Below are 195,872 nucleotides of genomic sequence, written 5' to 3' on the forward strand. Positions count from 1 at the left end.
GGGGGGGGGGGGGGGGGGGGGGCGGGGGGGCGGGCGGCGGCCCGCCCCCCCCCCCCCCCGGGCGGGCCCCCCCCCCCCCCCGCGCCCCCCGGGGGGGGGGGGGGGCGGGCCCCCCCCCCCCCCCCCCCCCCCCCCCACCGCACTCCTCCGCTCCACCCTCCACGCCCCAGCTCCGCGCCGCACCGGCCGGGGTCGATCGGCGACGCCTCGACCTGGAAGAAGGTACCCGTGAGCACCCCCAGCACCCGTCCCACCGTCCCCGGCACCGCCGGCGCGCCCGGCCCCGACGCGCCGCCCGGCCCCGTCGTGCGCGAGGTCGACCTCGCCGTCGAGGGCATGACCTGCGCGTCGTGCGTGGCGCGGGTCGAGCGGAGGCTGGGCCGGCTGCCGGGCGTCACCGCGGCGGTGAACCTGCCCCTGGAGAGCGCCCGCGTGACGCTCACCGAGGACCACGACGACGCCGCGCTGCTCGCTGCCGTCCAGGCCGCGGGGTACTCCGCCCGTGTCACCGGGTCGGCGCGGCCGGCGGCGGCCGGCGGGCACGACGGCGGGCACGCGCCGGCGCACGCGCACGGCGGGCACCAGCAGACGGCGGCCGCGGAGCACCCTGTCGGGCACCCTGTCGGGCACCCTGCCGAGCACGCCGCCGAGCAGGGCGCCCCCGACCACGGGGGCCACGCGGGCCACCAGCACGTCGAGTACCGCGGGCAGGACCTGCTGCGCCGCCTGCGCGTCGCGGCCGCGCTCACCGTCCCGGTGCTGGTGCTGTCGATGGTCCCGGCCATCCAGCTTCCCGGCCAGGAGTGGCTGGTCGCGGCCCTCGCGGTGCCCGTGGCGACGTGGGCGGCCTGGCCGTTCCACCAGGCCGCGGCCCGGGCCGCGCGGCACGGCAGCTCCACGATGGACACGCTCGTGTCGATCGGCGTGATCGCCGCGACGGCGTGGTCGCTCGTCGACCTGTTCCGCGGCGGCGAGCAGATGCTCTACTTCGAGGTCGCCGCCGTCGTCACCACGTTCCTGCTGGCCGGCCGCTACGCCGAGCACCGCTCCAAGCGCCGCGCCGGCGACGCCCTGCGCGCGCTGCTCGAGCTGGGCGCCAAGGACGCCGAGCGGGTCGCCCTCGACGCCGACGGCGCCCCGCGCCGCCGCCCCGACGGCGCGTGGGACACCGCGAGCGTGCCGGTCGAGGCGCTCCGGGTGGGCGACGTGCTCGCCGTCCGGCCGGGCGCCACCGTGGCCACGGACGGCGTCGTCGTCGACGGCGCGTCCGCCGTCGACACCTCCCTGGTCACCGGCGAGCCGGTGCCCGTGGACGTCGCGGCGGGCGACGCCGTCGTGGGCGGCACCGTAAACACCTCCGGCCACCTGCTGGTGCGCGCCACCCGCGTGGGCGCCGAGACCACGCTGGCGCGCATCGGCCGGCTCGTGGCGCAGGCACAGACCGGCAAGGCGCCGGTGGCGCGGCTGGCCGACCGGATCTCGGCGGTGTTCGTGCCGGTGGTGCTGGTGCTCGCGGTGCTCACGCTCGCCGGCTGGCTGCTGGCGACGGGCGACGTGGACGCCGCGTTCACGGCCGCGGTCGCCGTGCTGATCATCGCCTGCCCCTGCGCGCTCGGCCTGGCCACCCCCACCGCGATCCTCGTCGGCACCGGCCGCGGCGCCCAGCTCGGCGTGCTCATCAAGGGCCCCGAGGTGCTCGAGCGCACCCGCACGGTGGACACCGTGGTGCTCGACAAGACCGGCACGGTCACCGAGGGCCGCATGCGGCTCGAGCGGGTGGTGACGCCGTCGGGCGTGCTGGTGCTGCCCGGCGACGACGCGGACGACGACGACGCGGACGACGACGACGCGGACGACATGGCCTCCGGCGACCCGGCCGAGGGTGACGACGCCGCGCGCGAGGCGCTGCGCTACGCCGCCGCCGTCGAGGCGCTGAGCGAGCACCCGATCGCGCGGGCGGTCGCCGCGGCGCCCGCCCGGCTGCCCGCCCGGGTCGCCCCGGGTGCCGCGGACGCGGCCGAGCCGGAGCTCGGCGTCACCGGGTTCCTCGCCACCGCGGGCGGCGGCGTCGAGGGCGTGGTGCGCCGCAGCCACGCCGGCCTGGGCGCCGACGCCGTGCTCAACTCCCGCCGGGTGCTCGTGGGCCGGCTGACCTGGCTCGACGCCCAGGGCGTGCGCGTGCCGGACGGCCTGCGCGAGGCGGTCGGCGCCGCCGAGCGCGGCGGCGCGACCACCGTCGTCGCCGCGTGGGACGGCGTCGCCCGGGCTTCGCTCGAGCTGCGCGACCCGGTCAAGCCGACGTCGGCCCGGGCGGTCGCCGAGCTGCGGGCGCTCGGCCTGCGGCCCGTGCTGCTCACCGGCGACGGCGAGGGCGCGGCCCGCGCGGCCGCGAACGCCGTCGGCATCGACGCGGCCGACGTGGTCGCGCGGGTGCTGCCGGAGGACAAGGCGGCGGCGGTCGCCCGCCTGCAGGACCAGGGGCGCGTGGTGGCGATGGTGGGCGACGGCGTCAACGACGCCGCGGCGCTGGCCACCGCGGACCTGGGGCTGGCGATGGGCACCGGCACCGACGTCGCGATCGAGGCCGGCGACATCACCCTGGTGCGCGGCGACCTGCGCGCCGCCGCCACCGCCGTCCGGCTCTCGCGCCGCACGCTGCGCGTGATCAAGCAGAACCTGTTCTGGGCGTTCGCGTACAACGTCGCGGCCATCCCGCTGGCGGCGGCCGGGGTGCTCAACCCGATGATCGCGGGCGGCGCGATGGCGCTGAGCTCGGTGCTGGTGGTGGGCAACTCGCTGCGCCTGCGCCGCGCGGCCTGACCGCCACCCCGCTGTGGGTACAGGACACGCCGTGCGATCTCCGGATCGCACGGCGTGTCCTGTACCCACAGCGGAAGATCCGTCGCGCGACGGAGGCGCCGGCCGGGCCCCGGTCCCTACCCTGGACGGATGCTGCGCCCGACCTCCCACCCCGCCGCGGTGCGCCGCCCCACCCTCGCCGAGCGGGTCGGCGACTGGTTCGGCGTCGACGAGGACTGGGAGCGCGTCCCCGCCGACCCCCGCGCCGCCGCCCGGCACGACGTGCTGGTCGGCCTCGCCCTTGTCGCCCTCACCTCGCTGACCCTCGAGCTGGCGCGCAGCGCCGGCGCGTTCGAGGGCGTCGACGAGCCGGCGTGGCTGCTGCACCTGCTCGCCGCCTCGGGCGCCGTCCCGCTGATCTGGCGGCGCCGGTACCCCCTGGCCGTCATGGTGCTCTGCTACGCGCACTTCCTCGGCGTCGGGCTCGCCGTGCCCGTGGTGACGACGACGGTGTCGCTGCAGGTCGTGTACTTCGTCGCGCTGTGCACCGCCGTGGCCTGGGCCCGCGACCGGCGGGCGATGGTCCTGACCGTGGGCCTCACCGTGCTGGTGATGTTCCTGTGGATCGTGTGGGACGTCGCGGTCGGGACCGGCCTGCAGGGCATCATCGACCAGCTCGAGCTCGACGACGGTCACCCGGGCCTGATCGACCCCGCCGTCGCCATGGTCGGCTACACGTGGATGATCAACCTGGCGTTCTTCTTCGGCGCCATCGCCGCAGGCCAGCTCATGTGGCGGGCGGCGCGGCGGCAGGCCCAGCTCACCGAGCAGGCCGCCACGATCGAGCGGCAGGCCGCCGAGCTCCAGGAGCAGGCGGTGGTCGAGGAGCGGCTGCGCATCGCCCGCGAGCTGCACGACGTCGTCGCCCACCACGTCTCGGTGATCGGCATCCACGCCACGGCCGCGCGCCGGCTCGTCGCCAAGGACCCCGACGCCGCCGCCGCGCCCCTGGCGACGATCGAGACCGCCTCGCGGGAGGCCGTGACGCAGATGCGCGGGCTGCTGGGCACGCTGCGCTCCGGGACGGGGCCCGGCGCGCCCGCGGCGGCGGCGTCGGTCGGTGCCGGTGGTGCCGACGACGCCGGCACCACCGGCACCGACCGCTCCCCCGAGCCCGGGCTCGGCGACCTGCCCGGGCTCTGCGCGGCCGCCGACGGCCTCGACGTCACGCTGCGCACGGTGGAGGACCCGCCCGGCGCGGCCGCGGCCGTGCCCGCCCCGGTCGGCCTCAGCCTCTACCGCACCGTCCAGGAGGCCCTGACCAACGTGCGCAAGCACTCCACCGGGCGCCGCGTCAGCGTCGTGGTGCGCGTGGAGCGGCCCGCCCCGGGCACGCCCCGCGCGGCGGGCACCGGCGACCGGTTCGCGCACGGGTTCGCGGAGGTGGAGGTGCTCGACGACGGGCGACCGCTGGCCGCCGCTGGTGGCTCGGGCCTGGGTCTGCTGGGCGTCCGCGAGCGCGTGGCGACGCACGGCGGCGTCGCGGAGATCGGTCCGCGGCTCACCGGCGGCTACCGTGTGCGGGTCCGCCTCCCCCTGCCCGCCGCGGGCCCCGACCTCCAGGAGCGCCCGTGACCGCCACGTCGCCCGCCGTGCGCGTGCTGCTCGTGGACGACCAGCAGCTGGTGCGCTCCGGGTTCCGCCTCATCCTCTCGGTGGAGGACGACGTCGAGGTGGTGGGCGAGGCGCCCGACGGCGCCGCCGCGGTGGAGGCCGCCCGCGCGCTGCGGCCCGACGTCGTGCTCATGGACGTGCAGATGCCTGTCATGGACGGCATCGAGGCCACCCGCCGCATCGCCGCCGAGGGCCTGGCCAAGGTGCTCGTGCTGACCACGTTCGACCGGGACGACTACGTCTTCGACGCCCTGGCCGCGGGCGCCTCGGGGTTCCTGCTGAAGAACTCCGACGCCGAGCACCTCGTCGAGGCGGTGCGCACCGTCGCCGCCGGGCACGCGCTGCTGGCGCCGCAGGTCACGCGCCGCGTCATCGCGCAGATGGTGGCGGCGGGCGCCGCCCCGGCCGTCCCCGTCGCGGCGGCGGGGGTGACGGCAGAGGCGCTCGCGGCGGAGGCGCTCGCGGCGGAGGCGCTCGCGGCGGAGGCGCTCGCGGCGGAGGCGCTCGCGGCGGAGGCGCCGGCCGCGCCGACGCCGGCCCCGGCCGGCGGCCCGCCCGGCGACCCGCGGCTGGCGCTGCTCACCCCCCGCGAGACGGAGGTGCTCGAGCTCGTCGGCGAGGGGCTGTCCAACGCCGAGATCGCGCAGCGGCTGTTCCTCGGCGAGGCGACGGTCAAGACGCACGTGTCGAACCTGCTCGCCAAGCTCCAGCTGCGCGACCGGGTGCAGGCCGTGGTGCTCGCGCACCGCTGCGGGCTGGTCGGCCCGGCGGCCTGAGCCGGCCCGGGCACGCACCTCCCCGGCCGGGAGCGTCGCCCTCCGCCGCGAGGATGACCTGCGGATCTCCCCCTCGCGGCCGATCCGCCGCCACCAGGGGCGCCCTAGCGTCGTGGTCATGACGAACGGCAGCCACGGCGCGGACCTCGAGCTCCGCGACCTCACCCGGGACTTCGGCGCGACGCGCGCCGTCGACGGCATCACGTTCACCGCACCGGCGGGGCTCCTCACGGGCTTCGTCGGCGGCAACGGCGCCGGCAAGACCACCACGATGCGCATGATCATGGGCGTCCTGGCGATCACGAGCGGCGAGGTGCGCTTCGGCGGCGCGCCGATCACCGCCGCGGACCGCCGCACCTTCGGGTACATGCCCGAGGAGCGCGGCCTCTACCCCAAGCAGCCGGTGCTCGACCAGCTCGTGTACCTGGCGCGCATCCGCGGCATCGGCGCGCGCACCGCCCGGCGCGAGGTGCTCGACCACCTCGAGCGGCTGGGCCTGGGCGAGCGGGCCAAGGACCACGTCGAGAGGCTCTCGCTCGGCAACCAGCAGCGCGTGCAGATCATCGCCGCGCTCATGGGCTCCCCCGGGGCGCTGATCCTCGACGAGCCGTTCAGCGGCCTCGACCCCGCCGCCGTCGACGGCATGGCCGACCTGCTGCGCGAGCACACCGCCCGCGGCGTGCCGGTGCTGTTCAGCTCCCACCAGCTCGACCTGGTCGAGCGGCTGTGCGAGCGGCTCGTGGTGCTCAAGGGTGGCCGGGTGGTCGCCGCCGGCGCCCGCGAGGAGCTCGAGCGCACCGGCCGCGTGCGCCACCGCCTCGTCGTCGGCACCGACGCCGGCTGGGTGCGCGCGGTGCCGGGCGTGCACGTGGTCGACGTCGACGGCCCCACCGCGCTCGTCGAGCTGTCCGACGCGCCCGCCGGCCAGCGCCTGCTGGCCACCGCGCTCGAGCGCGGCCTCGTCCACGAGTTCGCGGCGGTGCGCCCGTCGCTGGCCCAGATCTACCGCGAGGTGACCGCATGAGCACGCTGACCGCCCCCGACCGCCCCCGCACCACCGAGCCGACCCTGGCCGGCGAGGACGGCCGCACCCGCCACGCCTGGGTGCTGGTGATGAACCGCGAGATCGTCACGCGGGCCATGAACAAGTCGTTCCTGGCGAGCCTCGCGATCTCCGTGGTGATCGTGGCGGCCATGTGCGCGTTCTTCGCCTGGCAGTCCACCAAGACGGAGTCGTTCACCGTGGCCGTGGCGCCGCAGGACGCCGTCGCGGTCGCGGCAGTCGAGGCCGTGGACGCCACCGGCGCCGAGCAGGACCCGCAGGTGCGGGCCGAGGTGCTCGAGGTCGCCGACGCCGACGCCGCCCGCGCGGCGCTCGCCGAGGGCGACGCCGACGCCTGGCTCCACCCGGCCGACGACCCGGCCGACGGCTGGGTGCTCTCCGGCGACGGCGAGCCGTCCACGACGCTCACGGCCATGCTGTCGGCCGCGGTGTCCGAGGGGGCCCTGGCGAGCAACGCCGAGGCCGCAGGCACGTCGTGGGAGACGCTCAGCACGGGCAGCACGCTCACGACGGCGGTGGTGGAGGGCGGCGTGGACTCCGGCCCCGGCTCGGCCGTGTGGCTCATCGGGTTCGTCTTCGCGCTGCTGTTCTTCGCCGGCGCCATGGGCTCCGGCGCGATGATCGCCAGCAGCGTCGTCGAGGAGAAGCAGTCCCGGCTCGTGGAGATCCTCGCCGTCGCCGTGCCGCTGCGCCAGCTGCTGGCGGGCAAGATCCTGGGCAACTCCGTGATCGCGCTGGGCCAGAACGTCGTGCTCGCCGCGGTGGGGCTGGTGGGCCTGTCGTTCACCTCGCTGACCATGCAGCTGCCGGCGCTGTCGGCGTCCGTGCTGTGGTTCGTGGTGTTCTTCGCGGTCGGCTTCGTGGCCGTCGCGGCGGTCTTCGCCGTGGGCGGCGCGCTGGCCTCCCGCGCGGAGGACGTGGGCTCCACGACGAGCCCGATCATGATGGTGCTCATGGTCGTGTACTTCGCGACCTTCATGGCCGAGGGCCAGCTGCGGACCGTGCTGTCCTTCGTGCCGCTGACCAACGTGGTCACCATGCCGACCCGCGTGATGACCGGCCAGACCGCCTGGTGGGAGCCCGTGGTGTCGCTGGCGGTCCTCGCCGCCACGGCCGTCCTCGCCGTCGTCGTCTGCGAGCGGGCCTACCGCGGCGCCCTGATGCAGACGGGCGGCCGGGTCAGCTGGCGCCGGGCGCTCACCGCGGAGGCCTGACCTCCCGCTGTGGGTACAGGACACGCCGGGCGATCCGTGGATCGCCCGGCGTGTCCTGTACCCACAGCGTCTGCTCAGCGTCGGCCCGGGCCCGGTCCAGCCCGGCGGCCTAGCCTGGGCGGGTGACCGCCGTCGTGCCCGAGCCCGCCCCGCCCCGCGTGCCCCCCGACGCCGCCGAGCGACGGCGGATCACCTGGGAGATCTGGATCCTCCTGCTGCTCAGCCTGGCGAAATCGGGCGTGTACGCGGTGGTGAACATCGTCGCGCGCCTGACGGACACCACCCCGCTGGCGGAGCAGAGCACCACGCTCAACGCCTCCCAGTCGCCGCGGCCCTACCTCGACCTCACGTACCAGCTGCTGGGCATCGGGTTCGCGCTCGTGCCGGTGGCGCTGGCGGTCTACCTGCTGGCCCAGCGCCGCGGCGCCCCGCCGGTGACGCGCGCGATCGGGCTCGACTGGTTCTCCCGCGGCGCGGACGTGCTGCCCGGCCGCCGGCGCCGCGACCTCGGCTGGGGCATCGCGCTCGCCGCGGCGGTCGGCATCCCCGGCCTTGCCTTCTACGCCCTCGGCCGCGCCCTGGGCATCACGGTCTCGGTGCAGGCCAGCGGCCTCGACGCGCACTGGTGGACCACGCCGGTCCTGGTGCTCTCGGCGTTCCAGAACGCCGCGCTCGAGGAGGTGATCGTGGTCGCCTACCTCTTCGAGCGCACCCGCGACCTGGGGTGGGGGCCGTGGCGGTTCGTCGTCGCCAGCGCCCTGCTGCGCGGCTCCTACCACCTGTACCAGGGCTTCGGCCCGTTCCTGGGCAACGTGGTGATGGGGCTGGTGTTCGGCTGGTTCTACCGGTCGCGGTGGGGACGGCGGCGGGTGGTGCCGCTGGTCGTGGCGCACACGCTGCTCGACGTCGTGGCGTTCGTCGGCTACGCCCTCGTCCCGGCCGCCTGGCGCGAGGCGCTCGGCATCACCTGAGCGCCCGGGCCGCCCGGGCGTCCGGGCAGGCCGCACCGAGCGGCGGGCGGGGAGGGCCGGCCATAGCCTGGCGCAAGCCAGGGACGCCGGCCCACGACCGTGAGGAAAGCCCATGCCTACCGTCGCCCAGCACCTCGTCGACAGCCTCCACTCCTCCGGCGTCCGGCGCGTGTACGGCATCGCCGGGGACTCGCTCAACGGGGTCACGGACGCCCTGCGCCGCAACGGCGACGTCGAGTGGGTCCATGTGCGGCACGAGGAGGCGGGGGCGTTCGCCGCGTCGGCCGAGGCGGCCGTCACCGGCCGGCTCGCCGTCTGCGCCGGCAGCGCGGGCCCCGGCAACCTGCACCTCATCAACGGCCTGTACGACGCGCAGCGCTCCCGCGTGCCGGTGCTCGCCATCGCCGCGGACATCCCCAGCTCGGAGATCGGCACGGGCTACTTCCAGGAGACCGACCCGCGTGAGGTCTTCCGGGAGTGCTCGGTCTACGTGGCGGTCGTGTCCAAGCCCGAGCAGCTGCCCCGACTGCTGCGCATCGCCGTGCACGAGGCGCTGTCCAGGCGCGGGGTCGCGGTGCTGGTCATCGCGGGCGACATCGCCCTGTCCCAGGTCGACGCCGAGCCGGAGGCGTTCCACATCGACGCGCCGCACGTGGTGCCCGCGGAGCCGGCGGTGGCTGCGGCGGCCACCGCGCTGAACACGGCGGAGCGCGTGACCATCCTCGCGGGCGCCGGCGTGCAGGGCGCGCACGACGAGATGGTGGCGCTGGCCGCCCGGCTCCAGGCGCCGGTCGTGCACTCGATGCGCGGCAAGGAGTTCGTCGAGCCCGACAACCCGTACGACGTCGGCATGACCGGCCTGCTGGGCTTCAGCAGCGGCTACCGCGCGATGGACGCGTGCGACACGCTGCTGATGCTCGGCACGGACTTCCCCTACCCCCAGTTCTTCCCCCGCGACGCGACGATCGTGCAGGTCGACGTGCGCGGCGAGCAGATCGGCCGGCGCGCCAAGATCGACGTGCCGGTGGTCGGCGGCGTCAAGGAGACGGCGACGGCGCTGCTGCCGCGGCTGCGCGACCGGCACGACACCCGGCACCTGGACGCCATGCGCAAGCACTACGCGCGCACCCGCAAGGACCTCGACGACCTGGCGACGCCGTCGCGCCGCACGATCCACCCGCAGTACCTGGCCCGCGTCGTGGACGAGGCGGCCGACGACGACGCCGTCTTCCTGCCCGACGTCGGGTCGCCCGTGGTGTGGGCGGCGCGCTACCTGCGGATGAACGGGCGCCGGCGGCTCATCGGGTCGTTCACCCACGGGTCGATGGCGAACGCGGTGTCGCAGGCGATCGGCGTGCAGGCCGCCCAGCCGGGCCGCCAGGTGGTCGCGCTCGCCGGCGACGGCGGCCTGGCGATGCTGCTGGGCGAGCTCCTGACGCTCGTGCAGAACCGGCTGCCGGTCAAGGTGGTGGTGTTCAACAACTCGTCGCTGAACTTCATCGAGCTGGAGATGAAGGCCGCCGGGTTCGTCACCCACTCCACCGGCCTGGAGAACCCGGACCTCGCGCGGCTGGCCGAGGCGATGGGGATCAAGGGGGTGCGGGTCGAGTCGGCCAAGGCGCTGCCGGGCGCCGTCAAGGAGGTGCTCGCGCACGACGGCCCCGCGCTGCTCGACGTCGTCACCGAGCGGCAGGAGCTGGCCATCCCGCCCACCATCACCGCCCAGCAGGCGCAGGGCTTCGCGCTCTACGCGATCCGCACGGCGCTGTCCGGCAAGGGCGACGAGCTGCTCGACCTGGCCCAGGCCAACTGGCGCCAGATGTTCTGACCCTCGCCCCGATCACCGAGATAGAGAGGTCCCCGGCCGAGATAGAGAGGTACCTCTCTATCTCGGCCGAGGACCTCTCTATCTCGGCAGAGGGTCAGCGGCTCAGCGCCGCCAGCTCCGTACGCCGCGCGCGCTGCGCCACCGGGTCCGGCACGGGCAGCGACGCCAGCAGCCGCCGCGTGTAGTCCTCGCGCGGGGCGCCGAGCACCTCGGCACCGGTGCCCTCCTCGACCAGCCGGCCGCGGTAGAGCACCGCGATCCGGTCGGCGAGCAGGTCCACCACGGCCAGGTCGTGCGAGACGAACAGGCAGGCGAACCCGAGCTCCTTCTGCAGCTCGGCGAACAGGTCGAGCACGCGCGCCTGCACCGAGACGTCGAGCGCCGACGTCGGCTCGTCCGCCACCAGCAGCTCCGGATCCAGGGCCAGCGCCCGGGCCAGCGAGGCGCGCTGGCGCTGCCCGCCGGACAGCTCGTGCGGGAACCGGTCGCCGTAGGAGCGGGGCAGCTGCACCGCCTCGAGCAGCTCGTCGACGCGGTGGCGGGCCGCCGCCGGCGAGGACGCGCGCCCGTGCACGACGAGCGGCTCGGCCACGCACTCGGCGATGGTCAGCAGCGGGTTGAAGCTCGTGGCCGGGTCCTGGAACACGAACCCGAGCCGCGGCCGCATGGCCTTGAGCGCGGCCGGTCGTGCCCCGCGCATCTCGGTGCCCAGCACCCGCAGCGACCCGCCGGTCACCGGCTGCAGGCCGGCGATCGCGCGGGCGATCGTCGTCTTGCCCGAGCCGGACTCCCCCACCAGGCCCAGCACCTCGCCCGGCCGGATGGCCAGGGACACCCCGTCGACGGCGGTGAACCCGGGCCGGCGGAACCGGCCGGGGTAGGTGATGGTCAGGTCGGTCGCCTCCACGACCGGCGCGGCGTCCGCCCAGCCGGCCGGGCGGCCCGCGGCGCGCGCCTCGGCGCGGGCGGTGCCCTCGCCGATCCGCGGCACGGCGCCCAGCAGCGCCCGGGTGTAGGGCGCCCGCGGCTGCGCGAACAGCTCGTCCACGGGCGCCTGCTCCACGACCCTGCCCTGGTACATCACCGCGACGCGGTCCGCCAGGTCGGCCACCACGCCCATGTTGTGGGTGATGAGGACGATCGCGGTCCCCGTCTCGTCCCGCAGCCGCCGCAGCAGGTCGAGGATCTCGGCCTGCACGGTGACGTCGAGCGCCGTCGTCGGCTCGTCCGCGACGATCAGCCCGGGCCCCAGGGCCAGCGCCATCGCGATGACGATGCGCTGCTTCTGCCCGCCGGAGAACTGGTGCGGGTAGTGGTCCACCCGCTGCTCCGGGTCGGGGATGCCGACCTGCCGCAGCGCCTCCACGGCCCGCGCCCGCGCCTGCGCGCGCGGCACCCGGCCGTGCGCGCGCAGCCCCTCGGCGATCTGCCAGCCCACCGTGTACACGGGGTTGAGCGCCGTGGACGGCTCCTGGAACACCATCGCCACGTCCCGGCCGCGCACCTGGCGCAGCCGCGCCGCCGGCACGGACACGACGTCGGTCTCCCCGTCCCGGCCGGACAGCAGCACGGCGCCGCGCGTCGTGGCGGTCTCCGGCAGCAGTCCCAGGATGGTCTTGGCGGTGACGGTCTTGCCGGAACCGGACTCGCCGACGATCGCCAGCACCTCGCCGGGCCCGACCTCGAGGTCCACGCCGTCGACGGCGCGCACCGGCCCGTGGTCGGTGGCGAACGAGACGGCCAGGTCCTTGACCCGCACCACCGGGTCGCGGCCCGGTGCGGTCTGGGCGGTCATGCGCGGTCCTCCTTCTGCTGCCCGGTCGGTCCGGCGGCCGGTCTGGCCGTCGGGCCGGCGGCCCGGAGCGCGGCCTCGGCGTCCCCGTCCACCGGCGCCCCCACCGACGACTCCACCGGCGCCCCCACCGACGACTCCACCGACGTCTGGGCGACGTCGCCGGCGACGTCCGCGGACGCCGTCCGGGACCGCAGCCGCGGGTCGGCCAGGTCGTTGAGCGACTCGCCGACGAGCGTCATGCCGACGGCGACGACGACGATCGCCAGGCCGGGGAACAGCGCGGTCCACCAGATGCCGGACGTGACGTCGGCGATGGAGCGCTGCAGGTCGTAGCCCCACTCCGCCGCGGCGGTGGGCTCGATGCCGAACCCGAGGAAGCCCAGCCCGGCGAGCGTGAGGATCGCCTCGGACGCGTTGAGCGTGACGATGAGCGGCAGGGTCCGCACCGAGTTGCGCAGCACGTGGCGGGTCATGATCCGCACGTGCCCGGAGCCGAGCACCCGGGCGGCGTCGACGAACGCCTCGCCCTTGACCCGCACCACCTCGGCGCGCACCACGCGGAAGTACTGCGGCACGAACACCACGGTGATGCTCAGGGCGGTGGCCATGATGCCGCCCCACATCGTGGACTGGCCGCCGGAGATGACGATCGCGGCGAGGATCGCCAGCAGCAGCGACGGGAACGCGTAGATCGCGTCGGCCACGACCACCAGCACGCGGTCGAGCCAGCCGCCGAAGTACCCGGACACCAGGCCGAGCACCACGCCGATCACGATCGAGGCGAGGATCGCCACCACGACGACGTACAGCGCCGTCTGCGCGCCCCACACCACGCGGGACAGCACGTCGTAGCCGCCCACCGTGGTACCGAGCCAGTGCTCGGCGGACGGCGGCTGCTGGGCGCCGAACGACCCGTCCGGGGTGCGCAGCTGGCTGTGGTCGTACGGGGCGAGCACGGGCGCCAGCAGCGCCACGAGCACGAACAGCCCGGTGAGCACCAGGCCCACCACGAGCATGCCGCGCTGCAGGCCCACGCTCTGGCGCAGCTGGCGCACCACCGGGGCCTTGCGCAGCCAGGCGCCGCGGCCGCGGACGTGCACGGGCGCCGCGCCGGCGGTGCCGACCGGGCCGAGCCCGGAGTCGAGCTGTGCCATGTCAGTACCTCACCCTCGGGTCGACGAGGGCGGCGATCACGTCCACGAGGAAGTTCGTCGCCGCCACGACCACGGCCATCAGCACGACGATGCCCTGCACGGCCACGAAGTCACGGGCCTGCAGGTACTCCGAGAGCTGGAAGCCGAGGCCGCGCCACTCGAACGTCGTCTCGGTCAGCACCGCGCCCACCAGCAGCATCGCCACCTGCATGCCCACCACCGTGATGATCGGGATGAGCGCCGGGCGCCACGCGTGCGCCCGCACCAGCCGCGTCTCGCGCACGCCGCGCGAGCGGGCGGCGTCGACGTACTCGGTGCCGAGCGTGCCGATCATGTTGGTGCGCACCAGGCGCAGGAACACGCCCGCGGTGAGCAGGCCGAGCGCGATCGAGGGCAGCGCCGCGTGGCGCAGGACGTCGCCGACCACCTCGGGGTCGCCCGTCGCGAACGCGTCGACCAGCATGAAGCCCGAGTCGGCGTCCGCCTTGGCCATCTCGATCTCGCCCGACGTCGACACGCGCCCCGCGACGGGGAACCAGCCGAGGCCGACGGAGAAGACGAGCTTGAGCAGCAGGCCGGCGAAGAACACCGGGGTGGCGTAGGCGAGGATCGCCCCGACGCGCAGCACGGCGTCGGGCCACCGGTCGCGGAAGGACGCCGCGAGCATGCCCAGCGGGATGCCCACGACGAGGGCGACGACGACGGCGTACGCCGTCAGCTCGAGCGTGGCCGCGCCGTACTCGGTGAGGATCTCGGTGACCGGCCGGTTGTCGCTGAGCGTGGTCCCGAAGTCGCCGCGGAAGATGCCCGTGAGGTACTCCCAGTACTGCACGACCACGGGCCGGTCGTACCCGGCCGCGTGGATGCGCTCGGCGAGCTGGTCGGGGGTGAGGCGGCCGCCGAGGGCCGCCGTGATCGGGTCACCGGTGGCGCGCATGAGCACGAACACCGTGGTGACGAGGATGAACACCGTCGGGATGATCAGCAGGAAGCGCACCAGGACGTACCGTCCCAGTGCGCCTCCTGCCGTACTACGGGAGCTCACGGTGCAGGATCAGCCCCTGGACAGCGCGCCGTAGCGGAACTTGAACGACGCGTCGAGCGTGTCCTCGGCGCCCTCGACGTCGGCGCCCACGACCGCCACCTGCGCACCCTGCAGGTACGGCAGCGTGGACAGGTCGGCGGCCACCGCGTCCTGGATCTGGCCGATGAGCTCGGTGCGCTGGGCCGGGTCCGCCGTGACGGCCTGCTCCAGGATCATCGAGTCGACCTCGGGGTTCGCGTAGTGGTTGCCGAGGAAGTTCTCCGTGAGGAAGAACGGCGTGAGGTAGTTGTCCGCGTCCGAGTAGTCCGGGAACCAGCCGAGCTGGTAGGCCGGGTAGACGTCGGCGGTGCGGTCCTCGGAGTACTGCACCCACTCGGTGGTCTGCAGGTTCACCGTGAACAGGCCGTCGGCCTCGAGCTGGTCCTTGATCAGGGCGTACTCGTCGCCCGACGACGGGCCGTAGTGGTCGTTCGAGTACTGCAGGTTGAGCTCGACGGGCGTGGTGACGCCGGCCGCCTCGAGGACCTCGCGGGCCTTGGCGGCGTCGGGCGCGCCCTGGCCGTCGCCGTACATCTCCTTGAGCGGCTCGGTCGCGCCGGTCAGGCCCGCCGGGACGAAGGAGTACAGCGGCGTGTAGGTGCCCTTGTAGACCTGCTCCGCGAGGGCGTCGCGGTCGAGCAGGTGCGCGGCCGCCTGGCGGACGGCGAGCGCCTTGGCCTCGTCGGCGTCCGCCTGCTCGGTGCCGTACGGCTGCGTGGCGAAGTTGAAGGTGATGTAGCGGATCTCCCCGCCTGGGCCCTCGACGACCTTGACGTCGTCGTTGCCGCGCAGGTCCTCGACGTCGGTCGCGGACAGCGAGCGGAACGCCACGTCGACGCCGCCCTGCTGGATCTCCAGCTTGAGGTTGGACGAGTCCGCGAAGTACCGGACGTTGACCTCGGGGGTCTTCGCGGCGCCCAGGACGCCCTGGTAGTCGGCGTACGCCTCGTACGTGATGAGCTCGTTGACGTCGTAGCTCGTGATGACGTACTGGCCGTGGAACGCCTCGCCGTCGACGATCTCCTGGTCCGGGGTGAGCGCGTCCGCCGCGAAGACCTCCTCGTCGACGATCGGCCCGGCCGGCGACGAGAGGATCTGCGGGAAGACCTGGTCGTTCTCGCTCTTGAGGTGGAACACGACGGTCGTGTCGTCCACGGCCTCGGTCGACTCGAGGTTGTACAGCAGCGACGACGGGCCGTTGGCGTCCGCGATGGCGAGCTGGCGGTCGAACGTGAACTTCACGTCCGACGAGGTGAGGTCGTTCCCGTTGGCCCACTTGAGGCCCGGCTTGAGCTTCACCGTGTACTCGGTCGGCGAGGTGAACTCCGCCGACTCGGCGATGTCCGGCTGGACGTCCGGGCTGCCGTACGGCGTGTTCATCAGGAACGGATACACCTGGTTCATCACGGCGAACGAGCCGTTGTCGTACGACCCGGCGGGGTCGAGCGAGGTGATCTTGTCGGTGGTGCCGACGGTGATCGCCTCGCCACCGCCGCCCTCGCCCGCGCCGGCCTCGTCGTCGCTGCCGCCGCCACCGCAGGCGGTGAGCGCCAGGGTGATCGCCGTCATGCCTGCTGCGGCCGCCGTCAGCCGCCGTCCGGACACCCGGATCGAGCTCATCTTTAGGTTCCCCTCTCTGGGGCGTGTGCGTTCTTCCGCGACCCGACGCCGGGCCGCCGCGGCGACCCCACCTCGGGTCGCGGCGCGGGGAGGTTTCTAGCACACCCGCGTGTCGCCCATGTCACAGACCTGCGTCACACGGCCGACCGCGTGACCGGATCGTGACCCGCAGCGGCACCACGCGGCCCCGGCGACGCCCGTTCCCGCCCGGTTCGCCCCGTTCCGGCCGGTCGTCGGGACACCACCGGGACGCCACCGGATCGTCGTCGGGCGCCCTCGGCCGTCGCCGGATCGTGACCGGCACGACGCGCGCCGTCCCGGCGTCCTCGCAGCCCGCCGACCTAGACTCGACGACATGTCCGACGACAGCGCGGCGGGTTCGTCGCCTGCCCGGGCGCAGCGGCCGCCGGTCGTCGAGGTCGGGTCGTTCGTCGACCCCGACGGCGCGCTGCGGCGCGCCCCGGTCCTCTCCGCGACCCCGCCCACCCCCGACGCCGCTCCCGACGCCGCCGACGCCGCCCCCCACGCGGGCGAGCGCGGCGGCCGGGCCGCGTCGCACCCCCCGACGTCGTCGCTCCAGGCCGTGCTCTTCGGCGACGGCGCGCGCCCCGGCACGGACGCCGACCTGGTCCGCGTGGTGGACTCGCCCGAGCGGCGGGTGCGCCACCCCAGCGACGTGCTCGGCGTCATCGCGTCGGCGGTCGGCGTCGCCCTCGTCCTCGTGATGTCCGTCGTCGCGCACGGCACCACGGAGGGCGTCACCGAGGACGTGCAGGGCTTCGCGGGCCTGCTCGCGTCGCTGCTGTTCTTCCCGGTCAACGTGCTCGAGGGGCTCGTGACGATCATCGTCCCGGCGGCGGTGCTCCTCGAGCTGCTCGCCCGGCGGCTGGTGCGCCAGGTGGTCGAGTCGATCGCCGCGGCGGCCCTGGGCCTGGCGCTCGGCCTGCTGACCTGGTTCCTCGTCACGCGGGTCGGCAGCCCCGAGCTGGTCCGCAGCATGTCGGTGTGGTCCTCGGGCGTGTGGCAGGTGACCATCCCGGCCTACATCAGCGCCGTGGCGGCGCTGCTCACGGTCGCCGGCCCGCGCACGCGGCGCCGCACCGTGCGCTGGTCGTGGAACATCGTCACGGTCGCGGTGCTCGTCGTGCTCATCACCGGGCAGGTCTCGCTGCCCGGCCTTCTCGTGACGCTCCTGCTCGGCCGGCTGGCCGGCCAGGCGGTGCAGTACGTGTCCGGAGTGCGCAGCGAGCGCGCCTACGGCCCCGAGCTGGTGCAGGCCGTGCAGCGCGCCGGGTTCCGCCCGGTGGCGCTGGTGCGGGTGCGCGACGTCGGGCAGGAGGTGCCGCACGACGGCCCGCGCGACGGCGAGGCCGTCGCCCGCTCGTCCGACCCGGCCGCCGTCGCCCTGACCCGCACCGGCGACAACCGCGTGTACGCGATGCTCGGCGAGGACGGCACCCGCCACGACGTCGTCGTGCTCGACGGCGACCGGCAGGTGTTCGGCGCGCTGGCCCGCGTGTGGCGCGTGGTGCGCATGCGCGGGTTCGAGAGCCGCGCCGCGATGTCGCTCAAGGCGGTCGCGGAGCACACCGCCCTGCTCAGCCACGCCGCCGCGGGCGCGGGCGTGCGCACCCCGCGGCTGCTCGGCGTCGGCATGGCCGCCGACTCCGTCGCGCTCGTGCTGGAGCACCCGCGCGGCGCGGGGTCGCTGCGCGACGCGCCCGACGCCGACTTCGAGGGCGAACGCGGCGACGCGCTCCTGGCCGCCGCGTGGGAGCAGCTGCGCCGGGCGCACGCCGTGGGCATCACCCACCACATGCTCACGCCCGACACCGTGCTGGTGCACCACGACGACGCGGGCCGGCCGCACGTGTGGCTCACCGGCTGGGAGCTGGGCGAGATCGCCTCGTCGGTGCTGTCGCGGCGCCTCGACCTCACCCAGATGCTGGCGCTGCTGGCGCTGCGCGTGGGCGCCGAGCGCGCGGTCGCCTCCGCCGTCGCCGCGCTGCCCGCCGAGGACATCGCCGCCATCGGCCCCCTGCTGCAGACCATCGCGCTGCCGCCGGACACCCGCGTCGAGGTGCGGCGCGTCAAGGGCCTGGTGGACGACCTGCGCACGGCGCTGGTGGAGCGGCTGCCGGAGGCGGACGTGCAGCCCGTGCGGCTCACCCGGTTCGGCGCGCGCACCGTGGTCATGGCCACGCTGACCGTCGTCGCCGTCGCCGTCATCGTCACCACGATCAACTTCCAGGAGATCCGCGCCGCGATCGCCGAGGCCAACCCGTGGTGGGTCGCCGCGGCGTTCGTGCTCGCCGCGGCCACGTGGTTCGGCTCCGCGCTGACCCTGGTGGCGTTCTCCCCCGGCCGCATCCCCGTCTGGCGGGCCACGCTGGTGCAGATGGCGGGCTCGTTCGTCTCGCTGGCGGCCCCCGCCGGCATCGGCCCGGCGGCGCTCAACCTGCGCATGCTCACCCGGCGCCAGATCAGCACGCCGATGGCGGTGGCCACGGTGGGTCTGGTCCAGGTGTCGCAGTTCGTGGTCACGGTGCTGCTGCTCGTGGTGCTGTCGCTCACCACCGGCTCGGGCAGCCTCGTGTCCCTGCCGTCGACCACGGTGCTCATCGCCATCGCGATGGTCGCCGTCGTGATCGTGGCGCTGCTGCTCGTGCCCGCGATCCGGCGCTGGGCGTGGGAGAAGACCCGCCCCACCGTCGAGCAGGTGTGGCCGCGCCTGTCCCAGGTGCTCGGCCAGCCGCTGCGGCTCGGCCTGGGTCTGGGCGGCAACGTCATCATGACGCTGGGCTACGTGCTGGCGTTCGACGCCGCGCTCGAGGCGTTCGGGCGCTCGCTCGGCATCGTGGACGTGGCCGTGATCTACCTGGTGGGCAACACGCTCGGCGCGCTGATCCCGACGCCGGGCGGCATCGGCGGCGTCGAGGGCGCGCTCACCGCCGGCCTCACCGCCGCCGGCGTGCCCGCCGCGATCGCGCTGTCGGTGACGATGCTCTACCGCGTCGTCTCCTACTGGGGCCGCGTGCCCATCGGCTGGGCGGCGATGCGGTACCTGGAGAAGAAGGGCGACCTGTAGGGCGGCGCGCTCAGGCGATGCTCTCCAGCAGCGCCGAGCACGCCTCCTCGCACGCCCGGCACGCCTCGGCGCAGACCCTGCAGTGCTCGTGCATCTCGGCGTGCGAGGCGCACTCGTCGCCGCACGAGCCGCACACCTGGACGCACGCGGTCAGCACCGCGCGCGTGACGAGGGCGTCGTAGGCGGTGTGGCGCGACAGCACCCGGGCGGTGGTGTCGCAGACGTCGGCGCAGTCGAGGTCGGTCCGGATGCACTTGCGCAGGTCGGCGACCATCTCCTCGCCGAGGCAGGCGTCGGCGCACGCGGTGCACGCCTGCGAGCACGCCACGAGGGCCTCGACGGCCCGGGCGAGCAGGTCCTTGTCGAGGTCGGTCCCGGTGGGGTGGGCGTCGATCATCGCGCTGGTGTGCATGGCTGCTCCTGGGCTCGATGGGGGGCTCGATGGGGGGCTCGATGAGGGCTCGGTCCGGGCTCGGTCCGGGCTCGGGTCGCGGCTCGGCGCGGTGCGGCGCGGGGCTCGCGCCCGTCGTGCTCACGACGCTAACGACGCCGCGGCGCACCCGCACGCGCGGTGCCGGCCGCAGAAGTCGTGACCGCCCCGCACCCCGTCTAACGTGGGGGAATGTTCCTGGGTTCGCAGGTCAACCTGTATGCGGACGACGTCGAACGGGTCGTCCACTTCTACGCGAAGCTTGGCTTCGTCGAGACCTACCGGCACGGCCCGGAGGGCGCGCCGCGGCACGTCGAGGTGAAGGGCCCGGGGCTGGTGCTCGGGATCGCGTCCCCGCAGGCGGCCCTCGAGGAGCACGGGCTCGACGTCTCCCAGGACGGCGCCGCCATGGAGATCGTGCTGTGGTGCGAGGACCTGGACGCCGCGTACGCCGCCGCGCTCGAGGCCGGCGCCACCGTGCTGCGCGAGCCGCACGTGTTCCAGGACGGGCGCCTGCGGGTGGCGTGGGTCGCGGACCCGGCCGGCAACCCGCTGGAGCTGGTGCAGCAGCTGCGCTGACCGCCGTCGTCGGCCGGGCGCCGGGGGACGTCGAGAGGCCCGCCCCGCGTGACGCGGGACGGGCCTCTCGCTCTCGCTGACCGGGGTCAGCGTGAGGTCACTGGCTGACGGCCTTCTTCAGCAGCGAGCCGGCCGAGACCTTGACGCCGTAGCCGGCGGGGATCTGGATCTCCTCGCCCGTGCGCGGGTTGCGGCCCGTGCGGGCGGCGCGCTCGACGCGCTCGACCGCGAGCAGGCCGGTGACCTTGACGGCCTCGCCCTTGCCGAGGGACTCGATCAGCACCTCCTGGAACGCGTTGAGGGCGTTCTCGGCGTCCGCCTTGGTGAGGCCGGACTTGGCAGCGATCGCCGAGACGAGCTCGGACTTGTTGAGCGACATGCGGATCCCTTCTCCAGTTCACGCCGCACGGCGGGTGCCGTGGAGCGTCACGTTCAGCGCCTTCCGCGGCCCGAGGGCGGGAAGTCGAGGGACACACTAGGGAATCGGCGCGGATTTCCGCGACTTCTCGCCCCTGTGTCCGCCGTGGTGTCGTGCCGGTCGTGCGGAGGTCTCGTGCCCGGACGAGCAGTGCGCACCCCGTGCGCACCCCTCCGCGCCCTCAGCCCCCGGCCGGCCCGTCGTCGCGCCGCGCGGTCCGCGTCACCTCGGCCCGACGCCGCGCGGCGGTCACCGCCGCTGTCCCGGCGGCGGCCAGGAGGACGAGCAGGCCTCCCACCACCCAGGGCCCGGTGGCGCCGTCCTCGTGGCCGGCGTGGGCGGTGGACGACGCCGCCGCGGCCGACCGCGTCGCGGTCGCCGGGGCGGGCGCGTCCGTGGCGGTGGCCGGCGGCGGGGCGGAGGCCTCCGTGGCGGTGGGCGACGGCGTCGCGCCGCCCTCGAGCGTGAAGCCGAACGTGCCCTCGATCGGGTGGCCGTCGGAGGACACCACGCGCCAGGCGACGGTGTACGCGCCGGCGGCCAGGTCCGCCGGGAGCGCGGCCGTCACGGCGGTGCCGGCCACCTGCGGCGCGCTCGCGCCGGCGTCGGCCCCGGACGCGTCGGTGAGCACCACCTGCGCGCCGGTGGGCAGCACCTCGGCGCTGAACTGCAGCGTGAGGGCCGCCGGGGGCGCGTCGAGGACGGCGCCGTCGGCCGGGTCGGAGGACACGAGCCGGTCGTGCGCGCCGGCCGGCGCGGCGACCAGGGTCCCGCCGGCGAGCGCGCCGAGCAGCGTGAGCAGGGCGAGCAGCAGGGCGGCGGACGCGCGGCGCCGGCTGCGCGCGGTGGCGCCGGGTGCGGGGGCGGGCATGCGACCGACCCTAGGACGTGGCGCGGTCGGTCGCGCTCGACGGACGGCCGGTCGACATCTCGGCGGTGCGCACGGCGATGAGGCCGCCGGGGTCGAGCCGGGTGAGCAGCGCGTCGGCGATGGCCTTGAGCTGGCCGACCTGCTCCGGGGTGAGCGCGTCGAAGACGTTCTCCCGCACGTTCTCCACGTGCGCCGGAGCGGCCTCCTGGATGGTGGCCCAGCCGTGCTCGGTGAGGTGGGCGTTGGTGGCGCGCGCGTCCTCGGGGCACGGGCGGCGCTCCACCAGGCCGCGCTCCTCCATCCGGCGCACCACGTGCGACAGGCGGGGCAGCGTCGCGTTGGTGTGCGCCGCGAGCTCGCTCATGCGCAGCACCTTCCCGGGCGCCTCGGACAGGCGCGCGAGCACGTAGTACTCGTAGTTGGTCAGGCGCGAGTCGCGGCGCAGCTGGCTGTCCAGCACGCCGGGCAGCAGCTCGACGACCGCCAGGAGCCGGCTCCAGGCGTCGAGCTCGTCGTCGTTCAGCCAGCGCACGTCGTCCATGCGCCTATTCTCGCACATTGGTTGACGCGACAACTGATGACCGCTACGGTCGCTCGTGTTGGTTGTAGGAACAACTTTTTACGATTCCCAGGAGGACGTCATGGCCACCGTCAGCATCATCGGTACCGGGAACATGGGCACGGCCATCGCCGAGATCGCCCGCCAGGCCGGCGCCGCCGTCCAGGTCGTCGCCCACGCCGACGCCGACAAGCCCGTCATCGGCGATGTCGTCGTGCTCGCCGTGCCGTTCGGCGCCCTGGCCGAGATCGCCGCCCAGCGCGGCGACCAGCTCGCCGGCAAGGTCGTGGTCGACGTCACCAACCCGGTCGACCTCGCCACGTTCGACGGGCTCACCGTGCCCGCCGACAGCTCGGCCGCCGCGCAGCTGCAGGCGGCGCTGCCGCAGGCGCGCGTGGTCAAGGCGTTCAACACGAGCTTCGCCGCCACCCTGGCCTCCGGGACCGTGGGCGGGCAGACCACCACGGTGCTGCTGGCCGGCGACGACGACGCCGCCAAGGCGCAGGTCGCCGACCTCGTCAAGGGCGGCGGCCTTGCCGTCGCCGACGCGGGCGGCCTCCAGCGCGCCCGCGAGCTCGAGGCGGTCGGGTTCCTGCAGATGGTCCTCGCCGTCCGCGAGCGGATCGGCTGGACGGGCGGGTTCGCCCTTCAGGCCTGACGCCCACCGCCCCGCTCTCGCGCAGCCCGCTCTCGCGCCGCCCGCTCTCGCGCCGCCCGCTCTCGCGCCGACGGCTGGAGAACCGGGACGGAACTCGGCGGGTTCCGTCCCGGTTCTCCAGCCGTCGGCGTCCGTCCGTCCGGGGCGCCCGGTGGCGGGCGCAGGTCCGCGACCGGCGCGCGGGACGCCTCGCGACGTCGCGGCACGTCGCGGCACGTCGCAGCCGCCTGCGGCAGACTCGGGGCATGCCGGTCAGCAAGGACTTCTACTCCGCCTACGCCCAGGGCTACGCCCGGGTCGCGGCCGTCACCGTGCCGGTGCGTGCCGCCGACCCGGCCGCCAACGCCGCCGCCACCCTCGAGCAGGCCCGCGCCTGCCACGACGAGGGCGTCGCCGTCGCCGTCTTCCCCGAGCTCGGGCTGTCCGGCTACTCCAGCGACGACCTGTTCCTGCAGGACGTGCTGCTCGACGGCGTGCTGGCGGCGCTGGCCGAGATCGTCGAGGCCAGCGCCGACCTGCTGCCCGTGCTCGTCGTCGGCGCCCCGCTCGAGGTCGGCGCCCGCGTGCTCAACTGCGCCGTCGTCGTGCACGGCGGCCGGATCCTGGGCGTCGCGCCCAAGTCCTACGTGCCCACCTACCGCGAGTTCTACGAGCGGCGCTGGTTCGCACCCGGCGACGACCGCCGCGGCCAGACCATCGAGCTGCTCGGCTCACCGGTGCCGTTCGGGCCCGACCTGATCTTCGCCGCGTCCGACGTCGCCGGCCTGCGCCTGCACGTCGAGGTGTGCGAGGACATGTGGGTGCCCGTGCCGCCGTCGGCCGAGGCGGCCCTGGCCGGCGCGACGGTGCTGGCCAACCTGTCCGGGTCGCCCATCACGGTGGGCCGCGCCGAGGACCGCCGGCTGCTGGTGCGCTCGCAGAGCGCCCGGTGCCTGGCCGCCTACGTGTACGCCGCCGCCGGGCAGGGCGAGAGCTCCACGGACCTGTCCTGGGACGGGCAGACGATGATCTACGAGCGCGGCGAGCTGCTCGCCGAGACCGACCGGTTCCCCGACGGGCCGCGCCGCGCGATCGCCGACGTCGACCTCGACCACCTGCGCCAGGAGCGGCTGCACCAGGGCACGTTCGACGACAACCGCCGCACCCTCGCCGACCGCACCGGCACCTTCCGCACCGTCGAGTTCGCGCTGCGGCCGCCGGCCGGCGACGTCGGGCTGCGCCGCCGGGTGGACCGCTTCCCGTTCGTGCCCGACGACGCCGAGCGCCTGGCCCTCGACTGCTACGAGGCCTACAACATCCAGGTCACCGCGCTCGAGCAGCGCATGACGTCGATCGGCAGCCCGAAGATCGTCATCGGCGTCAGCGGCGGCCTCGACTCGACGCACGCGCTGATCGTCGCCGCCAAGGCGATGGACCGGCTCGGCCGCCCGCGCACCGACATCCTGGCCTACACGATGCCGGGCTTCGCGACCGGCACCGAGACCAAGGACCGCGCCTGGCGCCTGGGCCGCTCGCTCGGCGTGACGTTCTCCGAGCTGGACATCCGGCCGGCCGCGACGCAGATGCTGGCGGACATGGGCCACCCGTTCGGGCGGGGCGAGAAGGTCTACGACGTCACCTTCGAGAACGTCCAGGCCGGCCTGCGCACCGACTACCTGTTCCGGCTCGCCAACCACCACGGCGGCATCGTGCTGGGCACCGGCGACCTGTCCGAGCTGGCGCTCGGCTGGGCCACCTACGGCGTCGGCGACCAGATGTCGCACTACGCGGTCAACACCGGCGTGCCCAAGACCCTCATCCAGCACCTCATCCGCTGGGTCATCGAGTCCGGGCAGTTCGAGGACGAGACCAACACGGTGCTCGACGAGATCCTCGGCCAGGAGATCTCCCCCGAGCTGGTGCCCGCCGACGACGACGGCAGGCTGCAGTCCACCGAGTCGAGGATCGGCCCGTACGCGCTGCAGGACTTCACGCTGTTCTACGTGCTGCGCCACGGGTACGCGCCGAGCAAGATCGCGTTCCTCGCCTGGCACGCCTGGTACGACGCGAAGGCCGGCGAGTGGCCGCCCGGGTTCCGCGGGGAGCACGCCGAGTACGACCTGGCCACGATCCGGCGGTGGATGCAGCTGTTCTTCCGCCGGTTCTTCGCCAACCAGTTCAAGCGGTCGGCCATCCCCAACGGCCCCAAGGTGGCCGGCGGCGGCACGCTGTCGCCGCGCGGCGACTGGCGGATGCCGTCCGACGCGTCGTCGGCGGCGTGGCTGGCCGAGCTGGAGGCGAACGTCCCGGAGGCCTGACGGCCTGGCCGTTCCGTGACGCGGGCGGGCGGCACCGCGGGACGACGGCGGGTGGCACCACAGGCGGACGCGCCGGGCCCGGGCCGCGCGTACCGTCGGAGCGTGCTGCCGACGCCCGAGCCCGCCGCGGGCCCCGCCGCGCCGGTCGCGGCGCCCGGCCCGCTGGACCGGCGGCGTCCGCGCATCTTCCTGGCGACCGCCGTCGCGCTGGTCGGTCTGGGCGGCACGGTCGGCGCCGCGTACGGGCCGGGACGCTTCGGCCGCTGGCGCCCGGACGCCGGACGTCCCGGCCTCGACGTCGACGGGATGTCCGGCATCGTCACGGCCCGCCCGCTCGACGGCTGGGCGTTCCTGCTGGTGCTCGTCGCGCCCGTCGCGATGGTGGTGCTGCTGCCCCGCCTGCAGCGCACCGCGGCGGCGCTGGCGGCCGCGGCGACCGGCACCTACCTCCTGGTGGGCTACCCGTGGGGCCCGGTGGTCGCAGGCGCCACGATGCTGCTCGCGGCGGTCGTGCTCACCGGCCCGGCCCCCGCCGCGCGCCGGACGGCGTGGGCCGGGGCCGCCCTGCTCGCCGGGGCGGTGTGGAGCGCCGCGGCGCTGCGCGGCGACTCCCCCGAGCCGGGCGCCCTCGCCGGCGGGACGGCCTGGGCCGCCGTCGCGCTGCTCGCGGCCGGCGCCCTGCGCGACCGCCTCACCCGCGCCGCCGAGGCGCGCGCCACCGCGGCCCGCAGCCTCGCCGAGCGCCAGCGCACCGCCGTCGCCGCCGAGCGCCTGCGCATCGCCCGCGAGATGCACGACGTGCTCGCGCACTCCCTGTCGGCCATCACCGTGCAGGCCGGGGTGGGCCTGCACCTGCTCGACCGCGACCCCGGCCAGGCGCGCACCGCGCTGGCGAACATCCGCGACACCAGCCGGCAGGCGCTCGACGAGGTCCGGCTGGTGCTCGGCGTGGTGCGCGCGGGCGGCGAGGAGCCGGGCGACGGCGCCGGGGGCCCGGACGCAGCCGCTGTCGCCGCGCCGCTCGCGCCGACGTGGACGCTCGCGGCCCTGCCGCGCCTCGTCGAGCTCGCCGGCACCGCGTCCCTCGTGCCGCGCCTCGAGGTCGACCCCGCCGCCCGCGCGCTGCCCGAGCACCTCGCGGGCGTCGTCTACCGGGTCGTGCAGGAGTCGCTGACCAACGTGCGCCGGCACGCCCCGGCGGCCACGCGCGTCGAGGTCGCCGTCCGCGTCGCGGGCGGGCGCGTCGTCGTCACCGTGGACGACGACGACGGCGGCGCGGCGCCGGCGCCGGGCCCCGCGGGCTACGGCCTGCTCGGCATGCGCGAGCGGGTCGAGGGCGCGGGCGGCACGCTCGACGCCGGCCCGACGGCGGCCGGCTGGCGCACGCGCGCGGAGCTGCCGTGGCCCGGGACGGCCGCGCCCGGAGGCCCCCGGCCCGAGACGCCCGACGCCGGGGAGGCCCCGTGATCGACGTGCTGCTCGCCGACGACCAGGCGCTGGTGCGCGGCGGGTTCCGCGCCCTGCTCGACGCGGAGGACGACGTGCGCGTGGTCGGCGAGGCCGCCACCGGGGACGACGCGGTGGCCCTGGCGCTGCAGCACCTGCCGGACGTCGTCCTCATGGACGTGCGCATGCCCGGCACGGACGGCCTGGCGGCGACCCGCCGCATCGTCGCCGACCCCCGGGCCGCCGGCGTGCACATCGTCGTGGTGACCACGTTCGAGCTCGACGAGTACGTGGCCGAGGCGATCCGGGCGGGCGCGTCCGGGTTCCTGGTCAAGGACACGGAGCCCGCCGACCTGGTGCGCGCCGTGCGGGTCGCGGCGCGCGGGGACGCGCTGCTCTCCCCCACCGTGACCCGCCGGCTGCTGGCCCGCGTCGCCCTCGCGACGCGCGACGTCGTCGCGCCCGCCGCCCTGGCCGACCTCACGCCCCGCGAGCGCGAGGTGCTCGTCGAGGTGGCGCACGGGTTGTCGAACGACGAGATCGCGCGGGCCCTCCACCTCTCGGAGTCCACGGTCAAGACGCACGTGTCCCGGGTGCTCACCAAGCTCGGTGCCCGCGACCGCGCCCAGCTCGTGGTGGTCGCGTACGAGGCGGGGCTGGTGCGGCCGGGCTGGGCCGGCTGACCGTCACGGCGACGGCCGCGCCGGACGGCACGGGGCGGCACCGGGGCGGCACGGGGGCGGTCACGGGGGACGGCACCCCGGGACCACGAAGGTCGGCACGCCAGGCCGACGACGCACCGCCCGCCGCCGACGAGGGTGGGTGGTGCGGCCGACGGTCGGCCGCACCGAGGAGGTCGTCATGCTCACCGACGCAGCCACGCTCGTGGCGCACCCCGGCTGGTACGCCGCCCAGGGCGGCGGCCCCGGCTGGTGGATCGTCTTCCCGATCCTGTGGTTCCTGCTGTTCGCCACGGTCGTCTTCCTGATCGCGCGGCGCGCCCGCCGCGGCTGGGGTCCGGGCGGCCCGTACCGCGGCTCCGGGCCCGACCCGGTCGCCGTCCTGGGCGAGCGGTTCGCCCGCGGCGAGATCGACGAGGCCGAGTACCGCACGCGGCTCGCCGTCCTGCGCCCCGAGCCGCCGGGCCGCTGAGGACCGTGGCGCGGAGAGCGTCAGGGTCGGTGCCGGCATCGTGGGGATGCCGGGACCGACCCTGACGTGGTCGCGCCGGCGGTCAGGACGCGGTGAGGAACTCGTGCATCAGCGGGCCGGACGTCGTCGAGCCGCGCTCGCCGGTCTCCACGAACACCGCGACGGCCAGGTCGCCCGCGATCGCGATCATCCAGGTGTGCTGCTGGGCGCCGTCGGCCCCGTACTGGGCCGTGCCGGTCTTGGCGCCGACGATGCCGGGCACGTCCTGCAGCGCGCCCGCGCTGCCGTCCGTGACGACGGCGTGCATGAGGTCGCGCAGCGTGGCCGCCTCGTCCTCGGTGAGCCTCGACTCGGGCGCGGGGCTGGCGGGGGCCGAGGCCGCCGCGTCCGGGTCGTCCGACGCGCCCGCCGACGCGTCCGTCGAGGCGTCCGTCGAGGCGTCCGTCGAGGCGGAGGCCTCGGACGACGCCGCGGCCGGCGACGCCGCGGCGGACGCGCCGCCGTCGGCGGCCGCCTCCGCGCCGTCCTCGTCCTCGGCCGCGACGGGCTGCACGAGCACCGGCGCGACGCGGTGGCCGGCGGCCACGCTCGCGGCGACGGTGGCCATGGTCAGCGGGGAGACCTCGATGCGGTCCTGGCCGATGAGGCTGGCCGCGTGCTGGGTGGCGTCGGCGTCGGTGGGCACGTTGCCGAAGAACGCCGGTGCGCCGAGCGCGGACTCCACGCCCAGGCCCAGGTCGGCGGCCGCGTCGTGCAGCTGCTGCTGGGAGACGGTGTCGTGCTGGCCGATCATCGCCGTGTTGCACGAGTGGGCGAACGCCGTGCGGAACGGCACGTCGCCCGTGGCCGACGCCGGGTACTCGGGCACGTTGCCGAACCGGCGCCCGCCCACGGTGATGGTCTCGGGGCAGCTGACGGTGGTGTCGGGGGCGATGCCCGCCCGGGCGAACGCCAGCGCGTCCACCACCTTGAACGTGGAGCCGGGCGCGTACTTGCCCAGCATGGCGGTGTTGTACCCCTCGCTGCCCGGGCCCGACGCCGCGGCGAGCACCTCGCCCGTCGACGGCCGCACGGCGACGATCGCGCTCGCCGGCTCCTGGTCGGCCAGCACCCGCTCGGCCCGTTCCTGCAGCCCGACGTCGAGCGTCGTCTGCAGCGGCGTCCCGGGCTCGGCCTCCTGCCGGTAGAGCTCGCGCGGCTCGCCGTCCTGCGTCTCGGCGGTGACGACGACGCCGGGCGTGCCGGCGAGCTGCTCGTCGTACTGCCGCTGCAGGCCGGACAGTCCGGTGACGTCCCCGGCCACGACGCGGCCCTCGGACTCCTCGACGATCTCGGCGGTCGCTTCCCCGGCGCGCCCGAGCACCGGCCGGGCGAACGTGGAGGTCGGCGCCAGCTCCATGGTATCCTCGACGGCCACGACGCCGGGGATGCCGGTGGCGGCCGCGACGTCGACCACCGGGGCCTCCCGGCGCACCGTGATCGCCTCGACGAACGCCTTGTCCCCCGCCGCGGCGACCTTCTGGGCGTACGCGGCCGGGTCCATGGCCGTGCCGCCCCCGGTGACCAGCTCGGCGAGCGCCACGGCCGAGGACTCCCACGCGTCCGCGCCGACGCGCGTCTTGTCGATGCCGAGGCGCCAGACGTCGCGCGCGGTGACGATCGGCTGCCCGGCGCCGTCGAGGATGTCGGCCCGGTCGGCCTGGACCCGGCTCACCGCGAGCCGCTCGCCGCCCTCGAGCTCCGGCGCGAGGATCGCCGGCGTCCACGCCACCGACCACGCGCCGGGCTCGTCCGACCCGTCGGCGCCCTCGTCGTAGGTCAGCTCGGCGCTGGTGAGGTAGGTCCACTCGGCGTCGCCGCCCAGGTCCCACGTCCACGCGAGCGTCGCGGTGGCCCGCTCGCCGGCGTCGTCGCCGTCGTCGTCCACCGACACCTTCTCGAGCTCGACGCCCGCCTCCTCGGCGCCCGACGCCTCCAGCAGCGGCGCGAGCACCTCGGTGAGCTGCGTCTGCGGGTCCGAGGACGTCTCCGTGGTCAGCTCGACGCCGCCGAGGTCGCCGGCCCGCAGGGCCGCGACCAGCTCGTCGGCGGCGCCCTGCGCCGGTGGCACGTCGGGCGTGCAGGCGGCGAGCGGCAGCGCGAGCGCCGGGACGGCCAGCAGCGTGAGGCCGCGGCGGGATCGAGTGGCACGGGTCACGGTGGGCACGGCCGGGAGGCTATCGGAGGCCACCGACGCCGTCGGGCAGGCCGCGCGGACCTCTCCGTCGCGCGCACGGTCCTTTCACCCACCACCACGACCGCTAGGGAGCGGGCGCGGCGGTGCCGCCCCGGAGGGCGGCGCGGCACCGGCGCCGACGTCAGGCGCAGCACGCGGTGACCGAGGAGCCTGGGCGGCAGCCTCAGACGCGGACCGGCACCGCCTTGACCACCGGCTCCCAGCGACCCCGGTCCAGCGGCGGGGCGTCCTCGTCGACCCGCCCGGCCCAGACGCGGGCGTCCGCGATCGTGGCCTCGAGCAGCTCGCGCAGGCGGTCGTCGCAGTCGGGCACGAAGGCCTCGGCGATGCCCTGCACCGCCGTGGACACCACGGACGGGGCGGCGTCCCGCACGAACCGCTTGGGCTTGACGTGCGTGCCCTCGCAGAACTTCTGCGCCCACTCGGCCGTGCGGGGCACGGTCGCGAGCGCCGCGACGGACTCCGGCGCGAGGGTGCCCGGGGGGCGGCCCTCCAGCACGTCGAGCATGCGCTCCGACCCGTAGATGGCCACGGCGAGCGTCTGCTGACGGTCGGCCGGGGCCACGGGCAGGGCGGTCTGCGCGGCGCGCAGGGCGATGCGCACGTCCCAGCGCGGGTCGTCGCTCGCCAGCCCGATCACCGACGGGATCAGCGGCGCCAGACGCGGCCGCTTCTCGTCGCTGGTCAGGTCGTTGACGGCACGCGCGAGCATGGCCAGCAGCGGGTGCGTGCACTGCGGGTGGTCGCTCCAGCGTTCGCCTGCGAGATAGGACGCCAGCTCCATGAAGCAGGCGCCCTTCTTCGGATTCCGGTGCTTGCCGCGTCCCAGCATCGGCAGGACGTCGAGCGTGTCGTCTCCAGCCACGGTCCACCCCCGGTTCGGGTTCGGCTCTGCACATCGTCGGCAGCCACTCCAGTGTGCGCGCGGTGTGACGCACGCCGCAACGGATAAGCGGCGCCCAGGACCGCCGACTCCCACCCACCGCGGGTGAACTGTGGCCGGCCGACGCCGGGTGGCTCGCCGCGGCGTCCTCGGCGGGCCACGGCGCGGCCCGCCGACGGGCGGCCGGCGCACCCCTCCGGACCTGCGGCGGCGCTGCCGGGCGGGCGGGAGCGCGGGCCCGGGCGCCGTGCGCCGCCCGCGGGCCTCTCGTCCGGCGGCGTCTGTTCGGGTGGCGGCGGGCGGAGCGCACGGCATGGGGCCCTGTGCCGGGGCACGGCCGCCTGAGGTGCCCGGGCCCCGGCGCTGAGGCCGCGGCGCCGCCCCTCTGAGGTGCCCGGGCATGCCGTCTGAGGTGCCCCGACGCGGCAGGACGGCCCGATCGCCCGATGCCCTGACCTGCCGCCTTACCGCGAGCGTGGTGAGCACGACACAGCAGCACGACGGACGAGGGAGCGGTCATGACCAGCAGCACGTGGGACCCGAGCACCGAGGCCGAGGTGGCCTACCGGACCGAGCGCGCGCGGCGGGCGTACGCCGGGCAGGCGAGCCTCGACCGGAGCAGCGGCTGGGTGCGCGCCGCGGCCCGCCAGTGGTGGGACCTGTGGGTGCGCGGCACGGCCTGGGTGGCCCAGGGCGGCGACCGCGTCGGCGACACGCTCGACGGCGTCGCCGCCCAGCACGACGGGTCGTGGGACGAGTACGTGGCGCGCCGCGCCGCGGAGATCGAGCGAGGGCTCGACGGGATGCGCCCGGAGCGGGCGGCCCGCACCACCGCCCGCAGCGCGACCCGGTGACCGACCGCGCGACCGGCCGCACGACCGGCCCTGTGCCGCGGCCCCGCGACGGCGCTCCCGCAAAGTCGGCGACGAGCGTCGGCGGCGGGTGGGACGATCGGCACGTGCGCCGATCCGCATCCGTCCCTCTCGTCGGCCGGGAGGCCCAGGTCGCGACGTTCCGTCGCGCGCTCGAGCGCGCCGCCGCGGGCCGCCCGGGGATGCTGCTCGTCGGCGGCGACGCCGGCGTGGGCAAGACCCGCCTCGTGACGGACCTGGCCCGCACCGCCGAGGCCGCCGGGGCGCGCGTCGTCGTGGCGCACTGCGTGGACCTCGGCGAGGTGGGCATCCCGTACCTGCCCTTCGCGGAGGCGCTGGGCCTGCTGCGCACGCCGGGCGGGGCGGTCGACGCGGCCGTGCGCGAGCGGCCCGCGCTCGCCCGCCTGCTGGACCCCGCGACGGCGCCCGCGCCGGCCGGCGGCTCGGGCGCCGACCAGGCCGAGCGCCTGCAGCTCTTCGACGGCATCGCCTGCTGCCTGGCCGCCGCCGGCGCGCCCGGCGCGCCGCTGGTGCTGGTGCTCGAGGACCTGCACTGGGCCGAGCCGTCGACCCGCGACGTGCTGCGGTTCCTCGTCACCCGGCTGCGCGGCGAGCACCTGCTGGTGGTCGGCACCTACCGCAGCGACGACCTGGACCGGCGCCACCCTCTGCGGCCGCTCCTGGCGGAGCTGCACCGGCTGTCCGCCGTCGAGCACGTCGAGCTCGCCCCGTTCACGGCCGACGAGCTGCGCGCGTTCACCACCGCGCTGGCCGAGGCGCCGCTGCCCGACGACGAGTTCGACCAGGTGCTGCGCCGCAGCGAGGGCAACGCGTTCTTCGCCGAGGAGCTGGTCAGCGCCGGGGTGCCGTCCGCCGGGCTGCCCTGGTCGCTCGCCGACGTGCTGCACGCACGGCTGCAGCGCCTCGACCCCGCGGTGCAGGAGGTGGCCCGCGTGGCCGCCGTGGCGGGCCGGCAGGTGCGCGAGGACGCGCTGCGGGCCGCGGCCGGGCGCACGCGCGCGCTGGCCGACCCCACGGTGCTCGACGCGGCGCTGCGCGAGGCGGTCGCGCGGCAGGTGGTCGTGGTCGAGGGCGAGAACCTCGCGTTCCGCCACGCGCTGCTCGCCGAGGCGCTCTACCTAGACCTGCTGCCCGGGGAGCAGGCCGCGCTGCACCGCGCCTACCTCGCCGCGCTCGACGAGGCCCCGGGGCTCGGCAGCCCCGCCCAGCGCGCGCACCACGCGCTGCGCGGCCACGACCTGCCCGCGGCCCTGGCGGCGTCGTACGAGGCCGCGCACCGGGCGGCGCGGCTGCTCGCGCCCGACGAGCAGATGCGCCACCTGGAGCAGGTGCTCGACCTGTGGGACTCCGTGCCCGACGCGGCGGACCGCGTGGGCACCGACCGCGTCGCCGTGACGCTCGCCGCCAGCGACGCCGCCAGCCGCGCCGGGCACCGCACGCGGGCCGAGCAGCTCGCGCGGCGCGCGGTCGACGCGCTCGACGGCGACCCGGCGCGCCAGGCGGACGCGCGCAACGCGCTCGCGCGCTGCCTGCTCGACCTGGACATCACCGTCGCCGCCCACGAGGAGGCCACGCGCGCCGTCGAGCAGCTCGCCGACGCCGGCCCGTCCCCCGCGCTGGCGCGCGCCCTCGCGCTGCGCGCCCGCACCTTGCTCGAGCTCGACGAGGACGAGAACGCCCGGGAGATCGCCACCCGCGCGGTGGCGACGGCGCGCGCCGCCGACGCCCCGGAGGCGGAGGCCGACGCGCTGACCACGCTCGCCGTGCTCGAGGTCGACGACCACGACGCCGCCGCCGACGCCCTGCGCCAGGCCGCGCGGCGCGCCGCCGACGCCGGGGACCTGCTCACCGAGCTGCGCTCGGCGTTCAACCTCATGACCACCTACTACTACGCGGGCGACCTGCCCACCGCCGAGCGGCTGCTGCACGAGGCGCTGGACCGCGCCCGCGCGACCGGGCTGGCGTGGAGCCCGTACGGGGTGTCGCTGCACCAGCTCGCGGAGATCGTGCGGTTCGTGCGCGGCGACCTCGCGGCGCGGCCCGCGCCCGACGACGTCCCCGCGCCGGCGCTGCCGGCCGTCCTGGCCGCCGGCATGTACGCCGCGGTGGCCCGCGGCGACGACGACGTCGTCGCGCGGGCCAGGGCGCTGCACGACCACTGGGAGACCGACGGGTCGCTCGCGCTGTACGCCGGCGGCACGCACGTCGACGCGCTGACGTGGGCCGGCCGGTACGACGACGCCGTCGCCGCCGCGGTGGAGCTCACCGGCCACCTGGGGCGCGTGTGGTGGGAGTTCTTCCTCGGCCGCATCTGGATCTGCGCGCTGGCGATCGCCGCGCTCGCCGAGGCGGCCGAGACTGCCGAGACTGCAGACGACGACGCCCGCCGGGCGCTGCTGGCCCAGGGCGACGAGCTGCTGCGCGTGGCGCACACGACCGCCGAGCGCGGCCGCCCGCGCGGCGGGCGGATGGGCCCCGAGGGGCGCGCCTGGCTGCTGCGGGCCGAGGCGGAGCACTCCCGGCTGCGCGCCGCCGCCGGTGCCGCGCCCGCCGACCCCGCCGTCTGGGAGGCGACCCTGCGGGAGTTCGACTACGGCTACCGGTACGAGGTGGCGCGCACCCGGTTCCGCTGGGCGCAGGCGCTGCACGCGGCCGGCGACGCCGGCGCGGCCGAGGTGGAGGCCGCCGAGGCGCTCGCCGAGGCCGACGCCATGGGCGCCGCGCCGCTGGCCGCCGCGGTCCGCGCGTGGGCGCGGCGGGCGCGCGTGGCGCTGCCCGGCGTGCGGCGCGAGGGGCCGTCGCCCCTCACCGACCGCGAGGAGGAGGTGCTCGCGCTGGTGGCCCAGGGCCTGAGCAACCGGCAGATCGGCGAGCGCCTGTACATCTCCACCAAGACGGTGAGCGTCCACGTGTCGAACCTGCTGGCCAAGCTCGGGGTGTCCGGGCGGGCCGAGGCCGTCGCCGTCGCGCACCGCCGCGGGCTGCTGAAGGCCTGACGCCTCGGCGGGCGCCCCGGGGGCGACCCGGCGGTCGAGGCTGCGACGCCGCCGGGAGTGCTCCTGGAGCTGCGGGGGCGTCGTGGCCTTTACTGGCCCCATGGCTCCGGACGTGCAGGCTGCCCGCCAGCCCCGCCCCGGGCTGACCGCCGCGGACGAGGCGTTCGACCGCGTGGCGCGCCTCGTGCACCGCCAGCTCGGCGTCCCCGCGGCGTTCGTCGCCTTCCTCGTGCCCGACGGCGTCGCGCTGCCCGGGGCGCTCGGCCTCGCCGAGCCCGTGCAGGCCGCACGCCGCCTGGCGGTGACGCAGCCCCTCACCCGTCGGGTGATCGACTCCGGTCCGCTCGTGCTGTCCGACGCCGCCGGCGAGGTCCACGCGCCGTCCGTGGCCGCGCTGGTCGGCCGCCCGGTGGCCGCCCTCGCCGCCTTCCCCGTGCACGCCGCCGGCCCGGGCGCCGTCGGCGCGCTGTTCGCCGTCGACGACCGCCCGCGGTCCTGGACCGAGACGGACCTCGCCACCCTGGCCGACCTCGCCGCCACCTGCAGCGGCGAGATCCGCCTGCGCACCGAGCGCGAGCGGGCCCAGGCCGCCGAGCGCGCCGCGCGGCGGGCGCAGCGGCGCTCGCAGCTGCTGCTCAGCCTGTCCGAGACGTTCGCGGACGCCACCACCGTGGCGCAGGTCGAGGAGCGGATCCTGGAGATCCTGCGCGCGGGCGCCGGCGCGCGCTGGTCCTCCCTGGCGCTCGTGGACCGCGACCGGCGGCGGATCGCCTACGTCTCGCCCGACGCGCAGGACCGCCACCTGCCGCCCTCCATGGCGCGGGCCCGGATCGACGACCCGCGGCCGCTGGCCCAGGTGGTGCGCACCGCCCAGCCGCTGTACTTCCGCAGCAACGCGGAGCTCCTCGCGGCGTTCCCGTCGGTGGCGCCGCACGTGCCCGCCGGCGGCGCGTGGTCGTTCCTGCCGGTGGTCGCGCGAGGGCTCGTGGTCGGCGTCATCGTCACCGGGTGGAGCGACGACCGCGAGCACGACCCCGACGCCGCGGCGCTGGAGGCCACGCTGGCTCAGTACGTGGCGCACGCGCTCGACCGCGTGGCGCTGCTCGAGGAGCGCCGGCACGTGGCCACCACGCTGCAGGAGGCGCTGCTCACCGCGCCGCCGACCGTCCCGCACCTCGACATCGCCTCGACGTACGTGCCCGCCACCCGCACCGACCAGGTGGGCGGCGACTGGTACGACGCGGTGGCGATCGACGAGGACACCACCGTGCTGATGATCGGCGACGTCACGGGCCACGACATGGCGGCGGCCGCGCAGATGGGCCAGCTGCGCTCGATGCTGCGGGCGCTGGCGTGGAGCCACGACGAGCTGCCCTCGGCGCTGCTGACCCTGCTCGACCGTGCCAACCACCGGCTCGGCCCGCGCGCGGGCGCGAGCGCCGTCGTCGTGCGCCTGGAGCGCCTGCCGCTGCACGGCGAGCACCCCTTCGAGCCCGGGTCGTACCTGGTCACGTGGTCGAACGCCGGCCACCCGCCGCCGCTGGTGCTGCGCCGCGACGGCAGCGTGGAGCGGCTCGACCCGCGCCCGGACCTGCTGCTCGGCGTCGCGCCCGCGACGCCGCGGCACGACCACACGGCGGTGCTGGGCCCCGGCGAGACGCTGCTGCTGTACACCGACGGGCTGGTCGAGCGGCGCGGGCTGCTGCTCGCCGACCGGATCGCCGAGCTCGCCCGGGCGCTGGCCGCCACGCGCGGCGCCCCCACCTCGACGCTGCCGCCGACGCTCGTGCGCCGGCTCGTGAGCGGCCCGCAGCGGGACGACGTCGCGGTGCTCGCCGTCCGCGCGCGCGTCACCGCGCCGGCGGCGGTGCAGGCCTCGGTGGGCCCGGTGCAGGCGGTGCGGCAGGTGACGCCGCACCTGGAGGACCTGGGCCCGGCGCGGCGGTGGGTCGACGACGTGCTCGAGACGTCGGGCGTCGGCGCCCGCGAGCGGCGCACGGCGATGCTGCTCACGAGCGAGCTGGTGACGAACGCGCTCAAGCACGCCGGCCCGCCGGTCACCGTGACGGTCGAGGTCCGCGGCGGGGCCCTGCGCGTGGCCGTGCACGACGGGTCGACCGCGCTGCCCGTGGTGCGCCACCCGGAGCCCACGGAGCTGTCCGGTCGCGGCGTGCAGTTCCTGGAGCGGCTCTCGGCCCGCTGGGGCGTCGAGGTGCACGACGGCGCCGGTGCCGCGGGCGGGCACGGCGCGGGTGAATTCGGCGCGGACGGCCACCGCGTGCCCGGCGGCGGCAAGACCGTGTGGTTCGAGGTGGACACCGCGACGGCGCCGGTGGGCGCCGGGGACCGAGGGTTCGGTGCCTCGGCCAGGACGGCCGTGGTCCGGCGCCGGGCGGACGGTTGACCGGGCGCACGACCCCTGCCGTTCGTCGGACCCTCCGCGTAGCGTGTGAGCCATGACTCAGGCCACCGCTGCGCCGCGGGTCGCCGACGACGACGTCGCCGCCGCGCTGGAGTCCTACCGAACCGAGCTGCGAGGCTACTGCTACCGCATGCTGGGCGGCGCCTTCGAGGCCGACGACGCCGTCCAGGAGACGCTGCTGCGGGCGTGGCGCGCCTACGACCGGTTCGAGGGCCGGTCGTCGCTGCGCTCGTGGCTGTACCGCATCGCCACCAACGTCTGCTTCGACCACCTCGGCTCGGCCGCCTCGCGCCGCGAGCGCCCCATGGGCCTGGGCGGGCCGGCCGCCCCGGTCGAGGAGAGCTTCGGCGAGACCCTGCCCGAGGAGCGCTGGGTGGAGCCCGTGGCCGACGACGCCGTGCTGCCGCGCGAGGGCGACCCCGCGCAGGTGGCGGTGGGGCGCGAGTCGATCCGCCTGGCGTTCGTCGCGGCGCTGCAGTACCTGCCGCCCCGCCAGCGGGCGGTGCTGGTGCTGCGGGAGGTGCTGCGCTGGTCGGCCGCCGAGGTGGCCGGGCTGCTGGAGATGTCGGTGCCGGCCGTGAACAGCGCGCTGCAGCGGGCGCGGGCGACGCTCGAGCAGAAGGCGCCGTCGCGCGAGGACGCCGAGGCCGCACCGGCGCACAAGCCGGGCGCCGCCTGGGCGGAGGCGATGCTCGAGCGGTACCTCGACGCCTTCGAGCGCTACGACATGGACGCCCTCGTCGCGCTGCTGCGCGACGACGCGGTGCTGAACATGCCGCCGTACACGATGTGGGTGCAGGGCAAGGAGGACGTCGCCGCGTGGATGCTCGGCCCGGGCGCGGAGTGCCGCGGGTCGCGCTGCGTCCCCGTGCGGGCGAACGCGTCGCCGGCCTTCGGGCAGTACCGACCATCCCCCGGCGGTGGGTACCACGCGTGGGGGCTGGTGGTGCTGGAGGGTGACGACGCCGGCCGGGTCGCCGGCATCACCACGTTCCTCGACACCGGGACGTGGTTCCCCCGGTTCGGCCTGCCGGAGCACCTGCCCGCCGACGCCTGACCCGGCTCGCCGAGCCGACCCGCTGACCCCGGCCCGCCGGCCCTCGTCGGCCGGTCCGTGCTGCACCATGGGTCGGTGACCTCCGCGCCCCTCCCCCGCCCCCGGCGGGCACCCGTGGGGCGGCCCGCCCCGCCGGCGCGGGCGCCGCACCGGGACCGACGGCTGGTCGGCTGGGTGGCGCTCGGCGGCGCCGCCGGCTCGGTGCTGCGGTACGCCGCCACGCTCGTGCTGCCGACGCCGGGCGGCTGGCCGCTCGGCACCCTGGCGGTCAACGTCGTCGGCGCGTTCCTCCTGGGGCTGCTGCTGGAGGCCCTCGCCCGGCGCGGGCCCGAGACCCGGCGGCTGCAGCGCCTGCGGCTGGCCCTCGGCACCGGCGTGCTGGGCGGGTTCACCACGTACTCGTCGTTCGCGCTGGAGGTCGAGCAGCTGCTGCGCGACGGCGCCGCCGCGCTCGCCGTCGGCTACCTCGCCGCCAGCCTCGTGCTCGGCACGCTGGCCGCGTTCGCCGGCGTCGCCGCCGGGGCGCGGGGGCCGCGGGGAACGGCAGGGCGCCTGCACGCGCCCGACGCCGCGCCCGGACCGGCTCCCGGCACGGGAGGTGCCCCGTGACCGGCCCGCTCGCGTTCCTGCTCGTCGCCCTCGGCGGCGGCGTCGGCGCGGCGGCCCGGTTCGTCGTCGCCGACGCCATCCGGGCCCGGCGCGCCACCGCCGTCCCCTGGGGCACCGTCACGGTCAACGCGGTGGGATCCCTCGTCATCGGCGTCGTGGCCGGCGCGGTGCTCACGGCGGGCGCCGACGGCCTGGAGCCGTGGCGGCTGCTGCTCGCGACCGGGCTGTGCGGCGGGTTCACCACCTTCTCCACGGCCACGGTCGAGGCGGTGACGCTGCTGCGGGGCGGGCACCCCGGCCGGGCGCTCGCCACGACGGCGGCCCACCTGCTGCTGTCGCTCGCCGGCGTGGCGCTCGGGCTGGGGACCGTCCTTCTCCTGGCCTGAGGTCGGTGGGATGCTCAGGACGTGACCGTCGTCGTCCACTGGCGCGAGGCCTCCCCGTACGGGCCCTCGCTCGAGTTCGTGTGCCAGGTGGGCGACATGGGCGGCGCCCGGGCGCTGGCGCGCAGGGCGTCGGCGATGGCCGAGCCGGACAAGACCGGCCGCCTCTCGGCCTCCGACCCGCTCGGCGCGGTCGCCGCGCGCTTCCCGGGCGAGCTCCTGTGGCGCCCGGTGTCCGCCGGCGGCGGCAAGGAGGAGTGGCGCGTCGGCGCGGACGCCGCGCGGCGGTTCCGCGAGGCTGACGTCGAGCGCTTCAACGCCACGCAGGAGGCGGCGCGGGAGCGCCGCCACGACCGGCGGCACCATCACCACCACCGCTGACCGCGGGCAGCCAGACCGAGGCGCCGAGCAGCCGGGCCGCGGCGGTCAGCCAGGCGCCGGCGGCGCCGAGCGTCGTAGTTTCCCGGCTTCCCGCGCCCGGAAGCCGGGAAAGTGCGACGCTCGCGCCCCGCGGCGCGCGGTCACAGCCGCCAGCTCGTCTCGCCCTCCATCGGCCCGCCGCACCGCTCCGACCCGCCGACCCGCCGCCACTCGACGTCCCTGACGGTCTCGGCGAGCACCGCGCCGTCGGCGTCGAGCGCCTGCAGCACGACCCGGTCCGGCGAGGAGAAGAGCGTGAGGAGCCACGTGCCCCCGCGGCGCTCGGGCGGCACCCCGACCGCCCCGGCGTCCGGGTCGCCCGGCGCCGGCGGCTCGCACCGGCCCTCGTCGTCGCACACCCGGACGTGCGCCACGTCAGCGGTGTCGCCGGAGAGGGTCGCCTCGAGCAGGCTGGAGAAGCCGACGGCTGGGCACGCGTCGGTGCTGACCCACGGCGGGAGCGGAGCCTCGACGGTGGCGACGACGCCGACGACCATCAGCCCGGCCACGGCGGCGCCGAGCACCACCCCGGCGCCGCGGCCGCTCGACGGCACACCCCGCTGCTCGCCGTCATCGGGGCCAGCATCGGACCGGCTCATCGGCATCCCCCTCGGCGACGTGGGACGGCTCCACCCCGTACGACGAGGTGGCGAGCGTCGCGGTTCACCGGCTTCCCGCGCCGGGAAGCCGGGGAACTACGACGCTCGCCGCGGGGTGCGGCGGGCCCGTCACCGCGGGGTGCGAGAGTGTCCCCGTGAGCCTCCTCCTGCTCGACACGGCGTCCCTGTACTTCCGCGCCTTCCACGGCGTGCCGGACTCGCTGCGCTCGCCGCAGGGCGAGCCGGTGAACGCCGTGCGCGGCCTGCTCGACACCATCGCGTTCCTGGTCACCGAGCACCGCCCGGACCGGCTCGTCGCGTGCTGGGACGTCGACTGGCGCCCGGCCTGGCGGGTGGAGGCCATCCCGTCGTACAAGGCGCACCGCGTCGCGCAGCCCGGCGCCGGCCCGGGGGGCGCGGACGTCGAGGAGGTCCCGGAGACGCTCGTGCCGCAGATCGCCGTGATCGCCGACGTGCTGGCGGCCCTCGGCATCGCGCGCGTGGGAGCGCCGGGCTACGAGGCCGACGACGTCATCGGCACGCTCACGACGCGCGCCGTCGCCACGGGCACCGGGCCGGTGACCGTGATGACCGGCGACCGCGACCTGTTCCAGCTCGTCGACGACGCCGCCGGCGTGCGCGTGCTGTACCCGGCCCGCGGCGTGCGCGACCCCGACGTCGTCGACCAGGCCCGCCTCGCCGAGAAGTACGGCGTGGCCGACGGCGACGCCTACGCCGACATGGCCGTGCTGCGCGGCGACCCCTCCGACGGGCTGCCCGGCGTGCCCGGGATCGGCGAGAAGACGGCGGCGAGGCTGCTCGCCGATTTCGGCTCGCTCGAGGCCCTGCTCGCCGCCCGCGACGCCGGCGACGCGCGCCTGACGAAGACCCAGCGGCAGCGGCTGCTCGACGCCGCGGACTACCTCGCCGTCGCGCCGGCCGTCGTGCGCGTGGCGCGGGACATCCCGCTGCCGGACGCCGACGACGCCCTGCCGCACGCCCCCGCCGACCCGGAGGCCCTGCAGGCGCTCACCGAGCGGTGGGGCCTGCGCTCCAGCGTCCAGCGCGTGCTGACGGCCATGGCGCGGTGACGGCGCCGTCCGGCACCACCGGGAGCGTCACTGGCAACGTCGCCGGGAGCGTCGCGTAGCTGGTGCTCGGCGAGACGGCCTCGCCGCTGGAGATCGCCGGCGGCGTGCTGGTGGTGGGCGGCGTGCTGCTCGGTGCGGCCGGGCCGCGCCGCCGTGCGTCGACAGCGGTCAGGCGGACGGGCTGAAGACGCAGAACTCGTTGCCCTCGACGTCGGCCATCACGGTCCACCGGATGTCGCCGTCGGGCTCGCGCAGCACCCGTGCGCCGCGCGCGACCAGGTCGGCGACGGTCACCCCGAGCTGCAGGTCCACGTCCCAGTGCACCCGGTTCTTCACCGTCTTGGGCTCCGGCACGGGCGCGAAGTCGAACGACTCGAACGGCACCCCGGCCGCGCCGTCGAGCCACCACCAGCCGTGCTCGGCGTCGTGCCCGAGCTCGCCGCCGAGCAGCCCCTGCCAGAACCGGGCCACCGCCTCGGGGTCCGCGCAGTCGACGACCACGTCCTTGAGGCGGTAGTCGCCCACGGGCCCCTTCTCGAAGACGCACAGCTCGCCGCCCTCCGGGTCGGCGACGACCGTCCAGGGAAACTGGCCCGGCGCGGACAGCCGCGGGCCGTCGACGTCGTCGAGCGCGGCCGCCCGCACGTCCAGGTGCACGCGGTGCTTGACGGTCTTGGGCTCGGGGACGGCGTTGACCCACACGGTGTGCTCGGGCCGGTCGCCGCGCAGCACGACGCCGCGGTCGAACGGCTCGGGCCGCAAGCCGAGCACCTGCCCCCACCACCCGCTCAGCAGCGCGGCGTCGGTCGCGTCCACGCACAGGTCCTTGTACGACACCAGCGTCATGCCGGGAGCGTACGGCGCGCCGCGGCCGCCCACCGCGGAAGGTGCCGAGATAGAGACCCGCCCCGCCGAGATAGAGAGGCGAATCTCTATCTCGGCGGGGCGGGTCTCTACTTCGCCAGGAGCGCTCTCTATCTCGGCGAGAGTGCTCTCTATCTCGGCAGGGGGGTCAGCAGGCCGGGGCCGGCTGCTCCCCCGCCGCGCGGTCGTACTCCTCGAGCGCGGCGACCTTCGCCGCGGACGGCGAGGTCTCGTCGAAGACGTGGTCCAGCCACTGGCTCGCGAGGTTCTTCGCGAGCTCCAGGCCGATGACGCGCTGGCCGAACGTCAGCACCTGGGCGTTGTTCGACTTCACGAGGCGCTCGACGGAGAAGGAGTCGTGCGCCACCGAGGCGCGCACGCCCGGCACCGTGTTGGCGGCCATCGCGACGCCGATGCCGGTGCCGCACACGAGCAGCGCGCGGTCCACCTCGCCGTCGGCGACCTTGCGGCCGGCCGCGACGCCGATGTGCGGGTAGTCGACGTCCTCGTCCGAGCCGATGCCGACGTCGAGCACCGCGTCGACGCGCGGGTCGTCCTGCAGCTGCTTCTTCAGCGCTTCCTTGTACTCGTAGCCGGCGGAGTCAGCGCCGACGGCGATACGCCATCCCATGTCGTGTCCTTCGGTCTCGGGGTCAGGAGTGGAGCGGAGTCAGCGTGCCTGCGTCGCGAGGACGTCCGCCACCGCGGTGACGCACAGCGCGAACGAGATCGCGCCCGGGTCCGGCGTGCCGACCGAGCGGGCGGCCAGCGGGCGGGCGCGGCCCACCTGCGGCGTCAGCCCGGCGGTCCGCTCGGCGGCCAGGGTGGCCTCCTTCGCGGCCTGGCGCCAGGCGCCGGCCAGGTCGCCCGCACCGGCCGCGAGCTCGCGCTCGAGCGACTCGACGAACGGCACGACGGCGTCGAGCAGCGTCTTGTCGCCCACGTGCGCCTTGCCGAGCGACATCAGCGCGTCGAGGTAGGCACGGGTGGCGGTCACGGCGGCGTCGGCACCGGGCAGCCCGGCGTTGCCGAGCACCCCGCCCGCGGCGCGCAGGCCGGCGCCCCACAGGACGCCCGACGTGCCGCCCGCGAACTCCGCCCACGCGTCGCCCGCGGCCTCGAGCACACCCTGGGCGCCCCAGCCCGCCTCGGCGGCGCGGCGGGCCGCGGCGAGCCCGTGGTCGATGCCGCGGACCATGCCGCGGCCGTGGTCGCCGTCGCCGGCCACCGCGTCGATCCGGCCGAGCTCCTGCTCGGCGTCGTGGACCACCGCGGCCGCCGCCTCCAGCGCCGCGACGACGCCGGCGGCGAGCACCCGCGAGCCCTCGTCGCCCTCGGCCGGCACGGCCTCGGCGGTCAGGTCCGCGAGCTCCTCGTCGACGTCGTCACCGGCCTCGACGGCGGCGGCACCGCGGCGCCACGCCGGCGTGACCGCGGGGTCGAGCCACAGCTCCTCGAGCTCGTCGTCCAGCCAGGTCAGCGTCAGGGAGACGCCGCCCATGTCGAGGCTGGTGACCAGCTCCCCCACCTCGGGCGCCACGATCGTCAGGCCGGCCTCGCGCAGCAGCGGCGCCACCGACGCCCACAGCACGAACAGCTCCTCGTACTTGGTGGAGCCCAGGCCGTTGAGCACCACGGCCACGCGGCCGTCGGCGTCGGCGGGGCGCTCGGTCAGCAGGCGCTCCACGAGCAGCTTCGCCATCTCGGGCGCCGGCATCGAGGCGATGTCCTCCAGGCCCGGCTCGCCGTGGATACCGAGGCCCAGGCCGACCGCGCCGTCCGGCACGGTGAAGTGCGGCGTCTCGACGCCGGGGAACGTGCAGCCGGAGAACGCCAGGCCGAGCGTGAACGTGCGGTCGTTGGCTCGGGTGCCCAGGCGCACGACCTCGTCGAGGTCGTGGCCGCGCTCGGCGGCGGCGCCCAGCATCTTGAAGACGACGAAGTCGCCCGCGATGCCGCGGCGGCGGTGCTTCTCGTCCGCCCCCGCCGACGCGACGTCGTCGGTGACGACGAGCTGGCGCGCCGGGATGCCCTCGGCCTCGAGGCGCTCGCCCGCCAGGCCGAAGTTCATGACGTCGCCGGCGTAGTTGCCGTAGGTGTACACGACGCCGCGGCCGCTGCTGGCGAGCCGACCGACCGAGTAGGCCTGGGCCGTGGACGGCGAGGTGAAGATGTTGCCGACGACGGCGCCGTCGGCGAAGCCCGGGCCCACCACGCCCATGAAGGCCGGGTAGTGGCCGGAGCCGCCGCCGACGACGACGGCGACCTTCGGCGTGCGCGCGCGGCGGCGGCGCACGACGCCGCCGGGCACCTCGCGCACGAGGTCGGCGTGCAGGTCGGCGAAGCCGGCGACGGCGTCCGCCGCGAACTCGGCCGGGTCGGCGTAGATCCGGGTCATCGCTGCACCTCCGCGAGCAGGGCGGTCATCTCGTCGAACGAGCGCTGGGCGTCGGCCTCGCGCTCGTGCTCCTCGACGTCGTGGGTCTCGAGCTCCAGCACGTAGGTGCCGGTGAAGCCTGCCGCCTCGAGGACGGCCATGGTGCCGCGGAAGTCGACCTTGCCCCGGCCGATGCCGAGGTTGAGGTTGCCCGGCACGGCGTCGCGCAGGTGGACGCGCTCGACGCGGGCCGCGTGCTTCGTCGCCCAGGCCACGAGGTCCTCGTCGGAGGCGACGACGTGCGACGTGTCGAGCAGCAGGCCGATCGTGTCCGGCCCGACCAGCGAGAGCAGCTTGTCGGCGCGGGCCACCGACCAGCAGAAGCGGCGGTGGTGGAGCACCTCGACGAGCAGGCGCACCCCGTGCTCGGCGCACAGCGCCGACATCAGCCGCAGGTTCGCGGCGATCCGCTCGATGTCGGCGTCCTCGTCCACGTACGGGTCCCAGGACTGCCCGCCGCCCGGCAGGATGAGCGCCCCGCCGGTCGCGGCCGCGAGCCGCACCAGCGGCAGCGCCGTGGCCGTGAGCGTCTCGGCATCGAGCGCCGGGTCGTTCAGCGGGCCGACGTCGCCGTTCACCGCGCCCGCGCGCAGGCCGTGGCGCTCCAGCGCGGCGACGTAGTCCTGCGGGTCGCCCGTGAAGGGCACCGGCACGTGGTCGCAGACGCCGGGCAGCGCGCCCAGGTCCACCTCGTCGGCGCCGGTGGCGCCGATGAGCCGCACGGCCTCCTCGAAGGGGCGGAAGCGGAAGGTGATGGTCGAGATGCCGACGCGCTGCTTCGGCGCGGGCGCTGCAGGGGTGCTCATGGTGGTGCTCCGTCCGCTCGTCGGTCGCCGTCAGGCGATGTACGAGCCGCCGTTGATGTTCTGGGTGGTGCCGGTGATGTACGAGGAGTCCTCGCTCGACAGGAAGACCGTCAGCGCGGCGATGTCCTCCGGGGTGCCCTGGCGGCCCATCGGCACGGAGGCGGCGAGGCGGGCCTCGTTCTCGGCGTCGGTGGCGCCGGCGCGGATGTCGGTGTCGACGACGCCGGGGCTGATCGCGTTCACGGTGATGCCGTGCGGCGCCATCTCGCGGGCCAGTGAGCGGGTCAGGCCGAGCACGCCGGCCTTGGCGGCCGAGTACGGCGTCTTGGAGAACACGCCGCCGCCCTGCTGCGCGGAGACCGAGGACATGTTCACGATGCGGCCGTAGCCGTTCTCGATCATGGCCGGCAGGAACGCCTGGCAGGCCAGGAAGGTGCCGGTGAGGTTGATGTCCAGGACGCGGCGCCACTCCTTCATCTCCACCTCGAGGAACGGCACCGGCGAGGCGACGCCGGCGATGTTCGCCAGGGCGCCGACGGGCGGCAGATCGGAGGCGGCGACGGTGGCGGCGGCGGTGCGCACCGACTCGGCGTCCGTGACGTCGACGCCGAGGCCGACCACCGGCACGCCGTGGGCGGCGGCCAGCTCGTCGGCGGCGGACTTGGCGCCGGCCTCGTCGATGTCGAGCAGGGCGACGGCCCAGCCCTCGGCGGCGAAGCGGCGGGCGGTGGCGAAGCCGATGCCGCGGCGGGAGGCGGCGCCCGTGACGACGGCGGTGCGCTGGCCGACTCCGGTCTGGTAGCTCATGGTCTGTCCTTCGTTCGCGGTGGGGATGGCTGCGGGGCGGCCGGACGCCGCGGGCCGGGGCGCCGCGCGGGCGCCCCGGCCCGGGGATCAGGCGCCGGTGGTGGCGTAGGAGGAGGTGCTCCCGGCGGCGCCGGGGCCCTGCTCCTGCGCCAGGGCCGCGGCGTGGGCGCGCTCGACCTCGGCGCGCTTGGCGGGGCCGTAGGTCTCCGGCGTGACGAGCGCGGCGAACAGGCCGATCGCGCCGTAGACGATGAACAGGACGGCGGGGCCGGTCCAGCCGAACGCCTCGTACAGGGACACCGCCCAGAACGCGGTGAAGCCGGAGACGACGGCGGCGAGCTGGTAGGCCAGCGAGGCGCCCGAGGAGCGGGTCTCGGTGGAGAACAGCTCGGAGAACCAGGCGCCCTGGGTGCCGGCCAGCGAGTTGTGGCAGAACACGAACGCGATGACGAACACCGCGATGATCAGGCCGAGCTGGCCGGTGTTGACCATGAGGAACATCGGGACGCCGAACAGCAGCATGAGCGTGGTGCCGAGCACGTAGACCGGGCGGCGGCCGACGCGGTCGGTGAGGCGGCCCCACAGCAGCGTGGCCGGGAAGCCGAGCAGCGCGGCGATCACGATCGCGAGGATCGTGTGCGGGCGGTCGGCCAGCTCGTTGCTCTGGACGTACGAGGTGATGTACGTGATGGAGACGGCGTAGCCGGCGGTCTCGGCGATGCGCAGGCCGAACGCGCGCAGCAGGTTCCGCCAGTCCTGGCGGATCACGGTCAGCAGCGGGTTCTTGGCGAGGGTGCCCTGCTCCTTGGCGTCCTCGAACTCCGGGGACTCCTCGACCTTCAGGCGGATGTACAGGCCGGCGCCGATGAGGACCGAGCTGAGCAGGAACGGCACGCGCCAGGCCCAGTCGCCGGGCAGGCCGGCGCTGGCGAGGAAGGCGAGGTTCGCGAGCAGCAGGCCGAGCGGGAAGCCGGCCTGCGGGATCGCCGTGTAGGCGCCCTTGCGGCGCCACGGGGCGTGCTCGTAGGTCATGAGGATCGCGCCGCCCCACTCCGCGCCGAAGGCCAGGCCCTGGATGACGCGGACGATGGTCAGCAGGATCGGGGCGAGGATGCCGACGGTCTCGTACGTCGGCAGCGCGCCGATGAGCACCGTCGACAGACCCATGATCAGCAGCGAGCCGACCAGCACCGGGCGGCGCCCGATCTTGTCGCCGAGGTAGCCGCCGATGATGCCGCCGAGCGGCCGGGCGGCGAAGCCGATGCCGAGGGTCGCGAAGGACAGCAGCAGGCCGGTGGTGGCGTCGCTCTCGGGGAAGAACGCGGTGCCGAAGTAGAGAGCAGCGGCGGTGCCGTAGCCGATGAAGTCGTAGTTCTCCACCGTGGTGCCGACCGCGCTGCCGATGGCCGTGCGGACCTTGTGCCGCGTGCCGAGGACCGGGCTGCCGCCCCCCGCCGCCGTCGTCGATGTCATCGCATCTCCCTTGATGTGGGCCTCGTCGCTCGTGGCCTCGTCGGTGAGTGTGTCCTACTGTTAACAGTAGGACACAGGAAGGTTGCCGAACGGTTCCCCGGGTTGTCAAGCGGTCGGGTTTCGGCGCCCCGGGCGACCACGGGCGAGGCCAGGTGCCAGCCCAGGTGTCAGGCCAGGTGTCAGGCCAGGTGCCAGGCCAGGTGTCGAGGACCGTCAGCCCTCGCCCGCCGCCTGCATCCGCGCCACGATCCGGCTCGCGGCGTACCGCAGGTGCTCGCGCAGGAACTCCGCGCCCCCGGCGGCGTCGCCGGCCTCGACGTAGTCGACGAGCGGCAGGTGCCGCTCGGCCGCCATGTTGTGCAGCGCGGTCTCGGGCCCGGCCGCCGTGATGGCCGCGCGCGTGAGGCCGCTGACGGCGCGCCAGCTGCGCACCAGGGTGTCGTTGCCGCTGAGCGCGCACAGCAGCTCGTGGAACTCCATGTCGGCCTGGATCTGCGCCGGGAAGTCGCCCACGGTGCGGCGCATGGCCTCGAGCGCGGCCCGCAGGCGGGCGGCGGCCTCGACGTGGCCGGGGCTGGCGCACACGAGCTCGACGGCGAGGCTCTCCAGGGCCCGGCGGACGGCGAAGATCTCGTCGACCTCGCGCTCGGTGACGACCCGCACCGACAGCCGGCCGCGGGCGTCGGACGACACCAGGCCCTCCTGCTGCAGGTGCCGCAGCGCCTCGCGCAGCGTGCCCCGGCTGACGCCGAGCGACTCGCTCAGCTCGACCTCCGCCAGGTGCGTCCCCGGCGCCAGGACGCCCGAGCTGATCGCGTCCCGCAGCCGGCCGAGGATGATCTCGCGGCGGGTCTGGGACTCGATCGAGCCGAGCGCTCGCAGGGACGTCTTGGCAGCACCGGGCATGGGCCAAGCCTACGGGCGGCGCGCGATGAGTCCGCCGGTCCCGCGTCGTCCACCTCCCGCAAGGACTGCCCACCGGCCACTGCCGAGACCTCCGGAGACCCCCATGCCCGCACGTCCCGCCGTCCCCGACGGCGCACCGATCTGGCTCGACCTCACCACCGCCGACGCCGCCGCCAACGACCGGGCCGTGGCGTTCTACACCGCCCTGCTCGGCTGGGAGCACGCCAGCTACGGCCCCGACTTCGGCGACTACGGCCAGCTCACCAAGGACGGTGCGCCCGTGGCCGGCGTCGGGCCGCGCACGGCGCCGGAGCAGCGCCCCGCCTGGAGCGTGTACCTGCGCTCGTCCGACGTCGGCACGACAGCCGCGGCGGTCACCGAGCACGGCGGCACGGTGATCGCGGGACCCGACGACGTGCCCGGCCAGGGCCGGTTCCTCACCGTCGTCGACCCCACCGGGGCCGAGGTCGGCTTCTGGCAGCCGGGCGGGCACGACGGCTACGCGCTCTTCGGCGAGCACGGCGCGCCGAGCTGGTTCGAGCTGTGGACGAACCGGTACGAGGACGCGGTCGAGTTCTACCGGGCCGCGGCCGGCTGGCCCGTGAGCACCATGAGCGACAACCCCGGCTTCCGGTACAGCACGTACGGCGAGGGGGACCAGGCCCTGGCGGGGATCTTCGACGCCGCCAGGGTGCTCGGGCAGGACGGCACGCCGTCGTGGGTGGTGTACCTCGGGGCCGAGGACGTCGGCGCGACCGCGGCGCGCGCCGTCGAGCTCGGCGGGCAGGCCGGCAAGGCGCAGGACACCGAGTACGGCCGCCAGGTGGGCGTCCAGGACCCCAACGGCACCTGGTTCCAGCTCATCAGCGTGGGCGACTGACCTCGCGCACGGTTGTGGGTACAGGACACGCCGGGCGTCCCGCGGGGCGCCCGGCGTGTTCTGTACCCACAACGGGGGTGGGGGTCAGCCCGTGTTCTGCAGGCCCGCGCTGACGCCGTTGACGGTGAGCAGCAGCAGGTGCTGCCAGCGGTCCTTCGACGTGCCGTCGACCTTGCCCGCGCCCTCGCTGGCGCCGTCGGTGCGCAGCGCGCGCAGCGCGCGCACCTGCAGCAGCGACAGGGCGTCGACGTACGGCGAGCGCAGCTGCACGGCGCGGCCCAGCACCCGGCGGTTGGCCAGCGGCCACGGGTTGCCGGTCACCGCGAGCACCTGCTCGCGGGTCAGGCGCAGCTCGTCGAGCACCAGGCGCGCCAGGTCGTCGCGGTCGCCCAGCTCCAGGTACTTCTCCGCGATGCGCTCGTCGGTCTTGGCGATCGACATCTCCACGTTGTCCAGCAGCGTGGTGAAGAGCGGCCACTCGCGGTAGGCGGCGCGCAGCCGCTCGACGTCGCCGAACTCGCGCAGCGCGGTGCCCAGGCCGTACCAGCCGGCCAGGTTGATCCGCGCCTGCGACCAGGAGAACACCCACGGGATGGCGCGCAGGTCGTCGAGCGAGTTCACCGACAGGCCGCGCTTGGCGGGCCGGGAGCCGATGGGCAGCAGGCCCACCTCCTCCAGCGGCGTCACCTGCGCGAACCACTGCGGGAAGCCCTCGGACCGGACGAGCTCGTGGAACCGGGTGCGCGAGGACGCGTCCAGCGCCTCAGCCACGTCGGCGAACCGCTCGGTGGCCTCGACGTTGCGCTGCTCGACGCTCGGCGCCGAGGCCAGCAGCGTCGCCGCGGCGACCTGCTCGATGTGCCGGGCCGCGATCGTCGGGTCGCCGTAGCGGGCCAGGATGACCTCGCCCTGCTCGGTGAGCTTGAACCGGCCGTCCACCGAGTGCGGCGGCTGGGCCAGCAGGGCCCGGTTGGCCGGGCCGCCGCCGCGGCCCAGGGAGCCGCCGCGGCCGTGGAACAAGGTCAGCGTGATGTCGTGCCGCTGCGCCCACTCGGCGATGCGCGCCTGCGCGGAGTGCAGCGCGAGCGTCGCGGCCACCGGGCCGACGTCCTTGGAGGAGTCCGAGTAGCCGAGCATGACCTCGACGCGGCGGCCGTTCTCGGCCAGGCGCCGCTGCACCTGCGGCAGCTCCAGCATCGCCTCGAGCATGTCGACCGACCGCTGCAGGTCGTCGAAGGTCTCGAACAGCGGGATCGCGTCGATGACCGGCACCTCGTCGGCGCCGTCGAACGCCAGCTCCGCGAGCCGGTAGACGGCGGCCAGGTGCTCCGCCTGCTGGGTGAACGACACGATGTAGCGGCGCGCGGCGCGCACGCCGAAGCGGCGCTGCACCGCGCCGAGCGCGCGGTAGGTGTCGAGCACCTCGCGCGTGCGGTCGGACAGGTCCGGGCTGTGGACGCCCTTCTCCTCGATCTCCGCCAGCGCCGCCGCGTGCACCTGCGAGTGCTGGCGCACCTCGATCTCGGCGAGGTGGAACCCGAAGGTCTGCACCTGCCAGATCAGCCGCTGCAGGTCGCCGTAGGCGGCGCGGGTCGCGCCGGCCTCCAGGAGCGAGTCCTGGACCACCTGCAGGTCCGCCTCGAGCTGCTCCGGGGTGCCGTAGGCGAGGTCGGCGTCGCGGCGGCGCGTGGCGCCGATCCGGTCGGCGACCACCAGCAGGACGGCGCGGTGCGGCTCGTCGGGCGACTCGGCCGCGGCGGCGGCGGTCACGACGTCGGACAGCTGGCGCTGCTTGTTCCACAGGGCCTGCAGGCCCGACGACGCCGGGGTGCCGGTCTGCGCGAGGGTCAGCCTGCGGCCGACGGCGCGCGTCTGGTCCTCGAGCGCCGTGAGCACGTGCTCGGACGCGAGGGCCACGGCCTGGCGGGTGATCTCGGCGGTGACGTTCGGGTTGCCGTCGCGGTCGCCGCCGATCCAGGTGCCGAGCCGCACGAACGGGCGTGCCAGGGGCGTGGTGCGCCCGGCGTCGTCGCCCAGCAGCCAGTCGTCCAGGCGCCGGTAGACCTCGGGGAACGTCTGGAACAGCGTGGAGTCGAAGACGCCGACGGCCGTCTTGACCTCGTCGATCACCGTCGGCTTGGCCGCACGGATCGGCGAGGTGCGCCACAGCACGTCGATCTCCGCCAGCAGCCGGCGCTCGTTCTCGGCGCGCGAGGTGCCGCCCGGGTGCAGCGTGTCGCGCTCGGCGAGCAGCGTGGAGATGCGGCGCACGGCGCGGGAGACCGCGCGGCGGCGCGCCTCGGTGGGGTGTGCCGTGAGCACGGGCCGGAACTCGATCTCCTGCAGCCGCCGCAGCGCCTCCTCGCGGCCGACCTCCTCGGCCAGCTGCGTGAAGGCCTGCGGGATGGAGTCGTCCATCGCGGCGCCGGCCGAGGCGCCCTGCTCGCGCTCGCGCAGCACGCGCACGCGGTGGTACTCCTCGGCGAGGTTCGCCAGGTGGAAGTAGCACGTGAAGGCCCGGGCCACCTCCTCCGCCCGGTCCAGGGGGAACGAGCACGCCAGCTCGTACGCCTCGTCGAGCGCGGCGGCGTCGCCGCCGTACGCCCGGATGGTCAGCTCGCGCAGCCGCTCGACGTCGTCGAGCAGGCTCTTCCCGCCGGTCTCCTGGAGGATCGTGCCGAGGAGCCCGCCGAGGAGGCGGATGTCGTCCCGCAGCGGGTCAGGCATCTCGTGGCGCGCCACGACCCGCTCGGTGCCCTGCTGGATGTCGCTCACGCCCCCGAGGGTATGCCGAAGGGCCCGAGGGATGGACATCGCGTCCGGCACCCGGGCACGGCCGGTGGCGTCACCCCCAGTCCGCCAGCATGCCGAGCAGCGCGCGCCGGGCCCGGTGGATGCGCACCTTGACGGCGCTCTCCGTGGTGCCGAGCAGCCGCGCGACCTCGGCCTGCGACCGGCCGTCGAAGGTGTGCAGCACCAGGGCCGCGCGCTGGTCGAACGGCAGGCGCGCGATCGCCGCGACGACGGCGTCCTGGTGCCCACGGTCCTCGACCGTGGCCTCGAGCGACGTGCCGGCGTCGGCCAGCGTCTCGTCCGGCAGGACGAGCGCCGGCGCCCGCACCCGGCGCAGGTCGTGGCACCGGTTGATGACGATGCGCACCAGCCACGTGGACACCTGCGCCTCCTGCCGGAAGCGCGGCAGGGCCCGCCACGCGTGCTCCAGGGCGTCCTGCACCACGTCCTGGGCGTCCTCGGGGTGGCCCGTCATGCGCAGCGCGATGCCGTGGAGGCGGTCCTGGTGGCGCCGCACCAGGTCCGCGAAGGCGGCGTCGTCGCCGGCGCGCGCCCGGGCCACGAGGTCCGCCTCGAGGAGCGGCCCGTCCGGGGGCGGCCGGCCGGGGCCGGTCACGGGAGCCTGCGCGTGGGGTGCATGGCGGTCTGTAACCTCCCCGGCCTCCCCCGGGTCTAAGGGGTGGGCGGACATCCACCGTCCCTCAGCCCCGGCTCCGGCGCATGCCGGACCGCCAGCAGGGAGGCAGACAGACCATGAGCAACCCGACAGGGTCGCCCGCCTCGAGCACCCCGAGCGCGGTGACGACCACCTCGTCGCAGACCGGCGGGCACGGCAGGACCTCGATCGCGGACGGCGTCGTCCAGAAGATCGCCGGACTCGCGGCGCGCGAGGTCTCCGGCGTCTACGCGCTCGGCGGCGGCGCGGCGCGCGCCTTCGGCGCGCTGCGCGAGCGCATCCCCGGTTCCTCGCAGTCCGCCGGCCAGGGCGTCAGTGTGGAGGTGGGCGAGAAGCAAGCGGCCGTCGACCTCGACCTGGTCACCGAGTACGGCGTGTCCATCGCCGACGTGGCGCAGGCGGTGCGCCGCAACGTCATCTCGTCGGTGGAGGGCATGACCGGCCTGGAGGTCACCGAGGTCAACGTCTCGGTCAACGACATCCACCTGCCGAGCGACGACGCCGACCAGGCCGGTCAGGAGCCGGCGCGGGTGCAGTGAGCGAGACCGTCGCCGCGGCTCCCCCGGCACCGCTCGGCGAGGCGGACCGCATCGCCGCCGCGGTGGTCGCGTGCCCGGGTGTCGCGCGGCTGGTGGGCGGCGGCCCCGCCCCGCTGGCGACCTACCTGCCCGGCCGGCGGGTCGACGGCGTGCGGGTCGGTGCCGAGCGGGTCCAGGTCGCCGTGGTGACCCGCTACCCCGTCCCGGTGCCGCAGGTGGCGGCCCAGATCCGGACCGCCGTCGCCGGCCTCGCCGCCGGGCGGCCGGTCGACGTGCACGTGGCCGACATCGACGTCCCCGACGGCGGGTCGGGCGCGGACACGCTCCTCGACCGGTCGCTGCCGCCCGGGCGGCAGTGATGCTGCCCGGCGAGCAGCGGGCGGACCGCCAGGCCCGCCGGGCGCTGTACCGGGCGCACCACCCCGACCGCGGGGGCGACCCGGCGGAGCTGCTCCGCCGGCTCGGCGAGCTGGACGCCGCGACGGCCGCGGTGCCGGGCCCGCCGGACGTCGTCTTCGTCCGCCGCCGCCCCGTCGACCGGCTGCGGGCGTGGGCGCAGCGGCGTCACCGGCCGCCCCGGGTCGTGTGACCGACGAAGGACACGTGGAGGTACCGATGTCACCGACGATCGTGGGACTGTTCACCGGCCTGCTGCTGGGCCTCGCCTGGGTGATCGGGGGGTTCGACGCCTTCGTCGGGACCGCCCTGCTCGGGGCGGTCGGCTTCGTGGTCGGCAAGGTGGTCGCCGGCCAGCTCGACCTGACCCGGTACCTCGGCGGCTCGCGGCGGGACGAGCGATGACCACCACGACGGGCCCTCGGCACCTGTCGGACGCGCCCCCGGACACCCGCGGGGCCCAGGAGCTCGCGGCGCCGGAGGACCGCGGCACGCTGACGGTCGCCGACCGGGTCGTCGAGCGGGTGGCGAGCCACGCCGTGACCCAGGTCCCGCACGCGGTGGCCGCACCCCGGCGCGTCCTGGGGGTGGCCGTGGGCCAGGGGCGGCCCGAGGACCGCGCCCACGTGGAGGCGACCGTGCACGGCTCCACGGCCGCGATCGAGGTCGCGCTGGCGGTGGCCTGGCCGCACCCGGTCGACGAGGTGGCCCAGGCCGTGCGCCGACAGGTGCAGCGGGACGTCGAGCGGATCACCGGCGTGCGCGTCAGCCGCGTCGACGTGGAGGTCACGTCGCTCGACGTGCCCGACCGCGGCGGGTCCCGGGTGAGGTGATCCGGGTGAGAGCGCTCCACCGCGTCCTGGCCACCGTGCTCGCCCTGGTGCTGCTGCTCGGCGGGCTGCTGGTGGCCGTCGAGATCGTCCTGGCCCAGCTGGGCCGCGCCCCCCTGGTGGTGCCCCGCGACCGGTGGGGCGCCTGGGTCCGGGACCAGACCTGGGAGACCCCCGCCGTGCGCGCAGTCCTCGTGCTGGTCACGGTGGTCGGCCTGCTGCTGCTCGTGGCGGCCCTGCGCCGTGGCAGGCCGGCGGCGCTGGCGCTCCCCGCGGGCGCCGCCCCGCCGGGGGTCCGGGTCAGCGCCTCCCGGCGCACGGTCGAGCGGTCGCTGGCGGACGCGGTCCGCGACGTCGACGGCGTCGTCGCCGCGCGCGCCTTGGCCGGACGCCGCCGGGTCACCGTGCTCGCCCGGTCCATGACCCGCTCCGGGGAGCCGGAGCGCCGCGTCCGGGAGGCCGTCGACGAGCGGCTGCGGTCGCTCGGCCTGGCCGGGTCGCTGCGCCCCCGCGTCGTGATGTCGTACGAGGAACGGTCGTGAGGGGTGCGGTCGTGAGGGAGCGGTCATGAGCAATGTGAACGCGGCCAACCGCGCGGGCCTGCTGGTCGTGGGGCTGCTGCTGACCGCCGCCGGCGTGCTCGGCCTGGTGCTCGGCTATGGCGGGTTCGGCGCGGAGCAGACCGGGCGCCCGGTGCTGCCCCTGGCGTGGCGCGAGCGCGTGGCGCTCGACCCGTGGTGGTGGTGGGTCGTCGCCGGCGTCGCCCTGCTGGTCGCGCTGCTCGGGCTGTGGTGGCTGCTCGCCCAGCTGCGCACCGACCGGGTCGGGCGCCTCGAGCTGCCGCCCGGCGGCCGCGACGGGCGCACGGTGCTGCACGCGGGCGCGCTGTGCGACGCCGTGGAAGCCGACGCCCGCACGGTCGCCGGGGTGGACGGCGCGTCCGCCCGGCTCAGCGGCGAGCGGCGCCACCGCCTGCAGCTGGCCGTCGACCTGGCCGACCGGGCGAACGTCGCCGAGGTGTGGCGCGACCTCACCGACCAGACCGTCCCGCGGGCGCGCCGCGTGGCCGGCGACCCCGGGCTGCCGATCGACGTGGAGCTGCGGCCCAGCCGCCGCGCCGGCGCGCGGGTGGCCTGACGATGGCCTGACGGGCGGCCGCGCGCCGCCGGCCAGGGGCGGCCGCGCACGGTCAGAGCGTCGCCGCCGCGAGCGGCTCCTCCCGCCCGCCGACGGCGATCTCCACGCGCTGCACGTCGTCGAGCGGCACGGCCGACGACGCCCCGAGGCCCTCCGCCTCCAGGCCCTCCGCCGTCCAGGTGGCGACGACGGTGCGCGCCCCGGCGCTGTCGACGATGACCAGCTCGTAGGTCGTCTCGCCCCTGGTGCCGGTCGTGCTCGTCGTGCCGGACGGCGCCGGCGGCGTGGGGTACCGGCACCGCCAGTCGAGGCGGGTGCCCCAGGCGGTGGACGTCGCCGTCAGCTCGGCGTGCACGTCGGTGCCGCCCACCGGCTCCAGCACCAGCGTGCGCGCGTCGTCGCCGGCCCCCGGCGCGTCCCCGTCCGCCGGGGCGGGCGTGCTCACCGCGGACGCCGTGACGGGGACCGCGCCGCCCGGCCCGCCGGGCGCGAAGCCGCCGGCCAAGGCCACCCCGCCGGTGACGCCCCCGGCCACGAGGGCCGCCGCCGCCGCGGCGAGCAGCGACCGGCGCCGGGCCCGCGAGCGCCGTGCGGCGGCCGCGACGCCGGCGAGCGGCACCACGGCGGCGCCGGCACCGTCGTGCCCGGCGTGCCCGGCCTCGGGGGCGAGCAGCTCGGCCCGCTCCTGCGGAGCGACGGTGCCCAGCACGCCGGGGACGCCCGCGATCTCGCCGACGGCCGCCCGGCAGGCCTCGCAGGCGCCGAGGTGACGTTCGTACTCGCGCCGCTCGGCGGGCGCCAGCGCCCCGAGCACGTAGGCGGCGTCCCACTCGCGGTACGGGTCGTCGGCGGGGTCGTACCCGCCCGGCACGGTCGTCATGCCGTGACTCCCTTCTCCTGCAGCGCGAGCCTCAGCGCTCGCATGGCGTAGTGCATGCGCGACTTCACGGTGCCCGGCGGCACGCCCTGCTCCGCCGCGAGCTCGGCCACCGACCGGCCGCCGTAGTAGGCGCCCACGACGACGGCGCGGTGCTCGGGCGAGAGCTGCAGCAGCGCGTCGGCCACGAGCCAGCCGTCGAGCACGGCCTGGCTGCGGTCGGCCTCGGTCCGGTCGGGCACGCGCTCGGTGACGTGCTCGCGGGTGTGGCGGGCGCTGCGCAGGTGGTCCAGCACGAGGTTGCGGGCCACGGTGAACAGCCAGGCGCGCACGGCGTCGTCGGGCCGCTGCAGCACCTCGGGGTGGCGCCAGGCGCGCAGCAGGGTCTCCTGCACCACGTCCTGGGCGTGCTGCTCGTCGCCGGTCAGCCGCAGCGCGTACCGGTGCAGGTCGGCGGCGTGGGCGCCGTGCACGGCCTCGAGGAGCCGGGAGTCCGCGCCGCGCCCGGCGGTGCCCACGCCGTCCATCCGCTCAGGCCCGCGGGGCCAGGAGCAGGGAGAACTCGACGGCGCCCTGCTCCTGGACGGTGACGAAGCCCAGCGACGGCGCCTCGACGCGGAAGTCGGCGAACGAGACCGGCACGCTGCCCACCACCTGCACGGCGTCGTCCTCCGCGGCGGCCACCTCGGCCTCCACGGTGACCTGCTGCGTCACGCCGTGCACCGTGAGGTCGCCGACGAGGTCGACGGCGGTGGCGCCGTCCGGGACCTCGGCGGGCTCGGTGAGCGTGAACGTGGCGGTCGGGTAGGTGTCGGTCTGCAGCGCCCGGGTGCGGAAGTACTCGTCGCGGGGCGGCTCGTCGGTGGCCACGGAGGCCATGTCGACGACGACCTCCGCGGCGGTGATCGTGCCGCCGTCGAGCGTGACCGAGCCGTCCACCTCCTCGGTGCGGCCGGTGACGGTGATGTCCTCGCCGCTGAGCACCTCGTCCACGCGGTAGCCGGCGAACGAGCCGTCGGCCACGGACCAGGTGCCGCTCAGCGCCGCCACGTCCAGCGGCGTGGACGACGCCGCGTCGAGGGTGGGCGCGTCGTCGACGCGGCGCTCGGCCCAGCCGGCGTAGAGACCCGGCCCGAGCACCGCCGCGCCGACGCCGAGCACCACCACGGCCGCCCCCGTGCCGATCGCCACCTTCGCCCGTGTGCGCATGCGCTGCCTCTCCTCCGGGCCGCTCCCGGCGGCGGCCTCCATCCTCACGACGGGCGAGGGGCCCGGACGGTTCACCGAACCGTCCGGGCCCCTCGTGCCTCGCTCGTCGCCGTCCGGCGTCAGCCGGCGTAGGCGCCCTGCCAGACGGTGGCGAACGGGGTGTTCGCGGTGACGCGGGCCTGGATGCCCTGGGTCACCATGTCCTTGGCCGTCTGCACGGCGGCCTTCACGTCGGCGCCCTTGGTGAGCTCGGCGGTGATCGCGGCGGCGAAGGTGCAACCGGCGCCGGAGACGCGCTCCTCGCCCACCTTGGGGGCGGAGTACACGGTGACGTCCTCGCCGTCGAACAGCACGTCGACGGCGTCCGGGCCGGCCAGCTCGACGCCACCCTTGGCCACCACGTAGCGGGGGCCCGCGGACGTGTCGAGGCGGGCGTGGATCTTCTTCGCGGCCTCGACGAGGTCGTCGACGGACTCGATGGTGTCCATGCCGGCCAGCGTCTTGGCCTCGAAGAGGTTCGGCGTCACCACGGTGGCCTGCGGCAGCACCTGCTCGCGCAGCGCGTTGTCGGTGTCGAGCGCGGCGCCGGGCTCCTGCCCCTTGCAGATGAGGACCGGGTCGAGCACGACGTGGCGCCACGGCCGGCTCGCGAGCGCCTTGCCGACCACGTCGATCGTGGCGGGCGTGCCGAGCATGCCGATCTTCACGACGTCGAGGTCGTGCGTGGCGGTGGCGGCCTCGAACTGGTCGGCGATCACCTGGGGGTCGACCGGCACGAACCGGTGGCCCCATCCGTTCTTCGGGTCGAACGAGACGATGCAGGTCAGGGTGCCGACGCCGTAGACGCCGAGCTCCTGGAAGGTCTTGAGGTCGACCTGGATGCCGGCGCCGCCGGTCGCCTCGGAACCGGCGATGACGAACGCGAGCGGCGGGGTCTGGGTGGTCATGCGGAGGGCGCTCCTCGAGCTGTGCGTGACGCGGTACGGGCTGCCCTCCAGCCTACGCGGGCGGGGGGCGGCGGCCGCCGGGCGTCTCGCGCCCGGTCCTGCGCCGCCCGACGGTCCGTCGGGTGCGGCGGTCGGCCTGCCTTCGTGTCAACGCCGTGCCGCCGGCGGGCATTCCCCCGCGGGCGCCTCAGACCGGCGGCGCGTACCAGTACGTCGTGACCCGCGGCAGGCCGGCCTCGACCGCCCACGCGGCCTCCTCCTGCCCGGTGCGGCGCCAACCGCGGCGCTCGTACAACGCGACGGTCGTCGGCCAGGTCGAGCGCGACGTGCCCGACGGCGGCGCCGTCGTCGTCCGCGACCCACGCCGGAGGTCCCAGGCGGAGGTCCCAGGCGGAGGTCCCAGGCGGAGGTCTCAGTCCGGCACCTCGGGCGTGCGGAACGGCGTCTCCTCCGGCATGCCGGCGGGCGAGCGGCCCGGGTCGCCGTCGCTCGGGTCCTCCCCCGGGTGCTCCGTCGGGTCCTCCGGCGTGGCCGGCAGGTCCGCCGACCCGTCCGGCCTCGGGATCTCCTCGCCGCGGTCGTCGCCGCGGGGCTCCAGCGGTGCGGTCGTCATGGGACCTGCCTAGCGGCGGGCACGCCCGCTCGCGCGCCGGGCCGCCGTCGGACACGCCTCGTAGGGTGGCGCCATGAGCAGCTTCCGCATCGGTGCCCACGTGGACGCGGCCGACGCCGTCGCGCAGGCGAAGGCGATCGGCGCCGACGTGGCGCAGGTGTTCGTCGGCGACCCGCAGGCCTGGAAGGTGGCCGGCCCGGCCTATCCCGGCGGCTCCGAGGCGCTGCGGGCGGACGCCGAGGCGGCGGGCCTCGACCTGTACGTGCACGCCCCGTACGTCATCAACGTGGCCTCGACCAACAACCGCATCCGCATCCCCAGCCGCAAGCTGCTGCAGCAGACCATGGACGCCGCCGCCGCGATCGGAGCGAAGGGCGTGGTGGTGCACGGCGGGCACGTGACCGGCAAGGACGACCCGGCGGTCGGCTTCGACAACTGGCGCAAGGCGATCGACGCCCTGGAGACCGACGTGCCGGTGCTCATCGAGAACACCGCCGGCGGCGACTTCTCCATGGCGCGGCGCCTGGAACGCATCGAGCAGCTGTGGGCCGCGGTGCAGCGGGCCAACGGCGCGGAGAACGTCGGCTTCACGCTCGACACCTGCCACGCCTGGGCGGGCGGCATGGACCTGGCGACGGCGGCCGACGAGGTGCGCGCGATCACCGGCCGCATCGACCTGGTGCACGCGAACGACTCGCGCGACGACGCGGGCTCCGGCGCCGACCGGCACGCCCACTTCGGCGAGGGCTCGATCCCCGAGGACCTGCTGGTCGGCGTCGTCGCCGCGGCGGGCGCCCCCGTCGTCTGCGAGACGCACGGGGACATGGCGCCGGACATCGCCTGGCTGCGCGAGCGCCTGGGCTGAGGCGCCGGCAGCACCCGGCCGCGGCGCCGGTCAGAGGCGCCGGTCAGAGGCGCCGGTCAGAGGCGCCGGTCAGACCAGGCCGGCGTCGTGCACGACGATCGCGGCCTGCACCCGGTTGGCGGCGTCGAGCTTGGTGAGGATCCGCGACACGTGGGTCTTGACCGTGGGCACGCTCATGTAGAGCTCCTCGGCGATCTCGGCGTTCGACAGGCCGCGCGCCACCGCCAGCGCCACCTCCTGCTCGCGCCCCGTGAGCGCCGCCACGCGGTCGCCGGCGGTGCGTCGGCGGCCGTCGTCGGACCCCTGCGACACGGCGGCGATGAGCTGCGCGGTGACGCTCGGCGAGAGCGTCGGCTCGCCGGCCGCGGCGGCGTGCACGGCGGCCACGAGCCGGTCGGGCGGCGTGTCCTTGAGCAGGAACCCCGCGGCGCCGACGCGCAGCGCCTCGAGCACCATGTCGTCGGTGTCGAACGTGGTCAGCACGATGACGCGCGCGGGCGACGCGGCCGCGACGAGCCGGCGGGTGGCCTCGAGGCCGTCCAGGCGCGGCATGCGGATGTCCATGAGCACGACGTCCGGGCGCAGCCGCCCGACCAGGTCGATCGCCGCGAGGCCGTCGGCGGCCTCGCCCGCCACCTGCAGCGCGGGCGACCCGCCGAGGATGAGCCCCAGGCCGGCGCGCACCAGCGGGTCGTCGTCGACGAGGACGACCCGGACGGGCGCGGCGCCCTCCCGGGCGGACGACGGGGCGAGCGGCGCGGCGGCGGGCGCGGGGCTGTCGGCGGAGGTCACGACGCCCACGGTAGCCAGGCCGAGACGACGAACTGGCCGCCCTGCGCCCCGAAGGCGAGCCGTCCGCCGCTCAGCTCGGCGCGCTCGGTGAGGCCCACGAGGCCCAGGCCCGACGACGGCGGCGCAACCTGCGGCGCGGGGCCCACCGTGCGCAGCGGGTTGCGCACCGTGAGCGTGAGCCCCTCCCCCGGCGCCCCGGCGACGCCCACGGTGACGGGCGCCCACGGGGCGTGCTTGCGGGCGTTGGTGAGCGCCTCCTGGACGATGCGGTAGGCGTTGCGGGACACCGCCTCGGGCAGCGCGTCGAGGCCCTCGGCCCGCCGCTCGACGCGCACCTCGCCGCCCCCGGCGCACGCCTCGGCGACGAGCTCGTCGAGGTCGCGCAGCGTCGGCTGCGGGCGCTCGGGGCGCGTGCGGTCCCCGCCGTCGGCAGCACCGGCGTGCGCGCCGTCGGCGCTGCGCAGCACGCCGAGCACGTCGCGCAGCTCCTGCAGCGCCGCGTGCGCGCTGGCCTGCACGACGGCGGCGGTCTCCGCCACCTTCTCGGGCGGCAGGTCGGTGCGGTACGCCAGGGCGCCGGCGTGCATGGCCACGAGCGACATGCGGTGGGCCAGGACGTCGTGCATCTCCCGCGCGATGCGCGCCCGCTCGTTGGCGCGCGCCTGCGCTGCCCGGCTGGTCTGCTCGCGCTCGGCGGTCTCGGCGCGCTCCTGCAGGGAGCGCACGTGGTCGCGGCGCAGGCCGATGTAGGCACCGACCCACACGCACAGCCCGAAGATCAGCAGACCGATCCCCGCCTCCAGCAGGCTGCCGCCCGGGATGGGTTCGACGGGGTGGACGACGTTGTAGACCATCCCGCTGCCGACCCACACCGCGCCGACCACGCCGAGCAGCACCCACCGCCGCGCCGTGGCGAAGGAGACGACGGCCAGCACCGAGGCCGGCGCGGCGAAGACGGACAGCGCGGTGGCGGCGGCGGTCGCGACCGCGACCGTCACGGGCAGGCGGCGCCGCAGCGGCAGCAGGGCGCAGCTCAGCAGGCCGAGGACCGGGTCGAGCAGGAGCAGCGCCTCGTTCTGGTGCCGCATCCCGGCGTCGGCGTCCACCAGGACGGACCCGAAGAAGACCACGCCGCCCAGGACGGCGAGGGCGATGCGCCAGGTCTCGCCCCACAGCCGCCCGTACCATCGGGGCGCCGCGGGCACCGGTGCCGCGACGGTGCCGAGCGGGAGGCTCGGGGCCGGGGCGTCCGGCGTGGCGGGGCGCGGCGCCGGTGCCTGCGCCGGTGCCTGCGCCGGGACCTGCGCCGGGACCTGCGCCGGGACCTGCGCCGGGACCTGCGCCGGGGAGAGGCTCGCGGCGGCCACCGGGCCCGGCGTGCTGAGAGGGCCCGGCGTCGTCATGCGCCCGAGCCTAGGCACTCGCCCGCCGCGAAGGCATCGGCCGCCGGTCGCGGCGCCGTCATCCCTTCGGACGACCCGCGCACCTCGAACGGTGCACCGGACAGGGCCAGGACGATGCGTCCGGCCGATGTGGCCGCCCGGGCCGCGCCGCGAGGCTGGAGCCATGATCACCGTGGAGCACCTGACCAAGAGGTACGGGCCGCACACGGCCGTGGACGACGTGTCGTTCACCGCCGCCCCCGGCCACGTCACCGGCTTCCTGGGCCCGAACGGCGCCGGCAAGTCGACCACCATGCGGATGATGTGCGGGCTCACGCCGGCCACGTCCGGCACGGCGCGCGTGCTCGGCGTGCCGTACGCGGCGCTGCCCAACCCGGGCCGCCGCGTCGGCGTGCTGCTCGACGCCTCCGCCCAGCACGCCGGCCGCACCGGCCGCGAGGTGCTGACCCTCACCGCCCTGCTGACCGGCGTCGAGCGCCGCCGCGTGGACGCGATGCTCGAGCTCGTCGGGCTCACCTCCCGCGAGGCGTCCCGCCGCGTCGGGGCCTACTCCCTGGGCATGCGCCAGCGCCTCGGCATCGCGAACGCCCTGCTGGGCGACCCGGAGGTGCTGATCCTCGACGAGCCGGCCAACGGCCTCGACCCCGCCGGCATCCGCTGGATGCGCGACCTGCTGCAGGACTTCGCCGGCCGCGGCGGCACCGTGCTGCTGTCCTCCCACCTGCTGAGCGAGGTGGAGCTCGTCGCCGACCGCCTCGTCGTCATCGGCCGCGGCCGCATCGTGGCGCAGGGCACCAAGGACGAGCTGCTCCGCAAGGCGGGGACGTTCGCCCGGTCCGACGACGACGCCGCGCTCGCCGCGGCGCTGCACGCGGCGGGCATCGCCGCCGAGCAGCACGCCACCGGCGGGGTCACCGCCGAGGCCGAGGCCGCCGACGTCGCGCGGGCGGCCGCCCGCGCCGGCGTGGTGGTGGTCGAGCTGCGCGCCGCGGACTCCCGCGGCCTCGAGGAGCTCTTCCTCGAGCTCACCGCCGACGACGCCCGAGAGGCGGTGTCCGCATGAGCGCCCCCGCCGTCGCTCGTCCCACGGCGCCCCGCGGAGCGGCCGGCGCCGTCCGGCCGGTCTCCTTCGCCACGCTGACGCTCGTCGAGTGGCGCAAGCAGCTCGACACCCGCGCCGGGCGCTGGCTCCTGGTCACGATCGGCGTCGTCACCGCCGCCGTGCTGGCGATCATGGCGATCGTCGACGGCGGGAACCACTCGTTCGAGGCGTTCCTCGTCGGCACGTCGACGCCGATGCTCCTGCTGCTGCCCATCGTGGGCGTGCTCGCGGCCACCTCCGAGTGGTCGCAGCGCACCGCGCTGGTGACGTTCGCGCTCGAGCCGCGGCGCACCCGCGTCGGCCTGGCCAAGCTGGTCAGCGCGGTCGCCTCCGGCGTCGCGTTCTACCTCGCCGCCGTGGCGCTCGCGGCGCTGGCGCACCTCGCCGTCGTCGTCCTGCGCGACGCCGACGCCGCCTGGAGCCTCGACCTCGGCACCGCCGCGGGCCTGCTCCTGCTGGTGGTGCTGTTCATGGCGCAGGGCATCGGCTTCGGCCTCGTCCTGCTCAACACGCCCGCCGCGATCGTGACCCTGCTGGTGCTGCCGACCGTGTTCAGCATCGTCGGGTCGCTCATCCCGGGCGTCGTGGACGCCCTGCCGTGGATCGACCTCAGCAGCGCCAGCACACCGCTGGTGATGGGCGAGGCGCCCGACGGCGAGGAGTGGGCACGGATCGCCACCGCGTCGCTGATCTGGGTCGTCGCCCCGGTCGTCGGCGGCCTGGTGCGGGTGGCGCGCCGCGAGGTGAAGTCGGCCTGACGCCGGCCTCGGACCGTGGCCCGGGCGGCGCTGCCGCCCGGGCCACGGTCGTCGCGCGCGCCCGCCCGGACGTCTGATCGGCGATCCGTTGGCCGATCGGTGATCCGGATCGCCGATCGGCCAACGGATCACCGAACAGACACGGGGCGCAGGTGCGCGGTCATCCCCGCAGCCGGGCACCGGCGCGTCGCACCCAGGCCCGCTGCCACGGCGTCTCCGCCGCCCGTGGGTGGTAGTGCGCCCGCACCCACGCCACGGCGTCGCGCGGCTCGACGCCGCTCATGACCGCCAGCAGCGCCAGCGCCGAGCCGGTGCGCCCCCGGCCGGCGCCGCACGCGATCTCCACGCGCTCGTCGGCGGCGCGGTCGTGCGCGTCCCGCAGCGCGGCGACGGCGGCGTCCGCGGCGGCCGGCAGGCCGAAGTCGCGCCACCGGACCCACCGGTACGGCCACCCCGCCGGCCCGGGGTCGGCGGCAAGGAGGTAGACGGCGAGGTCGGGGGCGGGGACGTCGCCGCGCGGGAGGCGGACGCCGGTGCCGCGGACCCGCCGGCCGTCCGGCAGCTCGACGACGCCGGGGACGGCGGTGTCCCAGGTGCTCACGATTGACCCTCCTCGGTCGCGATGCCGCTCCACCGACCGTAGCCCCCGGGGACCGCCGGACCCGCACCGCCGGGCGCCAGCCCGGGTGGTCGAGCGTGACCGCGCAGTCGACGGCCACCGCCGGCGGCAGCGCCCGCACGGCCGCAGCGACGCCCGCCCCGCGCACGCGCCGCTCAGACGTCGACGCGGTACCCGAGCGCCAGCTCGTCGCCGGCGAGGCCGCGGATCCCCCAGCTCTCCCGCGGGCTCTCGACGACCACCAGCTCGAGGTCGTCCACCGCGATCCCGAGGGCCGGGGCGACGTCGTCGAACACCGCGCGGACCAGCGCCCGCTTCGCCTCCCGCGAGCGCCCCGCGAAGCAGAGCACCTCCACCAGCAGGTAGGCCTCGGACCGGGGCACCAGCAGGTCGCCGTCGTCGAGCAGGAGGAAGCGGTGGAACCGCTTGTCCTCCGGGATCTGCCACTGCCGCACCAGGACGCTGTGCAGGGCGTCGGACACCTCCGTGCGCCGCTCGCCCCACACCCGGCGCAGCCCGCTGACGGTGACGTGGACCATGCCGGGACCCTAGCGGCCGGAGGGCGGGCGGTCGTGAGCCACCTCGCCGCGCCGCTCGGGCGGCCCGTGCGGGCTCGTCGGGCGGCGTGTCACCGCCCCGCCGCCTCGGCCCCTTGGGAGGCTCGGTGACCGGTGGTCCGTCCCAGCGGACGAGAGGCGGAGCGATGCCCCCGACACCCGACGTGCGCCCGGTCGGCGACCTCCCGGACGCGATCGGCAGGACCGCCGCGCGCGCGCTCCTCGACCACGGCGTCACGAGCCTGCGGCAGGTGGCCGAGCACTCGGCCCAGGAGCTCCTGGCCCTCCACGGTGTCGGCCCGAAGGCCGTCGCCGTCCTCCGCGCCGCCCTCGCCGAGCAGGGTCTCGGCTACCGGGCGCCCTGAGCGGGCGACCCGGGTGCGGCTCAGGCGGGCCCGCGCCGCATCTCGAGCGTGATCTGCTCCGCGTCGAGCAGGTCGAGCGCCCGCTCGAGCTGTCGCGAGTCGTGCACGCCCGCCGACCGCTCCTTGAGCAGCGCGGCCCGCTGCGCGTCGATGGTGCGCAGCCGCAGCTCCTTGTACTGCTTGAACCGGTGCGTGGTCTCGCGGGCGTCCACCTCCTCGGTGGCGTGGTCGTGCACGACGTCGTGGCGCACGCGCGCGACGACGTCCGGCTCGTACGGGCTGCCGTCGGCGCGGGTCAGACCGTCGCCGTCGAGCATCCGCTGTGCGGCCGCCTCGATCACCGAGCGCAGCGCCGCGTACTGCGCCGGGTCGACCCGGCGGGTGCCGCCGAGCCCGAGCCGCTTGACCACCCACGGCAGCGTGCCGCCCTGGACCAGCAGCGTGCCGGCGGCGACACCGAACGCCACGAGCACCACGAAGGAGCGGTGCGGGAACTCCGCGGGCAGCGACTGCGCCGCGGCCAGGGTGACGACGCCGCGCATGCCCGCCCACACGAGCAGCACGCCCTCGCGCGGGCCGAGCGGCTTGGCGGTGAGGTAGTCGATGTCCGCGGCGCGCCGGCGCAGCACCCGCTGCACCCGCCGGGCCCGCGCGACGGGCACCTGGCCGGCGGGACCGCCGGCGGCGCCGTCGGGCGCGGCCGAGGCGGCCAGACTCTCCTGGATCCGGTCCTGCATGCCCTGCAGCACGGCGCGCAGCGACTCGGCGCGGCGCGCCCGCCGGGACAGCTGCCACAGCAGGGGCGCCACGTAGGCCGAGCGGATCACCAGCACCAGGACGGCGGCGAGCGCCGCGATGCCGGCGCCGCGCCACAGGCTGCCGTGCTCGGCCCGCACGTCCTCGACCAGGGCGAACAGCTCGAGACCCATGACCAGGAAGACCGCGCCCTCGAGCAGCATGTCCACGGTGTGCCAGTTGGCGTTCTCGGCGACGCGGTCCTGCGGGCGCAGGCGCGCCGCTCCGTGGCCCGTGATGAGGCCCGCCGTGACCACGGAGACCAGGCCCGACGCCTCCAGGTGCTCGGCCGGCAGGTACGCCACGAACGGCACCACGAGCGAGACGGCGGTGGACAGCGCCGCGCTGGCGACCCGGCGTCGGACCTGCAGGCCCACCCACCCGACGACGGCGCCGCAGACCACCGCGCCCACGACGGCCCAGAGGAAGTCGCCCACCACCTCGGCCAGCGACACGCTGGCCGCCGTCGCGGCCACCGCGGAGCGCAGCAGCACCAGCGCCGAGGCGTCGTTGAGCAGCCCCTCCCCCTCGAGCACCGTGACCACGCGCGGGCTGGCACCGAGCCGCCTGACGATCGACGTCGCGACGGCGTCGGTGGGGCTCACGATCGCGCCGAGGGCCACGCCGCCGGCGAACCCGAGGCCGGGCACCAGCGCGGAGAACACGAGCCCGAGCAGCAGCGACGTGACGACCACGAGCACCACGGACAGCCCACCGATCGCGGCGAAGTCGCGCCGGAAGTCCATCGTGGGCATCGACACGGCGGTGGAGTACAGCAGCGGCGGGAGCACGCCGGCGAGGATCCACTCCGGCTCGATCTCGATGGCGGGCACGAACGGCAGGAAGCTCACCGCCACGCCGAGGAGCACGAGGATCAACGGGGCGGCCACGCCGGTCCGGGGTGCGAGGGCGGTCACGGCGATGATGACGACGGCCGCAGCGGCCCCCACGACCAGCAGATCCATGCCGTCAGTCTCTCAGGCGCACCTGTGCGGCAGAGGCACGGGCGGCCGCCGCCGGCGCACGGCCACGGGGCGTGACGCGGGGCGAGGCGCGGCCCTAGCCTCGAACCGTCCGGCGGAGGAGACGAAGGGGTCCCGGCCATGACGGAGCAGAGCACGGCGGCGACGGCCGAGAAGGCCGACTTCCGCAGGTCCCTCGACGCCTACCGGGCGAGGCGGGGCGAGTTCCGCGTCGTCGACGTGCCGGCCCTGCAGTACCTGATGGTCGACGGCCACGGGGACCCGAACGGCTCGCCGGCGTTCACGGCGGCGGTCGAGGCGCTCTACCCCCTCGCGTACCGGCTGAAGTTCGCGAGCAAGCAGGACCTGGGCCGCGACTACGCCGTGATGCCCCTCGAGGGGCTGTGGTGGGCGGACGACATGGACGCGTTCACCGTGGCGCGGGACAAGTCCCGGTGGGACTGGACGCTGATGATCATGAACCCGGGCTGGGTCGACGCCGGCATGGTCGCGGCGGCGGCCGACCGCGTCGCGGCCAAGGCGCCGGCCCCGGCACGGCTCGCCGACGTCCGCCTCGAGACGCTGGCCGAGGGGCGCTGCGTGCAGACGCTGCACGTCGGCGCGTTCGACGACGAGGCCGACGTGCTGGCGCGGATGCACGACGAGGTCGTCCCGGGCCAGGGGCTGCGCATGGTCGGCCGCCACCACGAGATCTACCTCAGCGACTTCCGCCGGGTGCCGCCCGAGAAGCGCCGCACGATCCTGCGGCAGCCGGTCGAGGACGCCGCCGGGTAGCAGCGCCGGGCAGCATGACTGGACGCGGCGCCGGCGAGGGGCCGTCCGTCGCCGTCCGCGACGGGCAGGCGCCACCAGGTCTTGCGTAAAGATATATCTTTGACGTATCTTCATGGCGTCTGGTCGAGCGGCAGCCACGCGCCGCCGCTCCCTCCCGACGGGGCCCGGGCCCGCGCGCCGTCGTGGCGCGCCGCCCGCGCGAGGCCCGAGCGCACCTGCGCCGCCTCCGCCCCGCCGCACCCGCTCGACCCTCGCACCGATCGCAGGAGACCCCGATGCGTACCCCCGACTTCACCTCGTCCTTCCCCTCCCGCCCCTCCCGCTCCACCGACCCGTCCGGGCCCACCGACCCGTCCGGGCCCACCGACCCGTCCGGGCCCACCGATCCCTCCGGGCGCCGCGGCCGGGGCCGCCGCCGCGACGGGCGTCGCGAGCGCGGCACCGACCCGTGCGACCCGCGCGGCGCCTGGCCGGGCGCCTGGGAGAGCCCCTGGCAGAACCCGTGGCAGGGGCCCTGGCAGGGCTTCGGCTCCCGCTGGGCCATGGCCGGCGGCATGCCCGACGACGTCGCGCCCCGCGGCGGCGTGCAGCACTCCGGCCGCCCGACGCCCGAGGGCGAGGAGCCGTACCCCGTCCGGCGCGGCGGCCGCCGCGGCCCCGGGTCCGGGCCGGGTTTCGGCCCCTTCGGCCCCTTCGGCCCTGGCGGCGACCCGCGCGGCCCGGGCTCCGGCCACGGGTTCGGCCCGCGCGGCGGCCGTGGCCGCGGCCGCGCCGCCCGCGGCGAGATCCGCGCGGCCATCCTGGTCCTGCTCGCGGAGCAGCCCATGCACGGCTACCAGGTCATCTCCGAGTTGGCCGAGCGCACCGAGGGCGCGTGGCGGCCGAGCCCGGGCGCCGTCTACCCGGCGCTGAGCCTGCTCGCGGACGAGGGCCTCGTCGTCCTCACCGACGACGGCGGCCGCAAGCTGGCGTCGCTCACCGAGGCCGGCACCCGGTACGTCGAGGAGCACCGCGACGAGCTGGGCACCCCGTGGGAGCGTGCCGGCGAGGGCCGCTCCCACCGCCGCGAGCTGCGCACGGCCGTCGGCGCCCTCATGGGCGCCGTCGAGCAGGTGGCCCGCACCGGCACGCCGGACCAGGCCGCCCGCGCGGTGGCGCTGCTCGACGCCGCGCGGCGCGACGTCTACCGCCTGCTCGCCGACGACGTCCCGGACGAGCGCGCCTGAGGCCGACGGCCGGCGGAGGGCCGGCGACGGTCGGGGAGCTAGCCCAGCCCCTCGACCGTCGCCCCGTCCCAGCGCACCAGGTGACCGTCGATCGGCAGCACCAGCGCGTACCCGTCGCGCATGTCCTGCCGCCACGCGACGTCGCCGGTGCGCAGCTCGTACGCCGTCCACTCGGCGCCCGACCCGCCGTCGGACCAGCCCGGCGTGACCACGACGGCGCGGTGGCCGTCGGTGTAGACGGCGTGCACGTACGCCCCCATCTCCGTGCCGGCGCCGAACACGTCACCGCTGCCGGTGCCGACGTGGCTGCTCCACAGCTCCGCACCGGTGCGCGCGTCGAGCGCCACCATGCGGCTGTCCTGCCCCATCGCCAGCACCGTGCCGCCGGCCTGCGCCAGCACGCCCACCGGCGAGGCGAGCTCGGCGTCCCAGGCGCGCTCCGCGTCGTCGGCCGCCTGCGCGACGAGCCGGCCGCCGGACGGCGACAGCGCCACGCCCGCGTCGGTGCCGTCGCTCGCCCACGGGTCCATCAGGGGCCCGGCGAGCTCGCCCACGACGGCGGTGTCGGCCCCGAGGAGCGTCCACGCCTCGCCGTCGCGCTCCGCCGCGTCGTCGTCGTCGCGGCTCCCCAGCCGCGACGGCACGGCGTACCCGCCGCCGACCGTGGCGACGACCGCCTCGGTGCGCACCGTCTCGTCCCTCTCGGGCGCGTCGTCGCCCTCGGCCGGCCAGTCACGGTCGAGGCGCACGCCGTCGGGCGTGAGCTGGGCGTCCATGCCGCAGCCCGCGAGCGACAGCATCGTGGCCCCGGCGGTCACCTGGAGCGTGCCGTCCTCGAGCGGCCCCGGCTCCGTGCCGTCCTCCGACCAGGTGGCGCACGGGTACCAGCCGTCCCGGGTGACGCGCTCGGCCGGGAGGGTGGTCTCCCAGCGGAGGTCGCCGGTGACGGCGTCCTCGACGACCACGTGCACGTCGCGCGCCTTGACCGCGCCGTCCGGCACCCACGTCCCGTCCTCGCCCTCCTCGACGAGGCCGGGCTGGCGCCCCCGCTCGCCGACGCGCTGCGCGCGCACGAGACCGCCGTCCGCCGTCGGCGTCACGACGACGGCGTCGCCCTCCTCGGAGTCGGCCGACCCGAACACCGGTGAGACCTCGTCCACGCCCTCCAGCGCCCGCTGCGCCTGCACCTCGCCGTCGCCGTCGAGCACCAGCACGGCCCAGCCGTCGTCGGCGCGCTGCACGCAGACCAGCTCGTCCACCGGGTCGAGCCGCGGCACGTCACCGGCGACCAGGCTCATCGTCGTGCCGCAGGCCCGGACGCCGGCGACGTCGAGGGACCAGCGCTCCTCGCCGTTCTCCGGGTCGAGCGCGTGCAGCCGCGCCTGGCTGCGCCAGTCGGCCGCCGCGTCCGGGTCCTCGGCGCCGCCCGCCTCGGCCACCACGAGCAGCCCGTCGAGCTGCGCGACGGGCCACAGGTCGGCGCCCGGGGCGAAGCGCCACGTCGTGGTGGGCGGGGCGGACAGGTCGACGATGCCGCCCGGCGAGGCGGCGAGCCGGTCGAGGCGGTGCTGCTCGGCCACGGAGGTGGCCACCCCGGTGCTCACGACGAGCGCCGCGGCGACGGCCCCCGCAGCGACGACGCGCCCGCGGGGCTGCCGCGAGGCCCAGCCGGCGAGCCGGCCGCGGGCCCGGCCGAGCGGACCGGGCGGCTCCTCCTCGGCGCCGAGGGCGTCGCCGGCGGCGTCCGCCGCACCCGCGCCGCCGGGCAGGCCCGTGGTGGTGCGCGAGGTGGTGCGGTCCTCGGCCGCTGAGGGTGTGGCCCGGCCGGGCGCGCCCCCGTCTCCCTCGTCGTCCGGCACCAGCTCGAACGTCAGGGGGCCGTCGCTGCCGCGTCGGGGGGCCACCTGTGCAGGCTAAGTCCGCGCGGGCCCACCGGCCCGTGGGGCGGCGCGCCCGCCGTGGCCGACCTGCCGGCGGCCGCCGTCGCCAGCCGTGCCCCCGCGGCACGGGCGGCGGGCGGCGGCTGAGGGGTCGGCGGGTCAGCGCCGCCGGGCGGCGCGCTCGACGACCAGCTCGAGCAGCGCGGCGTTCGCGCGGCGGCGGCGGTCGGCGGGATCGACGGTGCGGTCGTCGCCGCGGGTGCGCTCGCGCGGCGCCTCGGCCCGCAGCAGGGCGGGTGCGCGGCGGGCCATGATCGACGGGTCGGCGGCCATCGGTGCTCCTCGGTCCAGGGTCGGCGCGGTTCCGGGGCGGCGCACCGGTCCGGCGTTCCGCGCCCAGCCTCCCGCCGGGCCGTTTCCGTGGTGTTGCCCCCGGCGAACGATCGGGTGACCGGGGGTGGCGCCGCGGCCCCGCGGTGGGCATGCTCGGGGCAGCGGAGCACCGACGAGCGAGGACGCCACGATGACCGACACCGCCACCTTCTGGATCTGCGCCACCTGCGGCGTCGAGCACGCCGACCGCCCCGCGGTCTGCGCGATCTGCGCCGACGAGCGCCAGTGGGTGCCGGCCACGGGCCAGCGCTGGACCACGCTCGACGAGCTCGCCGCCGCGGGCAGCGAGGTCGTGGCCGCGGAGCTCGAGCCCGGCCTGTGGGGGCTGCGCGTGCGGCCCGGGGTCGGCATCGGCCAGGAGTCCAAGCTGCTGGTGACCGACGCCGGCGCGCTGCTGTGGGACCCGCCGGCGTTCGTCGACGACGCCGCGGTGGCGCGGGTGCGCGAGCTCGCCGGGGAGCGCGGGGTCGTGGCGGTCGCGGCCAGCCACCCGCACATGTTCGGCGTCCAGGTCGAGTGGTCGCGCCGGCTCGGCGGGGTGCCGGTGCTGGTCAGCCGCGCCGACCTGGACTGGGTGGCGCGGCCGGACGCGGCCGTCGACGGCTGGGAGGGCGACCGCGTGGTCCTGCCGGGCGTGACGATGACGCAGCCGGGCGGGCACTTCCCCGGCTCCGCCGTCGTGCACTGGGCCGGCGGCGCCGACGGCCACGGCGTGCTGCTCTCCGGCGACACGATCTTCGCCAACCCCGACCGCACCAGCGTGAGCTTCATGCGGTCCTACCCCAACCGCATCCCGCTGTCGGCGCCGGTGGTCGAGCGCATCGCCGCCCACGTGGGCCGGTTCGCGTTCGAACGGCTCTACAACAACTTCGACGGCGTCATCCCGCACGCCGCCTACGACGTCGTGGAGCGCTCCGCCCGCCGGCACGCCGGGTGGGTGCGCGGCGAGCACGACCACCTCACCTGACACCGGGCGCGGCCGGCGCCCCGGGCTCAGTCGTCCGCGGGCGCCAGCTCGAGCCGCACCGTGACGTAGGAGTGGGCGGGCAGGTCCACCTCGAGCCCGCGCTTGTGCGCCCGGACGCCGTCGTGCAGCGCGGGCGCGACGGCGTCCGGCGTCGCCGCGGTGTTGTGCGCGTTCAGGGCCGGCGCGGTGAGCACGCGGGCGGTGTGCCCGACGACGTCGCGCCCGCGCAGGTCCAGCACCACCGTGCGCGCGGCGTCGGCGTCGAGGTTGGTCAGCGAGACCAGGGCGGTGTCGCCGCGGGTGGAGGCCGACGCCGAGACCAGCGGCAGCTCGCCGCCGTCGACCTCGCGGGTCGGCACGTCCCCGCGCAGGTGCACGGCCAGGGCTGCGGCGTCGTGGTGGCCGGTGTTCATGGCGAACACGTGGTACGTCGGGGTGAGCACCAGCGCGTCGGTCTCGGGGTCGGTCAGCACCATCGCCTGCAGCACGTTGACCGTCTGGGCGATGTTGGCCATCACCACCCGGTCGGCGTGCCGGTGAAAGGCGTCGAAGTGGACGCTCGCCACCAGCGCGTCGCGCAGGGTGTTCTGCTGGAGCAGGAACCCGGGGTCGGTGCCGGGCTCGACGTTCCACCACGTGCCCCACTCGTCGACGACCAGGCCCACGCGCTTCCTCGGGTCGTACCGGTCCATCATCGCCCCGTGCCGGGTGAGCAGCTCCTCCATGTGCGCCGCGCGGGACAGCGCCAGGTACCACTCGTCGGTGTCGAACCGCGTGGCCGAGCCCTTGTCGGACCACGGCCCGGTCATCGTGTAGTAGTGCAGCGACACCGCCTGGAACGGCGCGGCGCGGCCGTCGCCGCTCTCCAGCGGGTCGAAGGACCGCATCAGCGTCTCGGTCCAGTGGTAGTCGTGGTCGGAGGCGCCGGCGGCGATCCGGTACACCTCGTTGCCGGCGTGCTCGCGCACGTAGGTGGCGTACTGGCGGGCCAGCGAGGCGAACTGCTCGGCACGCAGGTTCCCGCCGCACCCCCACGCCTCGTTGCCGATGCCCCAGAACGGCACCTTCCACGGCTCGTCGCGGCCGTGCTCGCGGCGCAGCGCCGCCATCGGCGAGTCGTCCGCCCGCGTCAGGTACTCGATCCACTCGCTCATCTCGCGCACCGAGCCGGACCCGACGTTGCCCGAGACGTACGGGTCGGCCCCCAGCAGCTCGCACAGCGCCATGAACTCGTGGGTGCCGAACGCGTTGTCCTCCACGACGTCGCCCCAGTGGGAGTTGACCGTCCGGGGGCGCGCCTCGCGCGGCCCGACGCCGTCGCGCCAGTGGTAGTCGTCGGCGAAGCAGCCGCCCGGCCACCGCAGGTTCGGGATGTTGATCGCCCGCAGCGCCGCCACGACGTCGGAGCGGATGCCCCCGACGTTCGGCACGTCGGAGTCCTCCCCCACCCAGAAGCCGCCGTAGATGCACCGGCCCAGGTGCTCGGCGAAGTGGCCGTACACGTGCCGCGAGATGGTGGGGCCGGGCAGGTCGAGGTCGATGACGGCGACGGGCGACGACATGGTGGGGCTCCGTTCGTGGAGGGGCTAGGTGGTCGGCGGGGTGGTCGGCGGGGTGGTCGGCGGGGCGGTTCGGCGGGCGGGCGGTCAGCCCTTGACGCCGCCGGCCAGCAGGCCGTTGACGATGTGACGCTGGGTGAGGACGAAGAAGACGACCATCGGGATCAGGGCGACCACCGAGACGGTCATGAACATCGGCCAGTCCGTGGTGAACTCCGAGACCGCGTTGTAGACCTGCAGCACGACGGTCCGCTTCTCGGGGGTGGAGATCATCACCGTCGGCAGCAGGAAGTCGTTCCAGACCCACATCGTCTGGAAGACGCCGACGGTCACGAGGATCGGCTTGATCAGCGGCAGCACGATCCGCCAGAAGATCTGGAGCGCCCCCGCGCCGTCGAGGCGGGCGGCCTCGATGATCTCGAAGGGCAGGGTGCGCATGTACCCCTGGATCAGGAAGTAGCAGAAGATCGACCCGCCCAGGTACATGACCACCAGGCCGGTGAGGCTGTCGACGAGCTCGAACCCCACGAGCGTGCGGTACAGCGGGATCAGCGTGGACTGCCCGGGTACGACGAAGCCCAGCAGCAGCACCGCCCCGATGAGCTGGTTCAGCCGCGACGTGCGGATCACCATCGCGTACGCCGCGAGCGCCCCGACGAGCAGCTGCAGGAGCACGGAGGCCGCCGTCACCACGAGGGTGTTGACGAAGGACCGGTAGATGTCGGGGTCGCCGAGCACCTGCTGGTAGTTGCCGAGGAAGAGGTCGGTCGGCGGCGTGAGCGGGGCGGCCACCATGTCGCCCTGCGTCTTGAAGGTGTTGACGAGGATGTAGTAGAGCGGGATGCCGACGAAGCAGGCGGTCGCGATCATCGCGACGCTCAGCAGCACCCGCCGAACGGTCGTGCCGGTCGTGTGCATCAGACGAACCGCCTCTCGATCGCCTTGGTGAGCCGGAGCTGGCCGAACGCCAGCAGCCCCACGGCCACGGTGAACAGCACGGCCAGGGCGGACGCCAGGCCGTACCGCCCCTGCCCCACGCCGGAGACGACGATCGACTGGGTGATCGTGTAGGTGGCGAAGCCGGGGCCGCCGTTGGTCAGGGTGTACGGCAGGTCGAAGACCTTGAGCCCGCCGGTCATGAGCAGGAACGAGCTGATCACCAGCGCCGGGGTGAGCAGCGGCAGCGTGATGCCGAAGAACTGCTGCCGCGGCGAGGCGCCGTCGATCTTCGCCACCTCGTAGTACTCGGTGGGGATCGACTGGAGGTACGCGGTGTAGAGCACGGCGTGCCATCCCACGGCGGCCCACACGCCGACGACGACGACGGAGACCCGCGCGAGGTTGTCGTTCGACAGCCACGCGAGCGGGCCGATGCCGAACAGCTCGTCGAGCACGGAGTTGACGACGCCGGACTCGAGCGGCGACAGGATGTAGCGCCACACCAGGCCGAGGATCGCCATGCTCGGGATCGCGGGGAAGAACCACAGCGAGCGGACGAACCCGCGGCCGAAGAACCGCTTGTTGAGCTGCACGGCGAGCGGGATCGCCAGGACGGTGACGAGCACCGTGGTGGCGACGCCGAAGAGCAGCGTGAACCCCAGGCCGGCGAGCATCGAGGGGTCGGTGAGGATCGTGCGGTAGTTGGCGAGGCCGACGAAGCTCGCGTCGGGGCTGTAGCCGGTGAAGTCGGTGAGGCTCCACCAGAACGACTGGGCCAGCGGGACGACGAACAGGAAGACGAAGACGACGATCGCGGGCAGCAGGAACGCCTGGTTGACGGCGACCTGCTTCCAGCCGCCGACGCTCCGGCGCCGCTCGGGACGGGCCACGGTGGGCTGCGGGAGCGCCGCCCGCGGAAGGGTGGTTGCCATGGGGACCTACCTCCGGGCAGGGCCGGCGGACGCGAGCACGGCGCGCGCTCGCGTCCGCCGGGCGGTGGGTCAGGACGCGGCGAGCTTCGTGTCCAGCGCCTGGGCCACCTGCTGGGGCGTGACCTGGCCCTGGATCATCCGCTGCACCTGGGCGACGGCCTCGACGTTGAGGACGTCCTCGGACCGCTGCCAGGCGATCATCGGCAGGTAGAGCTCGCCCTCGCGGATCGCCGGCACGAGCGGTGCGAACGCCTCGTCCGGGGTCGGCTCGAAGTCGCTGGTGACGGTGACGTCGTTCGTCTGCTCCTCGAAGATCTCCATGGCCTCGGGGGTCGCGATGAACTCCAGGAACTTCTTCGCGGCAGCCTGCTGCTCCTCGTCGGCCTTCGCGTTGATCGCGTAGCCGGGCGTCGCCGCGCCGGCGAGGTACGGCTCGCTGCCCGGGAACGCCGGGACCGGCGCGAAGCCGAACTCCAGGTCCGGGGCGGCCTCGCGGACCGGGTTGATCACCCAGGGGCCGGCGTTGATCATCGCCACCCGGCCGTTGGCGAACTCGTCGCGGATCATGTCGCCGTCCAGGCCGACGACGTCCGGCGAGACGATGCCCTCGGTGTAGAGCCGGTCGTACTCCTCGAGGATCGGCGTCCACTGCTCCTCGAACGTGGACTCGCCCGAGAAGATCTGCTCGTCCAGGCTCGGGTCCATCGTCGCGGTCTTCGCGCCCACCCAGGCCGACACCGTCGTCGGCATCTGGTCGACGCTCTCCAGGAACGGGGTGATGCCGGCGGCCTCGAGGTCCTTGCACAGCTGGAGGAACTCGTCCCAGGTCTCGGGCACCGTGTCGTGGCCGACCTGCGCGAGGAGGTCCTTGTTGTACAGGTAGCCGGCGGCCCAGGAGGAGACCGACATCCCGTAGACCTTGCCGTCGCGGCCGTAGGTCTCCTGGTTGAACTCCGGGATCTTGTCCAGGAACGCCTCGCCGGTCAGGTCGACGACGTGCTGGCCGTCGATGAGGCTGGTCTTGTTCTCCGCCGCGATCATGAAGACGTCCGGCGCCGTGCCCGACAGGACCCGGGTCTGCAGGGTCTGGATGTACTCCGCGACCGGCGGGGCGTAGGAGGCCTCGACGACGATGTCGGGGTGCGCCTCCTCGAACGCCTCGAGCAGCGGGGTCATCTGCGGCTCGGCGGTCCAGGACAGGTACGTCAGCGTCGTGCGGCCGTCGGCGGGCTCGGAACCGCCGCACGCGGTGAGGGCGAACAGGGCGACCGCCGCCAGCCCGCCCGTCACGAGACGAGATCGCTTCATGGGGAACTCCTTCGTTCGCTCCGGTCAGGGCGCCGGTCCGCCTGCCGCCGAGCCACGGTGCCCGGCGTGGTGTATCGATAAACCGACGCTGGCCGGAAGCGTAGAGTACGGTTCCGGCTCTTGCCAAGGGGTCCGCGGAGAGACTGCGACGAGGCCGTTCCCGGAAGGAGGTGCCGGTGCCTTCGACGATGAGCGACGTGGCTCGTGCGGCCGGCGTCTCGGTGATGACCGTGTCCAACGTGCTCGCCGGCCGCAAGCGCGTCTCGGACGAGACGCGCCGGCGCGTGTTGCGCGCCGTCGACGACCTCGACTACGAGGTCAACCTGACGGCCCGCCACCTGCGCGCCGGCCGCACCGACACGATCGCGCTGGTCGTGCCCGGCTTCGACCACCCGTACTTCGGGGAGCTGGCGACCCGGCTGGCCGACCGGCTGGCCGGGTCCGGCCGCCACCTCGTCGTCGAGCGCGGCGGCGCCAGCCGCGAGGGCGAGCTCGAGGCGCTGTCGCTGGCGCGGCTGCACCTGTACGACGGCGTGCTGCTCAGCGTGGTGGGCATGTCCGCGCAGGACGTCGACCAGCTCCGCACGACGGTGCCGCTCGTCATGCTCGGCGAGCTCGACATGCCGCGACGCTTCGACCACGTCCACATGGACAACGTGGCCGGGGCGCGGCTGGCGACGGCACGTCTCCTGGCGGCCGGCTCGCGGCGGGTCGCGGTCGTGGGCGGCACGCTCGAAGCGGGGCGCGGCATGCCCACGGCCCGCACGGTGGGCTGGGAGCGGGCGCACCGCGACGCCGGCCTGCCGGCGGACCCGGCCCTCGTGACCGGCCCGGGCGCCACCGACCTCGCCACCGGCGCGGCGGCGGTCCGGCGCCTGCTGGCGGCCGGGATCCCGTTCGACGGCGTCTTCGCCGTCACGGACACCCTGGCCGCGGGCGCGCTGGCGGGCCTGGCCGAGGCCGGCCTGCGGGTCCCCCAGGACGTCCAGGTGATCGGCTTCGACAACCTCGCCTCGTCCGAGTTCACCGTGCCGCCCCTGTCCACGGTGGACCCGGGGCACGACGTCATGGTCGACGAGGCGCTGCGCCTGCTCGACCGCCTGATCGACGCCGACGGCCACGCGGAGCCCGAGCACGTCACGGGCCCCGTGTCGCTCGCGCTGCGGGCGACGACCCGCCCGCTGCCCGGCGGGCAGGGCGCTACGGCGCCGGCGTCCCCACGTCGTCCTTGAGGAACGCCAGCACGGCGGCGACCCGGCGGTGCACGCCGGCCTCGGGCAGGCGCAGCTTGGTGAAGATCGCGTTGACGTGCTTCTCCACCGTCGACGCCGACAAGTGCAGCGCCTCCTCGATGCCCGCGTTCGTGCGCCCCCGCGCCATCTCGCGCAGCACGTCGAGCTCCCGCTTCGACAGCGCGGCCAGCCGCCCCGCGGGGCCCGTGCGGCGGCGCACCAGCGTGTCCACGATCACCGGGTCCACCACGGACCCGCCCACCCGTACCTCGCGCAGCGCGTGGACGAGGTCCTCCAGGTCGCCGATGCGGTCCTTGAGCAGGTACCCCAGCCCCGCCGACCCGTCGGCGAAGAGGGCCAGCGCGTAGCTCTCGTCGGTGTGCTGCGACAGCACCACGACCCCCGTGCCGGGGTGGTCGGCGCGGACCCGCCGCGCCGCCTCGATCCCCTCGCGGTGGTGGCCCGGTGGCATGCGGATGTCGGTGAGCACGACGTCGGGCGACAGGCGCCGCACCGCGTCCAGCAGCTCGACGGCGTTGCTCGTCGAGGCGACGACGGTGACCTCGCCGGAGTCCTCCAGCAGGCGCCGCAGCCCCTCGCGGACGAGGTAGTTGTCCTCCGCGATCACCACGCGCAGCACGTCGCGGTCAGGCATCGCGGCCGCCGAGGACCGGCAGCTCGACCCGCACGGTCGTGCCCGTGGGCCGGTTCGGCCCGACGTCGACCGTCCCCCGCAGCGCCCCCACCCGGTCGCGGATGTTCGCCAGGCCGCCCCGGTCGGCGGGCACCACCGCCGCCATGCCGCAGCCGTCGTCGCTGATGGTCACGCACAGGTGGCCGTCCATCCGGGCCAGCGCCACCGCTGCACGCGTCGCGTGGGCGTGCTTGGCGGTGTTGGCGAGCGCCTCACGGACCACGTAGAACGCCGTCGTCTCGACGTCGACGGGAAAGCGTTCCGCGCGGACGCGCTCGTCGGCGTCGACGTCGAGCGGGATGGGGAACCGTGCGGCGCCGGACTCCACGGCCGCGACCAGCCCGTTGTCGCTGAGCACGGGCGGGTGGATGCCGTGCGCCAGCTCGCGGATGTCGGTGAGCGTGCCGCGCGCGAGGTCCTGCAGCTCGGCGAGCTCGGACTCGCGGAGCTCGCCGCGGCCCAGGCGGTTGCGCGCCAGCCGCAGGCCGGCGATCAGCGCCACCACATCCTGCTGGACGCCGTCGTGCACGTCGCGCTCGAGGCGGCGGCGCTCGTCGTCCTGGGCGGCCACGAGCCGCTCGCGGGACGCCGTCAGCTCGTCGAGCCGGACGGCGAGCTGAGCGGTGAGGCGCACGTTCGCGACGGCCGCCGTGACGTGGCCCGCCACCGTGGCCAGCAGGGCGCGCTCGGCCTCGGAGTACTCGCCGTGGCGCCGCGGGCCCACCTCGACCAGCCCCAGCGGCTCGTCACCGCGGCGCAGCGCCTGCACGACGACGGGGTCCCCGGCGACGTCGCCGGCCTCCCCGCGCGGGGCGCCCGCCGGCCGGCCGTCCGGACCGGCGAGCCGGACGCGCACCCAGGCCGCCCCGAGGCCCGCGCGCACCGCCTCGGCGAGCCGCGCGAGCAGCTCCTGCGGCTCGCCCGCCTGCTCGAGACGGCCGAGCTCGTTGAGCATGGTGAGCTGCCGGTCCCGGTCCCCGAGCACGGTCCGCGCGATCCAGCGCTGCAGGGCGGCACGGGCCGGCAGCAGCGCCACCGCCAGGAGCGCGGTCAGCAACACCACGGTGATGGCCGCGACGCGGTCGCTGAGCAGCACCAGCGGCGTCGCGACGGCCATGGCGTAGAGGACGGCGATGAGCAGGTTGGAGGCGCGCACCCCCACCGGGCCGCGCTCGTCGGGAGCCACGGCGAAGGCCCCGTAGCGCAGGATGCCGTGCACGAACGTCGCGGGCAGCGCGAGCAGCGCGACCGTCACGAGCAGGGCGATGAGCGGGTGGAACGGCAGCGAGGTCCACAGCGTGCAGCTCACCACCGTCACGACGGTGACCACCAGCAGCAGCCGCAGCCGGCGGCGCACCTCCGGCGCGCCGCCCAGGGCGCGCGTCGCGAAGACGCCGAGGCCGATCGCCAGGGGCAGGTAGGGGTTGGCCAGCACCTGGACCGCCGGCACCGCCCACGCCAGGCCCGGCACCGCGATGGTGTTGGGCACGGGCACGCCCAGGTCCATGTGGGCGGGCACGGTCACCACGGGGAGCACGAGCAGCGCGAGCGGCACCCCCAGGAGGCACAGCCAGGTGCAACGGGCCGCGACCAGCTGCCACCGCCGCTCGGGCGTCCCGTCGGGGTAGCACGCGAGCAGCACGGCCATGCCCGCGACCCCCAGCGACTCCCCAGCGAGCCCGAAGGCGCTGGCCCACGCGAACGACGGCTCGTGGATCACGGTGGGGTCGAGCCCCACGAACGTCAGGTAGGCGGTCTCCATCGCCATGCCCGTGCCGGCCACGGCCACGTAGACGGCCTCAGGGGACGTCGACACCGTGAGCAGCCACGTGCCGAACACGACCACCGGCAGCACACCGAGCAGAGGCCACCCGAGCGCGTGCCCGACCCCCGGGTCGAGGAACCCGCGCACCACGACGACGTAGGCGAGCGACGCGGCGCCCAGCGTCCCCAGCGTCGCGAGCCACCCCCACCTGCGGAGCACCCTCCTATGATCCGCCGCCGCGGCGCGGCGCGGGAGGGGGTAGCGCCCGGCCACCCCCGGGGACAGCCCCCACCGCCGCGGGGCCAGCCCCGTTCCGGCGCCGGACGCCGGGCGGCAGCCTGGAGGGCAGCGGGCCGGCCGGCCCGCCCGGAGTCTCGCAGGCAGGGCTCGGTGCCGAGCCCGCGGAGAAGGGAGACCGCCATGCGCAAGGCTTACGCGGTCCTGGCCTGGATCATCGCCGGAGCCGTCGTCGTCCAGGCCGCGGCGATCGCGTTCGGGTTCAGCGGCCTGATCCGGTGGGTCCAGGACGGCGGCGTCCTCGACAAGGCCGCCCTCGAGGCCGAGGACGCCACGTTCGCGGGCGTCTTCGGCTTCGTCGTCCACTCCCTCAACGGCCAGTTCCTGATCCCCCTCGTGTCCGTCGCGCTGCTGGGCGTGTCCATCGGCGTCCACGACCGCCGGGCGCGGGTGCTGGCGGCCGTGCTGCTGCTGCTCGTCGCCGCGCAGGTGACGCTCGGCCTCACCGCGCCCGCGGCCCCGTACCTGGGCATCCTGCACGGCGCGAACGCGCTGGCGATCCTGCTCACCGCCATCACCGCCGCGCGGCTGGTGCGCCCCGGGCGCGCCCCGGCGGCAGCCGCCCCCGGCGCGCCCGCCACCCGGGGCGCGTCGCTCGCGGACCGTGCCCGCGACGCCTGAGGGCTCTCGCACGAGGGCCGCCGAGCCGCCGGAACCGCCGCAGGCCGGCGGGACGCGACGGCGCCGCCGGCTCGTCGTCGCCGTCGCGTCCGTCGTGGCCGTCGGTGCGGTCGCCTACGGCTGGTCGGGCACGCTCGTCGGCGAGTACTCCGTCATGGACATGGGCGGCCCCGGCCACGCGGCGGCGCACGCCGGCCACCTGACAGGCGGCGCGGGCGCGGGCGGAGCGGCCCCTGTCGACGTCACGACGCTCGCCGCCGCTGCCGACCGGCCGGCCGACGTGCGCGTCCGGCTGGTCGCCCGGGAGGGGCGGGTCGAGGTGACCGGTGGCCGGCCGGTCGACGGCTACACCGTCAACGGCACCTCCCCGGGTCCGACGGTCCGCGCCCGGCAGGGCGACCTGGTGGAGGTCGAGCTGGTCAACGCCTCGGTCACCGACGGCACGACGCTGCACTGGCACGGCATCGACGTGCCCAACGCGGCCGACGGCGTCGCCGGCGTCACGCAGGACGCCGTGCCCGTCGGCGGCCGGCACGTCTACCGGTTCGTCGCGCAGGACGCCGGCACGTACTGGTACCACTCCCACCAGGTGTCCCACGAGCAGGTCCGGCGCGGGCTGCTCGGTGCCGTCGTCGTCGAGCCGCGGGACCCGGCGGGGGCCGGCCCGCCGCCCGCCGCGGACGTGCTCGCCGTCCTGCACGTCTACGAGGGGCAGCACACGGTGAACGGTGGCGTCCGCGACCCGCACGTCGCCGCGGCGCCCGGCGCGACCGTCCGCGTCCGGGTGGTCAACACCGACCAGGGCACCGCGGCCGTCTGGTCGGCGGCCCCGCTGCGCGTCGTCGCCACCGACGGGCACGACGTCCACGCACCCGCCGAGGTCGTGGGGCGCAAGATCCTCGTGCCGGCCGGCGGCCGCGTGGACGTCACGGTGCGGGCCCCGGCCGAGGGCGCGGTCGGCGTGCACGTCGGCGGGGCGCGCACGGTGCACGTCGGGGCGCCGGGCGCCACGGCGCCCCGGGCCCCACAGGCCGCGGAGACGCTCGACCTGCTGCGGTACGGCGAGCCCGCACCGGTCGGCTTCGACCCCGCGGCCCCGGACCGCCGCTACGACTACGCGATCGGGCGCCGGCCCGGGGTGGTCGACGGGCGCCCGGGCATGTACTGGACCGTCAACGGGCGGATGTTCCCGCACGTGCCGGCGTTCGAGGTCGAGGAGGGCGACGTCGTGCGCGTCCACGTCGCGAACCGGACCAGCGCCGTGCACCCCATGCACCTGCACGGCCACCACGTCGTGGTCCTGGCGCGCGACGGCGAGCCGGCCTCCGGCAGCCCGTGGTGGGTCGACTCGCTCGACGTGCACCCCGGCGAGTCGTACGACGTCGCGTTCGTCGCGGACAACCCAGGCATCTGGATGGACCACTGCCACACGCTGTCGCACGCGGTGGAGGGGTTGGTCGCGCACGTCATGTACCGCGGCATGACCACGTCGTTCACGGTCGACGGCGAGGCAGCCAACCACCCGGAGTGACGCCGGCGCGCCCGAGGTCGCTCGGCCCGGGGGCAGCGGCCCGGACCGCCGGGGCGGCTCAGACGCCGGCGGGCACCGGCAGCGCGTGCAGCGCGTCCGCGAGCGGCTTGAGCTCGGGCATCGCCTCGGCCTGCTGCAGCGCGGACTCCAGGGCGGCGTCGTGCGTGGGGCGCGCCTCGCGCAGCAGCGCCTGGCCGGCCGGGGTGAGCTCGGTGTAGATGCCGCGACGGTCGTCCTGGCACAGCACGCGCACCAGGAGCCCGCGGTCCTCGAGCCGGTTGACCAGCCGCGTCGTGGCGCTCGCCGACAGCGCGGCGGCCCGGCCGAGCTGCTGCATGCGCATGTGCCAGCCGTCCTGGCGGGACAGCGCGTCGAGCACCGTGTACTCCACGACGGACAGCTCGTGCTGCTGCTGCAGGGCGCGCTCGAGCGCGGCGTCGATCAGCCCGTGCAGGGCGGCCAGCGTCCGCCAGCCCTGCGCGCGGATCTCGACGGCGTCGTCGGCGATTCCCATGGCTTCCTCCTCGGCCTCGGCGGGCGCTCCCCCGGGCGGCGTGTGGCGGTCCTCAGCATACACCGCTTGTGCATCTATCCGGCGCGTGCAACTATCTATGCCGCGCCTGCAACTACCAGCGTGCGCTGAGGATCGGCGTACGCCGACCCTCGTTCGGAGCAACACCCTCGACCACCCTCGACCCTCAGGAGCATCCCCAGTGACCGCTCAGCAGACCGTCCCTGCTGTCGCCCTGCCGCAGGCGACACAGCCCGGCGCCACCATGCCGCAGGTCGGCTTCGGCGTCTTCCAGGTGCCCGACGCCGAGACCACCCGCGCCGTGTCCCTCGCCCTCGAGGCGGGCTACCGCAGCATCGACACCGCCGCGATCTACGGCAACGAGGCCGGCGTGGGCCGCGCCCTCGCCGACGCCGGCCTGCCGCGCGACGAGATCTTCGTGACCAGCAAGCTGTGGACCGACGCCATGGCCCGCGACGCCGTCCGCCCCGCGCTCGAGCGCAGCCTCGAGCTGCTCGGCCTCGACCGCCTCGACCTGTACCTGATCCACTGGCCGGCGCCCGGCCGCGGCCGCTACGTCGAAGCCTGGGAGGAGCTGGTCGCCGCCCGCGAGGCCGGTCTGGTCGGCGAGATCGGCGTCTCCAACTTCCAGCCCGCCCACCTCGACACGATCGTCGGCGCGACCGGCGTGACGCCCGTCGTCAACCAGGTGGAGCTGCACCCGGCGCTCCAGCAGCGCGCGCTGCGCGCCGCGCACGCCACCCGCGGCATCGTCACCGAGGCGTGGAGCCCGCTCGCCCAGGGCGCGGTGCTCGACGACGCCGCGGTCACCCGCGTCGCCGCCGCGCACGGCGTCACGCCTGCCCAGGTGGTGCTGCGTTGGCACCTGCAGCAGGGCACCGTCGTCATCCCCAAGTCCGTGACGCCCGCCCGCATCGCCGCGAACCTCGACCTGTTCCGCTTCGAGCTCACCGACGACGAGCTGGCCGCGATCGACGCCCTCGACCGCGACGGCCGCACGGGCCCGCACCCGGACCGCTTCGACGGCTGACGCGCCCCCGCGCGACACCGTCTTTCCCACCCGCCTTCCTGACTGGAGCACTCATGCCCGTCGCCCTGTGGGCCCTCGCCATCGGGGGCTTCGGCATCGGCCTGACCGAGTTCGTCATCATGGGCCTGCTGCCGGAGGTGGCCGCCGACTTCGCGGTCACCGAGACGGTGGCCGGCTACCTCATCTCCGGCTACGCGCTCGCGGTGGCCGTCGGCGCGATCGGGCTCACCGCCGCCCTGTCCCGCGTCGACCGCAAGCGCGCCCTGCTGGGCCTCATGGTCCTGTTCGTCGCCGGCAACCTCGTCTCCGCGGTCGCGCCGACGTACGGGCTGATGCTCGGCGGGCGCGTGCTCGCGGCCCTCTGCCACGGTGCGTTCTTCGGCATCGGCGCGGTGGTGGCGGCCGACCTGGTGGCCCGCGACCGGCGCGCCGCCGCCATCTCCATCATGTTCGCCGGCCTGACCGTGGCCAACGTGCTGGGCGTGCCGTCCGGCACGCTGCTCGGCCAGGCGGCCGGCTGGCGCGCCACGTTCTGGGCCATCACCGCGATCGGCGTGCTGGCGCTCGTCGGCATCGCCGCGCTCGTGCCCGCCCGGGTCGGCGTGCCGGACGGCGCTGGGGCTCCCGGCGGCGTGCCGGCGTCGGGCTTGCGCGGCGAGCTCGCCGCGTTCCGCGCGCCGCAGGTGTGGCTCTCCATCGCCGTGACGGTGCTCGGCTACGGCGGCATGTTCGGCGCCTTCACGTACATCGCCTTCACGCTCACCGAGGTGAGCGGCTTCGCCTCGGCCACCGTGCCGTGGCTGCTGGTGCTGTTCGGCGCGGGCCTGTTCGTGGGCAACCTGCTGGGCGGCCGCGCCGCCGACCGGCACCTGGGGGCCACGCTCGTGGTCTTGCTGGCCGTGCTCGCCGTGGTGCTCGGGGTGTTCGCCCTGACCGCGGGCAGCAAGCCGGCCACCGTGGTGAGCCTGGTGCTCATGGGCGCGTTCGGGTTCGCCACCGTGCCCGGCCTGCAGATGCGCGTCATGCACCACGCGGCCGCGGCGCCCACGCTCGCCTCGGGCGCCAACATCGCGGCGTTCAACGTGGGCAACGCCTTCGGCGCCTGGGTGGGCGGGCTGACGCTCGCCGCCGGTCTCGGCTACACGGCGCCGCTCGGCGCCGGGGCGGTCGTGACCGTCGTGGGCCTGGCGGTGATGCTCGTCGCCGCCGCCGTCCCGGGCGGCGAGCTCGGTGCCTGGCACGCCCGGCGGGCCGGCGGAGCGGCCGCCGACGAACGTCGGGGTCTCCCGGCTTCCGATGCCCCTGCGCCGGGAAACCCCGACGCTCGGCGCGACGAGCTCGCGGCGCCGGTGGCCCGCGCCTGACGCCACTGCGGCGCGCCGAGACCTGACTTGTGGTCGCCTCCGGCACCGTGGAGGCGGCCACAAGTCAGGTCTCGGCGAGAGGGTGCCGGGAGCACGACGGCGGCCCGCCACCCCCAGGGGTGACGAGCCGCTGTCGTGCGTGCGTGACCGGCTCAGCGTGTCAGCTCTGCCAGCCGATGTCCTCGGCGTGGAAGTTGAGGCGCTTGAAGCCCGAGGGGCCGAAGTTGGCCAGGCCCTGCTTCACGGCCCACTGCTCCGGGCCGTAGTTCAGCGGGAAGGTGCCGTACAGCTCGAGGGCGACCTTCTCGGCCTCGTTCGCGGCGGCGATGGCCTCGTCGATGTCCTCGATGGTGCCGGGGACCTTCATGAGCTCGTCGACCTCGTCGGAGCCCACGAACGTGAAGTTCGAGCCCTCCGGCGGGTAGACCTGGCTGTACAGCTGCGAGCCCGACGTCGAGTAGCTGTACGGGTCGGACGACGACCACGCCATGATCACGACGTCGTACTGGCCGCCGAGGATGACGTCCGAGAACTTCGAGGAGTCCTGGTTGTCGATCTCGACCTTGATGCCGGCCTGCTTCTGCATCGCCTGGAAGGCGTTGGCGAGGGCCGTCTGGGTCGGGTTGTCGCCGAAGTAGGTGTAGCGGATCTCGAGGGGCTTGCCGTCCTTGGCGTAGTAGCCGTCGTCGCCGAGGGTGAAGCCGGCCTCCTCGAGGGTGGCCTTGGCGTTCTCGACCGAGTACGCCGACTCCTCCGGCATGTTGTTCTCGTAGCCGTCCTGGAACGGGAAGATCAGCTCGGAGCCGGCCGGCTCCTCGGTCCAGTCGAGACCCTGGAAGTCGATCTCGGACAGCTGCGTCACGTCGGTCGCCTGGACGACGGCCTTGCGGACGTTGATGTCCTTGAGCGCCTCGGCCTGGCCGTTGAGCTCGAACACGCCGGTCTGCGTGCCGTACTGGCGGCGGATCTCGACGTCGTCCATGTCGCGCACGACCTTGAGGTTGTCCGCCGTGCTGACCTCGACCGCGTCGATCTCGCCGTTCTGGAAGGCGTTGATCGCGGCGGTCGACTCCATCTGCTTGAAGACGACCTTCTCGAGCTTCGGCGCGTCGCCCCACCAGTTCTCGTTGGGGACGAACGTCACCTGGGTCTCGTCGAACGAGTCGACGACGAACGGGCCGGCGGCCAGCTCGTTGTGCGGCTCGTTGACCCAGCCCTGCGTGAAGAGCTCGGGGTCCTTGTTCTTCGGGTGCTCGAGCTGCAGGAACAGGTACTGGTACGGGTAGAACGGCGTGGCGAACGTGACGACGGCCTGCTTCGGGCTGTCGCCCTGCTCGACCGAGGCGACCGAGTCGTAGCCGGAGGTCGACGGCGGGTTGAAGCCCTCGTTCTTGCCGGACTGCGTGAACCAGGTGGCCTCGAACGCGGTCCAGTCGATGTCCGTGCCGTCGTTCCACCTGGCGTCGGGGTTGATGTCGTACGTGACCACCAGCGGGTCCTCCGACGTCACCTCCACGCCCGTGAGGTAGTCGGGGTTCGGCGTCGGCGTGCCGGCCACGTCGTAGGTCCACAGCTGCGGCTGGTAGAACTGCCACAGGTCGGCCATGTAGGCGGTGTTGCCGTCGGTGGAGAAGGCGTTCCAGTTGGCCGTGACCTCGCCGATCGGCAGGGTCAGCGTGCCGCCGTCCTCGACGGCGTCCCGCTCCTGCGGGTTGTCGTACGCCTGGGCCGGGTCGGGCATCGGCAGGGTGCCCTCGTACGAGGACGGGATGCCGGACGCCGGCTGCTCGTAGTCGGTGCCGGCGGACGCGGTGGCGTCGTCGGACGAGCCGCCGGAGCTGCACGCCGTCAGCGCGAGCGCCAGGGCCGACACGACGACGGCCGCGCGGGCCCCCGTGCTGCGGATGGTCTTCATTGGTCTCCTCGAGAGGTTCCTGACGGTGGTGCGACCCGGAGGTCGCGCGACCCGCGAGGGGTCAGGCGCGGGAGGGGACCCGCACGTCTTCGGCCGCCGACGAGGTCAGCGGGTAGTGGCACGCGGCGCCGTGGTCGGTGCCGGGCACGGCGCCGGTGGCCAGGCCGGGCTGCACGGTGTCGCACAGCTCCTGCCGGTCGGCCGGCAGCGCCGCGCGCACGGGGCAGCGGCTGGCGAACCGGCAGCCGACGATCTCCTGCGCCGGGCTGGGCAGGTCGCCCTGGAGCACCACCCGCCGCCGCCGCCTCTCCAGCTGCGGGTCGGGCAGCGGGACGGCGGACAGCAGCGCCTGCGTGTACGGGTGCCGCGGGCTGGTGAACACCGCCTCGGTGTCGCCCTGCTCGACGACCTGGCCCAGGTACATCACCGCGGTGCGCGAGGAGATGTGCCGGATCACCGACAGGTCGTGCGCCACGAAGAGGAACGCGACGCCGAGCTGCGCCTGCAGGTCCTCCAGCAGGTTGATCACGCCGGCCTGGATCGACACGTCGAGCGCCGAGACCGGCTCGTCGAGCACGATGAGCCGCGGGTTGACCGCCAGGGCCCGGGCGATGGCGATGCGCTGGCGCTGGCCGCCGGAGAACTGCGTGGGGAACCGGTCCACGTGGTCCGGGTTTAGCCCGACCAGCCGCATGAGCTCGGTGATGCGCTCGTTGACCCGCGCCCGCGACCAGCCGTGCACCTTGAGCGGCTCGGCGAGGATGTCGTAGACGGGCAGCCGCGGGTCCATCGAGGACTGCGGGTCCTGGAAGACGATCTGCAGCTCGCGGCGCAGCGCGGCACGCTCGGGCCGGGCCAGCCCGGCGAGGTTCTTGCCCAGGACGGCGACGGTGCCGCCCTGCGGCGCCTGCAGCCGCATGATCTCCAGCAGCGTCGTCGTCTTGCCCGAGCCGGACTCGCCGACCAGCGCGAGCGTCTCGCCCTCGCGCACGTCGAACGTCACGCCGTCCACGGCCTTGACCGTGCCGACGCGGCGGCGCAGGAACCCGCCCTTGGTGAGCGGGAAGTGCTTCTTGAGGTCGGTGACCTCGAGCACCGCCTCGCGCTGCGCGCGGGGCACGCCGGCGAGGCGGGAGGTCGCCGCCTCGCCGACCGGGTAGACGTCCTCGACCGTCAGGCCCTCGGCGACGATCTCGTCGACGCGCACGCAGGCGGCGCGCTGGTCGGCGCGGCCCGGCACCGGCGCCAGGGGCGGCTCGGCGGTGCGGCAGCGGTCCTCCGCCAGCGGGCAGCGGTCGGCGAACGGGCAGCCCACGGGCAGGTCGACGAGCGACGGCGGGTTGCCCTGGATCGGCACCAGGCGCCGGTTCTCGCCGCGGTCCGGCCGCGGGACCGCGCCGAGCAGGCCCATCGTGTACGGCATCGCCGGGCGGGCGAACAGCTCCTCCACCGGCGCCTGCTCCACCGGGCGGCCGGCGTACATGACCAGCACGTCGTCCGCGACGCCGGCGACCACGCCGAGGTCGTGGGTGATCATCACGACGGCGGCGCCGGTCTCGCGCTGCGCCTTCTTGAGCACCTCGAGCACCTGCGCCTGGATCGTCACGTCCAGGGCCGTGGTGGGCTCGTCGGCGATGATCACGTCCGGGTCGTTGGCGATCGCGATCGCGATCATCACGCGCTGGCGCATGCCGCCCGAGAACTGGTGCGGGAACGACCTGAGGCGCTCGGCGGGGTGGGGGATCCCGACCAGGTCGAGCAGCTCCACGGAGCGCTCGCGCACCTGCTTGCGCGTGAGGTCCTGGTGCAGGTCGAGGGCCTCGGCGAGCTGGTCGCCGATCGAGTACACCGGCGTCAGGGCCGACAGCGGGTCCTGGAACACCATCGCCATGTCGTTGCCGCGGTGCCGGGACAGCTCGAGCTCGCTCTTGCCGAGCAGCTCGGTGCCCTTGAGGCGGATCGAGCCCTCCACGCGGGCGTTCTGGTCGAGCAGGCCCATGATCGACAGCGACGTCACGGACTTGCCGGAGCCGGACTCGCCGACGATGCCGAGCGTGCGGCCGGGCTGCAGGTCGAAGCTGACGCCGCGCACGGCGCGCACGGTGCCGGCCTCCGAGGCGAACGAGACGTGCAGGTCGCGCACGCTGAGCACCGGCTCGCCGGCCGGGGCGAGCCGGCCGGCGCCGGCCGGCAGCACGAGCCCCTCGGGCGGGGTGGCGTCGCGGTGGCCGCCGGCGTCGGTGATGATCTGGTCGGTCATGTCAGGCCTTCCCGCCGGAGCGCGAGTGCGGGTCGATGGCGTCGCGGAGGCCGTCGCCGATGAGCTGCACCGACAGCGTCAGCAGGATCAGCGCGACGGCGGGGGCCAGGAGCACCCACGGCGAGGTCTGCACGACGCCCTGGCCCATCTGGAGGATGGTGCCGAGCGAGGTGTCGGGCGCCTTGATGCCCAGGCCGAGGAACGACAGCGCGGTCTCGGAGTTCACGGCGGCGACGACGCCGAGCACCGTCTGGATGATGAGCACCGAGCCGAGGTTCGGGACGAGGTGGCGCCCGATGATCGTGAAGGGGCGCACCCCCATGAACCGGGCGGCGTGCACGTAGTCGAGCTCGCGCAGCGAGAGCGTGAGCGTGCGCAGCACGCGGGCGTAGCCGACCCAGCCGAACGCGGTGATGCCGAGGGTCAGCCACAGCCAGCCGCTGCTGCCCGAGGACGAGCGGACGATCATCGCGATGAGCAGGAAGCTGGGGATGACGAGCAGCATGTCGAGCACCCACATGCCGACGCGCTCGACCCAGCCCTCGAAGAACGCCACGGCGGTGCCGACGACGGCGGCCACGAAGGTGATGGCCAGGGACGACAGGATGCCGATCATCAGGGAGCGGCCCAGGCCGCGGACCACGAGGGCGAACACGTCCGAGCCGCCCTGGGTGGTGCCGAACAGGTGCTCGGCGCTCGGCGGCGAGGCCAGCGCGAGGAAGTCGGGCTCGTCGTAGCCCCACCTCGTCAGCAGGTCGCCGAAGAGCGCGAAGAGCACCAGCAACGCCAGCACGACGACGCCCACGACGGCGGACGGACGCCGCAGGAACCGGCGCGCATACAGCGCGAGGCGGCCGGTGCGGCGCACCTGCTCGCCCGACGAGTCGACGTCGTGCTCGAGGTCCTTGCCCACCTGGGCCCTGGTGACGGCGAGCTCGGGATCGGCCATGGTCTCGCTCCTCTCAGCTCAGCCGGACGCGCGGGTCGAGCCGGGCGACGACGACGTCGGCGAGCAGCGCGCCCGCCAGCGTGCAGGCGCCGGCGAACGCGGCGATGCACACGGCCCCGTTGATGTCGTTCTGCTGGATGGTGGTGACGAAGTACCGGCCCAGGCCGTTGATGGCGAACACCGACTCCGTGATCACCGCGCCCGTGAACACCGACGCGATGGAGAACGCGACGTTGACGGCCGTGGGGATGAGCGACGTGCGCAGCGCGTGCTTGCGGATCGCCTTGTTGAGCGGCAGGCCCTTGGCCCGGGCCGTGCGCACGTAGTCGGCGTTCATCGTGTCGAGCAGGTAGGTGCGCTGCGTCAGGTGGTACGTCACCGCGCTGATGATCGTCAGCACGATCGTGGGCAGCACCAGGTGCTGCAGGAGGTCCACGAGCCAGGGCCAGAACGCGTCGCCCTCGTAGCTGTGCAGCCCGGTCACGTAGAAGAGCCGGAACCCGAGGCCCTTGTTGACCCAGATGGCACCCAGCACCACGAACAGCGCGAGCACCGCCGTCGGGACGACGAGGAAGAAGGTGGCGAGCCCGCCGAGCACGCGGTCCTGCCACTTGTACTGCCGGATCGCGGTGAAGACGCCGATCGCGACGCCGATGACGATCGACAGGATCGTGGCCAGCGTGACGAGCTGGACCGAGGCGCCGATGCGGCCGGCGACCGCAGCGCCCACGGGGTTCTGGTCGGGGCTCAGGCCCCAGTCCCAGTGCAGCACGATGTCCGTCAGCCACCGCCAGTAGCGGCCGAGCAGGGGGTCCTCGTCGTTGATGTTCGCCGCCGTCAGCGACAGGTCGATCGACTCCTTGGGAGGGATCGGGTTGCGCGACAGGTAGTTGGACCGCGGGTCCATGAAGAACGAGGCGAGGAAGTACGTGAAGGAGACGGCGACGAACAGCATCGCCACATAGTTCGCCAGGCGGCGCAGCAGGAAGCCGACCATCAGGCGGCCCTGCTCCCGCGCGCGGTGAGGGGCCGGGCGGCCGGCCGGGCCGCGGCGCCCCCGCACGGGGGCGGGGTGAGGGCGAGACGCACGGGTCGCATGGTCTTCCTCTGTGCTCTTCGGGGGTCCAGGACCCGGGAACCATGGGCGACGGCTCCGGGGCAGCGCCGCCCCGGGACACGACGGACCGCACGCCTCGTCCCCGCCCCAGGGCGCAGGAGCGCCCTTAACGCGGGGTTAACAAAACCTACGTTTCCGCCCGCCGACACTACCCCGGGTCAACTGTCACCCTGAGCCACCGGCGCCTGGGTGAGGACTTTCACGACCCGTGAGGGATCCGGCGCCGGGCCGTCTTCGCAGGTGAAATGCCACCTCCAGGGGCGTGCCGGCGGGAAGATATCGATTCGATCACGACGCCTCGAGCCCCTCGCAACCGGCGGTCGCGCCGAGGCCGGCACGACGCGGATGCCCGAGGCAACGTTCGGGGTCCGTCGCGCCTACACTCGCCGCCATGGCCGCCCTGACGCCCCGCCCCGCCGACGCCGCTCCCGGGCGCGACCCGCTCAAGGTCCTCGGGGTCGCGCTCGCCGTCGTCGCCGGGTTCGGCGTCGCGCTGCAGAGCCGGGTCAACGGCACGCTGGCCGACCACCTCGGCAACGGGTTCCTCGCCGCGTTCGTCTCCTTCGGGTCGGGGCTGGTCTGGCTGACGCTCGCGATGCTGGTCTCGCGGCGCGCCCGCGCCGGGCTGACCGGCGTCGTGACGGCGCTGCGCGAGGGCCGCCTGCGCTGGTGGCAGTGCCTGGGCGGCCTGGCCGGCGGGTTCCTCGTGGCCACCCAGGGGCTGACGGTCGGCACGCTCGGCGTCGCCGTCTTCATCGTCGCGATCGTCGCCGGGCAGTCCGTGAGCTCGCTGCTGGTCGACCGGTTCGGCCTCGCCCCCGGCGGGATCCGCCTCGTCACCTTCCCGCGCGCCGTCGGACCGGCGCTCACCGTGGTCGCCGTGGCGATCGCGATGTCGGCGGGCATCGGCTCGGCCGGCGCCCTCGCCCTGGCCGTCCTGCCGCTGCTGGCGGGCGCCGGGTCGGCCTGGCAGCAGGCCGTCAACGGGCGCGTGCGGGCGGCGTCGGGCGGCGTCGTGGCCGCCACGTTCGTCAACTTCCTCGTCGGCACCGCAGCCCTGGCGGTGGCGCTGGGGATCTCGCTGCTCGTCCAGGGGACGCCGACCGGCGCGTTCCCCACGAACCCGCTGCTGTACACCGGCGGGCTCATCGGCATCGCCTTCATCGCGATGTCGGCCGCGATCGTGCACCGCGTGGGCGTGCTGCTGCTCGGCCTCGGCATGATCGCCGGCCAGGTGGTCGGGGCGCTGGTGCTCGACGTCGTCTCCCCCGGCGCGACCCCGCCGTCCACGGCGACCTACGTCGGCGCCGCGCTCACGCTCGTGGCGGTCGCGATCCCCGCGGTCTTCGACCGTCGGCGCTGACCAGGGCGCGGTCGGGGGGCGGTCAGGTCGCGAGCGGGCCGGGGCCGGGACACGGTGGGACCTCCACCGGAAGGAGTGAATCCATGGCCAACGTCACCAAGTCGATCGACGTCGACGTCCCCGTCCGCACCGCGTACGACCAGTGGACGCAGTTCGAGGAGTTCCACCACTTCATGGAGGGCGTGGAGGAGATCCGTCAGATCGACCCCACCCACACGCACTGGAAGACCAGCATCGGCGGCGTGGAGCGCGAGTTCGACGCCGAGATCACCGAGCAGCACCCGGACGAGCGGGTCGCGTGGAACAGCACGTCCGGCACGGACCACGCCGGCGTGGTGACCTTCCACAAGCTCAGCGACTCCCAGACGCGCGTGACCGTGCAGATCGACTGGTCGCCGGAGGGTCTCGTGGAGAAGGCCGGTGAGGCCCTGAACCTCGACGAGCGCCGCGTGGAGGGCGACCTCGAGCGCTTCAAGGCGTTCATCGAGAAGCGCGGCACCGAGACGGGCGCCTGGCGCGGCGACGTGAGCTGATCCGGGCCGAGCCGCACGAGCGGCGCCCCGGTCGCGAGCGCCCCGGTCCCCGTCGACGACGGTGGACCGGGGCGCTCGTCGTCCACCGGGGCGCCGACGCGCCCGCCGGTCCCGTTGGCGACGGGCGACGCCGTCGGGCACGGTGGGGCCCATGGCGACGACGCTGGGGCCCACAGACCTCAAGACCGTGCTGCACCGGCAGCTGCAGCGCGGCCGCGACGCGCTCGTGTGGAAGACCGAGGGGCTCGGCGAGCGCGCGCTGCGCCTGCCCCGCACGCCCACCGGCACCAACCTGCTCGGGCTGGTCAAGCACTGCGCGAGCGTCGAGATCGGTTACCTCGGCCTCACCTTCGGCCGCCCGTGGCCGGACATGGCGGAGGTGCCGTGGCTGGCCGCCTGGTCGCTCGACGACCCGGCCGCCGACCCGCAGGCCGACTGGTACGCCACCCCGGAGGAGCCGGCCGAGCACGTGCTCGACCTGTACCGGCGGGCGTGGGCGTTCGCCGACGCCACCATCGCGGAGCTGCTGCTGGACGCGCCCGGCCGGGTGCCGTGGTGGGGCGAGGGCCGGCGGGACACGACGCTGGCGGTGGTGCTGGTGCACGTGCTCGCCGACGTGCAGCGGCACGCCGGGCACGCCGACATCCTGCGCGAGGGCGCCGACGGCGCCGTCGGGCTCAGCCGCGCCGCCGACAACATGCCGGGCTGGGAGGAGCAGGAGCGCGCCGCGTACGTCGAGCGGCTCCGGGCGATCGCCGAGGCGTTCGGCGACTGACGCCGGCGTCAGGGCGCGGTGACGAACACGTCGAACAGCCCGGGGTGGTGGCCGTGCACGAGCACGCCGAACACCACGGCGTCGAACAGCAGGTGCACCGTCACCACGTAGCTGAGGGACTTGAACCGGGCGAAGATCCAGCCCTGCACCAGCGCGAACGGCACGGTCAGCAGCGGCCCCCACTCGCGGTAGCCCAGCTCCCACAGGAACGACACGAAGATCACCGCCTGCAGCACGTTGGCCACCTGCACGGGGAAGTGCCGGCACAGCAGGGCGAAGCACACGCAGACGAAGAACAGCTCGTCCCAGATGCCGACGGCGTTGACGCCGACGAACAGCCGGGCGATGTCCTGCGACCCCTGGAGATCGGGCCAGTTGAGGTAGGCGCCGGAGCCGAGGAAGTACCAGGGCAGCACCAGGTAGCCGACCGCCACGACGACCGCGAGGTAGACCCACTGCCCGCGCGACCACCGCTGGCCGGTGGCCACGGGGAACCGGACCGCCCCGCCCTCGCGCCGGTGCACGACCCAGCGCGACAGCGCCCACGGCACCGCCACCGCGCCGCCGAGCGCGACGGCGAACCGCAGCATGCCGGCGTCGGACAGGTCCGCCTCGAGCGAGATCGCCGAGATGATCGCCAGCCCGGTCCCGATCAGCCCGAGGTCCTTGCCCAGCGCCCGGTCGACGGCGACGCCGAGCAGCACGCCGGCCACCAGGGGCACGTACGCGACGGGCCGCACGTGCACGGCGAACAGGAGCACCGCGGACACGCTGACGAGCGCGGCCGCGCCCAGCCGCCCCGCGCCGCGCGGGGTCAGGAGCGCGCGGAGCGGGGCGTCGTCGGGCCGGGCGCCGGCCGCGCTGCTCGCGGCCGCCCCGCCCGCAGCAGCCCCGCCCGTGGGCGCCGGTCGGGGACTCATCCGACGAAGAGGCAGAAGGGGTGTCCCGCCGGGTCGGCGAAGACCCGCAGCGGCTCCTGCGGGTCGTCCGCCCGGTCGCGCAGCAGGCGCGCGCCGAGCGAAAGCGCGCGCTCGGTCTGGGCGTCGAGCGCGGCGACGTCCGCCACGGTGCAGTCGAGGTGCAGCTGCTGCGGCACCTCGCCGTCGGGCCACGTGGCCGCCGCGAGCCGCTCGACCTGCTGGAAGGCGAGCTGCACCGCGCCGGGGTTGCGCAGCACGAGCCAGTCCGCGTCGTCGGGCGCGCCGTCGGCGGGCGGCTCGTCCCCCGCCCGGTACGCCAGGCCGAACAGCTGCCGGTAGAACTCGGCGAGCCCGCGGGCGTCGGTGGTGTCGAGCACCACCTGCCGGATCGTCGGGACGCTCTCAGCCACGTGACCTCCTGTGTCGTCGGCCGGCACCGGCCGGCGCCGTCGTCGGCGGGGCGGCACCCGCGCCGCCTCGCCCACCGTAGCGCCGGGGCCCGCGGCGCGCGGGGGACAATGGGTGCGTGCAGTGCCACCACTACGACGCCGGTCGGTGCCGCTCGTGCACCCTCCTCGAGGTGGCCCACCCCACGCAGGTCGCGGACAAGGAGCGGCACGTGCGGTCGCTGCTCGACCCCGTGGTCGGCCCTGTGCTCGGCCCCGCTGCCGGCGACCTCGCGTGGCTGCCGCCCGTGGTGGGCGCCGAGGCGGGGTTCCGCAACAAGGCCAAGATGGTGGTGACCGGCACGGCCGAGGCGCCGCTGCTGGGGATCCTCGACGCGCGCACGGCCCCGGGCGGGCCGGTGCAGGGCGTGGACCTCACCGACTGCCCGCTGTACCCCGCGCCGCTGCAGGCGGCGTTCGGGCCCCTGGCCGAGCTGATCACCCGCGCCCGCCTCCAGCCGTACGACCTCACGCCGACGCGCGGCCGGGTCACGCCCAAGGACGCCGCCCGCCGTGGCGAGCTCAAGAACCTGCTGGTGACCCTCTCCCCCGACGGCGAGCTCATGGTGCGGCTGGTGCTGCGCTCGCAGGAGCCGGTGGCCCGCGTCCGCAAGCACCTGCCGTGGCTGCGCGCGGCGCTGCCCACGCTGGCGGTGCTCAGCGTCAACCTGCAGCCGGAGCACAAGGCGGTGCTCGAGGGCGACACGGAGATCGTGCTCACCGAGCGGCAGACGCTGCCCATGCGGATGGACGGCGTGACGCTGCACCTGCGGCCGCAGTCGTTCTTCCAGACCAACACCGAGGTGGCCGCCGCGCTGTACCGGCAGGCGCGCGAGTGGGTCGAGGAGGCTGCGCCGGCGTCGCTGTGGGACCTGTACTGCGGCGTCGGCGGGTTCGCGCTGCACTGCGCGGCGCCCGGACGCGAGGTCACGGGCATCGAGATCTCGGCCGAGGCCGTCGCGTCGGCCCTGACCACGCGCGACGAGCTCGCGGCCGCCTCGCCCGACGGCGCCGCGGCGATGGCCGGTGTGCGGTTCGCGGCGGGCGACGCGACCGCGTTCGCGCTGGACCCCTCCGCCGTGCCGGAGATGGTGGTCGTCAACCCGCCGCGGCGCGGCATCGGCCCCGACCTGGCGCGCTGGCTCGAGGCCTCCGGCGTGCGCCACGTGCTGTACTCCAGCTGCAACGCCGCCACGCTCGCGCGAGACCTGGCCGAGATGCCGTCGCTGCGCCCGGTGCGCGGCCGGCTGCTCGACATGTTCCCGCACTCGCGGCACTACGAGGTGCTGACGCTGCTCGAGCGCGCCTGACCGGAGAGCGCGCTGACGGGCGCTCAGCCTTTCTCGGCGCCGGCGGTCAGGCCGCCGACGAGCAGCCGCTCCGACAGGAAGAACAGCACGACGATCGGCAGGGTGAGCAGCACCGAGCCGGCCATGAGCACCGTCGTCGGCACCTCGATGCTGCCGGCGAGCTGCGACAGGCCCAGCGACACCGTCCAGCGGTCGCGGTCCTCCACGAGGAACAGCAGCGCGAAGAGGAACTCGTTCCAGGCGATCATGAACACGAACAGCCCGTTGGACACGATGGCGGGCATGGCCAGCGGCAGGCTGATGCGCCGCATCGCCTGCAGCCGCGTGCAGCCGTCGATGGCGGCGGCCTCCTCGAGCGACGCGGGGATGGTGTCGAAGTAGTTGCGCAGCATGTAGATCGACACCGCCACCACCTGCGACACGTACACGAGCAGCAGGCCGACGAGCGACCCCCGCAGCCCCACCTGGGTGAAGAACACGAACAGCGGCACGGCCAGCAGGATCGCCGGGAAGAAGTACACGGTGAGGAACAGCGCCGAGACCTGCCGGTGGCCGAAGAACCGCAGCCGGCTCACCGCGTACGCGCCGGGGATCGCCACGAGCAGCGCCAGCAGCATCGTCACCACCGCCACCAGCAGGGAGTTGCGGATGAACACGCCGAACCCCTGGCCGCCGTCGGCCACCGGGCGCAGCACCTCCGCGTACGTGCCGAGGTCCAGGTCCTCGACGGAGACCCACAGCGCGCCGGGGGCGCGCAGCAGCGAGTCGAGGGAGCGCACGCTGAGCAGCACCATGTACAGGAACGGGAACACCGCCCCCACGAGCAGCAGCACGATGACCACGGGCCGCACGACGGCGATCAGGCGGTTCTCGAGCGTGTTCCGGGAGAGGCGCGCGCCGCTCATACCAGATCCTCCCGCCGGCCGAACCACCTCAGGTACAGCCCCACCAGGACGGCGAGGATCGCGGCGAGCACGAGCGCCTGCGCGGCCGCGGCCCCGATGTCGTTGCGGGCGGTGAGGTAGTCGAACACCCGCACCGCGACCACCTCGGTGCCCGCTCCGCCGCCGGTGAGCAGGTAGATGTCGTCGAAGTTGTTGAAGGTCCAGATGAACCGCAGCACCGTGAGCACCGCGATCGTGGGCAGCAGCTGCGGCAGCAGGATGTGCCGGAACCGCTGGCTCGGGGTCGCGCCGTCCACCGTCGCGGCCTCCTCGAGCACCTCCGGCACGGCCTGCAGGCGGGCGGTGAGGAACAGGAACGCGAACGGCGCCGACCGCCACGCCTCGAAGCAGATCACCGTGAGCAGCGCGATCGGCAGCTGGACGTCCCACCCGAGGATCGTCACCGGCAGGGCGCGCTGGGACAGGAACGCCACGGGGTCGTCCCACCCGAGCCACCGCGTGCCCACGTGGTTCACGAGCCCGAACTGCGGGTGCAGCATCGTCGTCCAGACGAAGGTGGCCGCCACCACCGGCGCGACGTACGGCAGCAGCACCGCCGCACGGACCGCGCCCCGGCCGCGGAACTGCCGCCGCAGGGCCAGCGCCGCGACCAGGCCGGAGGCGATGGCCAGGGCCGTGCCCGCCACCGAGTAGACGACGGTGGTCACCAGCGCCTGGAGGAACCCGGGCGAGCCGAGCACCGCGGCGAAGTTGTCGAGGGAGAGCTCGCCGAGGAACCCCGTGTCCCGGATGTTGAGCAGGCGCACCTGCTGGAACGCCAGCGACACCGTCCACAGGATCGGCACGACGACGACCACCAGCACGATGACGAGCGTCGGCGAGATCAGGGCGAGCCCGGTGCGCGCCTCCTCGCGCCCCCGGGCCGAGCGTCGTGCGCGGCGCCCGCCGGCCGCGCTGCGCTCGGCCTCGGCGGCGGGCAGCGTGATCACTGCAAGGACTCCTGGATGGAGCGGACCGCGTCGGCCGCCGTCTGCGCCGCCTGCGCGGCGTCGCCGCCGCCCGCCACCTCGCTGACCGCCTGCGCCACCGGGTGCTCGCCCTGCGTCGCGCCGAGCAGGTCGCCCTGCCCCTGGGTGATGCCCCAGCGCGCCAGGTCCTGCGGGCCGGCCGCGACGTCGTCGATCACCTCGGCGCTGTAGAAGTCGGTGAGCGGGGCCTTGGTGTCCACGCCCACCGGCAGCGTCGCCCACGCCTCGGTGAACTGCTCCGGCTCCTCCGGCGTCCCGGTGCGCACGGGCACCTTGCCCTCCGGCGCGATCGCGATCCACGCCTCGTAGCCGTCCGACATCATGTACTCGACGAGCTCGCGCGCCCCGGCGGAGTCGGCGCCGGCGGTCACCGTCCACGACGTGATCTCGCCGAACTGGGCGGCCTCCGTGCCGTCGGGCCCCTCGATCGCGGTGACGACGCCGGAGTTCTTCGCCAGGAACGCCGGGTCGTCGGCGCACTCGGGGCAGGACGGCATCGCGTCCTCGCGCAGCCCGGCCATCTCGTCGAGCACGAAGCTGGACCAGACGAACATCGCGGCCTGGCCGGCGAAGTAGGTCGCCCGCGTCGTGTCGACGTCCTGGGCGCCCGGGACGGAGTACTGCGAGGTCAGCTGGCCGTACACGTCGAACGCGCGGACGCACTGCTCGGAGTCGAGCTGCACCTGCCCGTCGCCGTCCACCATCTCGCAGCCGTTGCCGAGCGCGAGGTGCTCGAAGGTCTGTTCCGTGAACGCGTCGCCCGGGGCGGTGGCCCCGACGAACCCGGCGACCTGGTCGGAGTCCAGCGCCTGGGCCGCCGCCAGGAGCGCGTCGTACGTCGTCGGCGGCTCGAGCCCGGCGGCCTCGAACAGGTCCGTGCGGTAGACCAGCAGCTGGGTCCACGACTCGCTGGGGATCGCGAGCTGGGTGTCGCCGTCGCGCGTGAGCTCCAGCGCCGTCTCCGTGAAGGTCGTCGGGTCGAGGGCCTCGACCACCTCGGCGACCGCGTCGGTGTCGATCAGGTCGCTCGCCGAGAGGGTGCGGACCTGCGGCAGGGAGATCGCGCCGATGACGTCGGGCACGTCGCCCGCGGCCGCGGCCGAGGTGATGAGCTGGGCGAACTGGTCCTCCGCCACCGCGACGAGCTCGACCTCGATGCCGGACTCCTCGGTGAAGGCGTCCATGATCTCCTGCGTCGCCGCCACCCGGTCCGGCAGGTCCTCCTGCACCCACACGGTCAACGGACCGCCGGCCGCCTCGCCGCCGCCGTCCCCGTCGCCGCCGCCCGTGGTGCAGGCGCCGAGCGCGACCACGAGCCCCGCCACCGCCGTTGCTGCCACTCCACGTGCGTTCACGGTGCGCCTCCTCGCGGACCGAGCCAGCGGCACGCCGGCGCCGGACCGGCGAGTCGGTGCAGGACGCCGTCGGCCTGCACCACGCGAAGTGTCGCCGCCCCCGCGTCGTCTCGCACCCCGAGCGGCCACGGGACCGCCGCGAAGGGCGCCGCAACGCAACCGTGATCTTCGCCGCAGCGCTCTGACGTGCGAGCTCACAAGTTAGGTGTGATTGTCAAGACCGCCGCCGACACGGGCGGCACGGAAGGAGGAACTCACCGTGGGTGGAATTCTCGGATGGATCGTCCTGGGCTTGCTCGCCGGCGCCATCGCGAAGGCCCTGCTGCCGGGCAAGCAGGCTGGCGGCTGGCTCGCCACGCTGATCCTGGGTGTCGTGGGCGCGCTGCTCGGCGGCTGGCTCGGGTCCCTGCTCTTCGACGCCCCGCTGCGCGACTTCTTCTCCCTGCAGACCTGGATCCTCGCGATCGTCGGGTCCATCATCGTGCTCCTCATCTGGGGCGCGATCACCGGGCGACGTCGCGCCTGACGTCCGCGCACGACGCGGACGCACGAAGGAGGCCGCTCCCTGCGGGGGCGGCCTCCTTCGTGCGTGGGGCCCGGCCGGCAGGCCCGCGGCGGCGTCGGGTGGTCCCGGGTGGTCCCGTGCGCGCAGCGCGGGGACCGCTGCCGGGACGCAGCGCCGGGGACGACGACGCCCCGGCGCGCCGCGCGCCGGGGCGTCGAGCCCGAGCCGGAGACGCTCCGGCGCTCGGGTCAGTGGTGGTCGCGCCGGTCCCCGAACGTGTCGTGGGCGGCGTCCTTGACCTTCTCGCCGGCCTGCTTGACGTTCGCGCCGCCCTGCTCGGCCCGGCCCTCGGCCTTCATCGAGTCGTCGTCGCGGGCGTCGCCGATCGCCTCCTTCGTCTTGCCCTTGAGCTCCTCGGCCTTGTTCTGGATCTTGTCGTCGAGACCCATCACTCACTCCTTCGAAGACGTCGATCGGTCAGGCCCGACGGCGGTGAGCCGCCGGCAGCGGCGGGATGCCGTCCCCGGCGCCCCGTCACCCCTCCACGGCAGCACGGATCAGGGCCGTTCGCACGGTGGCCTCGGGCGACGGGCACCCTCCTCGCCGGCCCCCGGCCGGCGTCCACCACCGCCGGCACCCTCCGCCGTCGACGGCTGGAGAAGCAGGACGAAACCAGGCGAGTTCCGTCCTGCTTCTCCAGCCGTCGGCACCGAATACGGGTGCCGGGAATGGAACGTGCGGGCTCCTGCTTGAGACCGATGCAAGACGACCGGTCACATTCGGTGACCGGCCGACCAGCCTCACAGCAAGGGGAAGCGTCATGGCACGCATCGCGGTCGGCACGGAGAACAGCACCACCATCGAGCTGCACTACGAGGACAAGGGCTCGGGCCGGCCCGTCGTCCTGATCCACGGGTTCCCGCTCGACGGGAGCTCGTGGGAGGGCCAGGTCCCGGAGCTGCTCGACGCGGGCTTCCGCGTGATCACCTACGACCGGCGCGGGTTCGGCCGGTCGAGCCAGCCGTCGACCGGCTACGACTACGACACCTTCGCGGCGGACCTGAACGTGCTCATGGAGACCCTCGACCTGCGCGACGCGATCCTGGTCGGCTTCTCGATGGGCACCGGCGAGGTGGCCCGCTACCTCGCCCGGTACGGCTCCGACCGCGTGGCCAGGGTCGCCTTCCTCGCCAGCCTCGAGCCCTACCTGGCGATCACCGACGACAACCCCGACGGCGCCGCCCCGATGTCGTTCTTCGAGGACATCGCCGCGACCGTGAAGAAGGACCGGTACGCCTACTTCACGAGCTTCTACCAGGACTTCTTCAACCTGGACGAGAACCTGGGCAGCCGGATCAGCGAGGAGGCCGTGCGCAACGCGTGGAGCATCGCCGCCGGCTCGGGCCCCATCGCCTCCGCCGCCGCGCCGCTGACGTGGCCCACGGACTTCCGCGCCGACATCGAGAAGGTCGACGTGCCGGCCCTGATCCTGCACGGCACCGCCGACCGGATCCTGCCGATCGACGCCACCGGGCGCCGGTTCGCCAAGGCCCTGCCGGACGCCGAGTACGTCGAGATCGAGGGCGCGCCGCACGGCCTGCTGACCACGCACACCGCCGAGGTCAACGAGGCGCTGCTCGAGTTCGTCACCCAGGCCTGACCCGCAGGGCTGCAGGGCCGGGCCCGATCCGCGAGGATCGGTCCCCCGGCTCGGCCACCCCGGGCCCTCCGGCGGAGCGGACGCTCTTCCGGAGGGCCCGGGCGCACGCCGCGCGACCGCACCACCAGCCCCCGCCCGCCGCGGGGCACCGTCCGTCGAGGAGCACCCCATGCCCAGGCCCAGCCTCCGCGAGGCCATCGTCGAGTCCGCCACCACGCAGTTCCACCTGCACGGGTACAACGGCACCGGCGTCGCGGCGATCACCGCGGCGGCGGGTGCGCCGAAGGGCTCCTTCTACAACCACTTCGCGAGCAAGGAGCAGCTCGCGCTCGAGGTCGTCGACCGCTTCGCCGGCGGGATGGGCCTCGAGATGCTCACCGACACCGCGGTGGCTCCGCTGGAGCGCGTCCGCGCCCACTTCGCCTTCCTCGCCGGCGCGCTCGAGGAGCACGCGTTCCGCCGCGGGTGCCTGCTCGGCAACCTCGCGGTGGAGACCGCCGTCGACGGCCCCGAGGTGGCCGCACGCGTCACCGGGTTCTTCGAGCGGTGGTCCGCGGCGCTGGCCGGCGTGATCCGCGAGGCGCAGGCGGACGGGAGCGTGCCCGCGCACGTGGACGCCGACGTCGTCGCCGACGAGCTCATCGACCTCTACGAGGGGCGCACCATGCGCGCCCGCACCACCGCCGGCCCGGCCGGCATGCGGCACCTGCTCGACCACGCGCTGCCGCGCCTGCTCGAGCTGCCGCGCGCCTGACGACGGTCCGTCAGGCCCGCGCCCGCGGGTCGCTCAGGTACCCGGTACGGCGCAGCACCCGCTCGGCCGGGACGGTCAGCAGCGGCGGCACGCTGCACGCGAGCGCGACCAGTGCGCGCAGCCAGCCCCAGCGCAGGCGCACCGCGGCGGCGAGGGTCACCACGACGTAGAGGACGAACGCGGCGCCGTGCAGCCGGCCGAACAGCCACACGCCCGCCTCGGTGGTCTCCGTGACGTACTTGAGGAACATCCCCACGAGCAGGCCGGCCCACGTGAACGCCTCGACGAGCGCGACGACGGCGAACAGCCGCCCCAGGGGCGTCATCGACGGCGCGGCAGGGCGCCCGGCCGCCGTGGCGGTCGCCGGGCCGGCGGCGGGTGTGGCGGCGCCGGGCGGGGCGGTGCCGGGCGTGGCGGTGCCGGGCGTGGCGGTGCCGGCCTCCGCGGGCTCGGTCGAGGAGCGGGGCGGGACGGTCATGCTCGGGCCTCTCGTTCGTCGGCGTCGACGGCCACGGGGTCGTGGTCGTCGGCCGGGCCGTCGGGGTCGGAAGGGTCGGACGGCTCGGACTGTGCGGCGGCGAGCGCCACGGTGCGCACGCGCCGGTCCTCGACGCGGGTCACGCGCAGCTCGCGGCCGTCGTCGAGCGCGACGGCGTCGCCGGGCTCGGCGAGCCGGCCGAGGCGGGCCATGAGGTAGCCGGCCACGGTCTCGTACGGGCCGTCCTCGAGCTCGACGCCCGTGGCGTGGGCGAACTCCTCGATGGTGAGCCCGGCGTCGTAGGTGCCGTCGGCGTGCGCGGGCACGGTCGGGTCGTACTCGTCGCGGATGTCGCCGACGAGCTCCTCGACCAGGTCCTCCAGCGTGACGATGCCGTCGGTGCCGCCGTACTCGTCCACCACCAGGGCCATGTGCGTGCCGCCGCGGCGCATCGCCGACATCGTGGGCAGCAGGCGGTTGGTGGTGGGCAGCGCCAGCAGCGGGCGGGCGACGTCGAGCAGCGTGGTCGCGCCGTCCCCGGCGTCGGCCGCACCGTCGGCCGCGCCGCCCCGCACGCCCCGGCCGGCGCGCCGCGGCGGCGCGAACAGGTCGCGCACGTGCACGAACCCGATGACGTCGTCGAAGTCCTCCCCCGTCACCGGGTAGCGGGAGTACGGCAGGTCGCGGGTGCGCTCGGCGGCCTCCGCGAGCGTCAGGGACGCCTCGAGGAACGCCACCTCGCCGCGCGGGCGCATCACCTCGCCGAGCGTCCGGTCCGAGGCGGCGAAGACGCCGTCGAGGATCTCGCGCTCGTCGTCGTCGAGGCCCCGGTGGGCCTGGACGATGCCGCGCAGCTCGTCCTCGCTCATCTCCTCGCTGCGGGCGCTCGGGTCGCCGCCCAGCAGGCGCACGACGGCGTCGGTGGAGCGCGACAGCAGCCACACCACCGGCCGCATGACCGTGGCGAACCGGTCCAGCGGCGGGCCGACCACGAGCGCGACCTGCGCCGCGCGCTGCAGCGCGATGCGCTTGGGCACGAGCTCGCCCAGCACCAGCGACAGGTACGCGATCACCAGCGTCAGCACCACCAGCGACAGCGTCGCGGCGAGCCCGGCCGGCAGGCCGACGCCCTCGAGCAGCGGCGCGAAGTCGGGGGCCAGGGTCGAGGCGCCGTACGCGGCGGAGAAGAACCCGGCGACCGTGACGCCGATCTGCACCGCGGCGAGGAAGCGGTTGGGGTCGCGAGCGACGGAGGCGACGCGGCGGCCGCGGCCACCACGCTTGTCGAGCTCGGCGAGCTGGCCCTCGCGCAGGGACACCAGGGCGAGCTCCGTGCCGGCGAACACGCCGCCCACCAGCACGAACACGAGGACGAGGGCCGCGTTGCGCCAGGTCTCAGCGTCCACGGCGCACCACCCCCTCGCGCAGGTCCGGACAGGTCGCAAGGGTGCCGGCGCGCACGCCGGTACTGCTGCTGGGGTCCATGGTCCTTCCGTGGGGTCGCGGCGCCGGCGCGCTGCCGGCGGGGCTCGGCACGCGGGGTGCCGTCGCGAGGGTCAACGCGCGCGAGGGCCGCAGAAGTTCCCCGCGCCGCCGTGTCAGGCGCGTCACGGTCCGCGGCGCCGGGCCCGGTCAGGCCGGCGCGGCCGTCATCTGCACGACGACGTCGTCGACGTGCGCCCGGAACCGGGGGCACGTGGCGATGTCGTGCGACCGGCACCGCAACGCGTGCAGGGTCATCTCCCGCGACCGCTCCATCTCGGCCATCCGCCGCTCGAGCTCGGCCACGTGCGCCTCGAGGATCTCGTGGCGGTTGCGGGCCTCGCCGTCGAGCATGACCCTGATCTGCTCCAGGCTCATCCCGGCGTCCTTGCTGCGGACGACGACGGCGACGCGCACGACGTCGTCGCGGCCGTAGCGGCGGCGCCCGGAGGCGTCGCGGGCGGGACGCAGCAGGCCCTCGTCCTCCCAGTACCGCAGCACGTGCGAGCCCAGGCCGAACCGCTCGGCCACCTCGCCCACCGACCACGTCCGCTCCCCCGTTGACCTCATGTCGACATGAAGTCACAGACTCGGCACCAGGCGCAAGACGCCGCTGCGCGCCGACCGGCGCACCGAGCACGCACCCGACGCGCACCGACCCCAGGAGGACCCCATGAGCACCCACCCCACCGAGACGGACGCCGCGACCGAGGCCGGAACCGGGACCGGCACGGCGACCGGGACCGGCACCGGGCACGGCCGGCCGCTGGACGCCGTCGTCGTCGGCGGCGGGCCGGCCGGCCTCCAGGCGGCCCTCACCCTCGGCCGCATGCACCGGTCCGTGCTGCTGCTCGACTCCGGCAGCTACCGCAACGACTGGGCCGAGCACATGCACAACGTCGTGACGCACGACGGACGCCCGCCCGCCGAGTTCCGCGCGGCGGCGCGCAAGGACGTCGCCGCCTACGACACCGTCGAGGTCCGCGACGCCGCCGCGGTCACCGTCGCCCGGGTCGGCGGGGACGGCGGCAAGGACGGCGGGGACGGCAGCGGCGGCGGGGACGGGAGCGACGGCGGCCGCTTCCGCGTCGAGCTCGAGGACGGCACGGCGGTGACCGCGCGCACGGTGCTCCTCGCGACCGGGCTGCGCGACACCCTGCCGGACGTGCCCGGGCTCGACGAGCTGTTCGGCACGGTCGCGGCCCACTGCCCGTACTGCCACGGGCACGAGTTCTCCGGCACGCCCGTGGCCGTGCTCGGCAGCGGCCCGCACGTGGCCAAGGTCGCGTTCCTCGTCGAGCGCATCGCCTCGCGCGTCGTCGTCCTCGCCGACGGGGACGAGCTCGAGGCCGGTGTCCGCCGCGTGCTCGAGCACGCCGGCGTCGAGGTGCGGCCCGAGCCCGTGACGGGCGTGCAGCGCGACGGCGACGGCGCGCGCGTGTCGTTCGCTTCCGGGCCGGACGAGGCGGTGGGCGGGCTGTTCGTGGCGCCCGCGACGGCGCAGGCGGCGCCGTTCGCCGAGCAGCTCGGGCTGACGACGCTGGCCTCCGGCTGCGTGGAGATCGACCCGTTCGGCCGCACCAGCGAGGCGGGCGTCTTCGCCGCCGGCGACATGGCCCACTCCGCGGCGCTGCCCATGCCGCAGTCGGCCGTGCTCGCGGCCGCCACGGCCGGGCTCACCGCCGCCACCGGCATCGACGCCCACCTGATCGCGGAGGACCACCACCTGCCGACGTGACCGTCGCGGCGGCGGGCGGCCGGGCGGGTGGCCCGGCGGGTGGCCCGCCGGGCGGCTGGTGGGGTCAGCGGGGCACGACGACGGCGGCGCCGTCGCGGTCCGTGTCATCCGCGTCGTCCGCGCCGTCCGGACGGGCGCCGGTCGCCGGCTCGAGGCGCGGCACCGCTAGCGCCGCGATCGCCGTCGTCGCCGGGATGGCCAGCACGAGCCCGATCGAGCCGACGAGCGTGCGCACCACCTCCTCGGCGATCTCGCCGGAGCTCAGCGCGTTGCCCAGCGGCTGGTCGATGAGCCACAGGTTCATGAGGATCGCCAGGGCCGCCCCGACGTACGCGAAGGCCATGGTGTAGACCGTCGAGGCGATGTGGTCGCGCCCGATGCGCATGGCGCGGGCGAACAGGACGCGGCGCGGGGCGTGCGGGGCGACCTCGCGCAGCTCCCACACCGCGGAGGCCTGGGTGATGGTGACGTCGTTGAGCACGCCCATGCCGGCCAGCACCAGGCCGCACAGCGCGATCCCGCGCAGGTCGAGGCCGGGCGCGAGCGACGGCAGCCACATCGCCTCCTCGCTGCTGGCGCCGGTGACGTGCGAGGCGCCCGACGCCCACGCGCCGATGCCCGCGGTGAGCGCCAGGCCGACCAGCGTGCCGAGCAGCGCCGTCGACGTGCGCACCGTGAACCCGTGCGCCAGGTAGAGCACCACGAACATCACGGCGGACGACGTCACCAGCGCCACGCCCATCGCCGAGTGCCCGGCGAGCAGCGTGGGGATGGTGAACAGCATGAACACCGCGAAGGCGAAGCCCAGGCCGGCCAGGGCCGCGAGCCCGCGCCAGCGGGCGACCAGCAGCACGACCAGCACGAACAGCACCGCGAGCAGCGCCAGCGGCGCCTCGCGCTGGAAGTCGATGAACGCGTACGGGGCCGGCTCGTCGCCGAGCACCTCGATGTACAGGGTCACGACCCCCTCGCCGGGCTCCGGCGCGGCGATGCCGTCCTGGGCCTGCATGCGCGACGCGGTGCCGTCGGCGGTCTCGATCGGGTAGGTGTTCGTCACCTCGTCGAGGGGGCCTGTGACGGTGGCGTCGACCAGGCGGGAGCCCTCGGCGGCGAGCGGCGCGCGGTCCGGCACCTCGCCGCCGGCCGGCCAGAGGCTCAGCAGCCCCCAGACCGTGGCGAGCAGCGCGGGCAGCAGGGCCGCGGCGAGGACGATCCGCGTCCGGGCCGACGCCGGCGCGGGGCGGGCAGCGTGCGGGTGCGCGTGTCCGTGGGGCATGCGGGCAGGGTGGCACGCGCCGGCCGCGGCACGGCCGAGGCGGCCGGGCGTGCCGCCGGTCCCGGGACTTCCCCCGTCCGGTCGGCCAGCGCCGTGCGAGGCGCCCCGCACGCCCGTCGCGGGAGGGCCCGTTCCCGTCTGTTCGGTGATCCGTCGGCCGATCGGCGATCCGGATCACCGATCGGCCGACGGATCACCGACCAGACCCGAGGCGACGCCGGTGCTCACGCCCACCGACGAGGACGCCGTCGGGCGCAACGGCTCAGGACCGGCTCAGTACGCGACGCCGATCTGCTCGCGGCGGTGGGCGCCCTTCTCGATCTCGTCGACGACGGCGAGCGCGAGGTCGGCGCCGGAGAGGTGCGAGCCGCCCTCGGCGTCGAAGATCGCCACCTCGCCGCCCACGCGGTACTCGCCGCGGCGCTCGCCCGGGTTGAAGGCGCCGAACGTGGCGGCCGGGCTGACGAACAGCCAGTCGAACGACTCCGGCGTGCCCTGCAGCGTCGGCACGAGCGCGGCCACCTCGCGGGCCTCGCCGGCGAACTCGGCCGGTACCTGGTCGGTGTCCGCCACCCGCGGGCCGCCCGCCTCGAGCCGCAGGGTGCTCCACCCGCCCACGAGCACGAAGCGGGCGCCCTCGCGCTGCGCCAGCTCGACGACCTCCGCGTACGCCTCGCCCAGGCGGCCCTCGAGCGCGCCGCGCGGCGAGAGCGCGCCGACGACGACGTCCGCGCCGCGGACCGCCGTGGCCAGCGCGTCGCCCTCGAGCACCTCGCCCTGGACGTAGCGCACGCCGTCCACCGGCGTGGCCGGCACGGAGCGGCTCAGGCTCGTGACCTCGTGGCCCCGGCCTGCGGCCTCGGCGACGATCGCGGCGCCCGCGTACCCGGTGCCTCCGACGACGGTGATGTTCATGCGACCCAACCTTCCTGATCGGTGTGCCGGGGATCCCAGCGGTGTCCGACGCCTCCGGCCCTTCCGGCGCGGCGACGCCTCGGTTACCGTAGGAGACCAACTCCCCTTCGGGAAGAAGGCACTTCGTGGTAACCACCTCTGCGCCCGGCACCGCACACGGCACCGCGCACGACACCGCGCACGACGTCGCGCCCGACGTCGTGCCCGACGTCGTGCGCCTCGGCGACCGCCCCGAGGGCAACCCGTACCTGGCCGGCTGCCCCACCCGGCACATCCTCGACCGCATCGGCGACCGCTGGACGGTGCTCGTGGTCGGCGTGCTGTCCGAGGGCACGGCGCGGTTCAGCGAGCTGCGCCGCCGCGTCGACGGAATCTCGCAGAAGATGCTCACCCAGACCCTGCGCGAGCTCGAGCGCGACGGGCTGGTCTCCCGCACCGTGCACGCCGAGGTGCCGGTCCGCGTCGAGTACTCCCTCACCCCCGCCGGGCGCAGCCTCACCGGCCCGCTCAAGGCGCTCGAGGACTGGTCGGTGGAGCACCTCCACGCCGTGCTCACCGCCCGCCAGGCGTACGACGGCGACCACGCCGTCTGATCACGCCGCCTACCACGTCGACTCCCCGGCCGGGGCGGCCCGCCGGCTCGCCGAGACCTGAGTTGTGGTCGCCTCTGCGTCGCGAGGGGCGGCCACTACTCAGGTCTCGGCGCAGGGGCCGGGTGGAGGGGCGAGGTCCAGGGCGGCCGGCGCGCCGCCTAGGGTGGTGCCCGTGGGACATCTGGTGCGGTGGGTGCGCGGGCTGCTGGTGGGCAGCACCGCGCTCAGCCTCGCCGTCGGCGCCCACGTGCTCGCCGGCGACGGCCTGCCCACGACGGGCATCGCCCTCGCCGCGCTGGTCGCCACCGTGCTGCCGGCCGCCGTCTGGCTCACCCGCGGGCCGCTGAGCCTGCCCCGCGTGCTCCCCGTCGCGGCGGCGCTGCAGGTGGCCCTGCACATCGAGCTGAGCGTTCTCGCCCACGGCGGGCACGCCGCCGCCGGCGTGCACACCGGGGCCCCGCACGCCGGCCATGCCGCGCACCTCGACCCGGCGGCGCTGCAGGCGCTCCTGCAGCAGCAGGCCGCGCTCGCCGGGCCCGCCGCGCACGACCTGGTCCCGTCGGCCCCGATGCTCGCCGCCCACGCGGTCGCGGTGCTGGTCACCTGCGTCGTGCTGGCCACGGGCGACCGCGCCGCCGCCTGGCTGCTGACCTGGCTGTCCGCCGTCGCGCTGCTGGTGCGCGCGGCCGTGCAGCCCCTGCCGGGCGCGCGGCGCCGCGGCGTCGTCGTCGACCCCCTGCAGCCCCGCCGCACCCTCGACCGCCTGGGCGCCGGGGGCCTGCGGTTCCGCGGGCCGCCGCTCCGGCTCCCGGCCGCCCGCGCCGCCCGCGCCGCGCACGTCGTGCGCGCGGGCCTCGCGGCCGCCTGCTGACCCGCTCCTCGGCCGAGGGGCGGGTGCCCCGCGCACGCCCTCACCCAGGAGCTTTCCCATGCATGCACGTCCCGTCCTGCGCCGCGCCCTCGTCACGGCCGGCGCGGCCCTCACCCTGACCGCGCTCGCCACCGCCCCCGCGTCGGCGCACGTGCGCGTCACCCCCGACGGCGAGGCCGCGGCCGGCGGCTACGCCGTCCTCACCTTCCGCGTCCCGAACGAGTCCGCCACCGCCGCCACCACCGCGGTCGAGGTGTCGCTGCCCACCGACACCCCGCTGGCGAGCGTGTCCGTGGAGCCAGTGCCGGGTTGGACCGCCGAGGTCGAGCGGGCTCCGCTGCCCGAGCCCGTCGAGCTGCACGGCACCGAGGTCACCGAGGCGCCGGTGCGCATCACCTGGACCGCCGACTCCCCCGAGGCGGCCCTCGCCGACGGCGAGTTCCAGCACTTCACCATCTCGGCCGGCCCGCTGCCCGAGGTCGACGCGCTGATGCTGCCCACCACGCAGACCTACACCGACAGCACCGTCGTCGCGTGGGACGAGCCCACGCCCGCGTCCGGCGAGGAGCCGGAGCACCCGGCGCCGGTGCTGCAGGTGTCGGCGGCCGCGGGCGCGCACGGGGCGGCCGACGCCACCAACGCCACGGACGTTGACACCACTGCCGACGACGCCGCGGCCGACGACGCGGCGTCCGGCTCCGGCCTCGGCACCGCGCTGGGCGCCGCCGGGCTCGGCCTCGGCCTCGTCGGCGCCGTGACCGGCACCGTGGCCGTCGCCCGCACGCAGCGCCGCGCCGCCGTGGCGGCCCCCGCGGGCGCCGACGGCGGGGCTTCCGCGGACGGCGAGGCGACGCGGTGACGGCCCGCACCGGGCGGCGCACCCTTCGGACCGCCGTGCGGCGCGCCGCCGCCGTCGCCGTGGCCGCGGCCCTCGCCGGGCCGGGCCTGCTCACGGTGACGGCGGCCCCGGCGTCGGCGCACAACTCGCTGGTGAGCACCGACCCGGAGGCCGACCGGACGCTCGCCGAGCCGCGCGACCAGGTGACGCTGACGTTCGACGACGTCGTGCTCGACCTGGGCGGCGGCGAGGGCACCGGCGGCACCGTGCTCGACGTCACCGGGCCCGACGGCACGCACCACGCGACCGCGTGCCCGTCGGTCGTGGACCGCACGGTCAGCGCGCCGGTCGCGCTGGGCGAGGCGGGCACGTACACGGTGACGTGGCGGGTGGTCTCCGCCGACGGCCACCCGATCAGCGGGCGGTACGCGTTCGACTACGCGCCGCCCGCGGGCACGCCGGCCACCGCCGGCACGGCCGCCGCGGCGTGCGGTGCGCCCGCCGACGACGCGGACGGCACCGAGAGCGACGAAGGCACCGCGGGCGACGCGGGCGCCGGGTCGGCGGAGGCCGGCGAGCCCGCCGCCTTCGCGGGCTCGAGCTGGGGCGTGAGCCCGGGCGCGGCCGTCGGCATCGCGACGGGCACCGCCGTCGTCGGCGCCGCCGTCGTTCTCGTCGCGCTGCGGCTGGCGCGCCGGCGCTGACGCCTGCCTCGGGCCGCAGGTCACCCGCACCGTGCGGGTGACCTGCGGCCCCGGCGGGTCACCCGCCGCCGTTCCGCGGCTACCGTGGAGGTTCGAGGAGGCAGCATGGCGCACGGTCACGACCACGGCGGGGTCGGCGGGGTCGGCGCGGGCTCGGCGCCCGGGCAGCGGCGGCGGCTCGCCGTCGCGCTCGCCATCACGACGGCGGTGCTCGTCGCCGAGGTGGTCGGCGCCGCGGTCACCGGCTCGCTCGCGCTCCTGGTCGACGCCGGCCACATGCTCACCGACGCCGGCGGGCTCCTGCTCGCGCTGGTGGCGGCCTCGCTCATGGCCCGGCCGGCGACGTCGCGCCGCACATGGGGCTGGCGCCGGGCGGAGGTGGTGGCCGCGGGGGTGCAGGCCGCGATCCTGCTCGCCGTCGGCGTGTACGCGCTGGTGGAGGGCGTGCGGCGGCTCACCGCGCCACCCGAGGTGGAGCCGACCGGGATGCTCGTCGTCGGCGTCGTCGGGCTCGTGGCGAACGTCGTGTGCCTCGCCGTGCTGGCCGGCGGGCGCACCGCCAACCTCAACCTGCGCGCCGCGTTCCTCGAGGTGGCCGCGGACGCCCTCGGGTCGGTGGCCGTCATCGCCGGCGCCGTCGTCGTGGCGACCACCGGCTGGCAGCGGGCCGACGCCGTGGCCGGCATGCTCGTCGCCGCGTGGATCGTGCCGCGGGCCGTGACGATCCTGCGGGAGTCCGGCGACGTGCTGCTGGAGACGACGCCAACGGGGCTCGACCTCGACGCCGTGCGGGCCCACCTGCTCGCGCTGCCGCACGTGCGGGAGGTGCACGACCTGCACGCCGGCCGCATCTCCACCACCCTGCCGGTGCTCAGCGCGCACGTGGTGGTCGACGACTCCTGCTTCCGCGACGGGCACGCCCCCCAGGTGCTCGACCAGCTCCAGGACTGCGTGGCCCGGCACTTCCCGGTGAGCGTGGAGCACTCGACGTTCCAGCTCGAGCCGGCGGGGCACGCCGCGCACGAGCACCACGAGGCCTGCTGAGCGGGGACGCCCGTGGCCGACGAGGAGGGTCCCGTGCAGGACGGGTCCAGCGGCACGACGTCGGACCCGCACGACGCCGCCCCGCGCGGCCGTGACCGCAGGCGCAACCTTCCGGACGTCCCCCGGGAGGCGCTCGTCGACGCCGTCGCCGACCGGCTGCGCGAGCGCGTCTACGTCACGTTCACCGCGCTCGCGGTGCTGCTCGCTCTCGGTGCCCACGGCGAGGACCTGGGGGCTGGGCCCGCGGCCGCGAGCCTGGTCATCACCACCGTCGGCACGGTGCTGGCCGCCGCCGTCGCCGAGCTGCTCGCCCACGTCGCCGTGCACGCCGAGCTGCCCGGCCGGTCGGTGCTGCGGCGGACGGCGTGGGTGAGCCTCGGCGCCTCCACCACGGCGGTCCTGCCCCTGCTGCTGCTCGGTGCGGCGGCCCTCGGCTGGTGGGAGGTGGGAACAGCGCTGGTCGCCGGGTCCGTGGCGCTCGTCATGACGCTGGTGCTCATCGGCTGGCTCGGGGTGCGGCGCACGCGCCTGCCGTGGTGGCAGAAGGTGCTCGCCCTCGCGGTGCTGGCGGCGCTGGGCACGCTCGTGCTCGTCCTCAAGATGCTGGCGCACTGACCTGGGGCGCACCATGGGCGCACGACGGGTGCGCGGAGGGCGTGCCCGAGGACCGGACCACGGAGGACGCCATGGGATCGCGCTCCGTCAGGAACACACAGGTGAGGCCCGCGAGCATCGCGATCAACCTCGCGAGGGCCGGGGCGTCGAGGACGACGACCACGGAGGCGAAGGGCATGAAGACGAAGGGCATGAAGACGAAGGGCACGAAGACGAAGGGCACGAAGGTTGGGGGCGCGCACGGCAAGGGCGCGCGCCGGGGCCGGCTGAAGGGCGTGTACACCGCCGCGATGGCGTCCGTGGCCGTCGCCGCCGTCGTCAAGGAGCTGCGCCTGCCGGCCGACCAGCGCACCTGGCACGGCAAGGTCGCCGGCCTGGTGCCCTACGACTTCCGCTTCCCCACGATGGCCCGCCTGAAGGAGCGGATGTGGGCACCGGAGAGCTCGCAGCTGGTCAACCCGCGGGCGTTCGGCGTCGGCTGGACGCTCAACGTGGGCCGCGTCGTCGCCGTGGTCCGGGAGCGGGTCGGGCGCTGACCCCCGTCAGTGCGTGAGCTTGAGCCCGATCACGCACCCGACGAGCCCGGCGATGAGCAGCAGCCGCACCACGGAGACCGGCTCGGCGCCGGTGAGCATCCCGTAGACGACGGTCAGCGCCGCGCCGATGCCCACCCAGACGGCGTAGGCGGTGCCGACGGGCAGGTCGCGCATCGCGTACGCGAGGCCGCCCATGCTCGCGACGACGGAGATGCCGAAGACGACGGTCGGCCAGAGCCTCGTGAAGCCCTCCGAGCGGTCGAGCGCGGTGGCCCACACCGCCTCGAGGGCGCCGGAGAGGACGAGGACGAACCAGGACATGGTGATCACTCCACCGCGCCGTCTTGTCGCACACCGGGTACGGCGCCCTCGTCCGGGAGCCCGCCGACCTCGCGGCGGGCTCTGGCGGCGAGGTTCTCACACGGGGGTGCCGGGGTCAAAGGCGGGAGCACGGAGGGTGCGCGGGCGGCGGCCACGGGGCCGCCGGCCCGGCCGGCGCGGTCAGCGCAGGACGAGCGCGAGGTATGCGCGCAGGTGGGCGGCCATGTCGACGCGCTCGGCCCGGGGGCCGTCCAGCGACATGAGCCACTGCACCTGCAGCCCGTCCATGAGCGCGATGATCGAGCGCGCCGCCTGGGCCGGCTCCACCCCCGGCGCCAGGCCGCCCCGGGCGGCGTGCGCCTCGAGCACCTCGGTGGACTGCTCGACGAGCCGGTCGTACCGGCGCCTGAAGTACTCGTGCGCCGGGTGCTCCGGCGTCGTGGCCTCGGTGGACAGCCCCGCGAACAGCTCGACCAGCGGCCGGCGCACCTGGTTGCGCTCGACGATGCGCACCAGCGCCTCGAAGTAGTCGGTGCCGCGCGCCAGGTCCTCCGCGAAGGCCTCGTTGTCCACGGCGTCCCGGTACTCGAGCACCGCCTCCAGCAGCGCCGCCTTGGTCGGGAAGTGGTGCAGCAGGCCCGGGTGCGAGATGTCGGCGCGCGCGGCGATGTCGCGCAGGGAGGCACCGTGGTAGCCCACCTCGGCGAACGCGAGGATGGCCGTCTGGATGATCTCGGCGCGCTTGGCGCGGCCCTTGGCGTACCCGCGGCCGCGCCCGTTCGTGGCCGGACCGCTCGTCGTCTCCGCCGTGGTGCTCGCGGACATGCCGTCTCCGATCCGTCGTCAGCGACGGTGCCGGGGCAGCACCGCCACAGCAAATCCTACCGTGCGCACGGTTTCTCCCGGTACGTTCCTGGACGGCGCCTGGGCGCCACCCGGATGCCCAGATGTCGTAGGTCCAGGACACGCCGGCGGCTCCGAGGATCCGCCGGCGTGTCTCGCACCCACGACGAGGCAGGTCAGGCGATCGCGAGCCCGTCGCCGAACCGGAACAGCGGGTCGGCGGTGTCGAACGGGACGTCCTCGCGCGACGCCTCGACGGCGGCCATCGACCGCGGCAGGTCGAACGGCAGGCGCCCCTCGGGCGGCACGGTGCCGGTGAGGGCGTCGAGCAGCGCCGGCAGGCCGGCGCCGAAGTTCACCACGACGGTCGCGGCGGCCTCGACGACCGGGGCGAGGATCGCCGGGCGGTCGAGGTAGACGTCGACGACCGCGGGCACCCGCCCTGCGACGTCGCGCACGTGCGCCACGACGTCGGCCGGGAACTCGAGCGACCCGGCGTGGAAGAAGCTCTCGAAGCCCGGCCCGCGCTCCTCGAACGGCGCCTTGAGGCGCAGCAGCGCGACGTCGGCCTCCTCCGGCGTGGCGACCAGGGCGACCCCGTGGCCGGCGGTCTCGCCGTCGGCCAGGCCCTCCGCGTAGATCCGCAGCCCCGCCGCGAGCGGCAGCCGGGCCGCGCCGTCGGCGGCGTTCTGCAGCACGGTGACCGAGCGGGACTGCGCCCGGCGCCCGGTGGCCACGAGGTCGGGGTGGCCGACGACGCGCTCGGCGGCGTCCTCGTCCACGTACCGGCGCTCGTCGAAGAGCCCGAGCACGAGCTTCTCGGTGAGCAGGCGGCGCACGGAGACGTCCAGGCGCTCCTCGCTCACCCGGCCGGCGCGGACCAGCTCCACCACCAGCTCGGGGCACGCCTCGCCGCCGAGCTGGTCGGCGCCGGCGTCGAGGATCTTCTCGACGCGCTCCAGCGGGGTCAGGTGCTCCACGCCCCAGGCCCGCGCGGGGAACGGCCGGCCGAACATCTCAGCGTCGGTGACCAGGCCCCAGTCGGTGCAGACGATCCCGTCGAACCCGAGCCGCTCGCGCAGCAGGCGGGTGAGGACCTGCTTGTTGAACCCGAACCCGACCTCCTCGATCGGCTCCGGGCCGTCGCCGAGGTCCACCTCGAGGCCCACGGGCATGCCGTAGTACGGCATCATCTGCCGCGTCCCGGCCGCGATGAGCGCCGGGAACGGCTCGAGGTGGGTGTCGAACGCCCCGCCCGGGTAGACCTGCTCGCGCCCGTACGGGAAGTGCGGGTCCTCGCCGTCCTGCTGCGGCCCGCCGCCCGGGAAGTGCTTGGTCATGGTGGACACCGACTCGGCGCCGAAGCCGCCGTCGAGGCCCCGGGCCCGGGCCACCTCGCCGGTGGCCTGGAACCCGTGCACGTAGGCCGCGCCGAGGCGGGCGGTGAGGGCGGCGTCCTCCCCGAAGGTGCCGCTGCCGCGCGCCCAGCGCGGCTCGGTGGCGAGGTCCACCTGCGGGTGCAGCGCGGTGCGGATGCCGACGGCGAGGTACTCCTGCCGGGCGGCGTCCGCGTGCTCCTCGACCAGGCGCTCGTCGCGGGTCGCCGCCAGGCCGAGCGTCTCGGGCCACTGCGAGAACGGACCCGAGAGCAGCGCCGTGCCGGGGTTGTCCGTGAAGGCGTTGCGCGGGTCGGTCGAGACGGTGACCGGGATGCCCAGGCGGGTCGACGCCGCGAGCCGCTGCAGGCGGTTGTGCCACGCGGCGAACTCGCGGGCCGTGCGCGGGGCGGCGAGCACGTTGAGGTGGGTCATGTGCTTGCCCACCACCATGCTGCTGGTGGCCTCCACGCCCATCGGCGAGCCGCCCTCGGCGAGCTCGCCGCCGGGGCCGATCTCCACCATGGTCTGGAAGAGCTGGCCGGCCTTCTCCTCGAGCGTCATGCGGCCGAGCAGGTCCGCCACGCGCTCGGCGACGGGGAGCGACGGGTCGCGGTAGGGGGCGTCGGCCGGCACGGCCGCGACGGGTGCGGCCGCGCCGGTGGTCACGCCGGTGGTGGTCACCGGGCCCCCTTGATGAACATCGTGCTCGCGGCGCCGACGATCGCCACGACGGCGCCGACGGTGAACATGGCCGCGTAGTTGTTGCCGTTGTCGCCGGCGGCGGCGCCCAGGGCCAGGAGCAGCGGGGCGCAGGCCGGGGCCAGCGACTGCGGCAGGGCGTTGGCGATGTTGAACACGCCCATGTTCTTGGCGGCCTCGGTCTCGCGGTTCGGCAGCACGTCGGTGACCAGGGCCAGGTCGACGGCGAAGTACGCGCCCAGGCCGGCGCCGAACAGGCCCGAGCCGACGTAGAGCAGGTTCGGCGTGCCGGCGAAGGCGAACACCAGCAGGCCGGCACCGGCCAGCACCGTGGAGACGATGACGAACACCTTGCGGCGGCCGGTGCGGTCGGAGACGGCACCGCCGGCGGACGCCGCGACGAGCAGCACGAGGGCCTGCACGACCATGAGGCGCAGCTGCCAGCTCAGCGCGGTGGGGGCGTCGAACCCGAAGCGGTCCTGGAAGTAGTAGACCTGGTAGTTGCTGAACAGCGCGAAGGCGAACAGCATCATGAAGCGGCCGACGAAGGCCCAGGCGAAGTCGGGGTGCTTGCGCGGGGAGACCCAGAAGCCCTTGACGAACTGCCACAGGTGGAAGCTGCCGGCCTCGGCCTTGCTCAGGCGGCGGTCCTTGAGGACGGCGACCAGGGCGAGCACGCCCACGATGGCGATCGCGGTGGGCAGCATGATCATCCAGAAGTCGGCCACGCCGGCCGAGGTGAGCGCGCTGGCGATCGCGACGCCGACGAGCGGGGCGAGGTTCTGGGCGATGCCCAGCCAGCCGGAGACGCGGGCGCGCTGGCGCTCGTCGACCTGGTCGGGCAGCACGGCCTGCAGGGCGGCCTGGGTGCCGTTGAAGGCGGTCTGGGCGATGGCCCAGCCGACGACCACGACGCCGATGTTCGGCGCGATCGCGATGAGCAGCAGGCCCACGGTGCCCAGCAGCACGCCCCACAGCAGCCACGGGCGGCGCATGCCCAGGCGCGACGTCGTGCGGTCGGACAGCGCGCCGGCGAGCGGGTTGGCCACGAAGGCGAAGAACGCCCCGACGCCGGTGACGAGAGCGAGGTTGCTGGCGCGCGTGTCGGGCGTCGACAGCGCGCTGACGCGCAGGGCGAGCGTGCTCAGCACCGGCGTGATCAGCGCGATGTACAGCGCGAAGTAGGCGGCGACGTACGCCACGACCAGAGCGGTGCCGGAGCGGCCGGCGACGGGCGCGGGCGCCCCGCTCCCCGACGCGGGCCGGACGGCGTCCAGCGGGGTGGCGATCCCGGCGTCCGACGTGACGTCGGCGGCCGCGGGCTGCGGCGTGAGCGATGCCATGGGTGACTCCTTCGTCCGGGGCTACGGCGCCCCGATGACCGACACACGGCTCGGCGTGGTCACCGAACCCCTACCAACTGGTAGGACCCAAACGCTACCACCCGGTAAGGCTTGGCCGCCATGGCCTCTTACCTGCGTCGATGCGGGCGAACCAGGCTGCGGACGCGGCGAGGCCCCGCCCCGCAGGACGCGGGACGGGGCCTCGGGCCGGTGCGGGCGCACGGCCCGCCGGGTGCGCTCAGGCGTTCGCGGCCGCCAGGAGCTCGCCGAGCCGGGCGCGGTCGAAGCCCGCCATGCCGAAGTCGGCGATGACGGCGAGCGGCATGTCGCCCACCATGGCGAGCAGGTCCTCGGCGAAGGCGCCGCTGCCGTAGACGACCTCGCGCAGCTGCTCGCCGACGCGCGGGTCGGCCAGCGCCTCGGTCACGGTGGACAGCTCGTGCAGCGGCAGGCGCACGTCCTCGCCCTCGACCTCGACGGTCACGGCGCCGCGCAGGTCGCGCGAGGACGCGCCGACGGCCACGACGAACTCGCCGCCCTCGACGACCCAGCGGCGCAGCACCGGGTGCCAGTAGGACAGGGCGCGGGCGTCCAGGTCGAGGACGACGTCGCGCGACTCGCCCGGCTCGAGCGCCACCTTGGCGAACGCCTTGAGCTCGCGCTCGGGGCGCTGCACCTGCGACTGCGGGTCGGCCACGTAGACCTGGACCACCTCGGCGCCGGCGCGGTCGCCCGTGTTGGTGACGCGCACGGTGACGCGCACGCCCGCCTCGGCGCCCGAGCCGGTCACCTCGGCGGAGACGTCGCCGTACGCGAACGTCGTGTACGACAGGCCGTGGCCGAAGGGGAACGACACGTCGATGCCGCGGGCGTCGTACCAGCGGTACCCGACGAAGATGCCCTCGCCGTAGCGCACGTGGCCGAGCTCGCCCGGGAAGTTGCCGTAGGACGGGTTGTCCTCGAGGCGCACCGGGAGGGTCTCGGCGAGGCGGCCCGACGGGTTGACCGCGCCGAGCAGCACGTCGGCGACGGCGCCGCCGGAGGCCTGGCCGCCGAGCCAGCCCTCGACGATCGCCGGGGCGAGGCCCTGCCAGGGGGCCACCGTGACGGCCGAGCCGTTGGACAGCACGACGACGACGCGCGGGTTCACCGCGGCGACGGCCTCGAGCAGCGCGACCTGGTCGGCGGGCAGGTCCATGTGCTCGCGGTCGTAGCCCTCGGACTCGTACGACGCGGGCAGCCCCAGGTGTACGACGACGGTGCGGGCCGCCTTGGCCACCTCGACCGCCTCGGCGCGCAGCGCCTCCGCGTCGGTGCCGGAGCCGGCGTCCTTGCCGTCGACGGCGTAGCCGGCGGCGAACGGCACCTCGGCGCCGGTGGCGGCGCGCAGCGCGGTGAGCGCGTCGTCGAGCTGCGTCGGGTTCACCTGCGACGAGCCGGCGCCCTGGTAGCGCGGCGTGCGGGCGAGCTCGCCCACGACGACCAGGCCCTCGCCGTCGGCCAGCGGCAGCAGCGGGGCGCCGTCCACGGCGTCGTTCTTGAGCAGCACCGTGCCCGCGGCGGCGGCCTCGCGGGCCAGCGCGTGGTGCTCGGCGGCGTCGACGGTGCCCGGCTCGGCGAGCGCCGGCTGCGCGCGCGAGACGAGGTGCAGCACGTTGCGCACGGCGGCGTCGACGTCGGCCTCGTCGAGGCGGCCCTCGCGCACGGCGGCGACCACCTGGGCGTCGGTGCGCCCGCCGCTGGACGGCATCTCCAGGTCGAGGCCGGCGGCCACGGCGGCGACACGGTCGCGCACGGCGCCCCAGTCGGAGACGACCAGGCCCTCGAAGCCCCACTCGTCACGCAGCACCTCGGTGAGCAGCCAGTGGTTCTGCGAGGCGTACACGTCGTTGACCTTGTTGTACGAGCACATGACGGTCCACGGCTGCGCCTGCTTCACGACGCGCTCGAAGGCCGGCAGGTAGATCTCGCGCAGCGTGCGCTCGTCGACGTCGGCCGACACGCGCATGCGGTCGGCCTCCTGGTTGTTGGCCGCGTAGTGCTTGAGCGACGTGCCCACGCCCTGCGACTGGATGCCCTGCACGAGGGCGGCGCCGAGCTCGCCGGCCACCAGCGGGTCCTCCGACAGGTACTCGAAGTTGCGCCCGCACAGCGGGGACCGCTTGATGTTGACGCCCGGGCCGAGCAGCACGGCGACGTCGTTGGCGCGGGTCTCGCGGCCGAGGGCCTCGCCGACGCGGCGCAGCAGCGCGGCGTCCCAGGTGGAGCCGAGGGCCGCGGCGGTGGGGAAGCAGGTCGCGGGCACGGAGTTGCCGATGCCCAGGTGGTCGGCGGACTCCGCCTGCTTGCGCAGGCCGTGCGGGCCGTCGGTGACCATGACGCTCGGCACGAGCGTCTCGCCGTCGCGCTCGACCGGCTGGGTGTGCCAGAAGTCGACGCCCGAGAGCAGCGAGGCCTTCTCCTCGAGGGTGAGCTCGGCGAGCACGCGCTCGGTGTCGAAGGGCTTGCCCGGGGCGGTCGCCGGAGCCGCGTCGGTGGTGGTCATGGGGACGCTCCTCGTCGTCGAAGGATGGGGCTGCCGCGGGCGGGGACAAATCCCTACCGTGCGGTAGGTGTCAAACTACCGCACGGCGCGGCGATCGCCTACCGACCGGTCGGTGCAAGGGGTCCGGAGGACGGCTCCGAGCCTCGCCAGGTGCGGGGGTCGCGCCCGCGTGGTGACGTGGACCACACCGGATCCACCACGACGGAAGGGCACCATCGTGATCAAGAAGCTCTCGGAGATGGGCGTCAAGTCCGAGTACGCCTACATGGCCGGGTTCGCCTCCGTGGCGTTCACCTGGGTCTCGTGGCTCGTGTCCCGCGGCAAGCCCACCGACTCGCGCGCGCAGTCCGACCGCTGGGGCCTGTTCGTCGGGGAGTGGGCGCCCACGTTCTTCGCGATCGGCACGGCGCTGCGCCTCGAGGAGCAGGACAAGGAGGGCTGAGCCCGGGCAGCGATGCCCGGGCAGCGACGCCCCGGGCTCGCTCCCCCCGACGGCCGACGGCTGGAGAAGCGGGACGTAACCACCGCTGTTTCGTCCCGCTTCTCCAGCCGTCGGCGTCCTTGGCCGGTGTCAGGCGCCCGCCTGGCTCAGCGCGAAGGCGACGAGGAACCCGACGGCGGTGATGAGGCCGGTCATCAGGTGCGCCCGCTCGAACGCCTCGGGGATCATCGTGTCGGCGACCATCGCGAGGATCGCGCCGGCCGCCACCGCCGTGACGACCGCGACCGCCAGCGGCGGCGCCACGCCCGCCAGCAGGAAGCCGGCCGCGGCCGACGCCGCGCAGGCGACGGCGATCGCGCCCCAGACCCCGAAGACGTAGCCCGCGCTGCGCCCGGCCCGCTTCATGCCGACGACGCTCGAGAGGCCCTCGGGCACGTTGGAGATGAAGATCGCCGCGATGAGCGTGGTGCTCACGCCGCCGCCGGTCACGAGACTCACGCCGAGCACCACCGACTCCGGGATGCCGTCGAGCAGCGAGCCGATGGCGATCGCCGCGCCGCTGCCCTGGCTGTCCGCCTCGGTGGGCTGCTGCCCGCCCGACCGCTTGCGGTGCCGCCCGCCGAAGCGGGACACCAGGGCGTTCGCCCCGGCGTACGCGGCGGCGCCGCCGAGCACGCCGACCACCGTGGCCACCGTGCCGCCGGTCTCCTGCGCCTCGAGCGTCAGGTCGTACGCGAGCGCCGAGATCAGCACGCCGGCCCCGAACGCCATGATGCTCGCGCTGACCCGCTGCGGCACCGACACGAACCACGCGATCGCGGCCCCCACCACGAGGGCCGCGCCCCCGAGCAGACCCCACGCCCCGGCCTCCCACCACGTCGACATGGGCACCACCGTGGGGCCCGGCGGCGGGGCACGCACGCGCCGGGACCGGGCTCCGGCTGCGCGCCCGACGTTCGTCCGGCAGCGTTGAGCGTGGCCGGAGCGCCCGCCCCGGCCGCCGTCCGAGCACCGGCGCGCAGGTCCCCCGTCGGTGGAGAGAGGCCGAGGCATGGCGCCAGGCGCGCGGGTGGAGACGGGCACGTGGGCACCGGGGATGCGGTATGTGCGCACGGGCCCGCGCGACGACGCGGAACCCGTGCTCGTGCTGCCCGGGCTGGAGAGCCACGCCCAGCCGCCGACCCGGCTCGGGCAGCGCATGATCCTGGGCTCGCTGCGCCCGCTCGCCGGCGCACGGGACGTGTGGTGGGTCGACCGCCGGGCCGGCCTGCGGCCGGGCGTGACGATCGCCGACCTGGCGGCCGACTACGCCGACGGCATCGCCCGCCGCCACGACGGCCCGGTCGACGTCGTCGGCAGCTCCACCGGCGGCAGCATCGCGCTGCAGCTCGCCGCGGACCACCCCCGGCTCGTGCGGCGGCTCGTCCTCGTCTCGGCGGCCGCACGCCTGGGGCCCGGCGGGCGCGCGTCGCAGCGCCGGGTCGCCGAGGCGCTCGCGGCGGGGCGGCCCCACGCGGCGGGCGCGGCGATGGGGAGCCAGCTCGGCACCCCGCTCACCGACCCGCTGTGGACCGCCGCCGGCCGGCTGCTCGGCCCGCTGCTGTTCCGCCACGGCCGCGCCGACCTGGTCGCGACCATCGGCGCCGAGGACGCCTTCGACCTCACCGACCGGCTGCCGGAGGTCACCGCTCCCGTCCTGGTGGTCGCCGGCGACTCCGACGGCTGCTACGGCCCGGAGCTCTTCGCGGCGACCGCGGCCGGGCTGCCCGAGGCTCGGCTCGTCGTCTACCCCCGCACGGGGCACGCGGGCGTCGAGGGCCACCGGCGTTACGGCCCCGACGTCCTGGGCTTCCTCGACGGCCGGCCCGACGACCACGCGGCAGCGCCGGCGCGGCCCCCGCTCGGGTGAGCCAGGGTCGCGCCGGCGCCACTGTCCCCACGGCTGCCCGCGGACGCGGTGCGACCGCGGGGACCAGGACCTCAGCCGCGCCCGCGGCCGAGCATCGCGGACCGGACGGCGTCGTGGACGTCGATGTTTCGCTGGGCACCAGCGAGGCCGGCGGCGCCGGGCCCCTGCGCCGTGACGGGCGTCGCGTCGCCCGAGTGGCCACCGGTGGTCCAGTCGACGGTGAACTGCAGGTCCGTGCCGGGGATGTCGTACGGGCCGTCCTCGGTGGTCGTGTCCTGCCCGGACTCGTCGGTGTCGTCGACGTTCTCGATCGCCAGGCCGCCGGTGGCGTGGTCGCCGACGACCAGGACGAGGGTGCGCGGGTTGCGCTCCTGGAACTCGAGGGCGAGCCGCACCGTCTCGTCGAGCGCCTGCCCGGACTGGATGGTCCGCGTCGCGTTGCTGCGGTGCGCGAACTCGTCCACCGCCTCCTCCTCGACCAGCAGGAAGAAGCCGTCGCGGTCGTGGGACAGCACCTCGAGCGCCTTGGCGGTCATGTCGACGAGCGGCACCTCCGGGTCGTAGATGTCGCCGTCACCCTCGTTGCGCTGCTCGAACATCTCCTCGTTGGCGAACAGGCCGAGCAGCTTGCCGCGCGAGCGGGCGTCGGCCAGCTCCTCGGCGGTGCTGACGTAGGTGTACCCCTGCCGCTGCGCCTGACGGACGAGGTTGCCCTCGGTGCCCTTGCTGGCCTCGGTGGGGTCGGTCGCGGGCGCGTCGGGCCAGCGGCCCGGGTTCCCGGCGGGGTACCACCAGTCCTCGCCGCCGCCCAGGATGACGTCCGGCTTCGACGACTCCAGGAACTGCCGCGCGATCTCGCTCTGGTCACCCCGGTCGGGCACGTGGGCGCCGAACGCGCCGGGGGTGGCGTCGGTGACCTGGGCCGTGGTGACCAGGCCGGTCGCCTTGCCGGCCTTGCGGGCCTCCTCCAGCAGCGTCGGCACGGGCTCGCCGTCGACGTCGACGCCGACGGCGCCGTTGTACGTCCGCACGCCGCTGGCGAAGGCGGTGGCGCCCGCCGCGGAGTCGGTGACCGCCTCCTCCGGGTCGGCCGGGTCGGTGTACGCCCAGCCCGCGTGCTCCAGGGAATCCATGGCGAGCTGCCCCTCGCGCCCCACGGTCGCGAGCCGGATCAGCTCCCGCTGGGACAGCCCCAGCCCGTCGCCCTGGATGAAGATGACGTTGCGGGCCCGCTCGGACGCGCCGTGCCCGTGGCCGTGGCCGCCCCCTCCCCCGCGTCCGCCGTCGAGCGGCAGCAGCGCCGCCGTCCCGACCACCGCGGCTGCGGCGAGACCCGCCGCGCCGGTCCTGCGCAGTGCCTGTCGTGCGCCCATGACTCCTCCTCGACGGTCGCACCCCGCGGGAGGCTCCCTGCGGGGCCCGTGCGCACCGCGCCCGGCACCCTCGTCGAGCGCTCGGCCGACGACGTCGTCGGCCACAGCACCGTACGGCCGTCCGGGTCCGCCGGCATGCCGGCGGCCTCGCCGGCTCCATGGGGTCCGCGGCCCCGGTGTGCCGACGCACCGCCCGGGGACGACGAACGGGCGGCCAGCGAGGCTGGCCGCCCGTCACGTCTGCCGCACCGGTAGACGCCTCTCGGCGCGTGGCCGCTCGGAGCGGCTGAGGGTGAAGCCCGGGGGTCGTGACCGGTGCGACACCTGCTGCAACCGAACGCCCCCGCGAGATGTTCCCGGGTGTTCCTCGGTGGCGCCCCCGGCCGCCCGGGTCAGCCGCGGCGCCGCCGCACGGGTGCCGGTGGCTCGACGGAGCGGGCCTGGAGGTGCTCGTAGACGACGGAGGTGCGCACGTCGGCGACCTCGCGCCGCTCGGTGAGCCGGTCGATGACGAACGAGTAGAGGGCGTCGTTGTCCGGCACGGCCACGTGCACCAGGAAGTCCTCAGTGCCGCTGGTGACGAACAGCCCGAGCGTCTCCGGCAGGGCCGCCGCCCAGGTGCGGAACCCCTCGATGTTGGCCCGCGACGGCGGACGGATCCGCACGGCGACGAGCGCCTGCACCGGCCGGCCGAGCGCGGGCAGGTCGACCTCGAGGCGCGCTCCCCGGATGACGCCTCGCTCGCGCAGGGCGCGGGTGCGGTCCAGCGCCGTGGTGGGCGCCACGCCCACGGCGGCGGCGACGTCGCGGTTCGTCCGGCGCGCGTCTTTCTGCAGCTCTCGCAGGATCGCCAGGTCGAGGGCGTCGAGCTCCACCATGCGCCCGAGCGTATCCGTCGTTCCGACGGCCGAAGCGGCGTCTGCCCGTATGTCGGTCGCCGATCCATGCCGCTGGGGAGCGGATGGCGTCGATGGTTCGCCAGCACCGGACGAAGCACGTCCGCGTCCCTACGCTCGCCGCATGAGCACTCCCGTCAGCACGCCTGCCGCCGTCGGGTTCGAGCCCGACGAGATCCGCACGTCCGAGCCCACGCGTTCCGCTCGCCTCAAGTGGGTGGTGGTCGTCGACGAGTCGCTCCCGCCGGGGCGCGCCGCCAACGCGGCGATCTGCGTCGCCGCGGCGACCGCCACCGACGTGCGCGGGCTGCGCGGCCCCGACGCCGTCGACGCCGACGGCACCGTCCACCCCGGCCTGCCATGGAGCGGCTGCACGGTGCTCGTGGCGCCGGCCGACCAGCTCGCCGCCATCCGGGCCAGGGCGACCGCGTCGCTCGGCGTGTACGTGGCCGACATGCCGGCCGCCGCCCAGCACACCCGCGTCTACGACGAGTACCTCGGCGCGGTGGCGGCCGCCGGCGCGGACGACCTGCCGGCGTACGCCGTCAGCCTGGTGGGCCCGCGGAACCGGGTCGACAAGATCGTCGGCCGGCTGCCGCTGATGTCCTGACCCGGGTCCCGACGCGACGAGGCCCCGCCCACGACCCTCTTCTCGAGTCGTGGGCGGGGCCTCGTCAGCTACCCGTCAGGGCCGCCTGGCGGCCGGCCTCCCGGGTGGGAGGCCGGCCGTCTGCCGTCAGCTGTTCGTGCCGGCGCGGCGTCGGGCGACGCGCACGGCCAGCAGGCCCAGGAGCAGCAGCAGGGCTGCCGCGCCGATGATGCTGCCGACCATCACGCCGGTCTGGGCCAGGCCGAGCACGACGGCGGAAGCACCTCGACGGCGCTGGTGGACGTGCTCGGCACGGTCGGTCCCCATCTCGACGTGACGGACGCAGCGGCCCCCACGCACGCTGCGATCCGGGTGCAGGGTATCCGCCCTGTATGCCCGGGCGACAGACCCCCCACCGATGACACACTGGGGGCGAGCCCGCCGATCCGAGCACCCGGAGCCCCGCATGACCGACGTCCTGGCCGCCCTGGCCGCCGCCGTGGCGGCCGCCCCGGACAGCGCTCCGCTGCGCGTCCACTACGGCAGCCTGCTGCACGACGCCGGCCGTCACGTCGAGGCGGTCGAGCAGGCGAGCGCCGCGCTGCGCCTGGCCCCCACCGACGGCGACGCGCTCTCGCTGCTCACCCGGGCGACGACGTCGCTGCAGGCCGGCGCGGTCACGGCGTCGGGCCCGCTCCCGACGGCGACGCCCACGACGGCGCCCACGACGGCGCCCACGACGGCTCCCGAGCCCGCCGACCCGGCGGCGCTCACCGAGCTCACCGAGCTCACCGAGCTCGCCGAGGTGGCCGAGCCGCTCGAGGCCACGGAGATCGCCGAGCCGCTCGACCCCTTCGCCACCATCGAGGCGCCGGCGGCGCCCGACGAGCCGGTCGTGCCCGCCGAGCCCGCTCAACCCGCCGAGCCCGTCGAGCCGGAGAAGACCGCCGAGCCCGACGAGTCCGCCGTCGACTGGGCGGCGCTCGAGGCGGAGGTCGGCGTCGACGTGCCGCCGCCCTTCGTCGCGCCCGACGACGCGGGCGACGGGCCGAGCACGGGCGACGGCACCGGCTCCGGCGACGCCCCCGGCCTGGTCCCGGCCCGCGCCGACGCGCCCGACGACGGCGCCGACCTGCTCGACGTGTCGCACGAGACGGTGACGCTCGACGACGTCGGTGGCCTGGAGCCGGTGAAGCAGCGCATCCGCGAGGCGTTCCTGGAGCCGATGCGCAACCCGGCGATCGCCAAGGCGTTCGGCAAGTCGCTGCGCGGCGGCCTGCTGCTCTACGGCCCGCCCGGCACGGGCAAGACCTACCTCGCCCGCGCCGTCGCCGGCGAGCTCGGCGCCCGGTTCCTCACCGTGACGCTGGCCGACGTCCTCGACCGCTACCTCGGCGAGAGCGAGCAGAACCTGCGCGCGCTGTTCCAGCGGGCGCGCCGGCTCGCGCCCGCGGTGCTGTTCCTCGACGAGGTCGACGCGATCGGCGGCAAGCGGTCGCAGTACTCGGGCTCGGGCGGCATGCGCACGGTGGTCAACCAGCTGCTGCAGGAGATGGACGGCATCGGCGCCGACAACGACGGGCTCTTCGTGCTCGGCGCCACCAACCACCCGTGGGACGTGGACACGGCGCTGCTGCGCCCGGGCCGGTTCGACCGCGTGGTGCTCGTGCTGCCGCCGGACGCGCCGGCGCGCGAGGCGATCCTGCGCCACCACCTGCGCGGCCGGCCGCTGGCCGGGATCGACCTGGGCGAGCTCGTCGCGCAGACCGACGGGTTCTCCGGCGCCGACCTGCAGCACCTGGCGGCGTCGGCGGCCGAGAAGGCGATGATGGACTCGATCGCCACCGGCGAGGTCCGCGCCATCACCATGGCCGACCTGCGCGGCGCGCTGCGCGACGTGCGCCCGTCCACCACGGCGTGGCTGCAGTCGGCCCGCAACGTGGTGCAGTTCGCCAACCACGACGGCCAGTACGACGACCTGGCGGCCTACCTGCGCAGCCGCCACATGCTGTGAGCGCCCCCGCCGGCGGCACCGCCGTCGACGTCGAGGGGGTCGTGCGGCGCGCCCAGCTGCTCGCCGAGGCCGGCCGCGTGGAGCGTGCCGTCGAGCTGGTCGACGAGGCGCTGGGCCAGGAGCCCGACAGCGGCTACCTGCTGATCACCGCGGCGTCCCTGCGCCTGCAGACCGGCCGGTCGCGCGAGGCGCGGGAGATCCTCGAGGTGGTCGTGGCCGCGGCGCCCGAGCTGCCCGGGCCGCTGTACCTGCTGTCGCGGGCCCGCCAGGAGACCGGCGACCTCGACGGCGCCCGCGCGAGCATCGACGCGGCGCTCGAGCTCGCCCCGTCCGAGCCGGTCTACCACCTGCAGCTCGCCGACGTCGTCGTCGACGCCAGGCCGCGGCGCAAGGACAAGGCGCTGGTCCGCGAGCGCATCGGTGCGGCGCTCGAGCTGGCGCCGGAGGACCCGGACGTGCTGCTGGAGTGCGCCCGCCTGCAGATGCGGCTCGGCGACGGCGCGGCGGCGCTGCGGGCGGTGCTGCAGGGCCTGCGGGTCGCGCCGGAGCACGAGGGGCTGCGGTACGCCGAGGCCCAGCTGCGGCCGGACGACGCCGCGCGGGCGAGCGGCCTGGGCGACCTGCTGGCCGCCAACCCCGCGCACACCGAGGCCGCCTACTGGCTGCACGTCAACGCGTGGCAGCAGCTGCTGCGGATCGCCGACTCGCCGGTGTGGGCCGGTGTCGTGCTGGCGTGGGCCGTGGCGCTGGCGATGTCGGACGGCTGGTCGCTCGTGGTCGCCCTGGTCAGCACCCTGTGCCTGCTGCGGCTGGTGACGGGCGCCCGGCAGGCGGTCGCGGTGATGCGCCGGATGCCGCCCGGCTACGCGCGCCGCAACGCGACGTACGGCCGCCGCCCGCGGCTGCGCCCCGTCCTCGTGGGCGCCGCCTGGGCGGGCGTCGTGGCGGTCGCCGTCGCGCTGCTCTTCGTGCGCGACCCCGTGGCCGTGCGCTGGCTGCTCGTCGCGCTCACCGCGACGGAGCTGGTCGGCGCCGTCGGCAGCGGGCTGGTGCTGCGGTCGCTGTGGCGCTCGGCCGACGCGTCCGGCCTGTTCCCGCCGGGCGACGTCGGCGTGCAGCGCGTGGACCGGCTGCGCGCGCTCGCCGGGTCGCTGCTGCGCAAGCGCGTCGTGGTCGCGGTGGTGATCAGCCTGATCGCCCTCGGCACCGGCCTGCGCACGGGACGCCTCGACGCGCTGCCCGCGCTCGCGGTCGGCGCGGGCGGCACCGTCACCGCCGTCGTCGTGCTGGTGTGGGTGCAGCGGCGCACGGCCGCGCGCCTGCGGTCGGACGACGGCGCCACCGCCCGGCGCGCGGGCGCGGGCGGCGCCCTCGGGCTCGCCGCGGTCGGCGCCGCCGCGGCGCTCGCCGTCGTCGGCGGGCTCGCCACGACGCCCGTGGGGCCCAACCGCTACGACGACGACCCGACGTACGCGATGACCGGCGACAGCCCGCGCTCGAGCGGCTCGGAGCTCACCGACCGGCAGCGGCGGCTCCTCGAGGAGCTGCGGTCGAACGGGCCGACGTCCTACCCCACGCTCGACATCCCGGAGATGGACGGGTTCGACCTCGAGGGGCTGGAAGGGCTGGACCTCGACGGGCTCGACGCCGACGGCGCGGGTGCGCCCGGCGTCGCACCCGCTGGCTAGGGTGTGCGCCGTGACCTTTGCGAACGTAGGGACGCTCGGCGCCGTCGCCGGCAAGCGGGACGAGCTCGTGGTTCACCTGACCCGCCGCAGCACCACCCTGAGCGAGGTCGGCTGCCTCGCCTACGAGGTCGGCGTCAACGACGACGACCCGGACACCGTCTACGTGGTCGAGCTGTGGGAGAGCGTCGAGGCGCACCGCGCGTCGCTCGCACTGCCCGAGGTGCAGGCGTCGATCGCCGCCGCACGGCCCCTGCTGTCCGGCCAGTTCGGCGGGTTCCGCTTCCACGTCGTCGGGTCGCCGCTGCGCGACTGAGGCCGGCCGAGGCCGCCGGGACGCGCGCGCGGCCCGTCGCCGCGGTCGCGCGCTGACGCGTCCCTAGCTCACGACGACGCGGGCGAACCGCGCCGTCGCGGCGCCGGTGTTCACATAGGAGTAGTGCTGCGCGCTGGAGTAGACGCCGTGCTCGCCGGCCTCGAGGTCGACGTGGCCGTCCTCCCGCTCGATCCGCAGGCTCCCCTCGGTGACGAGCACCATCTCGTGCCAGCCGTCGGGGTCCGGCTGGGCGTCGTACCGGTCCCCCGGGCCCAGCGTCCAGCCCCACAGCTGCGCCTCCTGTCGCGCCGGCACGGACGCCCGCAGGATCCCGACGCTGCCGGCGCCGGTCCCGCGCCAGGCGACCTCGTCGAGGTCCGTGTGCGACGCCGCGGGCGGCGCGACGAGGTCGACGAACGTCACGCCCAGCGCCTCGGCCAGCCGGTCGAGGCCGGAGAGGCTGATGTTCGCCTCGCCCGCCTCGAGCTTGATGATCGTGCGGCGGCTGATCCCCGAGCGCTCGGCCAGGGCCGCCTGGCTCAGGCCGGCCGCGCCCCGGTGGCGGCGGAGGTTGACGCCCACGTGGGCGAGCACGTCCGACGTCGGCGCGGGACGGGCGGGCTCAGCGGGGTGGGCGGCGTCGTCCATGTGCACCATTCTGCACGGTAGAGTGGTGCAACATGCTGCACAATCGTCGCCTGAGGCTGGGCCGGCCCTCGCGGGAGGAGCTGCTGCTCGTCCTGATCACGTTCGTCTGGGGCACCACGTTCCTCATCGTGCACGTGGCCATGGACCACAGCGGCCCGTGGTTCTTCGTCGGCCTCCGGTTCCTCGTGGCCGGCCTGATCAGCGCGGTGATCTTCCACCGCGTGCTGCGCGGGATGCGCTGGCGCGACGTCGGGGCGGGCGCCGCGATCGGCGCGATGATCTGGCTCGGGTACGGGCTGCAGACCGTGGGCCTGCAGACGATCACCAGCAGCACGTCCGCGTTCATCACCGCGCTCTACGTGCCGCTCGTGCCGCTGCTGCAGTGGCTCGTGCTGCGCCGGCGCCCGTCGCGCACCACGCTCGCCGGCGTCACCCTCGCCTTCGTCGGCCTGCTGCTGCTCGCCGACCCCGGCGCCGTGGGCGTCGGGTTCGGCGCCGGCGAGGTCGCGACGCTGGTCAGCACGCTGCCCATCGCGGTGGAGATCATCCTCATCAGCCTGTTCGCCGGCAAGGTCGACCTCGGCCGCGTGACGGTGGTGCAGCTGCTCACCGCGAGCCTGCTGTCCCTGGCGACGATGCCGGTGACCGGCGAGTCCGTGCCCGCGTTCTCCTGGGTCTGGGTCGCGGCCGCCGTCGGGCTGGGCGCCGCGAGCTGCGCCATCCAGCTGACGATGAACTGGGCGCAGCGCTCCGTCTCCCCCACCCGCGCGACGATCATCTACTCCGGCGAGCCGGTCTGGGGCGGCATCATCGGCCGCCTGGCGGGCGACCGCCTGCCCGGGATCGCCATCGTCGGCGCCGTCCTCATCGTGGCGGGGGCGCTCGTGAGCGAGCTGAGGCCGCGCCGGGTCGAGCCGCGCCCGGTCGAGCCGGACGTTGCCCGCGACGACGCGGCGCCCAGGACGCCGGAGCCGGCCGTCCCGGCCTGAGGCCGGGGCGACCACCCGCGGCTCAGGCGGTGGCGTCCCCGACGACCACCGCGTACCAGGCGCCGTCCCGGTCGGCCCCGAAGCCGTCGACCCGCACGCGGGTCGCGTCCGCCACGGGCAGCGCGACCTCGTGCTCGGGCCCGCACCGCAGGTCCTCGTACGTCACCGACCGGGCCCGGTCGTAGGTGACCGCACCGTCGACGGTCCCGGTGGCCACCTCCACCGTGAAGTCCAGGGTGCCGTCGCCGAAGCAGGACAGCCGAACGCCCTCGATGCGCTCCGGGTGCTCGTACGCCACGCTGATGCCGGCGGGCGACGCCGGGTCGGGCGCGGGGTCGGCCGGGCCGACCGGTGCGCTCATGGCGCCGAGGGGCGCAGACGGCTCCAGGCGCTCCTCCAGCCAGCGGTCGATCTCGTCGGGGTCCGCGCCCGGTGGGGCGGAGCACGCCGCGGCCGCCGCCGCGAGGACGAGCGCGGCGGCGGCACGGGGGACGTCGACGGCCCGGGTCATGCCGTCACGCTAGCGGCCTGCTCCGCCGTCGTGGCGCAGGCGGGTCAGATCCGCCGCTCGCGGCGGAACAGCGACCGCGCCCAGGCGTACCCGGCGACGCCGATGACCGCGCACCAGGCGACGGCCTGCGCGGCCACGGAGCCCTCGAGGCCTGCCCCGCCGGCCAGCAGCCCGCGCGCCGTCTCGATGATCGGCGTGAACGGCTGGTGCTCCGCGAACCACCGCACTGCCGTCGGCATGGTCTCGACCGGCACGAACCCGCTGCCCAGGAACGGCAGGAGCAGCAGGACCATCGGCGTGTTGCTGGCCGTCTCCACGCTGCGGGCGTTCAGGCCCATCGCGACGCACAGCCAGTTGAGGGCGAGCCCCAGCAGCACGAACAGGCCGAGCAGCGCGAGCCAGTCGAGGGGGCCGGCCGCGGGCCGGTAGCCCATCGCGACGGCCGCGGCGAGCACGAGCACGAGCGCCGCCAGCGCCTGCACGACGAAGCCGAGCACGTGCCCGGACAGCACCGACCCGGGCGAGATCGCCATCGTCCGGAAACGGGCCATGATCCCGCCGGTGGCGTCCATGGCGGCGCTCACCGCGACCGACGTCGCGCCGCCGACCACGGTCATGACCAGCAGGGTCGGCGTGATGTAGTCGAGGTAGGCGGCCCGCCCCTCGGCTCCCGGGGCGACGCCCCGGGCCACGCCGGCGCCGAACGCGCCGCCGAACACGTAGACGAACAGCAGCAGCATCACGAGCGGGCCGGCGACGAGGAAGACCGTCAGACCCGGGTAGCGGACGGCGCGCAGCAGGCTGCGGCGCACCATGGTCGAGACGTCGGCGACCGGGCGCGGGCGCGCGGTCACGGGCGCGGGGGTGACGACGGCGGTCATCGGACGTCCTCCTTCTCGGTCGCGGCGCCGGACGTGCTGCTGCCCGGCGTGCTGCCAGGAGCGCTGCCAGGAGCGCTGCCGGGCGGCTCGGTGAGCGCGAGGAACACGTCGTCGAGCGTGCCGGCGTCGTGCACCTCCTTGAGCTGTGCCGGGGTGCCGTCGGCGACGACGCGGCCGCCGTGGAGCACGGCGACGGAGTCGGCGAGCCGGTCGGCCTCCTCGAGGTACTGGGTGGTCAGCAGGATCGTGGTGCCCTCGGCCACCAGGGCACGGACCTCGTCCCACAGGGTGCGGCGGCTGCGCGGGTCGAGCCCGGTGGTGGGCTCGTCGAGGAAGACGACCGACGGCGCCCCGACGAGCGTCATCGCGAGGTCGAGCTTGCGCCTCATGCCGCCGGACCAGGCGGCCACCGGCTTCCCCGCGGCCTCGGTCAGGCCGAAGCGCTCGAGCAGCTCGGCGGTGCGCCGGCGCCCGGCCGCGCGGCCGAGGTGGTGGAGGTCGGCCATGAGCCGCAGGTTCTCGGCCCCGGTGAGCAGGTCGTCGACGGCGGTGACCTGGCCGGTGACGCCGATGGCGGCGCGGACGGCGTCGGCCTCGCGGGCGACGTCGTGGCCGGCCACGCGGACCGTGCCCGCGTCGGCCCTCAGCAGGGTCGACAGCACGCCGACGGTAGTGGTCTTGCCGGCGCCGTTCGGGCCGAGCAGGGCGGTGATCGTGCCGGCCGGCACGACAAGGTCGACGCCGTCGAGCACGAGCTGCTCGCCGGCCTTCGACCGGTAGGACTTGCGCAGGCCGGCGACCTCGATCGCGGGCCCGCGGACGGTGGCGGACATGGTGCTCCTTCGTGGACGGCGGGGTGCGGTGGCGGGCGTGCGGGCCTCAGAGGCTGCGGGCGGTGATGTCGCCGTAGGCGGTGGTCGCACGGATCTCCAGGCCGGCGGTGCCGGTGCCGGCGAGCGCGTTGCGGATGCGGCCGTAGCCGGTGCCGGCGTCCAGCGAGGCCGAGACGCCGGGGGCCGCGCCGACGGTCACGTCGCCGGCCTGCGTGTCCAGCGCCAGTGCGCCGCTCCGGGCCTCGGTGACGGTGATGTCGCCCTTGGCGGTGGTGACCCGCAGGACGCCGTCGTGCAGGTCGACCGTGGTGCGCTCCGCGGCCTGGACGTCGCGGGTCCTCGTGGCGTCTGCGGGGAGGACCTCGACGGTCGTGCCGGCGCGCTCGGCGGCGACGACCCGGACGCGTCCGGCGGGGACGTCGAGGGCCGCGGTGATCGGGGTGGGGGTGTCGAAGGTCGGCATCGTGCTCGGCTCCTGTGCTCGGTGGTGCGCGATGTTTCTGACATCGGAAACGCTACGCACCGGCCACTCCGTCGGCAACGACGTTGTTGCATCCGTATAGCGTCATTGCAGATCAAACGGCCTATTTCATTGCAACGGGTGTGGACGCAATGCAACGTGAGCGACGCCTTGCGTTGCAACGAGCGGACGCTGAACGCTACGGTGGGCCCGTCAGGACCACGGCGGGAGGGGACGACGGTGCCGGGTGGCAGGCTCACGCAGCGGGAGCGCCAGCAGATCGCCCTGGGGCTCGCCGACGACCTCACCTACGCGGAGATCGCCCGGCGCCTCGAGCGGCCCACCTCGACGGTCACGCGCGAGGTGATGCGCAACGGCGGCCCGGCCGGCTACCGCGCCGACCTGGCGCAGCGCGCCTCGGAGCGCCGCGCCCGCCGGCAGCGGCAGGCCCCGCCGCGCGGACCGCACCCCGCGGTGACTGCGGCCGGGCGCGACGCCCAGGCCGTGCGCGAGTACGAGGAGACCTTCACCACCCTGTTCATGCAGACGGGCCTGCCCCGCATGGCGTCGAGCGTGCTGACCTGCCTCTACACCTCCGACGCGGGCAGCCTCACCGCGGCGGAGCTCGTCCAGCGGCTCCAGGTCAGCCCGGCCTCCGTCTCCAAGGCGGTCGCGCTCCTGGAGGTCCACGGCCTGGTGCAGCGCGAACGGACGGAGGGCCGGCGTGAGCGCTACGTCGCCGACAACGAGGTCTGGTACCAGTCGATGATCGCCGCCGTGCGGTCCAACGCCCAGCTCGCCGAGACCGCGCGGCAGGGCGTGACCGTCCTCGGCCCCGGCTCCCCCGCCGCCGTCCGGCTCGAGAACATGGCCCACTTCCTGGACGTCGTCGGCGAGAGCATCGCCCGCGCCGCCGAGGAGGCCCGCGACGTGCTCTCCCGGCCGGAGGCTCCGCAGCAGGTGAGCACCGGCCCCTGACCTGCTACAACTGCGGCATGACCCAGCGGCCGCAGATCGGCGTCGTCCTGCCTCGCGACCTGCCCGCCTCGCGCGTGCTCGAGTACGCCCGCACCGCGGAGCGGCTCGGCTTCGACGAGCTGTGGGTGGTGGAGGACCTGGGCTTCCGCGGCGGGCTCGTGCAGGCCACCGCGGTGCTCGGCGCGACCACGCGCCTGCGGGTCGGCATCGGCATCCTTCCCGCGGCGGTGCGCAGCGCCGCCTTCGCCGCGATGGAGATCGCCACGCTCGAGCAGCTCTTCCCCGGGCGCACGGACGTCGGCGTCGGCCACGGCATGCCGGGCTGGATGCGGCAGGCCGGCGTCTGGCCGGAGCGGCCGCTGACCTTCCTCACCGAGTACGTCACCACGCTGCGCACCCTCCTGGACGGCGGCGAGGCCGCCGGCCTGCGCCTCGACCCCGCGGCCGTGCCCGCCGCCGTGCCGCCCCTGCTGCTCGGCGTCCGGGGGCCGCGCTCCCTGGCCGCGTCCGGCCGGGTGGCCGACGGCACCGTCCTGGCCGAGCCGTGCACCCCCGAGTACGCCGCGGCCGCGCTGGCGGCGGCCGCGCCCGCGGGCGCGCACCGCCTGGTCGCGTACAACGTCGGCGCCGTGGACGCCGACGAGCGGACCGCGCTCGCGGCCGCCCGCCCGGGCCTGGAGTGGATCGGCGAGCCGGACTGGGCGCCCCACCTGGCGCCGCTGCCGTTCGCCGCGGAGCTCGCCGCGTTGCGCGCACGGTGCGCGACGCGCCAGGAGTTCACCGAGCGGATGCCCGACGAGTGGGTCGCGGCCCTGGCCCTGGCCGGCACGCCCGAGCGCGTGCGCGGGCGGATCGGCGAGCTCGGGCGCGCGGGGGTCACCTCGAGCGTCTTCTTCCCCACCGGCCCCGACCCGCTGGCCGCGCTGGCGGCGCTGGCGCAGGCGCTCTGAGGGCCCGCCGGCGTGCGGCTCCGGGTCAGCCGGGGAGCCGGGCCACGCGCCGCAGCGCGGCCAGGCCGTCGGGGGTGCCGGGCCAGTGCCGGGCCACCGCGTCCGCCCCGGCGCGGCGGACCACCGACCGCAGCACCAGCACGACGACGATCGCGTCGTCGGCGTACCCGAGCACGGGGACGACGTCCGGCACCAGGTCGACCGGCAGCGCGAGGTAGCCCAGCAGGAGCCACAGCCGGACGCGGGCGCCGCGCGGGAGCGCGCGGTCGGCGGCCAGCCGGCGCACCAGCCGCAGCACGTCGGGCAGCAGCCGCAGCAGCTCCCGCAGGCGCAGGTCGTCGGGGCGGGCGGCCCACAGCGCCGCGACCAGCAGCAGCCACAGCAGCACCAGGCCGCCGAGCGCGCCGGCCACGGTCCACACCCAGCCCGGCACCGGTGCCCCCTCTCGTGGCGCGGTCGCCCTCCGGTCAGGAGGCGTTACGAGCGTCGTCCCCGGCGTCGGCGACGCAGCCGGGGCGGCCGGGGGCCGACGGTCGTACTGTGGACGTGTCGAGCGCTCTCCTGCAAGTGGGTGATGGTGCCATGGACAGCGAGTCGTCGGGCGGCGACCTGGGCGCGGTCGTCGCCCGGGCCTCGGGGCTGATGCTCTCGGACGAGGTCTCCGAGGCGGTGCTGCGCCTGCTGACGGCCGCGGCGGTCCACCTCTTCCCCACCTCCTACGGCGCGGGGGTCACCACGACCTCCCCGGACGGGACGCCGACCACCACGGCCGCCACGGACCCGGGGGTGCAGCGGCTCGACGAGCTGCAGTACGAGCTCGACGAGGGTCCGTGCCTGACCGCGTGGCGCACACGGCGGACGATCCGGATCGACGACGTCGCCACCGACCCCCGGTGGCCTCGCTGGACCGCTGCGGCGGCGGAGGTCGGCGTCGGGTCGACGCTGAGCGCCCCCCTGCTCGCCGGCGAGCAGGCGGTGGGCGCGATGAAGGTGTACGCCCGCCCCTCGGGCGCGTTCGGCGAGCAGGAGGAGATCACGCTCGCGCTCTTCGCCGCCCAGTGCGCCATCCTGCTGTCCAACGCGCAGCGGTTCCGGCGGGCCGAGGGGCTGGGTGCCGACGTCAAGGCGCTCCTCGAGCAGCGGGACCTGGTCACCCTGGCCACCGGGGTGGTGATGGGGCGCGACGGCGTGTCGCGGCCGGACGCGTTCGCCCACCTGGTGGGCCTGGCGCAGCACGAGGGCGGCGGCGTGCACCAGGTGGCCGCCCGAGTCGTCGCGGGCGCCGGCGCGCGGTGACGGCCATGACGCCCGAGACGCAACGACAGCTGATCCGGACGGCACAGGCCAGGGCGCACCTGGGCGTGGACGACCTGTGGATGCGGTACTTCGCGCTGGGCGGGACCGTGGGCCCGGTCGAGCTCGACGCGTTCCTCCACGGCGCCCTCGACCTGCCCGACGACCAGCGCGACCACGTGGCGCTGGCGGTCAACGAGTACCTGGACAGCCTGGTCGGGGACAACCGCGCTCCCTACTCGCACGCGATCCGCACGCCCGAGCCGGCGACGGGGCCGCTGAGCGCGCTGACCGCGCTGCTGCGCGGGACCCGGATGGTCCCGCCGGGCGCCGTGCCCGCCGCCGTCGACGAGGCCGCGCGGCGCCTCGGCGTGCGGGCCGTCGTCTACCTGGCGGACCACGAGAGGCGGACCCTCCGCCCCATGCCCGGGGCCCACGGGCACGACCGCGAGCCCCTGGGCATCGACACCACGCTCGCGGGGCTGGCGTACCGGCTCCTGCAGACCGAGGCCACCGTCGCCGACGGCGGCCAGGCTCGCCTGTGGGTGCCGATCCTGGCCGGCGTGGAGCGGGTCGGCGTCCTCGACGTCATGGTCGACGACGAGGCGGACCTCCGGGATCCCACGCTGCACCGCCAGTGCTGGTGGCTCACCGGCTACCTCGGTCACCTGCTCGTCGCGCTCGACCAGTACGGCGACGCCGTCGACGCCGTGCGCCGTGCGCGGCCGCGCACCGCCGAGGCGGAGCTGATCTGGCACGTGCTGCCGCCCCTGACGGCCGCCACCGACAGGGTCGTCGTCGCCGGACGCGTCGAGCCGGCACACGACATGGGGGGCGACGCCTTCGACTACGCACTCTCGGAAGCTCACGCCTGGCTCGCGGTGGTCGACGCCACCGGGCACGACCTGGGCGCCGGCCTCGCTGCGGCGGCGGCCGTGGCCGCCTACCGCAACGCGCGCCGCGACGGCGGCGACCTGGTCCAGCAGGCCGAGGCCGTCCACCGGGCGATCGCCCAGCAGTTCGACGGGCGGGTCTACGCCTCCGGCGTGCTCGCCGACCTGGACGTCGCCAGCGGCCGGCTGCGCTACGTCGACGCCGGGCACCCCGCACCCCTGCTGGTGCGGGCCGGGACCGTGGCCCGCACCCTCGACGGCGGGCGGCGCCCCCTGCTCGGCCTGGCGGCGGGCGCCAGGAGCGTCGGCGAGGAGGACCTCCAGCCCGGCGACACCGTCGCGCTCTTCACGGACGGGATCACGGAGGCACGGGACGACCATGGCCGGCAGTTCGGCCTGGACCGCCTGACCGAGGCGCTGCAGCGGGCGACCGCCGCGGCCCTGCCGCTCCCCGAGGTCGTCCGGCAGGTGTGCGCCGCCGTCCTCGAGCACCAGGGCGGGATCCTGCGCGACGACGCGACCCTGCTCCTGGTCCAGTGGACCACCGCGGGCCAGGCGCGCCTGGAGCCGCGGCTGGCGGCCCGCGCGACCGCGCCGGAGGTCACCTGATTCAGGTGATCCCGCTCGGATCGGTGGGTGGCCACGATGGAGGAGCCGGGCGGCTCCGAGAGGATCCGCGCCGGCCCAGACGCTCGGCAGTGCCGCCGGGTGCGCGAGGGCCCCTGGTCCCCCACTCCGTCATCGAGGGGAACCAGGGGCCTTCGCCCGGTCCGGGTGAACCGCACCGGTGTCGTTCTCGTCGACGATGACGTCGTCCGCCGGCTCCCGCCGCCCAGGAGGGCACGATGTCGACGCTCACGGTCTGGAAGTTCGACTCCCCCGACGGTGCCGGGGTCGCGATGCGACGGGTCGCCGACGCGCAGGCGGAGGGCCTGCTCGTCGTCGACGACGCGGCCTGGGTGTCCTGGCCGCACGGCGGGGAGCCGCGGGCTCCCGGGCCGGAACCCGGCGGCGTCGGCGGGCTGTCGCGCAGGTTCTGGACGTGGCTGTTCGCGGCGCTCTTCCTCCTGCCCGTGCCGGCCGCGGCCGTCGACGTCGGACTCGGTGCCGGGCCGGGCGCCGGCTTCGGTGCCGAGCTGGGTGCCGAGATCACCGCCGAGGTGGTGGCCGGCCTCGGGGCACCCGTGTCGCTCGCCGAGCTCGGCATCGACGACGCCTTCGTCCGCGAGGTCCGAGACAGCGTCGTCGCGGGCACGTCGGCGCTGTTCGTCGTCAGCCACGACGCCGTGGTGCACCGGCTGTCCGAGCCGTTCACGGGGACGCACGCCGGCCTGGTGCAGACGCACTTCTCCCGGGCCGAGGAGGCGAGGCTGCGCGCGGTCTTCGCGCCCGCGGACGCGCAGGCCGCGCTGCCGGCCACGGGGCACGTGCTCCCGCCGTCCTGAGCCGCCACGGTCGGACCCGTGACGCCCGCCCGTCTCCGCGGCCACCATGGACCATGGTCGAGGTCACGTGGCGGGGCCTGGAGTCCGGGAGCACCGAGACGTGCCGCGTCGACGAGACGGCGCACGGCGTGCGTGTGGACGCCGTCGTGCGCGGGGACCTCGGCGCGTGCGCCTACACGCTGACCGCCGACGCGGCGTGGCGGTTCCGCACGCTGCGCGTCCGCCTCGGCGGGCGCGAGCTGCGCGTCGAGCACCACGCCACGCCGGGCGGCGACGGCGCGGCGTGGACCGTCGACGGGAGCGAGCGCCGCGACCTCGACGGCGCCCGCGAGGTGGACCTCGTCGCCTCCCCGCTGACCAACACCCTGCCGATCCGGCGGCTCGGCCTGGCCGTCGGCGAGAGCGCCGACATCACGACCGCCTGGGTCGCGGTGCCGGAGCTCACGGTGGTGCCCGACCCCCAGCGGTACACCCGGCTGAGCGAGCGCGAGTACCGCTTCGAGTCCCGCGACTCCGGCTTCCGGCGGGTCATCACGGTGGACGAGCACGGCCTGGTGGTCGACTACCCCGGCCTGTTCGCCCGCGCCACCGGGTGACGCGCGGGCCCGCGGGAGTCGGGCCGCGGAGGTCAGGCCGCGGCGCGAGGCCGGGCGAGCAGGAACGCCCCGACCGCGACGACGGCGGCAGCGACCATGACGACGGCGAGCGGGACGGCGGTGTGCTCGCCATCGAGACCGACCAGCGGCGAGACGAGGGCGGCGAGCGCGAACTGCAGCGCCCCGAGCACGGCGGAGCCGGTGCCCGCCGCCCGCGGCACGGCCGCGAGCGCCAGCGCGGTGGCGTTGCCGAGCACGAGGCCGAGGCTCGCGACGGCCACGAAGATCGGCACCGGCAGCGACCACACCGGCGCGCCGGTCAGCACGAGCACCGCCAGCGTCAGGCTGCCGGCGAGCACCAGGCCCAGCCCCACCCCCAGCAGCCGGCGCGCCGGCCGGGTGGCGACGAGCCGGGCGGAGACGGCGCTGACCACGAGCAGGCCCAGGGCGGTGGCACCGAACACGAGCCCGTAGGTCATCGCGCTCATGCCGATCATCACCTGGTACACGAACGGCGACGCCGAGATGTACGCCATCATCACGGCGAAGGCGAAGCCGAAGGCCAGCGTGTGGCCCAGGTAGGCGCGCGAGGCGAGCGCCCGCACCGGCGCGCCGTCTCCCGCCTCAGCGGCCTCCGTCGTCGCCGGCGTCGCCGTCGGGACCGGAGCCCGTCCGGCGCCGGGGCGGGCGGCGGGGAGCGTCTCGCGCACGACGACGAGGACCGACACGAGCATCACCGCGGCCAGCGCCGCCACGACCCACAGGATGCCGCGCCAGCCGACCGGGTCCACGAGCAGGCTGCCGACGAACGGCGCGAGGATCGGCGCGATCCCGCCGACCATCATCATCACGCTGAAGGCGCGGGCGGCGGCCCGGCCGGTGGCGAGGTCGGAGATGATCGCGCGGCCCACCACCATCCCGGCGGCACCGGTCAGGCCCTGCACCAGGCGCGCGGCCACGAGCACGGCGACGTTCGGGGCGAGCGCCGCGACCACGCTGGCCGCGACGCACAGCACCGCCCCCACCACGAGCGGGCCCCGCCGCCCCCACCGGTCGGACAGCGGGCCGAACACGAGCTGCCCGGCGGCCACCCCGACGAGGAAGGCGGTCAGCGTGAGCTGGACCTGCGCCGCGTCGGTCGCGAGGTCGACGGTCATGCGCGGGAACGCCGGCAGGTACAGGTCGGTGGCGAAGGGCGCGAGCGCGGACAGCAGCGCCAGCACCACGAGCAGGCCAGGGGTGACGGTCGAGGGCTCGGCGGCGCGCGGCGGCGCAAGGGTGGTCAGGGTGTCGGTCATGCGAGGGGCTCCAGGCGGTGGCACGGCAGAGGCTTTAGTTGTAGTTATATAACTACCACGGCCGGCGGTCGCCGCGTAAGTTGGTCCCGTGCAGCCCGACCGTCCCGCCCGCTCCCGATACGACACGACGGCCGACGCGACGGCGGAGGCGATGGCCGACCTGGTCGACCTCGTGGTGAACGTCGCCCGGGAGGTACGCCACCACGGCGCGCGCGACGCGGCCGTGGTGCGGCTGACCTCCGCCGAGGGCAACGTCATGCGGTACGTCGACCGCCACCCCGGGGCCAGCGCCGGGGAGGTGGCCGAGGCCACCGGCCTGCAGCGCAGCAACCTCAGCACCGCGCTGCGCGGCCTGCAGGCGAGCGGCCTGATCGAGCGCCGGGCCGACGATGCCGACGGGCGGGCCGTGCACGTCTACCCGACGCCGAAGGCGGCCGAGAACCTCCGACGCCTGCGCCGGGAGTGGGCCGAGCGGGTGGAGGCAGCGCTCGGCGGCGAGACCGCGCACCTCGAGGGGGCGGTGGCGCTGCTGCGCGCGCTGGAGGAAGGCCTGGTCGCGGCCCGCCGCCGGGGCTGAGCCCGCGCACGCCCGGCCGACCGAGGCGTCGTAGAGAACCTCACCCGCGGTGCGGGACTACGGCGGTGCTCCCGCGCGTTGTGACTGACGGCACGATCGCCGACCGGAAAGGAGCGACGCCGATGAGCATCTTCGACGCCACGACCCCCGTCCCGGCCGGCGGCTGGTGGAGCAGGGTACTGGAGCCCGTGCAGGCGTGGTGGCAGGTCCGGCAGGACATCGCCCGCCTCACCCGCGACCTGACCGCGCTCGACCAGCCGACGGACACCGACCAGACGCCCGCCCGCTGCCAGGCCTGCCCGGCGTGAGCGGCGGACACCCTTCGACGAACTGACCTATCGATCTCGATCTGATCCCAGCCCGGCGGGCCGGGTGCCGGAGGCTCCGGTACCCGGCCCGCCGTCGTCGGCGCTCGCGCTCGGTCAGCGCGCGGCCTGCTCCACCAGCGCGGCGAGCCGATCCCATGCCTCCTGGCCGACGTCCGTGAGCGCGTACGAGGTCGCCCAGAGACCGCTCGCGTCGTCGAGCCTCGCCTCGGCGCTGAAGCCGAAGGTGGAGTAGCGCTCACCGTCCGCCCGGCCGCTGCGGAAGAAGCACACCACCTTGCCCTTGCGGGCATAGGCGGGCTGCCCGTAGTACAGCTTCGGGGCCAGCTCCGGGGCCACGCGGGTGACCATCGCGTGGACCCGCTCGGCCAGCTCCCGGTCCGGCTCCGGCATGGCGGCGATCTTCGCCAGCACGTCGGCCTCGTCCCGTGCCGCCCTGTCGGCGCCTCGGCCCCGCTTCGCCTGGGTCCTGAGCTCCGCGGCGCGCTGCTGCATCGCTGCACGCTCCTGCGCGGAGAACCCCTCGCCCGCCGTCGCGTCATCCGCGGCAGGTCTCGCGGTCGTCGTCATCCGATCGCTCCTCTCGTCGTGCCGTCGTGCCGGCTGTCTGGCACGACGACGTTAACGACGGGCGCCGCGGCGGCTCTTCTCGATTCCTGACCGATGCCGCCGACCACCACGGCCCCCAGGTGTACGAACGTACACATCCGCGCGTACGCTGCCGCCATGGCCATCGACCACTTCGCGGGCGCCCCCCGCACGAACCGCGAGCGGATGCTGGCCGGCGACCTCCGCGTCGCCGACGATCCCGCGAACGCCCGCCCGGCGCAGCGCGCGGTGCGGCTGCAGGAGGAGCACCGCGCGCGGGCGGCCGAGGACCAGGAGGCCGCCGTCGTCGTCCTCGCGGAGCTGCCCGGCACGCTCGACGACAACGTGTGGCTCGGCACCGGCGTCATCGTCTGCCCGGGCGTGAGCATCGGTGACGACACGGTGGTGGGCGCCGGCTCCGTGGTCGCGCGCGGGGTCCGCGAGAACTCCGACGACGGGCAGGGGCGCGATGCCTGAGCCCATCCCGCAGGACGGGCCGCGGGCGCGCCGGCACGACCCGCAGCGGCGCGACCGGATCATCGACGCCTGCCTCGACGTCGTCGTCGCCCAGGGCGTGGCCGGCACCTCGCACCGCAAGGTCGCCGCGGCCGCCGGCGTCCCGCTCGGGTCGATGACCTACCACTTCGCGGGCATGGACGAGCTGCTGCGCGAGGCGTTCACGCGGTTCGCCACGGCGGCGTCAGGCCAGTTCGAGCGCCGCCTCGGCGCGGCGCGCACGCCGCAGGAGGCCGAGGCCGCCGTCGTCGCGCTCATCACCGGCGACGTGCTGACCACCCGGCGAGACCTGGTGCTGACCAGCGAGCTGTACACGCTCGCGGCGCGCGAGCCGGCGTTCCGCGACCTCACCAACCGCTGGATGGCCCGCTCCCGGGCCGCGCTGGAGCGGCACTTCGACCCGGTCACCGCGCGGCTGCTCGACGCGCTGATCGAGGGCCTCACCCTGCACCGCGCCCTGGACACCGAGCCGCACGACGCCGCGACCACGGCGGAGGCGGTCAAGCGGATCACGCGGGCTGTCCGCTGACCTCGGTCTCCCCCCCGACCGTCTCGGGCGCCGGCCGCACCGCAGTCCGGTTCCGCACGAGCGCCGCCGCCCCCGCGCCCGCGGCGAGGAACACCACGCCGAGCGCCACCCACCCCACGGTGCCGTGCGCGATGGCCGTCGCCGTGACCAGCGGCGGCGCCACCATCGACGCGACGGCGTAACCGGTCTGGCTCAGGCCCTGGTAGGCCCCGGCGCTGCGCGGGTCGGCCAGCTCGAACGCCATCCCCCACCCGCCGGCCTCGCCGAGGATCTCGCCCAGGGAGTGGGCCAGCGCCGCGACGACGAGCAGCACGCAGGCGGTGGCCAGGTCGCCGTAGCCGGCCAGCGCGTACGCCAGGCAGGCGCCGGCGAGCAGCCACGACGCGCGGCGCACGGTCAGCCCGGCGCGGCGCACGTCGTCGGTGCCGCGCGAGGCGCGCACCTGCAGCAGCGCCACGACCACGGTGTTGAGCACCAGCAGCACGGACACCATGACCGTCGGGGCGTCGGTGGTGGCGATCCACAGCGGCACGCCCACCGTCTGCAGGCCGAAGTGCATGGCGAGCACCGAGTTGAGCGCCACGCTCGCGACGTAGGTGCGGTCGCGCAGCGGTGACGGCCCGCGCGAGCGCGCGGCGCCGTCGTCGGACCGGTGCTCCAGCATCCGCGTCGCCACCCCGGGCACGCGGCCGAGCCGCGCCAGCGGCAGCACCGCGGCGAGCAGCAGGACGGCGACGGCGAGCATCGCCGCCTGGTACGCCGCGGCGGTGTCCACGAGCAGGGCGGCACCGGCCGCCACGGTGCCGAGGCCGATGCAGACGTTGGTGACCACGCGCAGGCGGGCCCGCACCGCGACGCGGTCGGGGCCCACGTACCAGCGGGCCAGCATGGCCTGCTTCGCCGACCCGCTCGCCGAGCGCATGCCCACCGCGAGGCACGCGACGGCGACGAACGCGGCGGTGGAGTGGGCGGCGGTGTAGGCGAGCATCGCCAGCCCGTTGAGCGCGGTGGCCACCCACTGCACGCGGTGCGCCCCGACGCGGTCGGCCAGCCGGCCGGCGCCGTACGCCCCGAGCACCCCGGCGCCGCCGGCGATGCCGAGCCCCAGGCCCACCGTCGTCGGCGCCAGCCCCACCACGCGCGTGAAGTACAGCGTGCTCACCGTGTAGAAGACGCCGCTCGACAGGGCGAACGCCATCGTGCTCAGGGTGAGGGAGCGTGCCACGCGCTCGCGGGGCCAGAAGGTCTCGATCACGGGCCCATCGGACCCGGCCCCGGCGGTGTCGGCGAACTCCTGTAGCGTCCGCCTTCATGGACACGCCCACCCGCCCGCAGCACGGCGGCCTGGTCGAGTACGAGCTCGCGGGGATGGACGTGGCGGACGTGCGCTTCGCCGTCTCCCCGCTCACCGAGCTGACGCTCTCGCTGCGCACCTTCCGCGAGCCCGGCCGGTATCCCGTGCACCTGCCGTGGCTGCGGCGCACCGAGCGGGCGCGCGCCGGCCTCGACGTCGCGCTGCTGACCGCGCTGACCAACGAGGCGCAGTGGACGCCGGACTACCTCACCCCGCGCCCGCACAGCCCGCTCACCCGTCTCGACGACGAGCTCGAGGCCGCCGCCCGGGTGCCGCTGGACCGGCTGCGGGACGACCTGCGCGCCGTGCACCCCGACGGGCTGCCGGCGCCGCTGCGCGGCGACCTCGCCGTCGTGCGCGACCGGGTCGTCGCGGCGCTGCACGCCTACTGGGACGCGTGCTTCGCGCCCTGGTGGCCGCGGATGCGCACGGTGCTGCAGGCCGACGTGGTGCACCGCGGCCAGGTGGCTTCCGCCTACGGGCTCGGGGCGATGTTCACGGGGCTGAGCGAGCGCATCCGGCTCGACGACGGCGTGGTGCGCGTGCGGCTCGGCAGCCCGGCGCGCTTCCGCCGGCCCACCACCGGCGAGGGGCTCACCCTCGTGCCGACCCTCTTCACGCGGGCCGCGAGCGCCCCCATCTCCCCCGCCGAGCCGCCGACGATCTGGTACGGCGCGCGCGGCGCCGGGACGCTGTGGCAGGCGGAGCCGGTGCGGGCGCCGGGCGTGCTCACCGACCTGCTCGGCGGCACCCGGGCCGGGCTGCTGTCCACGCTGGCCGAGCCGGCGTCGTCCACGGAGCTCGCCGGGCGGCTGGGCGTCACGGTGTCGGCGGTGAACCAGCACCTGCGCGCGATGCGCGCCGCGGGCCTGCTGAGCAGCGCGCGGCACGGGCGGTCGGTGCTGTACCTGCGCTCGGAGCTGGGCGACGCGCTGCTCGGCGCGGCCGAGTGAGCACCGGGCGCCGGGCGAGCCTCGCCCATGGGCGCTAGCGTCGCTGCTACCAGCACCGACGCCTCACGGAGCAGCCTCGATGACGAACCTCGACCTTCTCGCCGACGCGCACCTGACCGCCGCCCGCACCGCGGAGAACGGCCGCAGCACCGAGATCGTGCTGCACGACGGCACCCTGCGCCAGACCGTCATCGCGCTCAAGGCGGGCGTCGAGCTCGGCGAGCACAACTCCCCGCCCGCGGCGTCGGTCCACGTGCTGCGCGGGCGCATGCTCGTGACCGGGATGGACGACGACGAGGAGCTCGGCGCCGGGGAGCTGCGCGTGCTCGCCCACCACCGGCACACCGTGCGCGCGCTCGAGGACGCGGCGTTCCTGCTGACGACGGTGACGAGCATCGACGAGGAGTCGCACCGCTAGCCCTCCCGCCTCTCGCCCCCGGCGTTCCGGGTCCCTGACGGTCCGATACAGGCCCCGCTTCCGCGGATCGCCAGGGACCCGGAACACGAGGGGGCGGGGGCGCTAGGGTGCGGGGCATGGCTCTGGAGCGCGCCGAGGCGCAGCGGCTGCGCGACATCACGGTGATCCGCCGCGTGCGGGACCGGATCGACCGCGAGTACGCCCAGCCGCTCAACCTCGAGGAGCTCGCCCGGGGCGCGCACCTGTCCGCCGGGCACCTGAGCCGCGAGTTCCGTCGGGTCTACGGCGAGTCCCCGTACGCCTACCTCATGACCCGGCGCATCGAGCGCGCCATGACCCTGCTGCGCCGCGGGGACCTCAGCGTCACCGACGTCTGCTTCGAGGTGGGCTTCTCGTCGCTGGGCACGTTCAGCACCCGGTTCAGCGAGCTGGTCGGCGTGCCGCCGAGCGTCTACCGCCGCGACCACTCCCAGGCCGCCGTCGGCATCCCGCCGTGCCTGGCCCGGCAGGTCACCAGACCGGTCAGGAATCGAGAAGCACGGCCGTCCTGACCGGTCCTAGCGTGCCGGGCATGGACATCAGCATCCACTACGCGTTCCTGCCCCACACCGACGCCGAGGCCGCCCTCGGCTTCTACCGCGACGCCCTCGGCCTCGAGGTCCGCCAGGACGTCGGCTACGCCGACATGCGCTGGATCACCGTCGGCCCGCCCGGCCAGCCGACGTCGATCGTGCTGCACCCGCCGGCCGTCGACCCGGGGATCACCGAGGACGAGCGCCGCACCATCCTCGACCTCGTCACCAAGGGCGCCTACGGCGCGATCACCCTGGCCACGGACGACCTCGACGGCCTCTTCGAGCGGCTCGAGGCCGCGGGCGCGGACGTGGTCCAGGAGCCGATGGACCAGGACTACGGCGTGCGCGACTGCGCCTTCCGCGACCCGGCCGGCAACCTCGTCCGCGTCAACCAGCGCGCCTGACCGCGCCGCCCGCAGGCGGCCCCGGGGAACGAGGCGGCACGGGCGGCGGACGACGACGGCGCCCGCCCCTGCGGCAGGGGCGGGCGCCGTCGTGGTCGGGAGCGGGATCAGCAGTTGGTCGCCGTGTACGAGCTGATGGTGGTGCCCGCCGCCATGAACTCCTCGCTCATGAGCGACTGCGCGGCGTCCGAGGCCTTGGTCACGGCGTCCTCGGCGGTCGGGTCGTCGAGCACTGACTGCACCGTGTCCGTGTACTCGCGGAACGAGGTGGCCACGGTGTCCCAGTCGTCGGCGATCTCCGCCGGCGGCTCGACCGACTCGAACTCGGTGGTGAGGTCCTCGAACGCGGCGATGGCGGCGGCCGGGTCGCTGGTGTCGATGCTCGCCATGTCCTGGAGCGTCTCCGAGGCGGCGCACACGTCGCTCGACGCGCCCTCCGCCGGCTCCTCGGCCGGGGTCTCCTCCGTCGCCGACTCCTCCTCGGTCGGGGTCGCGTCGGCCGAGGCGGTGGTCTCCTCGGCAGCCGCGTCGGCGCTCTCGTCGCCGGAGCCGCTGCAGGCGGCGAGGCTCAGGGCCAGGACGGCGGTGGTGGCCAGGGCGGTCGTCGTGCGGGTCAGTCGCATGCGCATGGCAACGATCGTCCCCTACCCGGGAGCCTGCCGCGAGCCTGCGCCGCGCCGCCGGGGACTTCTCCCCGTGTGGCCGCGGCAACCTTCACCGGGACGACGCGCCGGGGCGGCGGTGGTCGTCGCCGGGCCGCCCGCTCACGTTGCGGGCGGCCCGGCGCTCCCGGACGTTGTAGATCCCTGACGTGGTAGGACGACCTTCCGAGGAGACGGTGATGGCTGACGAGACGCGCACGGGCGCGAGCACCCCCCGGCAGCAGCGTGACGAGGTGGTGGCCGCACAGAAGGAACGGTTCGGCGGGATGAAGCTCGGCGCGGCGTTCTTCGGCTGGCTCACCGCCACCGGTCTCGCGGTCCTGCTCACGGCGCTGCTGTCGGCGGTCGGTGCCGGCGTCGGGGTGGCGAACGACGCGGACCCCGCCGAGCTCGCCGACCAGGCCGCCCAGGACGCCGGCACCGTGGGCCTCGTCGGCGGGATCGTGCTGGCGGTGATCCTCTTCGTCGCCTACTTCGCCGGCGGCTACGTCGCCGGGCGCATGGCCCGCTTCGACGGCGCGAAGCAGGGCGTCGCGGTGTGGCTGTGGGCGGTCGTCATCGCCGTGGTCCTGGCGGTCGTGGGGGTCGTGGCGGGCACCCAGTTCAACGTGCTGTCGCAGCTCAACGGCTTCCCGCGGATCCCCGTCGACGAGGGGACGCTGACCACCGGCGGGATCATCGCCCTCGTGGTCACCGCGATCATCACGCTGGTCGGGGCGGTCCTCGGCGGCCTCGCCGGCATGCGCTACCACCGCCGGGTCGACCAGGCGACGGTCGACCGCCGCGCCGGCATCGCCTGAGCCGCACGCCGGGCGCACGACGCTCGACGCAGACGCCGCGACGACGGAGGCCCTGCCCCGGACGGGGCAGGGCCTCTGCCGTGCTCGGCGGCCGGCCGCGTGGGCCGGACCGTGGGCCGGCCGCGTGGGCCGGACCGTGGGTCAGACCGTCTCCGGGCGCTTCTCCCGGGCGAACCGCGCCGGCAGCTCCGGGCCGTCCCACACCTGGACCGCCCGCCAGATCGACGCCGCGATCGGCACGGCCAGCACCGCACCCGTGAGGCCGGCGAGCACCGTGCCGGCGGTCAGCGCGACGAGGATGACCAGCGGGTGCAGGCGCAGCGTCCGCCCCATGACGATCGGCTGCAGGAAGTCGCCCTCCAGCTGGTTCACGACGACGACGATGGCCACCACGACGAGCGCCTCGACCGGCCCGACGGCGACGAGGGCGACCAAGGAGGCGAGGATGCCGGCGAGGGTCGCGCCGACGAGCGGGATGAAGGCGAGCAGGAAGACGATCACGGACAGCGGGATCGCCAGCGGCACGCCGACGATCGCGAGGCCGATGCCGATGGCGACGGCGTCGACCGCCGCGATGATCGCCGTGCCGCGCACGTACCCGCCGAGGGTGCGGACGGTGGTGTCGCCGATGCGCCTGCCGCGCTCGTAGCGGTGCCCCTCGAACGGGCGCAGCAGGAACTCCCACATCTTCGGGCCGTCCTTGAGGAAGAAGAACAGCACGACGATCATGATGAAGAACCCGGCGACGAAGTCCGCGGTCTGGGACACGCCGGCGATGGCGCCCGAGCCCACGGCGGAGGACTGCAGCAGCCCGGCGGCGGACTCCTGCACCGACTGGATCTGCTCCTCGGTGATCTCGAACGGCAGCCCCTGCACGTACCGCTGGAGCTCGTCGAAACCCTCCAGCGCCTGGGTGCGCAGCTCGTCCCACTGCCCGACGACGGCGCGCACGACCAGCCAGACGATCGCCGCCAGCACCGCGACGAGCGCGAGCAGCGCGATCCACGTCGCCACGAGCGAGGGCAGGCCCCTGCGGCGCAGCAACGACACGAGCGGCGAGATCGCCGCCGCCAGCACCAGCGCGATGAGCACGGGGATGACGACGAGCGTCAGCCGCGTCACCACGAGCACGAGCACCGCGATCAGCGCGAGCAGCGCGAGCACCTGCAGGGAGCGGGTGCCGACGCGGCCGAAGCCGTCCGACCACAGCCCCGAGGCTCCCCGCCGGGCCGCCGGCGCGCCCTCGGGGCGGCCGACCTCCGCCTGGTCCACGTCCCCGACCCGCGTGACCTCCACGGCCGGCGTGCGCTCCTCGACCCGCGTGCCCTCCTCGACCCGCGTGGCATCGGCCGGCGCGGTCGGAGTGTCTTCTGACCTTCGCCTCGACGGTCCCATCACTGTGCTCCCTACGCTCTGGGTTTGCCCCGACCGTACGGTGCGCCGTCGCTGCCCGCCTCAGGTCGCGGCCGGGTCCGACCCGTCGACCAGGTGCACGGCGGGCAGCGCACCAGGGGCCGTGTCCCCGAAGGTGCTGTAGTCCAGCGACCGGAGACGGCCGTCCTCCACCCACAGCTCGAGCATCCCGAGCGCCTCGTCGCCGTCGGCGACGCCGAGCGTGGCGACCGGACCGCCGTCGTGTGACGGGATCCGCGGCAGGTCGGTGTCGGCCGCGACCTCGATCAGGAAGCACGCGTCGCCCTCGTGGTCCTTGCCACCCCAGCGTGCGTGCACCAGCTGCGCCCGGGCGGCATCCGCCCCGGGCCACCGGCCGGCGCAGACGCGCCGCAGCAGGGCGAGCTCGTGCGCCGTCAGCGGCGAGCCGATCTCTCGGGCAGACGTCATGGCTGCAGCGTAGGGGGCGTCGGCCGCAGCCCGAGACGCCGCACGACGTGCCCGTGGAACGCCCACGTGGCGGCGACGTCGTCGGCGTCGGCGGGCCGGCGCACGCGGTCCCAGCCGCCACGGCGCCCGTCGAGCGCCGCCCGGACCAGCGGGTGCCACCGCTCGTCGAGCACCGTCACCGCCCAGCGGGCCGCCGCGGCCTTGGTGCTGACCACCCCGTGGGCGCTGCGGTGCAGCAGCCGGCACAGCCCCAGCACGTGCTCCTGCTGCGCCCACGCGTGCGCGAACCGGTCGGGCCGGCGGGCCAGCGCCCGGTCCCAGCCGGCCAGCACGTCCAGCGTGTCGAGCCGCAGCTCGTCGGCGGGGACGGGGTCGACGAGCTCGCGCGGGTCCGGGCCGGCCAGGACGATGCCGTGCTCCCGGGCGACCCAGCGGGTGGCCAGGGTGTTGTCGTGGACGGAGCGCTGCAGGCGGCGGTCGCCGTTGTCCACGTACAGCCAGGGCCGCGCGGGACGGACGAGGCGGCGTACCTCGTGGCGTGGGGCGTAGCTGCCCTCGAGGTGCCGGGCCCACGGGCCGGGGAGGTCGGGCAGGCGGGCGTGCAGCGTGCGCAGCGCGGCCTCCTGCCGCGCGTCCGGGTCGCGCTCGACGACGACGAGGAAGTCGACGTCGCTGGCGTCGTCGCCGCCGCCCAGGGCGAACGAGCCCACCTGGTAGGCGCCCACGAGGTCACCGCCGAGCGCCGCGCGGACCCCGGCGACGAGACGGTCCAGCACGCGCCGGGACGGGTGGGGCGCGGCGCTCGCGGTGGGCACGCCCCACACTCTCGCACGGGCACCACGGCCCCCGGCCCCTCGGGACCGCCCGGGGTCGCCAGTCCGGCGGCCAGTGGCCAGACTGGCGCCCATGTGCGGCAGGTACGCCAACGCTCGGCGCGACCAGGAGATCGCCGACCAGTTCCGCGTGGCCGAGCTGGTGGGCCAGGAGCTGGAGCCGTCGTGGAACGTGGCCCCCACCCAGGACGTGCGCGCGGTGCTGGAGCGCGAGGAGTCCGGCCACGTGGCGCGGCAGCTGCGCACGCTGCACTGGGGCCTGGTGCCGTCGTGGGCAAAGGACACCAAGATCGGCGCGCGGATGATCAACGCCCGGGTCGAGACCGTCACGGAGAAGCCGGCGTTCCGCAGGGCCGCCGCCCGCCGCCGGCTCATCGTGCCGATGGACGGCTACTACGAGTGGCAGGCGCCGGAGTCGGGCAAGGGCCGCAAGCAGCCGTACTACCTGACCGACCCCGACGGCGCGCCGCTGGCCGCCGCCGGGCTGTACGAGCTGTGGCGCGACCCGGCCAGGGCGGACGACGCCCCCGACCGGTGGCTGTGGTCGTTCACCGTGATCACGACCGACGCCACCGACACCCTCGGCCACATCCACGACCGCTCGCCGCTGCTGCTGCCGGAGGAGCTGTGGGACGCGTGGCTCGACCCGGGGCTCACCGACACCGAGCAGGTCGACGCCCTGCTGGCCCGCGTGCCCGAGCCGCACCTGACGCCGGTCAAGGTCGCCACCGCCGTCGGGAACGTGCGCAACGACGGACCCGACCTGGTGCGCCCCGTCGACTGACGGCGCGGGTCAGGGGCTGTGCCGCAGCCGCGGCCTCACCAGGTGAACCGGGCCCAGACGACCTTGCCGCCGCCGGGTCGCGGCCGCCATCCCCAGGTGCCGGAGACGGCGTCGATGATGTGCAGGCCGTGACCGCCGGGGAGCCCCGCGCGGCCCGGCTGCGGCCGGGGGGCCGAGCCGCTGGAGTCGTGCACCTCGAGGTGCAGGTCGCCGCCCTCGCCGCGGACCGTCACCACGACGGTGCGCGTGCCGGACGCGTGCCGGATGGCGTTGGTGACCAGCTCGCTCGTGGCGAGCACCACGGACGACACCGTGCGCGACGGCGCCCCGACGGCGCGGGCCTGGGCCGTGACCCAGTGGCGTGCGGCGGCGATGGACTCCGGCGTGGCAGGCAGCGAGCGCGTCGCGTCGACGGGTCCCCTGCCTGGCACGCCAGCGACGGTAGCGCCTCGGCGGCTCGTCGGCCTCCCGGACGGCGACGGGCGGCCGGCCGCGGGCGGGGTCACGCAGCCCGCCCCGGGTTGCGGTCCACGACCTCCGGCACCTGGTTCGGCCCGGCCTCGGCGGGCCGCGGCCGGTCCTGCGGGTGCAGCCGGACCGCGACGAGCGCGACGTCGTCGCTGGGACGCTCGGGCAGCAGCCGGGCCAGCAGCTCGTCGCACACGTCGTCCAGGCTCAGCCCGCCGAGCTCGTCCAGCGTGGAGCGCAGGCGCTCGATGCCGTCGCGCAGCGGCTCGTCGCGGCGCTCCACCAGCCCGTCGGTGTAGAAGACCACGGTGGCCCCCCGGTCGAGCACCACCTCGGCCTCCGTGCGCCGGGAGTCCGGGACGACGCCCAGGAGGGGGTTGGGCCGGCCGGCCGACAGCGACGTCACGGTGCCGTCGGCCGCCACGAGCATCGGCGGCGGGTGGCCCGCGCTCGACCAGCGCACGTGCGTGCGGCCGCTCGCCTCCTCCTCCTCGCTCTGCTCGATGCGGGCGACGACGGCGGTGGCGACGGCGTCGGACTGCAGAGTGCGCAGCGCCCGGTCGACCCGCTCCAGCACCTCGGCGGGGCCGGCGCCGGTGGTCACGGCGATGCTGCGCAGCGCGGAGCGCAGGTGGCTCATGGTCACGGCGGCGGCGAGATCGTGGCCGACGACGTCGCCGATGACGACGACGGTGCCGCCGTCGGGCTGCATGAACGCGTCGTACCAGTCGCCGCCCACCTGCGTGGCGTGCGCGGCCGGGTGGTAGCGCACGGCGATCTGCACGTGGTCGGGCTGGACCGGCGGGCTGAGCAGCGAACGCTGGAAGCTCTCGGCCACGTGCCGCTGGTCGCGGTACAGGTGCGCGTTGTCGAGCGCGAGCGCGGCCCGGCTGGCGACGTCCTCGGCGGTGACCAGCTCGTCGGCGGTCAGCGGCTCGCGACCGGCGCCGCGGAACAGGCTCAGTGCGCCCACCGTGCGGCCGCGCGCCCGCAGGGGCAGCACCGCGCCGGACGCCGGGTCGAGCCGCGCGATCAGGTCGTGCGCCTCCCCCGGGCGCAGCACCGCCTGGACGGCCTGCGCGGCCGGGGCGTCGATCACAACGGGATGGCGGGCGGTCAGGGCGCGGCGCAGGTACGAGCGGTCCTCGAGGTGCGCCAGGCGGATCTGCGCGTACCGCTCGACGAGCGGGCGGAGGTCCTCGTCGGCGTGCCACGACCCGGCGTCGCGCACGCGGCGCCCCGGGTCGTCGGCCGCCCACGACGCCGTCCCGCGCCCGCGCCGGCTCCCCGTCGTGCCGTCGTCGTCCTCCACGAGGCTGACCACGCACCAGTCGGCCAGGGCGGGGACCACGAGCTGGGTGAGCCGGCTGACGAGCCGCTCGACGTCGAGGGTCTCGATGAGCTCGGCGCTCACCCGCGCCGCCAGCTGCGCCTGCTCCGCCGCCCGCGCCAGCTGGTCCTGGGCCTCCTTGCGCGCGGTGATCTCCAGGAAGTACACCGACAGGCCGTCCGGGCTGGGCCAGGCCCGCACCTCGTACCAGCGGTCGAGCGGCGCCGGGTAGTACGCCTCGAACCGCACCGGCTCGCCCGTGTCCATCGCGTGGCGGTAGTACCGCTCGAAGTCGGAGCCGGGCGCGGCGGGGAACAGGTCCCAGATCCCCCCGCCGAGCAGGTTCTCGCGGCGGTTCGACAGGACGCGCTCGGCCTCGGCGTTGACGTAGGTGAACCGCCACGACCGGTCGAGGAAGAAGAACGCCGACGGCATGACCTCGAGCACGCGCTCCACCCGTGCCTCGCCGTCCTGCGTGGCGGTGGTGTCGTACGCGGCCCCGATGATCCGGCTGGCGGTGCCGTCGGGCCCGGCGACGGCGTGGCCGCGGGCGGCGACCCAGCGGGACATGCCGTCGGGCAGGTGGACCCGGAACTCGGCGGAGTACTCCCCGCACGTGTCGCGGGCGTGCTGCAGCGCGGCCGTGACCCGGGGCAGGTCGTCCGGGTGCAGCCGGCGGTTGAAGCTCTCGATGGTGTAGTCGAAGCTCTCGTCGTCGTACCCGAACATGTCGAGCAGCCGCCGGTCCCAGTGGAGCGCACCGGTGCGCAGGTCCCACTCGAACGTCCCGATCCGCGCAGCCTGCAGCGCGACCTGGGTCGACAGGGCACCCACGTCCCGGGGCACGCGCGTCGACAGGTGCGTGCCGTCCTCCACCATCAGTCCTCCTCGAGGCGACGGGCCCGGCCCGTCTCGTCGCACATCATGCATGCTTCGACCACGTCGGTCGTGCGGGGCGGTCCCGGCGGAGCGGGCACCCCGGCCCGCGACCGGGGCGGCGGCGGAGGTGACCGGATGCGCTGCGGCCGATCTCGTGGGATCGTCCAATCACCGTGCCACACCGGCGACGAAATGGTCGCACCGTTCTGGCGCCAGGCATCCCTCCGACCGTCATGAGAACGATCACGCCGTGACACCGACACCGCAGACAGGTCCGCTGGAGACCCCGGACACCGACGACGGCCTGCCGCGCACCCGGCCACCCGGGCGCTACCGGCAGGTCGAGCGCTGGAGGCTGGACTCCTTCAGCCAGCTCACGCGCCTCCGTGCCGGGCTGGCACCGATCCTGCGCCCGGAGGACGGAGCCGGCGCCGGTCTCGCCCAGACGCCGGAGAAGGTCGTCCTGGTCGCCTCGGAGCTCGCGACCAACGCGCTCGAGCACGGCCTGCCGCCGACCATCGTCACGCTGTCGACCGACGACGAGTCGTGGCTCCTCGACGTCGCCGACCACGACCGGGGCTCCGTGCCCGTGTACGCCGGCGAGCGTGTGCCGGGCGCCGGCGGGCTCGGCCTGCACCTGGCGCGCACCCTGGCCCTCGACGTCGGGTGGTACGTGACGGAGAGCCACAAGCACATCTGGGTCACGTTCCCGGTCGACTGAGCGGAGCCCACCCGGTGCCGCGGAGCCGGCCGCGCGGGCTCACGCCGAAGGGGCGTCGACCTCGAACAGCGAGTAGAGGCCGGCGAGCTCCAGCGGCTCCAGGACCGCCTCGTTCACGCCCGTCAGCCGCACGGTCTCGGTCGCGGCGGCGGCGCGCGCCAGCAGCCGCAGCCCGGCCGAGTCCAGGAACGTCACGCGCTCGACGTCGATCACCAGCTTCTCGGGCGACGCCGCCAGGTGCCGGCGCGCCTCGTCCTCGACCCGCAGGAGCACGGCCCAGTCGATCTCGCCCCACATCGACCACGTGCCGTCGCCGAAGTCGATACCGCCGACGGCAGGCGTGCCGTCATCGAATGGTGCGGTGCGCATCGACTTCCTCAGCGACTAGGGGAGACGCGCCTCTGTGCTGCGGCACGGAGGCCGTTCGAGAGCAGATCAACGTCGGTGCGAGAGTAACAGCGTTCGTCGGGGCGGTCGTGGGCACGGCGCACCGGCTACCGTGCGGCCGTGCGGATCTTCGGCCGGGCGAGGTGAGCCCGTGAGCCGGCTCGTCGGCTGGTGGGACGACCGGCAGGTGCCCCTGTACCTGGCCGCCATCGGCGGCGGCGCGCTCGCCGGGCTGGGCGCGCCCCAGGTCGCGCCGACGCTCCAGCACGCCGTCACCCCGGTGCTGGCGCTCCTGCTGCTCGCCACGTTCCTGGGGGTCCCGCTCGTGGAGGTGGGGCGGGCTTCCCGCGACGTCCGGTTCCTCGTGACGGTGCTGGCGGCCAACTTCGTCGCGGTGCCGGTGCTCGTGCTGGGTCTCTCCCGGTTCGTCGCCGACGACCCTGGCCTGCTGCTCGGCGTGCTGCTGGTGCTGCTCACCCCGTGCATCGACTACGTCGTCGTGTTCACCGGGCTCGCGGGCGGGTCGCGCGCCCGGCTCCTCGCGGCCGCGCCGCTGCTGATGGTGGCGCAGCTGCTCCTGCTGCCGGTCTACCTCTGGCTGTTCGCCGGCGCCGAGGTGGTGACGGTGGTGGAGGCCGGCCCGTTCCTCGCGGCGTTCGGCCTGCTCGTCGTGCTCCCGCTCGCCGCCGCGGCGGCCGTGCAGGCGCTGGCGCGCCGGCACCGGGCCGGCCGCGCGGTCGTCGACGGGGCGGCGGCAGCGATGGTGCCGCTGATGGTGGCCACGCTCGCCGTCGTCGTCGGCTCCCAGGTGGCGGCGGTCGGCGCGCGGGTCGCCGACCTCGCGCGCGCCGTGCCCGTCTACGTCGCGTTCGCCGTGCTCGCCGCCGTCGTGGGGGCGCTCGCCGGGCGCGCGGCACGGCTCGACGTGCCCGCCCGGCGCGCGGTCCTGTTCTCGACCGCGACCCGGAACTCGCTGGTCGTCCTGCCGCTCGCCCTCGCCCTGCCGGACGCGCTGGACCTCGCGCCGCTGGCGGTCGTGACCCAGACGCTCGTCGAGCTCGTCGCGATGGTCGTGCTGGTGCGCGTGGTCCCGGTGGTCGTGCGCGACGGCGCGGTCGGCCGTGCCCGGTGACCGGCGATGCTTCGGTACAGGGTTCCGTGGATACAGGTTTGGCTGTACCGTCACGGCGATGACGACTCTCTCCGTACAGGCCTCCGCGGCTCCGCCGGCGGTGACCCTCACGCACACCGCGGCGCTGACCAGGCTGGGCCACGCACTGTCCGACGCGACCCGCGCGCGCATCCTCCTGGCGCTGCGCGAGGCGCCGGCCTACCCGTCGGACCTCGCCGACGCGCTCGGCGTCTCGCGGCAGGTGATGTCCAACCAGCTCGCCTGCCTGCGCGGCTGCGGTCTCGTCGAGGGCGTCCGCGAGGGCCGGCGCACGTGGTACCGGCTCACCGACCCGCACCTGGCGCCCGCGCTCGGCGACCTGCTGCGGCTGGTGCTCGCCGTCGACCCCGCCTGCTGCGGCCCGGACTGCACCTGCGCATGACCACCGCCGCGAGCCCCCTCTCCCCCGGCCGGCGCCGCACGCTCCAGCGGCGCGTGCGCGCCGTCGTCGCCGCGACCATCGCCTACAACGTCGTCGAGGCCGCGGTCGCCCTCACGGCCGGGCGGGCCGCGTCCTCCAGCGCCCTGGTCGGCTTCGGGCTCGACTCGGTGGTCGAGGTGCTCTCCGCCGCGGCGGTCGCCTGGCAGTTCGCCGGCCGGGACCCCGAGGCGCGGGAGCGGACGGCGATGCGGCTGATCGCCGTCACGTTCCTCTCGCTGGCCGCGTTCGTGACCGTCGAGGCCGCCCGCGCCCTGCTCGGCGGCGTCGAACCGGACCGCTCGACCGTCGGCATCGTGCTCGCCGCGGTCAGCCTCGCCGTCATGCCCGCGCTGGCGTGGTTCGAGCGACGCACGGGCCGCGAGCTCGGCTCGGCGTCCGCCGTGGCCGACTCCCGCCAGACCCTGCTGTGCGCGTGGCTGTCCGCCGTGCTGCTCGCGGGCCTGCTGCTGCACGGCGCGCTCGGCTGGTGGTGGGCCGACCCGGTGGCCGCGCTGGTCATCGCCGCACGGGCGGTCAAGGAGGGCGTCGAGGCATGGCACGGCGACGCCTGCGGCACGCCGCTGGCGGAGATCGTCGCGAGCGACCGCGAGCACCGCGACGGCCACGACGCCGGGCGCTGAGGCGTCAGACGCTCAGGCCCTGCGCGGCCGACCACTCCGGGTCGGGCGCGACCTGCTGCACCAGCTCGACGACCAGCCCGGCGGGCCCGGCCACCTGGAACCTGCGCTGCCCCCACGGCTCCGTCACCAGGGGCTTCAGCACCTCGGCGCCGCCGCGAACGCCGTCCGATCTGCTGCAGCTGCACGGTGGTCCCCTCCGTCGACGATGTCGGTCGGGTGGAGCCTGGCAGGGCGGACCGGGTGGCGCCAGGGGTATGCCGCGCTCAGCCCTCCGGCGGGTACCAGACCCGCGTGCCGTCCACGCGGGCGAACGAGGTGAGCGTGTGCGGCTTCGCCGTCGTCGGCGACATGATGTCGAGCACCTCGGCGCCGCGGACCAGCAGCGCGTCGCCGACCAGCGAGCGGTGACAGCGCCACGGCACCGCCTCGGCGCACATCACGGTCAGCCGCTCGTCCCGTGCCCGCTCCGCGAGCGCGTCGACGGCCTCGGCGAACTCCGGCGTCTGCATGTGGTCGGCGTAGCCGCGGAACGACGCGTTGCGCCAGGCACCGTTGACGCTGTCCGGGCGCGGGCGGCGCAGCCCGCCCAGGGCCGGCGCCCGCTCGTAGCCCAGGCCGTGCTCCCGCAGCGCCGGGCCGAGCACGTCCTGCGCGAACTGCGGGTTGCGCCGCGAGCGCGGCACGGTGCGCACGTCGACCACCCGCTGCACGCCGTGCGCCCGCAGCAGCGCGACGAGCTCGTCGAGGGAGCGCGTGGAGTGCCCCACCGTCCACACCGTCCACACCGTCGCCCCGTCCGCCATGCGCCCACGGTAGGAGCGGGACGCTGGCGCGGCAGCCGGGACGGCGTGCCGCCCCTGCGACCGGGCCGCCGTGCGCGGACCATGGGAAGAGGTCGGAAAAGGGGAGCGGCTGCCATGGTCCGGACGTTCGGCGTGGAGGAAGAGCTGCTGCTGGTCGACGCGCGCAGCCGGCAGCCGCTGGCCGCCAGCGAGGACGCCGTGCAGCGGGCGACGCGCCCCCTCGACGACGCGGAGGCGGCGGGCGTGCCCGCCGGTGCGCCCGCGCTCGCCGGCGAGGATCGCGTCGGCGCGGAGCCGGCCGGCGAGCCGGCGGCCCGGGCGGAGGTGGGCGCGGTGTCCTCGGATCTGGCGGACGCCCCGGGCGGGCACCGGCTCACCCTCGAGCTGCAGCAGGAGCAGATCGAGGTGGTGGGCCCGCCGCAGACCTCCCTCACCGACCAGATCGCCTCGATCCGCACCGGCCGCAGGCTCGCCGACGGCGCCGCCCGCGCGGTCGGCGGCCGGGCCGTGGCGATCGCGACGTCGGTCTCCGCTGGGCTGCCCCACCTGGTGCCCGAGTCGCGCTACCGGCGCATCCAGCGGCACGTCGGGATCCTCGCCGCCGAGCAGCTCACCTGCGGGTTCCACGTCCACGTGGCGGTCGACGACCGGGAGCAGGGCGTGGCGGCTCTCGACCGGATCCGGGTCTGGCTGCCGGTGCTGCTCGCCCTGAGCGCCAACTCCCCGTTCTGGTACGGCGTCGAGTCGGGCTTCGCCAGCTACCGCTACCAGGCGTGGACACGGTGGCCGACGGCGGGCGCGTACGAGGTCTTCGGCTCGGTCGAGGCCTACGACCGGTGCATGGAGGCCGTGCTGCGCTCCGGCGTCGCGCTCGACGACGGCATGCTCTACTACGACGCCCGCCTGTCCGTCCCGTGGCCCACGATCGAGGTCCGGGTAGCCGACGTCTGCCTCGACCCGGTCCAGGCCGGGGTGGTGGCGACGATGATCCGCGCGCTGGTGGAGACGGCGTGCCGGCAGCACCGCGAGGGCGTGCCGCCGCACCCGGCGGGCGTCACGGAGCTGCGGGCGTGGTCGTGGCGCGCCAGCCGGTTCGGCGTGGAGGGGGACCTGGTCAGCCCGGCCACGGGCCGGCCCACCCCGGCGGGGCACGTGGTCGCCGACCTGCTCGACCTGCTGCGCCCCGTGCTGGACGAGTACGGCGAGGACGAGCAGGTCCAGGCGGTGGTCGCCCAGATCCTCCAGGACGGCCCGGGCGCGCAGCGCCAGCGCGAGGCCTTCGCCCGGCGGCACGACCTCACCGACGTCATCGACACCGCGGTGCGGCTGGGCACCCCGGAGCCGGAGGGCGACGGCGTCCCGTGAGGGGCCGGGCGGCTCGGCCCGGGCCGAGGCCGGCCGCGGCCCGACGGTGACCGCACCGGCGTCCAGGGGTCGAGTGCCACCTGCTCGAGCGCGGGCCGGGCGGCTCCGGCGGGAGGACACCGGCGGCCGTGCCGGCCGTGCCGTCCTCCCGGTCCGGCTCGATGTCGGGTCGCACTGCGCGCACGCGAAGCCTCCTGAGGTCGTGGTGCGGTGGCCTACTGCGCCTGCGAGCGCCGGTAGGCCTGGACGAGGGGCGTCGAGGCGGGCTCGGGCCCGAGGACCCGCAGGACCGCGTCGTCCTCGGGCACGCCGGGCCACCACGCCACCCACCAGCCGTCGGTGACCGTGGCCTCGACGTCCAGGCCGTCGGGGCGCGCGACGACGACGGCGTCGACGTCACCGCCGGCGTAGCCGTAGGTGACCGTGACGTGGTCCCGGTCGACCGCCGCCCCGGCGTACCCGAGGACCGACACGCCCGCGGAGCCGGGGCCCGGGGCGGTGGCGGGCGGGCCGACGACCGAGGCGACGACGGCGTCTCCGGCCAGGAGGCAGCTCCTGACGTGGGCGTGGTCGACGCTCACCAGGAGCCGGAAGGACCCGCGCTGCTCGGCGAGGACGGTCTCCGCGTCGGTGGCCGCGCTCGCGCACCGGTGCGCCGCGCCGGTGGTGCCGTCGACCGCGAGCGTGGCGGGGGCCGGCGTCCACGAGCCGAGGTCGACGCCGTCGTCCGCCGCCCCGGCGTCCACCGCGACGGCGACCAGCACGAGCACGGCCGCCGCGCCGGCGCCGCCGAGCAGCCGCATCCTGCGCACGTGGGCCCCCTGACGTCTCGTGCGGGGACCGCCCCCTCACCACCCGACGGCGAACCTAGGGGCATCCGTGCGGCGGCTCGTGGAGGCTGCGCGCACCGGAGCGGGTGAAGGTCGCCGCCGGGCGCTCGTGCCGCCAGCGGGCCAGAGCCTGTCAGGCGGCGACCCGCCCGGCCACCGTGCGCGGGAAGACCCGCGCCAGGACGTCGGCCAGCGTCACCACGCCGACCGCGCCGGACGCCTGGTGCACGAGCGCGAGGTGGTTGCTCGTCTCGCGCATCCGCGTCAGGGCCGTGTGCAGCGGCGTGTCCGCCGCGAGCACGAACGCCTCGCGCACGAGGCCCGCGACCGGGGCCGCGTCGTCGAGCAGCAGCGTGTCGCGCACGTGCACGACGCCGGTGGGCGCGGCGGCGCCGTCGGGCCGCACGAGGATGCGCAGGTGCCCGGAACGGTCGGCCGCCTCACGCACGTCGGCCGCCGTGGCGGCGCCGCCGACCGACACCAGGTCGCCGCCCTCGCGCAGCAGGTCCGCGACGGTCAGCCGGCGCAGGTCGAGCGCGCCGGAGAGCTGCTCGGAGTAGGCCGGGTCGAGCGCGCCCACGTTGGCCGAGTGCTCCACGAGGTGGCGCAGGTCCTCCGGGCTGCGGCCCGAGGCCACCTGGCCGGTCGGCTCGACGCCGACGCGGCGCAGGCACCAGTTCGCGGCCTCGTTCAGCGCCACGAGCACCGGGCGGGTGACGGCCATGAAGGCGCGCATGGGCAGCGCCAGCAGGGTCGCCGACGTCTCCGGGTGCGCGATGGCCCAGGACTTGGGCGCCATCTCGCCGACCACGAGGTGCAGGAAGGTCACGATGATCAGCGCCAGGACGAACCCGGCCACGTCGGCCAGCCAGGCCGCGGCGCCCCAGGACTCGAACACCGGGGTGAGCCAGTGGTGCACGGCCGGCTTGGTGATCGCGCCGAGCGCCAGGGTGCAGGCGGTGATGCCCAGCTGCGACCCGGCCAGCAGCACGGTCAGCTCGGTGGAGCTGCGCAGCGCGGCGCGGGCCGAGCGGCTCGACGCCGCGGCGTCCTCCAGGCGGTGCCGCTTGGCCGCGAGCAGCGCGAACTCGACGGCGACGAAGAACGCGCTGAGCGCGATGATGACGACGGTCGCGCCGGCGACCACCCAGGGGTTGCTCATCGGGCCTCCTCCGCGTCCTGCTCGGTCTTGCCGTCATCGGTCTCGGCGTCACGCTCGACGACCGTCACGCGCACCTGCGCGGGCACGTGCCGCTCGACCTCGAGCACCTCGACCCGCAGCGCCCGCGCGGGCGGCGGCTCGGGCAGCGCCAGGTCGGCCGGGTCGTCCGGCAGCGCCACCTCGACGACGTCGCCGGGCTCCGGGAACGCGCCGTGCACGGCGATCGCCAGGCCGGCGATCGTCTCGTAGTCGCCCTCGGGCAGGTCGCGCCCCACGGCGCGCTCCACCTCGTCGACGTGCACGTCGCCGTCCATCACCCACACGCCGTCGTCGCTCGGGGCGAGGCCGTCAGGCTCGGGCTCGTCGTGCTCGTCGGTGATCTCCCCGACCAGCTCCTCGGCCAGGTCCTCCACGGTGAGCACGCCGACGAAGCCGCCGTACTCGTCGAGCACGCACGCCATCTCGTTGCGGGTGGCCGACAGCTCGGCCAGCGCGTCGGGCAGGGCCATGGTGGTCGGCAGCACGAGCGCCGGGCGCAGCACGGCGCCGACCGGGGCGTCGTCGGCCACCGGGCGGCGCAGCACGTCCACGAGGTGCACGACGCCGACGACGTCGTCGTCCCTGAGCACGGGGTAGCGCGAGTGGCCGGCGGCCATGAGCTCGCGCACCTGCCCCACGGTGTCGTCCTCGCGCACGGTATCGACCTGCGCGCGCGGGATCATCGCGTGCTCCACGTCCTGGCGCGGGAAGTCGAGGATGCGGTCCAGCAGGTCGGACAGGTCGTCCGGCAGGTCGCCGCTGGCGCGCGAGTCGGCCACGATGTGCTCGAGGTCGCGGGCGGTGGCGGAGTGCTCGACGTCGTGCACCGGCTCGATCCGCAGCAGCCGCAGCAGCGCGTTGGACGCGGCGTCGAACACCGCGATGAGCCAGCCCAGCGCGCCGAGGTACACCTGCGTGGACCGGGCCAGCCAGGTGGCCACGGGCTCGGGGCGGGCGATCGCGAGGTTCTTCGGGAACAGCTCGCCGAACAGCATCTGCACCACGGTGGACAGCAGCAGCGCCGCGACGGTGCCGATCGCGACGCCCACCCCCGTGGGCACGCCGACGCCGCCCAGCGCGGTGCCGAGCGCCTCGCCCACCAGCGGCTCGGCGACGTAGCCGACGAGCAGCCCGGTGATGGTGATGCCCAGCTGGGCCCCGGAGAGCATGAACGACGTGCGCTTCGTCACCGCCAGCGCACGGCGCGCGGAGGCGTCACCGGCCTCGGCCCGCGCCGCGAGGCGGGACCGGTCCACGGCCATGTACGCGAACTCCTGCGCGACGAAGTACCCCGTCGCGGCGGTGATCGCGAGGATCACCACGAGGCCGACGAGCAGCGACAGCACCCAGGTCACGAGGTCCACCCCCGCCCGCCACGCGTGGTTCGAGGATGATCGCCCGTCCTGGGCCCGGTACTACTGCTGGTGTCCATGGTCCTTCCACAGTGAGAGGGGCCCCGGAGGAGGCCCCTCGTCGTCGGCCCTACGCTCTTCGATCTTCGCCGGATCGCCCGGCACCTGCATCCAACGCAGACGTGGCGCCGGAGGTTCCCGCCGGAGCCCGGCTAGTCTCCAGGCCGTGGCGGAGCGACTCTCCCGGATCCAGGAGCGCGAGCGGGCGGCGCTCGTGGCGGACCTGCAGGAGCTCGGGCCGGAGCAGTGGCGCTCGGCCACGCTCTGCACCGGGTGGGACGTCGAGGAGGTCGTCGCGCACCTCGGGGCGGCCGCCCGGACGGGCATGGGGGCCTGGACCCGCAGCATGGTGCGGGCACGGTTCGACGCGGACGTGCACAACCGGCGTCTGCTCGAGGCGTTCCGTGGCGCCACGCCGGAGGAGACCCTCGACCGGTTCCGCGCCGTGGGCCCGATCGCGCTGCCGTTCGCGGACAGCCCGGGTGGGCTGGGCGAGCTCGTCGTCCACGCCGAGGACGTCCGTCGTCCCCTGGGGCTGACGCACCGCGTCGACCCCGCGGGGCTCCTCGTGGTCGCGCGGTTCTTCGCGACGCGCGACTTCGCGGTGAACAGCAGGTCGCTGGTGCGCGGGCTGACGCTGGTGGCGTCCGACGCCGGGTTCCGCCACGGTTCCGGTCCCGAGGTCCGGGGCCCGTTGCTGGCGCTGGTCATGACCATGGCGGGCCGGCCGTCGCACCTGGGGGAGCTCACGGGTGCCGGGGTGCCGGAGCTCGCCCGGCGGGTGGGTGGCTCCTCGGCCGAGCGCCGGGCGCCGGCCTGACCCGGCGGCGCGGCCGCCCTGTGGCTACCGTGGACGGGTGCCGACGACCGTCATGTGGTTCCGCCGAGACCTGCGCCTCGCGGACAACCCCGCCCTCGTCGCGGCCGTCGAGGCGGCCCGGGCGGACGGCTCCGAGGTGGTGGGCCTGTACGTGCTCGACGACGCGCTGTGGCGCAGCGGCGGGGCCAACCGCGTCGCCTACCTGGTGGAGTCGCTCGCCGCGCTCGACGCCGCGTGCGACGGGCGGCTGGTGGTGCGCCGGGGCGACCCGCGGTCGGTCGTCCCCGCCGTCGTGCGAGCCGCCGGGGCGTCCGCGGTGCACGTCGCGGCGAGCCACGAGCCGTACGGTCGGCGGCGCGACGCCGCGGTCGAGCGGGCCCTCGCGGACGACGGCGTGCCGCTCGTCCGCACCGGGTCCCCCTACGCCGTCGCGCCGGGCCGGCTGCTGACCGGATCCGGGGCCCCGTTCCAGGTCTTCACGCCCTTCCGCGGTGCCTGGCTGACGCACGGCTGGCGGGCGCCGGCGCCCCGGCCGCGCGAGGTCCCGTGGGCGGCGCTGCCCTCGGACGAGGTGCCGGCCGCGCCGCCGACCACCGCGCGCCTGCCGCGCGCGGGCGAGGAGGCCGCGCGTCGGCGCTGGCACGCGTTCGTGCGCGACGGCCTCGCCGGGTACGGCGAGCGCCGCGACCGGCCCGACCTCGCGGGCACCTCGGCCATGTCCGTGCACCTGCGCTGGGGCGAGGTCCACCCGCGCACGCTGCTCGCCGACCTCGCGGCGGCCGAGGCGGGCGGCGTCCCGGGCGACGCCGTCGCGACGTACCGGTCCGAGCTCGCCTGGCGGGAGTTCCACGCCGACGTGCTGCACCACCGCCCCGACGCCCGCACGGAGCCGCTGCGCACCGTCGTCCCCGACGACGCGTGGGCCACCGGCCCTGCCGCCGACGCGGCGTTCGACGCCTGGGCGGCCGGCCGCACGGGCTACCCCCTGGTCGACGCCGGCATGCGCCAGCTCCTCGGGGTCGGGTGGATGCACAACCGCGTCCGGATGGTCACCGCCTCGTTCCTCGTGAAGGACCTGCACGTCCCGTGGCAGCGCGGGGCCGCCCACTTCATGGCCCACCTGGTCGACGGCGACGTCTCCCAGAACCAGCTCAACTGGCAGTGGGTCGCGGGCAGCGGGCACGACGCGGCGCCGTTCTTCCGGGTGTTCAACCCCGTGACGCAGGGGGCGAGGTTCGACCCGGACGGCGACTACGTGCGCCGCTGGGTGCCCGAGCTGCGGGACGTCGAGGGCGCCCGGGTGCACCAGCCGTGGCGGCTCGACCCGCCGCCGGCGGGCTACCCCGCGCCGATCGTCGACCACGCGCACGAGCGCCGGGTCGCGCTCGCCGACTTCGAGCGCGCCCGGCGCTGAACCCTCGCGAGCGGCCGGCGGCGCGGCCGCCGTGCTCGTCCCCCTCCCCCGTGCTGCAGGGTGACGAGCGCCGAGCGCTTCGAGCTCGACGAGGTGCCGCTGGCCGACGTCGCGCAGGCGCCGTCGACGGCCCGCGCCGACGGCGGCATCCCCGTCGGCACCGACCGGGCCGCGGGCACCACCACCGAGGGCGCGCCCGAGCTGGGCGTCTGCTACGACTGCATGTGCTTCGCCGGCCAGCCGGCGGAGAACACCGCGGGCATGACGGACGACCGGCTCGCCGACGTCGCGGCCGGGGCGGGCGTGCCGCAGGAGGTCGCGGACGGCATCGCCGACGGCACGGCCGTGGACACCTGCGGGCAGCGGGTCGCCTCCGCCACGCAGGCGGCAGGGCGACGCCGGCCTGGAGAACCCGCAGGGCGGGTTCGGCACCCCGACTCTGACGATCGACGGCCGGCGCCGGGACGGCGACTGGACCGAGTCGACGACGCCTCACCGGTCAGTAGCTTGAGATTCTTGCTAGTTGGTGTAACTATCTAGTCGTGGACGAGACGCTGCCGTGGCCGAGCGACTGGCTGCGCGGCGTGCTCGAGGTCTGCGTCCTGCGCGTGCTCGCCGACGGGCCGACGTACGGCTACGCGATCACGGCCGCGCTGACCGACGGCGGGCTGGGTGCCACCAAGGGCGGCACCCTCTACCCGCTGCTCAAGCGGTTCGAGGGCGCCGGCTGGGTGAGCACCGACTGGCGCCCCGGCGAGGGCGGGCCGGGACGCAAGTACTACGAGCTCACGGACGCCGGGAGGGCCGTGCTGCACGAGCGCTCGGCGCAGTGGCTGGCGTTCGCCCGGGCCACCAGCAGGTTCGTGGCGCACGGCGCCGGCCCGGGCACCACCGACGCAGGCGACCAGGGGGGACAGCGATGATCACGCGGCTGCAGCAGCGGGCGGCCCAGCACCGGTACGAGCTCGAGCGAGAGCTCGCACCCCACGTCGAGCCCGGCTGGGCCGAGACGTTCCTGCTGGAGCTGCGCCTCCAGGGTGTCGGCGGCCCCGACATCGGGCACGCGATCGCGGAGGTCGAGTCGCACTGCGCCGAGAGCGGCGAGAGCGCGACGGCGGCGTTCGGGGACCCGGCCGCCTACGCCCGGGCCCTGGAGCTGCCGAGGGCCGAGGCGCAGTCCCCGCGAGCGGTCCTGCGGACCCTCGTGCCGGGCGCGGTCTCGCTCGTCGGCATCATGCTCGCGGTCACCGCGACGCCCGCGGTGGCCACCGGTCGGCCGTTCGGGCTCACGTGGGGCACGCTGGCGGCGCTCGCGCTCGGCGTCGGCGCCGTGCTCGCGACGGTCCGCCACCTCGACCCGGTGCTGCGCACCGTCCTCGCGCGCCCCGTGCGCGCGTGGTTCGTCGCCATGGCCGGCATCGCCGTCGTCGTCTCCCCTCAGCTCGCGCTGGGCACGCGCGAGGCGGTCGTGCTGCCGGCGCTGCCGGTCCTGCTGGTCGGCTCCCTCGCGGTGCTCGCGGTGGCCGCGTGGAACCTGCGGCCCGGAGAGCTGGCGGACGACCCGGTGACGCCGCCGCTGGCGGAGCAGGCGCGCCCGCCCCGCCGGCGCGGGGCCGCCCTGGTCGCGACCCTGTCCGCACCGGTCGGCACCGCCGTGCTGGTCGCCGTGAGCTGGTGGGCCGCGACGCGCTGACCGCGGAGCGACCGCCGTCTCACCGGGCCGGCGTGCCGCTCCCGGTGGTCGACGCGACGAGCTGCGCCCCGATGACCGACAGCAGCTGCAGCCTGTCGTAGCTCTCCGTGCCGGGGGTCGCGGTGAGCACGAGGAGCGAGTGCCCCTGGTCGGGGTCGTGCAGGAGCTGGCACTGCAGCTCCATGACGCCCACCTCGGGGTGCTGCAGCCGCTTCTGCCGCGCGTGGGTGGCGGGGACCTCGTGCGCCTCCCAGAACCGGGCGAACTCGGGGCTCGCGGCCAGCGTCGCCTCGACCAGCGCGGCCGCGCGCGAGCGCGGGCCCTGCTTGGCGTAGACGGCGCGCAGGTCGGCGGTGAAGGCGCGGGCATGGACCGGGTGGTCCTCGGCGGGGTAGACGTCGCGGCTCGCCGGGTCGGTGAACCAGCGGTGGACGACGCTGCGCACGAAGCCCTCGTGGCGCGTCTCGTCGCCGAACAGCGCCCGCGCCGCCGGGGTCTGCACCAGCGTCTCGCCGAGCTCGGTCATCACCTGCGCGGGCGTGTCCGCCAGCCGGTCGAGGATCCGCATCAGTCCGGGCGAGACGTGGTCGCCGCTCGACGCGCGAGCGGGGGCGGTGTGCCCGGCGAGCCGGAACAGGTGGTCGCGCTCGGCGAGCGTCAGGCGCAGGCCCCGCGCGATCGCCTTGAGCATCTGCTCGGACGGCTGAGGACCGCGGCGCTGCTCCAGGCGGCTGTAGTAGTCCACCGACATGTCGCACAGCGCGGCGACCTCCTCGCGGCGCAGCCCGGCGGTGCGGCGGCGCGGCCCCCGGCCGAGCCCGACGTCCTCGGGCTGCAGCGCCTCGCGTCGCCGGCGGAGGAAGTCGGCCAGCTGCTCTCTGTCCACGCCCCGAGTCTTCCCTGCCCGCCGCCCGCGGAGCCAGGGACCGCCCGTCCCTGGCTCCGCGGCCCTGGCTCCACGTCGGCCCTGGCTCCGCGCCGGCCCTGGCTCCAGGTCGGCCGGGACGGGTGGTCAGGCCGCGACGGTCACGCCGGCCAGCCGCTCCGACAGCTCCCAGACCCGGCGTCCGTCCTCAGCGCTGCGCAGCGGCGGGTACAGCGCCTGCTCGGCCGGGGCGCCGCCGAGGTGCCCGAGCCCGCGCGGGCCGTACAGGCGGCCACCCTGCGCGTCCGGGCTGGTGGCGGCGTGCACCGCCGGCAGCGCCGCCGTCTCCGGGGTGCCGACGAGGATGCCGCGGCGGGAGAGCGCGCGGATGAGCCGTACCTCGGCGGTGTCGCGCGGCCGGCCCAGCAGCGGTTGCGCGGAAAGCAGGTTGGTGGGCGAGACGCCGGGGTGCGCGAGGTTGCTCCGCACGCCCCAGCCCTCCCGCACGCTCCGGCGGTGGAGCTCCATCGCGAACAGGCCGAGCGCGATCTTCGAGGAGCCGTAGGCCTTCATCGGGTGGTAGCCGTCCACCCAGCCGATGTCGTCCCACCGCACGGCGCCCCGGTTGGCCGCGACGCTGACCTGGCTGGTCACGTGGGCCCTGCCGGCACGCAGCAGCGGCAGCAGCCGCACGGTCAGGGCGAAGTGGCCGAGGTGGTTGGTGGCGAGCTGCAGCTCCCACCCGTCGGCGCTGACCCGGCGGTTCGGGGGCGTCATCACGCCGGCGTTGTTGACGAGGACGTGCAGCGGACGGCCCTCCCGCCGCAGGTCGTCGGCGAGCTCGGCCACCGAGGCGAGCGAGGACAGGTCCAGGGCCCGCACGTCGAGCCGCGCGTGCGGGACGCGCTCGCGGACGCGCTCCGCCGCGGCCTGGCCCTTCGCCGGGTCGCGCACGGGCATGACGACCTCTGCCCCGGCCCGCGCGAGCCGGGCCGCGACGTGGGTCCCGATCCCGTCGCTGGCGCCGGTGACGAGCGCGCGCCTCCCGGTGAGGTCCGGCACGGGGATGTCGATGGTCTTCGGCACGGGGAGCTCCTCGGGTCGGCGGGCCGCGGCCCGCGTGGTCGGTGCTCCCCATGCTGGTCCCCCGCGCGCGGGGCGTTCAGGGACGGCTCACCCGCGGACCGCCGGTCCCTGGGAGCGGGCCCACGGCGTGCCGACGGAGGACCACACGGGGGCCGGCGGCCAGGCGGTGTGGCTCGTCAGGGACGGCGACGGCGTACGCACGACCCGGGAGAGTGCTCTCCCCCGCCGTGTCGTCGTCGCCGGGCCCGACGGCGAGCTCGGTGCGGCGAGCCAGGCGCGGGGACGGGGAGGGGGACGGGAAGGTCGGCGCCGCGGGGGTCCACGGCCGCGGCCGGTGCCTCCGGCGCGGGAGGGAGCGGGGCCGGCGGGCCGCCGGCGCCGTCGTCGTCCTGCTCGGCCGCCCCCGCCCCGAGCACGCCGGGCAGCAGCACCAGCTCGAGGTGCTGGGCGACGTCGGGGTACTCGGCCAGCACGATCGCGCAGCGGTCGCACCCCACGAGGTGCGCCTCGAGCGCCCCCTTCTGCTCGGTCCGCAGCTCCCCCCGCAGGTACCGCGAGATCCGCACGGCCGTCGTCGCGCAGACGGTCTCGCTGCCCCACGCGCACGCCTGGGCGTGCACCCAGGACCGGCGCAGCGCCGCACGCGCGGTGCGTGCCACCACGGGCAGGTCGGCCGGTGGCACCCCGACCCACAGCGCGACGGACCGCGCCGGGGCCTGCTCCACGTCGAGGTACCAGAGGGTCGAGCGCCACAGGGCGGGCAGCGAGCGGAAGGCGCGGGCGAGCGGGGACTGCCCCGGTGCCGGCTCGGGTGCCGGCTCGGGCGCCGGCTCAGCGGCACCGTCGTCGCCGGGCGCGGGCGCGCCGGGCCCGGTCGGCGTCCCGCCCACCCGGCCGGCGGCGACCTCGCGGACGGTCTCGTAGGCGTGCAGGCGGAAGGGCACCGCCGCGGGGAGCCCTCGCCGCAGGGCCAGCGCGGTCCGGGCGAACGCCTCCTGGACGACCGCCTCGGCATCGGCCCCGTCGCCGGCCCGGCTCGCGACGGCGCGGACCGCCGGCCCGTGCCGCAGCCACAGCTCGGCGTGGGCCACCCGGTCGCCCCGGCCCGCCAGGCGGACGAGGGCCTCGTCGGACGCCGTCGCGGTGTCGTGCTCGGCGTCCAGGTCGCTCGCGACGGTGAGCGTCACCGGGCCACCTCCCCGCCGCGGGCGCCCTCGCCGGTGCGTGCGCCGGCGCGCGCGGGCGCGGTGGGGCGCCCGCCGCGCAGGAGCGTCGCCGGTGGCCGTGCGGCGTGGGCGCGCGAGTGGTTCACACCTGCCTAGACGCCCCGGACGCGCGATCGTGACGCCGCGCGCGAGTGGCGCAGGCGACAGGGACCGAGCGCCCGCCACCCCCGGCAGGACGCCGTCGTCTCCGGCGCCCGCCCCGGTGCGGAGCTTCGCCTCCGGCGGCGCGGCGACCGCGTCGTTCCTCGGCCCCGCGACGAGCCTCGCGGGCCGCTGACCACGCCGTCTGCCGTGCAGGCGCCCCGCGCCCGGCCCAGACTCGACGCGTGGCGCAGCGCATCGAGGACTACGGGATCGTCGGCGACCTGCACTCCGTCGCCCTCGTCGGGCGCGACGGCGCGATCGACTGGCTGAGCCTGCCCCGGTTCGACTCCCCCGCCTGCTTCGCCGCCCTGCTGGGCGGCCCGGAGCACGGGACGTGGCGGCTCGCGCCGGCGTCGGGCGGGCCGTGCACCACCCGTCGCTACCGCGACGACACGCTGGTCCTCGAGACGGAGTGGACGACGCCGGACGGCACGGTGCGCGTGATCGACGTGATGCCGCCGCGCGACGACGTCGCCGACGTCGTCCGCATCGTCGAGGGCGTGTCGGGGCGCGTGCCGATGGAGTGCGACCTGCGCCTGCGGTTCGACTACGGCTCGGTGGAGCCGTGGGTCACGGTGGGCGACCCGGTCACCGCGGTCGCGGGGCCGGACGCGGTCACGCTGGACACGCCCGTGGCGGTCACGCGCGAGCGCGGCGGCGTGCTGCACGGCCGGTTCGAGGTGTCGGCCGGGCAGCGGGTCCCGTTCGTGCTCACGCACCACCAGTCCTTCGAGCCGACCCCCGTCCGCCGCGACGCGGAGCGGCTGCTGGAGGACACCGAGCGGTTCTGGACCGACTGGATGGCGCAGGCCCGGTACGACGGGCGCTGGCCGGAGGCCGTGCGCCGCTCCTTGATCACCCTCAAGGCGCTCAGCTACGCGCCCAGCGGCGGCATCGCGGCGGCGGCCACGACGTCGCTGCCCGAGATGCTGGGCGGCGAGCGCAACTGGGACTACCGGTTCTGCTGGCTGCGCGACGCCGCCCTGACCCTGCAGGCGCTGGTGGGCACCGGGTACCTGGACGAGGCGCGCGCGTGGCGCGAGTGGCTGCTGCGCGCCGTGGCCGGGGACCCCTCCGACCTGCAGATCATGTACGGGATCGACGGGCGGCGGCGCATCCCCGAGATGACCGTCGACTGGCTGCCCGGCTACGAGGGCTCGCGGCCCGTGCGCGTGGGCAACGCCGCCGTCAGCCAGCACCAGCTCGACGTGTGGGGCGAGGTGCTCGACTGCCTGCACGTCGCGCGCGAGGCGGGGCTCGCGCCCACCGACGACGCGTGGACGCTGCAGCAGGCGCTGCTGCACTTCCTCGAGGGCCACTGGGACGACGTCGACAGCGGGCTGTGGGAGGTGCGCGGCCCCCGCCGGCCGTTCGTGCACTCGCGGGTCATGGCCTGGGTCGGCGTCGACCGGGTGACCCGCGCCGCGTCCCGGCACGCCGTCCTCGACGGCCCGGTGGACCGCTGGCGGGCGCTGGCCGACCGCATCCACGCCGACGTGTGCGCCAAGGGCTTCGACCCCGAGCGCAACACGTTCACGCAGTTCTACGGCTCGGAGGGCCTGGACGCGGCGCTCCTGCTCATCCCCGCCGTCGGCTTCCTGCCGTGGGACGACCCGCGCGTGGTCGGCACCGTCGAGGCCGTGCAGCGCGAGCTGAGCGAGGACGGGCTGCTGCTGCGCTACGCGCCGTACGCCGACGGCCGCGTCGACGGCCTGCCGGGCACCGAGGGCGCGTTCCTCGCGTGCAGCTTCTGGCTGGCCGACGCCCTGCACGGCATCGGGCGCGAGAAGGAGGCCGAGCAGCTCTTCGAGCGGCTGCTCGGCCTGCGCAACGACCTCGGCCTCCTCGCCGAGGAGTACGACGTGGCGGCGGGCCGCCAGGTGGGCAACTTCCCGCAGGCGTTCAGCCACGTGGGCCTGGTGAACTCGGCGCGCCACCTCAGCGGCACCGTGCCCGCCACCGAGGTCCCCGAGCGCGTCGACCGCGCCGCGGGCAGCCACGGCGACCCGCACGCCCCCCGAGCCGAGGAGCGCCGATGAGAGCCCTGACGGTCGTCCCGGAGAAGCCCGGATCGCTCGCCGTCACCGACGTGCCCGAGCCCGAGCCGGGCGACGGCGAGCTGCTGGTCGACGGCATCGCCGTCGGCGTCTGCGGCACCGACCGCGAGATCGCCGACGGTGAGTACGGCTCGGCCCCGGCCGGCGACGAGCGGCTGGTGATCGGCCACGAGTCGCTGGGGCGGGTGCTGGCGGCGCCCGAGGGCAGCGGCTTCTCCCCGGGCGACCTCGTGGTCGGCGTCGTGCGCCGCCCCGACCCCGTCCCGTGCGGCGCCTGCGCCCGCGGCCACTTCGACATGTGCCGCAACGGGCGGTTCACCGAGCGCGGCATCAAGGACCTGCACGGGTACGCCGGCGAGCGCTGGACGGTCGAGGCGGACTACGCGGTGCGGCTCGACCCGTCGCTCGAGCAGGTGGGCGTGCTGCTCGAGCCCACCACGGTGGTGGCCAAGGCGTGGCAGCAGGTCGACGCCGTGGGCGGCCGCTCGTGGTTCGAGCCGGAGCGGGCGCTGATCACCGGCGCGGGCCCGATCGGGCTGCTCGCGGCGCTGATCGGCGTGCAGCGCGGCCTCGACGTGCACGTGGTGGACCACAGCACCTCGGGCCCCAAGCCGGGGCTGGTGCGCAGCCTGGGGGCGACCTACCACAGCGACCCCGTGGCCGAGGTGGCCGACGCGGTGCAGGCCGACGTCGTCATCGAGGCCACCGGCGCGGCCGAGGTGGTCTTCGAGGCCGTCGCGGCCACCCGCGCCTTCGGCGTCACCTGCCTCACCGGCGTCACGTCCAGCCACCGCCTGCGCATCGACGCCGGCGCCATCAACCGCGAGCTCGTCCTGGAGAACGACGCCGTGGTGGGCACGGTCAACGCCAACCTCGACCACTTCCGCGGCGCCGCCGAGGCGCTGGCCGCGGCCGACGTCGGCTGGCTGGGCCGCATCATCACCCGCCGCGTCCCGCTCGAGCGCGCCACCGAGGCCTTCGAGAAGCGCGACGGCGACGTCAAGGTCGTGATCGACCTCTGACGCCCGCTCGGGTCGCGCTCGCCCGCTCGGGTCGCGCTCAGTGCGCCCCGACCTCGCGCGCCTTCTCCACCGCGGCGCCGATCCCGTGCAGCCACGGGTCGCCGTGGCCCGGCAGCACGGTGCGGGCGGCGGTGGAGGCCAGCACGTCGAGCGACCGCAGCGCCTCGGCGCTGTCCGCGGTGGCCGCGCCGGCCACGATCTGCGGGCCGCGCTCGCCGGTGTACGGGTCGAGCGTCACCAGGGCGTCGCCGGTGATGAGCACGTCCCGGTCGGGCAGGTGCAGCGCGCAGTGCCCGTTCGTGTGCCCCGGCGAGAAGACGACCCGCGGCGACCCGGGCACGGGCAGCACGGCGTCGGGCACCACCGGCTTGAGGCCGTGCACGCCCGGCACCTTCCACGCCCCGGCGCGCATCATCGCCCCGAGGATCTTCGCCCCGGCCGGGTACTTCACCGGGTACAGGGCGCGCACGTTCTCGTGCGCGTACCGGTACGGGTGCGCCGCGACGTGCGCGTCGTCCGGGTGCAGCCACACGGGCACGCCGAGCCGGTCGACCATGCGCGCGGCGTTGCCGGTGTGGTCGAAGTGGGCGTGGGTGAGCACGACGGCGGCCACGTCGTCGGGCGTGTGCCCGAGCTCGCGCAGCGCCCGGCCGATGAGGGGCCAGGCGGCCGGCAGGCCCGTGTCGACGATCAGCACGCGGCCGTCCTCGTCGCTCACCAGGTAGACGTTGACGTAGGCGTGCTCGATGCGGTGGACGTTGGCGGCGACCTCGATCGGCAGCATGCGACCTCCAGCGGGACGGGATCGCTTCACGCTAGGCGGGTGTCGCGGTGCCTGCAGCGTGGGCGGGTGCCGCGCGCGGCGGCGCGGCGCCCGCCCACGACGGCCGCGGCGTCAGCGGGTGCGCCGCACCTCCTCGACGAACCGGCGGGAGCGCTCGCGCAGGCCGGTGACGCGCCGCTCGACGATCAGCTCGCGCACGGCGGGGTCGTTGCCCGCCTCCGCGCTCGTCGGCGTGCGCCGCACGTTCGCCGAGCACCGGAAGTCGGTGCAGATCAGCGTGCCGATCGTGTTGCCCTGGCGGCCGGCGGCGCCGCCGCGGCGCGCGACGTACAGCGAGACGTCGTCGGTGGCGACGACGTCCTCGCACCAGGCGCACAGCGACTTGCGCCGGACGCGGCCGGAGCGGTCGGCGGCGCGCAGCAGCACGCCGACCGGCTCGCCGTCGATCTCCAGCACGGCGTACGCGGCCAGCGGCGCCTTGCGGTCGCGCCAGCCCAGGTAGTCGGTGCGGTCCCAGTCGACGGCGTCGAGGTCGGGCAGCGTGGCCTGCGCGACCTCGCGCTTGGAGGCGTTGACGAAGGACGCGCGGATCTGCTTCTCGGTCAGCGGGGTCATGGGGTTCTCGGCTTCCGGTCGTTCGGAGCCGCCGGGGCGTCAGGGGCACCGCGGCGCGCGACGGTGACGCAGGGCGTCGTCGTCGGGCGCGCGGGTGCGGGCCGGCGGCGGGGCAGGGCGGAGCCGCGCCTCCCTGCCGCGCCGGGGCGCGCGACGGGGTGGCCGCCGGTGCGCGCGAGCGTGCCGGTCAGAGGGTGGCGCGGGCCGACCGGGTCGCCGAGCAGGCCTGGACGGCCACCTCGCGTCCCGCGGTGCCCTGACGCATCGCCTCTCCTCGCTCGTGCCGGGGTCCGGGCCCTTCGTGCGGCGCGCTGTCGCGCCGCGGCCCCGCCGTCGATCGTACGCCCGGGCACGCGACGGGTCAGCCGGTTTTCGCCGGCGGGACCGGCCTCAGTCCTCGACGCCCTCGACGACCTCGCCGACGACCTCGCCGGCGACGCCGTCGGTCGCGGCGTCGTCCAGCAGCGCGCCGCCGAGCGCCTCCGCGTGCCAGGACACGAGCCGCCACGCGCCCGGCTCGCCGTCGAGCACGACGGCGCCGGTGTTCGACAGGGGGGCGTGCGCCGCGAGGCCGAGGTCGACCTCCGCGCACCGGGCCGCCGCCCAGACGCGCAGCATCGCGCCGTGGGAGAACACCGCGGCCGTGCCGACCCCGGACGCCGCCACCTCCTCGATCGCGGCGTCGAACCGGCCGAGCGCCTCGGTGCCGTCCTCGCCGCCCGGCACCCGCACGTCCAGGGCGCCGTCCGCCCAGCCCAGCGCCACCGAGAGGTACTTCTGCGCCGAGGCGTCGTCGTTCGCCATCTCCAGCGAGCCCGCCGCGATCTCCCGCAGCCCGGCGTGCTCACGCGGGGTCAGGCCCAGGTGCTGCGCGAGCGGGGCGGCCGTGAGGTGCGTGCGCACGAGCGTCGACACCCAGATGGCCTCGATCCCGGCGTCGCCGAGCACGCGCGGGATCGCGGCGGCCTGGCGGTGCCCCAGCTCCGTGAGACCGGGGCCCGGCTCGAGCGTGTCGAGGAAGTAGCCGACGTTGGACGGGGTCTGGCCGTGGCGGACGAGGTGGAGGCGCATGCGGCCATCTTCGCAGCGACCGGCGACCGGCCGCCCACCGCAGGCGTCACGACGCCGTCGGCTCCGCCCGCCGCTCCACGACCCGGATGCTGGTCAGCGCGGGGTCCGCGACGTCGGGCACGAGCATGCCCGCCTCCACCCCGGTGGTGAGGTAGTCGAGGGCCTCGCGGGTGATCCGCTCGCCCGGCGCCAGCACGGGCACGCCGGGCGGGTACGGGCTGGCCATCTCCGCGGCGACGCGCCCCACCGCCTCGGCGACCGGCACCTGCTCGGCCGGGCCGAAGAACGCCTCGCGCGGCGACATGACCGTCTCCAGCTCCAGCGCGCCGGGCGGCGGCAGCGCCACCGCCGGCGACCGCTCGATCTCGCCGGCGTGCTCCGCCAGCGCCCGCGTCGCCTCGACGAACCGGCGCTCGGCCTCGTCGTCGTCGCCGTGGGTGAGCCGGCCGTTGACCCGGCACGTGTCCGCCGAGCCCATGTCCACGTGGTGATGGGCGCGCAGCCACTCGGCCGCCTGGTAGCCGGTGATCCCGAGGCCACGGACGTCCATCGTCAGCACCAGCGGGTCGAGCTCGAACGCGCCGCCGGGCCGGACCACCTCCTGGCCCATGACGTCGATCCCGTCGAGCCCCCCGACGGTGGAGCGGATCCGGCCTGCCCGGGCGATCGCCGCGTCGAGCAGCTCCTTGCCCTGCTCGACCATCTGCCGGCGCCAGCCGTCGAGCGTGGCGTAGACGAGGCTGGAGGAGCTCGTGGTGCCCAGCAGGTCCTCGCGCTGCTTGAGCACCTGAGGGTCCACGCGGTCGCCCTGCAGCTGGAAGATCGAGCTCTGCTCCACGGCGCTGCCCATCTTGTGCACGCTCGTGACCACGAGGTCGGCGCCGACGTTCATGCCCCACTCGGGCAGGTCGTCGTGGAAGGGGAGGTGGGCGCCCCACGCCTCGTCGACGATGAGCGGCACGCCGTGGCGGTGGCACACCTCGGCCACACCGCGGATGTCGGCGCAGGTGCCCCAGTCCGTCGGCGAGATCAGCAGCATGCCCTTGGCGTCGGGGTTGTCCCGCAGCGCGCGCTCGACGTCCTCGGGCTCCGGCGGGTGCGCCAGGTGCAGGCGCTCGTCCCAGTGCGGGTGCACCCACACCGGCTGGATGCCGCTGATGATGACGCCGGCGATCACCGACTTGTGCGCGTTGCGCGACACCAGGAGCTTCTCCCCCGGCCCGGCGACCGCGAGCATCGCCGTCTTCACCGACAGCGAGCTGCCGCAGGTGGAGAAGAAGCAGGTGTCGGCGCCCACGGCGTCGGCCATGAGCTCCTGCGCCTGCTCGAGCACGCCCTGCGACTGGCGCCGGTCGTCCAGGCCGTTGAGGGAGAGCACGTCGGAGGCGAACACCCCCTCGCCGAGCACCTCCAGCACCCGCGGGTCGGCGCCGCGCCCCTGCCGGTGGCCGGGCGGGCCGAGCACGACGTCGCCGCGCCGGCGGAACTCCTCCAGCGCCTCGATGACGGGCACGCGGGCGTGGTCCACGGGTGACACCTCCGGGCGGTCGGGGTCAGGTCGCCTCGATCGTGACCCCGGTCCACGCCGCCCGCACGGGCGCCAGGGTGCCGGGTGCCCGCCTGCTCCGGTGCCCTAGACGACGCCGAGGGCCATCATCGCGTCGGCCACCTGGGTGAACCCGGCGATGTTCGCGCCGGCCACGTAGCTGCCCGGCTGGCCGTACTCGTCCGCCGTGGCCAGGCACCGGTCGTGGATGGACGCCATGATCCCGGCGAGCCGCTCCTCGGTGTACTCGAAGCTCCACGAGTCGCGCGAGGCGTTCTGCTGCATCTCCAGGGCGCTCGTCGCCACGCCGCCGGCGTTGGCCGCCTTGCCCGGCGCGAACAGCACGCCGGCCTCGGTCAGGAGCCGCACCGCCCCGGGGGTGGTCGGCATGTTCGCGCCCTCCGCGACCACCCGGACGCCGCCCGACACGAGGCCCTTCGCCGCCGACTCGTCGAGCTCGTTCTGCGTGGCGCACGGGAGCGCGACGTCGCACGCGACGTCCCACACCGAGGACCCCGTGCCGAGCGCGGCCGATCCGCCGCGCGCCTCCACGTAGTCGGCGATCCGCCCGCGCCGCTCGTTCTTGACGACCTTGAGCAGCTCTAGGTCGATCCCGGCCTCGTCGACGACGTAGCCGCTGGAGTCGGAGCAGGCGACGACGCGGCCGCCGAGCTGGTGCACCTTCTCGATGGCGTAGATGGCCACGTTGCCCGAGCCGGACACGACGACGCGCTTGCCGTCGAGGGAGTCGCCGTGCGCCGCGAGCATCCGCTCGACGAAGAAGACGGTGCCGTAGCCGGTGGCCTCCGTGCGCACCTGCGAGCCGCCCCAGGACAGGCCCTTGCCGGTGAGCACCCCGGACTCGTAGCGGTTGGTGATCCGCTTGTACTGGCCGAACAGGTAACCGATCTCCCGGCCGCCGACGCCGATGTCCCCCGCCGGCACGTCGGTGTGCTCGCCCAGGTGGCGGTACAGCTCCGTCATGAACGACTGGCAGAAGCGCATGACCTCGGCCTCCGACCGCCCCTTGGGGTCGAAGTCGGACCCGCCCTTGCCGCCGCCGATGGGCAGGCCCGTCAGCGCGTTCTTGAAGATCTGCTCGAAGCCGAGGAACTTCACGATGCCCAGGTAGACGGACGGGTGGAACCGCAGGCCGCCCTTGTACGGGCCGAGCGCCGAGTTGAACTCCACCCGGAAGCCGCGGTTGACCTGGGTGCGGCCGTGGTCGTCGAGCCACGGCACCCGGAAGATGATCTGCCGCTCCGGCTCGCAGAGCCGCTGGATCACCGCGGCGTCCACGTACTCGCGGTGCTTCGCCACCACCGGCCCGAGGCTCTCGAGCACCTCGTGCACCGCCTGGTGGAACTCGCGCTCGCCGGGGTTGCGCGCGACGACGTCGTCGAAGACGGGCGTGAGAAGGTCGTGAAGCTCAGGCATGCTCCGACCCTAGCCACGCCGCAGGCCTCCGCCGACGGACCGTCCGGCAGGTGACCACGCCGCCGCTCCGGCCCTGGTCACGAAGCCGCCGCCAGGCCGCGCGATCCGGAACCGACGCCGGTCGCCGTCCGTTGGACCACCATGACCGGACCCCACGAGCCGAGGAGCCCGATGCCCCTCCCGTCGACCCCCGCCCCCGCAGCACCGCGCCGCGCGCTCACCCGGGCGCTCTCGGCCACCGTCGCCGGCGTGGCCACCACGGCCTACTACGCGACGCCCGACTTCATCGCCAGCCGCACGGCGCGCGGCTGGACGAAGGCGGGCCTGTCGGCGGTGATCCTCGCGTCGTCGGTGCCCGACTTCCTCGCCGCCCGTGCGGCCGCTCGGGCGGAGGCCGAGGCCCGCGCTGCCGCGTGGGCCACCGAGGACGCCCTCGAGGACGGCCTCGAGGACGGCACGGACGAGGTGACCGACGGGGCTGGTGCGGCCGACGCGGCCGACAGGGCCGACGCAGGGCTCGAGGACGTCCCCGACAACACGCTCGCGCCCACGGCCGAGGACGTGCTCGAGCGGATGGCCGAGCAGGCCGACGAGCTGCCGGGGCGCGCGAAGGCTGCGCTCGCCGGCCTCGGCGCCGGCGTCGTGCTCGGCAGCGCCGCGCTGACCGTCGCCCTGGAGCGGTGGGTCTACCGCAAGGGCGAGGCGCGCGCCGCGGCCGGCAAGCGGTGGCCGCACTCGGGGCCCGCGGTGCTCTACGGCGCGCTCGCCGCCGCCGTCGCGCTCCTGCCCGACGACCTCGGCGCCGGCCGCGCGGGCGCCGCCGCGGAGGCGCCGGAGCGCTGACGGCGCGCCGTCCGGGCGACGCTGCGCTGACGCCGCCGGGAGGCGCTCAGGCCACGCGGCGCCGGCCGGGCAGCACCCCGGCGAACAGCACCACGAGCAGCCCGGACACCGGTGCCACCAGCAGCCCCCAGCGCAGCGACGCCGCGTCGGCCACCAGGCCCACCACCGGCGGCGACAGCAGGAATCCCAGGCGCAGGAGCCAGGAGACGACCGTCAGCCCGGTGCCGTGCCGGAGCCCGGGCAGCTCGTCGGCCTCGTGCATGGCGGCGGGGATGAGCGTCGCGACGCCGAGCCCGGCGGCCGCGAACCCGGCGATCGTGCCGGGCACCGTGGGCACGGCCAGCGCCAGGCCCATCCCCGCCGCGATGATCACGCCGCCGGCCCGGGCGACGGCGCGCTGGCCGAACCGGTCGACCAGGCGGTCGCCGAGCAGCCGGCCGACGGTCTGGGCGCCCATCAGGGCGACGAAGCCCGTGGCCGCGAGTGCCGCCGGGGCGCCGAGGGAGTCGGCCAGGTAGAGGGTGGCCCACGAGTTGCCGGCGTCCTCCACGAGCGCGCCGCCGAGGGCGATCATCACCAGGGCGCCCAGCGCCAGCGCGGTGCGCGGGCTGACCCGCGCCCGGCCCACGGTCGCCGCGCCGGCGTCGGCGGCCTCGGCGCCGGCCCCCTCGTCGTCGCGCCCGGGCAGGCAGGACCGCAGCGCGGTGAGCGCGACGGCGGCGAAGACCAGCGTGGAGATCGTCAGGTGCACCCCGCGCGAGAGCCCCAGCGCGATCGCCCCAGCGGCCATCGACCCGCCCAGCACGGCCCCGATCGACCACAGGGCGTGGAAGGAGTTGATGATCGAGCGCCCGTAGCGGCGCTGCACCCGCAGGCCGTGGGCGTTCTGCGCGACGTCGGTGACCGCGTCGCAGGCGCCGGCGAGGAACAGCGTGACGGCGAGCACCGGGACGGACGGCGCCACGCCGGCCACCAGCGTGCCGAGGCCGACCAGCACGGTGCCGGCCGTCGCGACCCGCCCCGAGCCGAACCGGCGGATGAGCACCGCGGCGCCCAGGCCGGAGACGATCGCCCCGGTGGGGAACGCGGCGACCGCCAGCCCGTAGGCGGCGTTGGTCATGCCCAGGTCGGCCTTGATCTCCGGGTAGCGGGGCAGCAGGTTGGCGAAGAGCGCGCCGTTGGTGAGGAACAGCGCGGCCACGGCGGCGCGGGCGCGGCGGTCCTCGGCCGTGGGGGTCCGCACGTCGGTCATGCGTACGAGCGTACACACCGGCGGGCCGCTAGGCTGGGGTGACTCAGGGAATTCCTGCGCGCCGGAGTACGGGTGGGTCGGCGCGCGGCCTCGTGCATCCTCGAGAGGTCCTCTTGACCGCCCTGCCGACCACCGAACCCACCACCGCCCGCGCCGCCTACGCCGAGCTGCCCCGCCGGGCCGGCGCGTGGTTCCTGCCGATCGCCTTCGGCGCCCGGCTCCCCTTCTCCATGGTGACCATCGGCGCGCTGTTGCTGGTCACCGCCACGTCCGGCTCCGTCGCCCAGGGCGGGCTGGCCTCCGCCGCGGTCGCGATCGGCACCGCCGTCGGCGGCCCCACCCAGGGCGTGCTCGCCGACCGCACCGGCCAGCGGCCCGTGCTCCTGGTGGCCACGCTGCTGGAGACGGCGGCGCTGCTCGCGCTCGTCCACCTCGCCACGTCGGGCGCCCCGGCCCCGGCCGTGCTGGCCGCCGCGGCGCTCGTCGGGCTCGCCGCCCCGCAGGTCGGGCCGCTGATCCGCGTGCGGTGGCTGGCGCTCACCGCCGGCGACCCGCGCACGCTGCGCGCGGCCATGAGCTACGAGAGCACCGCCGACGAGGTGAGCTTCGTGCTCGGCCCGGCGCTCGTCGGCGTCCTGGCCACCGCCGGCTCCCCCGCCACGACCCTGCTGGTCGCGGCCGGCTGCTGCCTGGTGCTCGGCACCGCCGTCGCGCTGCACCCCACCGCCGCGCTGCGCGCCGCCGTCGACCACCGCGACCACGCGCCGCTGACCGCCCTGGTGCGCAGCGTCGCCCTGCCCGCCGCCGGCATGGTCGCCATGGGCCTGCTCTTCGGCGGCACGCAGGCCGCGATCACGGCGTTCATGGGCGACGCCGGCCACGAGGGCTCGGCGGGCCTCGTCTACGCCGTGATGGGCGCGGGCTCGGCCGTCACCGCCCTGTCCGTCGCCGCCCTGCCGGGCGCCTGGAGCCAGCGGGGCCGGTGGGTCACCTTCGCGGCCGGCCTCACCACCGGCGCGGCGCTGGTGCTCGGCGCCGCGTCCGCCGGGTCGGTGCCCCTGCTGGTCGCCGCGGTGGCCCTGACGGGCCTGTTCGTGGGGCCGGTCATGGTCACGGTGTTCACCGTCGGCGGCGAGCGGGCGCCCGGGTCCCGGGCGTCGGCCGCGATGACGATGCTGGCCAGCGCCAACGTGCTCGGCGTGGCCCTGGGCGCGTCGGCCGCCGGCCGCCTGGCCGAGGGCACCGGCACGGCGAGCGCCTTCGCCGTGCCGGTCACCGCCGCCGTGCTGCTGCTGGTCACGGGGGTGGCGCTGCGGGAGCGGGTGCCGGGCGTCGACCGTCAGGCGGGCCCGGCCGGCACCTCTGCGGCCGCGAGGTAGACCCACGCCTGCGCGCCCGAGGCCAGCGGCCGCAGGGCGCGGGCGTAGTCGGCCACCTCGTACGCGTCCGCCGCGGCGAGCTCGGCGTCGTCGAGCCGCCGGCACCGCGGCGCGCGCCACCGGCCGGCCGCGCTGCCGGCCCGCGCTACCGCGCGGCCGCGGCGGGCGTGGCGGGCGTGGCGACCTCGATGGCGTTGCCCCACGGGTCGGCGAAGCCGAGCGTGCGCCCGTCGTGCTCCGTCGCGATCCCGTGGTGGCGCAGGCGCTCGTCGAGGGCGCCCAGGTCGTCGTCGCCGGGCAGCAGGATGCGCACCTGGCCGAGCCCGAGGGTCATCTGCCGGCGCCCGGCGCCGCGGCTGCGCCACGTGTTCATCGCCATGTGGTGGTGGTAGCCGCCGGCGCTGACGAACAGCGCCTGCGGGCCGAACGTCGCCGTGGTCTCGAAGCCGAGCCGGTCCACGTAGAACTCCCGCGCCGTGGCGACGTCGCCGACGCTCAGGTGCACGTGCCCGACACGCCCGGGCCGGGTGGGCGCCGCGGCGGCGGCCTCCTCGGTGAGGTGCTCGCGCAGGAACGCGCTCGGGTCGAGCATGAGGGAGTCCATCTCGACCTGACCGTGCACCCAGCTCCACGTGCTGCGGTCGCGGTCCCAGTACAGCTCGACGCCGTTGCCCTCCGGGTCGTCGAAGTAGAACGCCTGGGACACCAGGTGGTCGGCGCTGCCGGTGAACGACTGCGGGTGGCGCCGGGCGACGGAGTGCACGGCCGCGGCCAGGTCGGCCTGCGTGTCGAAGAGGATCGCCGTGTGGAAGAGCCCGGCGTCGCGGGGGCTCGCGTGTCGCAGCTCCGGCGCGTGCTCGAGCACCACGACCGGCGTGCCGCCCCGCCCCAGCACCGCACGCGAGCCGTCCGCGGCCAGCACGGTGAGGGTCACCGCGTCGCGGTAGTAGGCGGTCATCCGGTCGAGGTCGGCGACCCGCAGGGTGACGGCGCCCATCGCCGTGTCGGCGGCGAGACGGTCGAGGGACGGGGTGGCCATGGGTGCTCCTGAGCGGTAACGACGGGACGGTTACTTGTAGGTACAACCGTCACCGTAGCAGGGGGCGGCGCCCGGGACAACGAGCGGTCCGCTGCCGTGCTATCGGAGCCACCGGAGCCACCGCGCTATCGGAGCTGGCGCGAGCTCATGACCTCCTCGGGGCGGAGGCGGAGCACGACACGCTCCGGGTCGTGGTCCCTCGGGCGGTAGCGCACCGCGTAGCGCCGGACGGCCTCGGCGACCTCGGCGGGGTCCTCGCTGACCTCGATCGCCCCCTCGAGCGTGAGCCAGCGGCGACCGTCGACCTGGCAGATCGCCGCGCGCGGCGGCGGGGCGCCCTCGCGGCGTCGCGCGTTGGCGACCTTGGTGGTCCTGCGCCGGGTGGTGATCCGCACGACCCCGGCCTCCGGGTCCCAGGTGAAGGCCACCGGCACCACGTGCGACCTGCCGTCCGGGCGCGTCGTGGTGAGGGTCGCGAGGTGCTTCTCGGTGACGAACCCGAGCTGGGCGTCGCTGAGGCGGATCACCGCCCGACCCTATGTCCCGGCGAGCACGGCGTCGCGGAGCGCGAGCACCGCCGCCGGGTCGTCCGCCGTCGTGCCGCGGAACCCGCCGGCGATCGCGCGGCGCACGGCGTCGACGTCGTCGCACGGCCCGACGAACGCCAGGCCGCCCCCGGCGGCGAAGGCCTCCACGGCGGGCGTCCCCGCCAGGTCCCACGGGAGGTAGAGCCGGTCGACGCCGAGGCGCGACGCCGTCGCGACGGCGCCGGCGTCGCCACGCGCGCAGATCAGGCCGACGTGCCACCACCGCCCGGGCAGCAGCGCCGGCGTGAGCGCGTCCGCGCGGAAGCTGGTCACCACGACGGCGCCGGGCCGGTCGCGCCGCTCGGCGAGCGCCGCAAGCACGCCCGCGGTGGCGGCGGGCGCCTTCACCTCCACCTGGAAGCCCGTCGCGGGGAACGCATCGAGCACCTCGGCCAGGCGCGGGACCCGCTCCCCGTGCCCCGCGTCGAGGACGGCGAGGTCGGCCCAGTCGTGGTCGGCGACGCGGCCGCTGCCGTCGGTGGTGCGGTCGAGCGTCTCGTCGTGGATGACGACGAGCTCGCCGTCGCGCGACAGGTGCACGTCGAGCTCGATCTCGTCGGCGCCGACCTCCGCCGCCAGGCGGAACGACCGCATGGTGTTCTCCGGCGCGTGCGCCATCGCCCCGCGGTGGCCCGCGATCAGGAAGCCCATCCCTCACCCCTCGCCTCGTGGACCGCGCGGCCCGCGGTCGACGCATGCCTACCGGGCGCCGGTGACCGGGCGGTGGACGGCGGGTGACGTCGGGGGGCGACGTCGGTGGGTCGCGTCAAGGGGCGACGCCGGGGGGCCGCGGCGTCAGTCGTAGTGCTGCCGGAAGCGGTGGTGCAGCACCTGCTGGCCGACCTCCCGCCAGGGGTGCGGCTGGAGCATCCGGGCGTAGAGGTCGGGGTCGACGTCGTAGTAGTCGTAGCTGTCGCCGCTGCGGAACTGCACGCGCAGCACCCGGGCGGCCGCGTCGTAGCCGACGGCGCGGACGGCGTCCGAGACGATGCGCGTCATCCTCATTCCCTCGATCGTGCCCCCGTCCCCCGGCGCCCGCCGAGCACGCCGGCCTACGATCTGTCCGTCCGAGGAACCGGTCGGGAGCCAGGGGGACTTCGATGAACGTCGCCGCCGCAGCGCCCCGGGCAAGCCTCGGCCTCGCCGTCCTGCTGGTCGGCACGATGCTCCTCGGCGCCGTCGCCCCGGCCGAGGCGGCGCGGAAGGTGAGCCCGCCGCATGTCGTGCCCAGCGCGTCCGTGCGCACCTTCGGCATCTTCACCCCCGGCACCCCCGGGGACCCGGCCGCGTACGCCGCCGTCACCGCCGAGGCCGGCGGCGCCCCGGACGTGGTCATGTGGTACGAGTCCTGGGGCACGGGCGGCGGCTTCCCGGCCGCGGCCGCCGGCGCGGTGGCCGAGCGGGGCGCGGTCCCGCAGATCACCTGGGAGCCGTGGGTCGCCGGGGCGGGCGTCGACCAGCCGGCCTACGCCCTGTCCCGCATCGCCGCCGGTGCGTTCGACGGCTACGTCACCACCTGGGCCCGTCAGGTCAAGGCCTACGGCAAGCCGGTCCAGCTGCGGTTCGCGCACGAGATGAACGGGAGCTGGTACCCGTGGTCGGCCGGCGTCAACGGCAACGGCGCCGCCGACTACGTGGCCGCGTGGCGGCACGTGCGCGAGGTCTTCGCCAGGGCCGGGGTCGGCAACGTCACCTGGGTCTGGTCGCCGAACACGCCGTACCCCGGCTCGACGCCCCTGCGCTCGCTGTACCCCGGTGACGACGCCGTCGACACGGTCGCCCTGGACGGCTACAACTGGGGCACGAGCCGGTCGTGGACGACGTGGCAGTCGTTCTGGGACGTCTTCGGCCCCGGCGTCCGGGAGCTCCGGGCCATCAGCACCCGGCCGATCTACGTCGCGGAGGTCGGCTCCACCGAGGTCGGCGGCGACAAGGCCGCCTGGATCGACGACATGTTCGCCACGCTCGCCGCGCACCCCGAGATCCGCGGGTTCACCTGGTTCGACGAGAACAAGGAGACCGACTGGCGGATCACCTCCTCGCCGTCCGCGCAGGCGGCGTTCCGGGCGGGCCTGCCCACCTTCGGCTGAGGCCGCGGCGTCCAGCGCGGTGACGGCGATCACGGCCGCCGGCGCTTCCGCGGACGCCCCCGTCGTCGAAGGACATCTCCGTGACCTCGCCTGCCTGCGCCGCGCCCGCGCGCCGCTGGTGGATCCTCGCCACCGTCTCCCTGACCCAGCTGCTCGTCGTCCTCGACGGCACCATCGTGAACGTCGCGCTGCCGAGCGCCCAGGCCCACCTCGGGCTGTCGGACACCGCGCGGCAGTGGGTCGTCACCGCCTACGCCCTCGCCTTCGGCGCGTTCCTCCTGCTCGGCGGCCGCGTCGCGGACTTCTGGGGCCGCCGCCGGACGTTCGTGCTGGGCCTCGCGCTGTTCGGCGCCGGGTCGACGTTGGGCGGCATCGCGCAGACCGGCGCCGAGCTGCTCGTCGCCCGCGGCGCCCAGGGCGTCGCCGCGGTGGTCGCCGCCGCGCTGGTCGGCAAGGACGCCATGAAGGACGCGGCAGCCGGCGAGCACGCGCCCGTCCTGCACGTCGGCTGACGGGGCCACCGGAAGTTCACCTGATCCGGGCGAGGACCGCCCGGAACGGGTGCGGTGACGTGGGACAGGAGCTGCCGCCGGCCGGGAGGGGCCGTCATGGCGATCATCCGGCGCCATCGCGTGCTCGCCTTCTTCCTGCTCGCCTACGTCCTGACCTGGGGCGCCGTCCCGTGGCGGAGCTTCTTCGCGCCGGGGGTGCTGATCGCGGCCGTGATCGTGGTGGCGCTGACGGAGGGTGTCGCCGGCCTGCGCGCCATGGGGTCGCGGCTGATCCGGTGGCGCGTGCGCTGGGTCTGGTACGTCCTCGCTCTCGCCGTCCCCCTGGGCGTCCAGCTCGCCGCGACGGGGATCACCAGAGGGCTCGGCGCCCCGGCGCCGGACGTCGACGAGCTCGAGGTCTGGTACGCCCTCCCGATGGCCATCGGCCTCGCCGTCGTCAACCCGCTGCAGGCGCCCCTCGCCGAGGAGCCGAGCTTTCGCGGCTGGGCGCAGGTCGCCCTGCAGCGTGGTCGCACACCGCTCGCCGCGACCTCGCTCATGGCTGTCGGCGTCACCGTCTGGCACGCCCCGCTGTTCGTCATGCCCGAGTTCGGCTCCAGCCCGGTCGAGGCCCTCGCCACCGTCGGCGTCACGTTCTGGTACGCGTGGCTGTTCAACCACGCGTCCGGCAGCGCCCTGCTCACCCTGATCGCGCACGCCACCGAGGGCGCCGTCGAGACGAGCACGCTGTGGGAGGCGCCCGCCGACACGGCGCGGATGGCGCTGGCCTACGGGCTGGTGTGGTGCCTGGTCGCCGTCGCCCTGATCGTGGTCGACCGGCGGTTCTGGACCGCGCCCTCCCCGCCGCTGGAGGACGAGCCGCCCCGGGCGGCGTACGGCGCCCAGCCGGCCACCTGACGCGCCACCGCGCGGCGAGGGTCGGCCGGCGTCGGCCGGCGTCAGGCGGTCGGGGCCGTGCCACCCACCAGCCGGGCGACCGCGCGTGCCATGGCCTCCGTCGGCCACCAGGTCTTCATGAACAGACGCCCGCGGGCGGACCGGCCCTCGACCCACCAGCCGACGTGCCGGCCGAGGTGGACGGCCACCTGACGATCGCTCACGACGCCTCCCTGCGACCTCGTCGGCGCATGCGGCCACCTTGCCGTGACGTCGACGCTACTCCCCGTCGACGACGCACGGCAGACCTCGTGCGACACCGGCGGACGAGTCGTCAGGCCTGCATGTCGACGAACCGCGAGTAGTGGCCCTGGAACGCCACCGTGATGGTGTCGGTGGGGCCGTTGCGGTGCTTGGCCACGATGAGGTCGGCCTCGCCGGCGCGCGGCGACTCCTTCTCGTAGGCGTCCTCGCGGTGCAGCAGGATCACCATGTCGGCGTCCTGCTCGATCGAGCCGGACTCGCGCAGGTCGGACATCTGCGGCTTCTTGTCGCCGCGCTGCTCCGGGCCACGGTTCAGCTGCGACAGCGCGATGACCGGCACCTCGAGCTCCTTGGCCAGCAGCTTGAGGGCGCGGGAGAACTCGGAGACCTCCTGCTGGCGGGACTCGACGCGCTTGCCCGAGCTCATGAGCTGCAGGTAGTCGATGACCACGAGCTTGAGGTCGTGGCGCTGCTTGAGCCGACGGGCCTTGGCCCGGATCTCGGTGAGCGACATGTTGGGCGAGTCGTCGACGAACAGCGGCGCCTCGGACACCTTGCCCATCACCTTGGCGAGCTTCTGCCAGTCGTCCTCGCCCATGTTGCCGTTGCGCAGCTTCTGCAGGTGCACGCGCGCCTCGGCCGACAGCAGACGCATGGTGATCTCGTTGCGGCTCATCTCGAGCGAGAAGACGACCGAGGTCATCCCGTGCTTGATCGACGCCGACCGGGCCATGTCGATGGCTAGGGTCGACTTGCCGATGGCCGGGCGGGCGGCGATGACGATCATCTGGCCCGGGTGCAGGCCGTTGGTCAGCCGGTCGAGGTCGGAGAACCCGGTGGGCACGCCGGTCATGCCCTCGCCGCGGTTCCCCGCCGCCTCGATCTCGTCCATCGTGCCGCCGATGATCTCGGACAGCGGCAGGTAGTCCTCGCTGGTACGCCGCTCGGTCACGGCGTAGATCTCGGCCTGGGCGTTGTTGACGATGTCCTCGACCTCGCCGCCCTCGGAGGCGTAGCCGAGCTGCACGATGCGCGTGCCGGCCTCCACGAGGCGGCGCAGCACCGCCCGCTCGCGCACGATGCGCGCGTAGTAGCCGGCGTTCGCGGCCGTCGGCACGCCCGCCATGAGGTCGTGCAGGTACGGCGCACCGCCGACGCGCCCCAGCTCGCCGCGCTTCTGCAGCTCGGCGGCCACGGTGATGGCGTCGGCGGGCTCGCCCCGGCCGTACAGGTCCAGGACCGCGTCGTAGATCTGCTCGTGGGCCGGCTTGTAGAAGTCGGTGCCGCGGATCTGCTCGACGACGTCGGCGATGGCGTCCTTGCTCAGCAGCATGCCGCCGAGCACGCTCATCTCCGCGTTGATGTCCTGCGGCGGGGTGCGGTCGAACGCGGTCGAGCTCCCCCGGTAGGAAGACTCGAGCTCCTCGATCGACATGCTGCTCCTCGTTCCCCGCTCCCCCTGGACGGCGCGTGCGTCGCGCCGCCGTCGTCGGTTCTCCGGCCTTCGTTCTACCGTGGGCCACCGACACCCGCGCCGACGCTAGGCGCGCCGCCCCGCCTCGGGCAAGGAGCCCTGTGGACACAGGTGTGGACGCGCCTGTGGAAGGGTGGGTCGTGGTTGTGCACACGCCGTGGACAAGGCTGTGCACAACTGGGGAAATCCCCTGTGTACAGCCGTGTAAGTCGTCTCTGACCTGCGACGACGTTGCCCTCAGCCTGTGGAGGAAAAGGAGTTGGGTGAGTTGCGCCGCACCGACCGGGGCGGGACCCGGTCCATCGACCGGGAGATCCTCGCGCTCGCGCTCCCGGCCCTCGGCGCCCTCGTGGCCGAGCCGCTGTTCGTGCTGGTCGACTCCGCCGTCGTCGGCCACCTCGGCACCGCCCAGCTCGCTGGCCTGTCCCTCGCGTCCACCCTGCTCGTGACGCTCGTCGGCCTGTGCATCTTCCTCGCGTACGCCACCACGGCGTCGGTCGCGCGGCTCACCGGCGCCGGCCGCACGCGCGAGGCGCTGCAGTCCGGCGTCGACGGCATGTGGCTCGCGCTCGGCCTCGGCGTCGTGCTCGCCGCCGTCCTGTTCGCCGTCGCGCCCTGGGCGGTGGGCGCCATGGGCGGCGACGGCGCGGTCGCCGCGCACGCCGTGACCTACCTGCGCTGGTCGCTGCCGGGCCTGCCGGGCATGCTCCTGGTGCTCGCCACCACCGGTGTGCTGCGCGGCCTGCGCGACACCCGCACCCCGCTGGTCGTCGCCTCCACCGGCGCGGTCGCCAACGCCGTCCTCAGCGTCGCCCTCGTCTACGGCGCCGGCATGGGCATCGCGGGCTCGGGCCTGGGCACCGCGATCGCCCAGGTCGGCATGGCGGTGTGGCTGGCCGTGGTCGTGGTGCGCGGCGCGCGCCGGCACGGCACCTCGCTGCGCCCGGCGGCGGGCGGCATCTGGGCCAACGCCCGGGCCGGCGCCCCGTTGTTCGTCCGCACCGCCACGCTGCGCGCGGCGATCCTGCTCACCGTCTACGTGGCGACGTCGCTGGGGGCGGTCACGCTGGCCGGCCACCAGGTGGTCAACAGCCTGTGGGGCCTGGCGGCGTTCGCCCTCGACGCCCTCGCGATCGCCGGGCAGGCGCTCGTCGGGCACGCGCTCGGCGCCGCCGACACCGCGCGCGTGCGCGCCCTGCTGCGCCGCTCGCTGCAGTGGGGCGTCGGCGCCGGCGCGCTCGTCGGCGTCGTCCTCGCCGCGGCCGGCTGGTGGATCGCGCCGCTGTTCACGCCCGACGCCGACGTGCGCGTCGCCGTGGCCGTGGGCCTGGTGGTCACGGGGCTGCTCATGCCGATGGCCGGGTACGTGTTCGTGCTCGACGGCGTGCTCATCGGCGCGGGCGACGGCCGCTACCTCGCCTGGGCCGGCGTGGTCACCGTCGTCGTCTACGCGCCGTTCGCGCTGGCCGTGCGGGCGTGGGCGCCCGACGGCCCCGCCGGCCTGGCGTGGCTGTGGGCGGCGTTCGCGGGCGTGTTCATGCTGGCGCGCGCGCTGACCACCGGGCTGCGCGCCCGCGGCGACCGGTGGATGGTCACCGGCGCCTGACGGCGGTCACCCGCCCACGCGGCGTCGTCGTTCCAGGTTCGCGGAGGGCTGGCTGGGGCCCAGGCGGCGGTCGCCGTGGTACAGGATCGACTGCCAGTTGGTGGTGGCCGGCGTCGCCGGCGTGCGGCCCGTCGGGCGTCGGCGCGTGCGGGGCTGTCGCGGGGCGACGTACAGCCACCCGACGACGCCGAGGACGACGTCCACGACCGAGTTCCACACGCCGATGTAGGCGATCACCGCCCACAGGCACAGCAGCGCGTTGAAGAGGGCGAACGCCGCGTTGCCCCAGTTCTCCGCGTGGACGTCGCGCCAGAACGTCACCGCCGAGAAGGCGACGATCGCCCACGGGGCGAGCACGTACAGGGCCGGCGCCGCGGTCCGGTCCGCCACCTTCGGGGTGCGCGCGAACGGGATCTTCTCGCCGGTCACCGCCTGCTGCAGCGACTTCAGCACGCCGGCGAGGTTCACCGCGAGCAGCACGAGGTTGAAGCCGTAGATCCGGAAGATGTCGGAGAACCGGTGACCGGAGGCGCGCAGGTCGGCGCCCATGCACCAGAAGTACGGCACGGCGGCGAGGAACACCCACACGCTCAGCAGGCGGGAGTCGTACGGGTAGGCGAGCAGGAACAGCAGGCCGACGCTGGCCCACGCGATCGACGCGAGGTAGTTGGTGCGCAGCAGCACCTCGCGGACCAGGACGCGCTCGCGCAGCCGTCGCCGCTCGTGCAGCTGGCGCAGCAGGCTGGGGAGGATGAGCAGCCCGCCGTTGGCCCAGCGGCGGCGCTGCACGATGAGCGACCCGAAGTCGGGCGGCGTCGCGGAGTAGCTGAGCCGCTCGGGGTAGTTCTGCAGCGTCCAGTCGTGCGAGCCGATCTGGATCGAGGACTCCGTGTCCTCGACCACCGTGCGGTCCTGGATGTAGGTGGTGATCGGGAACCCGCCCACCTCCTCGGTGGTGGCGATGTCCTGCAGCGCGCGGGTGCGGATGACGGCGTTGGCGCCGACCCAGAAGGTCGCCCCGTAGTAGCTGAGCCCCTGGTGCTGGATGTGCTGGATGTCCGTCGTCGCGCCGGCGATGCGCTCGATGCGGGTGGGGGCGCCGCGGAACGACGCGTACGGGGTCTGGGTCACCGCCACGCGCTCGTGGCCCGGCTGCTCGAGGTACTCCACGAGCCGCACGCAGTAGTCGCGCAGCAGCATCGAGTCGGCGTCGAGGGTGAGCAGGTACTCGCTCTCGGGCACCGAGAGGTGCACCTCGTCGCCCGGCCCCGCCTCGCGCAGCACCACGCCGTCCGCCGTCTCCTCGGCCGCCCAGTCCTTGCCGATCAGCGAGACGTAGGCGTTGATGTTCATCGCCTTGTTCGCCTCGTGCGAGAGCGACCGGTAGGCCTTGCGCTCGAACGACGACAGCTCGGCCGAGAAGATCCAGACGAGACGGTGGTGGAGCTGGCGCGCCCGGTCCGGCTCCAGCTCGCCGCCCTGCTCGACGGCCGCACGCAGGGCGAGCTCGGTGAGGCGCAGGTCGCTCGCGAGCCCACCGAGCACGCGCTCCACGAAGAACTCATCGGTGTGGTCGACCACCCGCTCCGCCGCGGCCATCGCGTCGAGCCACTCGGCGGCCCACAGGTAGTGGTCGGCGAGGGCGGCCAGCTCCTCCCCGCCGAGCGCGCCGTGGGGGCGCTCGGCGAAGGCGTCGGCGGCCGCGACGAAGCGTGCGCGCGGCTCGCGCAGCGCCGCCTCGATCTCCCCCGGGAGCGCGCGGCTCGCCGCCAGCGACGCCACGCGGTCGGGGTCGGTGGGGTGCGGCGGGTCGTCGACGAGCAGCACG

The 195,872-nt window shown here is 75.6% G+C and carries 199 protein-coding genes and 1 riboswitch; of the genes, 99 read left to right on the forward strand and 100 right to left on the reverse strand.

What is annotated here, in order from left to right:
* The first annotated feature begins 336 nt into the window (after positions 1-336).
* From U5M74_RS06560 to poxB, 7 genes are all read left to right on the forward strand, one after another.
* The gene (locus U5M74_RS06560; RefSeq protein WP_410907679.1) at positions 337-2,820 is read left to right on the forward strand and encodes a heavy metal translocating P-type ATPase; all 2,484 of its coding nucleotides are present in this window, start codon (positions 337-339) and stop codon (positions 2,818-2,820) included.
* A gap of 129 nt (positions 2,821-2,949) precedes the next feature.
* Positions 2,950-4,434 carry a sensor histidine kinase gene (locus tag U5M74_RS06565; RefSeq protein ID WP_410907305.1) on the forward strand — a complete coding sequence of 495 codons (1,485 nt, stop codon included), beginning with the start codon at positions 2,950-2,952 and terminating at the stop codon, positions 4,432-4,434.
* Positions 4,431-5,249, forward strand: a complete 819-nt coding sequence (locus U5M74_RS06570) for a response regulator (protein ID WP_410907307.1) — start codon at positions 4,431-4,433, stop codon at positions 5,247-5,249. The genes U5M74_RS06565 and U5M74_RS06570 overlap by 4 nt, the downstream gene beginning before the upstream one ends.
* A 118-nt stretch (positions 5,250-5,367) precedes the next feature.
* Entirely contained in the window at positions 5,368-6,273 is a 906-nt protein-coding gene (locus tag U5M74_RS06575) for an ABC transporter ATP-binding protein (protein WP_410907309.1), read from the forward strand.
* Positions 6,270-7,526: an ABC transporter permease gene (locus U5M74_RS06580; protein ID WP_410907311.1), complete on the forward strand. Its 1,257-nt coding sequence runs from the start codon at positions 6,270-6,272 to the stop codon at positions 7,524-7,526. Before U5M74_RS06575 ends, U5M74_RS06580 begins: the two co-directional genes overlap by 4 nt.
* A gap of 122 nt (positions 7,527-7,648) precedes the next feature.
* Positions 7,649-8,497 (forward strand): CPBP family intramembrane glutamic endopeptidase, encoded by an 849-nt coding sequence (locus tag U5M74_RS06585; RefSeq protein ID WP_410907313.1) that lies wholly within the window; start codon positions 7,649-7,651, stop codon positions 8,495-8,497.
* A 112-nt stretch (positions 8,498-8,609) separates the two neighbouring features.
* Positions 8,610-10,325: a ubiquinone-dependent pyruvate dehydrogenase gene (gene poxB, locus U5M74_RS06590; protein WP_410907315.1), complete on the forward strand. Its 1,716-nt coding sequence runs from the start codon at positions 8,610-8,612 to the stop codon at positions 10,323-10,325.
* 94 nt (positions 10,326-10,419) lie between these two features.
* On the opposite strand, the gene U5M74_RS06595 is transcribed toward poxB, so the two are convergent.
* Genes U5M74_RS06595 through U5M74_RS06610 form a run of 4 tightly spaced genes read right to left on the reverse strand, consistent with a single transcriptional unit; the run spans position 10,420 to position 15,978 of the window.
* A complete protein-coding gene (locus tag U5M74_RS06595; RefSeq protein ID WP_410907317.1) occupies positions 10,420-12,120 on the reverse strand; it encodes an ABC transporter ATP-binding protein in 1,701 nt (566 codons plus the stop codon).
* A complete protein-coding gene (locus U5M74_RS06600) occupies positions 12,117-13,274 on the reverse strand; it encodes an ABC transporter permease (protein ID WP_410907319.1) in 1,158 nt (385 codons plus the stop codon). The genes U5M74_RS06595 and U5M74_RS06600 overlap by 4 nt, the downstream gene beginning before the upstream one ends.
* Before the next feature lies 1 nt (position 13,275).
* The gene (locus tag U5M74_RS06605) at positions 13,276-14,271 is read right to left on the reverse strand and encodes an ABC transporter permease (protein ID WP_410907321.1); all 996 of its coding nucleotides are present in this window, start codon (positions 14,269-14,271) and stop codon (positions 13,276-13,278) included.
* A gap of 57 nt (positions 14,272-14,328) precedes the next feature.
* A complete protein-coding gene (locus tag U5M74_RS06610) occupies positions 14,329-15,978 on the reverse strand; it encodes an ABC transporter substrate-binding protein (RefSeq protein ID WP_410907323.1) in 1,650 nt (549 codons plus the stop codon).
* Between the two features lie 355 nt (positions 15,979-16,333).
* Here U5M74_RS06610 and U5M74_RS06615 point away from each other — a divergent pair, with 355 nt between their 5' ends.
* Complete coding sequence (locus U5M74_RS06615) at positions 16,334-19,066, forward strand: flippase-like domain-containing protein (RefSeq protein ID WP_410907325.1); 2,733 nt, start codon at positions 16,334-16,336, stop codon at positions 19,064-19,066.
* 10 nt (positions 19,067-19,076) lie between these two features.
* Here the strand turns inward: U5M74_RS06615 and U5M74_RS06620 are convergent, their stop codons facing one another.
* Positions 19,077-19,478 carry a four-helix bundle copper-binding protein gene (locus U5M74_RS06620; protein WP_410907327.1) on the reverse strand — a complete coding sequence of 134 codons (402 nt, stop codon included), beginning with the start codon at positions 19,476-19,478 and terminating at the stop codon, positions 19,077-19,079.
* A 210-nt stretch (positions 19,479-19,688) separates the two neighbouring features.
* Between U5M74_RS06620 and U5M74_RS06625 the strand changes: the two genes are divergently transcribed.
* The gene (locus tag U5M74_RS06625; protein ID WP_410907329.1) at positions 19,689-20,075 is read left to right on the forward strand and encodes a VOC family protein; all 387 of its coding nucleotides are present in this window, start codon (positions 19,689-19,691) and stop codon (positions 20,073-20,075) included.
* A 97-nt stretch (positions 20,076-20,172) separates the two neighbouring features.
* Here the strand turns inward: U5M74_RS06625 and U5M74_RS06630 are convergent, their stop codons facing one another.
* From U5M74_RS06630 to U5M74_RS06640, 3 genes are all read right to left on the reverse strand, one after another.
* The gene (locus U5M74_RS06630) at positions 20,173-20,454 is read right to left on the reverse strand and encodes an HU family DNA-binding protein (protein ID WP_069983148.1); all 282 of its coding nucleotides are present in this window, start codon (positions 20,452-20,454) and stop codon (positions 20,173-20,175) included.
* A 220-nt stretch (positions 20,455-20,674) separates the two neighbouring features.
* Positions 20,675-21,364 carry a copper resistance protein CopC gene (locus U5M74_RS06635; protein WP_410907331.1) on the reverse strand — a complete coding sequence of 230 codons (690 nt, stop codon included), beginning with the start codon at positions 21,362-21,364 and terminating at the stop codon, positions 20,675-20,677.
* Between the two features lie 10 nt (positions 21,365-21,374).
* Positions 21,375-21,905 (reverse strand): MarR family winged helix-turn-helix transcriptional regulator, encoded by a 531-nt coding sequence (locus U5M74_RS06640; RefSeq protein WP_410907333.1) that lies wholly within the window; start codon positions 21,903-21,905, stop codon positions 21,375-21,377.
* Positions 21,906-22,005: 100 nt separating this feature from the next.
* Between U5M74_RS06640 and U5M74_RS06645 the strand changes: the two genes are divergently transcribed.
* The 5 genes from U5M74_RS06645 to U5M74_RS06665 all read left to right on the forward strand — a co-directional run bounded on the left by U5M74_RS06645 (position 22,006) and on the right by U5M74_RS06665 (position 27,476).
* Positions 22,006-22,581 carry an NADPH-dependent F420 reductase gene (locus tag U5M74_RS06645; protein WP_410907335.1) on the forward strand — a complete coding sequence of 192 codons (576 nt, stop codon included), beginning with the start codon at positions 22,006-22,008 and terminating at the stop codon, positions 22,579-22,581.
* Positions 22,582-22,826: 245 nt separating this feature from the next.
* Positions 22,827-24,878: an NAD(+) synthase gene (locus tag U5M74_RS06650; protein ID WP_410907337.1), complete on the forward strand. Its 2,052-nt coding sequence runs from the start codon at positions 22,827-22,829 to the stop codon at positions 24,876-24,878.
* Positions 24,879-24,980: 102 nt separating this feature from the next.
* Positions 24,981-26,345 carry a sensor histidine kinase gene (locus U5M74_RS06655; RefSeq protein ID WP_410907339.1) on the forward strand — a complete coding sequence of 455 codons (1,365 nt, stop codon included), beginning with the start codon at positions 24,981-24,983 and terminating at the stop codon, positions 26,343-26,345.
* Positions 26,342-27,007 (forward strand): response regulator, encoded by a 666-nt coding sequence (locus tag U5M74_RS06660; protein ID WP_410907341.1) that lies wholly within the window; start codon positions 26,342-26,344, stop codon positions 27,005-27,007. The genes U5M74_RS06655 and U5M74_RS06660 overlap by 4 nt, the downstream gene beginning before the upstream one ends.
* Before the next feature lie 178 nt (positions 27,008-27,185).
* On the forward strand, positions 27,186-27,476 hold the full coding sequence (locus U5M74_RS06665) for an SHOCT domain-containing protein (RefSeq protein ID WP_410907343.1): 291 nt from the start codon (positions 27,186-27,188) through the stop codon (positions 27,474-27,476).
* A gap of 82 nt (positions 27,477-27,558) precedes the next feature.
* Here U5M74_RS06665 and U5M74_RS06670 read toward each other — a convergent pair whose 3' ends face one another.
* Both U5M74_RS06670 and U5M74_RS06675 read right to left on the reverse strand, forming a co-directional pair.
* Positions 27,559-29,682 (reverse strand): penicillin-binding transpeptidase domain-containing protein, encoded by a 2,124-nt coding sequence (locus U5M74_RS06670; RefSeq protein WP_410907345.1) that lies wholly within the window; start codon positions 29,680-29,682, stop codon positions 27,559-27,561.
* A gap of 193 nt (positions 29,683-29,875) precedes the next feature.
* Entirely contained in the window at positions 29,876-30,577 is a 702-nt protein-coding gene (locus U5M74_RS06675; protein ID WP_410907347.1) for a hypothetical protein, read from the reverse strand.
* Positions 30,578-31,113: 536 nt separating this feature from the next.
* Here U5M74_RS06675 and U5M74_RS06680 point away from each other — a divergent pair.
* From U5M74_RS06680 to U5M74_RS06710, 7 genes are all read left to right on the forward strand, one after another.
* A complete protein-coding gene (locus tag U5M74_RS06680) occupies positions 31,114-31,449 on the forward strand; it encodes a hypothetical protein (RefSeq protein ID WP_410907349.1) in 336 nt (111 codons plus the stop codon).
* Between the two features lie 104 nt (positions 31,450-31,553).
* Positions 31,554-34,484: a helix-turn-helix transcriptional regulator gene (locus U5M74_RS06685; protein WP_410907351.1), complete on the forward strand. Its 2,931-nt coding sequence runs from the start codon at positions 31,554-31,556 to the stop codon at positions 34,482-34,484.
* A 100-nt stretch (positions 34,485-34,584) separates the two neighbouring features.
* Positions 34,585-36,888, forward strand: coding sequence for a SpoIIE family protein phosphatase (locus tag U5M74_RS06690; protein ID WP_410907353.1), 2,304 nt, complete (start codon positions 34,585-34,587; stop codon positions 36,886-36,888).
* Positions 36,889-36,940: 52 nt separating this feature from the next.
* Positions 36,941-37,963: a sigma-70 family RNA polymerase sigma factor gene (locus U5M74_RS06695; protein WP_410907355.1), complete on the forward strand. Its 1,023-nt coding sequence runs from the start codon at positions 36,941-36,943 to the stop codon at positions 37,961-37,963.
* A gap of 75 nt (positions 37,964-38,038) precedes the next feature.
* Positions 38,039-38,572, forward strand: coding sequence for a fluoride efflux transporter FluC (locus U5M74_RS06700; RefSeq protein ID WP_410907357.1), 534 nt, complete (start codon positions 38,039-38,041; stop codon positions 38,570-38,572).
* Complete coding sequence (gene crcB, locus U5M74_RS06705; RefSeq protein WP_410907359.1) at positions 38,569-38,958, forward strand: fluoride efflux transporter CrcB; 390 nt, start codon at positions 38,569-38,571, stop codon at positions 38,956-38,958. Before U5M74_RS06700 ends, crcB begins: the two co-directional genes overlap by 4 nt.
* A gap of 21 nt (positions 38,959-38,979) precedes the next feature.
* Positions 38,980-39,336 (forward strand): hypothetical protein, encoded by a 357-nt coding sequence (locus U5M74_RS06710; protein WP_410907361.1) that lies wholly within the window; start codon positions 38,980-38,982, stop codon positions 39,334-39,336.
* Positions 39,337-39,476: 140 nt separating this feature from the next.
* On the opposite strand, the gene U5M74_RS06715 is transcribed toward U5M74_RS06710, so the two are convergent.
* Positions 39,477-39,974 (reverse strand): hypothetical protein, encoded by a 498-nt coding sequence (locus tag U5M74_RS06715; RefSeq protein WP_410907363.1) that lies wholly within the window; start codon positions 39,972-39,974, stop codon positions 39,477-39,479.
* Positions 39,975-40,129: 155 nt separating this feature from the next.
* On the opposite strand from U5M74_RS06715, the gene U5M74_RS06720 reads away from it, so the two are divergent.
* Positions 40,130-41,065, forward strand: a complete 936-nt coding sequence (locus U5M74_RS06720) for a 5'-3' exonuclease H3TH domain-containing protein (RefSeq protein ID WP_410907365.1) — start codon at positions 40,130-40,132, stop codon at positions 41,063-41,065.
* A 62-nt stretch (positions 41,066-41,127) separates the two neighbouring features.
* Entirely contained in the window at positions 41,128-41,250 is a 123-nt protein-coding gene (locus U5M74_RS06725; protein ID WP_410907367.1) for a hypothetical protein, read from the forward strand.
* Here U5M74_RS06725 and U5M74_RS06730 read toward each other — a convergent pair.
* The 7 genes from U5M74_RS06730 to U5M74_RS06760 form a co-directional block, all read right to left on the reverse strand.
* Positions 41,234-41,911 carry a VOC family protein gene (locus U5M74_RS06730; RefSeq protein WP_410907369.1) on the reverse strand — a complete coding sequence of 226 codons (678 nt, stop codon included), beginning with the start codon at positions 41,909-41,911 and terminating at the stop codon, positions 41,234-41,236. The genes U5M74_RS06725 and U5M74_RS06730 overlap by 17 nt on opposite strands.
* A gap of 166 nt (positions 41,912-42,077) precedes the next feature.
* Positions 42,078-42,560 carry a ribose-5-phosphate isomerase gene (locus U5M74_RS06735; protein WP_410907371.1) on the reverse strand — a complete coding sequence of 161 codons (483 nt, stop codon included), beginning with the start codon at positions 42,558-42,560 and terminating at the stop codon, positions 42,078-42,080.
* Between the two features lie 39 nt (positions 42,561-42,599).
* On the reverse strand, positions 42,600-44,327 hold the full coding sequence (locus U5M74_RS06740) for a dihydroxyacetone kinase family protein (RefSeq protein WP_410907373.1): 1,728 nt from the start codon (positions 44,325-44,327) through the stop codon (positions 42,600-42,602).
* Positions 44,324-45,172, reverse strand: coding sequence for a sugar phosphate isomerase/epimerase family protein (locus U5M74_RS06745; RefSeq protein ID WP_410907375.1), 849 nt, complete (start codon positions 45,170-45,172; stop codon positions 44,324-44,326). The genes U5M74_RS06740 and U5M74_RS06745 overlap by 4 nt, the downstream gene beginning before the upstream one ends.
* 30 nt (positions 45,173-45,202) lie before the next feature.
* Complete coding sequence (locus U5M74_RS06750) at positions 45,203-45,979, reverse strand: SDR family NAD(P)-dependent oxidoreductase (RefSeq protein WP_410907377.1); 777 nt, start codon at positions 45,977-45,979, stop codon at positions 45,203-45,205.
* A gap of 87 nt (positions 45,980-46,066) precedes the next feature.
* A complete protein-coding gene (locus tag U5M74_RS06755; protein ID WP_410907379.1) occupies positions 46,067-47,452 on the reverse strand; it encodes an MFS transporter in 1,386 nt (461 codons plus the stop codon).
* A gap of 213 nt (positions 47,453-47,665) precedes the next feature.
* Positions 47,666-48,358 (reverse strand): GntR family transcriptional regulator, encoded by a 693-nt coding sequence (locus U5M74_RS06760; protein WP_410907381.1) that lies wholly within the window; start codon positions 48,356-48,358, stop codon positions 47,666-47,668.
* A 103-nt stretch (positions 48,359-48,461) separates the two neighbouring features.
* Between U5M74_RS06760 and U5M74_RS06765 the strand changes: the two genes are divergently transcribed.
* Positions 48,462-49,238, forward strand: a complete 777-nt coding sequence (locus U5M74_RS06765; protein WP_410907383.1) for a VOC family protein — start codon at positions 48,462-48,464, stop codon at positions 49,236-49,238.
* 84 nt (positions 49,239-49,322) lie between these two features.
* Here the strand turns inward: U5M74_RS06765 and U5M74_RS06770 are convergent, their stop codons facing one another.
* The gene (locus U5M74_RS06770) at positions 49,323-51,965 is read right to left on the reverse strand and encodes a phosphoenolpyruvate carboxylase (RefSeq protein WP_410907681.1); all 2,643 of its coding nucleotides are present in this window, start codon (positions 51,963-51,965) and stop codon (positions 49,323-49,325) included.
* A 118-nt stretch (positions 51,966-52,083) separates the two neighbouring features.
* Positions 52,084-52,647: an RNA polymerase sigma factor gene (locus tag U5M74_RS06775; protein ID WP_410907385.1), complete on the reverse strand. Its 564-nt coding sequence runs from the start codon at positions 52,645-52,647 to the stop codon at positions 52,084-52,086.
* A 137-nt stretch (positions 52,648-52,784) separates the two neighbouring features.
* Between U5M74_RS06775 and U5M74_RS06780 the strand changes: the two genes are divergently transcribed.
* From U5M74_RS06780 to U5M74_RS06810, 7 genes are read left to right on the forward strand one after another with little or no spacing between them, the layout of a single operon-like run.
* Entirely contained in the window at positions 52,785-53,246 is a 462-nt protein-coding gene (locus tag U5M74_RS06780; RefSeq protein WP_410907387.1) for an Asp23/Gls24 family envelope stress response protein, read from the forward strand.
* Positions 53,243-53,605 carry a hypothetical protein gene (locus tag U5M74_RS06785; protein WP_410907389.1) on the forward strand — a complete coding sequence of 121 codons (363 nt, stop codon included), beginning with the start codon at positions 53,243-53,245 and terminating at the stop codon, positions 53,603-53,605. Before U5M74_RS06780 ends, U5M74_RS06785 begins: the two co-directional genes overlap by 4 nt.
* A complete protein-coding gene (locus U5M74_RS06790; RefSeq protein WP_410907391.1) occupies positions 53,605-53,835 on the forward strand; it encodes a hypothetical protein in 231 nt (76 codons plus the stop codon). Before U5M74_RS06785 ends, U5M74_RS06790 begins: the two co-directional genes overlap by 1 nt.
* 26 nt (positions 53,836-53,861) lie before the next feature.
* On the forward strand, positions 53,862-54,047 hold the full coding sequence (locus U5M74_RS06795; protein WP_410907393.1) for a hypothetical protein: 186 nt from the start codon (positions 53,862-53,864) through the stop codon (positions 54,045-54,047).
* The gene (locus tag U5M74_RS06800; RefSeq protein ID WP_410907395.1) at positions 54,044-54,475 is read left to right on the forward strand and encodes an Asp23/Gls24 family envelope stress response protein; all 432 of its coding nucleotides are present in this window, start codon (positions 54,044-54,046) and stop codon (positions 54,473-54,475) included. Before U5M74_RS06795 ends, U5M74_RS06800 begins: the two co-directional genes overlap by 4 nt.
* Before the next feature lie 5 nt (positions 54,476-54,480).
* Positions 54,481-55,014, forward strand: coding sequence for a DUF6286 domain-containing protein (locus U5M74_RS06805; RefSeq protein ID WP_410907397.1), 534 nt, complete (start codon positions 54,481-54,483; stop codon positions 55,012-55,014).
* A 25-nt stretch (positions 55,015-55,039) separates the two neighbouring features.
* Positions 55,040-55,609 (forward strand): hypothetical protein, encoded by a 570-nt coding sequence (locus U5M74_RS06810; RefSeq protein ID WP_410907399.1) that lies wholly within the window; start codon positions 55,040-55,042, stop codon positions 55,607-55,609.
* Between the two features lie 52 nt (positions 55,610-55,661).
* Here the strand turns inward: U5M74_RS06810 and U5M74_RS06815 are convergent, their stop codons facing one another.
* The 5 genes from U5M74_RS06815 to U5M74_RS06835 form a co-directional block, all read right to left on the reverse strand.
* Positions 55,662-56,489 (reverse strand): zf-HC2 domain-containing protein, encoded by an 828-nt coding sequence (locus tag U5M74_RS06815; RefSeq protein ID WP_410907401.1) that lies wholly within the window; start codon positions 56,487-56,489, stop codon positions 55,662-55,664.
* Complete coding sequence (locus tag U5M74_RS06820) at positions 56,486-57,013, reverse strand: sigma-70 family RNA polymerase sigma factor (protein WP_410907403.1); 528 nt, start codon at positions 57,011-57,013, stop codon at positions 56,486-56,488. Before U5M74_RS06820 ends, U5M74_RS06815 begins: the two co-directional genes overlap by 4 nt.
* 4 nt (positions 57,014-57,017) lie before the next feature.
* On the reverse strand, positions 57,018-57,695 hold the full coding sequence (locus U5M74_RS06825) for a YceI family protein (RefSeq protein ID WP_410907405.1): 678 nt from the start codon (positions 57,693-57,695) through the stop codon (positions 57,018-57,020).
* Positions 57,696-57,814: 119 nt separating this feature from the next.
* On the reverse strand, positions 57,815-58,642 hold the full coding sequence (locus U5M74_RS06830; RefSeq protein WP_410907407.1) for a hydroxymethylpyrimidine/phosphomethylpyrimidine kinase: 828 nt from the start codon (positions 58,640-58,642) through the stop codon (positions 57,815-57,817).
* 412 nt (positions 58,643-59,054) lie between these two features.
* Positions 59,055-59,255, reverse strand: a complete 201-nt coding sequence (locus tag U5M74_RS06835; protein ID WP_410907409.1) for a hypothetical protein — start codon at positions 59,253-59,255, stop codon at positions 59,055-59,057.
* A gap of 73 nt (positions 59,256-59,328) precedes the next feature.
* On the opposite strand from U5M74_RS06835, the gene U5M74_RS06840 reads away from it, so the two are divergent.
* On the forward strand, positions 59,329-60,120 hold the full coding sequence (locus U5M74_RS06840; RefSeq protein ID WP_410907411.1) for a deoxyribonuclease IV: 792 nt from the start codon (positions 59,329-59,331) through the stop codon (positions 60,118-60,120).
* 69 nt (positions 60,121-60,189) lie between these two features.
* Here the strand turns inward: U5M74_RS06840 and U5M74_RS06845 are convergent, their stop codons facing one another.
* Complete coding sequence (locus U5M74_RS06845) at positions 60,190-60,912, reverse strand: response regulator (RefSeq protein ID WP_410907413.1); 723 nt, start codon at positions 60,910-60,912, stop codon at positions 60,190-60,192.
* On the reverse strand, positions 60,909-62,315 hold the full coding sequence (locus tag U5M74_RS06850; protein ID WP_410907415.1) for a sensor histidine kinase: 1,407 nt from the start codon (positions 62,313-62,315) through the stop codon (positions 60,909-60,911). Before U5M74_RS06850 ends, U5M74_RS06845 begins: the two co-directional genes overlap by 4 nt.
* A 163-nt stretch (positions 62,316-62,478) precedes the next feature.
* Here U5M74_RS06850 and U5M74_RS06855 point away from each other — a divergent pair, with 163 nt between their 5' ends.
* Complete coding sequence (locus U5M74_RS06855) at positions 62,479-63,378, forward strand: ABC transporter ATP-binding protein (protein WP_410907417.1); 900 nt, start codon at positions 62,479-62,481, stop codon at positions 63,376-63,378.
* Complete coding sequence (locus U5M74_RS06860) at positions 63,375-64,175, forward strand: ABC transporter permease (protein WP_410907419.1); 801 nt, start codon at positions 63,375-63,377, stop codon at positions 64,173-64,175. Before U5M74_RS06855 ends, U5M74_RS06860 begins: the two co-directional genes overlap by 4 nt.
* A gap of 160 nt (positions 64,176-64,335) precedes the next feature.
* Here U5M74_RS06860 and U5M74_RS06865 read toward each other — a convergent pair whose 3' ends face one another.
* Both U5M74_RS06865 and U5M74_RS06870 read right to left on the reverse strand, forming a co-directional pair.
* Positions 64,336-64,776, reverse strand: a complete 441-nt coding sequence (locus U5M74_RS06865; protein ID WP_410907421.1) for a protein-tyrosine phosphatase family protein — start codon at positions 64,774-64,776, stop codon at positions 64,336-64,338.
* Between the two features lie 173 nt (positions 64,777-64,949).
* Positions 64,950-65,333, reverse strand: a complete 384-nt coding sequence (locus U5M74_RS06870; RefSeq protein ID WP_410907423.1) for a tautomerase family protein — start codon at positions 65,331-65,333, stop codon at positions 64,950-64,952.
* A gap of 164 nt (positions 65,334-65,497) precedes the next feature.
* On the opposite strand from U5M74_RS06870, the gene U5M74_RS06875 reads away from it, so the two are divergent.
* Positions 65,498-65,716, forward strand: coding sequence for a helix-hairpin-helix domain-containing protein (locus U5M74_RS06875; RefSeq protein WP_410907425.1), 219 nt, complete (start codon positions 65,498-65,500; stop codon positions 65,714-65,716).
* Between the two features lie 20 nt (positions 65,717-65,736).
* Here U5M74_RS06875 and U5M74_RS06880 read toward each other — a convergent pair whose 3' ends face one another.
* Positions 65,737-67,476, reverse strand: coding sequence for a cation:proton antiporter (locus U5M74_RS06880; RefSeq protein ID WP_410907427.1), 1,740 nt, complete (start codon positions 67,474-67,476; stop codon positions 65,737-65,739).
* A gap of 138 nt (positions 67,477-67,614) precedes the next feature.
* On the opposite strand from U5M74_RS06880, the gene U5M74_RS06885 reads away from it, so the two are divergent.
* A complete protein-coding gene (locus U5M74_RS06885; RefSeq protein ID WP_410907429.1) occupies positions 67,615-68,268 on the forward strand; it encodes a GyrI-like domain-containing protein in 654 nt (217 codons plus the stop codon).
* Between the two features lie 275 nt (positions 68,269-68,543).
* The gene (locus tag U5M74_RS06890) at positions 68,544-69,494 is read left to right on the forward strand and encodes a PadR family transcriptional regulator (protein WP_410907431.1); all 951 of its coding nucleotides are present in this window, start codon (positions 68,544-68,546) and stop codon (positions 69,492-69,494) included.
* Between the two features lie 38 nt (positions 69,495-69,532).
* Here U5M74_RS06890 and U5M74_RS06895 read toward each other — a convergent pair whose 3' ends face one another.
* Together U5M74_RS06895 and U5M74_RS06900 are read right to left on the reverse strand one after the other, a co-directional pair.
* Entirely contained in the window at positions 69,533-71,398 is a 1,866-nt protein-coding gene (locus U5M74_RS06895; RefSeq protein ID WP_410907433.1) for a PQQ-binding-like beta-propeller repeat protein, read from the reverse strand.
* Between the two features lie 135 nt (positions 71,399-71,533).
* Positions 71,534-71,707, reverse strand: coding sequence for a hypothetical protein (locus U5M74_RS06900; RefSeq protein WP_410907435.1), 174 nt, complete (start codon positions 71,705-71,707; stop codon positions 71,534-71,536).
* A gap of 190 nt (positions 71,708-71,897) precedes the next feature.
* Between U5M74_RS06900 and U5M74_RS06905 the strand changes: the two genes are divergently transcribed.
* Positions 71,898-72,734, forward strand: coding sequence for a hydrolase (locus tag U5M74_RS06905; protein ID WP_410907437.1), 837 nt, complete (start codon positions 71,898-71,900; stop codon positions 72,732-72,734).
* Positions 72,735-72,760: 26 nt separating this feature from the next.
* Here U5M74_RS06905 and U5M74_RS06910 read toward each other — a convergent pair whose 3' ends face one another.
* The 4 genes from U5M74_RS06910 to U5M74_RS06925 all read right to left on the reverse strand — a co-directional run bounded on the left by U5M74_RS06910 (position 72,761) and on the right by U5M74_RS06925 (position 77,472).
* On the reverse strand, positions 72,761-74,296 hold the full coding sequence (locus tag U5M74_RS06910) for an alpha-N-arabinofuranosidase (RefSeq protein WP_410907439.1): 1,536 nt from the start codon (positions 74,294-74,296) through the stop codon (positions 72,761-72,763).
* An 84-nt stretch (positions 74,297-74,380) separates the two neighbouring features.
* Complete coding sequence (locus tag U5M74_RS06915; protein WP_410907441.1) at positions 74,381-75,181, reverse strand: carbohydrate ABC transporter permease; 801 nt, start codon at positions 75,179-75,181, stop codon at positions 74,381-74,383.
* Between the two features lie 29 nt (positions 75,182-75,210).
* A complete protein-coding gene (locus U5M74_RS06920) occupies positions 75,211-76,164 on the reverse strand; it encodes a carbohydrate ABC transporter permease (RefSeq protein WP_410907443.1) in 954 nt (317 codons plus the stop codon).
* Between the two features lie 69 nt (positions 76,165-76,233).
* A complete protein-coding gene (locus tag U5M74_RS06925; protein WP_410907446.1) occupies positions 76,234-77,472 on the reverse strand; it encodes an ABC transporter substrate-binding protein in 1,239 nt (412 codons plus the stop codon).
* Positions 77,473-77,648: 176 nt separating this feature from the next.
* Here U5M74_RS06925 and U5M74_RS06930 point away from each other — a divergent pair, with 176 nt between their 5' ends.
* A complete protein-coding gene (locus U5M74_RS06930) occupies positions 77,649-78,704 on the forward strand; it encodes a LacI family DNA-binding transcriptional regulator (RefSeq protein ID WP_410907448.1) in 1,056 nt (351 codons plus the stop codon).
* On the opposite strand, the gene U5M74_RS06935 is transcribed toward U5M74_RS06930, so the two are convergent.
* Positions 78,673-79,359 carry a response regulator transcription factor gene (locus U5M74_RS06935; protein WP_410907450.1) on the reverse strand — a complete coding sequence of 229 codons (687 nt, stop codon included), beginning with the start codon at positions 79,357-79,359 and terminating at the stop codon, positions 78,673-78,675. The genes U5M74_RS06930 and U5M74_RS06935 overlap by 32 nt on opposite strands.
* Positions 79,352-81,382 (reverse strand): sensor histidine kinase, encoded by a 2,031-nt coding sequence (locus U5M74_RS06940; protein ID WP_410907452.1) that lies wholly within the window; start codon positions 81,380-81,382, stop codon positions 79,352-79,354. The genes U5M74_RS06935 and U5M74_RS06940 overlap by 8 nt, the downstream gene beginning before the upstream one ends.
* Before the next feature lie 201 nt (positions 81,383-81,583).
* Between U5M74_RS06940 and U5M74_RS06945 the strand changes: the two genes are divergently transcribed.
* Together U5M74_RS06945 and U5M74_RS06950 are read left to right on the forward strand one after the other, a co-directional pair.
* Positions 81,584-82,081: a hypothetical protein gene (locus tag U5M74_RS06945; RefSeq protein WP_410907454.1), complete on the forward strand. Its 498-nt coding sequence runs from the start codon at positions 81,584-81,586 to the stop codon at positions 82,079-82,081.
* Positions 82,082-82,175: 94 nt separating this feature from the next.
* Positions 82,176-83,612: a multicopper oxidase family protein gene (locus U5M74_RS06950; RefSeq protein WP_410907456.1), complete on the forward strand. Its 1,437-nt coding sequence runs from the start codon at positions 82,176-82,178 to the stop codon at positions 83,610-83,612.
* Positions 83,613-83,670: 58 nt separating this feature from the next.
* Here the strand turns inward: U5M74_RS06950 and U5M74_RS06955 are convergent, their stop codons facing one another.
* Positions 83,671-84,126, reverse strand: coding sequence for a MarR family winged helix-turn-helix transcriptional regulator (locus U5M74_RS06955; RefSeq protein WP_410907458.1), 456 nt, complete (start codon positions 84,124-84,126; stop codon positions 83,671-83,673).
* Between the two features lie 262 nt (positions 84,127-84,388).
* Between U5M74_RS06955 and U5M74_RS06960 the strand changes: the two genes are divergently transcribed.
* Together U5M74_RS06960 and U5M74_RS06965 are read left to right on the forward strand one after the other, a co-directional pair.
* Positions 84,389-85,174 carry an aldo/keto reductase gene (locus tag U5M74_RS06960; protein ID WP_410907683.1) on the forward strand — a complete coding sequence of 262 codons (786 nt, stop codon included), beginning with the start codon at positions 84,389-84,391 and terminating at the stop codon, positions 85,172-85,174.
* Between the two features lie 53 nt (positions 85,175-85,227).
* Positions 85,228-86,538 carry an MFS transporter gene (locus tag U5M74_RS06965; RefSeq protein ID WP_410907460.1) on the forward strand — a complete coding sequence of 437 codons (1,311 nt, stop codon included), beginning with the start codon at positions 85,228-85,230 and terminating at the stop codon, positions 86,536-86,538.
* 160 nt (positions 86,539-86,698) lie between these two features.
* Here the strand turns inward: U5M74_RS06965 and U5M74_RS06970 are convergent, their stop codons facing one another.
* From U5M74_RS06970 to U5M74_RS06985, 4 genes are all read right to left on the reverse strand, one after another.
* Entirely contained in the window at positions 86,699-88,453 is a 1,755-nt protein-coding gene (locus U5M74_RS06970) for an ABC transporter family substrate-binding protein (RefSeq protein ID WP_410907462.1), read from the reverse strand.
* A 61-nt stretch (positions 88,454-88,514) separates the two neighbouring features.
* The gene (locus U5M74_RS06975; RefSeq protein WP_410907464.1) at positions 88,515-90,713 is read right to left on the reverse strand and encodes a dipeptide ABC transporter ATP-binding protein; all 2,199 of its coding nucleotides are present in this window, start codon (positions 90,711-90,713) and stop codon (positions 88,515-88,517) included.
* A gap of 1 nt (position 90,714) precedes the next feature.
* Positions 90,715-91,662 (reverse strand): ABC transporter permease, encoded by a 948-nt coding sequence (locus U5M74_RS06980; RefSeq protein WP_410907466.1) that lies wholly within the window; start codon positions 91,660-91,662, stop codon positions 90,715-90,717.
* Positions 91,663-91,675: 13 nt separating this feature from the next.
* On the reverse strand, positions 91,676-92,659 hold the full coding sequence (locus U5M74_RS06985) for an ABC transporter permease (protein ID WP_410907468.1): 984 nt from the start codon (positions 92,657-92,659) through the stop codon (positions 91,676-91,678).
* Positions 92,660-93,170: 511 nt separating this feature from the next.
* Here U5M74_RS06985 and U5M74_RS06990 point away from each other — a divergent pair.
* The 3 genes from U5M74_RS06990 to U5M74_RS07000 all read left to right on the forward strand — a co-directional run bounded on the left by U5M74_RS06990 (position 93,171) and on the right by U5M74_RS07000 (position 95,450).
* Positions 93,171-94,142 carry a DMT family transporter gene (locus U5M74_RS06990; RefSeq protein WP_410907470.1) on the forward strand — a complete coding sequence of 324 codons (972 nt, stop codon included), beginning with the start codon at positions 93,171-93,173 and terminating at the stop codon, positions 94,140-94,142.
* Positions 94,143-94,225: 83 nt separating this feature from the next.
* Complete coding sequence (locus U5M74_RS06995) at positions 94,226-94,675, forward strand: SRPBCC family protein (protein WP_069982348.1); 450 nt, start codon at positions 94,226-94,228, stop codon at positions 94,673-94,675.
* Between the two features lie 151 nt (positions 94,676-94,826).
* Positions 94,827-95,450 (forward strand): DinB family protein, encoded by a 624-nt coding sequence (locus tag U5M74_RS07000; RefSeq protein ID WP_410907472.1) that lies wholly within the window; start codon positions 94,827-94,829, stop codon positions 95,448-95,450.
* A gap of 8 nt (positions 95,451-95,458) precedes the next feature.
* Here the strand turns inward: U5M74_RS07000 and U5M74_RS07005 are convergent, their stop codons facing one another.
* Together U5M74_RS07005 and U5M74_RS07010 are read right to left on the reverse strand one after the other, a co-directional pair.
* Positions 95,459-96,370, reverse strand: coding sequence for a CPBP family intramembrane glutamic endopeptidase (locus tag U5M74_RS07005; protein ID WP_410907474.1), 912 nt, complete (start codon positions 96,368-96,370; stop codon positions 95,459-95,461).
* Positions 96,367-96,780, reverse strand: coding sequence for a VOC family protein (locus tag U5M74_RS07010; protein WP_410907476.1), 414 nt, complete (start codon positions 96,778-96,780; stop codon positions 96,367-96,369). Before U5M74_RS07010 ends, U5M74_RS07005 begins: the two co-directional genes overlap by 4 nt.
* A 116-nt stretch (positions 96,781-96,896) precedes the next feature.
* Between U5M74_RS07010 and rlmC the strand changes: the two genes are divergently transcribed.
* Positions 96,897-98,126, forward strand: coding sequence for a 23S rRNA (uracil(747)-C(5))-methyltransferase RlmC (rlmC, locus tag U5M74_RS07015; RefSeq protein WP_410907478.1), 1,230 nt, complete (start codon positions 96,897-96,899; stop codon positions 98,124-98,126).
* A 23-nt stretch (positions 98,127-98,149) separates the two neighbouring features.
* Here the strand turns inward: rlmC and U5M74_RS07020 are convergent, their stop codons facing one another.
* The 3 genes from U5M74_RS07020 to U5M74_RS07030 are packed head-to-tail and all read right to left on the reverse strand — an operon-like array spanning position 98,150 to position 101,414.
* On the reverse strand, positions 98,150-99,031 hold the full coding sequence (locus U5M74_RS07020; protein ID WP_410907480.1) for a carbohydrate ABC transporter permease: 882 nt from the start codon (positions 99,029-99,031) through the stop codon (positions 98,150-98,152).
* Positions 99,028-100,020, reverse strand: coding sequence for a carbohydrate ABC transporter permease (locus U5M74_RS07025; protein ID WP_410907482.1), 993 nt, complete (start codon positions 100,018-100,020; stop codon positions 99,028-99,030). The genes U5M74_RS07020 and U5M74_RS07025 overlap by 4 nt, the downstream gene beginning before the upstream one ends.
* Positions 100,017-101,414, reverse strand: a complete 1,398-nt coding sequence (locus U5M74_RS07030) for an ABC transporter substrate-binding protein (RefSeq protein ID WP_410907484.1) — start codon at positions 101,412-101,414, stop codon at positions 100,017-100,019. Before U5M74_RS07030 ends, U5M74_RS07025 begins: the two co-directional genes overlap by 4 nt.
* Before the next feature lie 259 nt (positions 101,415-101,673).
* Here U5M74_RS07030 and U5M74_RS07035 point away from each other — a divergent pair, with 259 nt between their 5' ends.
* Positions 101,674-101,940 carry a GlsB/YeaQ/YmgE family stress response membrane protein gene (locus tag U5M74_RS07035; protein ID WP_410907486.1) on the forward strand — a complete coding sequence of 89 codons (267 nt, stop codon included), beginning with the start codon at positions 101,674-101,676 and terminating at the stop codon, positions 101,938-101,940.
* A 227-nt stretch (positions 101,941-102,167) separates the two neighbouring features.
* Here the strand turns inward: U5M74_RS07035 and U5M74_RS07040 are convergent, their stop codons facing one another.
* A complete protein-coding gene (locus U5M74_RS07040; RefSeq protein WP_410907488.1) occupies positions 102,168-102,368 on the reverse strand; it encodes a CsbD family protein in 201 nt (66 codons plus the stop codon).
* Between the two features lie 371 nt (positions 102,369-102,739).
* Here U5M74_RS07040 and U5M74_RS07045 point away from each other — a divergent pair, with 371 nt between their 5' ends.
* Together U5M74_RS07045 and U5M74_RS07050 are read left to right on the forward strand one after the other, a co-directional pair.
* On the forward strand, positions 102,740-103,579 hold the full coding sequence (locus U5M74_RS07045; protein ID WP_410907490.1) for an alpha/beta fold hydrolase: 840 nt from the start codon (positions 102,740-102,742) through the stop codon (positions 103,577-103,579).
* A gap of 169 nt (positions 103,580-103,748) precedes the next feature.
* Positions 103,749-104,333 carry a TetR family transcriptional regulator C-terminal domain-containing protein gene (locus U5M74_RS07050; protein WP_410907492.1) on the forward strand — a complete coding sequence of 195 codons (585 nt, stop codon included), beginning with the start codon at positions 103,749-103,751 and terminating at the stop codon, positions 104,331-104,333.
* 10 nt (positions 104,334-104,343) lie between these two features.
* Here U5M74_RS07050 and U5M74_RS07055 read toward each other — a convergent pair whose 3' ends face one another.
* The 3 genes from U5M74_RS07055 to U5M74_RS07065 all read right to left on the reverse strand — a co-directional run bounded on the left by U5M74_RS07055 (position 104,344) and on the right by U5M74_RS07065 (position 106,863).
* Positions 104,344-104,811 carry a DUF3817 domain-containing protein gene (locus U5M74_RS07055; RefSeq protein WP_410907494.1) on the reverse strand — a complete coding sequence of 156 codons (468 nt, stop codon included), beginning with the start codon at positions 104,809-104,811 and terminating at the stop codon, positions 104,344-104,346.
* Positions 104,808-106,217: a hemolysin family protein gene (locus U5M74_RS07060; RefSeq protein WP_410907496.1), complete on the reverse strand. Its 1,410-nt coding sequence runs from the start codon at positions 106,215-106,217 to the stop codon at positions 104,808-104,810. The genes U5M74_RS07055 and U5M74_RS07060 overlap by 4 nt, the downstream gene beginning before the upstream one ends.
* A 226-nt stretch (positions 106,218-106,443) precedes the next feature.
* Entirely contained in the window at positions 106,444-106,863 is a 420-nt protein-coding gene (locus U5M74_RS07065) for a MerR family transcriptional regulator (protein ID WP_410907498.1), read from the reverse strand.
* A 103-nt stretch (positions 106,864-106,966) separates the two neighbouring features.
* Here U5M74_RS07065 and U5M74_RS07070 point away from each other — a divergent pair, with 103 nt between their 5' ends.
* The gene (locus U5M74_RS07070) at positions 106,967-108,031 is read left to right on the forward strand and encodes an NAD(P)/FAD-dependent oxidoreductase (RefSeq protein WP_410907500.1); all 1,065 of its coding nucleotides are present in this window, start codon (positions 106,967-106,969) and stop codon (positions 108,029-108,031) included.
* 64 nt (positions 108,032-108,095) lie between these two features.
* Here the strand turns inward: U5M74_RS07070 and U5M74_RS07075 are convergent, their stop codons facing one another.
* Together U5M74_RS07075 and U5M74_RS07080 are read right to left on the reverse strand one after the other, a co-directional pair.
* Positions 108,096-109,307, reverse strand: coding sequence for a YibE/F family protein (locus U5M74_RS07075; RefSeq protein ID WP_410907502.1), 1,212 nt, complete (start codon positions 109,305-109,307; stop codon positions 108,096-108,098).
* 273 nt (positions 109,308-109,580) lie between these two features.
* A complete protein-coding gene (locus U5M74_RS07080; RefSeq protein ID WP_410907504.1) occupies positions 109,581-110,222 on the reverse strand; it encodes an NAD(P)-dependent oxidoreductase in 642 nt (213 codons plus the stop codon).
* A gap of 212 nt (positions 110,223-110,434) precedes the next feature.
* Here U5M74_RS07080 and U5M74_RS07085 point away from each other — a divergent pair, with 212 nt between their 5' ends.
* From U5M74_RS07085 to U5M74_RS07115, 7 genes are all read left to right on the forward strand, one after another.
* On the forward strand, positions 110,435-110,815 hold the full coding sequence (locus U5M74_RS07085; protein ID WP_410907685.1) for a winged helix-turn-helix transcriptional regulator: 381 nt from the start codon (positions 110,435-110,437) through the stop codon (positions 110,813-110,815).
* A gap of 172 nt (positions 110,816-110,987) precedes the next feature.
* A complete protein-coding gene (locus U5M74_RS07090) occupies positions 110,988-111,686 on the forward strand; it encodes a hypothetical protein (RefSeq protein WP_410907506.1) in 699 nt (232 codons plus the stop codon).
* A 58-nt stretch (positions 111,687-111,744) separates the two neighbouring features.
* Positions 111,745-112,545, forward strand: a complete 801-nt coding sequence (locus tag U5M74_RS07095) for a YcnI family protein (protein WP_410907508.1) — start codon at positions 111,745-111,747, stop codon at positions 112,543-112,545.
* Positions 112,542-113,228 carry a copper resistance protein CopC gene (locus U5M74_RS07100; protein WP_410907510.1) on the forward strand — a complete coding sequence of 229 codons (687 nt, stop codon included), beginning with the start codon at positions 112,542-112,544 and terminating at the stop codon, positions 113,226-113,228. Before U5M74_RS07095 ends, U5M74_RS07100 begins: the two co-directional genes overlap by 4 nt.
* A 105-nt stretch (positions 113,229-113,333) precedes the next feature.
* Positions 113,334-114,272: a cation diffusion facilitator family transporter gene (locus tag U5M74_RS07105; protein ID WP_410907512.1), complete on the forward strand. Its 939-nt coding sequence runs from the start codon at positions 113,334-113,336 to the stop codon at positions 114,270-114,272.
* Between the two features lie 33 nt (positions 114,273-114,305).
* The gene (locus U5M74_RS07110; protein ID WP_410907514.1) at positions 114,306-114,887 is read left to right on the forward strand and encodes a hypothetical protein; all 582 of its coding nucleotides are present in this window, start codon (positions 114,306-114,308) and stop codon (positions 114,885-114,887) included.
* Between the two features lie 101 nt (positions 114,888-114,988).
* On the forward strand, positions 114,989-115,423 hold the full coding sequence (locus U5M74_RS07115; RefSeq protein WP_410907516.1) for a DUF5808 domain-containing protein: 435 nt from the start codon (positions 114,989-114,991) through the stop codon (positions 115,421-115,423).
* A 6-nt stretch (positions 115,424-115,429) separates the two neighbouring features.
* Here the strand turns inward: U5M74_RS07115 and U5M74_RS07120 are convergent, their stop codons facing one another.
* From U5M74_RS07120 to U5M74_RS07140, 5 genes are all read right to left on the reverse strand, one after another.
* A complete protein-coding gene (locus tag U5M74_RS07120) occupies positions 115,430-115,744 on the reverse strand; it encodes a DMT family transporter (protein WP_410907518.1) in 315 nt (104 codons plus the stop codon).
* 12 nt (positions 115,745-115,756) lie between these two features.
* Positions 115,757-115,829: riboswitch (guanidine-III (ykkC-III) riboswitch) on the reverse strand.
* 95 nt (positions 115,830-115,924) lie between these two features.
* Positions 115,925-116,569 (reverse strand): TetR/AcrR family transcriptional regulator, encoded by a 645-nt coding sequence (locus tag U5M74_RS07125; RefSeq protein ID WP_410907520.1) that lies wholly within the window; start codon positions 116,567-116,569, stop codon positions 115,925-115,927.
* A 194-nt stretch (positions 116,570-116,763) separates the two neighbouring features.
* A complete protein-coding gene (locus tag U5M74_RS07130; protein WP_410907522.1) occupies positions 116,764-118,647 on the reverse strand; it encodes a glycoside hydrolase family 3 protein in 1,884 nt (627 codons plus the stop codon).
* The gene (locus U5M74_RS07135; RefSeq protein WP_410907524.1) at positions 118,644-120,008 is read right to left on the reverse strand and encodes an MFS transporter; all 1,365 of its coding nucleotides are present in this window, start codon (positions 120,006-120,008) and stop codon (positions 118,644-118,646) included. Before U5M74_RS07135 ends, U5M74_RS07130 begins: the two co-directional genes overlap by 4 nt.
* A gap of 238 nt (positions 120,009-120,246) precedes the next feature.
* A complete protein-coding gene (locus U5M74_RS07140) occupies positions 120,247-122,553 on the reverse strand; it encodes a glycoside hydrolase family 3 C-terminal domain-containing protein (protein ID WP_410907526.1) in 2,307 nt (768 codons plus the stop codon).
* Between the two features lie 217 nt (positions 122,554-122,770).
* On the opposite strand from U5M74_RS07140, the gene U5M74_RS07145 reads away from it, so the two are divergent.
* Positions 122,771-122,995, forward strand: coding sequence for a hypothetical protein (locus tag U5M74_RS07145; RefSeq protein ID WP_069983984.1), 225 nt, complete (start codon positions 122,771-122,773; stop codon positions 122,993-122,995).
* A gap of 129 nt (positions 122,996-123,124) precedes the next feature.
* Here the strand turns inward: U5M74_RS07145 and U5M74_RS07150 are convergent, their stop codons facing one another.
* Entirely contained in the window at positions 123,125-123,880 is a 756-nt protein-coding gene (locus tag U5M74_RS07150; protein ID WP_410907528.1) for a ZIP family metal transporter, read from the reverse strand.
* A gap of 220 nt (positions 123,881-124,100) precedes the next feature.
* On the opposite strand from U5M74_RS07150, the gene U5M74_RS07155 reads away from it, so the two are divergent.
* Positions 124,101-124,904 carry an alpha/beta fold hydrolase gene (locus tag U5M74_RS07155; protein WP_410907530.1) on the forward strand — a complete coding sequence of 268 codons (804 nt, stop codon included), beginning with the start codon at positions 124,101-124,103 and terminating at the stop codon, positions 124,902-124,904.
* 71 nt (positions 124,905-124,975) lie between these two features.
* On the opposite strand, the gene U5M74_RS07160 is transcribed toward U5M74_RS07155, so the two are convergent.
* Complete coding sequence (locus tag U5M74_RS07160) at positions 124,976-126,277, reverse strand: alkaline phosphatase (protein WP_410907532.1); 1,302 nt, start codon at positions 126,275-126,277, stop codon at positions 124,976-124,978.
* A 392-nt stretch (positions 126,278-126,669) separates the two neighbouring features.
* Complete coding sequence (locus U5M74_RS07165) at positions 126,670-127,155, reverse strand: Lrp/AsnC family transcriptional regulator (RefSeq protein WP_410907534.1); 486 nt, start codon at positions 127,153-127,155, stop codon at positions 126,670-126,672.
* A gap of 142 nt (positions 127,156-127,297) precedes the next feature.
* Between U5M74_RS07165 and U5M74_RS07170 the strand changes: the two genes are divergently transcribed.
* On the forward strand, positions 127,298-127,783 hold the full coding sequence (locus tag U5M74_RS07170; RefSeq protein WP_410907536.1) for a DUF2000 domain-containing protein: 486 nt from the start codon (positions 127,298-127,300) through the stop codon (positions 127,781-127,783).
* 126 nt (positions 127,784-127,909) lie between these two features.
* Here U5M74_RS07170 and U5M74_RS07175 read toward each other — a convergent pair whose 3' ends face one another.
* Positions 127,910-128,089, reverse strand: a complete 180-nt coding sequence (locus U5M74_RS07175) for a hypothetical protein (protein ID WP_410907538.1) — start codon at positions 128,087-128,089, stop codon at positions 127,910-127,912.
* 139 nt (positions 128,090-128,228) lie between these two features.
* Here U5M74_RS07175 and U5M74_RS07180 point away from each other — a divergent pair, with 139 nt between their 5' ends.
* The 3 genes from U5M74_RS07180 to U5M74_RS07190 are packed head-to-tail and all read left to right on the forward strand — an operon-like array spanning position 128,229 to position 131,777.
* Positions 128,229-129,776, forward strand: coding sequence for an AAA family ATPase (locus U5M74_RS07180; protein ID WP_410907540.1), 1,548 nt, complete (start codon positions 128,229-128,231; stop codon positions 129,774-129,776).
* Complete coding sequence (locus tag U5M74_RS07185; RefSeq protein ID WP_410907542.1) at positions 129,773-131,464, forward strand: tetratricopeptide repeat protein; 1,692 nt, start codon at positions 129,773-129,775, stop codon at positions 131,462-131,464. The genes U5M74_RS07180 and U5M74_RS07185 overlap by 4 nt, the downstream gene beginning before the upstream one ends.
* A 10-nt stretch (positions 131,465-131,474) precedes the next feature.
* Complete coding sequence (locus U5M74_RS07190; protein ID WP_410907544.1) at positions 131,475-131,777, forward strand: putative quinol monooxygenase; 303 nt, start codon at positions 131,475-131,477, stop codon at positions 131,775-131,777.
* A 63-nt stretch (positions 131,778-131,840) separates the two neighbouring features.
* Here the strand turns inward: U5M74_RS07190 and U5M74_RS07195 are convergent, their stop codons facing one another.
* Entirely contained in the window at positions 131,841-132,425 is a 585-nt protein-coding gene (locus U5M74_RS07195; RefSeq protein WP_410907546.1) for a helix-turn-helix domain-containing protein, read from the reverse strand.
* 32 nt (positions 132,426-132,457) lie between these two features.
* Between U5M74_RS07195 and U5M74_RS07200 the strand changes: the two genes are divergently transcribed.
* Positions 132,458-133,414, forward strand: coding sequence for a DMT family transporter (locus tag U5M74_RS07200; RefSeq protein WP_410907548.1), 957 nt, complete (start codon positions 132,458-132,460; stop codon positions 133,412-133,414).
* A 22-nt stretch (positions 133,415-133,436) separates the two neighbouring features.
* Here U5M74_RS07200 and U5M74_RS07205 read toward each other — a convergent pair whose 3' ends face one another.
* From U5M74_RS07205 to U5M74_RS07220, 4 genes are read right to left on the reverse strand one after another with little or no spacing between them, the layout of a single operon-like run.
* Positions 133,437-133,925, reverse strand: a complete 489-nt coding sequence (locus U5M74_RS07205) for a hypothetical protein (RefSeq protein WP_410907550.1) — start codon at positions 133,923-133,925, stop codon at positions 133,437-133,439.
* Positions 133,926-133,969: 44 nt separating this feature from the next.
* Positions 133,970-134,806, reverse strand: a complete 837-nt coding sequence (locus tag U5M74_RS07210; RefSeq protein WP_410907552.1) for an ABC transporter permease — start codon at positions 134,804-134,806, stop codon at positions 133,970-133,972.
* Entirely contained in the window at positions 134,803-135,639 is an 837-nt protein-coding gene (locus tag U5M74_RS07215; RefSeq protein ID WP_410907554.1) for an ABC transporter ATP-binding protein, read from the reverse strand. Before U5M74_RS07215 ends, U5M74_RS07210 begins: the two co-directional genes overlap by 4 nt.
* 46 nt (positions 135,640-135,685) lie before the next feature.
* Positions 135,686-136,102 (reverse strand): hypothetical protein, encoded by a 417-nt coding sequence (locus tag U5M74_RS07220; RefSeq protein WP_410907556.1) that lies wholly within the window; start codon positions 136,100-136,102, stop codon positions 135,686-135,688.
* A gap of 237 nt (positions 136,103-136,339) precedes the next feature.
* Between U5M74_RS07220 and U5M74_RS07225 the strand changes: the two genes are divergently transcribed.
* On the forward strand, positions 136,340-137,077 hold the full coding sequence (locus U5M74_RS07225) for a MarR family transcriptional regulator (RefSeq protein WP_410907558.1): 738 nt from the start codon (positions 136,340-136,342) through the stop codon (positions 137,075-137,077).
* 17 nt (positions 137,078-137,094) lie between these two features.
* Positions 137,095-138,027, forward strand: a complete 933-nt coding sequence (locus U5M74_RS07230; protein WP_410907560.1) for an LLM class flavin-dependent oxidoreductase — start codon at positions 137,095-137,097, stop codon at positions 138,025-138,027.
* Positions 138,028-138,052: 25 nt separating this feature from the next.
* On the opposite strand, the gene U5M74_RS07235 is transcribed toward U5M74_RS07230, so the two are convergent.
* Positions 138,053-138,460, reverse strand: a complete 408-nt coding sequence (locus tag U5M74_RS07235; protein WP_410907562.1) for a DUF1232 domain-containing protein — start codon at positions 138,458-138,460, stop codon at positions 138,053-138,055.
* A gap of 149 nt (positions 138,461-138,609) precedes the next feature.
* Here U5M74_RS07235 and U5M74_RS07240 point away from each other — a divergent pair, with 149 nt between their 5' ends.
* From U5M74_RS07240 to U5M74_RS07255, 4 genes are all read left to right on the forward strand, one after another.
* On the forward strand, positions 138,610-139,323 hold the full coding sequence (locus U5M74_RS07240) for a GAF and ANTAR domain-containing protein (protein WP_410907564.1): 714 nt from the start codon (positions 138,610-138,612) through the stop codon (positions 139,321-139,323).
* 5 nt (positions 139,324-139,328) lie between these two features.
* Positions 139,329-140,822, forward strand: a complete 1,494-nt coding sequence (locus tag U5M74_RS07245; RefSeq protein WP_410907566.1) for a PP2C family protein-serine/threonine phosphatase — start codon at positions 139,329-139,331, stop codon at positions 140,820-140,822.
* Between the two features lie 236 nt (positions 140,823-141,058).
* Positions 141,059-141,658: a DUF1269 domain-containing protein gene (locus tag U5M74_RS07250; protein WP_410907568.1), complete on the forward strand. Its 600-nt coding sequence runs from the start codon at positions 141,059-141,061 to the stop codon at positions 141,656-141,658.
* A 53-nt stretch (positions 141,659-141,711) separates the two neighbouring features.
* Complete coding sequence (locus tag U5M74_RS07255; protein WP_410907570.1) at positions 141,712-142,254, forward strand: putative glycolipid-binding domain-containing protein; 543 nt, start codon at positions 141,712-141,714, stop codon at positions 142,252-142,254.
* 32 nt (positions 142,255-142,286) lie between these two features.
* Here the strand turns inward: U5M74_RS07255 and U5M74_RS07260 are convergent, their stop codons facing one another.
* On the reverse strand, positions 142,287-143,552 hold the full coding sequence (locus tag U5M74_RS07260; protein ID WP_410907572.1) for a multidrug effflux MFS transporter: 1,266 nt from the start codon (positions 143,550-143,552) through the stop codon (positions 142,287-142,289).
* An 88-nt stretch (positions 143,553-143,640) separates the two neighbouring features.
* Here U5M74_RS07260 and U5M74_RS07265 point away from each other — a divergent pair, with 88 nt between their 5' ends.
* Both U5M74_RS07265 and U5M74_RS07270 read left to right on the forward strand, forming a co-directional pair.
* Complete coding sequence (locus U5M74_RS07265) at positions 143,641-144,129, forward strand: MarR family winged helix-turn-helix transcriptional regulator (RefSeq protein ID WP_410907574.1); 489 nt, start codon at positions 143,641-143,643, stop codon at positions 144,127-144,129.
* Between the two features lie 122 nt (positions 144,130-144,251).
* A complete protein-coding gene (locus tag U5M74_RS07270; protein WP_410907576.1) occupies positions 144,252-144,437 on the forward strand; it encodes a hypothetical protein in 186 nt (61 codons plus the stop codon).
* 114 nt (positions 144,438-144,551) lie between these two features.
* Here U5M74_RS07270 and U5M74_RS07275 read toward each other — a convergent pair whose 3' ends face one another.
* Positions 144,552-145,025, reverse strand: coding sequence for a DUF1801 domain-containing protein (locus tag U5M74_RS07275; RefSeq protein ID WP_410907578.1), 474 nt, complete (start codon positions 145,023-145,025; stop codon positions 144,552-144,554).
* Between the two features lie 156 nt (positions 145,026-145,181).
* Between U5M74_RS07275 and U5M74_RS07280 the strand changes: the two genes are divergently transcribed.
* Positions 145,182-145,520, forward strand: a complete 339-nt coding sequence (locus tag U5M74_RS07280) for a hypothetical protein (RefSeq protein WP_410907579.1) — start codon at positions 145,182-145,184, stop codon at positions 145,518-145,520.
* A complete protein-coding gene (locus U5M74_RS07285) occupies positions 145,513-146,088 on the forward strand; it encodes a TetR/AcrR family transcriptional regulator (RefSeq protein ID WP_410907581.1) in 576 nt (191 codons plus the stop codon). Before U5M74_RS07280 ends, U5M74_RS07285 begins: the two co-directional genes overlap by 8 nt.
* Here the strand turns inward: U5M74_RS07285 and U5M74_RS07290 are convergent.
* Positions 146,069-147,343: an MFS transporter gene (locus tag U5M74_RS07290; RefSeq protein WP_410907583.1), complete on the reverse strand. Its 1,275-nt coding sequence runs from the start codon at positions 147,341-147,343 to the stop codon at positions 146,069-146,071. The two genes, U5M74_RS07285 and U5M74_RS07290, sit on opposite strands and share 20 nt — an antisense overlap.
* Before the next feature lie 56 nt (positions 147,344-147,399).
* Between U5M74_RS07290 and U5M74_RS07295 the strand changes: the two genes are divergently transcribed.
* The 4 genes from U5M74_RS07295 (at position 147,400) to U5M74_RS07310 (ending at position 149,792) form a co-directional block, all read left to right on the forward strand.
* A complete protein-coding gene (locus U5M74_RS07295; protein ID WP_410907585.1) occupies positions 147,400-148,395 on the forward strand; it encodes a DUF5937 family protein in 996 nt (331 codons plus the stop codon).
* 79 nt (positions 148,396-148,474) lie between these two features.
* Positions 148,475-148,813: a cupin gene (locus U5M74_RS07300; protein ID WP_410907587.1), complete on the forward strand. Its 339-nt coding sequence runs from the start codon at positions 148,475-148,477 to the stop codon at positions 148,811-148,813.
* A 116-nt stretch (positions 148,814-148,929) separates the two neighbouring features.
* Positions 148,930-149,364: a helix-turn-helix transcriptional regulator gene (locus U5M74_RS07305; RefSeq protein WP_069982792.1), complete on the forward strand. Its 435-nt coding sequence runs from the start codon at positions 148,930-148,932 to the stop codon at positions 149,362-149,364.
* 20 nt (positions 149,365-149,384) lie between these two features.
* Positions 149,385-149,792 (forward strand): VOC family protein, encoded by a 408-nt coding sequence (locus U5M74_RS07310; protein ID WP_410907589.1) that lies wholly within the window; start codon positions 149,385-149,387, stop codon positions 149,790-149,792.
* Positions 149,793-149,899: 107 nt separating this feature from the next.
* Here U5M74_RS07310 and U5M74_RS07315 read toward each other — a convergent pair whose 3' ends face one another.
* Positions 149,900-150,421, reverse strand: coding sequence for a hypothetical protein (locus tag U5M74_RS07315; RefSeq protein WP_410907591.1), 522 nt, complete (start codon positions 150,419-150,421; stop codon positions 149,900-149,902).
* Between the two features lie 212 nt (positions 150,422-150,633).
* Here U5M74_RS07315 and U5M74_RS07320 point away from each other — a divergent pair, with 212 nt between their 5' ends.
* The gene (locus tag U5M74_RS07320; protein ID WP_410907593.1) at positions 150,634-151,254 is read left to right on the forward strand and encodes a hypothetical protein; all 621 of its coding nucleotides are present in this window, start codon (positions 150,634-150,636) and stop codon (positions 151,252-151,254) included.
* A gap of 141 nt (positions 151,255-151,395) precedes the next feature.
* Here the strand turns inward: U5M74_RS07320 and U5M74_RS07325 are convergent, their stop codons facing one another.
* The 3 genes from U5M74_RS07325 to U5M74_RS07335 form a co-directional block, all read right to left on the reverse strand.
* A complete protein-coding gene (locus tag U5M74_RS07325; RefSeq protein WP_410907595.1) occupies positions 151,396-152,550 on the reverse strand; it encodes an AI-2E family transporter in 1,155 nt (384 codons plus the stop codon).
* A 159-nt stretch (positions 152,551-152,709) separates the two neighbouring features.
* Positions 152,710-153,096: a hypothetical protein gene (locus U5M74_RS07330; protein WP_410907597.1), complete on the reverse strand. Its 387-nt coding sequence runs from the start codon at positions 153,094-153,096 to the stop codon at positions 152,710-152,712.
* Positions 153,093-153,911, reverse strand: coding sequence for an aminoglycoside adenylyltransferase domain-containing protein (locus tag U5M74_RS07335; protein ID WP_410907599.1), 819 nt, complete (start codon positions 153,909-153,911; stop codon positions 153,093-153,095). The genes U5M74_RS07330 and U5M74_RS07335 overlap by 4 nt, the downstream gene beginning before the upstream one ends.
* Before the next feature lie 91 nt (positions 153,912-154,002).
* Between U5M74_RS07335 and U5M74_RS07340 the strand changes: the two genes are divergently transcribed.
* The gene (locus U5M74_RS07340) at positions 154,003-154,713 is read left to right on the forward strand and encodes an SOS response-associated peptidase (RefSeq protein ID WP_410907601.1); all 711 of its coding nucleotides are present in this window, start codon (positions 154,003-154,005) and stop codon (positions 154,711-154,713) included.
* A 35-nt stretch (positions 154,714-154,748) separates the two neighbouring features.
* Here the strand turns inward: U5M74_RS07340 and U5M74_RS07345 are convergent, their stop codons facing one another.
* Both U5M74_RS07345 and U5M74_RS07350 read right to left on the reverse strand, forming a co-directional pair.
* The gene (locus U5M74_RS07345; RefSeq protein ID WP_410907603.1) at positions 154,749-155,144 is read right to left on the reverse strand and encodes an ATP-binding protein; all 396 of its coding nucleotides are present in this window, start codon (positions 155,142-155,144) and stop codon (positions 154,749-154,751) included.
* Between the two features lie 71 nt (positions 155,145-155,215).
* Positions 155,216-157,390, reverse strand: a complete 2,175-nt coding sequence (locus U5M74_RS07350) for a SpoIIE family protein phosphatase (protein ID WP_410907605.1) — start codon at positions 157,388-157,390, stop codon at positions 155,216-155,218.
* A gap of 250 nt (positions 157,391-157,640) precedes the next feature.
* On the opposite strand from U5M74_RS07350, the gene U5M74_RS07355 reads away from it, so the two are divergent.
* Positions 157,641-158,111, forward strand: coding sequence for an ATP-binding protein (locus U5M74_RS07355; RefSeq protein WP_410907607.1), 471 nt, complete (start codon positions 157,641-157,643; stop codon positions 158,109-158,111).
* Positions 158,112-158,150: 39 nt separating this feature from the next.
* Here the strand turns inward: U5M74_RS07355 and U5M74_RS07360 are convergent, their stop codons facing one another.
* Positions 158,151-158,480, reverse strand: a complete 330-nt coding sequence (locus U5M74_RS07360) for an STAS domain-containing protein (RefSeq protein ID WP_410907609.1) — start codon at positions 158,478-158,480, stop codon at positions 158,151-158,153.
* Positions 158,481-158,649: 169 nt separating this feature from the next.
* Here U5M74_RS07360 and U5M74_RS07365 point away from each other — a divergent pair, with 169 nt between their 5' ends.
* The 3 genes from U5M74_RS07365 to U5M74_RS07375 are packed head-to-tail and all read left to right on the forward strand — an operon-like array spanning position 158,650 to position 160,731.
* Positions 158,650-159,630 (forward strand): arsenic resistance protein, encoded by a 981-nt coding sequence (locus U5M74_RS07365; protein WP_410907611.1) that lies wholly within the window; start codon positions 158,650-158,652, stop codon positions 159,628-159,630.
* 58 nt (positions 159,631-159,688) lie between these two features.
* Positions 159,689-160,051, forward strand: coding sequence for an ArsR/SmtB family transcription factor (locus U5M74_RS07370; RefSeq protein ID WP_410907613.1), 363 nt, complete (start codon positions 159,689-159,691; stop codon positions 160,049-160,051).
* Positions 160,048-160,731, forward strand: a complete 684-nt coding sequence (locus U5M74_RS07375) for a cation transporter (protein ID WP_410907615.1) — start codon at positions 160,048-160,050, stop codon at positions 160,729-160,731. Before U5M74_RS07370 ends, U5M74_RS07375 begins: the two co-directional genes overlap by 4 nt.
* Before the next feature lie 4 nt (positions 160,732-160,735).
* On the opposite strand, the gene U5M74_RS07380 is transcribed toward U5M74_RS07375, so the two are convergent.
* Together U5M74_RS07380 and U5M74_RS07385 are read right to left on the reverse strand one after the other, a co-directional pair.
* Positions 160,736-160,858 carry a hypothetical protein gene (locus tag U5M74_RS07380; RefSeq protein WP_410907617.1) on the reverse strand — a complete coding sequence of 41 codons (123 nt, stop codon included), beginning with the start codon at positions 160,856-160,858 and terminating at the stop codon, positions 160,736-160,738.
* Between the two features lie 136 nt (positions 160,859-160,994).
* Complete coding sequence (locus tag U5M74_RS07385) at positions 160,995-161,534, reverse strand: DUF488 family protein (RefSeq protein ID WP_410907619.1); 540 nt, start codon at positions 161,532-161,534, stop codon at positions 160,995-160,997.
* 114 nt (positions 161,535-161,648) lie between these two features.
* Here U5M74_RS07385 and U5M74_RS07390 point away from each other — a divergent pair, with 114 nt between their 5' ends.
* A complete protein-coding gene (locus tag U5M74_RS07390) occupies positions 161,649-162,899 on the forward strand; it encodes a glutamate--cysteine ligase (RefSeq protein WP_410907621.1) in 1,251 nt (416 codons plus the stop codon).
* A 215-nt stretch (positions 162,900-163,114) separates the two neighbouring features.
* Here U5M74_RS07390 and U5M74_RS07395 read toward each other — a convergent pair whose 3' ends face one another.
* The 3 genes from U5M74_RS07395 to U5M74_RS07405 all read right to left on the reverse strand — a co-directional run bounded on the left by U5M74_RS07395 (position 163,115) and on the right by U5M74_RS07405 (position 166,285).
* Entirely contained in the window at positions 163,115-163,711 is a 597-nt protein-coding gene (locus tag U5M74_RS07395) for a hypothetical protein (RefSeq protein WP_410907623.1), read from the reverse strand.
* A gap of 151 nt (positions 163,712-163,862) precedes the next feature.
* Positions 163,863-164,891 (reverse strand): CNNM domain-containing protein, encoded by a 1,029-nt coding sequence (locus U5M74_RS07400; protein ID WP_410907625.1) that lies wholly within the window; start codon positions 164,889-164,891, stop codon positions 163,863-163,865.
* A complete protein-coding gene (locus U5M74_RS07405) occupies positions 164,888-166,285 on the reverse strand; it encodes a hemolysin family protein (RefSeq protein ID WP_410907687.1) in 1,398 nt (465 codons plus the stop codon). Before U5M74_RS07405 ends, U5M74_RS07400 begins: the two co-directional genes overlap by 4 nt.
* A 223-nt stretch (positions 166,286-166,508) precedes the next feature.
* On the opposite strand from U5M74_RS07405, the gene U5M74_RS07410 reads away from it, so the two are divergent.
* Genes U5M74_RS07410 through U5M74_RS07430 form a run of 5 tightly spaced genes read left to right on the forward strand, consistent with a single transcriptional unit; the run spans position 166,509 to position 170,269 of the window.
* Positions 166,509-167,162 (forward strand): maleylpyruvate isomerase family mycothiol-dependent enzyme, encoded by a 654-nt coding sequence (locus U5M74_RS07410; protein WP_410907627.1) that lies wholly within the window; start codon positions 166,509-166,511, stop codon positions 167,160-167,162.
* Positions 167,163-167,214: 52 nt separating this feature from the next.
* Positions 167,215-168,576 (forward strand): cryptochrome/photolyase family protein, encoded by a 1,362-nt coding sequence (locus U5M74_RS07415; RefSeq protein WP_410907689.1) that lies wholly within the window; start codon positions 167,215-167,217, stop codon positions 168,574-168,576.
* Between the two features lie 60 nt (positions 168,577-168,636).
* Entirely contained in the window at positions 168,637-169,116 is a 480-nt protein-coding gene (locus U5M74_RS07420; protein WP_410907629.1) for a hypothetical protein, read from the forward strand.
* A gap of 2 nt (positions 169,117-169,118) precedes the next feature.
* Entirely contained in the window at positions 169,119-169,499 is a 381-nt protein-coding gene (locus U5M74_RS07425; RefSeq protein ID WP_410907631.1) for a PadR family transcriptional regulator, read from the forward strand.
* A complete protein-coding gene (locus U5M74_RS07430) occupies positions 169,496-170,269 on the forward strand; it encodes a hypothetical protein (protein WP_410907633.1) in 774 nt (257 codons plus the stop codon). Before U5M74_RS07425 ends, U5M74_RS07430 begins: the two co-directional genes overlap by 4 nt.
* 19 nt (positions 170,270-170,288) lie before the next feature.
* Here U5M74_RS07430 and U5M74_RS07435 read toward each other — a convergent pair whose 3' ends face one another.
* The 3 genes from U5M74_RS07435 to U5M74_RS07445 all read right to left on the reverse strand — a co-directional run bounded on the left by U5M74_RS07435 (position 170,289) and on the right by U5M74_RS07445 (position 173,407).
* Positions 170,289-171,155 (reverse strand): helix-turn-helix transcriptional regulator, encoded by an 867-nt coding sequence (locus U5M74_RS07435; protein WP_410907635.1) that lies wholly within the window; start codon positions 171,153-171,155, stop codon positions 170,289-170,291.
* Positions 171,156-171,281: 126 nt separating this feature from the next.
* Positions 171,282-172,220 carry an SDR family oxidoreductase gene (locus U5M74_RS07440; RefSeq protein WP_410907637.1) on the reverse strand — a complete coding sequence of 313 codons (939 nt, stop codon included), beginning with the start codon at positions 172,218-172,220 and terminating at the stop codon, positions 171,282-171,284.
* A 176-nt stretch (positions 172,221-172,396) separates the two neighbouring features.
* Positions 172,397-173,407, reverse strand: a complete 1,011-nt coding sequence (locus tag U5M74_RS07445) for a zf-HC2 domain-containing protein (RefSeq protein ID WP_410907639.1) — start codon at positions 173,405-173,407, stop codon at positions 172,397-172,399.
* A 365-nt stretch (positions 173,408-173,772) separates the two neighbouring features.
* On the opposite strand from U5M74_RS07445, the gene U5M74_RS07450 reads away from it, so the two are divergent.
* Positions 173,773-175,629: a glycoside hydrolase family 15 protein gene (locus tag U5M74_RS07450; RefSeq protein WP_410907641.1), complete on the forward strand. Its 1,857-nt coding sequence runs from the start codon at positions 173,773-173,775 to the stop codon at positions 175,627-175,629.
* Positions 175,626-176,669: a glucose 1-dehydrogenase gene (locus tag U5M74_RS07455; RefSeq protein WP_410907643.1), complete on the forward strand. Its 1,044-nt coding sequence runs from the start codon at positions 175,626-175,628 to the stop codon at positions 176,667-176,669. Before U5M74_RS07450 ends, U5M74_RS07455 begins: the two co-directional genes overlap by 4 nt.
* Before the next feature lie 37 nt (positions 176,670-176,706).
* Here U5M74_RS07455 and U5M74_RS07460 read toward each other — a convergent pair whose 3' ends face one another.
* From U5M74_RS07460 to gdhA, 5 genes are all read right to left on the reverse strand, one after another.
* Positions 176,707-177,453, reverse strand: a complete 747-nt coding sequence (locus U5M74_RS07460) for an MBL fold metallo-hydrolase (RefSeq protein ID WP_410907645.1) — start codon at positions 177,451-177,453, stop codon at positions 176,707-176,709.
* Between the two features lie 111 nt (positions 177,454-177,564).
* On the reverse strand, positions 177,565-178,068 hold the full coding sequence (locus U5M74_RS07465) for an FBP domain-containing protein (protein ID WP_410907647.1): 504 nt from the start codon (positions 178,066-178,068) through the stop codon (positions 177,565-177,567).
* A 390-nt stretch (positions 178,069-178,458) separates the two neighbouring features.
* Positions 178,459-179,139 carry a histidine phosphatase family protein gene (locus tag U5M74_RS07470; protein WP_410907649.1) on the reverse strand — a complete coding sequence of 227 codons (681 nt, stop codon included), beginning with the start codon at positions 179,137-179,139 and terminating at the stop codon, positions 178,459-178,461.
* A 46-nt stretch (positions 179,140-179,185) separates the two neighbouring features.
* Positions 179,186-180,667: an aminotransferase class I/II-fold pyridoxal phosphate-dependent enzyme gene (locus U5M74_RS07475; RefSeq protein WP_410907651.1), complete on the reverse strand. Its 1,482-nt coding sequence runs from the start codon at positions 180,665-180,667 to the stop codon at positions 179,186-179,188.
* Between the two features lie 105 nt (positions 180,668-180,772).
* Entirely contained in the window at positions 180,773-182,122 is a 1,350-nt protein-coding gene (gdhA, locus tag U5M74_RS07480) for an NADP-specific glutamate dehydrogenase (RefSeq protein WP_410907653.1), read from the reverse strand.
* A gap of 171 nt (positions 182,123-182,293) precedes the next feature.
* Here gdhA and U5M74_RS07485 point away from each other — a divergent pair, with 171 nt between their 5' ends.
* Entirely contained in the window at positions 182,294-182,965 is a 672-nt protein-coding gene (locus U5M74_RS07485; protein WP_410907655.1) for a hypothetical protein, read from the forward strand.
* A gap of 46 nt (positions 182,966-183,011) precedes the next feature.
* Here U5M74_RS07485 and U5M74_RS07490 read toward each other — a convergent pair whose 3' ends face one another.
* Positions 183,012-184,217, reverse strand: a complete 1,206-nt coding sequence (locus U5M74_RS07490) for an MFS transporter (RefSeq protein ID WP_410907657.1) — start codon at positions 184,215-184,217, stop codon at positions 183,012-183,014.
* Positions 184,218-184,330: 113 nt separating this feature from the next.
* On the opposite strand from U5M74_RS07490, the gene U5M74_RS07495 reads away from it, so the two are divergent.
* Positions 184,331-185,596 (forward strand): MFS transporter, encoded by a 1,266-nt coding sequence (locus tag U5M74_RS07495; protein ID WP_410907659.1) that lies wholly within the window; start codon positions 184,331-184,333, stop codon positions 185,594-185,596.
* A gap of 145 nt (positions 185,597-185,741) precedes the next feature.
* On the opposite strand, the gene U5M74_RS07500 is transcribed toward U5M74_RS07495, so the two are convergent.
* The 4 genes from U5M74_RS07500 to U5M74_RS07515 all read right to left on the reverse strand — a co-directional run bounded on the left by U5M74_RS07500 (position 185,742) and on the right by U5M74_RS07515 (position 188,221).
* Positions 185,742-186,635 carry a VOC family protein gene (locus U5M74_RS07500; RefSeq protein ID WP_410907661.1) on the reverse strand — a complete coding sequence of 298 codons (894 nt, stop codon included), beginning with the start codon at positions 186,633-186,635 and terminating at the stop codon, positions 185,742-185,744.
* A 125-nt stretch (positions 186,636-186,760) separates the two neighbouring features.
* Entirely contained in the window at positions 186,761-187,162 is a 402-nt protein-coding gene (locus U5M74_RS07505) for a pyridoxamine 5'-phosphate oxidase family protein (RefSeq protein WP_410907663.1), read from the reverse strand.
* Between the two features lie 9 nt (positions 187,163-187,171).
* Positions 187,172-187,873 (reverse strand): glycerophosphodiester phosphodiesterase, encoded by a 702-nt coding sequence (locus tag U5M74_RS07510; protein WP_410907665.1) that lies wholly within the window; start codon positions 187,871-187,873, stop codon positions 187,172-187,174.
* 144 nt (positions 187,874-188,017) lie between these two features.
* Positions 188,018-188,221 (reverse strand): KTSC domain-containing protein, encoded by a 204-nt coding sequence (locus U5M74_RS07515; RefSeq protein WP_069983053.1) that lies wholly within the window; start codon positions 188,219-188,221, stop codon positions 188,018-188,020.
* Positions 188,222-188,322: 101 nt separating this feature from the next.
* Between U5M74_RS07515 and U5M74_RS07520 the strand changes: the two genes are divergently transcribed.
* The 3 genes from U5M74_RS07520 to U5M74_RS07530 all read left to right on the forward strand — a co-directional run bounded on the left by U5M74_RS07520 (position 188,323) and on the right by U5M74_RS07530 (position 190,721).
* The gene (locus U5M74_RS07520) at positions 188,323-189,312 is read left to right on the forward strand and encodes a glycoside hydrolase family 26 protein (protein ID WP_410907667.1); all 990 of its coding nucleotides are present in this window, start codon (positions 188,323-188,325) and stop codon (positions 189,310-189,312) included.
* Between the two features lie 80 nt (positions 189,313-189,392).
* Positions 189,393-189,824, forward strand: a complete 432-nt coding sequence (locus U5M74_RS07525; RefSeq protein WP_410907669.1) for an MFS transporter — start codon at positions 189,393-189,395, stop codon at positions 189,822-189,824.
* A gap of 96 nt (positions 189,825-189,920) precedes the next feature.
* Positions 189,921-190,721, forward strand: coding sequence for a type II CAAX prenyl endopeptidase Rce1 family protein (locus tag U5M74_RS07530; RefSeq protein WP_410907671.1), 801 nt, complete (start codon positions 189,921-189,923; stop codon positions 190,719-190,721).
* A 41-nt stretch (positions 190,722-190,762) separates the two neighbouring features.
* Here the strand turns inward: U5M74_RS07530 and U5M74_RS07535 are convergent, their stop codons facing one another.
* Together U5M74_RS07535 and dnaB are read right to left on the reverse strand one after the other, a co-directional pair.
* On the reverse strand, positions 190,763-190,924 hold the full coding sequence (locus tag U5M74_RS07535) for a hypothetical protein (protein WP_410907673.1): 162 nt from the start codon (positions 190,922-190,924) through the stop codon (positions 190,763-190,765).
* A 110-nt stretch (positions 190,925-191,034) separates the two neighbouring features.
* Positions 191,035-192,399: a replicative DNA helicase gene (dnaB, locus tag U5M74_RS07540; protein WP_069983050.1), complete on the reverse strand. Its 1,365-nt coding sequence runs from the start codon at positions 192,397-192,399 to the stop codon at positions 191,035-191,037.
* A 298-nt stretch (positions 192,400-192,697) separates the two neighbouring features.
* On the opposite strand from dnaB, the gene U5M74_RS07545 reads away from it, so the two are divergent.
* The gene (locus U5M74_RS07545; protein WP_410907675.1) at positions 192,698-194,044 is read left to right on the forward strand and encodes an MATE family efflux transporter; all 1,347 of its coding nucleotides are present in this window, start codon (positions 192,698-192,700) and stop codon (positions 194,042-194,044) included.
* 6 nt (positions 194,045-194,050) lie between these two features.
* Here U5M74_RS07545 and U5M74_RS07550 read toward each other — a convergent pair.
* A partial coding sequence (locus U5M74_RS07550; protein ID WP_410907677.1) for a glycosyltransferase family 2 protein occupies positions 194,051-195,872 on the reverse strand: 1,822 nt, incomplete at its 5' end.

Source organism: Puerhibacterium sp. TATVAM-FAB25 (assembly GCF_046535855.1).
GTDB lineage: Bacteria > Actinomycetota > Actinomycetes > Actinomycetales > Cellulomonadaceae > Puerhibacterium > Puerhibacterium variabilis_A.

Excerpts from the sequence above, each read along its gene's own strand:
- U5M74_RS06560 (WP_410907679.1), top strand. The coding sequence starts at position 337 with ATGACCTGCGCGTCGTGCGTGGCGCGGGTCGAGCGGAGGCTGGGCCGG.
- U5M74_RS06565 (WP_410907305.1), top strand. The coding sequence starts at position 2,950 with ATGCTGCGCCCGACCTCCCACCCCGCCGCGGTGCGCCGCCCCACCCTC.
- U5M74_RS06575 (WP_410907309.1), top strand. The coding sequence starts at position 5,368 with ATGACGAACGGCAGCCACGGCGCGGACCTCGAGCTCCGCGACCTCACC.
- U5M74_RS06580 (WP_410907311.1), top strand. The coding sequence starts at position 6,270 with ATGAGCACGCTGACCGCCCCCGACCGCCCCCGCACCACCGAGCCGACC.
- poxB (WP_410907315.1), top strand. The coding sequence starts at position 8,610 with ATGCCTACCGTCGCCCAGCACCTCGTCGACAGCCTCCACTCCTCCGGC.
- U5M74_RS06595 (WP_410907317.1), bottom strand. The coding sequence starts at position 12,120 with ATGACCGCCCAGACCGCACCGGGCCGCGACCCGGTGGTGCGGGTCAAG.
- U5M74_RS06600 (WP_410907319.1), bottom strand. The coding sequence starts at position 13,274 with ATGGCACAGCTCGACTCCGGGCTCGGCCCGGTCGGCACCGCCGGCGCG.
- U5M74_RS06610 (WP_410907323.1), bottom strand. The coding sequence starts at position 15,978 with ATGAGCTCGATCCGGGTGTCCGGACGGCGGCTGACGGCGGCCGCAGCA.
- U5M74_RS06615 (WP_410907325.1), top strand. The coding sequence starts at position 16,334 with ATGTCCGACGACAGCGCGGCGGGTTCGTCGCCTGCCCGGGCGCAGCGG.
- U5M74_RS06620 (WP_410907327.1), bottom strand. The coding sequence starts at position 19,478 with ATGCACACCAGCGCGATGATCGACGCCCACCCCACCGGGACCGACCTC.
- U5M74_RS06625 (WP_410907329.1), top strand. The coding sequence starts at position 19,689 with ATGTTCCTGGGTTCGCAGGTCAACCTGTATGCGGACGACGTCGAACGG.
- U5M74_RS06630 (WP_069983148.1), bottom strand. The coding sequence starts at position 20,454 with ATGTCGCTCAACAAGTCCGAGCTCGTCTCGGCGATCGCTGCCAAGTCC.
- U5M74_RS06635 (WP_410907331.1), bottom strand. The coding sequence starts at position 21,364 with ATGCCCGCCCCCGCACCCGGCGCCACCGCGCGCAGCCGGCGCCGCGCG.
- U5M74_RS06640 (WP_410907333.1), bottom strand. The coding sequence starts at position 21,905 with ATGGACGACGTGCGCTGGCTGAACGACGACGAGCTCGACGCCTGGAGC.
- U5M74_RS06645 (WP_410907335.1), top strand. The coding sequence starts at position 22,006 with ATGGCCACCGTCAGCATCATCGGTACCGGGAACATGGGCACGGCCATC.
- U5M74_RS06650 (WP_410907337.1), top strand. The coding sequence starts at position 22,827 with ATGCCGGTCAGCAAGGACTTCTACTCCGCCTACGCCCAGGGCTACGCC.
- U5M74_RS06665 (WP_410907343.1), top strand. The coding sequence starts at position 27,186 with ATGCTCACCGACGCAGCCACGCTCGTGGCGCACCCCGGCTGGTACGCC.
- U5M74_RS06680 (WP_410907349.1), top strand. The coding sequence starts at position 31,114 with ATGACCAGCAGCACGTGGGACCCGAGCACCGAGGCCGAGGTGGCCTAC.
- U5M74_RS06690 (WP_410907353.1), top strand. The coding sequence starts at position 34,585 with ATGGCTCCGGACGTGCAGGCTGCCCGCCAGCCCCGCCCCGGGCTGACC.
- U5M74_RS06695 (WP_410907355.1), top strand. The coding sequence starts at position 36,941 with ATGACTCAGGCCACCGCTGCGCCGCGGGTCGCCGACGACGACGTCGCC.
- U5M74_RS06715 (WP_410907363.1), bottom strand. The coding sequence starts at position 39,974 with ATGAGCCGGTCCGATGCTGGCCCCGATGACGGCGAGCAGCGGGGTGTG.
- U5M74_RS06730 (WP_410907369.1), bottom strand. The coding sequence starts at position 41,911 with ATGACGCTGGTGTCGTACAAGGACCTGTGCGTGGACGCGACCGACGCC.
- U5M74_RS06735 (WP_410907371.1), bottom strand. The coding sequence starts at position 42,560 with ATGGGATGGCGTATCGCCGTCGGCGCTGACTCCGCCGGCTACGAGTAC.
- U5M74_RS06740 (WP_410907373.1), bottom strand. The coding sequence starts at position 44,327 with ATGACCCGGATCTACGCCGACCCGGCCGAGTTCGCGGCGGACGCCGTC.
- U5M74_RS06745 (WP_410907375.1), bottom strand. The coding sequence starts at position 45,172 with ATGAGCACCCCTGCAGCGCCCGCGCCGAAGCAGCGCGTCGGCATCTCG.
- U5M74_RS06750 (WP_410907377.1), bottom strand. The coding sequence starts at position 45,979 with ATGAGCTACCAGACCGGAGTCGGCCAGCGCACCGCCGTCGTCACGGGC.
- U5M74_RS06755 (WP_410907379.1), bottom strand. The coding sequence starts at position 47,452 with ATGACATCGACGACGGCGGCGGGGGGCGGCAGCCCGGTCCTCGGCACG.
- U5M74_RS06760 (WP_410907381.1), bottom strand. The coding sequence starts at position 48,358 with ATGCCCGGTGCTGCCAAGACGTCCCTGCGAGCGCTCGGCTCGATCGAG.
- U5M74_RS06765 (WP_410907383.1), top strand. The coding sequence starts at position 48,462 with ATGCCCGCACGTCCCGCCGTCCCCGACGGCGCACCGATCTGGCTCGAC.
- U5M74_RS06770 (WP_410907681.1), bottom strand. The coding sequence starts at position 51,965 with ATGCCTGACCCGCTGCGGGACGACATCCGCCTCCTCGGCGGGCTCCTC.
- U5M74_RS06780 (WP_410907387.1), top strand. The coding sequence starts at position 52,785 with ATGAGCAACCCGACAGGGTCGCCCGCCTCGAGCACCCCGAGCGCGGTG.
- U5M74_RS06790 (WP_410907391.1), top strand. The coding sequence starts at position 53,605 with ATGCTGCCCGGCGAGCAGCGGGCGGACCGCCAGGCCCGCCGGGCGCTG.
- U5M74_RS06795 (WP_410907393.1), top strand. The coding sequence starts at position 53,862 with ATGTCACCGACGATCGTGGGACTGTTCACCGGCCTGCTGCTGGGCCTC.
- U5M74_RS06800 (WP_410907395.1), top strand. The coding sequence starts at position 54,044 with ATGACCACCACGACGGGCCCTCGGCACCTGTCGGACGCGCCCCCGGAC.
- U5M74_RS06810 (WP_410907399.1), top strand. The coding sequence starts at position 55,040 with ATGAGCAATGTGAACGCGGCCAACCGCGCGGGCCTGCTGGTCGTGGGG.
- U5M74_RS06815 (WP_410907401.1), bottom strand. The coding sequence starts at position 56,489 with ATGACGACCGTGCCGGGCGGGTACGACCCCGCCGACGACCCGTACCGC.
- U5M74_RS06820 (WP_410907403.1), bottom strand. The coding sequence starts at position 57,013 with ATGGACGGCGTGGGCACCGCCGGGCGCGGCGCGGACTCCCGGCTCCTC.
- U5M74_RS06825 (WP_410907405.1), bottom strand. The coding sequence starts at position 57,695 with ATGCGCACACGGGCGAAGGTGGCGATCGGCACGGGGGCGGCCGTGGTG.
- U5M74_RS06830 (WP_410907407.1), bottom strand. The coding sequence starts at position 58,642 with ATGACCACCCAGACCCCGCCGCTCGCGTTCGTCATCGCCGGTTCCGAG.
- U5M74_RS06835 (WP_410907409.1), bottom strand. The coding sequence starts at position 59,255 with ATGACGACCGCACCGCTGGAGCCCCGCGGCGACGACCGCGGCGAGGAG.
- U5M74_RS06840 (WP_410907411.1), top strand. The coding sequence starts at position 59,329 with ATGAGCAGCTTCCGCATCGGTGCCCACGTGGACGCGGCCGACGCCGTC.
- U5M74_RS06850 (WP_410907415.1), bottom strand. The coding sequence starts at position 62,315 with ATGACGACGCCGGGCCCTCTCAGCACGCCGGGCCCGGTGGCCGCCGCG.
- U5M74_RS06855 (WP_410907417.1), top strand. The coding sequence starts at position 62,479 with ATGATCACCGTGGAGCACCTGACCAAGAGGTACGGGCCGCACACGGCC.
- U5M74_RS06860 (WP_410907419.1), top strand. The coding sequence starts at position 63,375 with ATGAGCGCCCCCGCCGTCGCTCGTCCCACGGCGCCCCGCGGAGCGGCC.
- U5M74_RS06870 (WP_410907423.1), bottom strand. The coding sequence starts at position 65,333 with ATGGTCCACGTCACCGTCAGCGGGCTGCGCCGGGTGTGGGGCGAGCGG.
- U5M74_RS06875 (WP_410907425.1), top strand. The coding sequence starts at position 65,498 with ATGCCCCCGACACCCGACGTGCGCCCGGTCGGCGACCTCCCGGACGCG.
- U5M74_RS06880 (WP_410907427.1), bottom strand. The coding sequence starts at position 67,476 with ATGGATCTGCTGGTCGTGGGGGCCGCTGCGGCCGTCGTCATCATCGCC.
- U5M74_RS06885 (WP_410907429.1), top strand. The coding sequence starts at position 67,615 with ATGACGGAGCAGAGCACGGCGGCGACGGCCGAGAAGGCCGACTTCCGC.
- U5M74_RS06890 (WP_410907431.1), top strand. The coding sequence starts at position 68,544 with ATGCGTACCCCCGACTTCACCTCGTCCTTCCCCTCCCGCCCCTCCCGC.
- U5M74_RS06900 (WP_410907435.1), bottom strand. The coding sequence starts at position 71,707 with ATGGCCGCCGACCCGTCGATCATGGCCCGCCGCGCACCCGCCCTGCTG.
- U5M74_RS06905 (WP_410907437.1), top strand. The coding sequence starts at position 71,898 with ATGACCGACACCGCCACCTTCTGGATCTGCGCCACCTGCGGCGTCGAG.
- U5M74_RS06910 (WP_410907439.1), bottom strand. The coding sequence starts at position 74,296 with ATGTCGTCGCCCGTCGCCGTCATCGACCTCGACCTGCCCGGCCCCACC.
- U5M74_RS06920 (WP_410907443.1), bottom strand. The coding sequence starts at position 76,164 with ATGGCAACCACCCTTCCGCGGGCGGCGCTCCCGCAGCCCACCGTGGCC.
- U5M74_RS06925 (WP_410907446.1), bottom strand. The coding sequence starts at position 77,472 with ATGAAGCGATCTCGTCTCGTGACGGGCGGGCTGGCGGCGGTCGCCCTG.
- U5M74_RS06935 (WP_410907450.1), bottom strand. The coding sequence starts at position 79,359 with ATGCCTGACCGCGACGTGCTGCGCGTGGTGATCGCGGAGGACAACTAC.
- U5M74_RS06945 (WP_410907454.1), top strand. The coding sequence starts at position 81,584 with ATGCGCAAGGCTTACGCGGTCCTGGCCTGGATCATCGCCGGAGCCGTC.
- U5M74_RS06955 (WP_410907458.1), bottom strand. The coding sequence starts at position 84,126 with ATGGGAATCGCCGACGACGCCGTCGAGATCCGCGCGCAGGGCTGGCGG.
- U5M74_RS06960 (WP_410907683.1), top strand. The coding sequence starts at position 84,389 with ATGCCGCAGGTCGGCTTCGGCGTCTTCCAGGTGCCCGACGCCGAGACC.
- U5M74_RS06965 (WP_410907460.1), top strand. The coding sequence starts at position 85,228 with ATGCCCGTCGCCCTGTGGGCCCTCGCCATCGGGGGCTTCGGCATCGGC.
- U5M74_RS06970 (WP_410907462.1), bottom strand. The coding sequence starts at position 88,453 with ATGAAGACCATCCGCAGCACGGGGGCCCGCGCGGCCGTCGTCGTGTCG.
- U5M74_RS06975 (WP_410907464.1), bottom strand. The coding sequence starts at position 90,713 with ATGACCGACCAGATCATCACCGACGCCGGCGGCCACCGCGACGCCACC.
- U5M74_RS06980 (WP_410907466.1), bottom strand. The coding sequence starts at position 91,662 with ATGGCCGATCCCGAGCTCGCCGTCACCAGGGCCCAGGTGGGCAAGGAC.
- U5M74_RS06985 (WP_410907468.1), bottom strand. The coding sequence starts at position 92,659 with ATGGTCGGCTTCCTGCTGCGCCGCCTGGCGAACTATGTGGCGATGCTG.
- U5M74_RS06990 (WP_410907470.1), top strand. The coding sequence starts at position 93,171 with ATGGCCGCCCTGACGCCCCGCCCCGCCGACGCCGCTCCCGGGCGCGAC.
- U5M74_RS06995 (WP_069982348.1), top strand. The coding sequence starts at position 94,226 with ATGGCCAACGTCACCAAGTCGATCGACGTCGACGTCCCCGTCCGCACC.
- U5M74_RS07000 (WP_410907472.1), top strand. The coding sequence starts at position 94,827 with ATGGCGACGACGCTGGGGCCCACAGACCTCAAGACCGTGCTGCACCGG.
- U5M74_RS07005 (WP_410907474.1), bottom strand. The coding sequence starts at position 96,370 with ATGAGTCCCCGACCGGCGCCCACGGGCGGGGCTGCTGCGGGCGGGGCG.
- U5M74_RS07020 (WP_410907480.1), bottom strand. The coding sequence starts at position 99,031 with ATGAGCGGCGCGCGCCTCTCCCGGAACACGCTCGAGAACCGCCTGATC.
- U5M74_RS07040 (WP_410907488.1), bottom strand. The coding sequence starts at position 102,368 with ATGGGTCTCGACGACAAGATCCAGAACAAGGCCGAGGAGCTCAAGGGC.
- U5M74_RS07045 (WP_410907490.1), top strand. The coding sequence starts at position 102,740 with ATGGCACGCATCGCGGTCGGCACGGAGAACAGCACCACCATCGAGCTG.
- U5M74_RS07050 (WP_410907492.1), top strand. The coding sequence starts at position 103,749 with ATGCCCAGGCCCAGCCTCCGCGAGGCCATCGTCGAGTCCGCCACCACG.
- U5M74_RS07055 (WP_410907494.1), bottom strand. The coding sequence starts at position 104,811 with ATGACCGTCCCGCCCCGCTCCTCGACCGAGCCCGCGGAGGCCGGCACC.
- U5M74_RS07065 (WP_410907498.1), bottom strand. The coding sequence starts at position 106,863 with ATGAGGTCAACGGGGGAGCGGACGTGGTCGGTGGGCGAGGTGGCCGAG.
- U5M74_RS07070 (WP_410907500.1), top strand. The coding sequence starts at position 106,967 with ATGAGCACCCACCCCACCGAGACGGACGCCGCGACCGAGGCCGGAACC.
- U5M74_RS07075 (WP_410907502.1), bottom strand. The coding sequence starts at position 109,307 with ATGCCCCACGGACACGCGCACCCGCACGCTGCCCGCCCCGCGCCGGCG.
- U5M74_RS07080 (WP_410907504.1), bottom strand. The coding sequence starts at position 110,222 with ATGAACATCACCGTCGTCGGAGGCACCGGGTACGCGGGCGCCGCGATC.
- U5M74_RS07095 (WP_410907508.1), top strand. The coding sequence starts at position 111,745 with ATGCATGCACGTCCCGTCCTGCGCCGCGCCCTCGTCACGGCCGGCGCG.
- U5M74_RS07105 (WP_410907512.1), top strand. The coding sequence starts at position 113,334 with ATGGCGCACGGTCACGACCACGGCGGGGTCGGCGGGGTCGGCGCGGGC.
- U5M74_RS07120 (WP_410907518.1), bottom strand. The coding sequence starts at position 115,744 with ATGTCCTGGTTCGTCCTCGTCCTCTCCGGCGCCCTCGAGGCGGTGTGG.
- U5M74_RS07125 (WP_410907520.1), bottom strand. The coding sequence starts at position 116,569 with ATGTCCGCGAGCACCACGGCGGAGACGACGAGCGGTCCGGCCACGAAC.
- U5M74_RS07135 (WP_410907524.1), bottom strand. The coding sequence starts at position 120,008 with ATGGCATCGCTCACGCCGCAGCCCGCGGCCGCCGACGTCACGTCGGAC.
- U5M74_RS07140 (WP_410907526.1), bottom strand. The coding sequence starts at position 122,553 with ATGACCACCACCGACGCGGCTCCGGCGACCGCCCCGGGCAAGCCCTTC.
- U5M74_RS07150 (WP_410907528.1), bottom strand. The coding sequence starts at position 123,880 with ATGTCGACGTGGTGGGAGGCCGGGGCGTGGGGTCTGCTCGGGGGCGCG.
- U5M74_RS07160 (WP_410907532.1), bottom strand. The coding sequence starts at position 126,277 with ATGGGCGCACGACAGGCACTGCGCAGGACCGGCGCGGCGGGTCTCGCC.
- U5M74_RS07165 (WP_410907534.1), bottom strand. The coding sequence starts at position 127,155 with ATGGTGGAGCTCGACGCCCTCGACCTGGCGATCCTGCGAGAGCTGCAG.
- U5M74_RS07170 (WP_410907536.1), top strand. The coding sequence starts at position 127,298 with ATGAGCACTCCCGTCAGCACGCCTGCCGCCGTCGGGTTCGAGCCCGAC.
- U5M74_RS07175 (WP_410907538.1), bottom strand. The coding sequence starts at position 128,089 with ATGGGGACCGACCGTGCCGAGCACGTCCACCAGCGCCGTCGAGGTGCT.
- U5M74_RS07180 (WP_410907540.1), top strand. The coding sequence starts at position 128,229 with ATGACCGACGTCCTGGCCGCCCTGGCCGCCGCCGTGGCGGCCGCCCCG.
- U5M74_RS07195 (WP_410907546.1), bottom strand. The coding sequence starts at position 132,425 with ATGGACGACGCCGCCCACCCCGCTGAGCCCGCCCGTCCCGCGCCGACG.
- U5M74_RS07200 (WP_410907548.1), top strand. The coding sequence starts at position 132,458 with ATGCTGCACAATCGTCGCCTGAGGCTGGGCCGGCCCTCGCGGGAGGAG.
- U5M74_RS07205 (WP_410907550.1), bottom strand. The coding sequence starts at position 133,925 with ATGACCCGGGCCGTCGACGTCCCCCGTGCCGCCGCCGCGCTCGTCCTC.
- U5M74_RS07210 (WP_410907552.1), bottom strand. The coding sequence starts at position 134,806 with ATGACCGCCGTCGTCACCCCCGCGCCCGTGACCGCGCGCCCGCGCCCG.
- U5M74_RS07215 (WP_410907554.1), bottom strand. The coding sequence starts at position 135,639 with ATGTCCGCCACCGTCCGCGGGCCCGCGATCGAGGTCGCCGGCCTGCGC.
- U5M74_RS07220 (WP_410907556.1), bottom strand. The coding sequence starts at position 136,102 with ATGCCGACCTTCGACACCCCCACCCCGATCACCGCGGCCCTCGACGTC.
- U5M74_RS07230 (WP_410907560.1), top strand. The coding sequence starts at position 137,095 with ATGACCCAGCGGCCGCAGATCGGCGTCGTCCTGCCTCGCGACCTGCCC.
- U5M74_RS07240 (WP_410907564.1), top strand. The coding sequence starts at position 138,610 with ATGGACAGCGAGTCGTCGGGCGGCGACCTGGGCGCGGTCGTCGCCCGG.
- U5M74_RS07245 (WP_410907566.1), top strand. The coding sequence starts at position 139,329 with ATGACGCCCGAGACGCAACGACAGCTGATCCGGACGGCACAGGCCAGG.
- U5M74_RS07250 (WP_410907568.1), top strand. The coding sequence starts at position 141,059 with ATGTCGACGCTCACGGTCTGGAAGTTCGACTCCCCCGACGGTGCCGGG.
- U5M74_RS07255 (WP_410907570.1), top strand. The coding sequence starts at position 141,712 with ATGGTCGAGGTCACGTGGCGGGGCCTGGAGTCCGGGAGCACCGAGACG.
- U5M74_RS07260 (WP_410907572.1), bottom strand. The coding sequence starts at position 143,552 with ATGACCGACACCCTGACCACCCTTGCGCCGCCGCGCGCCGCCGAGCCC.
- U5M74_RS07270 (WP_410907576.1), top strand. The coding sequence starts at position 144,252 with ATGAGCATCTTCGACGCCACGACCCCCGTCCCGGCCGGCGGCTGGTGG.
- U5M74_RS07275 (WP_410907578.1), bottom strand. The coding sequence starts at position 145,025 with ATGACGACGACCGCGAGACCTGCCGCGGATGACGCGACGGCGGGCGAG.
- U5M74_RS07280 (WP_410907579.1), top strand. The coding sequence starts at position 145,182 with ATGGCCATCGACCACTTCGCGGGCGCCCCCCGCACGAACCGCGAGCGG.
- U5M74_RS07285 (WP_410907581.1), top strand. The coding sequence starts at position 145,513 with ATGCCTGAGCCCATCCCGCAGGACGGGCCGCGGGCGCGCCGGCACGAC.
- U5M74_RS07295 (WP_410907585.1), top strand. The coding sequence starts at position 147,400 with ATGGACACGCCCACCCGCCCGCAGCACGGCGGCCTGGTCGAGTACGAG.
- U5M74_RS07300 (WP_410907587.1), top strand. The coding sequence starts at position 148,475 with ATGACGAACCTCGACCTTCTCGCCGACGCGCACCTGACCGCCGCCCGC.
- U5M74_RS07305 (WP_069982792.1), top strand. The coding sequence starts at position 148,930 with ATGGCTCTGGAGCGCGCCGAGGCGCAGCGGCTGCGCGACATCACGGTG.
- U5M74_RS07310 (WP_410907589.1), top strand. The coding sequence starts at position 149,385 with ATGGACATCAGCATCCACTACGCGTTCCTGCCCCACACCGACGCCGAG.
- U5M74_RS07315 (WP_410907591.1), bottom strand. The coding sequence starts at position 150,421 with ATGCGCATGCGACTGACCCGCACGACGACCGCCCTGGCCACCACCGCC.
- U5M74_RS07320 (WP_410907593.1), top strand. The coding sequence starts at position 150,634 with ATGGCTGACGAGACGCGCACGGGCGCGAGCACCCCCCGGCAGCAGCGT.
- U5M74_RS07330 (WP_410907597.1), bottom strand. The coding sequence starts at position 153,096 with ATGACGTCTGCCCGAGAGATCGGCTCGCCGCTGACGGCGCACGAGCTC.
- U5M74_RS07340 (WP_410907601.1), top strand. The coding sequence starts at position 154,003 with ATGTGCGGCAGGTACGCCAACGCTCGGCGCGACCAGGAGATCGCCGAC.
- U5M74_RS07350 (WP_410907605.1), bottom strand. The coding sequence starts at position 157,390 with ATGGTGGAGGACGGCACGCACCTGTCGACGCGCGTGCCCCGGGACGTG.
- U5M74_RS07360 (WP_410907609.1), bottom strand. The coding sequence starts at position 158,480 with ATGCGCACCGCACCATTCGATGACGGCACGCCTGCCGTCGGCGGTATC.
- U5M74_RS07370 (WP_410907613.1), top strand. The coding sequence starts at position 159,689 with ATGACGACTCTCTCCGTACAGGCCTCCGCGGCTCCGCCGGCGGTGACC.
- U5M74_RS07375 (WP_410907615.1), top strand. The coding sequence starts at position 160,048 with ATGACCACCGCCGCGAGCCCCCTCTCCCCCGGCCGGCGCCGCACGCTC.
- U5M74_RS07385 (WP_410907619.1), bottom strand. The coding sequence starts at position 161,534 with ATGGCGGACGGGGCGACGGTGTGGACGGTGTGGACGGTGGGGCACTCC.
- U5M74_RS07390 (WP_410907621.1), top strand. The coding sequence starts at position 161,649 with ATGGTCCGGACGTTCGGCGTGGAGGAAGAGCTGCTGCTGGTCGACGCG.
- U5M74_RS07400 (WP_410907625.1), bottom strand. The coding sequence starts at position 164,891 with ATGAGCAACCCCTGGGTGGTCGCCGGCGCGACCGTCGTCATCATCGCG.
- U5M74_RS07415 (WP_410907689.1), top strand. The coding sequence starts at position 167,215 with ATGTGGTTCCGCCGAGACCTGCGCCTCGCGGACAACCCCGCCCTCGTC.
- U5M74_RS07430 (WP_410907633.1), top strand. The coding sequence starts at position 169,496 with ATGATCACGCGGCTGCAGCAGCGGGCGGCCCAGCACCGGTACGAGCTC.
- U5M74_RS07455 (WP_410907643.1), top strand. The coding sequence starts at position 175,626 with ATGAGAGCCCTGACGGTCGTCCCGGAGAAGCCCGGATCGCTCGCCGTC.
- U5M74_RS07460 (WP_410907645.1), bottom strand. The coding sequence starts at position 177,453 with ATGCTGCCGATCGAGGTCGCCGCCAACGTCCACCGCATCGAGCACGCC.
- U5M74_RS07465 (WP_410907647.1), bottom strand. The coding sequence starts at position 178,068 with ATGACCCCGCTGACCGAGAAGCAGATCCGCGCGTCCTTCGTCAACGCC.
- U5M74_RS07470 (WP_410907649.1), bottom strand. The coding sequence starts at position 179,139 with ATGCGCCTCCACCTCGTCCGCCACGGCCAGACCCCGTCCAACGTCGGC.
- gdhA (WP_410907653.1), bottom strand. The coding sequence starts at position 182,122 with ATGCCTGAGCTTCACGACCTTCTCACGCCCGTCTTCGACGACGTCGTC.
- U5M74_RS07485 (WP_410907655.1), top strand. The coding sequence starts at position 182,294 with ATGCCCCTCCCGTCGACCCCCGCCCCCGCAGCACCGCGCCGCGCGCTC.
- U5M74_RS07490 (WP_410907657.1), bottom strand. The coding sequence starts at position 184,217 with ATGACCGACGTGCGGACCCCCACGGCCGAGGACCGCCGCGCCCGCGCC.
- U5M74_RS07500 (WP_410907661.1), bottom strand. The coding sequence starts at position 186,635 with ATGGCCACCCCGTCCCTCGACCGTCTCGCCGCCGACACGGCGATGGGC.
- U5M74_RS07510 (WP_410907665.1), bottom strand. The coding sequence starts at position 187,873 with ATGGGCTTCCTGATCGCGGGCCACCGCGGGGCGATGGCGCACGCGCCG.
- U5M74_RS07515 (WP_069983053.1), bottom strand. The coding sequence starts at position 188,221 with ATGACGCGCATCGTCTCGGACGCCGTCCGCGCCGTCGGCTACGACGCG.
- U5M74_RS07520 (WP_410907667.1), top strand. The coding sequence starts at position 188,323 with ATGAACGTCGCCGCCGCAGCGCCCCGGGCAAGCCTCGGCCTCGCCGTC.
- U5M74_RS07530 (WP_410907671.1), top strand. The coding sequence starts at position 189,921 with ATGGCGATCATCCGGCGCCATCGCGTGCTCGCCTTCTTCCTGCTCGCC.
- dnaB (WP_069983050.1), bottom strand. The coding sequence starts at position 192,399 with ATGTCGATCGAGGAGCTCGAGTCTTCCTACCGGGGGAGCTCGACCGCG.